We start from the raw sequence: 230686 nt of genomic DNA on the forward strand, positions 1-230686 counted from the left end.
CGCTATGTCCCCTTAGGGACATTTGCTACAAAAAATTAACATTCACGCGCTGCGCCGCTGCGGGGCGGTCAGCAACAGGCTGAACAGTTCGGCCTGCGAGCCGATGTTCAGCTTGCCGTAGATGTTCTTGCGGTGATTTTTTACCGTGCCGAGGCTGATGAACAGCCGGTCGGCAATCTGCTGCGAACCGCAGCCGGCGAGGATCAGATCGACGATCTCGCGCTCGCGCGGCGTCAGCAGATAACGCGCCTGCCCACCGTCGTCGTTCACCGTGTCGGCCTCGGCCGGTGCCGCCACCACTTCGCCGTGCAGCCGCGCCACGCTTTTCACCAGCGTCAGCGCGCTGCGCAGATCCGCCCGCTGCGGGTAGCGCACCGCCACCGTGCGGCGCACCGAGCCGAAGAATACCCCCAGCCCGCGCTCCGGCGTCAGCTGCAGCAGCACGCCGGCCTCGTCGTGCCAGCCGGTCTTGCGATAAAAATTACGGTAATAATCGCTGTGATAAAACCCGCAGGGTGCCAGCTGGCGCAGCGTGAGCACCTCGCCTTCGCCGCCGTCGCTCAGCGCGCGGTAAAACGGATCCTGCAGGTAGGCGCCCTGTTGGTAGATCTGATTGACCGCATCGCTGTTTTCCCGCTCGGTTTTGATCAGGCAGCGCGGCGGCCGGCCGCGTTCGAAGGCATAGACGATGGCGTTGTCGAAGGCGAAAAATCCCTCCAGCCAATTCAACAGGCTGGGATAAAAACGCGGGCTAGCCACCGCATCGATCACCGCAGACAAGCGTTCAACCTGAATTTCCATACCCGCCTCGCCATTATTAACACATTAACAATCTACCGATTTCGGATGGGGTTGGCCGCACGACGGCCGGTACTGTTAAAAAAAGCACCCAAAACGCCGAAATGCAAGAACGCGATCGTTTACATGTTAAACAACTCACAGGTTGCCGCGGCGGGGAAAGCGGTGGCCGCTCCGCGCCCGCTGGCTTATGCTGTGGCATCGCGCTCTGCAACGTCGTCAAGGAGATCTCATGTCCGTCAGCCACATCATCGCCAATCGCCAGACCTGGTTCGGCCACGGCAGCATCCAGCAGCTGCCGCCGCTGCTGCTTGCCGACCCGCAGCCGACGCTGCTGTTCAGCTGTCGATCTTTTCTCAACGGCCCGGTGTATGCCGGCCTGCGCGAATCGCTGACGCCGCTGCTTATCGGCACGGAGATCGTCAGCCACGAGGCGTCGCCGCAGGAAATAGACGCCTGGGTGGCGCGCTGGCGCGGCCAGGCGCGGCGCGTAGTGGCCATCGGCGGCGGCAGCGTGCTGGACGCCGCCAAGGCGTTCTCCGCGCTGGTGGAGCATCCGCTGCCGACGCTGCGCTATATGGAAAAAGTCGGCGACAGCAAAATCAGCGGCGCCACCCTGCCGCTGATCGCCATTCCCACCACCGCCGGCACCGGCAGCGAGGTGACGCAGAACGCGGTGATCACCGACACCCAGGTCAGCAAAGTGAAGGCCTCGCTGCGCCACAATAACTTCGTGCCGCACACCGCCATTCTCGATCCGCAGCTGCTGGCGGGCGCGCCGGACAAAGTGTTGGCCTACTGCGCTATCGACGCCTTCACCCACCTGTTCGAGGCCTATCTGTCGAAAACCGCCGGCGCCATGACGCGCGACATGTCGCTGAACGGCATACGCCACTTCCTCGCCGCCTGGCCGGCGCTCAACCGCAGCGATGCGGCGCGCGAGGCGATCATGCAGGCTTCCTACCTCGGCGGGCTGACGCTGAGCGCCGCCGGGCTGGGGGTCATTCACGGCATCGCCGGCGAGATCGGCGCGCTGCGCGACTACCACCACGGCCAAGTCTGTGGCCGCCTGCTGCTGCCGTTCCTCGCCCTGCTGGAAACCAGCGAACAGCCGCAGCAACGCGCGCTGATGGCCGAGCTGGCCGCGCGCCTGTACCCGCACTGGCAGGGCAGCCCGGAGAGCTACCTGACCGATTTCATCACCCGCCACGCCATTGCGCCGTTCTGGCAGGACGATTTGCCGATTTCCGGCCAGGAATTGGCGGTGGCGCTGGAGAAATCCAACAGCAAGAATTCCTGGATCGACTATGCGCCGGCGCAGCGGCAACGGATGATCGAAGAGGCGTTTCGCGTCGAATGATTATATAATCAGATCAACGCACTAGCAGGAGTTAAGAAAATGGGCATCATCGGCTGGATCTTCGCCGGCATCGCGGTCGGCATCCTGGTCGGCGCGCTGATCAGGATCTTCGGCAAGAAGAAAGAGCAGTAAGCGTCACGCTGTTCCGTGGGCCGCCAGCAGGCACTCATGGAACAGCTTCACCACCCGCTGCGGCACCGGCGAGCGGCGCAGCACGCTGGAGTATTCACAGTGATAGCGGAACAGCGCCGGTTTGATCGCCCGCATCATATTCTGCGCCACGAAAAACGCCGCGTAGTGATCAGGCAAAAAGCCGACGTATTTGCCGGACAGGATAAGCGTGGCGATCGACTCCTGCGCAAACCCCGTCGCCTTGCGATGCAAATGTTGCTGCAGGCTCAGTTCCATATTCGGCGAATGATAGCCTAATCCGGCGAAGGCATAATTGTGCAGCAGATCCCAATTTAATGTTTCATGGGGGCCGGAAAATAATTCATGCTGCGCGCCGCAATATAAGAACATCCTCTCACTGAATAACGAATGATAAGATAAACTTTCCGCGCTGCGGTGCATGGGAATAACGCCAACCTGAAATTGCCCGTCAATGACGCCGCGTTCAATGGTATTAATCGGCTCCACGTACATTTGCAAAGAAACCTCCGGCGCACGCTCGCTGAATAACGCGATGGCCCGGCCGATCTGCGCCTGCGGATTGCTGACCGTATGGTCGAATATCGCCACGTGCAGCTGCCCGCCCATGCGCTGGTGCACCTCGTCCACCCCGCGCCGGAACGCCTCGGTGGCCGCCAGCAGGTTGACCGTTTCCTGATAGATCAACAGCCCCTCGTCGGTAACCGCAAAACCCTCGCGCCCGCGCTGGCACAGCGTCAGGCCCAGCCGCTGCTCCAGATCCTTGATGTGCTTGCTAATGGTCGACAGGCTGATATTCAGCTCCAGTTCGGCGGCGCTCATGCCGCCGCAGTCGACCACGGCCTTGAATACCCGCAGCAAACGCAGATCCATATCCGACAATTGCCCTAACAGCGCGCGCTTTTTTACTTGCATAAAACCTTAAGTAAGTTTCGACATATGATTATTCACAGTAGAGAACAAGCGGTACATAGTCAATTTCGCACAACAATTCGTTAACAACTCATTTTATTTAATTAATCGCACTTATTTTCCTGCCCGGAGGAAAACATGGCCGCTGAAAATTATTCGCTTAATCGTCTCGATGCCGAAGGGTTAGAGGCCCATTGGATGCCTTTTACCGGCAACCGTAATTTTAAAGCGCAGCCGCGCATCATTACTCAGGCCGCAGGGGCGTATTACACCAGCCACGACGGCAGAAAGATTTTCGACGGCCTGTCCGGATTGTGGTGCTGCGGATTGGGGCACGGCCAGCAGGAAATCACCGACGCCGCCCAGCGCCAGCTGGCGACGCTGGATTACTCGCCGGCGTTTCAGTTCGGCCACCCGCTGTCGTTCGAGCTGGCCAACAAAATCAAGGCGCTGACGCCGGCGGGGCTGGATTACGTGTTCTTCACCGGCTCCGGCTCGGAAGCGGCGGACACCTCGCTGAAAATGGCGCGCGCTTACTGGCGCGCCAAAGGCCAGGCGGGCAAAACCTGCTTTATCGGCCGGGAGAAGGGCTATCACGGCGTTAACTTCGGCGGTATCTCGGTCGGCGGCATCGCCGGCAACCGCAAGACGTTCGGCGCCGGCGCCGAGGCGGACCACCTGCCGCACACCCTGCTGGCCGGCAACGCCTTTTCGCGCGGCATGCCGCAACAGGGGGCGGAGCTGGCGGAAGAGCTCAACCGCATCATCGCGCTGCGCGACGCCTCGACGATCGCCGCGGTGATCGTCGAACCGTTCTCCGGCTCCGCCGGGGTGATCGTGCCGCCGGTCGGCTACTTGCAGCGCCTGCGCGAAATCTGTACCCAGCATGACATCCTGCTGATCTTCGACGAAGTGATCACCGCCTTCGGCCGCTGCGGCGCGATGACCGGCGCCGAGGCGTTCGGCGTCACGCCGGACATCATGAACATCGCCAAACAGGTGACCAACGGCGCGCAGCCGATGGGCGCGGTGGTGGTACGGCCGGAGATTTACCACACCTTCATGAACGGCGGCGAGCCGAACTACCAGCTCGAATTCCCGCACGGCTACACCTACTCCGCCCATCCGGTCAGCTGCGCGGTCGCGCTGGCGACGCTGGACATCCTGCAGCGCGAACAGATGGTGGAGCGCGTACAGGCGCTGGCGCCCTACTTCGAGCGCGCGGTGCACAGCCTGCAGGGGGCCAAACACGTCGCCGACATTCGCAATATCGGCCTGGCGGCCGGCATCACGCTGGCGGCGCGGCCCGGCGAGCCGGCGCGGCGCCCCTTCGAGGCGGCGATGCGCTGCTGGGAAAGCGGATTTTACGTGCGCTACGGCGGCGACACCCTGCAGCTGGCACCGCCGTTCATCAGCAGCGAAGCGCAGATCGATGCGCTGATCAACGCCGTGGGCGACGCCCTCAACGCCACCGAATAAGGAGAGAACCATGACCATCACCCATTGGATCAACGGCGAGCCCGCCGCCGGCGGCGAACGCAGCCAGCCGGTTTACGACCCGGCCACCGGCCAATCGGCGCAGGAGGTGCAGTTGGCCGACCGCGCCACGGTGGAGCGCGCCATCGCCGCCGCCGAACAGGCTTATCCCGCCTGGCGCGATACCCCTCCGCTGAAGCGCGCGCGCATCATGATGAAGCTCAAGGATCTGCTGGAGCAACACGCCGACGCCATCTGCCAGTTAATCACCGCCGAGCACGGCAAGGTGCTCAGCGACGCCCTGGGCGAACTGCAGCGCGGCATTGAGAATATCGAATACGCCAGCTATGTGCCGGAACTGCTGAAGGGTGAACACAGCAAAGAGGCAGGCCCGGGCATCGACAGCTGGAGCGAGTTTCAGCCGCTGGGGGTGGTGGCGGGCATCACCCCGTTCAACTTCCCGGCGATGGTGCCGCTGTGGATGTGGCCAATGGCGGTCGCCTGCGGCAACACCTTCGTGCTGAAACCTTCCGAGCGCGTGCCTTCCGCCGCGCTGTATATCGCCCGGCTGGCGGCGGAAGCCGGGCTGCCACCGGGGGTGCTCAACGTGGTCAACGGCGATCGTGAAGCGGTGGAGACGCTGCTGCATGACGGGCGCGTCAAAGCGATCAGCTTCGTCGGTTCGACGCCGGTGGCGGAGCACATCTATCACACCGGCTGCGGCCAGAACAAACGGGTGCAGGCGCTGGGCGGCGCCAAAAACCACGCGGTGGTGCTGCCGGACGCCGATATCCCCGGCGCGGTCGGCGCGCTGATGGGTGCCGCCTTCGGCTCCTGCGGCCAGCGTTGTATGGCCATCCCGCTGGTGGTGGCGGTGGGCGACGGCACCGCCGACGCGCTGATCGCCGGGCTGCGGCAACAGATGGCCGCCATGCGCGTCGGCCCCGGCAGCGACAACCGCAACGACATGGGGCCGCTGGTGACCCAACAGCATTATCAGAAGGTAAAAGGCTATATCGATCAGGGTGTGGCCGAAGGCGCCGAGCTGCTGGTGGACGGCCGCGAACTGAGCGTGATCGGCGCCGACGGCCGACCCAGCCAGGGGTATTTCCTCGGCCCGACGCTGTTCGATCGCGTGACGCCCGGCATGCGCATCTATCAGGAAGAGATCTTCGGCCCGGTGCTCGGCGTGGTGCGCGCGGCCTCGCTGCCGGAGGCGATGGCCATGATCGACGCCCACGAATACGGCAACGGCACCTGCCTGTTCACCCGCGACGGCGAAGCGGCGCGCTACTTTTCCAGCCGCATTCAGGTCGGCATGGTGGGGATCAACGTGGCGCTGCCTGTGCCGGTGGCCTACCACTCGTTCGGCGGCTGGAAGCGCTCGCTGTTTGGCGATCTGCACGCCTACGGCCCGGACGCCGTCAGGTTCTACACCAAACGCAAGACCGTGACCCAGCGCTGGCCGGCCTCCGGCGATGCCCGCCGCGCCAGCTTCAGCTTCCCGTCGGGGCAGGGGTAACACATAAGAACAATAAACTTCCGGGGAGCAACGCTCCCCGGCATTTAGCGCGCTCCATTTGATTCCTGCGTACAGCCTGTGCAGCAAAACAATAACTCACTCACACGTTAATGGAGTCGTTATCCCATGAAAGAGTCCGCCCCTGAACACACCTTCAAAGGCAATCTCAGCGTCCTCGACGTGGTGATGATCACCTCGTCCGGCGTGACGCCGGCCAGTTCGATCTTCGTTATCGCGCCGCTGGCGATCGCCAACGCCGGCAGCGGCGCCTTTCTGTCGTTTCTGATCGCCGCCTGCGTCGCCGCCGCCATCGCGTTGTGCTATGCCGAGCTCGGCGCCGCACACCCCAGCGCCGGCGGCGAATACAGCATCATCAAGCGCCTGTTCGGCACCCTGTGCGGGTTGCAGACCTACCTGTTTATCCTCAGCGCCTCGCTGTTCGTGCCGGCGGTGCTGGCCACCGGCGCAGTGCCTTACCTGAACACCGCGCTGGGCACCCAATTCGACGCCTCGACCGCCGGCATGCTCACCGTGCTGGTCGGCGGTATCTGCGCCATTTTCAACATCAAGGCCAACGCCCTGCTGACCGGCGCCTTTCTGGTGGTGGAAGTGGCGGTGCTGGCGCTGATCGCCTGGCTCGGCTTCAGCCACCCGCATCAGAGTACGGAGATCCTCACCGCGCCGGTGATGCTGGACGCGCAGGGCAGCCTGGCGCCGGTATCGCTGCCGCTGATCGTCGCCATGGTCGGGGTCGCGCTGTTCTCCTACAACGGCTACGGCGCGGCGGTGTACATGGCGGAAGACATGCGCGAACAGGGCAGGCCGATGGCGATCGCGATCATGCTGACGCTGGTCATCGTGGTGCTGGTGGAACTGGTGCCGTTCACCGCCCTGCTGATCGGCTCGCCGTCGCTGACGGAGATGGCCAAACAGGCCGATCCGGTCGGCTACGTGGTCACCCAGCTCGGCGGCCCGACGCTGGCGCGGGTGGTGAGTGGCGCAATCTATCTGTCGGTGTTCAACGCCATTATCGCCATCGTGGCGCAGTTCAGCCGCATGATGTTCGCCAGCGGACGTGACGGCTTCTGGCTGCCGGCGTTCAACCGGGCGCTGAAAATCATCCACCCGCGTTTCGGCACCCCCTGGATCGCCACCCTGCTGTTCGGCGTGCCGTCGGCGCTGCTGGCGTTTTGCTCCGATCTCGAATCGCTGACCTCGTTCACCGTGATCCTGCTGCTGCTGGTGTACATCATTATGGCGGTGGCGGCGCTGATCAGTCGCCGTCGCCGCCACTTCCACCACCCGTACCTGATGCCGCTGTGGCCGCTGCCGGTGGTGGTGGCGCTGCTGTGCTGCCTGTACGTGCTGTGGACGATTTTGATCGCCAGCAGCCTGAAAGACTTTATTATCATTGCCGGCATCATCGGCTTCGGGTTGGCGCTGAACCATCTGCGCGGCCGCCAGACGGCGCCCCTCGCCGCCCCCTCAATAGAAGGAGAATAACCATGACGCAGCGCGCTCAGGATCTGGGCATCATCATCGGCCAGGGCACGCCCGGCCCGCTGAACGCCATCACCGACGTGCCCGGCGTGCGCGTCGGCCATGCCAGCATTCATGCCGACTTGGCGGACGGGCGCAGCGTGCGCACCGGCGTGACGGTGATCGAACCGCGCCCCGGCTCCGCCCGCCACGCGCCCTGCTTCGCCGGCGTGCACGTGCTGAACGGCAACGGCGACGCCACCGGCCTGGAATGGGTGCGCGAAGCGGGCCTGCTGACCAGCCCGATCGCCTTCACCAACACCCACAGCGTGGGCGTGGTGCGCGATGCGCTGATCGCGCTGGAGCGTGAAGCGCTGCCCGCAGGCGACAACGCGGTGTATTGGAATATGCCGGTGGTGATGGAAACCTTCGATGGCCTGCTCAACGACATCAACGGCTTTCACGTCAAGGCCGAGCACGTGCGCGAGGCGCAGCAGGCGGCCCAGGGCGGCTTGCCGAAGGAAGGCGCGGTCGGCGGCGGCAGCGGCATGATCTGCCATGAATTCAAAGGCGGCAGCGGCACCGCCTCGCGCCGCTTGCCTGCCGATCAAGGCGGCTGGACGGTGGGCGCCATCGTACAGGCCAACCACGGCAAGCGCGAGTCGCTGCTGGTCGGCGGTTACCCGGTGGGCCGGCATCTGGGGCATCTCCCCTCGCCGTTCACGCCGCAGTTGCCGCATCCCGGCATGGGCTCCATCGTGGTGGCGCTGGCGACCGACGCGCCGCTGCTGCCGCACCAGTGCGCGCGGCTGGCGCAGCGCGCCAGCATCGGCATCGCCCGCACCGGCGGGGGCACCGAGGATTCGAGCGGCGATATCTTTATCGCCTTCGCCACCGGCAACGACGGCCTGCCGCCCGCCGACTACGCCAATAAAGGCGATTTCACCACACCGCTGCGCATGGTGAACAACGACTACATTTCGGCGCTGTTCGCCGCGGCGGCGGAAGCGGTGGAAGAGGCGATCGTCAATGCGCTGCTGGCGGCCAATACCGTTAGCGGTAACGGCCACCGGGCGGAAGGGTTAAGCGCCGAACAGCTGGTGACGGCGCTGGAGAAAGCCGGCTGGCGGCGGTAAAAAAACACAGGGCGCGGAGGTTAACCGCGCCCTGATTATCAGGATCCACCGCCCGGTTTGGGCGTCGGGTAGTCGTAATCCAGCCGCAACGGTTCGGCGTAGACGCTGTTCCACAGCTGTTGGTACAGCTGGTCCAACCGCCCGCTCATCGCCGCGCTGTACATCACCAGCTCCAGATTGCGCGAGTTGTCCAGATAGCCGCCGGTCCAGTTGCTGGTGCCCACCCAGGCGATCTCATCATCGATGGTCATCAGCTTGCTGTGGATCACGCGGGCAAACGGAATGAAGCCGCTGCTGGCCGGCGGAATGGTCACCACCTTGATCTGCACGTTCGGCACCAGCGCCAGGCTCTTCAGCCAGGCGATATCCGGCTTTTTGGTGTTCCAGTTGGCCACCATCAGCTCGATCTGCACGCCGCGCGCCGCCGCGCTGCGCAGCGCGTTGTCGATGACCGCGTAGAAGGGGCGACTGCGCTCCGGGCCAAACGACAGCGGCGCGTAGTCCATCACCTGCACCCGCACCCGCCGTTTGGCGTCGGCCAGCAGACGCGGCAGCTCGGCCTGCGAATCGAGCACGCCCGCCGGGTTGTAGGCGCGCGGGCTGGCCACCAGATAGTTGCCCTGCGGCTGCGCCGTCGGCGGCGAATCGGGCAACGCCGGCACCGGCTTATCCTGCGCCAACAGCGCCTGCGCCCGCCAGTCCTGTTCGAAGATCGCCTGGATCTGCCCCACCACTTTAGCATCGCTGATGCGCAGCCCGGTTTCGTGAATATGCTCCAACGCGCGCCAGTCGAAATTCTGGCTGCCGACAAACGCCTGCCCGCCGTCCACCAGCAGATATTTGGCGTGCAGGATGCCGCCGCTCAGCTTCTGGTAAGGAATGATGCGCAGCTCCAGATTGGGGATCGTCTTCAGCTGTTCCAGCGTTTCGGCGGTAGAAATGCGAATGCCCTTCTCTTCCACCAAAAAGCGGATTTTCACCCCGCGCTCACCGGCCGCCTTCAGGTGCTGCAGCACGCCGTCCAGCAGCGAACCGTCCTGATTCGCCACGTAAAACTGCCCCAGGTCGATGCGGGTTTTCGCCGCGTCGAACATCTCGCGCCACACCTCGGCGGTGTTGCGCAGGTCGTCGGCCTGCAGCGCGGTTTCCACCGGCGCGGTGTACACCAGCTCATAGCCGGGAATCGCAAAACGCGCCGCAGCGCTCTGGCTCAACATCAACAAACAACCGCTCCACAATGCCGCATAAAGGCGGCCGAGCGGCCGCCGTACTGGATGGCCATTAGGCATAGCGCGGCGCTCCGCTGTCAACCCATTGTTCGCCGCTGCCGTTCTCCGGGCGGCTGGTCGGCTGACCGGCGCGGATCAGCAGCACCTTCAGCAGCTCGTTGATGCGCTCCATGCGGCTCTGCAGGAAGTTGTTGGCCACCAGGCACAGCAGCGCGATGGCGATGCCGAGGCCAGTGGCGTACAGCGCGGTGCCCATCCCGGCCGACACCAGGCTCGGCTCGGACACCCCCGAGGCGGCCAGCGCCTTGAAGGTTTCGATGATCCCCATCACCGTGCCGAGCAACCCCAGCAGCGGCGCGGCGGTGACCACGGTTTCCAGCAGCCACAGGCCGCGCGCCATCGGCGGCTTGCTCAGCAGGTACTGGGCGTCGATCTGATCGCCGATCGTTTCACGATCGCCGGCGCGGTGCTTCTGCGCCAATACCGGCGCGATCACCGCCATCGGCAAGCTGTTGCGCTGGGTCAGCTCGTCCGGTAGATCGGCGGCGCGGCGCACGTCCGGCGTCAGCGCCTGCTCCAGCCGGCGCGCCTGGCGTTGGGTATAGGCGAAGTACAGCGTGCGTTCGATGATGATCACCAGCGCGATCGCCAGCGCGGCGTACATCACGTAGAAAATAATGTCGTGCAACAGATTGGCGTCCATACAGGGCTCCTCTTCCCCGCCGCCGGGCAGGCGGCGGGGTATTCAGTTAAAAGGTGGCTTCCAGCGAGACGCTGAAGGTGCGTTCTTCGCCGACGTTGTAATACGGCGTGCTGGCCTTCACGCCGCCGTACGGCGCCGCGTTGAAGGTGGTGGTGCGCACCGAGGTCAGGTATTCCTTGTCAAACAGGTTGCTGATGCCAAAGCGCAGCGCGGCGCTTTTGACGATTTTCTTGTCCACGGGCAGATGCACCCCCGCCGCCAGATCGAACACCGTGCGGCCGCCGATCTTCTCGTCGTTGGTCAGATCGCCGTAGAAGGCACTGACGTACTTGCCGCTGACGCTGCCGTAATACAGCCCGTCGTCATAACCCAACGTCATGTTCAGCAGGTTTTTCGGCACGTTCGGCACTTCTTTGCCGGAGGTCGGCAGCGGCTGCCCGCCGTTGCTGACGATGTCGCTCTTCTGCTTCGATTGGGTATAGGTATATGAGGTGTAGTAGTTGAAGTTATGCGGCAGTTGGCCGCTCCACTCCAGCTCCAGCCCTTTGTTCTCCACATTGCCGATGTTCATCATCTCGTAATCGCCGGCCGAGTTGGTGGTGGAGATCTGGCGATCGCTGTAGCGCATGTAGAACAGCGTGGCGCTCAGCAGCATGTCCTCTTGCTGGAAACGCCAGCCCAGTTCGTGGTTCCAGCTGAGTTCCGGCTTGGTGCTGAGCGAGTCGCCGACGTTGTACAGCACGTAGTTTGGCGGCGTGCGCATGTTGCGCGTCAGGTTGTAGAACACCTGGTTTTCCTGGTTCACCTTATAGCTGGCGCTGAAGTTCGGCAGGAATTCGTGATAGGTGGCTTTGCGCTTCTCCGGCACGTTGTACAGGCTGCCGCGGTTGTCCCCTTTGCGCTCCACGTACTGATAGGCCAGGCCGCCGACGAAGGTCCAGTCCGGCGTGGCGAACCAGGTGTCCTGCAGCCACACCTTCTGCGCCGGGGTGATGGTGTACTGGTTGCGCCCCTGCACCGTATTGCCGTTGGCGTCCTTCACCTGATCGGATCCGCCCGGTTTGCCCGAGATTTGCGCCGGATTGCCATCATCTTTGATGCTGATGAACGGTTGGGTCTGCAGCTGGCGCGCGCGCTCGTACCAGTAACCGATGTCCAGGCTGTGCTGATCGTTGATGTCCCACTTCAGCTTGGTGGTGATGCCCGGCCGCCAGGTTTGGGTCCACGACGGGCGGTAATAGGTGTTGGACTGCAGGTTGCTGAGGTCATACTGCCCGGCCTTGTCCGACGTGCTGGACAGCACCGAGGCCGTCTGGCCGTTGAAGCTGCCGCCGTTGCCCCAGTAGTAATACGGTTGCAGAGTCAGCGACAGGTTATCGCGCAGCTGCAGCTTCTGGGTGAACGACAGCGTGAAGGTTTCGAACGGGTTGCGTTCAATCTTGTAGTACTTGTTCAACTGCCCTTTGCTGTTGTACTCCGGTGTGGTGACGTAGTCGGTGTCACGGCCGTCGTTTTGGAACTGCGCCTTGCTCAGAGTGTTGTAGTTGGTGTTGTTCTGGCGGTTGTACTTCATCACCAGGTTGCTGCTGTTGCCGTTGCCGTCTTCGTACAGCGAGTTCATCTCGAACTTGTCGGAATACAGTCGCCCCTCGCCGCGCCACTTCTTCGCCTCGGTGTGCGAATAAGAGAGCCAGTTACTGAAGCCGTTGTACTCGCCGGTCTCCAGGCGGGCAAAGGTTTTGCTCAGGCTGTTGCTGCCCAGCGTTTGCTTGACGAAACCGCCGAAGTCTTTCGCCGGGCGGCGCGTCACCAGGCCGATGTTGCCGCCGCTGGAGCCGATGTGCGGGCCGTCCGCTTCGGAAGACCCTTGGGTGACGAACACCTCCTCCAGGTTTTCCGCATCGCCCAGCAGGTTCGGGTATACCGCGTAGTTGCCGGAGTCGTTGATCGGAATGCCGTCCATCGACAGGCCGATCTGATCCGAGTTCATGCCGCGCATGGTGTAGTCCACGCCACTCAGGCCGCTGGCATCGTTGCTGTTGACGTTCAGGCCCGGCGTGTATTTCAGCTTGTCGATGGCGTTGGCCGCCGACGGCATTTTGTCCATCGCCTCTTTGGTGACGGTAGAACGCGCCTTGGCGCTGTCATCCTGCACCATCATGCCGCCGCCGAGCGACTGCCCCTTGACGCTGATGGTGCCGACATCGGTGGCGTCGGCCGCCAGCGCGGCGCCCGGCAGCATCGCCGACATCACCGCCAGATAGATCCCAGAACGATTAAACGATTTCATTGTGTGCATCCCATAAAAATCAAACGATTAACCCTTGCGCTAAGGCGCCTGATAATTGAACGTTGCGGTAAATCTTTTGGTTGTTTGCCCGGCGAACGCCTCGCTCGGGAACGGCTTCACTGAACTGATGCTTTGCAGGCTGCTCATCGCCGCGCGGTTCAGCAGCATGCTGGCGGCTTTGTTGGCGATGCCGGAAGAGAGCACCCGCCCACTGCGATCGACCTCCAGCCACACTTCGACGTTGCCCTGCGGGCGCTCGAGTGAGGCCTGACGCCCGCTTGGGTAGCGCTTGCGCTGTTCCAGCTCGCGGCGCAAGGCCAGCAGATAGCCGTTTTCAATCGCCTGCGCGTTCACCTTCGGCGCCGCGGGGGCGGCCGGTGCGGGCTGCGCCGCCGGTTTGCTGACCAGCGCGCGCGGCGCGGCGGGCGCCGGCGTCGGTTTAGGTTTCTCTACCGGTTTGGCTTTCTCTTTTACCGGCTTGGGCTTTGGCTTCGGCTGCGGTTTCGGCACCGGCTTGGCTTCCACGATCGGTTCCGGCGCCGGCACCACCGGTTCGGGGATCGGCTCCGGCTCGGGCGGCGGCGGTTCGGGCTGAGGTTCCGGCGGCGTTTCCGGTTGAGGTTCAGGCGCCGGTTCAGGCTCCACCAGCGCCAGTTCGATGGCAGTTTCGTCGTAGCGCGGCTGGATCTTCAGCGCCGCCTGCTGGCTGGCGAACAGCAGGCAACCGGCGACAATCAGCGCCGGCAGCCAGCTGAAAAGATGACGTGAGCGATAGAGCAGATACATGTCACAGCTTCCGTGTCGCGATGGAGACGGAGAAGAAACCGCCCTGGCGCAGGTTGTCCATGACCGCCACCAGCCGCTCGACCGCCACACCCTTGTCGCTGTTGACGATGATGGTGGTGGTCTGGTTGGCCTGCTGCTGTTGCTTGAGCGTAGTGACCAACGCGCCGAGCGCGATCGGCTGGCCATCCAGCTGCAGCTGTTCGTCGGCCCCCAGCGTGATAATCGCTTTCTTCTGCGGTTTCAGCTGCTGCGCACTGCCGGCGGACGGCAGCTGCGTTTTCAGCCCGAGCGCCGGAATGACGTTCAGGCTAATCAAGACGAAAAACACCAATAAAAACATCATCACGTCGATCATCGGGATCAGTTCGATGTGCGCTTTGTTCTTTTTCGGTTCGTTCCAGTTACGCATGACACTCCCTCCCAAAAGCGAAGCAGCCAATATAGGAGGGGTATGTTTACCTTTTGTTACGCTTGTGTGATCTTATTTTCACAGTGTGGTTTTTTTGCGAGAATTTTTTCAATGGCAGGCGATAACGGAGAAGATATAACTTATTAATTAGCGATAGTTTTTATTGGAATAATTGCGATTCGGGCATTTCAGAGAGCCAAAGCCAGAGAGGATAATGTGAGAATAGTGACAGCCCAAACGGTCACTACAACAGGACCTCAAGCCCGTGCTTGCGTACGATCGAAAGCAGCTTAAGCGACACGCCGCCCGGCCGCTTCACCCCCGTCTCCCATTTCTGTATGGTCGACACGCTGGTATTCAGATAACGGGCAAAAACCGGTTGGCTTAAACATAGCTGCTCGCGCAACGCTTTGATCTCCTGGGGCTGCAATCCAACGCCCCCTACGATTACGATACAATTCAGCAAATCGAATAAGTAGTTTCCGTATAGAGAAAGGCAGTTCTGTTGAGTAGACTGTCACCGGACGATAAGCAAAAGGGAATTGAGTCATGGCAAAAGGTGCGAAGGAAATCGCCCAAGAGATGGCGAACGCTGTAAATTCAAAAAGTAATTTCTTTGGCGGTTTTATCGAAGGGGCTATCTCCTTTCCCGTCGATATAGGATACCTGGCATATGATTTTATCAATACAGATAACCGCTCTATAAATCGATATGACACAGAAAGAATGCTTCGCCTCATTAAAGCTGGACTTGCTAACCAACACTCACTGACCAAAATCGTTAAACTTGTCGTTGACGAATATCTGAAAAAAGTCGATGTAGATAAAGTCAAAAGATGGGTTGAAAAAGGATCCGGGAAAATTGCAGGCAGGTTTGTAAGCAATCAGGTTCTGATGGTTAACTTAGGGGCGGTGCTTTCCGAACGGGTGGTTATTCGCCTCGCAACAGGTTATGCCCTAACGTCACTGCTGACCCTCGGAGCTATGAACTCAAGAGCAATCCATACCTCACGCCAGTTACGACAGCGAAACCCTGAAATTTACGATAACTTAAGGCGTGCGGGAAATTTGGATCTCTTATATTTTCTGGTAGAACCCAAAACAAAGCCATTTGAACAAGCGATAGAGATTTGGCGAAAAAACAGAGGCGAGTTTGACCGCATTACCGAGCTATTTTTTGAAAAGGTGTCGAAATGAAGGTTTTTTCAGTGCTCATATCAAGAGTCATCATAGGGATTAGCTATGCCGTCATCACCATGACCTTGCTATGCATCGCCTATTTCACGCTGCTCTCCGACTCTTCATATCATATTGTTTATGCGATTTTTTCTTGCATTGGGTTTGTTCTGGCCTACTTCATCTACTATATAGCCATGAAGTTCCATGATGGCGTTTAGAGCAAGCGTAGAGCGTTCTACAAACTGCGCCTACGCTCAATTGAGTCCCTATCAAAACTGCATAAAAAAAGACGCCCGCAGGCGTCTTCTTGGCATTTTCACTGAGGCCGGAAGGCTTTCAGTTCACTTTCACCGGCATACCGGAACGGGCCTTGATCGCCGCGTCCACTTCGCTCTGGTTAACACCGGCGTCCATCAGCACTTTGCCGACTGGCGCGGAAATGGTCAGCGGCACCGGATCTTTCGATTGCAGCTGCTCTTCGTTGGCCGACAGCGGGTTGTGCACTTCCACGTAGCGCGAGCCGTCCGGTTCGACGGTGGCCTTCATCGGTTCGTTGATGAACTGCACGCGGGTGCCGACCGGCACGTTTTCGAACAGGTACTTGATGTCGTCAGCACGCAGACGCACGCAGCCGTGGCTCACGCGCAGGCCGATGCCGAAGTTGGCGTTGGTGCCGTGGATGGCATACAGGCGGCCAACATACAGCGCATACAGCCCCATCGGGTTGTCCGGGCCGGCCGGGAACACCGCAGGCAGGATTTCGCCGTCAGCCGCGTATTCGGCGCGCATTTTGGCGGTCGGTGTCCAGGTCGGGCCGTCTTTCTTGCGCTGCACGGTGGTGGTCCAGTTCAGTGGGGTGTCTTTACCCAACTGGCCGATACCGATCGGCAGCACCACCACGGTGTTGGAACCTTTCGGGTAGTAGTACAGACGCATCTCTGCGCTGTTGATGATGATGCCTTCACGCGGCGCGTCCGGCAGGATCAGCTGTTGCGGGATGGTCAGGGTGCTGCCGGCCTTCGGCAGGAACGGATCCACGCCCGGGTTGGCCTCCAGCATGTTGCTCAGCCCCATCTGATACTGGGCGGCGAAGCTCTCCAGCGGCAGTTTGCTGTCTTCCGGTACGGTGATTTGGATATTCTCGCCCACCAAACGGCTGTCTTTTGGCGGCAACGGGTAAACGACGGCGAAGGCAGCCTGGCTGAAAGCAACCAGTGCCGTAAACAGGGTTAATAACGCGCGAATGCTCATTTTCATCTTCGTGTTGGTCAAGGCCACTGGCGATTAGGGATATCGGTTTCTACGGCCACTTTACCCCGTTGAATTTCAGCCGACAGCCAACGGCGCTGCGGCCTGAAAAGCCAGGGGGGTTTGACCGGATGCGCATTATATGTGCACATCAATCAAAGTGTGAACCATTACCGATGTAATATCGCAATTTTTTGTAACCTGACGCGCCACGAAGGCGATTTTTTGCGAGAACCGCCGCCTAACTGGCGGCGGCCAACGCTTCCCCCCGCCGAATGGGGATCAGATATTCACAGCGGATCGCCGCGCCGCCGAGCGGGCAACAGCCCTCCTGCGCCGGATAGAAACGCTCGATATCCTGCCCCGGCCGGCGGATGGCGTTCATCTGCGGCATGGCAGTGTCATACAATCGGACAATAAAGTTTTGTAACCCTTCCGCCTGCCCCTGATAGGTGAAACGGGCATACTCTCCCTGTTCGATAGTCACCCGCTCCCCCATCGCCCCTTCGTCCGGCAAAGCGGCGGTATACGCCATACGCGGGTAGCCCCGGCGTTGCCTGTCGACCTCCAGGCTGGTGAGGCCGTACACCACCTCCGGCAGCGCCTGCGGCCGCAGCAGTTGCCGCCAGGCATGGCGGCGCAGCTCGCACTTGGAGTCCGCCAACTGCCCCAGCGTGAAGCTGCGGCGCTGGGTGTTGCCCACCAGCTGCATGGCGGGCAGCGTCACGATGTCGGCCTGCGGCAACGGCGCTTCGGTCAGCCGCAGCGGCGGCTGCAGGCCATAGCTCGACCAATCCTGGCTGCGGCGATAGCTGGCCGGCGGCAAACCGAATTGCTTGCGGAAGCAGCGGGTGAAGGTCTGCTGTGAATCGAACTGGTAAGTATCGGCGATGCAGGCCACGCTGGTGCCGGTCAGGCGCAGTTCGCGCGCGGCGGCGGTCAGCCTTCTGCGGCGCGCGTAAGTGCCGAGAATATGGCCGGTATGCTGCTTGAATATCCGCTGTAAATGCCACTTGGAGTAGCCGGACTTGGCGGCAATGTCGTCCAGCGTCAGCGGCTGATCCAGGCTCTGTTCGATCCAGGCCAGCAGCTGTTCAATCACCTGTTGCTGGTGCATGGTATTCCCCTTATTTGCTCAGTAATGTCTGCGCCAGCATCCGGCCTGTGGCTTCATCGGTGGCCACCAGTATCGGATAACCCCAGAATTTGGCGCCGTATTCGGCGAATTCTTCCGCCGCCGCGCGTTTGGCGTCATCCGGCTCCAGCATGATCATGCCTTTCACCCACTGCTTCAGCGCCTCGCGGTTATCGCGTTTCCACAGCGCCACCTGGGTGCGGGCATCGCGATCGTGCTCTTCACCTTCATCGCCGACGCTGCGGTCGGTCATCAAGACAAAGGGTTCGGCGCGCGCCAACAGCGTGCTGAATTCAGCAAGCTCGGCCTGGGTATCGCGCCCGTTTCGGCGCATCCACACCAGCGGAAAAGTGGCGGTATCGAGTGACATAATCAGTTTCCTCGCGAAAGGGTTTTAGGACTGGCGTTTACTTTATCGGCACCGACGCTAGACCACATTGCGCAATCAGGACATAATACTTTTCAATTCCGCCAAATTGAGAATTGTTCTCATGAAAGTACAGATCCCTCGCCGCAATCTCGATATCGATCAGGTGCCGCGCCCGCTGTTCGCCGTACAGAGTTCCACTATCGAACAGGACTGGGAAGTCGAGCCGCACCGTCATCAAAAGGCGCAGCTGATCTATACCGTGCGCGGCATGATCCGCTGCGAAGTGGAAAACGGCCTGTGGCTGGTGCCACCGCAGTGCGCGCTGTGGATGCCGGGCAACGTGTTGCACAACGCCCAAGGCGCCGGCTCAACGGAAGCTTACTGCCTGTTCGTCGATCAACACGTCGTCGCAGGCTTGCCGCAAAGCTGCTGCACGCTGTCGGTCTCGCCGCTGCTGCGCGAACTGCTGCTGCAGGCCACCACCTTCGAGCCGCTCTACGACGAACAGGGCGCCGAAGGGCGCCTGACGGCGGTACTGCTGGATCAGCTGGTGGCCGCGCCGATCGAGAATCTGCACCTGCCAGTATCAGACGACGCGCGCATCCGGCAGTTGACCGAAGGCATGCTGAGCTGCCCGGCGGACAAATCCACCCTCGGGCAGTGGGCGCAGCGCATCGGCATGAGCGAGCGCTCCCTCAGCCGCACCTTGCAACAGCAGATGGGCATGAGCTTCGGCCACTGGCGGCGCCAGCTGCACGTGATGCTGGCGCTGCAGCGCTTGACGCAGGGCGAGAGCGTACAGACGGTAGCGTTGGATCTGGGCTATGAAAGCGCCAGCGGCTTCGTCACCATGTTCAGAAAGGCGGTGGGCAAACCGCCGGCGCGTTATCTGGCGGAGCGCAACGCCTCCGGGCAACCCCTGGGCGGCGCGATCAGCATGTGAACGGCCGGCGTATGCCGGCCTGGCAAGAGGCGGATCAGAAGTCGTAGAACACCGTAATCCAGGTGGAGTCCGGCTCGTTGTCGCTGCTGTTGGCCAGCGTGCGCTCCACATACACCGACAGACCGTAACCAATGGTGGTGCCCGCGCCAAGGTAAACGTGGTTGGCGTGATACGCCTCGTCACCCTTCAGCCGCAGCGAGTCCGCCGCCACGTAAGGCTGGATCGATTTGAGGAACGGCTTGTCGATATTGAAGGTGTAACCGACAAAACCTTCCAGCCCGTAGCCGTCACCGGCGAAGAAGTGCGACAGTGTGCGCTGGCGGGTGCTCGGCACATAGTCTTTGTAATAGCTGGCGGTGCCAACGATGTACCAGTTGTTCGGCTGCCAGGTCAACGCGGTGCCGGACAGCTGCTGGTGATAATCCTTTTCGCTGTACAGATTGTCTTTGATCTTCGCATCGGTATAACTGTAGGCCGCGCTGAAGGTGAAGTCTTTCGTCACCTTGTAATCGAAGCCCAACCCACCTCCGCCCTTGCGGCGGTAAATCAGGTTATCCGCAGTGTGCAGATCGTCTTCCGGCAATAAATAGTTGGCGTACAGCGTCACCGGCCCGAAATCATTGGTGTACTTGATGCTGTTTTTCGGTTTATTGCCGCCGTCGTAGTCGCCGGAAATACCGATGCCGGTGCCGCCCGCATGGCCATCGTTATCCCAGACGTCGCTTTTGATGCCGACCACCGAATAATAGATGCCGTATTGATGGCCGTAGGTCAGGGTACCGTAACGATCGCCCTTGAAACCGGCGTACAGCTGGCGCTGATAGTCGCGCTTGCCGTCTTCGTTATAGTGCCCGTCCCAGCTGAGCGCGTGCGCAAGATCCACGCCCCACTCGTAATAGCCGATGATCGAGGTGTCCTGCGTCAGCGCATAGTCGCCGCTGAAGCGAAAACGCGTGCCGCCGTCGTGGCCGTTTTTGTCATAGCCCGGCTCCGGGCCGTTATTGAAGATCCACTCGGGGCGAATGCTGCCGCCCACCTTTAAACTGAGCGGCGCCAGCAACACATTACTCTGCGGGTTTTTATCCAGAATGGTGATCTCGGCCTGTGCGCCGGCGGATAACGCCGACAGCAAGACGCCGCCAATGAATATTGGCGTTGTATTTTTTCTCATTATTACCCCTGCCCGAAAAAATTATTGTTATAAACACGGTGGTCTTAAGCCACGCGGAAATAATTACCCGATGTAAACAGCGCACGCAAGATATAAAAATTCACGTCATAACCTGCCATTATTCCAGGTTGGCTTTATTTTCAGCATAAACGTGTTCATCTGTAACGCAGAGAAAAACAATGTAATAACCGCAGCACGAAATAAACCAATCCGCATCTTTTATCCAAAATAACCCGGCGTGATTATCCGGGAATAAAGATAGCAAATAACAAATAAATATTATTGCCGCAGGTAAACCGTCACGCAGGGGAATTAACTAAAGGCGGGAAATAACGACGGAGCGCGTTGCGCGCTCCGGGAGAGAGAATTCACTACTGCGCCAGCCAGCCGCCGTCCATGTTCCAGGCAGCGCCGCGCACCTGCGCCGCCGCATCACTGCACAGGAACAGCGCCAGCTCGCCGAGCTGCTCAGGCGTGACGAACGCTTGCGAAGGCTGCTTCTCCGCCAACAGCTCATCGCGCGCCTGCTGCGGATCGGTCCCGGCGGCAATGCGTTTGTCGATCTGCTGCTGCACCAGCGGCGTCAGCACCCAGCCGGGGCAGATGGCGTTGCAGGTGACGGGCGTGCGCGCGGTCTCCAGCGCCAGCGTCTTGGTCAGCCCCACCACGCCGTGCTTGGCCGCCACATAGGCCGACTTGTCTTTCGACGCCACCAGCCCGTGCACCGACGCCACGTTGATGATGCGCCCCCAGTTGCGCTCGCGCATCCCCGGCAGCGCCAATCGGCAGGTATGGAACACCGCCGACAGGTTGATGGCGAGAATGGCGTTCCATTTCTCCACCGGGAACTGATCCAACGGCGCCACGTGCTGAATGCCGGCGTTGTTCACCAGAATGTCCACGCCGCCGAACTCGCGTTCGGCATACTGCATCATGTCCGCTATCTGGCCCGCATCGCCGAGATCGGCGCCGTGATATCCCGGCGCGGCGCCCAGCCGCGCGACCTGCATTTGCGCCTGCTCCACGTCGCCGAAGCCGTTGAGGATCACGCGCGCGCCGGCGGCGGCCAGCACGGATGCTATCCCGAGGCCGATGCCGCTGGTCGAGCCGGTCACCAGCGCGGTTTTGCCTTGTACACTCATGGTATCGCTCCTTTAAACAATGCCGGTCAGGTAGAACACGCCGATCACGAACAGCACCGCGGCGCTCTTGATCAGGGTGATGGCGAAGATACCGCCATAGGCCTGCCGGTGGCTAAGGCCGGTGATCGCCAGCAGGGTGATCACCGCGCCGTTGTGCGGCAAGGTGTCCATGCCGCCGCTGGCCATCGAGGCCACCCGATGCAGCACCTCCAGCGGAATGTGTGCCGCATGGGCGGCGGCGATAAAGCTGTCGGACATCGCCGCCAGCGCGATGCTCATGCCGCCGGAGGCCGAACCGGTGATGCCGGCCAGCAGGGTGACGCTGATCGCTTCGTTCAGCAGCGGGTTGGGGATTGCCGACAGCGCCTGCGACAGCACCAAAAAGCCCGGCAGCGCGGCGATCACCGCGCCGAAGCCGTATTCGGAGGCGGTGTTCATCGCCGCCAGAATTGCACCGCCGACCGCCGTCTTGCTGCCTTCCGCCAGCCGGCCGCGAATATTGCGAAAGCCGAACACCACCACCAGCAGAATACCCGACACCAGCGCCGCTTCCACCGCCCAGATGGCGGTGATCTTCGCCACATCGGTGGTGATCGGCTTGGCCAGCCCCGGCAGCGTCAGGTCGTGGCTGGCGCCGTACCACTGCGGGATCCAATGGGTGAAGCCAAGGTTGAATACCCCGACCAAAATCAACGGCAGGATGGCGATCAGCGGGTTCGGCAGGTTGATGTCGTCCGGGGTTTCCGGCTCGTTCAGCAGATCGGTACCGTAACCCTCCCCCTTCAGCTGCGCCTTGCGCCGCTGGCGTTCAAGATACAGCAGACCGACCGCGATGATGAACAGCGAGCCGATCAGCCCCAGCCAGGGCGCAGCCCAGGCATTGGTGCCGAAGAAACTGGTCGGGATGATGTTTTGGATCTGCGGCGTGCCGGGCAAGGCGTCCATGGTGAAGGAGAAGGCGCCGAGCGCTACGGTGGCCGGGATCAGCCGCTTGGGGATGCCGCTCTGGCGGAACAGCTCGGCGGCGAACGGATAGACCGCGAACGCCACCACGAACAGCGACACCCCGCCGTAGGTCAGCAGCGCGCACACCAGCACGATCACCGGAATGGCGTGGCGTCGGCCGAGAATGCGGATCGCCGCCGCGACGATCGAACGGGAAAAGCCGGACAGCTCGATCAGCTTGCCGAACACCGCCCCCAGCAGGAACACCGGGAAGTAGAGCTTCACGAAGCCGACCATCTTTTCCATAAACAGCCCGGTGAAGGTCGGCGCCACCGCGCCGGGATCGGTCAACAGCACCGCGCCCAGCGCGGCGATCGGGGCGAACAAAATCACGCTGTAGCCGCGGTAGGCGGCCAGCATCAGTAATCCCAGTGCTGCCAGGGCAATCAAAACGCTCATCAGGCACCTCGCTATCGTTGTTATTGTCAGGTACGGCGTGCGAAATTACGGTTTCAGCGCAAAGCGCAGCTGATGCGCCCGTCGCCGTTGAATGCGTTCCCTGCGCGCTTCATCCCAAAGATAAAATCCCCGGCCGCTGCGCTGGCCGGTATCGCCGCGCCGCAGCCGCTGTTCCACCAGCGCCATCATCTCGTCGCCGGTCGCCAGTTCCAGGAACAGGTGGCGGGCAATGTCCGCCACCGTCGCCAGCCCGGTCATGTCGGCGGCCTCCAGCGGGCCGACCATGGCGTAGCGCCGCCCCAGCGAGGCGCGCATCACCTGATCCACCACTTCAGCGCTGGCGATGCCGCTGTGGACGATGTGCAGCGCCTCGCGCAGCACCGCAAACTGCAGCCGGTTGCCGACAAACCCCGGCGCGGCGCGTTCCAGCAGCACCGCCTCCAGCGCCATCCCGCCGAGCAGCGCCTGCACCGCCGCCAGATGGCGCGGATCGGTGGCGCGGCCGGGCACGATCTCCACCAGCGGGATCAGGTGCGGCGGGTGCCAAAAGTGGGCGATCAGCAGCCGCTGCGGATGGGTCATGCGCGCCGCCAGCTCGTCCGGCGGCAGGCCGCTGGTGTTGCTGGCAATCACCGCGTCGTCGGCGATCAGCCTCTCCAGTTGCTCATACAGCGCGTGCTTCAGCTCGAGCCGTTCCGGGATCGCCTCGATAAGCAGCCGGGCGCGCGCCACGCCATTCAGATCGCCGGTCACGCGCAGGCGCGCCAGCGCCGCGTCGCGCTCACCGCGATCAAACTGCCCGACGTCGCTCAGCTCGGCCAGAATGCCGCTCGCTACCGCCGGCGCTTCCGCCAGGCGCTGCGGATCCGGGTCATACAGCAGCACCTCATGGCCGTGGCGGATAAAGTGGGTGGCGATACCCACCCCCATCAGCCCGGCGCCCAGTACCGCATAGTCAGATGACTGCATCGTGCCTTCCTCGGTTGTTTACGGGCGCTCTACCGCCAGCGCCACGCCCTGCCCGCCGCCGATGCACAGCATCGCCAGCCCCTTGTTCACCTCGCGGCGCTGCATTTCGTACAGCAGCGACACCAAAATGCGGCAGCCGGACGCGCCGATCGGATGCCCCAGCGCGATCGCTCCGCCGTTGACGTTCACCCGCTCCGCCTCCCAGCCCAGTTCTTTGCCCACCGCCAGCGCCTGCGCGGCGAAGGCTTCGTTGGCTTCGATCAGATCGACGTCCTCCAGCCGCCAGCCGGCTTTCTCCAGGCAGCGGCGCGCGGCCGGCGCCGGGCCGATGCCCATGATCGCCGGATCGACGCCCGACGACGCGTAACCGGCGATGCGCGCCAGCACCGGCAAGCGCAGCGCAGCGGCTTTTTCCGCGCTCATCAGCAACACCACGGCGGCGCCGTCGTTGAGCGACGAGGCGTTGCCGGCGGTCACCGTGCCCTCCTTGCGAAACGCCGGGCGCAGCCGCGCCAGCGCTTCCAGGCTGGTGTCGCGCGGCTGTTCGTCGCGCTCTACCCGCAGCGCTTCGCCCTTCGGCTGCGGCACCGTCACCGGCGTGATCTCCTGCGCGAAACGCCCGGCCTGCTGCGCCGCCTGCGCCTTCTGCTGCGAGCGCAGGGCGAACCTGTCTTGTTCTTCTCTGCTGATGGCGTATTTCTCCGCCAGGTTCTCGGCGGTGATGCCCATGTGGTAGTCGTTGAACGCGTCCCACAGGCCATCGTGGATCACGCTGTCCATCATCTGCGCGTGACCGAGGCGCAGGCCGGCGCGCGCGCCAGTCATCAGGTAAGGCGACCGGCTCATGCTCTCCTGGCCGCCGGCGATCACCGCATCGGCGTCACCGCTGCGGATCGCCTGCACCGCCAGATGCACCGCCTTCAAACCGGAGCCGCACACTTTGTTGATGGTCAGCGCCGGCGTCGTAAACGGCAGTCCGGCGTTCAGCGCGGTCTGGCGCGCCGGATTCTGCCCGCAGCCAGCGGTCAGCACCTGGCCGAGGATCACTTCATCGATCTGCTGCGGCGGCACGCCGCTTTGCGTCAGCAGCCCCTGCACCGCCGCCGTGCCCAGTTCCACCGCCGTCAGCGGCGCCAGCGCGCCGTGAAAACTGCCGACCGGCGTGCGCGTCGCCCCCACGATCACCACTTCACGTTGTTGCACATTCACCTCCCGTTTCAGAAACGCATTTCCGGCACTTGCTCTGGCACGATCAGCCGGCCGGCGGTTTTGGCGACAATCTCCGCCACGCTGACGCCGGGCGCGCGCTCGCGCAGCACGAAGGCGCCGTCTTCTATTTCCAGATAGGCCAGATCGGTCAATACTTTGCGGATGCAGCGGGCGCCGGTCAGCGGCAGCGTGCAGCGCGGCAGCAGCTTGGACTCGCCGCCCTTCGAGGCGTGGGTCATCACCACGATGATGTTCTCCGCCCCCGCCACCAGATCCATCGCGCCGCCCATGCCCTTGACCATCTTGCCGGGGATCATCCACGAGGCGATGTTGCCCTCGACGTCCACTTCAAACGCCCCCAGCACGGTCAGATCGACGTGGCCGCCGCGGATCATGGCGAACGACTGCGCCGAATCGAAGATCGACGCGCCGAGGCGCGCGGTGACCGTCTGCTTGCCGGCGTTGATCATGTCGGCGTCCAGCTGCTGCTCGGTCGGGAACTCGCCCATCCCCAGCAGGCCGTTTTCCGACTGCAGCATCACGTCCATGCCCGCCGGCACGTAGTTGGCCACCAGCGTCGGAATGCCGATGCCCAGGTTGACGTAGTAACCGTCCCTCAGCTCTTGCGCCACGCGCTGCGCCATTTGTTCACGGGTAAGCATGCGAATTCTCCTTATGCCCGCAGGGTGCGTTGTTCGATACGCTTCTCGAAGGTGCCCTGGATCAGCCGATCGACATAGATGCCTGGGGTGTGGATCGCCGCCGGATCCAGCTCGCCCGGCGCCACGATCTCTTCCACTTCCACCACCGTGATGCGCCCGGCGGTCGCCATCAGCGGATTGAAGTTCTGCGCGGTGTGGCGGTAGATGACGTTGCCGAAGTGATCGGCCTTCCAGCCTTTCACGATGGCGAAATCGCCGGTGATAGCGGTTTCCATGATGTAGGGGCGGCCGTTGAACTCGCGTACCTCTTTGCCTGCGGCGATCGGCGTGCCGTAACCGGTGGCGGTGAAGAACGCCGGGATACCGGCGCCGCCGGCGCGGATCTTCTCCGCCAGCGTGCCCTGCGGCGTGAGATCCACCTCCAGCTCGCCGCTGAGCGCCTGCTGCTCGAACAGCGCGTTTTCACCGACGTAAGATCCCACCACCTTGCGGATCTGATGGGTTTCCAGCAGCCGCCCGAGGCCGAACCCGTCGACGCCGCAGTTGTTGGAAACCACCGTCAACCCGCGCACGCCGCGCCGGCGGATCTCTTCGATCAGATTCTCCGGGATGCCGCACAGGCCAAAGCCGCCCGCCAGCACCGTCATGTTGTCCGTCAGGCCTGCCAGCGCTTCCTGGTAGCTGCCGACGCGTTTGTCGAGCCCTGCCATATCGTTGCCCCTGCATGTTGCGGCGCAGGGCGAAATGCCCTGCCTTGCGTGAGGGCATCTTCAGGTCACAAAAATGATTTGTTAATTTTGTTTTTATGCCGCATTCATTTAGAATTTTTATTAATCACTCGTTAACCGACAATTAACAAAGAGTTAACGCCAACCAAAATGAAAATGAGCATCAAACAGTTACGCGCGTTTTTAGCGGTAGCTCACACTCTGAATTTCGCCCAGGCCAGCGAGCGGCTGAATATTTCTCAGCCGGCGCTCAGCCTGGCGATCCGTGGGCTGGAAGACGCGCTGGGCGGGCCGCTGCTGCTGCGCACCACCCGCCGGGTGACGCTGACGCCGGAGGGGGAAACCTTCTTCCCGATGGCGCGCCAGCTGCTGGCGGATTGGGACAACGCGGAAGAGGCGATGCGTCAGCGCTTCACCCTGCAGATGGGCAAGGTGGCGATCGCCGCCATGCCGTCGTTCGCCGGCAACCCGCTGCCGCCGATCCTCAAGGCGTTTCGCGATCGCTATGCCGGCATCAACGTGGCGGTGCACGACGTCATCAACGAGCAGGTGTTTGAAATGATCCGCGAAGGGCGGGTAGAGATGGGCATCGCCTTCGAGCCGGAGCCGAGCGACACCCTGCACTTTACCCCGCTGTGCCGCGATCGCTTTCTGGCGGTGGTGCCGAAGGATTCGTCGCTGGCGCGCAAGGCGCAGGTGAGCTGGAAGGAGCTGCTGACGCTGGATTTCATCACCCTGCAGCGGCCATCGGCGGTGCGGCTGCTGCTGGAGCAGGAGCTGGCCCGCAGCGGGCGAACGCTGGAGGTGGCGTTTGAAAGCCACCAGTTGGTGACGGTCGGGCGCATGGTGGCCAACGGCCTCGGCGCCAGCGCGGTGCCGGCGCTGTGCGAGAAACAGATGGATGAGCTGGGGGCGGTCTGCGTGCCGCTGATCGGCCCGATCATCGAACGGCGCGTGGGCCTGATCCGCCTGGCACAGCACCAACTCTCTTCCGCTGCGCAGGCGCTGGCGACGGTGATCGAACGGGAAATGGCGGGGAGTGGCGGGCAGCCTGCGCTTAAACCGTAAACCCGACGTGCTTGCCGCCCGGCAGCTCAACGTCCAGGCGCAGCGTGCCGCCCATCGCTTCCACGTAGCCACCAACTACAGCGGCATTATTGGGCCAGACATCAAAAAACGTTATGAATGGGTATTGCGAGCTTTCCTGCACAATCCAAAGAACCGGAACACCTTGCTATGACAAGACCTTATCTCTCTTTACTGTGCGTACTGCTACTGAACGGCTGTCAATCCACTCAGCCCTGGTACCATCCGTTGGATGTCTCGCTCAAAGACAATCAACCTTGCTTTGCCGTGCCTATCAACAGCGTTCGCAGCGGCGACAAACTGCAAAACCGGGGAGTGATCGTCTCACGACAGGAACAACAGCAATGGCATATCGTCTGGACCTCACCAGAAATCACTCCGTTGCCTGACCTGAAACCAGGGCAATGCGTCACCTATCCGCAAGTAAACTGGGCAGCGGGAGAATACTCAGTCTTGCTCGGCATCTCGATGAATAACGACACGGAAAGGCGTAAATACATGAAAGAATTCAACTTAAGAATTAATCCCAAGGGAGAAATACAGCTACAGTAAGGAGACTGGGATTATTTATTCCCCCTCCACCGCCTGCACCGCCACCTTCTGCGTGGCGCGCTGATATAAGCACAGCTCCCTGCCCGGCTGGTTTTTCATAAACGGCTGCGGGTAGCGCCCACCGATAAACAGCGCCGAATAGCCGACGTCATCGCCGTAGTGAATAATCTCCCCTTCCACCCTGGCGTTTTTTAGCCCGCTGGCTTTCAGGCAGGCGGCGCGCATCGCCCGTTCGCTCTCGGCCCACGCCTGTGGGGAAGACGCGGTGGCGTGGAACGCGGCCAGCGCGGCGATAAGCAGCCCTATTCTCTTCATCGTTACCTCTCCTTCTACGGCCCATCTCGCCAGTATAGACCGTACCGACCCGGCCAACCCGCCGCGCTCTTTACGGCATTTTTATTCCGCGCCCCGTTAACGTTACGGCGTTTTTACAGACAGTTTTTGCCGCCGCAGATACCCTTTTCACATCGCCGCTATGGCCTCACAAGAGAGTTGTCTCATGCGTTTATCCCTGCCTCTGGCCGTGACCGGTCTTCGTTCTGGAGCGCGCCATGCATGCTAATATCATCGGCTTCAATCCTCTGCTGGCGGAGCTGCCCGCATCGCCGACGCGCACCTTCCGCAAAGAGCTGGAACACTACCTGCAGCGCTATCCGGATACCGAACAGTTGGATATTTATCTGCACGATCTGAACGGCCAGCTGCGCGGCAAGCGCCTGCCGATCGCCGAAGCCTTTGGCCTGGAAAAAGGCTGCTACTTCCCGCTGTCGATCTACGCCCTGGATCTGCACGGCCGGGTGATTGAAGAAAGCGGGCTGGGGCAACGGGCGGGCGAGCCGGATCGGCTGTGCCTGCCGGTGCCCGGCACGCTGCGCCCCTGCGCGCGCGATCCCGAACGCCACGCCCAGCTGCTGCTGACGATGCAAAACGCCGACGGCGGCGCCTGCGAGCTGGAGCCGCGCGTGGTGCTGCAACGGGTGCTGAAGCGCCTGCACGAGCGCAACTGCTTCCCGGTGGTGGCGGCCGAACTGGAGTTCTACCTGCAGGATCCGCAGCGCCCCGCCGAGGCGGAAGCCTGCCCGACGCAGAGCTTCGCGGTGGATGCGCCCGAGCGCCACCATGCGCTGCTGAGCGACATCGAACGGCACGCGCGGCTGCAAAGCCTGCCGCTGACCGGCGTGGTGGCCGAAGCCGCTTCCGGCCAGTACGAGCTGAACCTGCATCACAGCCGGCGCGTGCTGGAAGCCTGCGACCAGATCATGGCGCTGAAACGCCTGACGCGGCAGATTGCCGAGCAGCATCACCAGCACGCCTGCTTTATGGCCAAGCCCTGCGCCCACGCCGCCGGCAGCGGGCTACATTTCCATATCAGCTTGCAGGACGAGCACGGCGAGAACCTGCTGACCGGCGCGCCGGGCGAACTGAGCGATAACATGCAGCAGGCGATGGCGGGCATGCTGGCGCTGATGCCGGCATCGATGGCGATCCTGGCGCCCAACATCAACGCGTTTCGCCGCTTCCGCCCCGGCATGCACGTGCCGCTGCGCGCCTCCTGGGGCCACAACAACCGCACGGTGGCGCTGCGCCTGCCCTGCGCCGACAGCGCCAACCAGCGTATCGAATACCGCCTGGCCGGCGCCGACGCCAACCCTTATCTGGCGCTGGCGGTGATGCTCGGCGGCCTGTTGCACGGGCTGGAACACCCGCTGCCGCTGCCGCCCGCCGCCAACGGCTGCGAGAGCGATAACGCCGCGCCCTTGCCGCTCGGCCAGCAGGAGGCGCTGGCACTGTTCCGCCACAGCGATCCGCTGCGTGAGCTGCTCGGCCCGGCGTTCTGTACCCTGTGGCACACCTGTAAAAGCGCCGAGCTGCGCCGCTTCGAGGAACAGGTCACCGCCGCCGAACTCGGCTGGATGCTGTAACCGACCTCCGATTCGTTAACCTAAGGATAATCATGAACATGCAACCGCAACGGGCGTCCGTGCAGCCGCTGCTCTGCTGGCGCAAAGGCGTTTTTCATATCAGCACCGATCGGCAGTTGTTGGATATCGACGCGATCCAGCGTTTCCTCAGCCTGCAGGATCGGGCGGCGGCGGAGCGCCTGGTACACCACGGCCTGTGCTTCGGGCTATACCGCAAGCGCCACCTGCTCGGTTTCGCCCGCATGGTGACCGACTACGCCACCTTCGCCTCGGTGAGCGAACTGTTCGTCAGCGCCGAGTACCGCGGCGTCGGGCTGGGAAGCTGGCTGACGCGCTGCTGCCTGGCGCACCCGGCTTTGCGCGGCCTGCGCGTCACGCTGCCCGCTCTGCAAGCGCCCTGGCGCGCCGATGGTTCGGCGCACGCCCTGCGTGCCCTTCACTGATAAGGAGCCCCTCATGTCTCGTTTGGTGCTGATTTCCAACAAGCAGTGCGACGGCAAGGATCTGGCCTGCGCCGGCCAGACGCTGGCGGCCGACGCCGAACCGGGGCTGTGGCTCGGCTGGAACGGCGACGTGCAGAATTTCGCGCAGCGCCCGATCAGTTGCCGCCAACGTGCCGGTTATGATCAGGTGACCTTCCCGTTGTCGATCGAAGAGTTCCGCCGCCACTATCAGGGCTACTACCACGACGGCCTGTGGCCGGTGTTCCACAACCAGCCGGAGAAAGCGCACTTCACGCCGGAAAACTACCGCGCCTACCGGCAGCTGAACCGCCGGTTTGCCGATATCGCCTGCGAGCACCTGTGTCCGGGCGACATCGTCTGCATCGACGACTACCAGCTGCTGCCCTGCGCGCAGGCGCTGAAGGAACAGGGGCTGCTGAACGCCTGCGCGTTCTTCTTCCACCTGCCGTTTCCGTCGGCGGCGCTGCTGCGGCGCATCCCGGAACATCGCCAGTTGATCGCGTCGCTGCTGTTCTACGATTTGATCGGTTTTACCACCACCGACGATCGCAACGCCTTTCTCAGCTGCCTGGCGGGCGAATTCCCGCTGGAGATGCTGCCCGACGATCAGATCCAGGCCAACGGGCATCTGTTCGCCACCGGCATTTTCCCCGCCGGCATCAACGGCAGGCAGGTTTATTAATTTACGGCGGTGCGCCCCCTTCGGGCGCGCCGTTTTATTTCGCCGTGATTTATTTTCACCGTATTTACCGCCATCAAAATAGGTTATTTTATTTTCTGAATATAGCGATTAAAAAATGAATATTCATCCTGTTACATATCAACCGTAAAAACCCTACGCCGCCAATTGCTTTTTATTAGCAAAACACATTACCCTCTCCGGGCCATATTTAAACCGAGGAGGGCCCTATGGGCGATGAAAGTTTTAGTTTTATGCTAATGCTATTGGGCACCTTTCAGTAATGCCATCCACGTTGCATTCTGAAAGACACAGAATGCGGCATCCGCTCCCCTTCTGACGGTTTTCCCGCTCTGCCTGCCCGCCCATCGCCCCGCAGCGAAAACAACGTCTGTCTCAACCGCTACAGCGGTATTTATCTGGTGTCGCCGGGCATATTCCCCGAGCGGCGACGGATTTCTTATGGGAAAAATAAGGTATTGCGTTATGCAAAATAACCGGGGTACATCTTTTTTCAAGAAGTCTTATTTAAATGACTTTATCGTTATCGCCATCGGTGTTTTTTTCATTGCCTTTTTTATTCGCGCGTGGGGCGACATGCACGGCGACTTCAATGAACAAAACGTCTCTGCCATTAATCTCGATGCCTGGAACCTGCTTTATTATTCGCTCAGAACCAGCATGCGCTTTCTCCTCGGTATGGCCTGGTCGCTGCTGTTTTCTGTGGTATTCGCCGTGCTGGCCGCGCGCTATGCGCCGCTGCGCCGGGTGATCCTGCCCTTTGTCAACTTTATGGAGTCGGTGCCGCTGGTGGGGTTCCTGACCTTCACGACCGTGTATTTTCTCAACCTCTACCCGCACAGCGTGATGGGGCTGGAGTGCACCGCCATCTTCGCGGTGTTTACCGGCCAGGCCTGGAACATGATGCTAACGCTGTATCAGACGCTGCGCATCGTGCCCAAGGAGCTGGACGAAGCCGCCCGCAGCTTCAATTACAACCCGTGGCAACGCTTCTGGCGGCTGGAGTTCATCTATTCGGTGCCGGGCCTGCTGTGGAACGCCATGGTGTCGCAATCCGCCGCCTGGTTCGCCCTGGTGGCCTCCGAGGCCATTCCGGTCGGCGATCGCTCGGTCGAACTGCCCGGCGTCGGCTCCTATATCGCCGAAGCGCTGGCGCAGCAGAACGTGCCGGCGATCCTGTATGCGATCGTCGCGCTGGCCGCCAACATCGTACTGCTCGATCAGCTGGTTTTCCGCCCGCTGGTGCGCTACACCGCGCGCTTCAAATACGAAGACGTCACCGCCAATCGCCCGCTCGGCAATCCGTGGTTTTACAACAGCCTGGCCTTCTCGCACGTCGGCGCGGCACTCGGCCGCACGCTGCGCGCGCTGGCTGACCTGTGGCTGTTCAAGCTGCCGCGGCTGTGGTACGCCCTCGGCCTGCACCGCCTGTTCAGGCTCGCCGCCAAGGGGAACTGGCTGTGGCGCAGCCTGTGGTATCTCGGCGTGGTGCTGGCCTGCGTCTGGTTCGGTTACCGGCTGTGGGAATACTTCCCCAAACAGTACTTCGCCATGCTGCCGGAATGGATGCTGCTCACCACCGCGCGCGTGGCCGCGGCCATGCTGCTCAGCGTGGCGATCTTCACGCCGCTGGGGGTGTGGATCGGCATGAATCCGCGGCTGGTGAAGATCTTCCAGCCGATCATCCAGATCCTGGCGGCCATTCCGCCCAACATTTTCTACCCGCTGATCGCCGCCTTCATCGCCATTTATCATCAGGATCTCGGCTGGTGGGCCATCCCGATGATCATGCTGGGCACCCAGTGGTACGTGTTGTTCAACGTGATCGCCGGCGTTTCCGCCATTCCGACGCAAATCACCGAGGTCAGCGAAACCTTCGGCCTGCGCCGCTTCCGCTGGTGGCGCTACTACATGCTGCCGGCGATCTTCCCCTACATCGTGACGGGCATCATCTCCGCCGCCGGTGGCGCCTGGAACAGCGCCATCGCCGCCGAGGTGATCCAGTGGGGCAGCACCACCCTCAGCGCCACCGGGCTGGGCGCGTTCATTTCCGTGGTCACCGACGCCGGCAAGAACCCGGAGTCCGCGCTGGGCTGCGCCGCCATGTGCGCGCTGGTAGCGCTGTGCATCATCTTCGTCTGGCAACCGCTGTATCGCATCGCGGAAACCAAATTCAAATATGACTGATCAAGGGGGAACCACATGGTGACTCAAGAGGTAATTATCAGCGCCCGCCGGCTGAACAAGACGTTTATCGGCGAAAACAAGCGCCCCAAACCCGTGCTTCGCGACGTATCGCTGACCGTACACGCCGGCGAGTTCGTCACCATTCTGGGGCAATCCGGCTCGGGCAAGTCCACGCTGCTGCGCATGCTGGCCGGGCTGATCCCACCGGACAGCGGCACGCTCACCCTGGCGGGCAAACCGGTCGACGGCCCGAGCGCCAACGTCGGCATGGTGTTTCAGTCCTACGCGCTCTATCCCTGGCTGACGGTGTACGACAACATCGCCTTCGGGCTGCTGGCGCAAAAGCTGCCGCCGCAGACGATCGCCGAGCGGCTGGGGGCGCTGCTGCGCCTGGTGGGCCTGACCGGCTATGAGCACGCCTGGCCGCGCGAGCTTTCGGGCGGCATGCGTCAACGGGTGGGCTTCGCCCGGGCGTTGGCGGTAGAGCCCGACCTCTTGCTGCTGGACGAACCCTTCTCCGCCCTCGATATCTTTACCGCGCAAAAACTGCGGGGCGACCTGCTGGCGCTGTGGGGAGACAGCCGGCTGCGCACGCGCGCCATGGTGATGGTGACGCACGACGTCGAAGAGGCGGTGCTGATGTCCGATCGGGTGCTGATCCTGGACGCGGCCAGCAAACGGATCGACGACGAATTCAGCGTCAATATCCCGCGTGCGGCGCGCAACCGGGACAGCCTGCGGCACCTCACCGATCGGATCCGCAGCTGCCTGTACAAAAAAATCGCGCAAGCGCAATCGGCCGGTTAACGGCCCTGTTTTCATCCACTTGGGGAACTGAAATGAACCATAAAAGCGTGCTGATGACGCTGATCATCCTGCTGCCGGCCGCCGCCACCGGCGCGGAAATCGTCAATAAAGACGGCAATAAACTGGATCTGTACGGCCAGCTGAACGGCGTGCATTACTTCAGCAGCGACGCCGACAATAACGGCGACCGCTCCTATACCCGCTTCGGTTTCAAAGGCGAGACGCAGATCGGCGACGCGCTGACAGGGTATGGCCAATGGGAATATCAGGCAGGGCTCGATCAGCCGGAAAGCGCCGGGCCGGGCAATAGCTATACCCGGCTGGGCTTCGCCGGGCTGACGTTCGGCCGCTGGGGCAGCCTGGACTACGGCCGCAACTACGGCCTGCTGTATGACGTGGCCGGCTGGACGGACGTGCTGCCCGAATTCGGCAACGACAGCTACGAAGCGGCCGACAACTTCATGACCGGCCGCGCCAACGGCCTGCTGACCTACCACAACCGCAGCCTGGGCGGGCTGTTGGACGGTCTGGATCTCGGCCTGCAATATCAGGGGAAGAATCGGGGGGACGACGCTCTGCGGGCGAAGGATATTCAGACGCAAAACGGCGATGGCTACGCCTTTTCCGCCACCTACGACACCGGCGCGGGGCTCAACGTTGGCGCCGCCTACGCCAACTCTGCGCGCACCCTGGCGCAGCAGCGCTTCGGCCTGGCTGACGGCGATCGCGCCCGGGCCTGGACGCTGGGGCTGAAATACGATCTGGACAACCTCTACCTGGCGGCCAGCTATGCGCGCACCGAAAACATGACCTATGTCGACGGCGATCGCTACGCCGGCTTCGCCCCCCGCGCGGACGCCGTCGAGGCGGTCGCGCAGTATCACTTCGATTCCGGCGTCACGCCCTCGGTGGCCTACCTGCAAACGCGCGGCCGTAACCTGCCCGGCATCGGTGACGCCGATCTGGTCAAATACCTGGATCTGGCGCTGAATTACAGCTTCAACGCCAATATGTCGACCTACGTGGAGTACAAGCTCAACCTGCTGCAACGGCAGAACGCCGTCGGCGCCGGCGCCGACGACATTGTCGAAACCGGCATCATGTATCAGTTCTGACCCGATACCGGCCGCAGCGCGCGCTGCGGCCGGTTCATTATTTGTCTTGCGCCCGCCCTGTTATTCTCTCGTTTAATTCAGGTTTATATTTCCATAAAATAGCGCCTATATTCACTCTCATGTTTTTCGTTGATGCCCCGTTTAATAAATAAAGAAAAACTTTCCCGCATTCATATTAAATTACATTTTGCCGCGATAATTCCGCCTAACCACATTGAATCACAGGCAATATCACGCGTATTATGGCCACACGAAAAATAACGGGGAAATGATATGGACGGCGACAGTTGGTTGTTTATTTTATTGTTGGAATCGCTGAGGTCACAGGAGCAATAGTCATCCCATTGCATCCTGAAAGTGTCAGGATATGCGTCAGTTACCACATCCCTTCGCTTTACCCCTTCAGCGCATGGCCTCCGCGCACGCCGCTCCGGCGCGCCTGACAGGCTAATCCTTCCAGCATACGCTTATTAACAGTCCGATAACGCTCAGGATTATTTGCGCTCGCATTTATTTTACCCCTGCGCGGCGATAACTATCGGTCATTTTTCCATGCTCATATTTTTAATTGAGTGGAGAAACATCATGATGGTAAAAAAAACCACGTTGCTGACGGTTAATAACGTCAGCAAAAGCGTTCAGCCTACCGGTAAAGAAAAACGCCTGGTGCTGAATGAAATCAACCTGCGCCTCTACGATAACGAGGTCGTCAGCATTTTGGGGCAGTCCGGCTCGGGCAAATCCACCCTGCTGCGCATACTTTCCGGCCTGATCGCGCCGGATCTGGGCACCGTGATGCTGGGGGATAAAAAAGTCTCGGGGCCGAATCCGCAGATCAACATGGTGTTCCAGACCTTCGCCATTTTCCCGTGGCTGAACGTCTATCAAAATATCGCCTTCGGGCTGCAGGCGCAGGATCTGCCGCCGCAGGTGGTCGAAACCCAGACGCTGAAAATGCTCGATCTGGTCGGTCTCGCGCCCTACCGCGACGCCTACCCGCGCGAGCTTTCCGGCGGCATGCGCCAGCAGGTCGGCTTTGCGCGCGCGCTGGCGGTAGAACCGATGCTGCTGTTGCTGGATGAGCCGTTTTCCGCGCTGGACGTCTATACCGGCGAACACCTGCGCAGCGATCTGCTGCGCATCTGGAGCTCGCGCCAGATCAAAACCCGCTCCATCGTGCTGGTGACCCACAGCGTAGAGGAAGCGGTGATGATGTCTGATCGCATCCTCCTGCTGGGCGCCGGCACCCTCGACGGCTGCTATCACATCGCGCAGCGCCGCGAGACGCGCACCCGCGAGGGGATGCAGCCGCTGACGGACAAAATCAGCGAGACGCTCAGCCGGCAGATCGCCGCCGCGCACTGAGCGCCGCCCTGGCCTGGCGGGACGGATCCCGCCAACTTAACTACCTGTTTATCAAGAGTCACCCCGCCACGGGTGGCTCATGATAAGCGGATAATACATCGAGTTATTATCATGCATTTCATTCATACACTGCTGACGCTGCTGACCGCGTCCGTCCTGGGCGCCGCCATCGGCTACGAAAGACAATTCCGCCAGCGCACCGCCGGGCTGCGCACCAATACGCTGGTGGCCACCAGCGCGGCGATCTTCGTCCACCTGGCCATGGCCATCGACGGCAGCGGCGGCGCGGTGCGGGTCATCTCCTACGTGGTCTCCGGCGTCGGCTTTCTCGGCGCCGGGGCCATCATGAAAGAAGGGATGAACATCCGCGGCCTGAACACCGCCGCCACGCTCTGGGGCTCCGCGGCGGTTGGCGCCTGCGCCGGCTGCGGCCTGTACGGCGATGCGCTGGCCGCCACGCTGTTCGTGCTCGCCGCCAACACCCTGCTGCGCCCGCTGGTCAATATGGTCAACAAACAGCCCTTCAATGACGTTAACGGCGAATCCACCTACCAGATTTGCGTCATTGCCTTCGAGCATGAACAGCGTGAAGCGCTGGCCAAATTCAAACAGGTGCTGCAAGGAGAAAACTGCTTTATCTCGCATCTGGATATCGAACCCTTTGGCGACGACGACGTGGAGATCACCGCCACGCTGATGCCGGCCTCCGTCACCACGCCGGTGCTCGACCAGACCATCAATAAACTGCTGAACGACAGCATGATGAAACAGGCCTATTACAGCCGCATCGCCGGCTCCGGCTAATGCCGTTCACTTCCAGGGAGATCAACCATGAAAACCATGCCAAAACTGGCTCATCTGACGATGTTCAAAGACATCGTTCACTGCGGAAGTTTGCACGATGCCGCGAAAAAGCTGGCCGTCTCGCAACCGACGCTCAGCCGGGTGCTCAAAGAGCTGGAAATGACCATCGGCGCGCGGCTGCTGGAGCGCAGCAACCGCGGCGTGCGCCTGACGGCGGTCGGCGAGCTGTTTTACCGGCGGATAGACGCCGCCACCAATCAGTTGCTCAGCGCGTTTGACGAGCTGCGCGGCATGAGCGCCGGCGGCGAGAAGCGCCTGCGGGTGGGGATGAGCGTCGATCCGCTGCTGTGCTACCTGCCCCAGGTGCTCGAAGGCTTCAACCGCCGCTACCCGCATACCCGGGTGACGGTGGTGGAAGACGGCCCGGAAGGCCTGCTCGCCCGGCTGAGAAACTGCGAGCTGGATTTGGCGGTCAGCAGCCTGAACGGCGCGGCGGGCGGCGCCGATCTGGCCATGCAGGCGCTGAAGAGCGAGCGCTTCTCGCTCTATCAAGGGGGCGACCTGACCGGCGCCGGGCAGCCGCCGGCCGAAGCCAAATGGGTGGTGCCGCGCTCCTGCTCGGTGGGGCACTCCGCCATCCGCGAGATCGCCGAGCGTTACACGCCGCACGGCCAGATCGTCGAGACCGACTCCTTTCTGGCGACCTGGTGCCTGGTCAGGCAGCAGGGCTATATCGCGCTGCTGAGCGATCGGGTGGTCGCGCACTACGCCCCGCAGCTGCACCTGCAGAAAATCCCGACGCACGAGATCGACATCAGCGCGCGCTTTTACGTCTTTACCCGCCATGAGCCGGCCACGCCGCCGCTCAGCGCCGCCTTTATCCACCTGCTACAAACTCTGCAAACGGGTTGAACGCTCAGGCCGCTGCCCGCTGGCGTTCCAGTTCGCGCACCAGCGGGATCACTTCGCGTCCGAAGTACTCCACCTCTTCCTGGAAGTGCAGAAATGCCAGCAACAGCAGATCCACCCCGGCGTCTTTCAACGCGATGATGCGCTCGGCGATCTGCTGCGGCGTGCCGATCAGGTTGGTTTTAAACCCGTCGTTATACTGCACCAAATCTTCGAAGGTGGACTTGGCCCAGTTGCCCTCGCCCTCGGGCGAGGCCGCCCCGGCGTTTTTCACCTCGTGCCCGAAGCCCTGCACCGCCTCCGGGTTGGCGTGATCGATGATCTCCTGCAGCACCGCCTGCGCCGCCTGTTCGCTCTCGCGGGCGATGACGAAACCGTTCACCCCCACCTTCACCCGATGGTGATTGGCCTGCGCCTTGCTCTGGATGTCCTCCACCTGCCGGCGAATGCCCTCCACGCTGTTGCCATTGGTGAAATACCAGTCCGAGACCCGCGCCGCCATGTCGCGCGCCGCGCGTGAGCTGCCGCCCTGGAAAATTTCCGGCAACGGCGCCAGCGGCTTCGGCTTCAGCGAGTAGTCGCGGAAACGGTAGAAATCGCCGGCGAAGGTGAAGCTGGGCTCAGTCCAGATGCCGCGCAGGCAGCGGATAAACTCTTCCGAACGCAGGTAGCGCTCCTCATGATCCAGCCACGGCTCGCCGATGGCCTTGAACTCGCCGCGGAACCAGCCGCTGACAATGTTCACCGCAATGCGCGCGTTGGAAAGATGGCTGATGGTGGCGATCTGTTTGGCCGCCAGCGTGGGGTTCCACGGCCCCGGCAGCAGCGCGGCGATCACTTTCAGTTTCTCGGTGGCGTCCAACAGGGCCTGTGAGAACGACACCGATTCGTGCTGGTTTTCCGCGCCGTAACCGGCGGTGAAGCGGATCTGGGTAAGCGCGTAGTCGAAACCGGCGCGCTCGGCGATCTGCGCCAGCTTGCGGTTATAACCGATGTCCCAACCGGTGCGCTGCGGGATATTGCTGATCACCAGGCCGCCGGAAACGTTCGGCACCCAGTAGGCGAACTGAATCGGCTGCTGCGAGTGGTTTGCTGCTGACATGCTTCTCTCCCTCTGACCGTCGGCGCCGTTATGCGGCGCGCATATAACCATTATTGACTTACAAATATTGAAAACATTGTTTTGGTTATAAAACCGATAGCAGGATGTGTGCCAACCGCCGCATTAAGGCATCTGGCTGAAAAACCGGGAGTTTAAAGCCAGCGAGTTCGGGCGGGTGCTGCATTGGCAACAGCGGCTGACGGGCGGCTGTTGGTTATGCAACAAACCGCTTACCCCGCCAATCCAACCGTTCACCCGGCGGATCTGACCGCTGACCGAAATACGCCTGTCTTCCCCCCTTACCCCCGGCGATGATGAGCTGTTCCTAAACCCGCCTTACCTCGGGAAAGACGCTACGGCTCACCGCGCCACTCTGACATCTCTTACAAGCGGATGAGTTCATTCATATTTTGCAGACTGGAATTAAGGATACCTCATGAAACGAGAGGGGATTTTAAAGCACATTCCGTGGATGCTGCTGGGGATACTCGGCGCAGCCTGCCTCGGCGTGGTGGCGCTGCGCCGCGGCGAACACATCAGCGCGCTGTGGATCGTCGTCGCTTCGGTGGCGGTGTATCTGGTGGCCTACCGCTACTACAGCCTGTACATCGCCACCAAGGTGATGAAGCTGGACGCCGGCCGCGCCACCCCGGCGGTGGTCAACAACGACGGCCTGAACTACGTGCCGACCAACAAGAACGTGCTGTTCGGCCACCACTTCGCCGCCATCGCCGGCGCCGGTCCGCTGGTGGGGCCGGTGCTGGCCGCGCAGGTCGGCTACCTGCCCGGCACGCTGTGGCTGCTGGGCGGCGTGGTGCTGGCGGGGGCGGTGCAGGACTTTATGGTGCTGTTCATCTCCTCGCGCCGCAACGGCGCCTCGCTCGGTGAGATCATCAAAAAAGAGATGGGGCCGATACCGGGCACCATCGCGCTGTTCGGCTGCTTCCTGATCATGATCATCATCCTGGCGGTGCTGGCGCTGATCGTGGTGAAAGCGCTGGCGGAAAGCCCGTGGGGGGTGTTCACCGTCTGCTCCACCGTGCCGATCGCGCTGTTTATGGGCATCTACATGCGCTACCTGCGCCCCGGCCGCGTGGGTGAAGTGTCAATCATCGGCATCGTGCTGCTGGTGGCCGCCATCTGGTTCGGCGGCGTGGTGGCGCACGACCCGTACTGGGGCCCGGCGCTGACCTTTAAAGACACTACCATCACCTTCACGCTGATCGGCTACGCGTTCGTCTCCGCCCTGCTGCCGGTGTGGCTGATCCTGGCACCGCGCGACTACCTGGCGACCTTCCTGAAAATCGGCGTAATCGTCGGGCTGGCGATCGGCATCGTGATCCTCAACCCTGAACTGAAAATGCCGGCGGTCACCCAGTTCGTCGACGGCACCGGCCCGGTGTGGAAAGGTACCCTGTTCCCGTTCCTGTTCATCACCATCGCCTGCGGCGCGGTCTCCGGCTTCCATGCGCTGATCGCCTCCGGCACCACGCCGAAGCTGCTGGCCAATGAGACCGACGCGCGCTTTATCGGCTACGGCGCGATGCTGATGGAGTCCTTCGTCGCCATCATGGCGCTGGTGGCGGCTTCTATCATCGAGCCGGGCCTGTACTTCGCCATGAACACCCCGCCGGCGGCGCTGGGCATCACCATGCCGGATCTGCACCGCTTAGGCACCGAAGACGCGCCGATGATCATGGCTTCGCTGAAGGACGTGACCGTGCATGCGGCGGCGGCGGTCAGCTCCTGGGGCTTCGTCATCAGCCCGGAACAGATCCTGCAAACCGCCACCGACATCGGCGAACCTTCGGTGCTGAACCGCGCCGGCGGCGCGCCAACGCTGGCGGTGGGCATCGCCCACGTGTTCCACCAGATCATTCCGGGCGCCAACATGGGCTTCTGGTACCACTTCGGCATACTGTTCGAGGCGCTGTTCATCCTGACCGCGCTGGACGCCGGCACCCGCTCCGGCCGCTTTATGCTGCAGGATCTGCTGGGCAACTTCGTGCCGTTCCTGAAGAAAACCGACTCGCTGGTAGCCGGCATCGTCGGCACCGCCGGCTGCGTCGGGCTGTGGGGCTACCTGCTGTATCAGGGCGTGGTGGATCCGCTCGGCGGCGTGAAGAGCCTGTGGCCGCTGTTCGGCATCTCCAACCAGATGCTGGCCGCCGTGGCACTGGTGCTGGGCACCGTGGTGCTGATTAAGATGAAGCGCACCCAATACATCTGGGTGACCGTGCTGCCGGCGGTGTGGCTGCTGATCTGCACCACCTACGCGCTGGGCCTGAAGCTGTTCAGCGACAACCCGCAGCTGGAAGGCTTCTTCTTCTTGGCCGGCGAGTACAAACGCAAAATCGCCGAGGGCGGCGCCGAGCTGAGCGCCCAGCAGATCGCCAACATGAACCACATCGTGGTGAACAACTACACCAACGCCGGGCTGAGCATTCTGTTCCTGCTGGTGGTGTACAGCATCATCTTCTACGGGGTGAAAACCGCGATGGCGGCGCACAAGAACCCGAAACGCACCGACCAGGAAACGCCTTACGTGCCGGTGCCGCAGGCCGCGCCCGCCGACGGCGTAACTGAGGGGGAAGTCAAAGTTTCGACCCAGCATTGATGTGATTTAACGGATACCCTGCATAATAAACGTTAAGTAGTACCCAAAGCCGCACGGCCTACGTATCGCAAGATGCCAGGCGTGCGGCGCGATGCAATCGAGATACCCGGGGCGACCCGGAGGTGGGGCATCCCTGCGGGAACCCCATCCCCCGGCTTCCCCTAATATCAGGCTTAAGCAAGCGCTGTAGTGATGCAGGGTAAAGTTGGAGAAGGCTTATGTTCGGAAATCTCGGCCAGGCGGGGAAATATCTCGGGCAGGCGGCGCGCATGTTGGTGGGCGTGCCTGACTACGATACCTACGTCCAGCACATGAAAGACAACCACCCGGACAAGCCGGTGATGACCTATAAAGAATTTTTCCGCGAGCGCCAGCAAGCGCGCTACGGCGGCGGCGGCAAAGGCGGCATGCGCTGCTGTTAACCCGCAGTCACAAGGACCCGTATGAAACCCATTGCAGTCACCATCCTGACCGGCTTTTTGGGCGCCGGCAAAACCACCCTGCTGCGCCACATCCTGAACGCCGAACACGGCTATAAAATCGCGGTCATCGAGAACGAGTTCGGCGAAGTGCCGATCGACGACGCGCTGATCGGCGATCGCGCCAGCCGCATCACCACGTTGAGCAACGGCTGCATCTGCTGCAGCAAGTCCAACGAACTGGCGGACGCGCTGCTGGATCTGCTGGACGGCGTCGACAGCGGCCAGTTGGCGTTCGACCGGCTGATCATCGAATGCACCGGCATGGCCGATCCCGGCCCGATTACCCAGACCTTTTTCTCGCACGAGATCCTGTGCGAGCGCTTCCTGCTGGACGGCATCATCACCCTGGTGGACGCGGCGCACGCCGAGCAGCAGCTGAGCCAGTTCAGCATCGCCCAGGCGCAGGTGGGCTACGCCGACCGCCTCCTGCTGACCAAAACCGACGTGGCGCCGGACTGCGAAGCGCTGATCCAGCGGCTGCAGCGGATGAACGCCCGAGCGCCGGTCTACAAGGTGACGCACGGCGATATCGATCTGAGCGTGCTGTTCGACATCGAAGGCTTTACGCTGAACGACAAGCTCAACCTGACGCCGCCCGCCCCGCTGTTCCGCCGCATCCCGCAACCGCAGAGCGACATCCGCTCAATTGTTGTGACACTGGAGCGCCCGCTGCCGCTGATGCAAATCTCCGACGTGATGGAAGGCCTGCTGCTGGAATACGCCGACAACCTGCTGCGCTATAAAGGCATTCTGTCTATCGAAGACGAACCGCGCCGCCTGCTGTTCCAGGGCGTGCAGCGGCTGTACAACGCCGACTGGGATCGGGAATGGCTGCCGGAGGAAGAGCGCAAGAGCACGCTGGTGTTTATCGGCGTGGATCTGCCGGAGGAGGAGATTCGAGGAAGGATTGGGGGGTTGGGGTAAGCGAGGTTAGGATATGGGAGCCTGTGGGTGGGCTCCTTTATGGGCATATGGTGCTAATGGGATGGAGGGAGGGACACTAGACGCAGCTCTGTTGCTGCTTGCTGTAGGGCAAATTCAGCGACGAACTCACGTGCAGAGGGAAACTCACCTGCCTGTTGTTTCTTCTGGGAGACCAGCTTCACGGAGAAATGGTACTGCTGCCCCGGCGTAAATACGTAGCCTTCATCAGGGACGCACTGATTGGGGGCAACATCCCGCAGCGGATCGAAGAATTTGAATGTGCGGTTCTGCGCCTCATCCAATCGGTATATCGAAATACCCGCGAGCTTTTCGTCTCCCTGCGGCTGAACGGTGATGCATACTTTGCCCTCACGCAGGCTGGCGGTTGCGGGGTAGTCTACGGGGATACGATCACCTATCGACGGACAACCGGCGAGCAGGAAGGGGAATGAGAGGGGGAAGATCCGTTTCATTTTGTCTCTGCGTTATCTACTGCCCTGCGTGATATTTTCAATTTCGTAAATACCATTGAGCTTTGTCACTTTGAAGTGAGCAATAAAGGCCCTGCCGGAAATATCCTGCAGGTTTCTGCGCTTCTCAATCGGCACAAAATTTAGCCTCATGCTGTAGGTATGATTTTCCTGAAACGGGTAATCTTCTTGGCTAACACAAATGCCATTCTTCAGATCCTGATTCGCCACCTCAATCAATTTCTCATCCGTATCACCAGTGAGATAGAGCGTATCTTGCCTTTCGTTTTCCTTTGGTGACGGATAGATGCAGATGTCGCCATTCGCTTTAGCATGGGCGGTGATAGGGATATCCGGCGCATAGCGCTGATCGAGACGATCGCCTATACAAGCGCTTAGCAAGGACACGCCAACAACGGCACAGAACACTCTCGCCTTCATAACCAATCCTCTTACTTGTAAGGAAAACCGACTAATACTTTCTCATATTTTTCTTTTACTTTTCTCACATCGGCATAGTCATTGCCGCTGTAAGTCACTTCCTTGCCGAAGCGGTTTCTCCAAACAGCATAACCTGAAGAGGTCAACAAATGATAATCAGCAACAATCTGAGCCTGTTGCTCCATAGCGTAGTTCTTTAGAGGCTTGGACCCATCCAGTTCATAACTGTAATTTGCCAACCAACTGTAGAGGCCCCGAGTCTTAACCCACATACCACGCTGGTATTGCCAAACGTGAACCATCTCATGGATGAAAAGATGTCTATGACTATAACCTTCCTTTGAGAAATCGGGCACGTACCAGTCTCTAAAATACAGCTCACCATTGGGTGACATCGCAGTGTTTCGATTTTGCAAGCCAAAAGGGAAATAGCTATCGTGATGAACCCAGACTTTCCCATAAATAATTGAACCACCAAATACCGACTTAGCAAGGCCGATCTCCCCGGAGGTTAATAGCCTTAAAGCGCCCTCTTTCTTTTCCATCGTTGTGCATCCCTGTCATTATTTTAAGAAACTCACTGCCGCGAGCATTAACAAAGAGGTTAATAATAGCACTCAAGGCATGCAGGATAAATATTCAACCATTCTTTTGCATTCATTCACTCCAACGTGTTCCTTGATAACTAAATTCACACAATTAATAATTCACTTATAAAATGAATCATCCTAATTGATTGGTCCGAATTACAAATTAATAACTGCGATCTGCATTCCAGTCTCATGAGTAAACGATCTGTAATTCCATACAGGTTATTTTCTCCTTTTACTGATAACGTTATAGTTTTTCCGCTGCGGCAAAATCCGCAGCCGGAGTTAGCGTTCCGAATCTGACATACTACCGCTGTATTATGTAATAATGCAGCAGCTTTAGTTCACTCCAAATAATGGTGGCTCAGGCGGGGGCTTCGTAAGAAGCGCCGGTTCGTATGTCCCGGTGACGCTAACCCCGTCTGGGCTACCACCCGAGTTTAGCGTCTCTGGTGATAGTCATTAATCAATGACATACGGAGATGCACCCATGACAAAGGTTCCCACTACAGAATCCGTTGCAAGCACCCTCACCCTCTACCGCCAACTGTTTAACCACCTCGATCTCAGCGCTTACAATCCCTCAGAACTCTTAGACCTGGCCGCACTCTCTGCCGAGCAGGCTGAAGGGCTGTGCCACGGCCTGATGTTGTTCGGCCACTTGCTGCAAAAGCACCCACAGCTGGACACTGAAGGCTGGGAACAGCTGAATCACTATCTCAACGCCACGGCGCATCTGGTTCCTGCGTTGTGTAATCTTTATGGGCGGGCACTGCGGGAGATGGAAGCCTGCGGCTAACATAAATAGCAATCAGGGCGATGCCTGCACTCGTCGCCCTTCCCACCCACGATTTCCAATAGATCTGAATGACATGTCACAACAAAAACATTCATCAAGGTAGGCATTTCCTCCCCTACCTGGCATAGTTAACGCATTCGGTAAATCGATGAGTTAACTGCTGGGTATTGATGCATACTGCTCTCGTCAGCAAGCACATTGCTCAGAGTCTACTCGGCAATGTGAGGGAGTGGTTTTGGCAACTGCAATAGAGGCGTTATCTGCAAAAGAATCTGTTTTAAAAGCCATCGAAGAATATAAAAAACTTGGCCGAGATGAATTCTTAAAACAACATGAAATAAAACGATTTAAAAAATACACCCTTCATTATAATGGCGAGAAGTACGATATCCGCGGCATTGCCGCTAGAGCATACAGTGAGCAGCATGGCTATCCGTTTAAAGGAATCAACGCCGATAGCGGAACAGAAAAAGCCATCCAATTTCTCAAAGATCTCGGTTTTGAGATCGTCGAAACGCCGCATCCTTTTGATTACTTAACCGAAGGCAAACTGTACACACGCAAAGCACTGATCGAGCTTTACGGCGGGCAGCTGCAAGGCGGCATCTGGACCCCGCGGGAATTCCCGGTGATCTTTATCTTCACCGGTGAAAGTGGCGAAACCTACGGCTATAAAGATGGATGGACAGCCGAAGGCAGCTTCTCTTATACAGGAGAAGGCCAAAAAGGCCCTATGGAATTTATTCGAGGCAATAAATCCATCCGTGACCATAAGAAAGACGGCAAAGATATCTTCCTATTCGAAGACAACAAGAAAGAAAAAGGCGTCCGCTATCTTGGCATGTTTGAGTGCGACTCTTGGGATCACATTCAGTGTTTAGACTTCGAAAATAACATGCGCCAAGGCATTACCTTTAACCTGTTCAAAGTCTCGTCACTGCACGCGGTTGAAGAAGATGCAGACGCCGATGAAGCTGATACGCAGACAGAGACGCTCGAGCAGTTACGCAAGAAGGCACTGCAGTCCTCCCAGCAATCTGGCCAGCGCCAACAGAGCGACAGCAAAAAATCCTGGTTCAAACGCAGCGAAGACGTAAAAAAGTACGTGCTGCGGCGCGCCAATGGCATCTGCGAAGCCTGCGATCAGCCGGCACCGTTCAAGAAAAGGAACGGCGATCCCTACCTCGAACCTCATCACACTAAACGCCTAGCCGACGAAGGCCCCGATCACCCGCAGTGGGTGGGCGCCATCTGCCCAACTTGCCATCGACGGATTCATAGCGGAGTGGATGGGAAAGAGGTGAATAAGCAGCTGATGGTGAAGTTGGAATTGAAAGAGGCTACATATAAGTAGCGAGTATTATTACAGTGCCTCTAGGACCGAAACACTCTCTGTAGCCTTTTAAAAGATAATCCTAGATAAAGGGATTATCTTTTCCCCACATCATTTTCTGCCCACGCTTTGCAGAGATCTGATACGGAACAACCCATAACCTGAGTGTGTCTGAAAATGCGAAATGCTGGTGTATTGGGTGATTGAAGTCATCGTGCGCAGGATAAATTAAATACATATCTCCTGAGCCACCAAGATACTTTTGGCCATAGGCAAACATTTGGTAGAGATCGGATTGTGCAATGCCATAGAGAGGTTTCTCCTGCGAGTTGTTATTAATCAGCTTCCATTTGGTATCTAGCACCATTTTGGTACTGACCGGATGACGTGATTGAATCAACAAATCTGGGCGCAGCTTAAAACAGTCCCTCTCACCATGTTTAACCAACGAATAGCTTGCAGCCTGCGGCTTCACCTTGAAACCATCCGGCAATTCGTCAGCAAGCGTTGACGCGACAAAGGACTCAAATACCGCCTCCATCGGGAACAAGAGTGACAACGCTTTAGCATCGCCCTGTAGAGCGCTGGGGCTCATACCCTGCAATATCAACTGCGCCCACGCCAAAGGCTCATGGTAATGAGCCATACCGCGTTCCAAACGCAAACTCGATATGTCACCTTTTATATCTCTACTCGACGGGATACCACCAAAAGCAAAGCGTAATTCCTGTAACCAACGTTGATTATCTGAGGACAGGCTCAGGTTACCCAACTGATAAAGTGCAGAACGTAATAGCCTATTGGCCGCACAATCAGGTAAATAATCATCGTAATCAAGATAGAATTTATGACGGTTCACTACGTTATGGCGTAACTGCGCTGACAGCATCAACTTGCCCTTCATAAAGGGCAAGTTAGCCTGTTCTTTCACGTAATCTGACCACAGTCCCTGCTTAAGTAGCTGGCTAACGCTATGCAAAAACTGGTTGATAAAGATCTCCAGTAAAGGCATTCGTTGCGCATGAACTGAAGCCTGCTGGGTTTGAATATGCCTAAATCCAGACAGATGACTTAGCATAATCAGTAGCGTTTCGCGCGCTTGCCCCAACGTAAGGTTTTTGCCTATCTTGGGCAGGATCTCCAGTTGCAGGCCATAAGGGGTATAGAGTATCCCTGCGTAATTCTGTACCTGTAGCAATCGGCGCCCAGAACGTGAGGTGAGTTTAAGCAGCTGGCTTCCTTTCTCACTGGTTAGGCTAAGCGATTCTAAATAGTCAAAAACCTCAGGAGGAAGAGGAACAGCGCCAACCGGCGACTCTTTTTCAACGCCTAACAGGTCATACTCAAAAACAGAGATCACCTTACCCATTTTGTACAGCCTGAGTGGCTTCTTCAGGTTGATAGATCGCACGGTAAGCCTGTGGCAAATCCCAGACTTCATGCTCAAACGCTTTCAGTTCGTAGGCGGTTGATTGCTGATCGTGGCGCCGTAAACCATGATCGGCACCAAAAAGAATCTCCAGATCGTCGCTTTGCTCCATCACGAATTGGAGGCTGTCGTTTTGTTTCTGATTATCCGCCAATACCAAACGGATTTTGTTCCAGTCGTCAAAGAAGTATTCCTGCAATAAGGGGATGATCTTCTTCTGGAAGGCCGCTTTCAGCTGTTTAAATGCCAAGTCTTCATCCTTCGCATCACAGGCTTTTTTAACTGGCATAAAGAAGGCATGCCCTAAGGTATGCTCACGATCGTAGAGCGCCTCAATTCGGCTATTAATCTTCTCTAACAAAGACTCAAGCTCAATGCCCTTTACTCTCGCCCCGCTGAGCAATGAAAGATCCGGCATCATCTCAACAAAGTCGAACCGGCGACGCAATGCGGTATCCATCAGCGCTAACGAACGGTCCGCAGTGTTCATTGCACCAATAATGTCTACGTTGCCAGGAACGCTGAATACTTGTCCGCTATAAGACAGCTGCAAACTCATTGCATTGCTCATCCCAGCGCGCTTGTCGATTTCTATAAGAGAAATCAGCTCGCCGAAAATTTTGGAGATATTGCCACGATTGATCTCATCAATAAAAATGGCATAGCGATGCGCCGGATCGGCCTTGGCCCGCTGGCATAGCCGCATGAAAATACCCGGCTCTATGGGGTAAGAAATATTCCCATTGTCATCTGCACGGGCTCGCATCCCTTCAATAAACTCTTCATAACCATAGGATTGGTGGAAGGTGACTGCGGCAAATCGCTGAATCGCCTCTGCGGTTTGTGGGCCTCGCTTTAACTCATCATAAAGCGAGATAAGGTCTTCCACTTGTTCTAGCTGCGGCTTAACCAGGAACCACTCACTCTCTGCCGTTTTATTGAAAATCGCGGGCTCACGGCGGCCTTTATATTCGACCGTAGTAGACTCTGGCACGGTAAAGGATTGCAGCGTTGCCCACGCAGTTTGCGATAGATTACTGCTGCGGCCATTCAATAGAGCTTTACGCTGGAACCAAGGGTGCTCAATCAGCAAACGAACTTTGGCTTTTCTATTAAGATCTAACAAAACTAACGCAGTCACCTGCATCCAGTTCAGCGTTTCGAGACGAGAATCTAACCAAGCATCATAGTCAGCGGAGGCCGCTTGGGTGGTGTACTCCTTCATCTTTTGCTGCAAGACGAAAGTCTTCCCGGTGCCCGGTGGACCAAAGTAGATAGCGTTCACAGGTGAGTGCTGCGGTATCTGCGGGCTCACGACTTTATGGCTTTCTACGGCAAGATGGTTAGCCACTTCCTGTTGCTTTTGTTCGCCATCTCGCTCACGCAGCAATTCGTAAAGATGCCAGATTGCCATGTTGACATAGTAAGGGTCCGCATCTGGTAACCGTGCGTTAATCGCATTCTTCAGTTCATGGTTTTTTTGCAGCCAATTTCCGGTAAGCGTGAGCGCCAGGGAAAATCGATCATTCAGAAACGTCGCCGTTTTGGTGAATGCATTCTCGTCCACCGTACTGGTGCAGGTTGCCGGTGTAAACGCCGCAAAGACACGATTCCGCAAACTCCAATACATTCGCTTGAGCTGCCCGCTCTCCTTGGCTTGCTGCAAAGCGGCTTCTACATATTGGTAAGTTTGTTCATTAGGCTGGCGACGAATGCGCTCGGTCAGCTCTCTGAATAACGGCAGGCTTTGTTGGAATTCAGCCAACGATGGAACGCCCTGCCGGATACTGGCAATACCATTATCACGCTCGTACCAAAGCCGTTTAACCAGATCATCCGTTTCGGGCTCAGAAAATGTCGGCGTTTGCTGAAGTGACGCAGTGAATTCACGGTAACGACGATCCCACTCTGAATGCGAATAGTCTTTATATTCGGCCAGAGAACCGATCACTTCATCGAGAGTCAGCTTACCTGCTTCAATATCGGCAACGATATCCATCACGAAATTCCTGTACTGTGACATTTTAGGGGGAAGCCCCCTATAACAACAAAGCCAAAGCGGCTCCCGTTTTAAGCACCTTTGAGCATATCAAACACCACGCGGGCAAATCCCCTGGCGAGTTCAGGGTTGGACAGATACTGCACCATCATCTCATGCTGGGCTTCATTGCTGTCCATCACTGCATCATCGATCGCTTTCGGGAAATCACCCAGCATCGCCTGTTCACGCGTATTGTTAGCGATCTGCGTCATCACCGCCTGGTTTTCCGACAGTTTGTCACGCACGGTAAAGGCGTAGTTGATCATGTCTTTATCGCTAAGATTATCCGTAACAAACAGATCATTTAGGCGCGCCAGAATATTGGACAGAAACTCTTCTTTCTTGTCCTTTGGCTTCGCGGTACCCATATCGTTACCCGGTGTGATTTTGTATTCTTCTGCATCTTCCTGCAGTTTCAGATGTTGTTCATGAAGCTTCGATAAGCGGTAATGGCTCATATCCACATTACTTAAATCAATCTCATCGTCTTCAATACGCTGTTCATGCAGCAACGGGCGAAGATGCCTTGCGAACAGGCTCAGCTTCTCAAGGCCTTTGTCATCGTAATCTACGATCTGCGACATAAACTCATAAAAACGAACAAAGCTACCGAGATCTTTTTTGAAGATATCCAGCTTGTCTTTTTCCTGTTTGCACGTCTTAAAGCTGTTTTCTGCATTAGTTATCAGCACCACATCGCCGGTCTTCTTGGTGCGTTCAAACATTTCTTTAGCCAACACATAGGCATCAATCGCTGAGGTATAACGGTGCTTCCAGCGTTCAACCGCCGGCTTGCAGATATTGCTTATCGCAGCATTGGATTTGTTCTTGGTGAAGAACGCCTCGCAGAATTGCTCCACTTCGTTCCACAGGAAAATGCCGCTGGTGCGAAGTTTTTCGAACAGCTCAAAGACTAACTGCGGATCGCTGACATCAGTCAGTTCTGCCGTTTGGTAGTAAGGCTGAAATGCCGCCAGAATGTCATCCGGCTCATTATAGAAATCGAGTACAAAGGTTCCCGACTCTTTTTTCCCTGGGTAAGTGCGGTTGAGCCGTGAAAGTGTCTGGACGCATTCCACGCCGCCCAGCGCTTTATCCACATACATGGCGCATAGCTTGGGTTGGTCAAAACCGGTCTGGAACTTATTCGCGACCAACATCACCTGGTAATCATCAGTCTCAAACGCTTTGCGCATGTCCCTGCCTTTCAACCCAGGGTTCATGTTGATTTCAGTAAACTTTTGGTTCAGTAACGCAAGGCTATTGTGGTCACTTTCATAGAATTCCACTTCACCGGAAAATGCCACCATGGCATTGATCTTCTGATAGTTGTTTTCAGTGATGTATTTATCAAAGGCCAGCTTGTAACGCACCGCGGCTTTACGGGAGCTGGTGACCACCATCGCCTTAGCCTGCCCTCCCAACAGATGCATCACATGCTTACGGTAATGCTCAACAATCACCTTTACCTTCTGCGAAACATTATGTTCATGCAACGCAACCCACTGATTCAGTTTGACCTTTGCTTTATTGCTATCGACTTCCCGATCGGGATCGTCCAGCTTCTGCAGAAGCTTATAGGCCACCTTATAGTTGGTGTAATTCTTCAGGACATCGAGAATGAAGCCCTCTTCAATCGCCTGACGCATGGAGTAAACGTGAAATGCTTCCGGCTTATTGGTTTTTGATGCAGGTTCAAACGGGTTAGGACGACGGCCAAACAGCTCCAACGTTTTGGCTTTTGGCGTGGCGGTAAAAGCATAGTAGTTGAGATTGTTGCTGCCTTTACGTGCGGCGACGGTGGCATCGAGAATATCTTCCGAGGTCATCACCGCATCGTCATCCGTTTCCTCCGTCATCAGCACTTCTTTCAACTGACGCGCCGTAGAACCGCTCTGAGAAGAGTGCGCCTCATCAGCAATCACCGCATATTTACGCTGCTTAAGGCTGACGCTATTTTCAATCGCCTTCAGCACATGCGGGAAGGTTTGGATGGTAACGATAATAATTGGCTGCGAGTTTTCCAGCGCGCTAGCCAGTTTCTCTGATTTAGAACCGTCGCCTTCTTTGTTATTGATACGGCCGACCACCCCATCTTGATGCTCAAACTGGTAGATCGTGTCTTGGAGCTGGTCGTCCAGCACGGTACGGTCCGTCACCACGATCACCGAGTGGAATTGCTTCTCGCCTTGCTTATCATGCAGCCGAGAAAGTTGGTGGGCGGTCCAGGCAATAGAGTTAGATTTACCGGAGCCCGCGCTATGCTGAATCAGGTACTTATTGCCAGTGCCCTCTTCCGCCGCAGCGATAATCAGTTTGTTCACGACATCCCACTGATGATAACGCGGGAAGATCAGGCTCTCTTTCTTACCCTTAAGGCCATTCCACTCTTCTTTCTCTTCGATTTGTAGATGCACAAAGCTAGCAAGAATTTTCAGCAGATTGTCCGGGAGCAGCACCTCATTCCACAGGTAGCGAGTGGCGTAGTCGTTTGCATCTTCCGGGATGTCGTTCCCCGCACCGCCGTCATGAGTGCCTTTGTTAAATGGCAGGAAGAAGGTTTTATCACCGTCGAGTTTGGTCGCCATAAACACGTCGTACTGACTGACGGCAAAGTGCACCAGTGCCCCACGTTTGAACGTAAGCAGAGGTTCCGGCTTGTTGGTAACGGGATCCTTTGGTAAACGCGTTTTCTTATATTGCGTAATGGCGTTTTGCACTGCCTGCTTAAACTCAGACTTCAGCTCCAACGTTGCCACCGGCAAACCGTTGACGAACAACACCAGATCGATACGCCATTTTTTCGCTTTTGTACCCGCTTCTTCAAATGCCGCTTTCGAAGCGTGTGGGCTATACACCAGTTCCGGCACAATACGGCAGATATTCTGCTGATAACGGGCGAGCGTTTCCGGATTGAGGCTATGCTCAGGCTTAAACTGACACAGGGAAAACCGGGCGTTATGGCTTTTGATCCCGTGCCGCAATACGCCGAGGGTGCCGTAGGTCCGCGACAGCATATCGGTAGCGTTGATATCCGCTTTTCTCAGCTGAGCGACCAACGCATCGAGGAAGTGACGTTCGGTATCGGTAGGATAAATCTTTGAAAACTTTTCCCACTCCTGCGGCTGCGTGGTTTGCACAAAGGTCAGCGCATCCTGCGAATATAGCGCACGTTCGCGATCGTAGCCGTCGCCTTTGCCAACAATCCAACCCGTTTTGACCATCTGAGCAATCATTTCATTTTGGAAAATCAGCTCTTTGGTGGTGTCCATACTCATGCGGTGGTCTCCTGTGGCTCCTCAGCGTCTTGCATATCAGGTGCAACCCAATCACGGACGTCAATTTTACCGGTGACGGCGGCGGAGATAAGGGCGGTGCGGCGTTCTTGGAGAAGGGAAATTATATCTTCTACTTTATTAATGGAAAATTTAATTTTTTCTAATTTCTTAAATGCCCATTCTATCAATTTATGCTGTTCATCAATTGGTGGAAATGCTGATCTCAGCCCTCTAACATTATCCATACCTATTGTTTTTATCGTAGCGCCGAAAGTATAACGCTCAAATTCTTTTTCCATTGCATAAAACACAAGAAGCAGGAACTCAGGGACGACAAATCTCTCATTACAAAGCCAAGCAATCAGATGTTGCGATACCGCCATAGGTTTTGTTGTTATAGCACTGAGTCCTATTGATGCATCACGTGTAAAAACAACAGCACGAGCAGGTAACAAATGAGCAGATGAATTAGCCATCCCTAGCTCACTTATTTTATAGGTAGTATCATCAATATAATCAACATCTTTTAACTGCTTTGAGTCATTCAATGAGACCCATGGGATGATACAATTGACCCAATACTCTGATTTAGTTTTACTGGGAGTATGTCCACTTTCAATTTTTGCAAAATTCTTAACTCGACTGACTCGCCAATGCTCGGGAACTTCCCCCAACCATTCAACACCAGAATCTTTCATCGGCACATCAGGATTTAGCCCTTTGGTGACGGCATGGCTAATCACTGCCTGACGTTTTTCTTTCAGCCGTTCAATCAGTTGCTGTTGCTTCTCGATCAACTTATCGATTTTTGCGGTTTCGTGATCGAGAAAACCGTATATTTTTTCCTGCTCATTCTTGCTAGGAAGCAGAAGCTCAATATTTCTAAACTCATCAGGATCTAGATCCCATTGATTGACTCGTATACCTTTTGAACGGCTCAAATATTGAGTAACGTAGATAGGATTACGAAGTAGGTAATGCACATATCTTAGATGCGCAAGTTCAAAAATAATCTTATTGGGTTGATAAACAAAGTATGCCGGACTAACTATCCCCTCATACTCTGAAATCGCGATTGAACCCTGCCAGGCTTTCATTTTATTCATCACCAAATCATTTTCCTCAACCAATTGATAAGGTGACAAATCTTCTGAGGGTTTATTATTGTTATCATCTCTGCTGGATTTTGGCACAACTCCATAATCCCGATAAACAGAAAGCAATTCTTTATCTTTGTATCCGGTTCGCTTAACCCTGGAAAACAATCTGGATATAGATACAGTTTTCCAGTGACTCGGAACAATCCCCAGCCACTCAACCCCAGAATCCTTATACTCTGGATACGCCTTATACTTAGTCATCAGGAATGGACCTCCTGCAGCAGCTTCATAATCTCGGCGCTAACGGCATCCAGATCGGCATCAATTTCTTCCAGCGGGCGCGGTGGCTGATAGACGTAGAAATGGCGGTTAAATGGAATTTCATAACCGACAATGCCAATTTCGCCGTCTTTCGCGTCACGCTTATCAGCATTAATCCAGGCATCCGCCACGTGCGGCAACACTTCTGCTGTGAAGTAGCTCTCAATCAGTTCACTAGTGGAAACGGCGGGATTTAACGGTACGTTCTCGTTGTCACGCAGGTCACCATCCTGCTCGAACTCCACCACTTTGCCTTTGTACTCAAATGCGCCGTACAGTGGCTGGGCAGCCTCTTTCAGAACCTTTTTTACCACTGGCTCAGCATCCGGGTTCTTAGTGGTAATCGCATCGATAAACTGTTTGTTCTCTTTGGCATCCAGCTTCACACCAGCCGTTTTGATTACCCCTTTCAGGGTCAGCTGGAACTGATTGAAATCGTTGCTCACCAGCGTTTTTCCACCGGCCTGAGCGCCTAATGCTGCCTGAATTTGCTGAGCTTTAGCCATCAATGCACGCTGTGCCAGCCACAGCTTGCTGTCGAGCAGATCTTTAATCTGCTTCTCCTTCAGCTCGGCAAATTCTGCTTTGATAATCGTTCGGGCTTCTGCTTCGATATCGGAGAAATCACCGTAGTTACCGTCATGCCACTGGGCAGCGAACTCTTCATACAGGCGTTCCATTGGGGCGTTAAACGGCTTCGGTGCAAAGCGCAGCGTGGCAATCGCTTCATCGGTGACCTGTGCAGACAAGCGCAAAGGGCGCTCAATGGTCAGGCGACGATAGCCAAAATCGGTGCTGTTAAAGATTTTGCTGGCGAAGGTTTTCGGCGCTTCGGTTTTAGCGCTGATAGGTTGGCGACCGCGGTTGGATTTTTGTTCTGCCACTTTCTCCATCCCAAGTTCTTCAAGCGGGGTGGCATCCACCACCTCAAAATCACCAAAGGTGCGAGTGATAAGCTTGATATCGTCCTCGCCCATCAGATTACGTTTAGAACCCAACGATTTTCGCATCTTGCCGCACAGGTTAGTGCCATCAATCAGCTGCACTTTACCTTTACGCGCCCGCGCTTTCTTGTTCGACAAAATCCAGACGTAAGTCGCAATGCCGGTGTTGTAGAACATATCGGTAGGCAATGCGACGATACCTTCCAACAAATCGGCTTCCAGAATATAACGGCGAATCTCACTCTCACCGCTACCTGCGCCACCGGTAAACAGCGGTGAACCGTTGAGGATGATCCCGATACGCCCACCATTGTTTACGCTACCATCCACATTGTGGCTGTCGCGCATTTTGCTGATCAGGTGCATCAGAAACAGTAGCGAACCATCAGAGACACGCGGTAGGCCTGGGCCAAAGCGCCCGTTAAAGCCTTTCTGCTGATGTTCGTCGTTAATCTCACCTTCAATCTTTTTCCAATCCACGCCAAAGGGGGGGTTAGAAAGCATATAGTCGAACTGCTCCTGCGGAAGCTGATCGTTAGAAAGCGTATTGCCCAACTTGATACGGCTGACATCCTGGCCTTTGATCAGCATATCGGCTTTACAGATAGCGTAGGATTCGGGGTTCAGTTCCTGGCCAAAGGCACGCATCACGGCTTTGGGATTCAGTTCGTGCACGTATTCCATACCCGATGAGAGGAAGCCACCCGTGCCGGCGGTAGGGTCGTAAATGGTGCGGATAATACCCTCTTTAGAGAGTGCCTCATCATCTTCCATGAATACCAACGAAGTGGTTAAACGCACGATATCGCGTGGGGTAAAGTGCTCCCCCGCCGTCTCGTTAGAACTCTCTGCAAAACGACGGATTAACTCCTCAAACACCAAGCCCATATCATGGTTAGAAATCGCTTTAGGGCTCAGGTCGGTGGTGGCAAATTTCTTAACGACTTTGTATAGCAGGTTGGCATCTTCCAGCAGGCCAACAAACTCACTGAATTTAAAGTGTTCAAAGATTTCACGCGCATCTTTAGAGAACGACTGCACGTAGTTCTCTAGGTTGGCCTTGATGTCGTTCTGCCCCATCTTGCCGAGATCCATCGGCGACGTATTGAAGAAAGACAGCCCTTTGGTCGCACGCAACAAAAACTTCTCTCGCCCTTCTTCCGGCAGAGGGCTGGCCTTCAGCTTCTCCACTTCTGCCAGCACCGCTTCTTTGGTGCCCGCCAGCACACACTCAAGGCGACGCAACAGTGTAAACGGCAGGATCACCCGCCCGTACTGGGATTGTTTAAAATCACCGCGAAGCAGATCGGCAACTGCCCAGATGAAAGCAGCCGTTTGAGAGAAATTTGTGTTAGCCATATCAATAACCTGAAAGGAGACGTGTAAAGATGGGTAGATTATACATGAATCAATACTGCTTGCTGTGACATCGGTGCGTAGTGATTTTCACCTGTCAGCAGGCACAGGCTAAGAAAGAAGCATGAAAGCTCACCCAATTTACCATCAGTACATCGTTCTATATAATCGTACAGATTGATTTATATAAAATGATATTATATTTTTAGAGAATGATTATTAGGTTAACAACCCCACATTGATTGATATTCATTACAGAAAAAACCCAAAGAAATTATGTGGATAGTTGAATCTTGCATCACTTGGTTTGAGGTTGCTTTTTTAGCACTTTTAAACAAACCCGCATAATTACCACTATATTAAGCGTCGTTACCCAGAGAAAGACCTATCACCACATAATTAAATTTCCTAACTAAGTCGTCTTTCATGAGCAATTTTCGTATCTTGATTGGGCCTGGAGCGACACCAGTAATCTCACATTGTATTTTCTAGATGTTAATCCAGTCTTACCTGCCGATTCTGTGAGTAGGTATAGCGAAAATGATCGCCATAGATGGACTCCGTATCCAGCACAAAGTCCAGTTGCAGTGGTTGTTGTGAAGCCCATTTCAAGCTCAATAGATCACCCGCACAGCTTTTATCTGAATCTCTTGCCTCTACCAGAAATATTTCTTCTCCCACCTTGAAAGAATCATTGAGACGCGGACCTCCAATCGCAAAACATTCTGCGCGAAGTCCTAACGCCAGAACAGCGCCGAAGAAGATATTGTTGTCAACGGCATCGACGGGTTTACCATTTACTATCACCGTAATTCCTTTAACAAAGGCTGTTCCCATACCGTTGTTGGTAACATAAATCCCCCACTGTTTTTTACGGCTATCATTGGAAAAATAAGCATTTATCCTCGGCTCTACAGAAATATGATTGTGCTTGATTTGCTCTTTTCCCTGCCAGATAGCAAACCCAAGTGAGATACTAGCAATGACTATGCCTGTAAAAGCGAGGATCGAATCCCTGTATCTTGTCAAAAAATAGCGCATAAACGGTGTTTCCTTATGAAAAATTATCTGCTTCAATGCGATGTTACTGCGCGACACTACAACGTGCTGAATACGACCTATAGCAGTAAACGTTATTTACTTTTAAACCGTACGATGTGGGAACTGAAACTATTATCTATTAATAAAAACCCACGGGAAATGGTGATGTTTTGAGCAACCTAATCGTCATAGGTGACCAGTTCCTACCATCATCCCCCTACCAACCGCGCGCACTGCTGCCTGATACCCTCAAAAATGCATGCCGCTAATTCAGCCGGGAACGAATCAGGTAGCAGCCCAGTAACACGTTCAATCACTCCCGGGGTTGCCGCCAGCAGCTCTTCAATAATGGATTCAACCTCCTGTTGGCCTAACCCAGTTATTTCACCGTGTTTTATCCAGTGGCGGCGTCGGATCTGGCTAAGCAGGTAATGGTTACTGCTCCCGCGAACGACCATCGCCAGTTTGCACTTCTGCCAGGCTATCTGGTTATTACCCGGGCCAATCAGCGGCCAGGCCGATAGCACATCGTACAATGGCGTCAGGTGGTAACGATTTTGCGGTAAATGTGCAAGACTGAAATTCTTTGCGTGGCCATCTGTCGCGGCCAGCAGCCAAAAAATAATCTGCGCTTTAAAGAAGTGCCTGCGATCTGTTTCAGCCTGTTCCGAGCGACTCAGAATTTCCATAATATCGGTAATACCGGGGCCACCATCTGATTGATACTTCCTCAGCGGCGAAACGCCCAGAGCCTGGCACATATCCTCTTGCGGCAGGCGGATCCACCACTGTTTATCGCTTGATAATTTTCTGTCAAAACGCTCAACGATCAGTGCCTTTTGATCTTCAAACTGCGCAATATGGGTACTTGCTACCGGCACACCATAGTGTTCAACAATCATGGAGCAGAGCCATTCATTCTCGATGGACGTGCGCATATCGGCCCGCATGTTTCCCACCAGGCCTAGCGCTAATTTGAAAATATGCGTGGTCGGCGTATTTCCCTCAGGTAAACACCACTGGTTGTCATGCCACAGCAGCGCCGTTTTTTCCTGAGCGCCGGCGATGGATAAACGCAGATCGTCATCCTGTCCCTGCAGCCCCGGTAACGTCGTGGCAGTATTGCGGAGCATTTCGGCGATTTGCGCCTCTGCAAGCGGACGCTGCCTGATGGAAAAGATATCAGCAGGTTGCTCACCGATATCGAGAAGCTGTATGGCACCAACACAGTCGCGACCCAGTTCGGCCAATAAATCGAAAGGGTCCAGACTTTCGGCATGATAGCGCATAGCCAAACGTCGGCGGATCCCCTCACTATCCGGCAGCAGGTTATCGAAATAATCGCGTACCACGCTACCGCGATAAGGCTGATTCCCTGGCGTGAAAGGCAAAGAAAGCGACAAAGGCCTCCCCTGACTATCTGCAATCCACTCAGGCAGATACTCCAGCCGATCTTCGCCTTTACGCTTTTCCCAGTATCCCACCGGAATACCGTTCATCCAGATAGCTAACCGTTGTTGCGAACGACGCATTTCGTCACCACTGTTCCCGTCTTGCCGGCGAGTCTATATGAATTGTAGAGATTTCTTCCGTTTCACCCCCTGGAGAGGCAAGCTCTGAAGAAAACACAATTTCAATCCCCAGCACATTAAACACCCTAAAAAGGCGCTCCAGACTGGCTGATGCAGGGTTTGACTCCAGGCGCGCATAGGTCTGTTGAGTGACGCCCAGCCTCTCCGAAACGTCTTTTTGCGTCAGACCTTTTGCTTTACGAAACCCCACCAGCAAAGGGCGTAGCTGGCTCAGTGTTTTTAACGGATAGACGGTATTCATAAATAGCGGCTCGCTGGCTTATCGCTGTGTACAGATTATAGGCTGTTTTGCCCACGTTACACCTTACAGGCTGTAAATGCAAAATACAGCTCATAGGGTGTTTTACAATCAATACAGCTTATAAGCTGTTAATTTGAAGAGCAAGCTAGCTGCGGAACGGAGTGCGGACGTTTACACCATATGCGATAGCCCTGACAAAATTTATTCCGGGGCATTGGCGGCCTTCTCTAGTGCTCATCAGCGCAGGTCGCATTAATACCCGCGTGATCCCTACCTCCATCCTGGAATGCCTTGAGCCAACAGTTCCCAATAGAACGCAATTTTGATATTCAATATCAATTAGATAGGAATTAGCAAAACATCAGGAATATCCGGTTTTTACGGGGATGAGGAATGTGTCAATACAGTAAAGTGGGTAGGTAATTGCGGTAGGCAGATTCCAGGCACAAAAAAACCACCTTTCGGTGGCTTCTTGTTCGCGCGGTACTTAATGGTGCGAAGGCCGGACTCGAACATCGCAATTATCCTTATGATCTTAAGAGATTAAAAATTACCACGTCAGGCACGATCCCATCATTGATACCATCAGACCCGATAGGTGATAATCGAACAGACTGTATTAGTCATTTCGGATTGATAGTGTAAAATCTATACATCCTTTAATCAATGGCCCTAAGCAATAGTTTAGCAACGGAATTATAAATAATGTATAGAGCAAATCAAATTGTAAAAACAATAAGCAAAATGAATTCTTATGCTCCTTATAATCAAATAAATAAAAAAAGTAATTTACTTAGAAAGACTCAAGTATATTCATTTCTTATATCTTTCTTCTCTCTTGTACTAATGCTTATAATGATAGCTACTTATAAGATCTTTAGCCTTCCCAAAGAACCATTTATTTTACCCGCATTCTGTTTATATATTCTCAATTCTATTTCTGGTATAGTATATCTATTCACACCTATTATTCCAGCTTTAAAATTCATGTTGAATTTTAAAAAGGAAATTTTTAATGATCTAATTTGTGAAATTGACAATGATGAACAGAACATACAAAAACTGCTGCCATACTCGTTGGCTGAGTTGAACTATTCAATAGATTGGTTGAATCTAAAGATACAACGATTGAAGTCAAGAGTAAATGATTTCTTTGGAGAGAAGACTGCTGTTTTATCAATAATTGGATTAGCATACTCTACAGCTCAAGGTTTTGGTGGATTAAATAGATTGGGTGATGCCATATCAAAAGGGCTTTTCAATTCTGGCACTGCAAATACATTAATTGTATTTGGATTAGCTTTTCTTTTAGGGTTATCACTCGGAGCATTAGCACTTAAGAATATTGTGAATCATTTGCAATATCTGAAAGAAATTATTGAAATGGCGAGAAGAGTTAAAGAAAAGGATGAGGCATAGTTTTAACATGAAAAATAATGTCGTATGGAATCATGAAGCTGGTGGATTCAATTCCCGCGAACAGGAAATATTAGTTTCCATAGTTTAAAAACTAATGAAAAAACATTGATGGATTATCTAATTCCGATAGAATAATGAAGTTAAAAACTCTTTATTTGCTATCATCAAATGCAGAACTGTGAATTTTTTAGTTTAAGAACACTTTTTGAATATCGCTCATTAAATATCATGTTTTTTTAATCCATCATATTATATGACAAGTGTGTGTTTTATAAGCAACTAAAGTTACGCTTGACGTAACGCTGTTATTATACTATATTAGCGAAAATATTTATAGGATTCTGAAATGAAAATTGAGCATCCTGGAAAGTTACTATTATGTAAGCTTGAAGAATGTGGATTAAGTGCTTCGGAATTAGCAAGGAAGATAGGTGTTCCCAAAAACAGAATCACTACAATTATAAAGGGTACCAGATCGATTACAGGTGATACAGCATTGAGATTAGCTCATTTCTTTCAAACACCTCCTGAATATTGGATGGAATTACAATTACATTTTGATTTAAATGAAGCGAAAGTCAAATCAAAACAGTTAATTCAATTCTTACCACAATTCCACCAATCTAATTCTAACAGTATTTCAAAAGATAATTTAAATGACTAAAAATATAGAGTTGAACTTCGACAATACTGAAACTGAATCAACAGAAAACATCGTAAATTTAAGAAAGCATTGGGAAGGATTATCTTCAACTGGAGCGAAATGGGAAATATATAATGGAGATTCATCCCAGATCATAAAAGACCTTCCAAAAGATAGTGTTGATTGTGCAATAACATCACCTCCCTATTTTTGGCTTAGAGACTATGGTGTTGATGGTCAAATTGGTTTGGAAGATTCAGTGCAAGAGTACGTCAATGCTATTGCTGATGTTATGGACAATGTGAAAGAAGCCCTCAATCCTGAAGGGACTTTGTTTATGAATATTGGTGATACATATTATTCTGGAAAAGGTCAATCACAAGGTAAAGATAGAAAAAGTAATAAACGCCGTTTCGGTCTTAGAGCTGTAGATAAAAGTGGTGGAATGGGTATTGGTTTACAAAGAAAATCTATGATTGGAATTCCATGGCGAGTAGCTATTGAAATGGCTACTCGTGGATGGGTTATTCGTAGTTCAATCATTTGGCATAGAGAAAAATGTCTGCCTGAATCGGTTAAAGACAGACCAAGCCGAAGCTATGAGTATGTGTTCATGTTTGTTAAAAGCAGAAAATATTATTTTAACAAACAAGAATTGATAGAACAAAAAGTCGAAGAGGATATGTGGACTATACCAGCAAGACCGAAAAGCGGGGGGGGGCTTGATACAGCACCATACCCGGATGCTTTAGTCGAGAGATGTCTAAAAATTGGCTGTAAGCCTAATGGTACCGTATTGGACCCATTTTTGGGTAGCGGAACAACTTGCAGGGTAGCGGCACAGATGGGGTATTCATCGATTGGTATAGATCTTAATCCTGAGTTTTGCGAATATTCTGCATTAAATATGGAGAACATTTGAACATGTATTTTAGCCAAGATGCCGTGCTACAGGCAATACATAACCTTAAAAAAGTTCATCCCTTTTTTGGGATAACTTTTTTAGTTTGTAAGATGAACAAACTACCTGTGGGAAGCAGCATAAAATTCCCTTTAGATGCTGAAAACAAAAATTTCTTAGAAAAAACACACAAAATTTCGCCTGAATCTGATTTCTATTATCAGCCATTTAAATCAATCAGTAATTGGCTTAAGAATGATTATGCTTCATCTGGCTTACAGTCAATAAATACTCGTTCCTTTATTGATGCATTTATTCATGAAAAAAACACTCAATATTGGGGGTGGGGAAATAATTATCTTACTTACCTTTCATCTCATCAATCCATAAAAAAGAATAAGATTCCATTACTCTCGTTATGCATATGGATATATAAATACAATAATTTTAATGAGAAAACCTCATATCAAGATATTAAAGCCCTTTTTGTTTCTGACTTTAACATTACAGATGAAGAATTAAGTTTATTATTTGAAGACCAAGATACTTCAATTGAAAATTTACTTTTAAACGAATGTATCACTTGGAATAAAATTAAAGGAAAACTGCCTTTGCCGCCAGATTCAGAACCAGAAAATGGTGGCACGCTATCACTTTTATCTATTGAAAACATAGGTCCCGCTAAAAACCTTTCTATAGAACCTAAGGTACGTTTGAATATTATAACAGGGGATAATGGTCTCGGTAAGTCATTTATTTTAGAGTCAGCCTGGTGGGCATTAACCAATACATGGACAGATCGAGAAGCTTATCCAGATCCTCGACTGCGTGGAGACAGGATAAGTTTAACTTATTCTATTAAAGGTAATGAGAACTTTAAAACAGAAAACACAGTAAATTATGACTGGGAAAACTTTTGCTGGCCAACGCAAAATGATCGTCCAACTATACCTGGTCTAATTGTATATGGTAAGGTTGACGGTTCTTTTGCCGTCTGGGACCCTGCAAGAAAATATTCATCACAACCCTCTAAAAACGATAAAGAAAAAGCTATATTTACAAGTTTCGAAATATGGAATGGTCAGAGTGGTATATTAGAAGGACTCATTAGGGATTGGATTACGTGGCAAAACGACAAAAATAGCCAACATTTCATACATTTCCAAAATGTATTGAAAAAACTATCCCCACCTGATTTGGGTATTTTAGTCCCTGGAAAACCTGTAAGAATACCTGATGACCCTAGAATCATACCTACACTCGTACACCCTTACGGTGAAATACCTATAACAAATGCGTCTGCTGGGGTAAGAAGGATTGTTGCATTAGCATACATGATCGTTTGGGCATGGAATGAGCATCAAGTTATTTCAAAAATGATGAATATCCCTCCCCAGAATAACATGGTTGTACTTGTAGATGAATTAGAAGCCCATTTGCATCCAAAATGGCAAAGAGCATTTTTACCTTCTTTAATCGAACTAAATAAAGTATTTTCGAACGAATTAAAAATACAATTTATTATAGCAACCCACTCACCTTTAGTAATGGCATCTTCAGAGGAAGTATTTAACGATGAAACAGATAGTCTTTTCCATTTACAACTTGACGAGTATGGTCTTATAACCTTAGAGGAGTTAGATTTTATAAAGTACGGAGACATCTCTTCATGGTTAATGTCGCCGATATTTGAACTTCGTCAAGCTCGTTCTCAAGAAGGAGAATCGGCTATAGAAGATGCAAAAAAATTACAAGAATCTTCAGATCCAAGTATTCGTTCAATTGAACAGATCACTTTAAGATTACGTAAGTATCTATCTGCTTCTGATCGGTTTTGGCCACGGTGGATGATGTTTGCTGAAAAGAATGGATTCGACATATGATACCTCTAAAATTAATGCCTGAACCAGAAGATTTTGATAAGAATGTCCGTCAAAAAGGTGCTGCTTTTCTTATAAGCAAACCTAATCCCTCTTCTAAAGACTTCTCAGGTAGGGATTTTTGGAAAAAAGCGGCCCATAGCTTACATTCTTCATATAAAGCCATTTGTGCTTATAGTTGTATATCATTACCAACAGCACCAGGTGCAGTTGATCATTTTTTACCAAAGAGTAAATATCCTAAACTTGCTTATGAATGGAGTAATTATAGATTATGTTTGGATAAAATTAATCAATACAAAGGTAGTGCAGACAATATTTGCGATCCTTTTACTATTAAACCAGGATGGTTTGTTTTAGATTTTCCAAGTTGTCTCGTTAAAGCTGGTGAAAACCTTGAGCCTGACATTAAAGCAAAAGTAGAAAATACAATAAAAGTTTTAAAACTTAATGCAGATGAAGGCTTGGTAGATAATAGATTAGGTATTATTATGGATTTGATAGACGGACATGTAGATATGCATTTTATTGAAAAAAGATATCCGTTTATTGCGTATGAAATAAAAAGACACGGGATTGAAGATAGTATAAAGAATATTTTCAAAAAAATCCAACTCTAAATTAAAGCGAGAAGATAATGAATGTATTCAGTCTAAAAAAAAGTAAAGGATATGCTTATCCATTAACAAAACCTAAGTATGATAAAGAAACAAATAAAGAGCATCCATATTTGCAAGAGATAAATGGCAAGACACAGGCATTTGCATTATGTCCAGCTTGTCATAATCCCGTTATTTTAGTGAATAGGATAGTCCCACAAACGAAAAGCAACACCCTCTATGCAAAACATTGTAAATATAATGTTACTGATTTAGCCAACTATGATCAAAATTCCTATGAGAATTGTTCTTTGGCGAATCCTACGAACTTTGATGAAAAAATCAAACGACCATTAAATCATGCAACAAATGATATAATAAAGGATGCAATAAGAAATCATTTTGCTTTGTTAATCTATCATCTCGAATTAGCAACTGGCATACTATTTAGTGAAAAAGTATTGAGACAAATGCTTAAGGATTTTGAATCATGCCAGGGTTATTATTATCATTCAATTAATCTATTCAACTTACCTGTTGCATTTTTATATGTTGTGAAATCTCAAGATTTATCTTCTTGCAAAATAAATCCCGACATTTATAACAAAATAAATATCAAATCAAAATTATTTACATTTCAAAGTAATTCTAACTTTGGAAAAACCAACTTTAGTATAATCCCCCAAAATAATTCACTTAATTCAAATATATCGTTCTATCTATATGACCATACATTATCAACAGAATACACTGAGGAATCAGTTACTTTGTGTATCATTGAAAAAACAAGTAATGGATCTTATGAAAAAACCTTATTTGAGAAAGTTATTAATTTTGATGGAGCATATTATGTTAACACTTTAAATAAACGAAACAAGTTCAATTCACTGGCAAGATCCATCATTACCTAAAACTAACCCATGATGTATAAAATTACTGATAGGCTGGCTAACTACCAGCCTTATTCGTTCTAGTGTAATAGGAGGAACATCATCTGAACTCATAGAATTAAGATAAAAACTTGAATTTGGCAAACTTGAAACAACATGCGGACTTATAGATAGAAAAGTGATAATTTCGCAAAATTCCTCTTCATTAACTTTTGCTTCAATAATTCCTAACTCTATTAGCCTATCATATTCAAACAAGGCTTTTAATATGGCATTATCCCAAAAATCGAAAGCTTCATGATAAACACCATTTTCATTTACACACATATTAAATTTCATACATCCTCCTCTATTTATAATTATTCATTTATATAAAACTTGGGGAATTTGTCAATAGTATAAATTAAGCAAGGGCTAACTCATCGAAGCGCCACGCTGCTTCTTCGAGTTCCCCTTGTTTTTTCCGCCCTTCGGTTGAAAAAAAATTAAAAGCAAAATCAAGACACTACATTGACATTATTCGCATCTATCATATAAATAAATTAAGCATAAGGAATATGCTTTTATTTAATTATATGAAAAGGGGTTCCTATGGTCGAAAGTAATACTTTTAATAAGATCGTTGTAAGTAAGCATTCCCGTAATGGAAGCGTTAGCGAAGCGAAGCTCTCACACAACCAGCTTCGTTCTCATTGCATCAGTGTCAGATTAAATGATGAAGAGCTAACGCTTCTCAATGAGAGACGTGGCCGTCATCGTAAAGGCGAGTGGCTTCGCTTATCTTTACTTAATAAACTTCCTGCTGTCGTTCCAGTCATCAATTTTGAAGCCTGGAAAACCCTTGGTGAGATTTCGCAGAAGCTAAACAAGCTCGTGGCTCATCTTGATAGCAAGAGCTATGAAAGCTCTCTGACGCAAACTGAACTCTTCGCCGTAAAGCGTCAGGTCTCAGAGCTTCGCTTGCATTTAATTACCGCTGACCTGTGGAGAGCTTCCCATGAAGGGAATGCAAAAAATCCGCAGGGGTAAGAGCTTCGCAGGGGTCGTGCTTTACGCATTAACACCAGCTTCTCATCATAAAAAAGATCCGATAGTAATTGGCGGGAACATGGATGGAAGCGATGTCGGAGAGTTGATTGCAGAATTCAATGCGACTAAAACGCTTCGCACGGATGTTGCTAAACCAGTCTGGCACAATTCGCTTCGCTTGCCCAAAAACGAATCGCTGACAGATGCTCAGTGGTCAGGGATTGCTGATGATTACATGTCCCGAATGGGCTTCTCTGAAACGCACCTCAGATGCTATGTCCTTCATGATGATGCGGCCGGCCAGCACATCCACATTATTGCCAGTCGTATAGATCTATCCAATAGAAGTCTTTACTTGGGCAAAAATGAAAACCTCATCAGCACCCGTATCATCCAACAGTTAGAAATAGATCACCATCTGACCAAAACCAAAGGGCCAGAATCGGTAGCATCACCATCCCCAGCTTCGCTATCCAGAAAATCCCCGCCCCAAAAACCGATAATCGCAATACCGAAGCCTAAAAAGCTATCGCGTAACGAAGCGATGATGGAGAAGTATAAAGGAGAGCTATCACCCAAATCGGTTGTTCAGGAAGCCCTGGAAGCATTACTTGTCGATAAACCATCCACCACTGATTTTGTAATGCAGCTTGCCGCCAACAATATCAAAGCGCTTCCGAATATTGCCTCAACAGGGAAAATGAATGGGTTTTCATTCGAATATCAGGGCATTGCTTTCAAAGCTTCGCAGTTAGGTAAAGGTTATTCCTGGTCTGCCTTACAAAACAGGCTAGATTACCAGCCGGAACGCGACAATGCTTTCCTGTTTGCATTGAAAATGCCCTCAGTCAGTAAGGCATCGGTTAGCGAAGCGCCTGATAGTGCCATAGCAACACATCCACATGAAATCACAACAACGGAAGCTAACAGCCCCATAGCAGCGCTTATCCATGATAACAGTGCTGGTCAGGACGAATACACTAACGCTTCAGTCAAACCGATTCACTTAGAAGCAGGTGCTGGTGCTCAAGAAGCGTTTGCAACCGAAGCGTTAAAAGTAGCGCCCAAGCGAAGCGATGCCGTGTCAGCGTTCAGGTGGTTGGAATACATCCCCTACCTAGATGTAATTTATCGTATGTTGAAAAACCTCAAAATCCCAACCCTCAAACGTCCTCGAAAACACAAAACCATCACTAGCGTGAGAATGATAGAGATAACATCATCATCCCCCAAAACTGCCATTGAAGCACCACATAAATCGTACAGAGCTTCGCTTTCAATGTAGGGCTGGCAAGCCTTTTTTGATAGGTATAGACCAATGAGTTGATCGTTTATACCGATCGATAATCTAGTGTTGATAGTTAATATCTATCATTAATCTTTAATCGATCGGTACAAGTGATTTGCCTTTCCTGTAAACCCAGTCAAAATGTGATTTCACACCAAAGAATATAACAAACTGATTTAACTAGCCTATTTACGTATTCAACTAACATGCAGGTTTTGAAATGGCAGATACCATCTCATCTGTAGTCCCTGATTTCTTCATACATCGAATATGAATTTAACATCTAACACAAAGGAACTTGTATGAGCATCTCCACCACGAAACGCCGCAATGAAGAAGTCAACGTTGGTCTTTCTGATCGTCGGAAAGCCGAGATTACAGCCCCAAAATTTGATCTGTTTGGTGAAACTTACACGTTTGTTAAGACTTTCTCTGGCACTGTCATTAATTCCAACCCAAGCAATAATCAGATCTGGGTAAAAACCGACGCTGGGGATGAGAAGCAGATTTCCGACTATGGTATCCCCTTCAGAAGTTCACACACTATTTATAAATACGAGCTTCGCCAATATAGTGAGGATGGTTCGTATAACGTGTATAAAGATGCACTTATCGTTAATAAGAACACGGGAGAACATGAAGTAAACTTAAACAGGCAAAAAGTTGTCATCCCCGCTTTTCTGACAATGCTATTCCATAATGCTTCTACAGCATCGTATTACAGAGCAATGCCTGTTTCGAAACTATTCTCTATTGTTTTCATTTTACTTTGTGCTGCTGCACTTATTTCATTTCTCACATTGCCTTGGGGCTTTAAAGATGGATATGTTTGGGATGAGCACAAGTATATGTGGCTCACATATTTCCTATCAAGGATCGGAAGCTTTGTTTGTATCAAATGGATTAAAAGAAGAAGCGCTAGATTTGATCATGAAATCACAAATCTTATCGATTTAGTAAAAAAATAAAAAATAATAAGCAACAAAGAGTTAGCCCGTAGATCCCTACTACGGGCTTTTAAAATAATCACAATCCATATTTTCTTTTCTTCTCTTTGATGGATAACGATCTTTTTAGGGTCGAAGCTTCATATTTCCTTTTCTCATTAGCATAGACTTTCTCTGTTCGGCTACCATTACTGACTATAAAGTTAATCAATGAAGAACATACATTTTTCATACGCTCTTTGTTGATCAAATCATCATCCAGTTTATTTATATGACTATAATATGAAAGTAGCAGAAAGGTTAAAACAACCTCCCTGTTGGAGAAGGTCATTTTTTCGATACCACTTTGGTATTTGATATAAAATCCTGCACAAAAAAGATATGATTGTTCTATAATTCGTTGCTCTGAGAAACCAGATTCAGCGAGTTTATCAACGAATCGATCAAGCAGAAGTAGATACCTTTCCATTAAGTTAATATTTGTTTTATCCATAATATGCATCCTTGCAATAGTGAAATTTTGTCGTCCTGACAAGAAAATAAATAACATAATATTTTACCATGTCAATAGCTAAAACCTATCAATTCTATTAAAGGTATTTTGCAGGTAACGGATGATTAAGTTCTTCAATCGTTATTTGTTTAAGATGAGCATTATAAAGCCATACTTTGAACTGCTCTAAATAGCGTTCATTTAATGCCTTCAAAGCTTCATTTTCTGCTTCAAGTCTTCTAATTCGTTGAGAAGCCACTTTTAAATTAGCAGGTTTTACAGTGTGTATTGCACCAGATTTGATAGTGGCTTTTTTCACACTGAAGCTTTCTGCAATCCTTACATGACTACTTAAGGATTGTCTTGATGGTCTTTTCCCAATAATCCTTACTAACCTGTCGCACAAGGCATCCCAAGTTAGTTTTTCATCTATAGACCATGTGTTAATAACATCTACAATCTTCTTCTCATGATAACCATTTATATGTTTAGCCATTTATTCTCCTTTTTTTATTCTCTTATGGAATTCATACCATCTATCAGCATTTATGTTCCCATCATTTTTATCATACAGTGTTCTTTTTAAGATTTTATCGTGAATGTTTGAAATCGTTTCGTTATCTAAATCAGAATTCTCAATCGGATAATGTTCACACGGCTTAAACGCATATGAGTGCTTGCAGTATCCATGTTTTGATACAAGTACCGCACCACTACTAAGTGAATCAAACTCGTTAAGATCCACCACTGGAATATCCTTTTTTCTGTGCTCATTAACACACACTGATAACTTTTGTTCTCTTATTGCTTTAGACATTTGAAGATGCGATCTGTGGTCATAAGAAACATTTTGAGAAATTAGCTTACGTCCAGACCAGCGAGCAATACTAAATTCATCCATACCATTTATTTGAGCAAATGTGTTGAGAAGATGCCTCAGTTGATGTGTTCTCAGCAAATATGGGCTACCATCTTCATTTATATAACCATGTCTTTTAAAGATATTAAAATGTCCTTTTATATAATCAGAATCAACAATGTCAGTTTTAAAAAAACTCATTGTAGGTCTGAATAACTTATCTGACATTTTCTTATTGTTTTGATTTAACTGTCTTTCAGTTAACAAGCAAAGCGCATTAGAATATTCAATTTTCTTCTCTCTATCATACCAAGGGAAATCTTGAGGTATATTCTCTTTAAGGGTTCCCATCGTTGAATTAGAGTGATTTTTTTGAATTTCAGCAGCCAATAACCTCGCTTGACTTGATAATTCTTTTAATCTGCTAATTGCCTGTTTAGCTACAGGTATCATTAGAGTTGGAATCCATTTTATATTACCTTCATACCCTTTTGCTGAAAAAAATCTCAAACCGTATCTTTGAATGCCCTTTCCATCACATTCTGTAATTTCACAATCCGCTGGCAAAGCTAAAATTTCTGATATCCTACTCGGTGCGCACATAAGTAAAGCAAGCACAGATGTAGTAAATATATCTCTTGAAGATAATTGTTCATCCCGCTTTGAAAAAATCTCAGCAATCGCAATAACTGATTTGATATCAGGCAATCTAGGATGGCCTTCAAGTGAAGAATCATAACCAGTCCAAGACTGAGTAATCCTATACCTAATTGGATTTACCCAAAATAAATAAGATGAGTTAGTCATCCTATTATCACTTAAAAAAGAACTCAATTTCTCAAGTTCTCTTCCAATAGCAAATGCGTGTGCTTTAGAATACTTTTCAGAGACAATTCTTATGCATTCATCAAAAACTGAATTGTTGCAATAACTTACATTAGCTTCCATATTGATTTTCAGTAAAACGAATTCTACAATCTTCAACATTGATAATGTTGAGTGTTTCGTCTTAGATCTATTGAATGAATGCACATGCAACATATATGCTTTAGCAAAATTAATAAAACTATCATCTAAGCATTCCTTGCTGCTGAGGTTGTTTTTTAAGTTAAACTTAGTAAATCTATATAAACCTTTCCATTTATTGCTTTCCCAAGAAATTGTTAAATTATTATTAGAAATGGTATCCTTACAAAACTCGATGAACTTAATAACATTATAGTGTGGGTTGTTTTTATTACTTGGTTCAAAAATAAATATATTGTTCATTATGTTCTCCAGGGGTTGAATTTTTTACAAGATAAACATTTAAATTCCTCTTTCGTATCTTCTAATAATAAAAATGAATCTAAAACATACTTGATAAAAAAGTTCTTGTTTTCTTCAATCTCTACGCCCATAAGTATATGGGATAAGGGTTTAAAAAATGCACTTAGTTTCTTATCAATATCATAAACACTGTCAGGATTATTTTTTATATAAATCATAGAAGAGTTTGCTGATTTATGATCTAACGCTTTAGCAATCACCTCAATTGAGGCTCCTTCATTAGCCAGTCGACTCCCTAATGTATATCTGAATCTTCTGGCATTAAGCTCTATATAGCTGTTAGTCCTTTCTGATCTAACATCGAATTTTGAAGGAAAGCGTTTTAATAGCTTTGACATGACTGAATTTTTCATATGGAAAAAATCTGTTGTTAAATCAGATAGAAAATCCTCAATTCTTTTTATTTCCGTAATCTTGTCTAAATCCATGAAGATTGGCAATTCGCCTCTATAGTTATTAATCCCAACACTAAATTTATCTTCTACAAACACCTGATTTTCATTAATTAGCATTGATAAGCTGTCATATAAGAACTTTTCTATCATTACCATGTTAAATTCATTTCTGAATGATTTCCTTTGTTTTACTTTTGGTACATTTAAAAAATACCCTTTCTCATTTTTAATGAGATCCTTAGCTTTTAGAGAGATTAACTGTAATGGCCTTCTTCCTGTTATTGCCAACAGAAGAATATAACAATATAAGAAGCGTTGAATTTTCTTCTGAAGATAAAATTTGCTAACAGAGTTAAGGATATAATTTAGTTCCGTTTCAGTTAAAGGTCCTTTATTTGGATCTCGTCTTTTAACTGCCTCTCCTGTTTGGTTTGGAATGATTTTTATTTTCTCCAACATTCTAAGGGCAGTCGCTTCTACTCCAGGGTAATTGAGTTTTTTCCATTTAGTGATGAAGGCCTTAACTATGTTTAGCTTATAGTTTCTCGCTGAACCTAAATAAACATTCAATTGGTATATGGCTTTGTCATCAATAGTATCGATAGTCATCGCACCAAACCACTTATAAAATAGATTGTTAATGCTTTGAATATAGAAAGAACTATATTCAGACGCATAGTAAGCCAATGTTTTTAAGTAGCTAAGTTTCATTTTTGTAGGCATTCTATCTACAACTTTATGAGGGTATACGCAGTTTTCTTTATCCAGTTGCCATTTCTTATCTGACAGTTTGAAACTATACCTATTCATCTTAGCAAAAAAGATTTGCTCACTTTCAATACATTTGTTTTCCATACTAAACTCCACTAATTATTTTACTTACCGATTTATAGATCTTTAGGACGACATTCTTCTCTTGTTGCGATATATATTTATAGTTGTATCTATCACACATTATTGACTCCTTTGACCAACCCATTAGATAATTCCTTAAATCTTTCCTTCTACTATATTCTAATTCAGCACCTTCTATTCCTTTAGAATACATATAATTCCAAGAGTGCCTTAACCTATGGCCTGAAAGATTATATAGCTCTGGACTTGCTCGTTTCAGTGTTGATATCACCTTCTCATAAGCTGAAATGCTTAAGGGTTCTCCTGCGTTTTTTCCGGTGCAATGAGCCACCAATAAGAAATTATGCTTTTTCCTTTTTGTCATTTTTTCTCTGCTATTGCTTATGTAATCAAAAATTTCACAGGCTAACTCATCAGATAACGGAATAACCCTTTCTCCAGTCTTTACTAATGGTTGATAAGATCTTCCATCTTCTTTTGAATCATGTCTTCTGACTACACTCAAAGTGTTGTCTCTGAGATCAAAATCATCTATTTTAAGATTGAGCAACTCTCCAGCCCTTAAACCTAAATTTAAGAGCAAGGTAAATATTAGTCTGTTCCTGACCTGTACTTCCTTATGGAAAGGGTTTTCAATCCCGCCAATTTCCAATAGACGGAAAAGCACTTTGATCTCTTCTTCATTTAACGATTTTTCAGATATTTCATTCATATTCAATGAACTGTTTCTTGGAATATGTGCTCTGATACTTTCAATAAATACGTCTACTTCATACTTTGCATGAATCCCCTTTGACGAATGAACTAATCCACATAACCACTTAAGGTAGCGTGAAAAAACGTGTATTCTATAACTAAAGGTTCTCTTCGCAATAAACCTATTACTTGCTGATTTTATATTTATAATTTTTTGTCTGTCGAATCTTTGTTTCGCATATCTTACCAGATCATCTATTTCTGCAACGCTGAGATACTTTTTAAGCTCAATTCTATCAACTATATTAATTTTCCTACTATCTAAGAAATTACTAAAAATCAGTAAGTTAGTTGCAACTATTTCCATAGTTGAGGCGGTTGCGCCTCTATTTCTTATGTCTGTAGTAAGAAATAGATTTTGATAGTAAGCTGGTAGATTACTATTTTTATCAAGGATCAGGCATCCTCGCTCCCCATTACTCATGATGAATTTCTTTACTTTATATCCCATTTTGACCTCATTCTTTACAAATTAATATCACTCTCACTTATTAAATATATTCCAATTCAAAATAATTCAAATTTTTTACAATGACTTTAGTTTATTTGATATATATATTAACGGCTTGGAAAAATTTATTTGACGTCAAATAAACAGGTACGGCTAGTAAGTAGTATCCATACCCGATATTAAGAAAACTATCTCTAAGTCTTATAGCAAAAGCTCAGCCAGAAAAAAGGTAAAGAATTACGTCAAATATATTCATTTTTTCAGATGCAAATTTTACAAAGCCTCTTTTTTTTACCCACTACGTAAACTCATAAGATCTGTAAATTTCTTTTTTTTAATACATTATCAATAGTTAAAAAGCGATGAAGAAGCATTTCTGTTAAGCGACATGCTTTCTTGAATTTTCGATAATTAATTGAATCCATTCATCGATTTCGCTTTCGACAAAAGCGGTAGCACGAACACCGATCTTTACTGGCTGTGGGAACCGATTTTGGCTGATAAGACGATAGATCCACGCTTTACCAAATCCAGTTTTCCTCATGACTTCTGGTAAACGGATGAGACGAGCTTGATTTTCCATATGTATGTCCTCTGTTGTTTCTACAGGGATACAGTACAAATGAATTTCGAATGGATGAAGCGAGATTGCGAACACCAGAGCCATCCCTAGTTCGAAACTATGAGACTCTGGAGATTCATATCACTCAGAATCTGAGAGTTTCATAACATCCGAAACCCTCACATCAAAAGGCTACAGGTAGAAAACAGTTCTTTCATTCACCTAAATTTTTACAAGATCGAAAGCCTTTACTCACTAGATTTGAGCTTAGAGAAGATAACTATCTGCTCAATTGCGTATTAAGGTAGCCTCTAATTATGTATTTTTCATCAATAAGCAGTTAACTTGAAAAATTTATTTTTATAATAAAAACCTTCTAAATTCTATTGCATAATAGCTTTTACATGTTATTTTATTATAACAATAATTCTTAAGGACCCCAAAATGATTAATATTAAAGAGAACATTGACCACATTAGAGTGTATTATTATAGTAATGAGCATCTTTTCAAAAGCGAATTAATCAAAATTGGTAGTTATGAATTCTATGATAAATACCTATGTAATCTAACACCAAGAGAATATCTTGATTTCTTACAATTCCTAATTGATGATATAAGTGAGCGAAAAACGATAATACCAGATGAAACAACCTCTTTAATTAGTTATATGCTCGGCAAAGAAATTTTAACAAAACAGGAAGATAATTCATTTGCTATATCTGAAAATATATTCACAGAAAACTATCAAGATCTGACAAAAAAATTCATTACATTAAATAACATACACACTGCTAAAAGAGAAAAAAATATAATCGAATCCAAAATTCATAACAGAAAAGTTCTAAACAAAATTAAAAAGAGGCTATAGATTAGCCTCTTTATTGTCAGATTTTTCCTGACATTATATCAATTATGTGCTATATATATTGTCTAATCTGGCATTCTTCATTTCTTCCCAAAATGGGAAACGTTCTGCTTCTATATTATAGCACAATCATATTTTGGGAAAATTGTCATATTTCGCATAATCGTTACCGCATTTTAAATAATAATAAATCTCTATTTTCAGAAAACTCTTCCTTAAAATATATTTATCAACCATTGCAATATAATCAATCAGTATCTGACAGTTTCATAACATCCGAAACCCTCATTTCTTTAACATGCTGATTTTTATTAATAAAAAAGTTAAATTGTCTTAAAAAATCAATTTCTACAGTTTTCATTGCGAAAGGCCGATCAGCATCTCTTATATGATATCCTTGGCGAATCGCCTTATCATCATCTTCATCCGTGTATAGTAATCGAGATAGTCTGTCGTCAGACAGAAGTACTTTTTTTCGTTCTGACCATGCGAGCAAATCAAGCATAGGGATAATTCGATAGCTAATTAATTTTTTTATTGCCCCATAACCAAATCTGACTGCATCAAGTGGTGCAGGTTTAACGCCTTTTACTTTTCGCCATTGTGGTAATGATACTCGCAGGGCCTCAGCTATCTCATCATCGCTTCCACCCGCAAGATCGATTTCTAACATAATCGTAGTAGGAAACTGTTCAGGGATTTGTTCGGAAATATATTCATTTTCAATAGTGGAATCTATTTTATATTGCTCTGTATTTGCTCTTATGAATAAAGCCTTTCTCATACAAGCAAAACTGATATTTGCTATTCGATCAACTGTAGTAATAAAAAAGTATGGGGGTTGATATAATTTATTTTCGGCATCCATATATTTTAAGTGCTTCTCTTTGATAAGAAAAGGATCACCATCCAATATCTGCATATAATTTTTCAATACTGTTTTCTGCATTCCTTCTTCTATTACTGGTTTGAAAAAATAGGTTCTCGACCATATTTCATGGTAAAGCATATTAATAGAAATGTTTTTAAACTCTCGATATTTGTCCAAATCAAACCACGTTTTAACTGCTTTGGTGTCTTCTGATGTCCAACTATTCATTTTTACCCAAGATTTCATTAATGCCACTCCGTTGTAAAAAGTTTTACTTCGTAATAGCACATAAATCGCAAATAAAAAAATGGCGTCTCAATTGGTTATTGAATACGCCATTTTACTTATAAAAATCAGTTAGTTATTAAAATCGAAAGGTGCAATTCTTCTCTTAGTTGTTTCATCAAGATAATCAGCCCACCACTGCAACATCAACCTACGCTCGTCCAAATGCTCAGCTTTATGAATGTATGCGGCACGAACGGAGTTCCGCTCCTGATGGCTCATCTGCCTCTCAACAGCATCTCTCGACCACTTTCCTGACTCGATCAAAGCACTACAAGCCATCGCTCTAAAACCATGCCCACATACCTCAACGGTTGTGTCATAACCCATCGACCTGAGCGCCTTGTTCACTGTGTTTTCGCTCATAGGTTTTCTGAAATCATGATCGCCAATGAATACAAGGTCGCATTCACCGCTGATTTCTCTGATTGCTTTTAGAAGTTCTAAGGCCTGACGACTTAACGGCACGAGGTGTGGGGTCTTCATTTTTGAGCCTCGATGGGAATGTTTGACTCCTGGCAATGGCTCGCGTTCTCCAGGGATAGTCCACATCGCATTTTCAAAGTCGATCTCCGACCATCTTGCGAATCGGAGTTCACTGGAACGGATAAAAATGAGCAATGTCAGCTTTACGGCTAACTTCGTGAGTTTCCTACCTTTGAAGTTGTCAATTCGTTCTAAGAGTTCTGAAAATCGTTCGAATGGCAAAGCTGGCCTGTGGATTCTTTTGGCTACAGCAATAGCTCCTGCCATCTCCTGAGCAGGGTTGTAATCTATCAGCCCGTTCTGGACAGCATATCGCATTACTGCCGTCGTTCTTTGCTGTAGTCGGGAAGCAACTTCCAGTCGCCCGGAAGCTTCAACAGCCTTGATAGGGGCAAGAAGATCTCTGGTATTAAGCTCGGATATTTTTCTTTTACCAATAGTAGTAAAGAGACCATCTTCCATGCTTTTTAGAACTCTCTCGCTGTGGGAATCAGACCATTTCCTTTTACAGGCAGTATGCCAGTCCCTTGCGACAGCCTCGAATGTCAAGGCTTCACTTTGCTCAATCTTATCTGCTTTTTTCTTCTCAGAAGGATCGATACCATCAGATACCAACTTTTTGGCTTCATCTCGCTTCCTGCGGGCTTCACCAAGAGAGACCACTGGATAAACACCCAATGCTAAAACTTTCTGTTTGCCCCCGAAACGGTATTGGAGTCGCCAGTATTTTGAACCATTGGGGTTGATCAGCAGGTGCATACCCTGCCCATCTGTGAGTTTGAAAGGTTTGTCGGAGGGCTTGGTAGTCCTAACTTTGATATCAGTAAGTGCCATCAGTTGATACCTCCGCTGTTGGTATCAAAATCAATCGAACCGAAGATACCACCAGTTATACCATCATTCGTTGGTATATGTGGATAGAAGTAAGTAGACGTGGACAGACTAAGAAAAGCCAAAACTCTGCTTAACTTATTGTTTTTATGGACTAAAGTAGACGTTAGTAGACTTGAAAAAAACTTTGTATGGTGCCGAAGGCCGGACTCGAACCGGCACGTATCTCTACGGTTGATTTTGAATCAACTGCGTCTACCGATTTCGCCACTTCGGCACTGAAGTAGTATGCGGAAAACGGGTGCATTATACCTTCCCGCGATCGGTGCGCAAGAGTTATCAGGCATTCAATGAGTTAAATGTTGAAAAAAGCGTCACAATCCCCGTTTACCCTCTTATTGCGGCGTTTACCGCATCTTCCTCCCGCTCTTTCACGCCCCTCACTCCAAAACCGCAGATCCGATCACAATTTCACCAAATGCTGATTTTAAAGCCATATGAAAGAGAATAAGGTGAATAAATAAAATCAAATGAAAATAAAAGAAGGATAAACGCAATGAATGAAACAACCAGAAGCATGGCCAGATTGATCGATCTGAGCGCAGTGCAGGCCACCAATACCGAGGAAGACGTGCGTCACTGCGCCGCGCTGGCCTGCCGCTATCGCATCATCTCGGTGCACGTACTGCCCTGCTGGACGCGTTTCCTCAGCACCCTGCTGCCGGAGCGCGGTCAGGCGGGCGTGATGATTGGCGGGCCAGTCGGCTTTCCCGGCGGCGGGCAGACTACCGACCTCAAGGTGCAGGAGGTACGCCAGCTGATCGCCGAGGGCGCGCGCGAGGTCGATATGGTGGTGAACATCGGCAAGGTGCTATCGGGGGATTACGACTATGTGCGCGAAGATCTGCGCCGGGTAGTCGAGGCCGCCGCGCCGGTGCCGGCCAAAGTCATTCTGGAGACGCACTATCTGAACGAGCAGCAGATCCGTCGGGTGTGCGACATCGCCGTCGAGGTCGGCATGGCTTGGGTGAAAACCTCCACCGGCTGGGCACCGACCGGCGCTACGGTAGAGAAAGTAGCGATCATCGCCGATCAGTTGCGTGGCCGCATCCAGATCAAAGGGGCCGGCGGCATTCGCGATCTGGACACGGTGCGCGCGTTGTATCGGCTGGGCGTACGCCGCTTTGGCATGAGCGCGGCGGCTACCCAGCGCGTGCTGGAGCAGCTCGAACAGGATCCAGGCCTGTTCCCAGAGCTGAACGATAACTAATCTTGCGCGATCCCAGCGCACGCTTCTGCGGGTGGCCCGCACCATCCGCCACGGGAGTGATAACAATGAAAGATTTACTTCTTACCCTTGATATCGGCACCGGCAGCACCCGCGCCGGGCTGGTCACCAACACCGGGGAAATCCTTGGCTTCGCCCAGCGTGAGTACGAACAGATCACGCAGCAGGCCGGTTGGTCGGAACAACCGCCTTCACTGTGGTGGCAGAGTGTCTGCCAGTGTACGCAGGAGCTGTACGCGCGCTACGCCGAATACTGGCCGCGTATCGCCGCCGTCGGCGCCTGCGGGCAAATGCACGGCACGGTCTTGCTCGATGCCGACGGCGAGCTGGTCGTCGATCGCGCCATGCTGTGGAACGACAAACGCGCGCAGCCGCAGGTGGCGCGCTTTAGCCACCAACAGCCGCCGCAGCCCTGGCTCGAACTGTTGAACAATCCCCCCACCGCCGCCTGGCCGGCGTTCAAGCTGGCCTGGCTGCGTGAGCATCACCCATCGCAGTGGGAGCGCATCGCCACGGTGTTGATGCCTAAGGATTACGTCAATTTCCGGCTCTGCGGCGTACGCGCCACCGACTACAGTGAAGCCTCCTGCTATTACCTGATGGACAGCGCCACGCTGCAGTGGTCGCCAGAGGCGCTACGGCAGTTCGGGCTGCGCGCCGATCAGCTGCCCGCCATCCACCTCTCCAGCGAGGTGATTGGCCACATTACGCCCGCAGCGGCAAGCGTTACCGGTCTGCCGCCGGGCGTGCCGGTAGTAGCGGGCACGGCGGATATGGCCGCTACCCTGCTCGGTTCCGGCGTCTATCAGGCTGGCATCGCCTCCGACAGCACCGGCACCTCCACGCTGCTCACCGTGGTCTCGGAACACCCGCTGCTCTCTGCCAGCGTCAACAACCTGCACCTGGCCAACTCGGCCTGGGGCGGCTTTACCCTGCTCGATGCCGGTGGCGACGCCATGCGCTGGGCGCGTTCGGCGCTAAGCGCCGGCCAACTCAGCCACCAACAGATGCTCGATATGGCGGCCGAGGTGCCGCCGGGTGCCGAGGGGCTGCTGTTCCTGCCCTACCTGACCGGCGAGCGGCTGGCGGAACACACCAACTCGCGCGCGCAGTTCTTCGGCCTGCAGCGCAAGCATGGGCAGCCGCATCTCTACCGCGCGGTGCTGGAAGGCGTAGCGCTGGCCTCCCTGCGTAATCTGCAGCAGCTCAGGCGCCACGCACAGGAGCCGGAGGCAATGATCGCCTCCGGCGGTGGCGCACGTAGCCCACTGTGGCTGCAGATCAAGGCCTCGGTCTACAACCTGCCGCTGCTGCAAACGCGCAATCAGGAGAACGGCACTACCGGCTGCGCGATAGTCGCCGGGGTCGGCGTCGGGCTGTTCAGCAGTTTCGCCCAAGGGGTGAGCCGCACCGTCAGCATCGAGCGCGAATTTACCCCCGATCTGCGCCAACACGAGCACTACCTGCGCTGCTTCGAGCTGTTCGAACAGCTCTACCGCCAGGCGCAACCCCTCTACGAGCAGCTTGACGTTATTAGCTCGTTCTCTTTTTCTCCGGATGAAGGAACACCGCAATGAGCGACTCTCTGATTAACAAAGGCGACGTGGCACAACACGCCGCGGCCGAAAGCATCGACCGCAGCGCCTATCTGCCCGCCACGCCCTGGCTGCAGCTGATGCTGGTCTGCTGCCTGTTCGCCCTGTGGGGCATGGCCGGCAACCTGAACGATATTCTGATCGCCCAGTTCAAAAAAGGCTTCGATCTGTCGGATACCCAAACCGCACTGGTGCAGTCGATCTTCTTCCTCGGCTACTTCGTGATGGCGCTGCCCGCCGCAGCGGTGATCAAACGCTACTCGTACAAGGTGGCGATCGTGATCGGCCTGTGCCTGTACGCGCTCGGCTGTTTCCTGTTTATCCCGGCAGCGCAGATCATGACCTACGGCGCCTTCCTGGCCTGCCTGGGGGTGATCGCCACCGGGCTGTCGTTCCTGGAAACCTCCGCCAATACTTACTCCAGCCTGCTGGGGCCGCTGGAAACCTCCACCCAGCGCATCAACTTCTCGCAGATCTTCAACTCGCTGGGGATCATTTTTGGCGTATTGATCGGCCAGCAGCTGGTGTTCGGCAAAAACGATCCCAGCCACGCCGAGCTGCTGCAGATGCCACCGGCGGCGGCCGAAGCGGCACGCACCCAGATGGTGTCACAGGTGGTCACACCTTATCTGATCATCGGCAGCGCGCTGATCGTGCTGGCGCTGATCTTCGTGGCGGTGAAATTCCCCGCCTGCAAAACCCAGCGCTCGCACCAGGGAGCGGGCAAGCCGCTGATGCAATCGCTGAAGATCCTGCTGGCGCTGCCGCGCTTCCGGTTGGGGGTGCTGTCGCAGTTCCTGTATGTCGGCGCGCAGGTAGGGCTGTGGAGTTTCACCATTCGTTTTGTGCAGATGATTGAACAGGGGGCAACCGAGCATTCAGCCACCTACTGGCTGCTGGCCACGCTGGTCTGTTACTCGGCCGGCAAGGTGGTCACCACCGCGCTGATGAAAAAGTTCAGCCCGGCGCGGCTGCTCGGCGTGTTTTGTTCGGTATGCGTGCTGCTGTTGCTGCTGGCCGTCAACATCCAAAGCCTGCTGGCGGTGGTGGCGATCATGGGCGTCAACTTTTGCATGGCGCTGTGCTGGCCAACCAACTTTGGCCTGACGATCAAAGGGCTGGGCGAAGAAACTCAGGTAGCCGGTTCGATCGTAGTGATGTCGATCATCGGCGGTGCGGTGGTGCCGTTAATCATGGGCATCATCTCCGATCTCAACGGCGGCGATATGCAGATCGCCTTCGCGGTGCCGCTGATCTGCTTCGCCTACGTCGCCTTCTATGGCTTCTACTGCGCGCGCAAGGGGATTTGATATGGCACACCGAATTAACGGGCTGATGCACGTCGGTTTGCGCTGCGCCGATATCGAACGAGCCGCCGGCTTCTATCGTTCACTCGGTTTCGAACCCCGGCAAACGCTGGCGCTCAGCGGCCCCGTCACCGTACAGTTTTTGCAGTTGGGTGAGTTAACGCTGGAGTTATACCAGCTACCCGCCGAAGGGCTGACTCGCCCCGCCAGCGCCTATGGTATCGACCACATCGCTTTGCGGGTCACCGATCTGGCGGCCACGCAACGCTGGCTGGCGGATCTGGGCTATCCGGTGATTGAAGGGCCGACGCTGCAGCCCAGCGGCGCCAACGGCGTGCGCTATCTGATGATCGCCGGGCCGGACGGTGAGCGGGTGGAGTTCAGCCAACCGTTGTAATGTTTCTTCCCACATAGCACAAGGCCCGATGGCTGTTATAAGCCATCGGGCCTCATTCGCTTTTTTGTCAGCTCACGCGTCTTTATAACCTTGGCTCGCCGCTTGTCGGGTTATGCTTGTTACTCCCCCGATCTATGTAAACGATGCCAAATAATCCCGAACCGGGATAACAATGCTGAAAATAATTGCATCACAATAATTCAGCCAATAAAAAATATGTTTGCACAACATTTCGACAACACTATTTTTTCATCTACGGCAGTCATAACTGGAATAAGTCAATGGGAACGGGGTTGTCAGGGGAGAGATGTTATTTCTTGATATGGGATTTTATCTAGAACCAACAGAAAATAGCGTGCATACGTAACAAAACAGCAACCCAAAGCTAAAAACCAGCAGAGAACACTTGCCTCTGCTGAGTTGATAGCTTTAAGATGGTGTAAGAAAATTTTCCCTGGTGTTGGCCGATCTTGGCAGCCTGACCCTACGAGGTCAGGTTTTTTTTATGTTTTTTTCATCAAAAATTGACTAGAAAAGTGTATCGCCTTAGGGAGTTAGAAGCTAGTTAGACTAAAGTATAGTACCCTACTAGACCTTCATAAGTTCAGTTGGGTTATTATTTCACATAGCGGAAATCGGGTGCTAGCACTATTTTTCGCTCTGTATCTCAGCCGCCACGGCGTTCTATCAAGACCACCACACATTGCTCATTTCACCCAGCAGCCCAACATACCCGCAGAACCATCACGAAATAGCACCGTTCCTGTCATTACAATAATGTGATCTCTATCAGATATTTTTTAAGAGCGGACTTGGTCACGCAGGAGTACAGGTCCGAGGACAACTGTAAAAATCACACTGGCCGCCATTTTCACGCTTATTCCTCTGCGGGACGACGAAGTCATGCCTTATAGGCAAATCTTCAGTAGGAAAATATCACCAATTCACTATTAAAATAATTAAGACACCATTCATTATAAAATCACCAGTTAATATTTCGCCATGGCAGACAAGGCCGGGCAGCCCATGATAGCAATTCTGGAATCCTCTCCTGTCTTTAATCGGCCAGGCCGTTCAATTTCGCCGGCCTGCTGTGTTCACTGTGCCATTGCCCTGAAACTGCCTCGCGGCACGGCATAATAAGGTTAGCGCCGATCGCTTAAAAAGCCTTATCATTCTCACGCACCGGCATGCTCGTAGTGAAACTTCGCTGATGTTACTGGATAAAGTTATTTCTCTTAATTTATTCAAAGGTAACATTATGTTTAATATTTACAGCACCAACTACGCATCAATGAGCACCGAAAAATCAGCAGAACTTTATGTTTTAAGGAAAAATGTCTTTAAAGACAGGCTGCAATGGGCCGTGAACTGTTCAGACGGCAAGGAGCTGGATGAGTTTGATAATGATAAGACAAACTATATATTTGGCGTAAAGGACAACATGATAGTTTGTGGTACCAGGATGATTGATATGAAACACAAGAATATGCTGAACAGCGCATTTTCCTCTTTCTTTCATGACATCGTCATTCCAGAAGGGAATTTCATCGAATCCACACGCTTTTTCGTCGATAAAGAAAGAACCCAGTCACTGCTGGGTCGCCGGTTCCCTGTGACTCTGGCGCTGTTCTTATCGCTGATCAACTATGCGCGGCAACACGGCTATGACGGCATACTGGCCGTCTCCAGCCATCCGATGTTGCATATCATCAAAAGCTCCGGCTGGAACGTCACGCTGCTGAAGACAGGCATATCGGAAAAGAACGAGCCCGTTCATTTGCTGTTGGGCCACGTTGATCGTCAGAGCCAGGAGGCATTAAAAAACAAAATATTCAAAAAGTTGAATACGCAAGACGAGCACATGCTAAACGCCTGGCCGTTGAGCGACGAACCTGCATTCTAATCACCCCACCGGTTTAATCAGCTGAAGTTCCATCCCTAAACGGATAGCATGCCGGGCATTCGCCACCCCCAGCTTTTTGACAATGTTCCCCATATGAAACTTGATGGTGCAGGTTTTGATCCCCAGGATCATACCCATTTCCTGGTAGGTTTTCCCTACGCTGGCCCAATAGAGGATCTCGTTTTCTCTCTCGGTAAAACGGGCGTTTTTTTCTTGGCGCGCGGTGTTTTTTTCGGACAGTGAAGTCAGCGTCAAATACATCTCATGGGTCGATGCCAACAGCAATGAAATATCGCCTTTATGCTGATTCAGCATCTGCATGGTTTCCGCCTTGCGCTCGGCAGCGAGGGTAAAGGAAAGGGTCACCAGATTATTATTAAAATCATGCAACACGAAGGTATAGCCGTCGGCTACGCCGAATTCGCGTGCTTGCTCGAACAACTCAGAAAAGCGGAAGCCGGCACCGGCCATCAGATTTTCATCCCAGGCAAAAGGCGTCAGGCGATTGAGCGCCGTAATGACTACCGGATCGGTATATTGTAGCCCTTGCTCTTTATATTGCTTTACCCATTCACCGGGATAATTGGTAACGCCAAAGATACATGACATATCTTTCTTGGATAACACCACGTAGGCCCAGATAAGCTCGCCGAAATCGCCTAATGCCGCTTCCAGATGCTTGCTGATAATGTGACTGATATTCTCTTCATATTCCATTAACTGCCTGCCCCGCTACCCAATACGCTGCTGGGTAGACTATACCAAAAAGGATCGACGCGCCGTAACCTTCACATCTCGCACGGATAATGCCCGGTGGAATATTGCCCTCGGTGGCCGGCAAGCGCTTTGCCTGCCGCCGATACGCGGGGTATATTAGCCGCACGTCCATTGTGCCTGTCAGGAGTGAATGAGTGAGCATGTTCGCAGAAGAGCGCCAGGAAAAACTCCTCGCCATTCTCAAAGAGAAGCGCAAGCTCTCCGTGGGGGAAATGAGCTCGCGCTTTAACGTCTCCGGCGCCACCATCCGCACCGATCTGCGCATTCTGGAAGACGCCGGTATGCTGACACGCACCCACGGCGGCGCCATTCTGCGCACCCGCGCCAGCTTCGAGGTCGGCTCTGATCAGCGTGAAGAGGTGAACCTCAGCGCCAAGGAGCAAATCGGTCAATTGGCCGCCGGCCTGGTGGAAGACGGCGACATCATCGTATTGGATACCGGCACCACCACCCTGCAGATCGCCCGCCATCTGCGCCAGCGCCGCAATCTGACCGTGGTCACCAACGATTTCATGATCGCCAAGAGTCTGGAAGACGTCGAATCGATCCAGATCATCCTGCTGGGTGGCATCGTCAAAAAGGGTTATCACTGCGCGGTCGCCATCAACGGCCGTTCGCTGCTGGATACGCTGAACATCGACAAGGCGTTTATGGGTGCCAACGCATTGTCGCTGAAACAAGGCGCCTGTGTGGCCGACATCATGCTGGCCGAAACCAAGCGCGCGATGGTTGAGCATGCCAATCAAGTGATCGTAGTGTGCGATCACTCCAAGCTGAGCAACACCTCGCTGGCGCAGTTCGCCTCCCCTGCCCAGATCGACACCCTGGTGCTGGATCGCCTGCCGGAAGACGCGCAGGCCTATCAGGATGCTGGCATCGCGCTGCTGAGCGTCAGCTAATCCCCCCAACAAAAAAGGCGTGGCCCCGCGGCCACGCCTTTCTTCACCACCACTCGCCCCGCTACTTGCGTTTGAGCAGCATATACACGCTGATCAGCAGGAACAGCATGCTCGGCAGCAGCGCGCCCAGCACCGGCGGCATGCTGTAGACCATGCTCAGCGGGCCGAAGATCTGATCCAACACGTAGAACAGGAAGCCGAAGCTGATGCCGGTCACCACGCGGATACCCATCGGCACGCTGCGCAGCGGGCCGAAGATGAACGACAGCGCCATCAGCATCATCACCGCCACCGACAGCGGCGAGAAGATTTTGCTCCACATATTGAGCTGGTAACGGTTGGATTCCTGGCCGCTCTGCTTCAGGTACTTCACGTAGTTGTGCAGCCCACTGATGGAGAGCGAATCCGGATCCAGCGCCACCACGCCCAGCTTGTCCGGGGTCAGATTGGTTTTCCATTCGCCGGTCAGCGTCTGGGTGCCGGTCACCTGTTTCGGGTTGGTCAGATCCGAGGTGTCCACCTGCGAAAGCTGCCACAGGCCGTTCTCGAAGCTGGCGGTGGCGGCATAACGCACCGTCTCCAGGCGACGCTGATCGTTGAAGTGGTAGATGTTCACGCCGGAGAGTTCTTTGTCGCCGGAGACGCGCTCGATGTAGATGAAGTCGTTGCCGTCCTTCGCCCACAGCCCGCTCTTGGTGGAGAGCAGCGAGCCGCCGTACATCTGCTGGGCGCGGTAGTTGCGCGCCATCTGCTCGCCCTGCGGCGCTACCCACTCGCCGATCGCCATGGTCAGCAGCACCAGCGGAATGGCGGTTTTCATCACCGAGCCGGCGATCTGCAGGCGGGTAAAGCCGGAAGCCTGCATCACCACCAGTTCGCTGCGCGTCGCCAGTTGGCCCAGGCCGAGCAGCGCGCCAAGCAGCGCCGCCATCGGGAAAAAGATCTCGATGTCTTTCGGCACGCTCAGCAGGGTGTACATGCCGGCGCTCAGCGCGGTGTACTCGCCCTGGCCGACCTTGCGCAGCTGATCGACGAACTTGATGATGCCGGACAGCGACACCAGCATGAACAGCGTCATGATGATGGTGTTGAAAATCGTTTTACCGATATACCGGTCTAATACGCCAAACATCAGGCCGCTCCTCTCAGGCGTGCGCGCAGCTTACGCATCGGCACGGTATCCCACAGGTTCAGCGCCAGCGCGATCGCGAAGTAAACGCCGTTAACCAGCCACAGCCACAGCATCGGATCCAGCTTGCCCTTGCCGGCGTTGGAGCGCAGCGAGGTCTGCAGCAGGAAGAAGATCAGATACAGCAGGATGGCCGGCAGCATGCTCAGCACGCGGCCCTGGCGCGGGTTCACCACGCTGAGCGGCACCACCAGCAGCGCCATCAGCGCCACCGAGACCACCAGCGTCAGGCGCCAGTGCAGCTCGGCGCGCGCGTCCGGATCGTCGGACTCCCACAGCGTCTGCATCGACATCTGTTCGGATTCGGTGTTATCGGCCGCCACGGTGCGGTGGCCAATCACCGCCTTGTAGTCGGTGAAGTCGGTAATGCGGAAGTCGCGCAGCAGCGCGGTGCCTTCAAAGCGGGTACCCTTGTCGAGCGTCACCACCTGCGAGCCGTCTTTCTGCTGCACGATGTTGCCGTGCTCGGCCACCACCACCGACGGGCGTTGGTTGCCGTTCGGTCGCAGCTGCGCCAGGAACACGTCGTTGAAGGTGCTGCCCTTCACGTTGCCGATAAACAGCACTGCGTTGCCGTCCTGCGAGGGTTTGAACTGCCCTTCCGCCAGCCCGGCGATGCTCGGGTTGGCCTTGGCTTCGTTCACCACCACGTCCTGATAGCGCGAAGCCCAGGGGCCGGCCCAAAACACGTTCACCGCCGCGATCGCAGAGGTGAGCAGCGCCAGGATCATGGCGGCGATAATCAGGGTGCGCTTGCCCAGCCCGCAGGCGTGCATAACGGTGATTTCGCTCTCGGTATACAACCGCCCAAGCGTCATCAGCAAGCCGAGAAACAGGCTCAAAGGCAGGATGAGCTGCGCCATTTTCGGCACGCCCAACGCGAGCAGAGAGAGTACTAAGTTTGTCGGGATATTGCCGTCCACCGCGTCGCCCAACACCCTGACCAAATTCTGACAAAAGAAGATCAGAAGCAGGATGAACAGGATGGCGATTTGGCTCTTGAGCGTTTCCCGTACCAGATATCTTATGATGATCACGCTTATTACGCCTGTGAAAACTTGTCTTTTTGCAGGAAAATCGATAATTTCATCGTTAATCCGCCATTTATTCTCATCATATGGCAACCTTCACAGCTAAAATAGTATTACAACATCAAGCCGTTTGGGTGTCCTATAGGAACTTGCTTATAGTCGCCAAAACAGAGCAATTTATGCCGTTCAGGTTAACATAATCCGTTAACTCAAATGGCAGGAGATCGTTACGGAGTCGGTTATTCTAGCCGTAGCGTCCGCCTTTGTCTTTAAGATTCAGGAGAGTGCATGGAGTTCAGTGTAAAAAGCGGTAGCCCGGAAAAACAGCGCAGTGCCTGTATTGTAGTCGGCGTTTTCGAACCGCGCCGCCTGTCCCCTATCGCAGAACAACTCGACAAAATCAGTGATGGTTATATCAGCGCATTGCTGCGCCGTGGCGAACTGGAAGGCAAGGTCGGGCAGACGCTGCTACTGCACCATGTGCCCAACATTCTCTCCGAGCGCATCCTGCTGATCGGCTGCGGCAAAGAGCGCGAGCTCGATGAGCGCCAATACAAGCAGGTGATCCAGAAAACCATCAATACCCTCAACGACACCGGCTCGATGGAAGCGGTCTGCTTCCTGACCGAGCTACACGTGAAAGGCCGCAACACCTACTGGAAAGTGCGTCAGGCGGTAGAAACCGCCAAAGAGACGCTCTACACCTTCGATCAGCTGAAAAGCAACAAGGTGGAACCGCGTCGTCCGCTGCGCAAAATGGTGTTCAACGTGCCGACCCGCCGTGAGCTCACCAGCGGCGAGCGCGCTATCCAGCACGGCCTGGCGGTGGCTTCCGGCATCAAGGCGGCCAAAGATCTCGGCAACATGCCGCCGAACATCTGTAACGCCGGCTACCTGGCCTCGCAGGCCCGTCAGTTGGCGGACGCCTTCAGCACCAACATCACCACCCGCGTCATCGGCGAACAGCAGATGAAAGAGCTGGGCATGAACGCCTATCTGGCGGTCGGCGCCGGTTCGCAGAACGAATCATTGATGTCGGTGATGGAATATAAGGGCAACCCAAATCCGGACGCTAAGCCGATCGTGCTGGTAGGCAAAGGGCTGACCTTCGACTCCGGCGGCATCTCGATCAAACCGGCCGACGGCATGGACGAGATGAAATACGACATGTGCGGCGCGGCGACCGTGTACGGCGTGATGCGCGTGGTGGCGGAGCTGAACCTGCCGCTGAACGTGATCGGCGTGCTGGCCGGCTGTGAAAACATGCCGGGCGGCCGGGCGTATCGTCCGGGCGACGTGCTGACCACCATGTCCGGCCAGACCGTCGAGGTGCTCAACACCGACGCCGAAGGCCGCCTGGTGCTGTGCGACACCCTGACCTACGTCGAGCGCTTCGAACCGGAGCTGGTGATCGACATCGCCACCCTGACCGGCGCCTGCGTGATCGCCTTGGGCCACCACATCACCGGCCTGATGTCGAACCACAACCCGCTGGCGCACGAGCTGCTGGGCGCTTCCGAGCAGGCCGGCGACCGCGCCTGGCGCCTGCCGATGGCCGACGAGTACTACGAGCAGTTGGACTCCAACTTCGCCGACATGGCGAACATCGGTGGCCGCCCTGGTGGCGCCATCACCGCCGCCTGCTTCCTGTCGCGCTTCACCCGCAAGTACACCTGGGCACACCTGGATATCGCCGGCACCGCCTGGCGCTCCGGTAAAGCCAAGGGCGCGACCGGCCGCCCGGTGGCGCTGCTGTCGCAGTTCCTGCTCAACCGTGCAGGTCTGAACGGCGACGATTAAATCTGAGCGGTAATTCAGGTATAATCCCAAGGGGCACAGCATGCTGTGCCCCTACATTTTTTTATCGGCAGCGGTGGATCCTTAATGAAACAGGCGACGTTTTATTTGCTCGACAACGCGGAACCGTCAGGCGCGCTCAGCGCCCATGAGGCCGTGGCCTGCGCCGTTGCCGCCAGCGGCTTCCGTTCCGGCAAGCGGGTGCTGATCGCCTGCGAGAGCCAGGAGCAGGCCCAGCGGCTGGACGAAGCGCTGTGGCAGCGCGAGCCGCATGAATTCGTGCCGCACAATCTGGCCGGCGAAGGGCCGCACTACGGCGCGCCGGTGGAACTGTGCTGGCCCGGCAAGCGCGGCAATGCCCCGCGCGATCTGCTGATCGCCCTGCTGCCGCAGTTTGCCGATTTTGCTACCGCTTTCCATGAAGTGGTAGACTTCGTTCCTTACGAAGACACTCTGAAACAGTTGGCGCGCGACCGTTACAAGGCCTATCGCAGCGTCGGCTTCCATTTGACCACGGCTACGCCGCCAACTCACTGAATACGATAAAGAATGGAAAAGACAAACAGTCAGCTCGACACCGCATACGACCCAAAACAGATCGAACAGAAGCTGTACGATCACTGGGAGAATCAGGGTTACTTCAAGCCGAACGGCGACACCAGCCAGGAAAGCTTCTGCATCATGATCCCGCCGCCGAACGTCACCGGCAGCCTGCACATGGGCCACGCGTTCCAGCAGACCATCATGGACACCATGATTCGCTATCAGCGCATGCAGGGTAAAAACACCCTGTGGCAGGCGGGCACCGACCACGCCGGCATCGCCACCCAGATGGTGGTGGAGCGCAAGATCGCCGCGGAAGAAGGCAAAACCCGCCACGACTACGGCCGCGATGCGTTCATCGACAAAATCTGGCAGTGGAAGGCGGAATCCGGCGGCACCATCACCCGTCAGATGCGCCGTCTGGGCAACTCCGTGGACTGGGAGCGCGAGCGCTTCACCATGGACGAAGGCCTGTCGAACGCAGTGCGCGAAGTGTTTGTCCGTCTGCACAAAGAAGACCTGATCTACCGCGGCAAGCGCCTGGTGAACTGGGATCCGAAGCTGCGCACCGCCATCTCCGATCTGGAAGTGGAAAACCGCGAGTCCAAAGGTTCCATGTGGCACCTGCGTTACCCGCTGGCCGACGGCGCGAAAACCGCCGAGGGCAAAGACTACCTGGTGGTCGCCACCACCCGTCCGGAAACCGTGCTGGGCGATACCGGCGTGGCCGTCAACCCGGAAGATCCACGCTATAAAGACCTGATCGGCAAAGAGATCATTCTGCCGCTGGTCGGCCGCCGCATCCGCATCGTCGGCGACGAACACGCCGATATGGAAAAAGGCACCGGCTGCGTGAAGATCACCCCGGCGCACGATTTCAACGACTACGAAGTCGGCAAACGCCACGGCCTGCCGATGATCAACATTCTGACCTTCGACGGCGACATCCGTCAGGAAGCGGAAGTGTTCAACACCCTGGGCGAAGTCTGCACCGACTACTGCAACGAAATCCCGGCCGAGTTCCGCGGCCTGGAGCGCTTCGCGGCGCGTAAAGCGGTGGTTGCCGCCTTCGATCAGTTGGGCCTGCTGGACGAGGTCAAACCGCACGACCTGACGGTGCCTTACGGCGACCGCGGCGGCGTGGTGATCGAGCCGATGCTGACCGATCAATGGTACGTGCGCACCGCGCCGCTGGCCAAAGTGGCGGTGGAAGCGGTCGAACAGGGCGACATCCAGTTCGTACCGAAGCAGTACGAAAACATGTACTTCAGCTGGATGCGCGACATTCAGGACTGGTGCATCTCGCGTCAGCTGTGGTGGGGCCACCGCATCCCGGCCTGGTACGACGTGAACGGCAAAGTCTACGTGGGCCGCAGCGAAGAAGAAGTGCGCAGCGAGAACAACCTGGGCGCTGACGTGGTGCTGACCCAGGACGAAGACGTGCTGGACACCTGGTTCTCGTCCGGCCTGTGGACCTTCTCCACCCTGGGCTGGCCGGAGCAGACCGAGGCGCTGAAAACCTTCCACCCGACCAGCGTGATGGTCAGCGGCTTCGACATCATCTTCTTCTGGATCGCGCGCATGATCATGCTGACCATGCACTTCATCAAGGATGAAAACGGCAAGCCGCAGGTGCCGTTCAAGACCGTCTACATGACTGGCCTTATCCGCGACGACGAAGGCCAGAAGATGTCCAAGTCGAAAGGCAACGTGATCGATCCGCTGGACATGGTCGACGGCATCTCGCTGGAAGATCTGCTGGAAAAACGCACCGGCAACATGATGCAGCCGCAGCTGGCGGAGAAAATCCGCAAGCGCACCGAGAAGCAGTTCCCGAACGGCATCGAGCCGCACGGCACCGACGCCCTGCGCTTCACCCTGGCGGCGCTGGCTTCGACCGGCCGCGACATCAACTGGGACATGAAGCGCCTGGAAGGCTACCGCAACTTCTGTAACAAGCTGTGGAACGCCAGCCGCTTCGTGCTGATGAACACCGAAGCGCACGACTGCGGCTTCAACGGCGGCGAGAAAGTGCTGTCGCTGGCGGATCGCTGGATCCTGGCCGAATTCAACCGCACGGTGAAAGCCTACCGCGAAGCGCTGGACACCTACCGCTTCGATCTGGCGGCCAACATCCTGTACGAATTCACCTGGAACCAGTTCTGCGACTGGTATCTGGAGCTGACCAAGCCGGTGGTGAGCAACGGCAGTGAAGCGGAACAGCGCGGCACCCGCCACACGCTGATCACCGTGCTGGAAGCGCTGCTGCGCCTGGCGCACCCGATCATTCCGTTCATCACCGAAACCATCTGGCAGCGCGTGAAGCCGCTGACCGGCACGACCGCAGACACCATCATGCTGCAGCCGTTCCCGGCCTACGACGCCGCGCTGGAAGACGAGCAGGCGCTGAACGATCTGGAGTGGATCAAGCAAACCATCATCGCCGTGCGCAACATCCGCGCCGAGATGAACATCGCGCCAAGCAAAGCGCTCGACGTGCTGCTACGCAACTGCAGCGCCGACGCCCAGCGCCGCGTGCAGGAGAACCAAAGCTTTATCGCCCGTCTGGCGCGCCTGGAATCCATCGCGCTGCTGCCAGCCGGTGAGAAAGGCCCGGTCTCCGTCACCAAGCTGGTGGACGGCGCCGAGCTGCTGATCCCGATGGCCGGCTTCATCGACAAGGACGCCGAGATCGCGCGTCTGGCGAAAGAGATGGGTAAACTGGATGCGGAAATCGCTTCGATCGAAGGCAAGCTGGCGAACGAAGGCTTCGTGGCACGCGCGCCGGAGGCGGTGGTCGCCAAAGAACGCGATCGTCTGGCGGCCTGCAAAGAAGGCAAAGTGAAGCTGCAGGAACAGCAGGCGACCATCGCCGCACTGTAATCCACCGGCTCACGCCAACGCCTGAAAAACAGCGGGGTCTTCCCCGCTGTTTTTTTATCGCCGTTGCATCCGGGCCGGGTTAGATGTTATTACAAGATATTACTGCTGCAGGGACGCCGCCGGGAAATAATCCCCGGCGCGTTTCGTGCTGCGATAAAAACGAAAACGAACGTGGTCTCTTTCAATGGCGAGTGTAAACATGACAACAGCAACCCCGGCGCGCCTGCTGGTGCGCCCCATCACGGCGGAAGACAATCCCGCCATTGCTCACGTCATTCGCGAAGTCTCCGCCGAGCACGGCCTGACGGCGGATAAAGGCTATACCGTCTCCGATCCCAATCTGGACGCCCTGTATCAGCTCTACAGCCTGCCGCGCAGCGCTTACTGGGTGATCGAGGTGGACGGCCAGGTCGCCGGCGGCGGCGGCATCGCGCCGCTGCAGGGCGGCGCAGACGATATTTGCGAATTGCAGAAGATGTATTTCCTGCCGGTGTTGCGCGGCAAGGGATTGGCGAAACGCCTGGCGCTGCAGGCGCTGGATTTCGCCCGCCAGCACGGCTTCCGCTGTTGTTACCTCGAGACCACCGCCAGCCTGACGCAGGCCGTTGCGCTGTACGAACACCTGGGCTTCGAACACATCGACCACGCGATGGGCGCCACCGGCCACGTCGATTGCGAAGTCACCATGCTGAAAACGCTGTAATCGTCCCCCGCCTCTCTATCATGGCGCAGCGTGCTGCGCCATTTTATTAATATCGCAATCAATCAGTAAAACTCGCTATAACGCCGTTTTTCAAGCAGATAAACTGACGTTAAAAACCATGATGTAAATTTAATGTGAAGTTCGTTAATAAATTAACGATCGCAAATTGACCGTTTTTCCCCCCGCGCTACTCTGCCAGTATCCCAATCGCGCACGGAGAGCTGTCATGTCGGAAAATACCTTTGATTACATCATCGTCGGCGCCGGTTCCGCCGGCTGCGTGCTGGCGGCGCAGCTGATCCGCCGCACCCAGGCGCGGGTGCTGCTGCTGGAAGCCGGCGGCGACGACAATAACCTGTTTATCAAGATGCCGGCCGGGGTGGCCAAGATCATCGCCAAAAAAAGCTGGCCCTACGAGACGGAACCGGAACCTCATGCAAATAACCGCCGCATGCAGATCGCGCAGGGCAAGGTGCTGGGCGGCAGCAGTTCGGTCAACGGTATGATCTACCTGCGCGGCCAGCCGCAGGACTACGACGACTGGGCCGAACGCTACGGCTGCACCGGCTGGAGCTACCGGGAGGTGCTGCCCTACTTCAAACGCGCCGAGGCCAACGAAAGCCTGTCCGACGACTACCACGGCGCCGACGGGCTGCTGCCGGTCAGCGAGAACCGCTACCGCCACCCGCTGAGCATGGCGTTTATCCGCGCCGGCCAGGAGTTGAACCTGCCCTATCGCAACGACTTCAACGGCGACAGCCAGCACGGCGTCGGTTTCTACCAAACCACCACCCGCAACGGCGAGCGCGCCAGCACCGCCCGCACCTACCTGAAGGCAGTGCGCGACGAACGGCGGCTGGTGGTGAAACTGAACGCCCTGGCGCACCGGCTGACCTTCGAGGGCAACGTCGCCACCGGCGTGGTTTACAGCCAGAACGGCGGCGCGGAAGTGACCGCACTCGCCACCAAAGAGGTGATCGTCAGCGCCGGCGCGGTCGGTTCGCCGAAGCTGCTGATGCTGTCCGGCATCGGCCCGCGCGACCACCTGCAGCAGCTGGGCATCGAGGTGCGGGCGGATCTGCCGGTGGGCAAAAACTTCCACGACCATCTGCACATGTCGATCAACGTCAGCACCCGCGAGCCGATCAGCCTGTTCGGCGCCGATCGCGGCCTGCAGGCGCTGAGCCACGGCGCGCAGTGGCTGGCGTTTCGCAGCGGGGTGCTCTCATCCAACGTGCTGGAAGGCGCCGCCTTCACCGACAGCCAGGGCGACGGCCGGCCGGACGTGCAGATCCACTTCCTGCCGCTGCTGGACAGCTGGGACGACGTGCCCGGCGAGCCGCTGCCGAACATTCACGGCTTCACGCTCAAGGTCGGCTACCTGCAGCCGAAGGCGCGCGGCGAAGTGCAGCTGCGCAGCAGCAACCCGCGCGATCCGGTCAGGCTGCACGCCAACTACCTCGGTCACCCGGACGATCTGGCCGGCAGCGTGCGCGCGGTGAAGTTCGGCCTGGGCTTCCTGCAAACCGCGGCGCTGAAGCCGCTGATCAAAGATCTGCTGATGCCGCAGCCGGAGTGGACGCGCGACGAGGCGCAGCTGGAAGAGTTCGTGCGCAACTTCTGCAAGACGGTGTATCACCCGGTGGGCAGCTGCCGCATGGGGCCGTCGCCGCAGGACGCGGTGACCGATCCGCAGCTGCGGGTGCACGGTTTTGAACAGCTGCGGGTGATCGACTGCTCGGTGATGCCGCAGCTCACCAGCGGCAACACCAATGCGCCGACCATCATGCTGGCGGAAAAGGCGGTGGATCTGTTGCTGGGCGCGCCGCAGTAAGGGCGCGCTTCAACCTCAGGCGGCGGCGGGCACGCCGCTGTGGAAGCGCAGCTCGCTGTCCGGCGACAGGATCAGTTCAGCTTCGAGGCGGCCGAAATGCGCCACCCGTTCGCTGATGTCGCCGCCGGCGATCTGCTCGGCCAGCGTCAGGTAGTCCTGATAGTGGCGCGCTTCGGATCGCAGCAGCGAGACGTAAAAGCGGTTCAGCTCGTCGTCCAGGTGCGGCGCCAGTTTGGCGAAGCGTTCGCAGGATCGCGCTTCGATGTAGGCGCCACAGATCAGTTTGTCGATCAGCGTCGCCGGATCGTGAGTGCGGATCTCGCGGATCATCCCCTTGGCGTAGCGGCTGGCGGTGATCTTGCGATATGGGATCCCGCGTGCCTGCATGATCTCCAGCACCTGTGAGAAGTGGTGCAACTCTTCCTTGATCAACAGCACCATGCGATCCGCCAGATCCTGGCCGTAGGCCGAGCCGTTTTTCGGCAGGATCTTGCGGGTGAACTGGCCCTGGCGGAATAGCGTGTCGGGCGCGCCCTGCGCTTCGTGCAGAAACGCCTCGTAGGGCCGCAGCAGCGCCAACAGCGCGTCGCCGCTCTCTTTGTCCGCCACATAGCGGCGGATCAGCCACATGCCGGTCTGTGCGGCTTTCAGCTCGCACACCAGGTGGTCGGTCAGCAACAGCTGCAGGTTTTCCGGACGGCGCGCGGCGTCGATCCAGGAGTCGGGAGTTTCACAGTGCAGGAAGCTTAAAATCGGGGCTAACAGGGATTGGTATGTCATCGGCTTCATTGCCCTATGTATTTCAAGTCGCAGCTAGGCGGCCAGCTCACTCATCCCCAGGAGCTTACTCAGGTAAGTGACTGGGGTGAGAGAGTGCAGCCAACAACGCTGCAGCTTGAAAGACGACGGGGATATCAGGGGCCGGCGAGAGCCGGCCCATGTGAATAAGCGGGATTAATCAGTGGCGTTTGCCGTCGTCGTCTTCGTCGATGTAGTCGCCGTCTTCGTCATCCTCACCGTCTTCACCGTTCGGATCTTCGAAGTAGGTGCCCCAGCCGTCGTAGTTGACGCCGCAGCGTTCCGCCAGCGCCACCAGCTGTTCTACCTGGGCGTCGATCAGCTCGGCGTTCAGGCCGACTTCGCTGATCACGTCGCAGCACATCACCATCGAACCGTCTTCCACTTCCAGCTCTTCGGCGTCGGTCACTTCGTAGCCCAGCTTGAAGGCTTCAACGGCGGCCTGCTCCAGAACCTCAAATTTCTCGGCGGACAGATGGTGCTCGATGGTGTAGAGCGCGTCCGGATCGCTGCCGTCTTCCAGCAGTTCTTCGATGATCAGGCGGGTCTCTTCACGTTGTTCTTCCAGCAATTCGCGGTTTGCCATGCCTATATCCTCAAGTCAAATGGCCTTCATTCCTTCTATTTTCACACACCGCCGACATTGCTTCCACGATAAACGTGAAAGATTTGCTCGTCGGGGTTGAAATTGAATATTCATACATATAAAGTGAATTTTAATTCAATTGAGCGATCAGGGAATCGGACTATGAGCACCGGCAATGCGTTCTACCAACGTCACTTTCTGAGGTTAATGGATTTCACCCCCGCCGAGCTGCAGGCGCTGCTGCGGCTTTCGGCCGATCTGAAGCAGGCCAAGAAGCAGGGGCAGGAATTGCGCCGGCTGCAGGGCAAAAACATTGCGCTCATCTTCGAAAAAGACTCGACCCGTACGCGATGCTCTTTCGAAGTTGCCGCATTCGATCAGGGCGCGCAGGTGACCTATCTCGGCCCAAGCGGCAGCCAGATCGGCCATAAAGAGTCGATGAAAGACACCGCCCGGGTGCTGGGCCGCCTGTACGACGGTATTCAATACCGCGGCTACGGCCAGGCGCTGGTGGAAACCCTGGCGGAACACGCCGGCGTGCCGGTGTGGAACGGCCTGACCGACGAGTTCCACCCCACTCAGCTGCTGGCGGATCTGCTCACCGTGCAGGAACACCTGCCGGGCAAGGCGCTGAGCGAGGTGAAGCTGGCGTACGTCGGCGACGCGCGCAACAACATGGGCAACACGCTGCTGGAAGCCGCCGCGCTGGCGGGCATGGATCTGCGGCTGTTGGCGCCGAAGGCCTGCTGGCCGCAGCCGGAGCTGGTGGCCGAATGCCAGGCGCTGGCGCAGCAAACCGGCGCGAAACTCACCCTGACCGAAGACATCGCCGAAGGGGTACAAGACGCCGACTTCCTCTACACCGACGTCTGGGTGTCGATGGGCGAACCAAAAGAGACCTGGCAGGAGCGTATCGCGCTGCTGCGGCCGTATCAGGTCAACATGGCGATGCTGAAGCTGACCGGCAACCCGAACGTGAAGTTTCTGCACTGCCTGCCGGCGTTCCACGACGATCAAACCACGCTCGGCAAGCAGATGGCGCAGCAGTACGATCTGCACGGCGGCATGGAAGTGACCGACGAGGTGTTCGAATCGGCGCACAGCGTGGTGTTCGATCAGGCGGAAAACCGGCTGCACACCATCAAGGCGGTGCTGGTCGCCACGCTGAGCGAAACCCTCTGATTGTTCCCCCTCCGCCCTGGCACCCCCGGCCAGGGCGGCTAATATATTCCTGGAATATCAAATAGCGGATTGGCCTTTGCCCGCCGCCGGCAAAGGTTCTACCGTGGCAGGCCGACGGCGCCCGCGCCGTAAAAACCAACGATAACAAACCGTTCTTAGCGTCGCCTTGCGGCGCCTTCAGGGGATACACATCGATGAAAACCAAACTCTTACCGCTGTTCCTGCTCGCCGCCCTGCCCGCCGCCGCGTTAGCCGCCACGCCGCCGAATACGCTGGTGGTGGTGCAATCGCTGGATGACATCGTCAGCCTCGATCCGGCGGAAGCCAACGAACTATCCAGCATCCAGACGGTGCCCAGCCTGTATCAGCGCTTGGTGCAGGCGGATCGCGACGATCCGGCCAAGGTGGCGCCGGTGCTGGCGGAAAGCTGGCAGAGCGATGCGGCGGCCAAAACGCTGACGGTGAAACTGCGGCCGCAGGCGGCGTTTGCCTCCGGCAACCCGCTGACCGCCGACGACGTGATCTTTTCCTACAGCCGCGCGGTCAAAATGAACAAATCGCCGGCGTTCATCCTCAACGTGCTCGGCTGGCAGCCGGACAACATCGACGCGCAGCTGAAGAAGATCGACGAACATACCGTGCAGCTGCGCTGGACGGCGGACGTCAGCCCGGCGGTGGCGCTGAATATCCTCTCGACGCCGATCGCCTCGATCGTCGACAGCAAAGCGGCGCTGGCCAACGTTAAAGACGGCGACTTCGGCAACGCCTGGCTGAAGATGCACTCCGCCGGCAGCGGCCCGTTCAAGATGCGCGTCTATCAGCCGCATCAGGCGATCGTGCTGGACGCCAACCCCACCTCGCCGGGCGACAAGCCGCAGCTGAAAAACATCATCATTAAAAACGTGCCAGATCCGGCCACCCGCCGCCTGCTGCTCCAGCAGGGCGACGCCGATATCGCCCGCGAACTGGGCGCCGACCAGACCGACACGCTGAAGAACCAGCCGGGCGTCAAGGTGCTGGAGATCCCGTCCGCCGAGCAAAACTACCTGGTATTCAACACCGGCAACGGCGCCAATCCGCTGCTGAACAACCCGGCCTTCTGGGAGGCGGCGCGCTACCTGGTGGATTATCAAGGCATCACGAAGGATCTGCTGAAGGGACAATACTTCGTGCACCAGAGCTTCCTGCCGGTCGGGCTGCCGGGCGCGCTGGAGACCAACCCGTTCAGCTACGATCCGGCCAAGGCGAAAGCCATCCTGGCCAAGGCGGGGATTACCCACGCCGCCTTTACGCTGGACGTGGAGAACAAACCGCCGTTCATCACCATCGCGCAGGCGCTGCAGGGCAGCTTCGCCGCCGCCGGCGTGAAGATCGAGCTGCTGCCGGCCGCGGGCAGCCAGGTTTACTCCCGCGTGCGCGCCAGGCAGCATCAGGCGGCGATCCGCCTGTGGATCCCGGATTACTTCGACGCCCACTCCAACGCCAGCGCCTTCGCCTACAACGACGGCAAGAGCAGCACGGTGGCCGGGCTGAACGGCTGGCAGATCCCGCAGTTGAACCAGCAGACGCTGGCGGCGCTGGCCGAAGCCGATCCGGCCAAGCGCCGCGCGCTGTACACCGCCATGCAGCAGGAGCTGCAGCGCAGTTCGCCGTACGTGTTTATCGATCAGGCCAAAACCGAAGTGGTGCTGCGCGACAACGTCAAAGGCTATCAACAAGGGCTGAACGCCGACATGGTCTACTACGATCGCGTCAGCAAATAGCCGGCGAGCGGCCATCGCCGGCCAATCGATTGCGGGGCGGCAAAAAACGGCGTTTTAACGCTTGCAGTGGCGAAAAGCGCGAGTATAATGCGCCACAATTTGCCAGGAGAAAGCATGAAAAACGACGTTTGTTTTGTTAGCCGCAATCGACAAAACCGACTGCCTATCGGCGGCCAGCTGCCGTTGTTTCTCCTGTTGCTAAACCGATCTTTTCAAGCCCCTCATTGAGGGGCTTTTTTTTGCCTTAAAAAGTCCCGCGCCACGGGCACGCGTCGAGGAGGAGTGAAAAATGGCCAACCCGCTGTATCACAAACACATCATCTCTATTAACGATCTCAGCCGCGAGGATCTGGAGCTGGTGCTGCGCACCGCCGCCGGTCTGAAAGCCAACCCGCAGCCGGAACTGTTGAAACACAAGGTGATCGCCAGCTGCTTCTTTGAAGCCTCGACCCGTACCCGCCTGTCGTTCGAAACCTCGATGCACCGCCTCGGCGCCTCGGTGGTCGGTTTCGCCGACGGCAGCAACACCTCGCTCGGCAAAAAAGGCGAAACCCTGGCCGACACCATTTCGGTGATCAGCACCTATGTGGACGCCATCGTGATGCGCCATCCGCAGGAAGGCGCAGCGCGCATGGCCTCGGAATTCTCCGGCAACGTGCCGGTGCTCAACGCCGGCGACGGCGCCAACCAACACCCGACCCAGACCCTGCTGGATCTGTTCACCATCCAGGAAACCCAGGGCCGCCTGAACAACCTCAGCATCGCCATGGTCGGCGACCTGAAATACGGCCGCACCGTGCATTCGCTCACCCAGGCGCTGGCCAAGTTCGAAGGCAACCGCTTCTACTTCATCGCCCCCGACGCGCTGGCGATGCCGGCCTACATCCTGAAAATGCTGGAAGAGAAAGGCATCGAGTACAGCCTGCACAGCAGCATTGAAGAAGTGGTGCCGGAGCTGGATATTCTCTACATGACCCGGGTGCAGAAAGAGCGCCTCGATCCGTCCGAGTACGCCAACGTGAAGGCGCAGTTCGTCCTGCGCGCTGCGGATCTGGCCGGCGCACGCGCCAACCTCAAGGTACTGCACCCGCTGCCGCGCATCGACGAGATCGCCACCGACGTGGATAAAACGCCGTACGCTTACTACTTCCAGCAGGCGGGCAACGGCATCTTCGCCCGCCAGGCGCTGCTGGCGCTGGTGCTCAACGCAGATTTGGCTCTTTAAGGGGGAACCGCCATGACTCACGACAACAAACTGCAGGTCGAAGCGATCAAATGCGGCACGGTGATCGACCACATTCCGGCGCAGATCGGTTTCAAGCTGCTGACGCTGTTCAAGCTGACCGCCACCGACCAGCGCATCACCATCGGCCTGAACCTGCCCTCCAACGAGCTGGGCCGCAAGGATCTGATCAAGATCGAGAACACCTTCCTGACCGAGCAGCAGGCTAACCAGCTGGCGATGTACGCGCCGAAGGCCACGGTAAACCGCATCGACAACTATGAAGTGGTGCGCAAGCTGACCCTCAGCCTGCCGGACCACATCGACGGCGTGCTGACCTGCCCGAACGGCAACTGCATCAGCCGCAGCGAGCCGGTGGCGTCGAGCTTCAGCGTCAAATCGCGCGGCGGCGAAGTGCACCTGAAATGCCGCTACTGCGAAAAAGAGTTCGAGCATCAGGTGGTACTGCAGGCGGACTAAGCCCGGCATGGGCGCCGGGAGATGGCGCTGTCATTCTCCCGGTGACGCCCTATAATGGGTCCTCTGAAAATTACTCTACCCACGTTGCTACCCACCGAATTTTACGCTGCGGCCGACCGCGCGGCGGCGTGAAAGACAACGGGTCTATCAGGAGAAAACATGTCACGTAATATCAGCACTGAACTCGCCCCGGCAGCCATTGGTCCTTACGTGCAGGGCGTTGATCTGGGCAGCATGATCATCACTTCCGGCCAGATCCCGGTCGATCCGAAAACCGGCGCCGTCGCCGACGACGTCGCCGCACAGGCGCGCCAGTCGCTGGAAAACGTTAAAGCGATCGTCGAAGCCGCCGGCCTGATCGTTGCCGACATCGTGAAAACCACCGTATTCGTGAAAGACCTGAACGACTTCGCCACCGTCAACGCCGCGTACGAAGCCTTCTTCACCGAGCACAGCGCGCCGTTCCCGGCCCGCTCTTGCGTAGAAGTGGCGCGTCTGCCGAAAGACGTGAAGATCGAAATCGAAGCCATCGCCGTGCGTCGTTAATCGACACGCATGCGAATCACGGCCAGTGCAGACTGGCCGTTTTTATTGATAATCATTTTATTAACCCAATTAATTTATAGCGATAGCGTAATATCGTTCACATTTACAATTCCTCAATAAAAATACGCCTATAATTGTTTTTCACCCGGCCGGGTCATTGCTGTTTCATTTCGTTCACTTCGTGAATAATGACAGGAGATAACCATGGCACCTAGCGTATTGGATTATTTTATCCAACAAGTTTCCCGTTATCCGGAAAAAACCGCCGTCGTCAGCGATAATAAACACCTGACCTACCGTCAATTGGATGAAGCCAGCAGCGCATTGTGCGCGCTGTTGCGACGGCGGGGCGTGGCACCCGGCAGCTATGTGCCGCTCGTCACGCTGCGCACGCCGGAAATGCTGATCGGTATGTTGGCGATCGTCAAAGCCGGCGCAGGCTATATTCCCATCGACGCGCGTTACCCGGAAAAAAGAATACAGGATATCGTTACGCAAAGCGGTTCCCCTTTAATACTCACCAGCAACGCGGCGATTACGTTATCGGAAAATAACTTCAGCGAGGATATTATTTATATTGATAATATATCAATTTCGCCGCAGGAAAATATAACGTCAATCTCTCCGCCTCCCGATGCCATCGTTTATCTCATTTTCACTTCAGGCACCACCGGAAAACCGAAAGGTGTGCTGATCGAACATCAGTCGCTGCTGAATTTAATTCTCTGGCATAACAAGCAATTCGCTATGGATGCCGAAAGTCGTTCTACGCTGATCGCCGGCTTGAGTTTCGACGTCGCGCAATGGGAGATCTGGTCGCCTCTGACCAGCGGCGGCACATTGTATCTGCCCCCGGAAGACGCTCGCCTGCAGCCGGAAGTACTGCTGGCCTATTTTGCCGAACAGGGTATCACCCACGCCAGCCTGCCCGCCGTGCTGGTCGCCGACGTGGTCGGCGCGCCGCAGCCGGCCAACCTGGCGCTGCGGTATCTGTTCAGCTCGGGGGAAAAACTCCATCCGGTCGATCTGCGCGGCATCGATTATTCATTGATCGACTACTACGGCCCGACAGAAGCCACCATATTCGTCACCTGCAACCGGGTGGCTTGCGCCACGCAAAACCCGCCCGCCAGCATTGGGCGGCCCATCGGCGATACCGAAATCTTCATCCTCGATGACCGACTGCAGCCCGTGATCGGCGATCGCCCCGGCGAGCTGTATATCAGCGGCCGCTGTCTGGCCCGCGGCTACCTGAACAATCCGGCGTTGACCGCCGAGCGCTTCATCACCCCGCCTCACTTCGCCGGATTGCGCCTGTACCGCAGCGGCGATCGGGCTCGTTGGCTGGCGGATGGCCGCATTCAATATCTGGGCCGTATCGACGATCAGGTCAAAATCCGCGGCAATCGCATTGAACTGGGCGAAATCGAAAACGCCATGCTGCAGGTTGCGGGCGTCCGTAAAGCGGTGGCCGCCGTGGCAATGGCTGACGATCCGCTGGGCAAGAAAATCGTGGCGTTTCTGATCGCGGAGAGTGACAGCGAAAACGTGACCGCACGCGTCCGACAGAAACTGAAAGAAACGCTGCCCACCGCATTTCTGCCCGCCGATTATCGTTTACTGGAACACATGCCGCTGAACAACAACGGCAAGATCGACAAAGCGGCTCTGTTGGCGCATTACCAACCGGTCAGCGTCAGTGTCGGCGTTGCGCAGCCGCTGACCGCCGACCAGCGCGTCGTCGCCGATCTCTGGCGCTCGCTGCTGAAAGTGGAACAGCCCGCAGCCGACGATGATTTTTTCTCGCTGGGCGGCCATTCGCTGTTGGCGGCCAAACTGATGGCGGCGCTGGCCGAGGCATTTGCCGTCGAGACTTCGGTGCACGACATCTATGAATATCCCACTCTGGGCGCCCTGGCGCAGGCACTGGCACAACGCAGAGACCGGCAACCGACACAGCGGCAAGGCGAAGCGCGTGCCTTGCAGGATGATGTTTATTTGCCGTCGGATCTCGTCATCGATCCGACGTTCGATCCGCGGCAAATCAGCGCGCCGCGCGCCATTTTGCTGACCGGCGCCACCGGCTTCGTCGGCGCGCATCTGTTGGCCGATCTGCTGCGCACCACCGACGCCGAGCTGTACTGTCTGGTGCGCGACAGCGCCAAACTGCCGCCGAGACAGCGGCTGGAGGCGGTGCTGCAGCGCTACCGGATCGCGCTGAACGCCAGCCAGCACGCACGCATTCATATCGTGCCTGGCAACGTAGCGGAACACGACTTTTCGCTGACGCCGGCGGCCTACAGGGCGTTAAGCCGAGATATCGATCTGATTTACCATTCGGCCAGCGCGGTGAATTTTATCCAGCCTTACGCCTACATGAAGCGTGACAACGTGCAGGGCCTGCGGGAAATCATTCGCTTCGCGGCGCATAGCCGCACCAAGCCGCTGATGCTGCTGTCGACCATCTCCGTATACAGCTGGGGGCATCTGCACACCGGCAAGCGGGTGATGCGGGAAAGCGACGATATCGACCAAAACCTGCCGGCGGTCAGCCGCGATATCGGCTACGTGCGCAGCAAATGGGTGATGGAGAAAATTGCCGATTTGGCGGCGGCGCAAGGCCTGCCGCTGATGACCTTCCGCCTGGGCTACGCCACCTGCCACAGCCGTACCGGCGTCAACGCCGATTATCAATGGTGGGGACGGCTGGTGAAAACCTGCATCAGCAGCGGCACGGTGCCGGATTTACGGGATATGCGCGAAGGGTTGACCACGGTGGATTACATGACCCGGGCCATCGCCCACGTCTCTCGCAATCCGCAGGCGCTGGGGCAGAAATTCAACCTGATCCATCAAGGTGACAATAATCTGACGCTGCGTGAGTTTTTCAGCCTGCTGGAGCGCGAGTTCGGTTATCGTTTTCGTCCCTTGCCCTTCGCACAGTGGCGGGCCCAATGGGAAAACGACAGCGACGCGCCGCTGTACCCGCTGCTCAGCCTGTTCAAGGATCCTATGGTGGACGAGCTATCGACGGTGGAGCTCTATCAAGACACCTATCGGTGGGACTGCAGCAACCTGCAACGCTTCCTGCAGGGCAGCGGTATCGATGAGCCGCGCTTCACCCGCCAGCTGCTGCTGAATTACCTGCAGCACGCCATCGGGTATGCGCCGCTGTCGCTACAGGCGTAATGAAACCGGGGCTCAACTGGCCGAGCCCCGTCACCCTCACTCCGTTTTAAGCCCCCGCAGCAGCGCCTCCAGCGGGTACACCGCGGCAATCACCACTTCGTCGCGCGTCTGCGCCGCCGCATCCAGCCGGCGCTGCGCTTGTTCGGCCTCGGCCCGGCTCAGCGGTTTGTCCTGCTGATGGCGATCCAGCAGCGTTAACCCCAATACGGCCAGGGCATCGACGTCCTGCGCCACCGGCGCCAGCTCCCGCAGCGTGCGGTTGCCCGCGATCGCCGTTTGCAGCGCCGCGCCGTTCGCCTGCCAGCGCTGCAGCCGTTCGCGCAGCGCCTGCGCCGCCGCCTTATCGCGCTTATCCTTCAGCAAAGCCGCAACCTGGGCATGCATGTCACGCACCGCGCCGCTCTCCGGCGGCAGCGCATCGGCAAAGCGGTTCAGCGGTTCGAACTGATGATAGTTGCCGGCCTGGAACTTCAGGTGCTGCCGGGTGTAATACTGCGCCGGTTCCACCGCCTCGGCCAGGATCTGTAGCGGCGCGATCTGCACGCTGTTGCTCAGCCGGGTGAATTCGCGCGCCGTTTCCGCATGCTGCTGCAGGCCGACCGACACCACCGACCAGGCGTCGATCGCCGCCAGCCGCCGGTACATGTTGCTTTCGTCGGTAACGTCCTGCGCCGACCACAGCCGCTCCGCCACCGCGAAGGCGCGCGGCCACAGCTTGAGATCGATCAGCGGCGCGCGCACGTTTTCCGCCCACAGCGCCGCTTCACCGCCGAGAATATTGGCCTGCCCTTTCTCGTCCGGCACCACCGGCATCTTGCCCGCCGGCGCCGCCGCCAGCTTGTCGCCGCTGGTGGGGTAACGCACGTTGCCGACCAGCGTATAGCCGCTGAGCTTGTCCTGTTGCAGCGTGACCACCGGCCGCGTGTCGCCCATCCAGGTATCGACGCGGAACGTCACCTGCTGCGGCGTGCGCCAGACGATGTCGTGCACCGCGCGGCGCGACTTGCCGTTGAAATCGATAAAGCCGCGCCAGCCCTGCTTGCCCTCGATCAGCGTGAAGCTGCCCTCCACCGCGCTACCCTTCAGACGCGGCATGCTGAAACGCCAGCTTTGCGCCTGCTCGCCGGGTTGCACCGCCGTCTCAACCCCCAGCGGCTGCGGCAGAATTTCATTGCGGTAGTGATAGGCGGTGCTTTGCGGCTGATCGAGGTAGAAACCGGTGGAGAGGATGCCCTGATAGCCGTCCTGCGCGCTGGCGCCCAGCGAGTCTTGCCCCTGCCAGGATTGAATGACGATCGAGCGCGGCAGCGACGGATGGTAGATCTCATCCCAGCCGACCATCTGCCGCTGGTGCTTCTCGAGGATCTTTTCCAGCTTCTGGTTGAAGTAGGCCTGCAGCGCATGGGTATCCGCCAGCCCGTTCTGCTGCATAAACGCCTGAATCGACGGCGATGCCCGCCACTGGCTGGCGTCCACTTCGTCGCCGCCGATGTGCAGATAAGGATCGGGGAAGATCGCCGCCAGCTCGCCGACGATCGTATCGACAAACTGATACACCTCGTCGCGGGTCGGATCGAGCGTCGGCTTATGCACGCCCCACTCGCGCTCCATGCGATACGGCCCCGGCGCGCTCATCAGATCGGGATAGGCCACCGCGATGCTGGAGGCGTGCCCCGGCATGTCGATCTCCGGCACCACGCGAATGCCGCGCGCCGTGGCGTAAGCCACCACCTGCCGCATTTGCTCACGGGTGTAAAACTGGCCGTCGCTGGCCTGCTGCTGCAATTTGGGGTAATGCTCGGAGGCGAAGCGCCAGCCCTGATCGTCGGTCAGGTGCCAGTGGAATACGTTGAGCTTGGCCGCCGCCATGCCGTCAAGCTGGCGCAGAATGTCCGGCAGCGGCAGGAAATGGCGCGCCGAATCCAGCAGCACGCCGCGCCACGGAAAACGCGGCACGTCGCGAATATCCACCAATGGCAGGAAAGTGTTTTGCCCGTCGGTCTGCAGCAGCTGCAGCAGGGTCTCCATGCCGCGCAGCGCGCCAAAGCGAGTGTTGGCGGTCAGCGTGGCGCCCTGCGGCGTGACCGCCAGCCGGTAGCTCTCATCGCTGCCCGGCAGCGGCTGCGCCGCCACCCGGTCCTTGATCACCACTTTGATCGCCGCGCCGTTTGCTTCTTCCCTCAGCGCCAGCGTCCAGCCGGTCTGCAACTCGATGCGCTGGCGCCAGCGCGGCAGCGCGTCGCCCAAATCATCACCCTGCAGCGTCAGAGACAATCGGCGATCCAGCACCAGCTTGCCCGCCGGTTGCGTCACTTCCACCTGCTGCGGCCAGGGCATCAGCGGCAAATCACCCGCCGGCTGCGCCAGCGCGCCGCAAGAAAACCATAACGATGAAGCCAGTAGCGTATAACGGAAAGGTCTGTGCATCGGAAATTCCTCAGAGGAAAAAAACAAAATATCCCCAATGAATTTCAAACCACCGCTAGGCGGCAAGCGCCCGCATCCCCAGGCGCTTAGGTCTGCTAAGTCACTGGGGGGCGGGCGTACAGCCAACAACGCGGTGGCTTGAAAGGCGCAGGGGAAAACAGCCAACGCTGTAGATAAAGACTCAGCACAGAACAGATGTCCAACCGTTGCGGTGAAAAAGCGGACGGGATCACAGTTGCCCCCTCCCGGCCGGAGGGGGCGAACGGGTTATTGCCAGCCGTAGCGGCGCACGAACCAGCCTTTCACGCACTGGGTCAGCACCATGTAACCGGCGAGGATCAGCACCAGCCACGGGAAGTAACCGAGCGGCAGCGCCTGCAGCTGCAGGAAGCCGGCCAGCGGCGAGAACACCAGGCCGATGCCGGTGGCGATCACCGCCAGCGTCATGATGCACAGCGGCCAGGACGGGCGGCTCTGGATAAACGGAATTTTGCGCGTGCGGATCATGTGCACGATCAGCGTTTGCGACAGCAGCCCTTCCACGAACCAGCCGGACTGGAACAGCGTCTGCATTTCCGGCGTGTTGGCCTTGAATACCCACCACATCAGGCTGAAGGTCAGCACGTCGAAGATCGAACTGATCGGCCCAAAGAACACCATAAACCGCCCCAGATCGGCGGAGTTCCAGCGCTGCGGCTGGGTGATCTGATCGTCATCGACGTTATCGAACGGGATGGCGATCTGCGAGATGTCGTACATCAGGTTCTGAATCAACAGGTGCAGCGGCAACATCGGCAGGAACGGCAGGAAGGCGCTGGCGATCAGCACGCTGAACACGTTGCCGAAGTTGGAGCTGGCGGTCATCTTGATGTATTTCAGCATGTTGGCGAAGGTGCGGCGCCCTTCGATCACCCCCTGCTCCAGCACCATCAGGCTTTTTTCCAGCAGGATGATGTCCGCCGCTTCCTTGGCGATATCCACCGCCGAATCGACGGAGATGCCGATATCGGCCGCGCGCAGCGCCGGCGCGTCGTTAATGCCGTCGCCCATAAAGCCCACCACGTGCCCCTGGCGGCGCAGCAGTTTGACGATGCGCTCCTTGTGCAGCGGCGTCAGCTTGGCGAACACCGTGGTGCGCGCCGCCGCCTGCGCCAGCTGCTCGTCGTCCATCTGCTCGATCTCGCTGCCGCGCAGCAGATGATCGGCCTCGAGCCCGACTTCACGGCACACTTTGGCGGCCACCAGCTCGTTGTCGCCGGTGAGGATCTTCACCGTGACGCCGTTCTGTTTCAGCGCCGCCAGCGCCGGTGCGGTGCTTTCCTTCGGCGGATCGAGGAAGGCGACGTAGCCTTCGAGGATCAGATCCGACTCGTCCGCCACGCCGTATTCATGGGTTTGCGCCGGCAGGATCTTGTTGGCCACCGCCACCACCCGCAGCCCCTGCTGGTTGAGATCGTCGGTGATGCGGCGGATCCTCGCCAGCAGCGCCTCGCTCAGCGGGATCACCTCGTCTTCGTGGCGCACGTGGCTGCAAATCGCCAGCATCTCTTCCAGCGCGCCCTTGCACACCAGCTCGTGATACTCGTTGTCTTTGGCCACCACCACCGACATGCGGCGGCGCACGAAATCGAACGGGATCTCATCCACCTTGCGGTAGTTTTGCAGCGCCTCCGGCTGCTGATTTTGCTCCGCGCAGCTCAGCACCGCCACGTCGAGCAGGTTTTTCAGCCCGGTCTGGTAGAAGCTATTCAGCCAGGCGTAGCGCAGCACCCGCTCGCTGCTGGCACCGAACACATCGGTGTGGCGCTCCAGTACGATCTTGTCCTGGGTCAGGGTGCCGGTCTTGTCGGTGCACAGAATGTCCATCGCGCCGAAGTTCTGGATGGCGTCCAGGCGTTTGACGATCACCTTCTGGCGCGACAGCTTCACCGCCCCTTTGGCCAGCGTCGACGTGACGATCATCGGCAGCATTTCCGGCGTCAACCCGACCGCCACCGACAGCGCGAACAGCGCCGCCTCCCACCAGTCGCCCTTGGTGTAGCCGTTGATCAGCAGCACGATCGGCGTCATCACCAGCATAAAGCGGATCAGCAGCCAGCTGACCTTGCTGATACCGCTCTGGAAGGCGTTCGGCTGCTCATCCTGGCTGGTGACGCGCTGCGCCAACTGGCCGAAATAGGTGCCGCCGCCGGTGCCAATCACCATCGCCAGCGCGGTGCCGCTGACTACGTTGGTGCCCATGAAGCACAGGTTCTGGCAGTCGAGCGGATCGGCCGCCAACGCCTGCGGCGCCGCGGATTTTTCCACCGGCAGCGATTCACCGGTCAGCGCCGCCTGGCTGATGAACAGATCCTTGGCCGACAGCACGCGCAGATCCGCCGGGATCATGTCGCCGGCCGCCAGCTTGATGATGTCGCCCGGCACCAGCTGCGCGATCGGCAGCTCCACGTGCTCGCTCTTGCCGGTGAGCGCATCGCTGCGGATCACCGTGGCGGTGTTGCTCACCATGGCCTTCAGCGCGTCGGCCGCCCGGTTGGATCGCGCCTCCTGGATGAAGTTCAGCAGCGTGGAGATCAGCACCATCAGCGCGATCACCAAGGCGCCGGTGAGATCCTCGGTGGCGTAAGAAATCATGCCGAGCGCGGTCAGCAGCAGGTTGAACGGGTTGCGGTAGCAGTGCCAGAGGTGTTGCCACCAAGCCTCTTTCTGCTGATCGTCGATGACGTTCTCGCCGCAGCGCTGGCGCACCTGTTCCGCCTCATGGGCGGTGATGCCTTCCGGGTGGCTGTGAAAACGCTCAAAGAGCTGCATCGTTTCTGCGGCGGCGCATGCCAGCCGCTGCTGAGCCAGGCCGGCCGGCATATCGCGCGCAGCGCCGCCGACGCCGTCCAGCAGACTGTCGCGACGCACCAAACGGCGCGGGAGGCCGCGGGCGAACAGGCCCAGCAGCTGGCGGGGGAGTTTTTTCAGTTTCATGGTTCGCACCTCGTCGCCCGGTGCCTCACGGCAGCGGGTAAACGGGGATCGTCATCGGCCGGGCGGATGGCGGGTGCGCCAAAAAGCCTCTGCCAACGCAGATCCTTATTCTTTTTTTCAGCAGCAGGAGCGAACGACGAAGCGCGCGCCACCGGTTACCGTGATGTACTTCACCGGTAAAACAGCAGCGCCAGGCGGAGAGGTTTTACCGGTGAACCGAGTGAGTGTCTAAAGCAGTCGGGTCGGGGTCCATATGGGGATCACCTCCGGTAAAGGGAAAACAGAGCGGCAGGAGCGGCCGTTCAGCGCAGTGTAACAATCCCGTTTTGCCTCAAGATCCGCGTGGGAAAATGAGCTATGCTGACGGGCATTGTTTTACAGGCCGTTATGTTACGCCTGTCCACTTCAACGAAAAGTAAACCATGCAAAACCGGCTGACCATCAAGGACATCGCACGCCTGAGCGGCGTAGGTAAATCCACCGTCTCACGCGTACTGAACAATGAAGGCAGCGTGAGCCCGCAAACCCGTGAACGGGTGGAAGCGGTGATCCGTCAGCAAGGGTTTACGCCCTCCAAGTCGGCGCGCGCCATGCGCGGCCAAAGCGACAAAGTGGTGGGCATCATCGTTTCCCGTCTCGACTCGCCGTCGGAAAACCAGGCGGTGCGCACCATGCTGCCGCTGCTGTATCAGCAAGGCTTCGATCCGATCGTGATGGAGAGCCAGTTCGAAACCCGCCTGGTGCAGGAGCATCTGCACGTACTGCATCAGCGCAACGTCGACGGCGTGATCCTGTTCGGCTTCACCGGCCTGACCGCGGCGATGCTCAAGCCGTGGCAGGAAAAAATGGTGGTGATGGTGCGCGAATACGACGGCTTCTCGTCCGTCTGCTACGACGATGCCGGCGCGGTGAACCTGTTGATGGATCGCCTGTATCAGCAAGGGCATCGGCATATCGGCTATCTGGGGGTGCAGCTCAGCGACGCCACCACCGGCCAGCGCCGCTATCAGGCCTATCTCGACGCCTGTGAACGCCTCACGCTCACGCCGCGCGCCACGCTGGGCGAGCTGAGTTACCAGAGCGGTTTCCAGCACGCCGCCGAAGTGATTGACGCGCACACCAGCGCGCTGATTTGCGCCTCCGACAGCATCGCCCTGGGGGCAATCAAATACCTGCAACAACAGCCGACGCGCGCCATCCAGGTATGCGCCATCGGCAACACCCCGCTGCTCAGCTTCCTGTTCCCCGACACCCTGTCGGTGGAGTTCGGCTACGGCAGCGCCGGCCTGCTGGCGGCGCAGCAGCTGTTGGCACAGCTCAGTGGCGAACAGGGGATCCGCCGCCTGGTGGTGCCCAGCAAACTTTCCTGACGACCTGATGAGAAGTTGACCATTTTTTGTCATTTTGTGATCCTCGCCCCAATCCGGGAACGTTCCCATTTCATTCAAAAAGCCGAGTGGCTAAGCTTTGATCATTACTCAGTCAACACCTCTGCAGGTATCCCATAATGAGCAAAGTAAAACAGCAGGATATTGATCGCCTGATTGTTTTGGTCGGCGGCCGCGAGAACATCGCCACCGTCAGCCATTGCATTACCCGGCTGCGTTTCGTCCTCAACGATCCCAACAAGGCGAAACCGAAAGAGATCGAAGCGCTGCCGATGGTCAAGGGTTGCTTCACCAACGCCGGGCAGTTCCAGGTGGTGATCGGTACCGACGTCGGCGACTACTATCAGGCGCTGATCGCCAGCACCGGCGTCAACGAGGCCGACAAGGAGCAGGCCAAGGTGGCCGCGCGCCAGAACATGACCTGGACTGAGCGCACCATCTCCCACTTCGCCGAGATCTTCTTCCCACTGCTGCCGGCGCTGATCAGCGGCGGTCTGATCCTCGGCTTCCGCAACGTGATCGGCGACATCCCGATGTCCGACGGCCAAACGCTGGCGCAGATGCACCCGGCGTGGAAAACCGTTTACGACTTCCTGTGGCTGCTCGGTGAAGCGATCTTCATGTTCCTGCCGGTGGCCATCTGCTGGTCGACGGTGAAAAAGATGGGCGGCACCCCGGTGCTCGGCATCGTGCTGGGCGTCACCCTGGTGTCGCCGCAGCTGATGAACTCCTACCTGCTCGGCCAGCAAACGCCGGAAGTGTGGAACTTCGGCTGGTTCGTGATCCAGAAAGTGGGCTATCAGGCGCAGGTGATCCCGTCGATCCTGGCGGGCATGGCGCTGGGCTGGATCGAAACCCGGCTGAAAAAGATCGTTCCCGACTATCTCTATCTGGTGGTGGTGCCGGTGGTCTCGCTGCTGCTGGCGGTGTTCCTGGCACACGCGCTGATCGGGCCGTTCGGCCGCATGATCGGCGACGGCGTCGCCTGGGCGGTGAAATCGGTGATGACCGGCAGCTTCGCGCCGGTGGGCGCCGCGCTGTTCGGCTTCCTGTATGCGCCGCTGGTGATCACCGGCGTGCACCAGACCACGCTGGCTATCGACATGCAGATGATCCAGAGCATGGGCGGCACCCCGGTGTGGCCGCTGATTGCGCTGTCCAACATCGCGCAGGCCTCGGCGGTGCTCGGCATCATCATCATCAGCCGCAAGGCCAACGAGCGTGAAATCTCGGTGCCGGCGGCGATCTCCGCCTACCTCGGCGTGACCGAACCGGCGATGTACGGCATCAACCTCAAATACCGCTTCCCGATGCTGTGCGCGATGATCGGCTCCGCCTTCGCCGGCCTTATCTGCGGCCTGGACGGCGTGATGGCCAACGGCATCGGCGTCGGCGGCCTGCCGGGCATTCTGTCTATCAAGCCGCAGTTCTGGCTGATTTACTCGCTGGCGATTCTGGTGGCGATCGTCATCCCGCTGGTGCTGACCATCATGGTCTACAAACGCAAGGCCGCCCGCGGCGAGCTGCCGGTTTGATTGACGCAAGATGAATGTAGGGGCCCGCTCACGCGGGCTCGTTGTCACGATTCAAAGGTATTGAACTATGAGCAACCCAACCCCCTGGTGGCAGAACGGCGTCATCTACCAAATTTATCCGAAGAGTTTTCAGGACAGCACCGGCAACGGCTACGGCGATTTGGCCGGGGTGACCCGGCGGCTGGACTATCTGCAGGAACTGGGCGTCGACGCCATCTGGCTGACGCCGGTCTACGTATCGCCGCAGGTGGACAACGGCTATGACGTGGCGGACTACTGCGCCATCGATCCGGCTTACGGCACGATGGCCGACTTCGAGCAGTTGATCGCCGCCGCCCACCAGCGCGGTATCCGCATCGTGATGGACATGGTGTTCAACCACACCTCGACCGAGCACCCGTGGTTCAAGGCCGCGCAGGATCGCCACAGCCCGTATCGTCAGTTCTACGTCTGGCGCGACGGCGACGGTGAAACGCCGCCGAACAACTGGCGCTCCAAGTTCGGCGGCAACGCCTGGCAGTGGCACGCCGACAGCGGCCAGTACTACCTGCACCTGTTCGCCGCCGAGCAGGCGGATCTCAACTGGGAACACCCGCCGGTGCGCGAAGAGCTGAAGAAAGTGTGTCAGTTCTGGGCGGACAAAGGCGTCGACGGCCTGCGCCTCGACGTGATCAACCTGGTGTCCAAACAGCAGGACTTCCCGTCCGACAGCCAGGGCGACGGCCGCCGCTTCTACACCGACGGCCCGCGCATCCACGAGTTCCTGCAGGAGATGAGCCGCGACGTGTTTCAGCCGCGCGGCCTGATGACGGTGGGCGAGATGTCCTCCACCACGCTTGAGCATTGCCAGCAGTACGCGGCGCAGAGCGGCGAAGAGCTGTCGATGACCTTCAACTTCCACCACCTGAAGGTGGACTACGCCGGCGGTGAAAAATGGACGCGGGCGGCGCCGGATTACGTGGAACTGAAGCAGATCTTCCGCCACTGGCAGCAAGGGATGCATAACCGCGCCTGGAACGCGCTGTTCTGGTGTAACCACGATCAGCCACGCATCGTGTCGCGCTTCGGCGATGAAGGCGCACTGCGGGTGCCGGCCGCCAAAATGCTGGCGATGGTGCTGCACGGCATGCAGGGCACGCCTTATATCTATCAAGGCGAAGAACTCGGTATGACCAACCCCGGCTTCCGCGCCATCGAACAGTATCGCGACGTGGAAAGCCTGAACATGTACGCCGAACTGCGCGCCCAGGGCCGCAGTGACGCGGAGCTGCTGGCGATCCTGGCCGACAAATCGCGCGACAACGGCCGCACGCCGATGCAGTGGAGCGCCGCGCCCCACGCCGGTTTCACCACCGGCACGCCGTGGATCGGCTGCGCCGAGAACTACCCGCAGATCAACGCCGACGCGGCGCTGGCCGATCTCGACTCGGTGTTTTACGCCTACCGCCAGCTGATCACCCTGCGCAAGCAGTATCCGCTGCTGACCCACGGCGACTATCAGGATCTGGCGCCGGAACACCCGGCGCTGTGGTGCTATCAGCGCAGCTGGAACGGCCAGCGCCTGCTGGTGGTGGCCAACCTGAGCCGCGAACCGCTGGCCTGGGCGGCGGAAGGCGTGGAAGCCTCCGCGCAATGGCGCCCGCTGATGAGCAACTACGCCGATTCGGCGGACCAGCCGCAGGCGCTGACGCTGCGGCCGTTCGAAGCGGTGTGGTGGCTGCTCGAAGACTAACCCCGCAGGGCGCGGCGAGCGCTGCGCCCTACCATTTCCCCAGCAGCGCCACCACGCCGGCGGCCTCTTGCGCCAGGCGTTCATCGCTCATGTCGAACACGCCCTGCACCAAATGCGGCGGCAGGTAATCCATGCCGGTCAGGTTGGCCATGGCGTGGAACGGCAGCAGCAGATCCTGCACCGGATAACGGTTGTACCCTTGCGCCGTATAAGCCTGCGCGTTACCGCCGGTGCTCACCACCAGCTGCAACGGCTTGCCGTGCAGTTTAGTGCCCTCGCTGCCGTAGGCGAAACCGTAGGTTAATACCGCATCCTGCCATTCGCTGAGGATCGCCGGCGAGCTGTACCAGTAAAACGGGAACAGCATCACTACCGCATCATGGCTCTGCAGCAGTTCCTGCTCGCGCGCCACGTCGATGCGATAATCCGGGTACGCGCGGATCAGCTCATGTACGGTAACGTTAGGCAGCGGGCGTACGGCCTCGATCAGCGCCTTATTAATGCGCGACTCGTCGGGGGTGCGGTGGGCAGTTAACACTAAAATGCGTGGCATAACGATTCCTCGGTCATAAGAAGATGAGGCATTTTTCCATTTCCGCCGCTTCGGGTGTAGGCTGTTAGAGGTCACTTCAATTTCAACCGAAAGTATCAACCACTATGTCGCTGCCCTTTGACGTGCATCGCCTGTTGCCGGCCTTCCTCGCCGCCGCGCAGGCGCAAAATTTCTCCGCCGCCGCCCGCCAGCTGGGCGTGACGCCGGCGGCGGTCAGCAAAAACATCCGCGCGCTGGAAGAAAAGCTGGCGCTGCGGCTGTTTCAGCGCAACACCCACAACGTGTTGCTGACCGACGAGGGCAAAGCGCTGCTGGCACAGGTGGCGCCGCTGTGGCAGGCGTTGGCGGCGACGCTGGAAAGCGCCGGCGGCGAACGGCAGGCGCCTGCCGGCGTGGTGCGCGTCACGATGATCCCCGGTTTCGGCCGCCAGATGCTGATGCCGTTGATCCCGCAATTTCTGGCACGCTACCCGCAGATCGATCTCGATCTGTCGCTGGATGCCCGGGTGGTGAATCTGGTGGGCGAAGGTTTCGACGTCGGCATCGGCAGCCGGGTCGATCCCGACAGCCGGCTGGTGGCCCGCCCGCTCTACCCGATGCACATGGTGCTGGCGGCGTCGCCGGACTATCTGGCGCGGCGCGGTGAACCGCAAACGCCGCACGATCTGCTGCGGCACGACTGCCTGCTGCACCGCAACCCGGCCAACGGCCGCCACGTCAAATGGCAGCTGCGCCATCAGGGCGAAACGCTGGCGCTGGATCTGAACGGGCGGCTGGTGGCCAGCCGCCCGGAGATGTTGCTGGATGCGGCGCTGGCCGGGCTCGGCATCGTCAACCTGGCGCGCTGGTACGTCGAGAAACACTTCGAGCAGGGCACGCTGCGGCCGGTGCTGGCGGAATGCTGGCCGCGCCCGGTGCAGCTGTGGCTCTATTACGCCTCGGCGGATCTGCCGCCGCGGGTGCGCGTCTGGGTCGATTTTCTGCTGGAACATTTTCGCGATCGGCCAACCGGCGATTGACGTCTGTTCAGCTTGCACACGCTCTTCCGTTTTCCTTGTTCTACATCAAAAGAATCGCGCCAATATCTATATATAGTGCATTAAGAATTGCGAACACCTATATATAGTAGTTATCCACAAAATCATCCACACGCCGCCACAGCCCTTACGCGCTGCGGCTTTGCCCTGTGGATAAGCGAAATTTGACGGTTGCTCGCCACGCCAGGCGGGTATGAACGCTCCCTCGGGGAACAAGGAGTACAACGTGAAACCAGTAGTGATTAAGCGGGACGGTTGCCAGGTACCTTTTGACGAAGCGCGCATCGCGCAGGCCATCGAGCGCGCCGCGCTGGCGGTGGGCGTGGTCGACGCCGACTACTGCGCCACCGTCGCCCGCGTGGTCGCTCAGCGCATGGAGCTGCAGCCGCGCGTCGATATCCACGAGATCCAGCAGGCGGTGGAAAACCAGCTGATGGTCGGCGAGTACAAACAGCTGGCGCGCGCCTATATCGAATACCGCCACGATCGCGACGTGGCGCGCGAGCTGCGCGGCCGCCTGAACCAGGAAATTCGCGGCCTGGTCGAGCAGAGCAACCGCGCGCTGCTGAACGAGAACGCCAACAAGGACAGCAAGGTGATCCCCACCCAGCGCGACCTGTTGGCGGGCATCGTCGCCAAACACTACGCCAAGCAGCACATCCTGCCGCGCGACGTGGTGCTGGCCCATGAACGCGGCGAAATTCACTACCACGATCTCGACTACTCGCCGTTCTTCCCGATGTTCAACTGCATGCTGATCGATCTGAAAGGCATGCTGACCAACGGCTTCAAGATGGGCAACGCCGAGATTGAGCCGCCGAAGTCGATCTCCACCGCCACCGCCGTGACCGCGCAGATCATCGCCCAGGTCGCCAGCCATATCTATGGCGGCACCACCATCAACCGCATCGATGAAATCCTGGCGCCGTTCGTCGACGAGAGCTTCCGCAAACACCTGCAGGTGGCGGAGGAATGGCAGATCCCGGACGCCAAAGGCTATGCCATGGCGCGCACCGAGAAAGAGTGTTACGACGCCTTCCAGTCGCTGGAGTACGAGGTCAACACCCTGCACACCGCCAACGGCCAGACGCCGTTCGTCACCTTCGGCTTCGGCCTCGGCACCAGCTGGGAATCGCGCCTGATCCAGCGCTCGATCCTGAAAAACCGCATCGCCGGGCTGGGCAAAAACCGCAAGACCGCCGTATTCCCCAAACTGGTGTTCGCCATCCGCGACGGCCTCAACCACCAGTACGGCGATCCGAACTACGACATCAAGCAGCTGGCGCTGGAGTGCGCCAGCAAGCGCATGTACCCGGACATTCTTAACTACGATCAGGTGGTGAAGGTCACCGGCTCGTTCAAAACGCCGATGGGCTGCCGCAGCTTCCTCGGCACCTACGAGCAGGACGGCGAACTGGTACATGACGGCCGCAACAACATCGGCGTCATCAGCCTCAACCTGCCGCGCATCGCGCTGGAAGCGATGGGCGACGAGTCGCGCTTCTGGGCGCTGCTGGATCAGCGCCTGCAGCTGGCGAAAAAGGCCCTGATGACGCGCATCGCCCGGCTAGAAGGCATCAAGGCGCGGGTGGCGCCAATCTTGTACATGGAAGGCGCCTGCGGCGTGCGGCTCAAGGCCGACGACAACATCGCGGATATCTTCAAGAATGGCCGCGCCTCTATTTCGCTGGGCTACATCGGCCTGCACGAGACCATCAATGCGCTGTTCGGCGGCAAAAACCACGTGTATGACGACGAGGCGCTGCGCGCCAAAGCGGTGGCGATCGTCGCGCGGCTGCGCGCCGCCGTCGACGCCTGGAAAAACGAGACCGGCTACGGCTTCAGCCTCTACAGCACGCCGAGCGAGAACCTGTGCGATCGCTTCTGCCGGCTGGACACCGCCGATTTCGGCGTGGTGCCGGGCGTCACCGACAAGGGCTATTACACCAACAGCTTCCACCTTGACGTGGAGAAGAAGGTCAATCCGTACGACAAGCTGGACTTCGAAGCGCCCTACCCGCCGTTGGCCAGCGGCGGCTTCATCTGCTACGGCGAATACCCGAACCTGCAGCACAACCTGAAGGCGCTGGAAGACGTGTGGGACTACAGCTACACCCGGGTGCCTTACTACGGCACCAACACGCCGATCGACGAGTGCTACGAATGCGGCTTCACCGGTGAATTCTCCTGCACCAGCAAAGGCTTCACCTGCCCGAAATGCGGCAACCACGACTCGGCCAAGGTCTCGGTCACCCGCCGGGTGTGCGGCTATCTCGGCAGCCCCGATGCCCGGCCGTTCAACGCCGGCAAGCAGGAAGAGGTGAAACGCCGGGTGAAACACCTCGGCAACGGGCAGCTCGGCTGAGAAACGCCGTGCAGCCTAGGCAGAAGCCTGTTCATCAGGCGTAATTGTCGCAGCCAGTTTGCCTTCGGCCAGCGCGCACCAACCGCAGCGTACACGCAGTACGTGAGGATTGGCAGCACTGCCCGGAGGCAAGATGGCCAGTAAAATAGCCTGATGGGCAGGCCTCACATGAATTATCACCAGTACTACCCGATCGACGTCGTCAACGGCCCCGGCACCCGCTGCACGCTGTTTGTCGCCGGCTGCGTGCACCAGTGCCCCGGCTGCTACAACAAAAGCACCTGGCGGCTCAACTCCGGTCAGCCGTTTACCCCGGCGTTGGAAGACCGCATCATCGCCGATCTGAACGATACGCGCGTGCCGCGCCAGGGGCTGTCGCTCTCCGGCGGCGATCCGCTGCATCCGGCCAACGTGCCAAGCATCTTAACGCTGGTGAAACGGGTGCGCGCCGAGTGCCCCGGCAAGGATATCTGGCTGTGGACCGGCTACCGGCTGGCGGAGCTGGACGCGCAGCAAATGCAGGTGGTGGACAGGATCAACGTGCTGGTCGACGGCAAGTTCGTGCAGGATTTAAAAGACCCGGCGCTGATCTGGCGCGGCAGCAGCAACCAGGTGGTGCATAGGTTGCGATGAGCCAACAACACACGTTTCAATAGGTATTCATCCAAACTCGACCTGACGCATCGGCAGCATAGAGTTAATCTGACAGGCGGCTCTGTGCCAAAAGCGGATGTTAGGGGTGCAAACCTTGCTCTAATGATGCCGTAGATACTACAGAGGGTATGATTGACTGAGAGAGCGACTGATTTTTCAAACTTGTAAAATCAGTGATTTCAGCCTCATTGTGGTAATGGCATAATCAGGCTGGCGAAAGTGAGGGTGAGAATGGATAAAACATCTAAAAATCAGATAGTAGACAGCGACATTGCGCGTTTATTGCTTAAACATAGGAAGGCACGCAACTGGACGGTAGCAGAGCTTGCCCAACGGTCGGGCGTCAGTCAGGCCATGATCAGCAAGGTTGAACGAGGGGCCTCCAGTCCCAGCGCCACGATCCTCGGCCGTTTAGCCAACGCGATGAATATCACGCTATCAAAACTTTTCGCAGAGCTTGAGCAACACCAGAACTCACTGGTGCTCTTTGCTCATCAGCAGCAACATTGGACAGATGAAAAGTCGGGCATTACCCGCTGGTCTCTGTCCCCAGCGGGCGCATGTCCCGAACTTATCAAAGTTGAAATTCCTGCTCTTGGTCAACTTACGATACCCGCTTCCGCCAGTGAGCATCTTTCCGGCCAAACGCTGTGGGTGTTGAGTGGCAGCCTTGATTTTCGGGTCAATAATCAAACCCATCATTTACGCGCCGGTGACTGTTTTGCCCTGACCTTTGCCAGCGAGTACCAAATGAGCAATCCCGACAGTGAGCAGGGTTGTGCATACGTCGTTGCTTTTAGCCAAAAAAATCAATAAGGCGCCACTGCCACGACGGCTACACTCCCGCCGATCGGCTTAGGTGCAATAGGGGATAGGCCCTTCCTTGATTATCCAACTCGGAACGCCCTGAAACTTCAAAGCCCATATGTTGATAAAACCCGACGGCCTGTTGGTTTTGTTCATTCACATCGACGCTTAAATCAGGATGAAGCGCCAGCGCATGTGATATCAACTGCTTGCCGACGCCACGTCCGCGAGCTGCTGCATCGACAAAAAGCGCCTCCAGATGACCATCGTGTAAAAACATAAATCCCAGCGGATGGTCTTCCCGATCGGCGGCAACCCACACGGGGGTTTCAGAAAAAAAACCGACAACCTCTTTTTCGATCTCTTGTCGATCGTGCGCAGTGAGAAAGTCGTGCGTAGCATCTACAGAATTTTTCCAGATTTGTATAATTTCTGACGCTTCAGATGGACGTGACATTCTGATTTTTAACATTCTTCTACCTTACCGTGGTCATTACTGGGTGTATTTACACACAAAATTAGTCCACGCGAATTTACTATAGTGAATTTAAATTCACAATAGCGAACTCGATGTCATGTCATGATATCCGACAGGAGAAGCGTTAACTCACTGACTCCATTGATCTGCTTTACCGGTTGTTAAACGTGGCCATTGCCATCTCCTCCTTGAGACAGCATCGAACCACTCATCAGCAACGGTAAGTTACACCAACCCCATCCCCACCACGCCGGTCACCGCGCCGCACAGCGCCACCAGCGCCGCCGTCAGGCACAGCGCCCGGGCGGAGAAGGCCTTGTTGAGCATCAACAGCGAAGGCAGGCTGACCGCCGGTAGGGTCATCAGCAGTGCCAGCGCCGGGCCTGCGCCCATGCCCGCCAGCATCATGGTCTGCACGATCGGGATTTCCGCCGCGGTGGGGATAACAAACAGGCAGCCGACGATCGCCAGGCCGATGATCCACAGCAGGCTATTGTCGACGGCACCGTCGGCGTGCGGGAACAGCCAGGCCCGCGCCGCGCCCAGCGCCAGCACCGCCAGCACGTAGATCGGGATGGTCGACCAAAACAGCGCCCACAGCGCTTTGCCCCAGCGGGCGAGGAACGGCTGCTCGTCGTTCTGCGCCATCATCATCACCGGCGGCTGCGGCGCGGCGGGCTGCGGATCGTTGGCGGTCACGCGCTGCACCAGCCAGGCGATGCCCAGCACCATCACCACGCCCGCCACCAGGCGGATGGCGGCGAACGGCCAACCGAGCACAAACCCCATGAACACCAACGTCGCCGGGTTCAATACCGGGTTGGCGAGCCAAAAGGCCAGCGCGGCGCCGCTGGATACCGACTGGCGGCGCATGCCGGCGGCAACCGGCGCGGCGCAGCAGGTGCACATCATGCCCGGCAGCGCGATCAGCGCCCCCAGCACGGTGCCGGAAAAACGCCGGTGGCCGAGCGTACGCGCCAGCCAGTCGCGCGGGATCAGCACCTGCACCAGCGAGCCTAACAGCACGCCGAGCAGCGCCGCCTTCCACACCGCGGTGAAGTAGACCAGCGCGTACTGCCAGGCCGCCAGCCAGGGGCTCGCGGCGCCGTCAGCCAGGATCGATTTGCCGATCGAGTGGCTGTCCGCCGCCACGAACGCCTTGCCGTAGTAAGGCTGCCATTTGACGTAGTAGAGGCCGACGGCCACCACCAGCAGAAACAGGATCGGTTTCCACAGCGGCCAGGCGCGTGGGGCGGGTTCAGGGGCGTTCAGAGGTTGCGGCATGGTAGCGGCCAGAGTCAGTCAACAGAGGCGCCAGCATAGCGCGCCGTCGCCGCCCGTGCACGCCCGGGCTGTCCTAAATAGTTCATCTGTTCGCCACCGACGCGTAACGCGATTGTCATCTGCGCCCGGCACCATGATGCCAACGTGAAAACCACAGGGTAGACGCACGATGAAACGCACCGCTTCCGCCTTCATCGCACAGCCATCGGTATGACGAGGTTTTTATTATGATGGAGTTATCTAGACATCCGACCACTTACCCCACGCGCTATCAGCAGATCGCCGCACAGCTGGAACAGGAGCTGCGCACGCAATACCGCTGCGGCGACTACCTGCCTTCGGAACAGCAGCTGGCCGAGCGTTATCAGGTCAATCGCCACACCCTGCGCCGCGCGGTGGATCAGCTGGTGGAGCGCGGCTGGCTGCAGCGCCGCCACGGCGTCGGCATTCTGGTGCTGATGCGGCCTTACGACTACCCGCTGCACGCCAATACCCGCTTCAGCCAGAACCTATTCGAGCAGGGCAGCCACCCCACCAGTGAGCGCTTACTCTCTGTCTTGCGCCCGTGTAATGGGCATGTCGCCAGCGCACTCTCGCGTGAAGAAGGCGAAATGGTGATCCACCTGCGCACCCTGCGCCGGGTCAACGGCGTGCCGATGAGCGTGATCGACCATTATCTGCCCGATCTGGACTGGTGGCCGGCGCTGCAGCAGTTCCACAGCGGTTCGCTGCACCAGTTTATCGAACAGCACCTGCAGCAGCCGCTGACCCGCCGCCAGACGCGCATCAGCGCGCGCCGCGCGCAGGCCAAAGAGAGCCGGCTGCTGGAGATCGCCACCCACGCACCGCTGCTGTGCGTGCGCACCCTTAACGTCCGCAGCGGCGGCGAAGACGTGGCGGAATACTCCGTCAGCCTGGCCCGCGCCGACATGATTGAACTGACGATGGAGCACTGAATGCAAGCCTTAGAGTCGAGACAACGCTGGATGTCGGTGCTGGCGCACAGCCGGCCCGAGCAACTGCGCAGCCACTGGCAGGCGCTGAACCTCAGCCCGGGTTACCGCAGCATCCGCGCGCCGGAGATCGGCCTGGCCCAGCTGCAGGGGCGCATGGGCGCCACCGGCCGCCGCTTCGTGTTGGGGGACATGACGGTCACCCGCGCGGTGGTGCAGCTAGACAACGGCGGCTACGGCTACAGCTATATCGCCGGGCGCGACAAGGCGCACGCCGAGCTGTGCGCGCTGGCCGATGCGCTGCTGCAACAGCCGGAACACGGCGAACGCCTGCAACAACAGCTGATCGCGCCGCTGGCCGCGCTGCAGCACGAACAGCGCCAGCTGCGCGCCCGGGCGATCGCCGCCAGCCGGGTGGACTTCTTTACGCTGGTGCGAGGGGATTAAGCCATGAGTTTATTGACCGGTTTTGAGCAACCGATAGACCAATCGCAGCACGCTTTCCGTTTGATTCTTAAAGCCTTGAGCGAACCGGGCCACCGGGTGACGCTGCCAAACGGCCCAGCCTGGGCGCCGCTGAACGCCGCCAGCACCGCCGCGCTGCTGACGCTGGCCGATCAGGAAACGCCGCTGCTGCTGTGCGCTGCGCTTAAAAGTGAGCAAGTGCTAACAAACATTCGTTTTCACAGCGGCGCGCCGCTGGCCGCCACGGCGCAGGAGGTCTGTTTTGCCCTGTTCGATGAACAACTGCAGGCCGCCGATCTGCAGGCCTTACCGCACGGCACGGAAATCTCGCCGGAATGCGGCGCCACGGTGGTGGTGCAGCTTGCTGAGCTGGAGAACGGCGCCGCGCTGCGCCTGACCGGCCCCGGCATCGAGAGCCAACGCCTGATTGCGCCGCGCCTGCCGCCGGCGCTGCTGGATTATCTGGTCAACCGCCCGCAGCGCTTCCCGCTGGGGCTGGATGTCTTGCTGACCTGTGGCGATCGCCTGCTGGCGATCCCGCGGACCACCCGCGTGGAGGTGTGCTGATGTACGTAGCGGTAAAAGGGGGCGAAAAAGCCATTGAGGCCGCCCATCAGCTGCAGGAACAGCTGCGGCGCGGCGACGAGGCGCTGCCGGCGATCGGCGCGGAACAAATCGAACAACAGCTGGGGCTGGCGGTGGATCGGGTGATGACCGAAGGCGGCATCTACGATCGCGAGCTGGCGGCGCTGGCCATCAAACAGGCCAGCGGCGATCTGGTGGAGGCAATCTTCCTGCTGCGCGCCTATCGCACCACCCTGCCGCGCCTGGCGGTCAGCGAGCCGCTGGCCAGCGAAAATATGCGGCTGGAGCGGCGCATCTCGGCGGTTTACAAGGACTTGCCCGGCGGCCAGGTGCTGGGGCCGACCTACGACTACACCCACCGGCTGCTGGATTTCGCGCTGCTGGCGGAAGGCGAGGCGCCGCGCGCGCCGCAGGCCGACGAACCGCTGCCGGACAACTGCAGCCACGTGTTCGATCTATTGTGTCGCCAGCAGCTGGCGCGGGAGGAACAGGACGACGGCAGCGCGCCGGAAGACATCACCCGCAACCCGCCGGTTTACCCCTGCTCGCGCTCGGCGCGCCTGCAGCAGCTGGTGCGCGGCGACGAAGGTTTTCTGCTGGCGCTCGGCTACGCCACCCAGCGCGGCTACGGCCGCAACCACCCGTTCGCCGGCGAGATCCGCACCGGCCACGTTTCGGTGGAGATCGTGCCTGAAGAGCTCGGTTTCGCCATCGATATCGGCGAAATCCTGCTGACCGAGTGCGAAATGGTCAACGGCTTCGTCGATCCCAAGGACCATCCGCCGCACTTCACCCGCGGTTACGGGCTGGTATTCGGCCGCGCCGAACGTAAGGCGATGGCGATGGCGTTGGTGGACCGCGCATTGCAAAGCCCCGACTACGGCGAAGGCGTCGCCGGCCCGGCGCAGGACGAAGAGTTCGTGCTGGCCCACGCCGACAACGTCGAGGCCGCCGGCTTCGTCTCCCATCTCAAGCTGCCGCACTACGTCGACTTCCAGGCCGAATTGGAACTGCTCAAGCGGCTGCGGCAGGAATACAGCGAGCGCCAGGAGGCCCGCGATGAGTGAAGTATTGACCGGCTATAACCTCGGTTATCTGGACGAGCAGACCAAGCGCATGATCCGCCGCGCTATCCTCAAGGCGGTGGCGATCCCCGGCTATCAGGTGCCGTTCGGCGGCCGCGAGATGCCGATGCCCTACGGCTGGGGCACCGGCGGCATTCAGCTCACCGCCAGCGTTATCGGCCGCGCCGACGTGCTGAAGGTGATCGACCAGGGCGCCGACGACACCACCAACGCGGTGTCGATCCGCCGCTTCTTCCAGCGCGTCGCCGGGGTGGAAACCACCGAACGCACGCCGGAGGCCACGCTGATCCAAACCCGTCACCGCATTCCGGAAACCGCGCTGCGCGAAGACCAGATCCTGATTTATCAGGTGCCGATCCCGGAGCCGCTGCGCTTTATCGAACCGCGCGAAACCGAGACCCGCAAGATGCACGCGCTGGAGGAGTACGGCGTGATGCAGGTGAAGCTGTATGAAGACATCGCGCACTACGGCCATATCGCCACCACCTACGCCTACCCGGTGAAGGTCAACGATCGCTACGTGATGGATCCGTCACCGATCCCGAAATTCGACAACCCGAAAATGCACATGATGCCGGCGCTGCAGCTGTTCGGCGCCGGGCGCGAGAAACGCATCTACGCCCTGCCGCCGTTCACCAAGGTGGAGAGCCTGGACTTCGACGACCATCCGTTCAGCGTGCAGCAGTGGGACGAACCCTGCGCGCTGTGCGGCTCGCGCCACAGCTATCTGGACGAGGTGGTGCTCGACGATCAGGGCAACCGCATGTTCGTCTGTTCGGACACCGACTACTGCCGGCAGCAGCTGGCGCAATCTTCGCAAGAGGCGCAGCACTGATGACTTCCACCCCTTTGAGCACCACCCCGCTGCTGTCGGTGAACCGGCTCACCCACCTGTACGCCCCCGGCAAGGGCTTCAGCGGCGTGTCGTTCGACATCTACCCCGGTGAAGTGCTGGGCATCGTCGGCGAATCCGGCTCCGGCAAAACCACGCTGCTGAAGTCGATCTCGGCGCGGCTGGCGCCGCAGCGCGGGCAGATCCTTTACCGCCCGCAGGCGGGCCAGGAACACGATCTGTACGCCATGGCGGAGAGCGATCGCCGCCGCTTGCTGCGCACCGACTGGGGCGTGGTGCACCAGCACCCGCTCGACGGGCTGCGGCCGCAGGTCTCCGCCGGCGGCAACATCGGCGAGCGGCTGATGGCCATCGGCCAGCGCCACTATGGCGACATTCGCCGCCAGGCCGGCCAGTGGCTGGAAGACGTCGAAATCCCGCTGTCGCGCCTCGACGATCTGCCGACCACCTTCTCCGGCGGCATGCAGCAGCGGCTGCAGATCGCCCGCAATCTGGTCACCCACCCCAAGCTGGTGTTTATGGACGAGCCGACCGGCGGGCTGGACGTGTCGGTGCAGGCGCGCCTGCTCGATCTGCTGCGCAACCTGGTGGTGGAGATGCAGCTGGCGGCGGTGATCGTCACCCACGATCTCGGCGTGGCGCGGCTGCTGGCCCACCGTCTGCTGGTGATGAAACAGGGCGAAGTGGTGGAGAGCGGCCTGACCGACCGAGTACTGGACGATCCGCACCATCCTTACACCCAGCTGCTGGTTTCTTCGGTGCTGTCGTAACCCAAGGCGATAACAGATGACTATGCAAATCCGAGTTGAACATCTCAGTAAAACCTTTGTGCTGCACCAGCAGTACGGCACCCGCCTGCCGGTGCTGCACGACGCCAACCTGACGGTCCACGGCGGCGAATGCGTGGTGCTGCACGGCCACTCCGGCAGCGGCAAATCCACCCTGCTGCGCTCGCTGTACGCCAACTACCTGCCGGACAGCGGCCATATCTGGATCCACCACCAAGGCGACTGGCTGGACATGGTCAGCGCCGATGCGCGCCAAATTCTGGCGGTGCGCCGCCATACGCTGGGCTGGGTCAGCCAGTTCCTGCGAGTGATCCCGCGCATCAGCGCGCTGGAGGTGGTGATGCAGCCGCTGCTGGAACAGGGCGTCGAGCGCGCCGAGTGCCGCGAACGCGCCGAAGCGCTGCTCGCTGCGCTCAACGTGCCACAACGCCTGTGGCCGCTGGCGCCGTCCACCTTCTCCGGCGGCGAACAGCAGCGGGTGAACATCGCGCGCGGCTTTATCGTCGATTACCCCATTCTGTTGCTGGATGAACCAACCGCCTCGCTCGACAGCCGCAACAGCGCGGCGGTGGTGCAGCTTATCGAACGCGCCAAGGCGCGCGGCGCGGCGATCGTCGGCATTTTCCACGATGAAGGCGTCCGCCGACAGGTCGCCGACCGGCTTTATGACATGCAGGCGCCGCAGGCGCTGGAGGCCCTCTGATGATCGTCAATAACGTTAAGCTGGTGCTGGATGACCAGGTGGTGCAAGGCTCGCTGGAGATGCAGGACGGCGTGATCCGCAGCTTCGCCGACGGCCCGAGCCGGCTGCCGCAGGCGCTGGACGGCGACGGCGGCTGGCTGCTACCGGGGCTGATCGAGCTGCACACCGACAACCTGGACAAGTTCTTCACCCCGCGCCCGAACGTCGACTGGCCGGCCCATTCGGCGATGAGCAGCCACGATGCGCTGATGGTGGCCAACGGCATCACCACGGTGCTGGACGCGGTGGCGATCGGCGACGTGCGCGACGGCGGCCACCGGCTGGAAAACCTGCAAAAGATGATCGACGCGGTGATCCACAGCCAGCGCGCCGGGGTGAACCGCGCCGAGCACCGGCTGCATCTGCGCTGCGAGCTGCCGCACGAGAGCACCCTGCCGCTGTTCGAACAGCTGATGGACAAGCCGGGCGTGTCGCTGGTGTCGCTGGTGTCGCTGATGGACCATTCGCCGGGCCAGCGCCAGTTCGCCTCGCGCGAAAAGTACCGCGAATATTATCAGGGCAAATACCACCTCAACGACCAGCAGATGAGCGAGTACGAGGAGCAGCAGGTCGCCCTGTCCGCCCGCTGGGCCTCGCCGAACCGCGAGGCGATCGCCGCCCACTGCCGCGCGCGCCGCATCTCGCTGGCCAGCCATGACGACGCCACCGCCGCGCACGTGGCCGAATCCTACGCGCTGGGCAGCGCCATTGCCGAGTTCCCCACCACCGAGGCGGCCGCCCGCGCTTCGCACCAGCAGGGCCTGCAGGTGCTGATGGGCGCGCCGAACATCGTGCGCGGCGGTTCGCACTCCGGCAACGTGGCGGCGCACCACCTGGCGGCGCTGGGGGTGCTGGATATTCTCTCTTCCGATTATTACCCGGCCAGCCTGCTGGATGCGGCGTTTCGCCTCGCGGCGGACGAACGCAACGCTTACGATCTGCCCCAGGCGGTGCGCATGATCACCCGCAACCCGGCGCGGGCGCTGGATCTGCAGGATCGCGGCTCCCTCGCCGAAGGGCTGCGGGCGGATCTGGTGCTGGCGCGGCCGCACGGCGAGCACGTTTATGTGCAGAATGTATGGCGCCAGGGCAGGCAGGTGTTCTGATGGCGCGGCTCATCTACCTGATGGGGCCTTCCGGCGCAGGCAAGGACAGCCTGCTGGCTGCACTGCGGGCCGACGCCGACCGCGCGCCGCTGGTGGCGCACCGTTACATCACCCGGCCGGCGGACGCCGGCTGCGAGAATCACATCGCGCTGAGCGAACCCGAATTTCTGCGCCGCCGCGCCAAGGGGCTGTTCGCGCTCGACTGGCAGGCCCACCAGCAGCGCTACGCGTTCGGGATCGAAGTGGATCTTTGGCTGCTGCAGGGGATCGACGTGGCGGTCAACGGTTCGCGCGCCCACCTGCCGCAGGCGCAGCAGCGCTACGGTGCGCAGCTGCTGCCGGTATGCCTGCAGGTCAACGCCGCGATCCTGCGCCGACGCCTGCAGGATCGGGGGCGGGAAAGCGCCGAACAGATCGAGCAGCGGCTGGCGCGGGCGGCGGAATATCAGCAGAGTCTGCCCGCCGGCTGCCGGGTGCTGCACAACGACGGCCCACTCGACGATACCCTGGCGGCGCTGTTGGCGCTGCTGCCCACCCCTACCCGACAAGCTCAGGATGCGACGCCATGAACGACTTTGCCCAGCCGAAAATCGGCGACAACGTGACCCTTAACCGCACCCGGCTTGGCCAATATGTGCACCTGGCCGACGATGCGATCCTGGAAGAGGTGGAGATGGGGGACTACTCCTACACCGCCGGGCACAACCAGATCTTTTACGCCACTATCGGCAAGTTCGTCTCCATCGCCTCCTATGCGCGCATCAATCCCGGCAACCACCCGACCTACCAGCGCATCGCGCAGCATCACTTCACCTACCGCGCTTCCGAATACGGGCTGGGGGAAGACGACGCGGCGTTCTTCGACTGGCGGCGCGAGCACCACGTCACCGTCGGCCACGACGTGTGGATCGGCCATAACGCCATCCTGATGCCGGGCGTCAGCGTCGGCAACGGCGCGGTGATCGGCAGCGCGGCGGTGGTTACCAAGGACGTGGAACCTTACAGCATCGTCGCCGGCGTGGCGGCCAAAAAGATCGGCATGCGCTTCGACGATGCGCTGATCGAGCGTATCGAACGCAGCCAGTGGTGGCACTGGGATCACGCTACGCTGCAGGCGCGGCTGGCGGATTTTCGCGACATCCACCGCTTTGCGCAGAAGTACCTTTAATGGAGAGGGAAGCGATGCAACTGACCTTTCTCGGCACCGGCGGCGCGCAGCAGGTGCCGGTGTTCGGCTGCGACTGCCTGAGCTGCCAACGGGCGCGGCGCGAGCCGGCATTTCGGCGGCGCGCGTGCAGCGCCATGCTTAACTATCAGGGAGAAACGACCTTATTGGATGCGGGATTGCCGGCTTTGGAGCGGCGATTTTCGGCGGGGCAAATTCAACGTTTTTTACTGACACATTACCACATGGATCACGTTCAGGGGTTATTTCCTTTGCGTTGGGGGTGCGGAAATTCCATTCCGGTGTATGGCCCGCCGGATGAACAGGGCTGCGACGACCTGTTCAAACACCCCGGCATTCTGGCGTTTCAGCCGCCGCTGGCGCCCTTCGCCACCGTCGAACTGGGCGGCATGCGCATCACCCCGCTGCCGCTGCAACACTCCAAACTGACCCACGGCTACCTGATCCAGGCGGCGGGCGCTGCGCTGGCCTACCTGACCGACACCGTCGGCCTGCCGCCAGCCACCGCCGACTATCTGCAGAACGTGGCGCTGGATCTGCTGGTGCTCGATTGCAGCCTGCCGCCTCAGCCGCAGGCGCCGCGCAACCACAACGACCTGACCCGCGCGCAGGAGACGCAGCAGTTGCTGCAGCCCAAGCGCACGCTGCTGACGCACATCAGCCATCATCTCGATCTGTGGCTGCTGGACAACGAGCTGCCCGCCGGGCTGGAGCTGGCGTTCGACCACCTCAGCGTCAGTCTCGGTAGCAGTGCAGCCGATCCGACTCCAGCACCCTGACCCCTTCGCCCGGCGTGAACGCCTGCTGCAGCAGCGTCTGCGCCACGTCTTTGGCGGAGACGGCGCGCCATTTGCCGGGCAACAGCCTGAACAGCGGCAGCGTGAGGCGCTCCATCAGGCGCGGCGCAGGGCGCTCCCCTACCAGCATGGAAGGCCGCACCAGCGTCAGGCGCGGCCAGCGCTGTTCGCGCAGCGCTTGCTCCATTTCGCCTTTGGTGCGGTTATACAGGAAGGTGGAATCCGCGTTGGCGCCCAACGCACTCACCACCAGACAGTGCTGTGCCCCCAACCGGCGGCCGGTCAGCGCGCTCTCCACCACCAGTTGGTAATCGACGTAGCGGAAGGCATCGGCGCTGCCCGCCGCCTGGCGGGTGGTGCCCAGGCAGCAGAACACCAGATCGACCGGCTGCTGCAGGCCGCTCAGCAGCTCGAACAGCGCATCGCCGACCGGGTTGGTCAGCTTGCCGTGCGGCGGCAGCGGCGCACGCGTCGGCGCCACGATGGCCGTTATCTGCGGATCGCTTTGCAACAGCTGCAGCAACTCGCGCCCCACCAGCCCGGTTGCGCCGACTAACAGTGCTCGCGCCATGCAATCTCCCGTTGTAATCAATAGGTCGACTTAAAGTATAGACCGCGCCCAATGCAGCTTCTTGCCGAAGCCGAGGGTGTTGTCGGTCATCTTCACCTCGTGCAGATCCAGCCGCCATACCGAGGCCTTCATCGCCCTGGCGATCGGGAAGCGCTTGCGGTAACGCGCGCGCGCCGCCTCGGCTTCTTCACCGCTCAGCAGCACCGCCTCGGCGCGGTATTGCACGCCGCGGATCAGCGCGATGCTTTTCGGTTTCGGCGCGATGGTGCCGACCACCCGGCCGTTGTTCAGCATCAGCCCGCCGTGGCGGGTGTGCGGTTCGGTCATCAGCCACAGCGCCATCGTCGCGGCGTCGAACACGTAAAAACAGTTGGCGCACCACATGTCGAGGCCGTCGCCGGCGCACAGCGTTAAGACATGTTGCTTGCCGATGAAATCCGCAATCTGTTGCCGTTGTTCTGAGGTATTCAAGGTTACTCGCCTCCCGGTTCACTCACTTCATCTTACCCTGCGTTGTTGAGGCGAGTCACAAATAACGATAATCATCAAAAATCACACATGAATATAAACACAACAATAATGAATTTTTATTTATTTTTGCATAAAGCAGATTGATAACATAAAAAACACAAGGCGGATTTATTTGATCGTCATGTAGCCGGTTATTTGACCGCTTTTTTTATTCCTTTCCGAGCGCCATTGAAATTAAGCGCTTAAGGGCCGCGAGCATTAGCAATTCATTTACATGCCAACCTCTGGACCCGGATGATACTTATGCAATTCATTGCATAACAGGTGAATAGTTATTTATAAACACCGGCATTTATGTGACTTTAATCACGATTTTTAGCCCACCTTGCGTTAAAATAGCGCCATCTTTTCACTCAGCAAGGTGGATTAGAAAATGGAAAACAATAACCGAAAAATGGCGCACATCAGGCGCACAACCCATATTATGATGATGGCTCATCGCAGCTGCTTTAGTTTCGCATTCTTCAACTACAGATAACCCTCCCCCTCGCTCTTACGCCGTTGATAAGAGTGTCATTGCGTTTTATTTATTCTCCGCACGCCGGTGATAATATCTCTTTCTCGTTAACCGGGAAGGACACGCAATTCATTTTTAATTTCGGCCAAGCGCATCCAAGCTAAATAAAACAGCGAACACAGTTAATGCCTTTCGGCATCACTGGGTTCTCGCACACCTTTATTTTCGTGAAGGCGTTAACGGCAAATGGAATTATTTGCCGGCGGAATGCCTTTGCCTGAAGAATGAGAAAAATGAAAAAATTAAAAATTGCCGCCAACACCCAAACCCTCGGCTGCTTTGAAACCGAACGCGACATCGTCGATGTGCACCACAGCGATTTCAATGACGTCGCCGCCATCGTGCTATCGGTAGAAGACGTCGCGCAAGGCATGGTGGCGCGCATCGAAGAGCACGGCCTGAACATTCCGCTGTTCGTCGCCGTCTGCTGCGAAGAAGAGCTGGATAACGCCGTCTTGCCGGCGCTGCACGGTGTGTTTGAGCTGTGCGGCAAGAATACCCAGTTCTACGGCAAACAGCTGGAAGCCGCCGCCGCCAAGTATGAAAGCGAGCTGCTGCCGCCGTTCTTCAACACGCTGACGCAATACGTAGAAATGGGCAACGCCACCTTCGCCTGCCCCGGCCACCAGGGCGGCGAGTTCTTCCGCAAACATCCGGCGGGCCGCCAGTTCTTCGACTTCTACGGCGAAACGCTTTTCCGCTCCGACATGTGCAACGCCGACGTCAAACTGGGCGATCTGTTGATCCACGAAGGCGCGCCTTGCGCCGCGCAGCAGCACGCCGCCAAGGTGTTCAACGCCGACAAGACCTACTTCGTGCTCAACGGCACCTCGGCCTCGAACAAGGTGGCGACCAATGCCCTGCTGACGCGCGGCGATCTGGTGCTGTTTGACCGCAACAACCATAAATCCAACCACCACGGCGCGTTGATCCAGGCCGGCGCCACGCCGGTGTATCTGGAAACTGCCCGCAACCCGTTCGGCTTTATCGGCGGCATCGACGCGCACTGCTTCGACGAACGCTACCTGCGCCAACAGATCCGCGAAGTGGCGCCGGAACGCGCCAACGAAGCCCGCCCGTTCCGCCTGGCGATCATCCAGCTCGGCACCTACGACGGCACCATCTACAACGCCCGCCAGGTGGTCGACAAGATTGGCCACCTGTGCGACTACATCCTGTTCGACTCCGCCTGGGTGGGCTATGAGCAGTTCATTCCGATGATGAAAGACTGCTCGCCGCTGCTGCTGGAGCTGAACGAGAACGATCCCGGCATCATCGTCACCCAGTCGGTACACAAACAGCAGGCCGGCTTCTCGCAAACCTCGCAGATCCACAAAAAAGACAAGCATATCAAGGGGCAGAGCCGCTACTGCAACCACAAGCGCTTCAACAACGCCTTTATGCTGCACGCCTCCACCAGCCCGTTCTATCCGCTGTTCGCCGCGCTGGACGTCAACGCCAAGATGCACGAGGGCAAGAGCGGCCAGCGCCTGTGGCAAGAATGTGTGCGCGTGGGCATCGAAGCGCGCAAAATGCTGCTGGACACCTGCACGATGATCAAACCGTTCGTGCCGGATCAGATCGACGGCAAGCCGTGGCAGGCCTATGACACCGCGGCGATGGCCAACGATCTGCGCTTCTTCAACTTCGTGCCCGGCGAGAAGTGGCACGCCTTTGAGGGCTATGCCGAGTCGCAGTACTTCGTCGATCCGTGCAAGCTGCTGCTCACCACGCCGGGTATCGATACCGCCACCGGCAGCTACAGCGAGTTCGGCATCCCGGCGACCATTCTGGCCAACTACCTGCGCGAAAACGGCATCGTGCCGGAAAAATGCGATCTCAACTCGATCCTGTTCCTGCTGACGCCGGCGGAAGACATCGCCAAGATGCAGCACCTGGTGGCCCTGATCGCCCGCTTCGAGAAGCACATCGAGCAAAACTCCCTGCTCAGCGAGGTGCTGCCTGCGGTCTATAAAAACCACCAGCAGCGCTACAAAAACTACACCATCCGCCAGCTGTGCCAGGAAATGCACGACCTTTACGTCAGCTATGACGTTAAAGAGCTGCAAAAAGAGATGTTCCGCAAAAGTTATTTCCCGCGCGTGGTAATGAATCCGCAGGATGCCAATACCGAGTTCGTGCGCGGCAATGTGGAATTGGTGTCGCTGGCCAAGGCCGAGGGCCGCATCGCCGCCGAAGGCGCCCTGCCTTACCCACCAGGCGTGCTGTGCGTGGTGCCCGGTGAAATTTGGGGCGGCGCCGCGCAGCGTTATTTCCTGGCACTGGAAGAAGGCATCAATTTATTGCCAGGATTCGCGCCGGAATTACAGGGCGTTTATATCCAACAGGATGAGGACGGCTGGAACCGTGCTTACGGCTACGTCATGAAAAATTAATCACCTTACGGGGCGGCGATGATTCCCGCCGCCCGGATCGCATCCTAAAAGAGAAAATGATCATGAGTAAGTCCAATAATAAAATGGGGGTCGTGCAATTAACGATCCTGACCGCCGTGAATATGATGGGTTCCGGCATAATTATGCTGCCGACCAAGCTGGCCGAAGTGGGCACGATTTCGATCGTTTCCTGGCTGGTGACCGCTGTCGGCTCGATGGCGCTGGCCTACGCCTTCGCCAAATGCGGCATGTTCAGCCGTAAATCCGGCGGCATGGGCGGCTACGCCGAATACGCCTTCGGTAAATCCGGCAACTTCATGGCGAACTACACCTACGGCGTTTCGCTGCTGATCGCCAACATCGCCATCGCCATTTCCGCCGTCGGCTACGGCACCGAGCTGTTCGACACCACGCTCAGCCCGCTCGGGATCTGTATCGCCACCATCGGCGTGCTGTGGCTGGCGACCGTCGCCAACTTCGGTGGCGCGCGCATCACCGGCAAAATCAGCGGCATCACCGTCTGGGGCGTGATCATTCCGGTGGTGGGCATCTCGGTCATCGGCTGGTACTGGTTCAGCGGCAGCGCCTACGTCGCCGCCTGGAACCCGCATCAGGTGCCGACCTTCGAAGCCATCGGCGCCTCGATCTCAATGACCCTGTGGGCGTTCCTGGGGCTGGAATCCGCCTGCGCCAACACCGACGTGGTGGAAAACCCGGAGCGCAACGTGCCGATCGCCGTACTGGGCGGCACCCTCAGCGCGGCGGTGATCTATATCATTTCGACCAACGTGATCGCTGGCATCGTGCCGAACATGGATCTGGCCAACTCCACCGCCCCGTTCGGGCTGGCGTTCTCCCACATGTTCAACCCGACGGTCGGCAAGATCATCATGGCGTTGATGGTCATGTCCTGCGTCGGCTCGCTGCTCGGCTGGCAGTTCACCATCGCTCAGGTGTTCAAATCCTCCGCCGACACCGGCTTCTTCCCGAAAATTTTCTCCAAGCTGAGCAAGGCCGACGCGCCGGTTAAAGGCATGCTGACCATCGTCGTCATCCAGAGCGGTTTGTCGCTGATGACCATCAGCCCGTCGCTGAACAAGCAGTTCAACGTGCTGGTGAACCTGGCGGTGGTGACCAACATCATCCCTTACATCCTGTCGATGGCGGCGCTGGTCATTATTCAGAAAGTGGCGAAGGTGCCGGACAACAAGGCGCGCATCGCCAATATCATCGCCGGCATCGGCGCGCTGTACAGCTTCTATGCGCTCTACAGCTCCGGTGAAGAAGCGATGATGTGGGGCGCCATCGCCACCTTCCTCGGCTGGACGCTGTACGGCATCGTCTCGCCGCGCTTCGAGCTGGCGGGAAAAAAGGGGTAAAGCGGTAAGGCTCCGGCGGCCGGGGATGGGATTGTGACGGCGAACATGCCATCATACGCCGACCCTGGCCACCGAAACGGCGTACGATGACCGACACTACCCCCACTCCCTGGCACCTCTATATGCTGCGTTTACCGAGCGGCATGCTGTATACCGGCATCACTACCGACGTGGCGCGCCGCCTGGCACAGCACCAAGCCGGCAAAGGCGCCAAGGCGCTGCGCGGTAAAGGGGAACTGACATTGGCGTTTCACTGCCAGGTGGGGGATCGCTCAACGGCGCTGAAGCTGGAATACCGCGTCAAACAGCTGAGCAAAATACAAAAAGAGCGGCTGGTGAATCACCCGCCGCTGTCGTTGGCGTATCTATTGCCGGTCGTTAAAAGCGATTAAACGGCGCCGAAAAAGCCACTTCGCCGCTGACGCCATTCAGGGCGTCTTCCGCCAGCGGATACACCTGGAACGCGCTTTCCGTGTCCGGCCAGCGGCAGTTCAGGCCATAGGTGGCGGCCGGTTTAAAGCCGAAGCGGCCGTAGTAGGCCGGATCGCCCAGCACCACCACCGCGGCGTAGCTGAATTCGTTCAGCGAATCCAGGCCTTCGTACACCAGCTTTTCAGCCAGCCCCTGGCGGCGCAGGCTTTCGTCTACCGCCAGCGGCGCCAGCGCCACCCATTGGCGGTCTTCGCCGGCCACGTCTACCGGGCTGAACGCGGCGTAACCCACTACCCCGCCTTCGTCGTCAGTGGCGACCACGCCCAGCGTTAGCAGGCCGTCTTCGCGCAGCTGCTGCACCAGATCGGCTTCGTCGTCGCGGCCAAAGGCGCGGCGCAGCAAGGTGTCGATGCCCGCCGCGTCTACCGGGATCTCTACGCGGATCAGCATGATACCACCACACGGGAAGCCGACGCCGTGCCCTCCTGCAACCCTGCTTCGACAAAATCAGCCAACTGCAACAGCCCCATGCGCAGCGGCGCAGGCATGCTTTCCAGCTCGATGGCGTCCATCAAATTTTTCACATACAGGCCCAATTCGGTATCCCCTTCAATCTGCAGCCGACGCTGAAAGAACAGCGTATCCGGATCTTGCTTGCGCGCCGCGATCAGGATCAGATCGTTGGCGTCGCCGCTGAAGCTGACGTCCGCTTCGGCGTGCTGGCTGACCACCAGTTTGTCGTTTGCTACCGTCATAAACCATTGTAGCGCCAGATCGCGAACTTCGATCTTCAGCCAACGCGATTCGAGAAACTCCAGATCCCCATCTGCCAATGCCTGGCGGAACTGCCAGCTCAGCACCTGTTGCAGCAGCTGACGCTGCAGAGCGAACGGCGTGAATTTCAGCGGGATGCGCAGCAGCGACGGCCCCTGGCGCACAAGGCGTGCTCGTAGTTGTTCCAACACGGTCATCCACTCCTTTCAATACGGACTACCGCTATTTTGCCACACTGACGCGCGGCTTCAGCGGTCTATATCAACAAATAGTGCATTTCACCGCCATGTTTATCAATACGCCATAAGCTGCCTCAAATCAAAACCTGTGTGTGCCCCATTGCCTAAAATGACCTCCCCGATTCGCATTTGCCGGCGGAACACCGCCGCCGGCAACCTTTAAAGACAGCGTGCGCCCGGCCGGGCGCACGGCTAAGCCAGGATAAATCTATGGAGCTGCTTTGTCCCGCCGGCAACCTGCCGGCCCTGAAGGCCGCGGTGGATAACGGCGCCGATGCCGTTTACATCGGTCTGAAAGACGATACCAACGCGCGCCACTTCGCCGGCCTTAACTTCACCGAGAAAAAGCTGCAGGAAGCGGTCGATTACGTGCATCGCCACGGCCGCAAACTGCATATCGCCATCAACACCTTCGCCCATCCCGACGGCTATGCCCGCTGGCAGCGCGCGGTGGATATGGCGGCCCAATTGGGCGCCGACGCCCTGATTCTGGCGGATCTGGCGATGCTGGAATACGCCGCCCAACGCTATCCGCAGTTGGAACGCCACGTTTCGGTGCAGGCTTCCGCCACCAACGAGGAAGCGATCCGTTTTTACCAGCGCAACTTCGAGGTCGGCCGGGTGGTGCTGCCGCGCGTGCTGTCGATGCATCAGGTGAAACAGCTGGCGCGCACCAGCCCGGTGCCGCTGGAAGTGTTCGCCTTCGGCAGCCTGTGCATCATGGCCGAGGGGCGCTGCTACCTCTCCTCCTACCTGACCGGCGAGTCGCCGAACACCGTCGGCGCCTGTTCGCCGGCGCGGTTCGTGCGCTGGCAGCAAACCCCGCAGGGCATGGAGTCGCGCCTGAACGACGTGCTGATCGACCGCTATCAGGACCACGAAAACGCCGGTTACCCGACGCTGTGCAAAGGCCGCTATCTGGTGGACGACGTGCGCTACCACGCGCTGGAAGAGCCCACCAGCCTCAATACGCTGGAGCTGCTGCCGGAGCTGCTGGCCGCCAATATCGCCTCGGTGAAGATCGAAGGCCGCCAGCGCAGCCCGGCTTACGTCAGCCAGGTGGCGCGCGTCTGGCGCCAGGCGATCGACCGTTGCCAGGCCGATCCGGCCGCCTACCGCGCCGACGCCGCCTGGATGGAGACGCTGGGCGCGATGTCCGAGGGCACCCAGACCACGCTGGGCGCCTATCACCGCAAATGGCAGTAGCCGGAGGAAACATGAAATACGCACTGGGGCCGGTACTCTACTACTGGCCGAAAAACGACATCGCGGCGTTCTATCAGCAGGCGGCGGAGAGTAACGCCGACATCATTTATCTCGGCGAGAGCGTCTGCACCAAGCGGCGCGAGATGAAGGTCGGCGATTGGCTGGCGCTGGCGCGCGACATCGCCCGCAGCGGCAAGCAGGTGGTGATCTCCACGCTGGCGCTGCTGCAGGCGCCGTCCGAACTGAATGAGCTGAAACGCTATGTGGAGAACGGCGAGTTCCTGTTTGAAGCTAACGATCTGGGCGCAGTGAACATGGCGGCGGAACGCGGTCTGCCGTTCGTCGCCGGCCATGCGCTGAACTGCTACAACGCCTATACTCTGCGCCTGCTGCGCCGCCAGGGCATGATGCGCTGGTGCATGCCGGTCGAGCTGTCACGCGATTGGCTGGCCAATCTGCTGACGCAGTGCGACGAGCTGGGCTTCCGCCACGACTTCGAGGTGGAGGTGCTGAGCTACGGCCATCTGCCGCTGGCCTATTCGGCGCGCTGCTTCACCGCCCGCTCGGAAAACCGCGGCAAGGACGAGTGCGAAACCTGCTGCATCAAGTATCCGCAGGGCCGCATGATGCGCTCCCAGGAACAGCAGCAGGTGTTCGTACTCAACGGCATCCAGACCATGAGCGGTTACTGCTACAACCTCGGCAACGAGCTGCCAAGCATGCAGGGGCTGGTGGACATCGTGCGACTGTCGCCGCAGGGCGCCGAGACGCTGGCACAGATCGACGCCTTCCGCGCCAACGAGCGCGGCGAGCAGCCGCTGGCCTTGACCAACCACGTCGACTGCAACGGCTACTGGCGCCGCGTGGCGGGGTTGGAGTTGGTGGGGTGATCCTCGCTCCCCTCCTCACCGAGGGGAGTTTTCAATCAACTCGCCCGCCGTTTCCTGAACATCCCGCGCAGCGCCACGCTGTTGCGCAAGAAGCCGACGCCGAAGCCCAGTAGGGTGTAGACCACGCCGAGTATCAGCATCATCACCACGTCGCCCCACACTTCATTCAGCGACAGCCCCATCTGGTTGACGCCGGCGATCGCCTTGGTGCCCCAGGTGGAGGGAATGCTGTACGAGATGGCGCGCACCCAGGCCGGCATCGACTGCAGCGGCCAGATGGTGCCGGACAGGTAGAAGACCGGCGTCGTGATGAACGCCAGCGTCAGGTAGATCATCTCGACGCTGCGCAGGCACTCGGTCACCAGCTTGCCCAGCCCCAGTACCGCCAGCAGGAACGGGAAGGTCAGCAGCAGCAGTTCGGCGATGTTCGCCGTCTGCCGATAGCCCAATACCCACGGCCACAGCACGAACAGCACGATCGACAGAAACAGCCAGATCGGCAGCAGCGCCGTCAGCCCGCCGAGGTGCGCCGCCAGCGGCGCTTTGCCGCCGGGCATGCTCTTCATGGCGATATTGACGCGGATACAGGCGATCAGCAGCGAGTGCTGCAACAGCATCACCAACAAGCCGGGGAAGATGATCGCCGCGAAGCTGATGCCGGGGTTAAACACGTCCAGCGTTTGCCCCAGTATCGGCGTCAGCAGTATCTGCGCCTGCCGTTCGCTGAAACCGCTGCGCAGCAGCAGCCCGTTGTTGTACTCCGTCAGCAGCTGCTGATAGGCCGCCACCACGTCCTGTTGGATCTGGCCGTTGGCCAGACGGTTGGTGGCGTCGCCGTACACCGGCACCACGATGTTCTGCCCGCTGAGGATCTTCTTCTCCAGATCCACCGGCATGATGATCACCGCAAACAGCTTGCGCCAGCTGAGATCGCGCTGTGCCTGTTCCAGGCTGTCGTAGGTTTCAATCGCTATCTTGGAGGTGGCGTCCAGTTGGCGGATCAGCTGGCGGCTGGCGGTACTGTGGTCCTGATCGACCACCCCCACCGGCAGATCCCACACCGTGCGGTTGGCGTACACCAGGCTCATGATGCACAGCGACAGGATCAGCATCAGCCACACCGGCCGCTCCAGCATGCCGAGCAGTACCTTAACGAAGGTTTGCCAATAGAGCTTCATCCGGCGTTCCCCTCTTTTGCCAGCCGCGCCGGCAGGCGATTACGCACCAGCAGCGCGGCCACCAGCGGATAGACCGCCAGCAGCGCACACACGCTGAAAATGGCGCTGGCGTGCACCTGCCGCAGGAACACGTCGAACATCGCGTACAGCGCGTGGGTCAGCGGTTCGATGTTGGAAATGATGCGCGCCGGCAGCGGCATCGACAGCTCAGGCACCGCCATGCCGGAGAACGTCATCGCGATACTGACCAAAATACCAATCAGGCTGTAGGCGGTGATGGTGCTGCCGGTAAAGGTGTACAGCAGCAGGCCGATGCTCTGCGCCGCCATCACGTAGAACAGGCCGATCATCAGCATAAACAGCGGATTGCCGCTGACGCGGGCGTCAAAGATACCCACCAGCGCCGCGATCTCCACCATCAGCAGGGTGGTGAAACACAGCGTGTACGGTGCCAGCTTGCCGAGCAGCGCCAGGCTGAACGGCTTGGCCTGCAGCAGCGACTTGCTGCGCGCCAGCACGTAGATCATGCAGGTCACCGCGAACAGCTGCAGCAGGTGGATGGTGGCGGCGAACTGCTGGTAATAGATATAGCTGCCGCTGGCGTTGAACAGGCTGCCGTAGGAGAGCGTCACGTCCGCCAACGGCGGCAGCGTTTTACCCATCTCGGTGGCGATGATGCTGCGGGTGCTGGCGTTGATTTCGTTCATCAGGCCGCCAAAGTCCTGGGTGGAATACAGCCCGGCGCCGTAGAACAACGCATTGTAGTACATCACTACGCTAGGCTGTTTGCCCGACAGCGCGTTGGCCTCAAAGTCCGGCGGGATATACAGCAACGCGTAATCCTGCGCGCTGCGCAGGCGGCTCAGCGACTCCGGCAGCCCGCCGCCATATGCCTCAACGTGGGCGTGCGAGCCGGCGTCCAGCCGACGCGTCAGCGATTTGGACAGCGGGCTGTGATCGCTGTCCACCACCGAGACCGGCAGATCGAGCAGCGTGCCTTCGGAGAAGTTGCTGCTGATCAGCGCAAACAGGATCAGTGGAAAGATCCAGCTCAGCCAGTGCACCACCGGGCTGCGAAAGGCGACGCGACACTCTTTGTCGAACGCGTGACTGAAGCAGCGCCAGCCGGCCCTTACTCTTTCCATTGCCATAAGGTGCTCATCCCCGGACGCAGGCCGTCCACCGGCTGTGACGGATACAGGCGCACTTCGAAGGTTTTCAGGTCGAAGTCGCCGGTGGCGCGGGTGGCGCGTTTGGTGGCGTAATCCCCCAGCGGCGCGATGTAGCGCACCTCGGTGTCGATCATTTTGTCCTTCAGCGCCGGCACCCGCAGCGTGACCTTGTCGCCTTTGCGCACGTGGGCCAGGATGTCTTCACGCAGGTTAAACACGAAGTAGGCGTCCGGCACCCGGATCAACGTCACCAGCGGGCTGCCGGCGTTCAGCAATTCGCCCACTTCGGCCGGGATCGGCCCCACTTCGCCGTCCACCGGCGCTTTCACCTGCAGATCGTCGCTCTGCGCCTGGATCTGCAGCAGATTCTCTTCCGCCGCCCGCAGCGCCGCCGCATATTGCTGCCGCTGCTCGACGCGGTCGCCGTTAATGCCTTCATCCAGATTGGCCTTGGCGGCCTGTACCTGCTGGAAGGCGGTGTCGCGCGACCGGCGCGAAGCGTCCAGCTCGGACTTCGAGATATAGCCCTTGCCGGCCACGCTCAGGTTGCGGTTGTAGTCATTTTGCGCATTGCGGTACTGCGCCTCGGCCTGCGCCAGGTTGGCGCGCAGGTTGCGGATGCTCTCTTCACGGGTGCCGTGCAGCGACAGCTCGAGCTGCGCCTTGGCCTCGTCGCGCGTCGCCTGCGCGGAACGCAGCTGCGCCATCAGTTCGGGGCTATCGAGCTGAATGATCAGCTGACCGCTTTTCACGTCGTCGCCGCGTTCGATCAGGCGTTCAACGACCCGGCCTTTCGCCTTGGATGCGACGATCACTTCGGGGGCATCCACTTCACCCTGCAGCAACAGATCCTGATTGTGCGCGCGGAACAGGATCGCCAATGCGATCGCCGCCAACATCAGCAACAGGGTAAACAGCGTCTTTTTTTTCATTATGTCAGCTCCCGGAACGGTAAGCGGCGGGCGGGGATCATCATTTCCATGTCTCAAATTGCTCCAAAAAACACCATTGCTCTCATGAGGATATCACAAGCACATATCTCCTCTTTTATAACTATAAATTGGATTATGCTTTTAACACTAAAAAGCATCTTTTTTCGGCTTTTTGGTATGCAGACTCCTGCAATCGCCCTTTAAGCGATCCACTCTCTGATGGACGATGTCATGACTGAACACACTGCGGTACCGCTGTCGGTACTGGATTTATCGCCAATCCCGCAAGGGGCCAAGGCACGCGACGCTTTCCACTGCTCGCTGGACTTAGCGCAGCACGCCGAACGCTGGGGCTACCGGCGCTACTGGCTGGCCGAGCACCACAACATGACCGGCATCGGTAGCGCCGCCACCTCAGTGCTGCTGGGCTATCTGGCCGCCGGCACCCAAAGCATTCGCCTCGGCTCCGGCGGTGTGATGCTGCCGAACCATGCGCCGCTGGTGATCGCCGAGCAGTTCGGCACGCTGGAGTCGCTCTACCCAGGGCGCATCGATTTGGGGTTGGGCCGCGCGCCCGGCACCGATCAGCGCACCATGATGGCGCTGCGTCGCCACCTGTCCGGCGATGTGGATACCTTCCCGCGCGACGTGCAGGAACTGCAAAACTATTTCTGCGATGCGCAGCCCGGCCAGCCGGTGCAGGCGGTGCCGGGCCAGGGGCTGCACGTGCCGCTCTGGCTGCTCGGTTCCAGCCTCTACAGCGCGCAGCTGGCGGCGCAGCTCGGCCTGCCGTTCGCCTTCGCCTCGCACTTCGCCCCGGATATGCTGTTCCAGGCGCTGCAGCTGTACCGCGAGAACTTCAAACCGTCCAAACAGCTGGCGCAGCCGCACGCCATGGTATGCGTCAACGTGATCGCCGCCGAGAGCGACAGCGATGCACGCTTCCTGTTCAGCTCGATGCAGCAGCAGTTCATCAATCTGCGCCGTGGTTCGCCCGGCCCGCTGCCGCCGCCAGTGGATAACATCCACGCGCTGTGGACCGCCGGTGAACAATACGGCGTCGAACAGGCGCTGCGGATGTCGATCGTCGGCGATGAAAAAACGGTGCGCCACGGGCTGCAAACGCTGCTGCGTGAAACCGATGCCGACGAGATCATGGTCAACGGCCAGATTTTCGATCACCAGGCACGGCTGCGTTCGTTCGAGATTGTTGCCGGCGTGAAGGGCGACATCGTGAAGGGATAAAAAGCGAAAAGGCGGTGGGGAACCCCACCGCCTCGGCGTTAACGCTGGATCAGGTAGCGGATGGTCGGCCCGTCCTGCTGGATATCCAGCACCTTATAGCCATGGTTGCGCGCATCGAGCGGGATGTTGTTGATCGACTGCGGGCAATCGCTGATCACTTCCAGGATCTCCCCCGGTTTCAGCTGCGGCATCGCCTCCAGCGTCGCCACTGCCGGGTACGGGCAAGGCTCGCCCAGCATGTCCAGCCGGTAGTCCGGCACTATCGTCGTCTCTTTCATGACATGCTCCTCAAATTCACCACGTGCGCCTCAGGCCGGGCGCGGAAAAAGCGTTTCTCCCACCACAGCATGGCGGCGAAGGCCAGCGCCAGCAGCAGATAGGTCACCAGCAGGCCACCGACCGGGCCGAAGGTGTCGAGCAGGTTGATCTTGTCGTAGTCGGTCGCCAGCGCCGGTGCCAGATCGTCCCAGTAATAGGCCAGCAGCGTAGCGCCGATGATGTTGCCCAGCCCCACCCACCAGTAGTGTACCTGCCCTTCCACCGCGCGGTACATCCAGCCGGTCTCGCAACCGCCGGCCAGCACGATGCCGAAGCCGAACAGCAAGCCGCCCAGCACCGCATTCGGGCCGGCCCACATGATCTTCGGCGCCACGCCAAGCTGCACGTAGCTGAAGATGCCGATGGCGCTCACCGCCATGCCGATGATAATGGCTTTCGCCATGTGGGTGCGGCCGGTGATCCACAGATCGCGGAACGCCGAGGTAAAGCAGATCTGCGCGCGTTCGATCAGCAGACCGAAGCCGATACCGAACAGCATGGCGATGCCGAGCTTCGGCGCATCGAACAGCGTCCACAGCGACCAGGCCACCGCCAGGCCGAAGACCGCCATGCCCAGCCGGAAGCGGCGGCGCGCCTGCTCAGGTTTCTGCGTCAGCGGCGCGGCAGCCTTAACCTTTTGCAATTTGACCGGGATGCGGAACATCGGCAGCAGCGTGAATTTGGCGCCGAAGTAGGAGCCGGCGGCGGTCGCCAGCGCGAAGAACCAGGCGTGCAGCGAGAACTGCGGAATACCGGTGAAGAAGGCCGCCAGGTTACAGCCCATTGCCAGGCGCGCGCCGAAACCAGCGATGATGCCGCCCAGCAGCGCCTGCACGATGCGAATGCGGTGCTGCGGCTGGCGCAGCTTGATGTTGTTGGCCCACAGCGCAGCAGCGATGCAGCCGGCGAACATGCCGATGATCATGCGCCCGTCGATGCGCTCCAGCGGCGTGCCCTGCAGGCCGATAACCTTGAAATAGCCCCACTGCTCAGGGTGCAGGCCGAACCACTGCAGCACATGGCCGCCCCAGCGCGTGAATTCGCCGGTCACCGCCCAGAAAGTGCCGGTCATGCCGAAGTAGTAGGTAGAAAGGATCCCGGCGGCGATCACCGCCGGCAGCGGCGCCCAAAAGCGCACCAGGTATTGAGATTTGAACTGCTGCCAACTCATGGCATCTCCCGTGCATATCATCCGTAAGAAAAAACCTTATGAATGATACGCCATTCGGGGGCGTTTGACGGCAATTTTCAGGCATAAAAAAACCAGCCCGCAGGCTGGTTTTTCAGAGTGCTTCACCGCGAACGGTGAATCAGCGATTACGCGTCGCCGAAACGACGACGTGGTGCTGCCGGTGCGCTGTCATCACGGCGTGGCGCCGGCTTGCCGTCACGGTTGTAGTTACCGCCACGACGCTCGCCGCCGTTACCGCCTTCGCGACGTTCTCCGAAGGAACGACGTGGGCCGCCTTCGCGACGTTCACCGTTGAACGGACGGCCGTTACCGTTGCCACGACGCTCGCCACCGTTGCCACCGTCACGACGCTCGCGACGTTCGAACGGCTGTGCATCGCCCAACAGCTGCATGTTCATCGGCTTGTTCAGGATGCGAGTGCGAGTGAAGTGATTCAGGATCTCGCCCGGCATGCCTTTTGGCAGCTCGATGGTGGAGTGGGAAGCGAACAGCTTGATGTTACCGATGTAACGGCTGCTGATGTCGCCTTCGTTAGCGATAGCGCCAACGATATGACGGACTTCAACGCCATCGTCACGGCCCACTTCGATACGGTACAGCTGCATTTCGCCAACGTCACGACGTTCGCGACGCGGACGGTCGCCGTCACGGCTATCGCGGCTGTCGCGACGGTCGCCACGATCACCGCGACGATCGTCACGGTCGTTGAACTCGCGGCGCTGGCGCGGTTTGAAGACCGGATCCGGCGGCAGGATCAGCGGACGTTCGCCCTGAGCCATTTTCAGCAGCGCTGCGGCCAGGGTTTCCATATCCAGCTCTTCTTCCGGCTGCAGTTTGGTCAGCAGTGCGCGGTACAGATCCAGATCGCTGCTTTCCAGCTGCTGCTGAACTTTCGCGGCGAACTTGGCCAGACGACGCTCGCCCAGCAGTTCTGCGTTTGGCAGCTCCACTTCAGGGATGGTCAGCTTCATGGTGCGTTCGATGTTGCGCAGCAGGCGGCGTTCGCGGTTTTCCACGAACAGCAGCGCACGGCCGGCGCGACCCGCACGGCCGGTACGGCCGATACGGTGAACGTAAGACTCGGAGTCCATCGGGATGTCATAGTTGACAACCAGGCTGATGCGCTCAACGTCCAGGCCGCGGGCCGCAACGTCGGTCGCGATCAGGATATCCAGACGACCGTCTTTCAGGCGCTCCAGGGTCTGCTCACGCAGCGCCTGGTTCATGTCGCCGTTCAGCGCGGCGCTGCTGTAACCGCTGCGCTCCAGCGCTTCGGCCACTTCCAGGGTCGCGTTCTTGGTACGAACGAAGATGATCGCCGCGTCAAAGTCTTCGGCTTCCAGGAAACGTACCAGCGCTTCGTTTTTACGCATGCCGTAGACCGACCAGTAGCTCTGGCTGATGTCCGGACGGGTAGTCACGCTGGACTGGATGCGCACTTCCTGCGGCTCTTTCATGAAGCGGCGGGTAATGCGACGGATCGCTTCCGGCATGGTGGCGGAGAACAGCGCGGTCTGATGTTCTGCCGGGATCTCAGCCATGATGGTTTCTACGTCTTCGATAAAGCCCATGCGCAGCATTTCGTCGGCTTCATCCAGCACCAGACCGCTCAGGTTAGAGAGGTTCAGGGTGCCGCGCTTCAGGTGGTCCAGTAGACGACCTGGGGTACCCACAACGATTTGCGGGCCCTGGCGCAGAGCGCGCAGCTGTACGTCGTAACGCTGGCCGCCGTACAGGGCTACCACGTTGACGCCGTTCATGTGTTTGGAGAAATCGGTCATCGCTTCGGCAACCTGAACCGCCAGTTCGCGGGTCGGTGCCAGCACCAGGATCTGAGGTGCTTTCAGGTCTGCCTGCAGGTTGTGCAGCAGCGGCAGCGAGAACGCTGCGGTTTTACCACTACCGGTCTGTGCCATGCCCAGCACGTCGCGGCCGTTCAACAGGTGAGGAATACACTCAGCCTGGATCGGAGATGGTTTTTCATAGCCCAGATCGTTCAGGGCGGAAATGATTGGAGCAGACAGCCCCAGATCAGCAAAAGAGGTTTCAAACTCAGTCGTCATGTACACGTGCCTCATTAATAATGGCAGCCAGTCTACATAACTCGTCGAGAAAATTTTCAGTCATTTTCATTGAAAAGTGTGAACCGGCTCAAATTAGATTATAAAACGAACAAAAAAGCCCTCGCCCGTTAAGGCGATAACTTTGGTTAAAAACCAATGTTCATCAGGCTGATAGGTGTTCGTCAGCTATTGCTGGTCCGATTCCGATAGGTCGTCTTGCTCTTGGCCCAAAAGCGCCAATTCCAACAATGCATAGCGGTGCTCAACGAAGTTGTGAACGTTGTTAGACACCGTCAGTTTGAACAGCGCCGAAGCGGTGTCCTTGTCCCCCAGACTCAGGTAGTGTTTACCCAAATAGAAGTCAGTTTCACTGAGATGCTCAGCGAGCGAAGTGTTATCCGTTGCATCTGCCTTGAGGCGTTCCATCAGCGTTTTTTCGCTGATCTTGCCCAGGTAGAATTCGACAATATTCCATCCCCATTGCCCTCTGTCCGATTTGTCATAGCGCTGCTGAAGCGCTACTTCGGCCTTCTTGGGATCGATTTCTCGCTCCACCAGATACAGCCATAACGAACGGAAGGGATCGTTTGGGTCGTCTTGATAAAACGCCTGCAGATCATCCTGCGCCAACGGGAAGCGGCCGCCATAATACAGTGCGATGCCCCGGTTTAAACGCGCGTAATTGTAAGTTGGATCAAGCTCTAGTACAGAATCAAACGCTTCATAGGCAGCATCAAAATTGCCTGCCTGCGTTAAGTAAATGCCCAGGTAGTTGAAAACTTCCGGCATGTCGGGACGTATCGCCAGCGCCTGCGAGAAATCATTGCGCGCTAATGCACGTAACCCGAGGCTATCATACAGCACACCGCGCTCATATAAAAGCTGTGCGCGTTCGTCATCCGTCAGTGCCCGGCTGGCAAGAATTTGTTCCATGCGCGCCAGGATCACTTCCTGCTGCAACGTAGGCTGCAACGGGATTGCCAAAACTTCGTCTTTACGCCAATCATGGTTGCTGCATCCTGCCAGCATGAGTGCTGTCGCAACGTAACACCAGCGCAAGAAAGGCTTCATTTCCCACTCCCGAAGACAAACATTGGATGAACGTCCTGTCCTCCGTTTGCTAAAACGCGGGTATCCTACCCGCGCGATACGAACAGCTCCCAACCCCATGGCGGGGAGCTGTAAAACTATCTATACAGTTATTCTGCTTCAGGCGCAGGTGAACCTGCTTCCGGCGCCATCGCTTCTTTGATGCTCAGACGCACGCGGCCCTGACGGTCAACTTCCAGTACCTTAACCGGCACTTCCTGACCCATTTGCAGATAGTCGGTCACTTTCTCAACGCGCTTGTCGGCGATCTGAGAAATGTGCACCAGACCTTCTTTACCACCGCCGATAGCGACGAATGCGCCGAAATCAACGATACGGGTCACTTTACCCTGGTAGATACGGCCCACTTCGATCTCTGCCGTGATCTCTTCGATACGACGGATAGCGAATTTCGCCTTCTCACCGTCGGTCGCAGCGATTTTAACTGTACCATCATCTTCAATTTCGATGGTAGTGCCAGTCTCTTCGGTCAGTGCGCGGATAACGGAACCGCCCTTACCGATCACGTCTTTGATTTTATCCGGGTTGATGCGGATAGTATGAATACGCGGTGCGAATTCGGAGATATCGCCGCGTGGGGAGCTGATAGCCTGTTCCATCACGCCCAGGATGTGCAGACGCGCGCCCTTGGCCTGGTTCAGAGCCACCTGCATGATCTCGCGGGTGATGCCTTCGATTTTGATGTCCATCTGCAGCGCGGTGATACCGTCGCGGCTACCGGCCACTTTGAAGTCCATGTCGCCCAGGTGATCTTCGTCACCCAGAATGTCGGACAGAACCACAAAGTTATCGGCTTCTTTCACCAGGCCCATCGCGATACCCGCAACGGCAGCCTTGATTGGCACACCGGCGTCCATCAGCGCCAGAGATGCGCCGCACACGGAAGCCATGGAAGAAGAACCGTTGGATTCGGTGATTTCAGACACCACGCGAACCGTGTACGGGAAATCTTCCGGTTTAGGCATCATAGCCAATACGCCGCGTTTCGCCAGGCGACCGTGACCGATTTCACGACGCTTAGGAGAACCGACCATGCCGGTTTCGCCTACGGAGTACGGAGGGAAGTTGTAGTGGAACAGGAAGCTGTCGGTCTTCTCGCCCATCAGCTCGTCCAGGTTCTGTGCGTCGCGCGCGGTACCCAGGGTCGCGGTAACCAGCGCCTGAGTTTCGCCACGGGTGAACAGCGCGGAACCGTGGGTGCGCGGCAGTACGCCGGTGCGCACGTCCAGGCCACGGATCATGTCTTTTTCACGGCCGTCGATACGCGGCTCGCCACGCAGTACGCGGCTACGCACCACGTTCTTCTCGACGTTGCCCAGGATGTCCTGGATTTCGCCGGCGTCCAGCGTTTCGTCCTGCGCCAGCAGGGTTTCAACCACGCTGTCTTTGATCGCGTCAACCTGAGCGTAACGCTCTTGTTTTTCGGTGATGTGGTAAGCGTCGCCCAGGCGAGCTTCGGCCAGTTCAGCCACGCGCGCGTGCAGCGCTTCGTTGACCGCAGGGGCCTGCCAATCCCACTTCGGCTTGCCGGCTTCGGCAACCAGGGAGTTGATGTTTTCGATAACCACTTGCTGCTGGTCGTGGCCGAACACCACGGCGCCCAGCATCTGATCTTCGCTCAGCACTTCCGCTTCGGATTCAACCATCAGCACCGCGCCTGCAGTACCGGCAACCACCAAATCCAGACGGCTTTCTTTCAGCTCGTCAGTTGTCGGGTTCAGCACATACTGATCGTTGATGTAACCTACGCGCGCTGCGCCGATTGGGCCGTTGAACGGAATACCGGACAGGCTCAGGGCGGCAGAGGCGCCGATCATCGCAACGATGTCCGGGTTCACCTGCGGGTTAACGGAAACCACGGTCGCGATCACCTGAACTTCGTTCAGGAAGCTGTCCGGGAACAGTGGGCGGATCGGACGGTCGATCAGACGGGAAGTCAGGGTCTCGCCTTCGCTCGGACGGCCTTCGCGACGGAAGAAGCTGCCCGGGATGCGGCCGGCGGCGTAAGTACGCTCTTGGTAGTTAACGGTCAGCGGGAAGAAGCTCTGGCCCGGCTTGGCTTTTTTCTGGCCAACGACGGTAACGAATACGGCGGTGTCATCCATGCTCACCATAACGGCGGCGGTGGCCTGACGAGCCATCATACCGGTTTCGATGGTGACGGTATGCTGGCCATACTGGAATTTGCGAATGATCGGTGTCAGCAAAATTATATCCTTGATTAGCGGCGCGCAATCGCATTGACGACTCGACACGCCTGTGACTCGATTTGCCTTCTCACTACATCCTCGCGACTAATGACAATCCTTATCTCAGGCAGGAGATAAAGCCTCTCATTAGCCGCGCGAACCTCTGTAACGGAAGAACCTGTTTGGAAACATCAGTAATACATTAACCTGATTTGCTTATGCTTCCTAGAAGAAAGGGGCCAAAATAGGCCCCTTTCCACTGAAACTTGCTAGATTAGCGACGCAGACCCAGACGCTCGATCAGGCTGGTGTAACGTGCTACATCTTTACGCTTCAGGTAGTCCAGCAGCTTACGACGCTGAGAAACCATACGCAGCAGACCACGACGGCTGTGGTGATCTTTTTTGTGCTCGGAGAAGTGGCCTTGCAGATGGTTGATCTGCGCAGTCAGCAGGGCAACCTGAACTTCGGTAGAACCGCTGTCGTTAGTACCACGACCGAAATCAGCTACGATTTGAGCTTTAGCTTCAACACTTAGAGACATTGTAATACTCCAGATTATAGATAATAAAAACAGGCGCCGATCTCTAATTCAGCAACCCAATGCATAAGCTGCGCCATTCTACTCTTAGCGCAGTGCGATCGCAAGGCGACGCAGTGCCCCGCCGTCAGTCGAAATGCTCGACCACCAGGCGGCGCGGCGCCACGCGACCATCTTCGGCGATGTCGCCAACGCCGATGAATTTTCGCTCTTCACCCTCGGTGATGCGCACCAGGCCGGAAGCCGGCGCGCCGGCCACTTGCACCGGTTGCCCCTGCTTGACGTAACCCGCGACCACCGGCAGCAAATTCACTTCCGGATAGTTCTCAACCGGGCTGTCCATCGGCATCAGCAGCGGATCGAGCAGCTCGCCGGGCGCGATTTCTTGTTCCTGCGCCTGCGCCAGCAAAGCGTTCAGCTGTTCCAGCGTCACCATGCGCGCGATCGGATAAGTCGCCACCTGCAGGCGGCGCAGATAGATCACGTGCGCGCCGCAGCCCAGCAGCTCGCCGAGATCGTCGGTGATGGTGCGGATGTAGGTGCCTTTCGAGCAGTGGATCTCCAGCTCCAGCTCATCCCCTTCCCAGCGGATAAACTGCAGCTCGTACACCGTGATGCTGCGCGCTTCGCGCGGCACTTCAATCCCCTGGCGCGCATACTCGTAGAGTTTCTTGCCCTGGTATTTCAACGCCGAATACATCGACGGCACCTGCTGGATGTCGCCACGGAAGGTATCCAGCGCCGCGTCGAGCTGCGCCTGGGTGAAATTCACCGGGCGCTCCTGCACGATCTGGCCGTCGGCGTCGGAGGTATCGGTACGCTGCCCCAGCTTGGCGATCACCCGATAGCGCTTGTCGGAATCGAGCAGGTATTGCGAAAACTTGGTCGCTTCGCCCAGGCAAATAGGCAGCATGCCGGTCGCCAACGGATCGAGCGCGCCGGTATGGCCCGCTCGGTTGGCGTTGTACAGACGTTTTACTTTTTGCAGCGCATCGTTGGACGACAACCCCTGCGGCTTGTCCAGCAACAGCACGCCGTGGATGTCACGGCCGCGGCGACGAGGGCGACTCATTAATCCTCCTTGTCATCGCCTGAGGCGGAACGGCGCTCGGCGTCGTTCTTCACCACGTTGGTCACCAGGTTGGACATGCGCATGCCTTCCACCAGGGAGTTGTCGTAAGCGAAGGTCAGCTCCGGCACCACGCGCAGGCGCATCGCTTTGCCCAGCAGGGTACGGATATAGCCGGAAGCGTCCTGCAACGCTTTGATGCCGTTGGTGACCAGATCCGGATCGTGGTTCTCGGTCAGCACGTTCAGGAAGGTGACGTAAACCTTGGCATACGCCAGATCGCGGGACACTTCCACGCCGGAAACGGTCGCCATGCCGACGCGCGGATCTTTAACTTCACGCTGCAGAATGACCGCAATCTCTTTCTGCATCTCTTGCGCCACGCGTTGACCGCGGCTGAATTCTTTTGCCATTTTGGATTCTCCAGACAAATCGGGGGGCACAAAGGCCCCCCGTAAACAGATATAAGCAGATGTGCAATCGTTAAGCGATGGTGCGTTGGATCTCAATGATTTCGAACACTTCGATCATGTCGCCGACGCGCACGTCGTTATAGTTCTTAACGCCGATACCACATTCCATGCCGTTACGGACTTCGTTAACGTCATCTTTGAAGCGGCGCAGGGATTCCAGCTCGCCTTCATAGATAACCACGTTGTCGCGCAGTACGCGGATTGGGTTGTGACGCTTGATGGTCCCTTCGGTAACCATACAGCCGGCGATAGCGCCGAACTTAGGCGATTTGAACACGTCGCGCACTTCGGCCAGGCCGATGATCTGCTGCTTGTATTCCGGCGCCAGCATACCGCTCATCGCCTGCTTCACTTCGTCGATCAGGTTATAGATCACGGAGTAGTAACGCAGATCCAGGCTTTCCGCTTCGATCACGCGGCGCGCAGAAGCGTCGGCACGCACGTTGAAGCCCAGGATGATGGCGTTGGAAGCCGCAGCCAGCGTCGCGTCGGTTTCGGTGATCCCACCTACGCCGGAGCCGACAATCTTCACCTTCACTTCGTCGGTAGAGAGTTTCAGCAGCGAGTCGCTGATCGCTTCGCAAGAACCCTGCACATCGGACTTCAGTACGATGTTCAGCTCGGACACTTCGCCGTCGGTCATGTTGGCGAACATGTTTTCCAGCTTGGACTTCTGCTGACGCGCCAGTTTGACTTCGCGGAACTTGCCCTGACGATACAGCGCCACTTCACGCGCTTTCTTCTCGTCGCGCACCACGGTCGCTTCGTCACCCGCTGCAGGCACGCTGGACAGACCCAGGATTTCCACAGGGATAGACGGACCGGCAGAGGTCACTTCACGGCCCAGCTCGTCGCGCATCGCACGCACACGGCCGTATTCGAAGCCGCACAGGACGATGTCGCCCTTGTTCAGCGTACCTTCCTGAACCAGTACGGTAGCCACCGGGCCACGGCCTTTATCCAGGAAGGACTCGATCACTACGCCGCTCGCCATGCCGCTGCGTACCGCTTTCAGTTCCAGAACTTCGGCCTGCAGCAGGATAGCCTGCAGCAGCTCGTCGATACCGGTACCGGCTTTCGCGGACACGTGAACGAACTGCGCTTCGCCGCCCCACTCTTCCGGCATAACGCCGTACTGAGACAGTTCCTGCTTAACGCGGTCCGGATCGGCTTCCGGCTTGTCGATTTTGTTCACCGCAACCACCAACGGCACCTGCGCCGCTTTCGCGTGCTGGATAGCTTCGATGGTCTGTGGCATCACGCCGTCGTCGGCCGCCACCACCAGAACCACGATGTCAGTCGCCTGAGCACCACGAGCACGCATCGAGGTAAACGCGGCGTGGCCCGGGGTATCCAGGAAGGTGATCATGCCGTTCTCGGTTTCTACGTGGTAGGCACCGATGTGCTGGGTAATGCCGCCGGCTTCGCCCGCCGCCACTTTGGTGGAGCGGATGTAGTCCAGCAGAGAGGTTTTACCGTGGTCAACGTGGCCCATGATGGTCACGACCGGCGCGCGCGGCTCAGCCGCAGCGCCCGTATCACGGTCGCTCATCAGCGCTTCTTCCAGCTCGTTTTCACGACGCAGAATAACTTTGTGGCCCATCTCTTCGGCAACCAGCTGTGCGGTTTCCTGGTCGATAACCTGGTTGATGGTGGCCATAGCGCCCAGCTTCATCATCACTTTGATGACCTGAGAACCTTTTACCGCCATCTTGTTGGCCAGCTCGGCCACGGTGATGGTTTCACCGATCACCACGTCACGGTTAACCACCTGCGCCGGCTTGTTGAAGCCCTGCTGCAGAGCGCTAGGCTTGCGTTTGCCTTTACCGCCACGGGTAACGGCACGCGCTTCTTCGCGATCCGCTTTGGATTCGGACAGCTTGTTGCCTTTCTTCTGCTTGGTCGCTTTGCCGCCGCGGGTGCGGCTACGACGATCGCCTTCAACTTTGGCGTCGTTTTCGTCTTCTGCGGCACGCGCATGCTGAGAGGTGGTCACGTGATAGTCGGCACTTTCAACCGCAGCGCTTGCCGCGTCGGCCTGGGCCCACTTCTCGCCGTTCTCTTCGGCCATGCGACGGGCTTCTTCCGCCACGCGCTTGGCTTCCTCTTCAACCTTGCGGCGCACTTCCTCTTCCGCTTTACGTTTCAGTTCAGCGGCTTCGGCTTCACGGCGTGCTTTTTCCGCCTGAGCTGGCTTGGTCATTTCGTCGGTATGTTGATTGGTCACTTTTTCTTTTTCCGCTGAATTACGCTTAGCAATCTCCGCGGCCTCACGTTTGGCTTGCTCTTCGGCTGCGCGCTTCGCTTCCGCTTCGCGTTTTGCGAGCTCTTCCGCTTCGCGCCGTGCCTGCTCTTCCGCTTCACGCTGTGCCTGCTCTGCCGCTTCAGCCAACTGGGCTTCCTGCGTATCGCGATTTACATAAGTGCGTTTCTTGCGGACCTCAATTTGCACCGATTTACTTTTACCGCCGGTGCTCGGGATATTCAAGGTGCTGCGCGTTTTGCGCTGCAAAGTGAGTTTACCTGGCGCGCTGCCGTGTTCACGGTTCAGGTGCGCCAGCAATGTTTCTTTTTCTTGCTGGGTAACAGAGTCCGACTCGGACTTGTTGATCCCTGCATCAGCAAACTGCTGTACCAGGCGATCAACCGGAGTCTGAATCTCTGCTGCCAGCGATTTTACGGTTACATCTGTCGTCATGCTGTTCCTTCCTGCTACAGTTATTACGCGTTGTCGCCAAACCAACAGATATTGCGTGCAGCCATGATCAGCTCACCGGCTTGCTCATCGCTAAGCCCTTCAATATCAGCCAGATCGTCAACACCCTGCTCGGCAAGATCTTCCAGCGTACAAACCCCACGCGCGGCCAGTTTAAAGGCCATGCTGCGCTCAAGACCCGGCAGGTTGAGCAAATCGTCGGCCGGTTTGTTGTCGCCCAGGCTTTCTTCTTGTGCCAGGGCCAGCGTGGTCAATGCAGCTTTGGCGCGTTCGCGCAATGCTTCAACCGTATCTTCATCCAGACCGTCGATTTCCAACAGCTCTTTGATCGGCACGTAGGCCAGCTCTTCCAGCGTGGAGAAGCCTTCTTCAACCAGTACGGTGGCGAAATCTTCGTCGATATCAAGATACTTGGTGAAGGTATCAATAGCGGCATGAGCCTCGGCCTGGTGCTTGGCCTGCAGGTCGTCCGCCGTCATCACGTTCAGTTCCCAACGATCGTCGCCGCGGTGTTGTTTCAGCAGTTGGGAAGCCAAACGCACGTTTTGGCCGTTACGGCCGATCGCCTGTGCCAGGTTGCTGGCTTCAACGGCGATATCCATGGTGCAGTTATCTTCGTCTACCACGATCGACGCGACGTCGGCCGGCGCCATGGCGTTGATGACGAATTGCGCGGGGTTATCATCCCACAGGATGATGTCGATGCGCTCGCCGCCGAGCTCGCTCGACACGGCCTGAACGCGCGCACCGCGCATACCTACGCAGGCGCCGACCGGGTCGATGCGCTTGTCGTTGGTTTTCACTGCAATTTTCGCGCGAGAGCCTGGATCGCGGGCTGCCGCTTTAATTTCGATCACTTCTTCACCGATTTCCGGCACTTCGATGCGGAACAGTTCTTTCAGCATTTCCGAGCTGGAACGGCTGACGAACAGCTGCGCGCCGCGAGCTTCAGGACGCACGGCGTACAGTACGCCGCGAATGCGATCGCCCGGACGGAAGTTTTCGCGCGGCAGCATGTCTTCACGGCCAATCACCGCTTCGGCGTTGTTGCCCAGATCCAGCGCGATGCTGTCACGGTTCACTTTCTTCACCACGCCGGTGACGATCTCACCTTCGTGTTCACGGAAAGCGTCGACCACCATCGCACGCTCGGCTTCACGTACTTTCTGCACGATAACCTGCTTGGCGGTTTGGGTGGTGATACGGTCAAAGGTCACGGATTCGATCTGATCTTCGATGTAGCCGCCGAGCTCGATGCTCGGATCTTCAAACTGAGCGGCTTCCAGCGTGATTTCACGCGTCGGCTGAGTCACTTCGTCTACGGCGACCCAACGGCGGAAGGTGTCGAAATCGCCGGTTCTACGGTCAATGCTGACGCGCACGTCGATTTCCTGCTCGTATTTTTTCTTGGTTGCGGTGGCTAATGCAGTTTCCAGCGCTTCGAAAATCTTCTCGCGCGGAAGGGATTTTTCATTGGAAACTGCTTCAACAACAGCCAGAATCTCTTTGTTCATCCTAGTTGCCTCTTCCAAACTTTAAAAGTGGGGTACCAGGTTCGCTTTCTGGATGTTGCTCAGCGCGAACACTTCATCTTTCCCTTCCACAGTAACCGTGATCATCTCGCCTTCGACAGACTTGATAATACCCTGCCACTTGCGACGGTTCTGTACCGCCATGCGCAGGACCAGGCTGACTTCTTCACCGAGGTAACGCGTATAGTGTTCTGCGGTGAACATCGGGCGATCAAGGCCAGGAGAGGAGACTTCCAAGTTGTAAGCGACCGTGATTGGATCTTCGACGTCCAATACAGCGCTGACCTGGTGGCTGACATCAGCGCAATCATCAACATTGATGCCGTTATCACTATCAATATAGATGCGGAGCGTCGATTGGCGCGCACGAATGAATTCGATGCCTACAAGCTCAAAGCCCAACGCTTCTACGGGTGCCGAAAGCATCTCTGTTAACTGTTGCTCTAATGTGGACAAGCCCACCCCCAAGACATAAAAAAAGGGCTAAATAGCCCAGTGATTCTGTTGCCAAATAACAAAAAACCCCGAAAAATCGGGGCTTTATGCAACTGGACCCTGTTTGCCGCTAGGCGGCCTCGGTACAACTTTCGAGCAAGTGTCATTTTCAAATGTTGATCGAGAAAAGCGGATTTCAATCGAAAAGTGTATTTGAAAATAAACACTTAAAGGAAAGTGGTTGCGGGGGCCGGATTTGAACCGACGACCTTCGGGTTATGAGCCCGACGAGCTACCAGGCTGCTCCACCCCGCGTCCGAAAACGTGGCAAATACTACGCCGATAATCGCAAAATTGCAAGTTATCTCTGGGATTTGGTACCGAGGATGGGACTCGAACCCACAAGCCCGTTAGGGCACTACCACCTCAAGGTAGCGTGTCTACCAATTCCACCACCTCGGTACTGATTCTTACTGCTAACGGCCGTTGTTCCTTCGAGTTCACAACCACCGTTTACAAACTTTTTGCGGCTTACTGCGGGATGTCGCTGCTCGGTTTAGCTGGTGCTGCCGGCGCGGTCGTCTGCTCAGTTTTCACTGGCTGACCCAGGTTTTCCCACTCACTGCCTTTCTTGCTTTGGTTGCTGCTGAGGTTGCCCAGAATCAGGCTGATGACGAAGAACAGCGTCGCCAGCACAGCAGTCATGCGGGTCATAAAGTTACCGGAACCACTCGAACCGAACAATGTGCCTGATGCACCTGCTCCGAAAGAGGCTCCCATATCAGCGCCTTTACCTTGCTGTAGCATAATCAGAGCAACCAGCCCGATTGAGATCAGCAGGAAAATTACTAGAAGAGCTTCGTACATAGTAGTACCCGTATCCTTGCGGCCTCACCGCATGCCAAATGCTTCACACTCATCAAGCAGGCGTTTTTACAAACTGCCTACTGAAGCGGGTGTGAATACTAACCAAAGCCGCCAACCCACGCAAGGGCAATTTGCTGCCGCCGGCGCGTTTGCGGAAAAAAACGCCAACAATCATCTATTCGGGCTCAGCGATGCCAAGCCCGATGGCTAACTGTCTGTTTTAACCTGCTGATTTCACCGCATCGGCGATGCGATGCGCCAGCGCGGTCACCTGCTGCTCGTCCTCGCCTTCCACCATCACGCGGATCAGCGGCTCGGTGCCCGATTTACGCAGCAGCACCCGGCCACGGCCGGCCAACTCGGTTTCCACCTGCTCGGTGACCTTACGCACCGCTTCAGATTCCAGCGGATTATGCTCGCCGGCGAAGCGGACGTTGACCAGGATCTGCGGCAGCAGCTTCATGCCGCTGCACAGGTCATGCAGGCTCATGTGGTTGCGCACCATGGCAGTCAGCACCTGCAGCCCGGCCACGATGCCGTCGCCGGTGGTGGTTTTGTCCAGCAGGATCACATGGCCGGAGTTTTCCGCACCGATGCGCCAGCCCAGTTCCTGCAGTTTCTCCAGCACGTAACGGTCGCCCACTTTGGCGCGAGCGAACGGAATACCCAGCTGTTTCAGCGCCAGCTCCAGCCCCATATTACTCATCAGGGTACCGACCGCGCCGCCGCGCAGCTGCCCCTGACGCAGGCCTTCGCGGGCGATGATGTACAGGATCTGATCGCCATCCACCTTGTTGCCGAGGTGATCCACCATCATCACGCGGTCGCCGTCGCCGTCAAACGCCAGGCCAACGTGCGCTTTTTCCTGCAGCACGCGCTCCTGCAGCTGACGCACGTCGGTAGCACCGCATTTTTCGTTGATATTCATACCGTCCGGCTCAACACCGATGGCGATCACCGTGGCGCCCAGTTCGCGCAGCACGCTCGGCGCAATGTGGTAAGTCGCCCCGTTGGCGCAGTCGACCACGATTTTCAGCCCCTTCAGGCTCAGCTCGCTCGGGAAGGTACCTTTGCAGAATTCGATGTAACGGCCGGCGGCGTCGATGATACGGCTGGCTTTACCCAGCTCGGCAGACTCCACGCAGGTCAGCGGTTTTTCCATCTCGGCTTCAATTGCCTCTTCGACGTTGTCCGGCAGTTTGGCGCCGTCGATTGAGAAGAACTTGATACCGTTGTCATAGAACGGGTTATGCGAAGCGGAAATGACAATGCCCGCTTCGGCACGGAAGGTACGCGTCAGGTAGGCCACCGCCGGCGTGGGCATCGGCCCGGTGAAGGAGGCGGACAATCCAGCGGCCGCCAGACCGGCTTCCAGAGCGGACTCCAGCATATAGCCGGAGATGCGCGTATCCTTACCGATGATGATCTTGCGGGAACCGTGACGCGCCAGCACTTTACCGGCCGCCCAGCCCAGCTTCAGCACGAAGTCCGGCGTGATGGGGCTGTCCCCGACCTTGCCACGGATGCCGTCGGTGCCAAAATATTTGCGCTCGCTCATGTCTCTACTGTCCCTTAGCTGAAAGTGTTGCCTCGACGACACGCATCGCCTCGACGGTTTCTTTAACGTCATGCACTCTGACAATCTGCGCACCCTGCATCGCCGCGATCACCGCGCAGGCCACGCTGCCGATAACCCGTTGATCCGGCGGCACGTTCAGCAGTTGCCCAATCATCGATTTACGCGACATGCCGACCAATAGCGGCAAACCGAAACGATGAAACTCCGACAACCGTGCCAGAAGCTGATAGTTGTGCGCCAAATTTTTACCGAAACCGAAGCCTGGGTCGAGCAGCAATTTCTGATTTGTTATCCCCGCCTCGTTACAGCGCTGAATATGATGCTCGAAAAACGCCTGAACATCGGTAATCAGGTCATCGTAATGCGGCGCCTGCTGCATGGTGCGCGGCTGCCCTTGCATATGCATCAGACAGACCGGCAGACCGCTTTCCGCCGCCGCCGCCAGGGCACCCGGCTCCTGCAGCGAACGAATGTCGTTAATCAGATGTGCGCCTGCATGCGCCGATTCGCGGATCACGCCCGCTTTCGAGGTATCGACCGAGATGAAGACTTCGAAGCGCTGCGCCAGCGCTTCCACCACCGGCACGACCCGTTCCAATTCTTCCTCTTCACTCACCTCAGCTGCCCCCGGCCTTGTCGATTCGCCGCCGATATCGATCATCGTGGCACCGGCCGAAATCAGCGCATGCGCGTGGAGCAGCGCCTGGTTCAGGGTGTTGTGACGGCCGCCGTCGGAAAACGAATCCGGCGTCACATTGAGGATACCCATCACCTGCGGATAGGAGAGGTTGAGCGTCATGTCGCGCACGGTTAACTGCATGGTTGGTCCACCTTACTGTTGCCTGGTTCACTGCCCGCCGGGCAAAAAAAAACCCCGGCGTACCGGGGTTTGATGTTATTACACAGCCGCTGTTACTTGTCGAGCTGTTCGGACATGGTGTTGCCCGGCGTTGGGGTGCGCGGCTCATCTACCGGCGTCGGGGCTTTCGGAGTGCCACCGTTGTCGGAGCTGTTGCCTTTGTTCGCATCGTCCCAGCCCGCCGGCGGACGCACGTCTTTGCGGTTCATCAGATCGTCGATCTGCGGCGCATCGATAGTTTCATACTTCATCAGCGCATCCTTCATCGAATGCAGGATGTCCATATTTTCCATCAACAGCGAACGAGCACGCGTGTAGTTACGTTCGATCAGCGACTTCACTTCCTGGTCGATGATACGCGCGGTTTCATCCGACATGTGCTTCGCCTTGGCCACGGAACGGCCCAGGAACACTTCACCCTCTTCTTCCGCATACAGCAGCGGCCCCAGCTTCTCGGAGAAGCCCCATTGGGTCACCATGTTGCGGGCAATGGAGGTCGCCACTTTAATGTCGTTCGACGCACCGGTAGAGACTTTTTCCGGCCCGTAGATGATCTCTTCCGCCAGACGACCGCCGTACAGGGTGGAGATTTGGCTCTCCAGCTTCTGACGGCTGGCGCTGATCGCATCCCCTTCCGGCAGGAAGAAGGTCACACCGAGCGCCCGACCACGAGGAATGATGGTGACCTTGTGTACCGGATCGTGTTCAGGAACCAGGCGGCCAATGATGGCGTGGCCCGCTTCGTGATACGCGGTCGACTCTTTCTGCGCTTCGGTCATCACCATGGAGCGACGTTCCGCACCCATCATGATCTTGTCTTTGGCTTTTTCGAACTCCACCATCGACACCACGCGCTTGTTGCCGCGGGCGGCGAACAGCGCCGCTTCGTTGACCAGGTTGGCCAGGTCGGCACCGGAGAAGCCCGGCGTACCGCGCGCAATGACGGAGGCGTCGATGTCGGCAGCCAACGGCACGCGGCGCATGTGCACCTTCAGGATCTGCTCACGGCCACGCACATCCGGCAGCCCGACCACGACCTGACGGTCGAAACGGCCCGGGCGCAGCAGCGCAGGGTCAAGCACGTCTGGACGGTTGGTCGCCGCGATGACGATGATGCCCTCGTTGCCTTCGAAACCGTCCATCTCAACCAGCATCTGGTTCAGGGTCTGCTCACGCTCATCGTGACCGCCACCCAGGCCGGCGCCACGCTGACGACCGACGGCGTCGATTTCATCGATGAAGATGATGCACGGCGCGGCTTTCTTCGCTTGTTCGAACATGTCGCGCACGCGGGATGCACCCACGCCGACGAACATTTCGACGAAGTCGGAACCGGAAATGGTGAAGAACGGTACCTTCGCTTCGCCGGCGATCGCTTTCGCCAACAGCGTTTTACCGGTCCCCGGCGGGCCAACCATCAGCACGCCTTTCGGGATCTTGCCGCCCAGCTTCTGGAAACGGCTCGGTTCGCGCAGGTATTCCACCAGTTCGCTCACCTCTTCTTTCGCTTCGTCACAACCGGCGACATCGGCGAAAGTGGTCTTGATCTGGTCTTCCGTCAGCATGCGGGCCTTGCTCTTGCCGAAGGACATCGCGCCCTTGCCGCCGCCGCCCTGCATTTGCCGCATAAAGAAGATCCAGACCCCGATCAGCAACAGCATCGGGAACCAAGAGATAAAGATAGAAGCCAGCAGGCTCGGCTCTTCAGGCGGCTCGCCGACAACTTTCACATTCTTCGTTAACAACGTATCCAGCAACTTAGGATCGTTGACAGGGATGTAGGTCGTGTATTTGTTACTGTCTTTCTTGGTAACGTTAATTTCACGTCCGTTGATTCGCGCTTCGCGAACCTGGTCCTGGGTCAGTTCGGACATGAAGGTAGAGTAATCCACCCTACGGCCATTCGACTCGCTGGGCCCAAAGCTCTGGAATACAGACATCAACACTACCGCGATGACTAACCAGAGAATTAGGTTTTTCGCCATGTCACTCAAGGGATTAACCTCATCTTACAACTGTGTTAACAAACAGCGTTAGGGTACTACAGTTTGCGCCCTGTCGCTACAATGTACACTTCGCGCGAACGGGCGCGGGAAGCGTCTGGCTTACGAATCTTAACCTTCGTAAACAGGGAGCGAATTTCCCGTAGGTACTCGTCAAAGCCATCTCCCTGGAACACCTTCACCAGGAAACTTCCGCCTGGTGCGAGGACATCACGACACATATCCAGCGCCAACTCCACCAGATACATCGACCTTGGAATATCGACCGCCGGGGTGCCACTCATATTCGGGGCCATATCGGACATGACCACCTGAACCTTACTCTCGCCTACTCGTTCCAACAGCGCCTTCAGCACCAGTTCATCACGAAAATCGCCCTGAAGGAAATCGACGCCAACGATAGGATCCATTGGCAAAATATCACAGGCGATGATGCGCCCGGTACCGCCGATTTGGGTGACCACATACTGCGACCAGCCGCCCGGTGCGGCGCCCAGATCAACCACGGTCATTCCCGGTTTGAACAGTTTGTCGCTCTGCTGTATTTCATCAAGTTTAAACCAGGCACGGGAACGCAGTCCCTTTTTCTGCGCCTGCTGCACATATTTATCGCTAAAGTGTTCTTGTAACCAGCGACTGGAGCTAGCCGAACGCTTTTTATTAGCCATCTCGTTTTCCAACTATCATAAAAAGAGTCTTATGTCAGGGTCGCTGCTCACGTAGACTCACACCGGTGAAGACCGATTTGGTGATATACATGAGATGGCGGTAGAATGTACCGTTTTCAATCCCAACTTAAGCAAAAAAGACAATGAATCTGAATAATAAACAAAAACAGCACCTGAAAGGCCTGGCGCATCCGTTAAAACCGGTGGTAATGCTGGGCAATAACGGTCTTACCGAAGGGGTGCTGGCTGAAATTGAACAGGCTCTGGAGCATCATGAGCTGATCAAGGTAAAAATCGCCGCTGAAGATCGCGAAACCAAAACCCTGATCGCCGACGCTATCGTGCGTGAAACGGGCGCCTGCAATGTGCAAGTTATCGGCAGTACGCTTATTCTTTACCGCCCGTCGAAAGAGCGCAAGATCAGTCTACCGCGTTAATAACCATCAGGTTAACGAAAAGGTGCCATGCGCCTGACGAAGATAAAAGGCCGCTTGCGGCCTTTTTCCTATCTTTACAAAACGTTGGCGCATTAATGACCAACGGCCTCGATCAGAGATACTCGACCTTCAGGATCTCGTATTCCACGTCGCCGCCGGGGGTTTTGATCACCACCACGTCGTCTTGCTCTTTGCCGATCAGGCCGCGCGCCATCGGCGAGTTTACCGAAATCAGATTTTTCTTGAAATCGGCCTCATCGTCGCCAACGATGCGGTAAGTCACTTCTTCTTCACTGTCCAGATTCATCACCGATACGGTGGCACCGAAGATCACCCGGCCGGTGTTCGGCATCTTGGTGATATCGATCACCTGAGCATTGGACAGCTTGGCTTCGATTTCCTGAATGCGGCCTTCGCAGAAACCCTGCTGTTCACGGGCGGCATGGTACTCGGCATTCTCTTTCAAATCGCCGTGCTCACGGGCGTCAGCGATATCCGCAATGATTTTCGGGCGGCGCACGCTTTTCAGATATTCGAGCTCTTCGCGCAGTTTTTCAGCGCCAAACAAGGTCATCGGAATTTGGTTCATCGTATAAATACCTCTAAATCTTTCCTGTTCAAATAACCGTCATCCTGACGTATTCGTATGAAAACACGGTTGGCATACCGCCACCCGCCTCCAGGCGACAAACAAAAGAAACCTGACTCGGAACGAGGCCCAAGCCAAGATTGGTTTTGCATTTTGATACGCATTTTAGCCTAGAGTTCCTTGAGGGTCATCGTTTACTTTTTCCCTGATTGCACCGTAGTATGACGGCACGTTATCCAGCTGTTATCCCGAGATTATGCGTTTTTCACGAATTGTCAGTGCATTGGCTTGCGCATTTGTTCTGAATGCGAATGCGGCCCCGGTTGAAGAGTACACACAATATCTGCCTGATGGGGCCAACCTTGCCCTGGTCGTTCAGAAAATCGGTGCCGGCGCGCCGACGATCGATTATCACTCTCAGCAGATGGCGCTGCCGGCCAGTACCCAAAAAGTGCTGACCGCGCTGGCGGCCTTGCTGCAACTCGGGCCCGATTACCGTTTCACCACCACGCTGGAGAGCCAGGGCGATATCCGCGATGGCGTGCTGCGCGGCAACCTGATCGCCCGCTTCAGCGGCGATCCGACCTTCAAGCGCCAGAGCCTGCGCAATATGGTGGCCGTCCTGAAGAAACAGGGCGTGCGCCAAATCAGCGGCGACGTGCTGGTCGATACCTCGGTCTTCGCCAGCCATGACAAGGCGCCCGGCTGGCCGTGGAACGATCTGACGCAGTGCTTCAGTGCGCCGCCGGCCGCCGCCATCGTCGATCGCAATTGTTTCTCGGTCTCGCTGTACAGCGCGCCGAATCCGGGCGACATGGCGTTTATCCGCGTCGCCTCCTATTATCCAGTCAATATGTTTAGCCAGGTGCGCACCCTGGCGCGCGGCTCAGCAGACGCGCAGTACTGCGAGCTGGACGTGGTGCCGGGCGAACTGAACCGCTTTACCCTGACCGGCTGCCTGACGCAACGCAGCGAACCGCTGCCGCTGGCCTTCGCCATCCAGGACGGCGCCAGCTATGCGGGCGCAATCCTGAAAGACGAACTGACCCAGGCCGGTATCCAGATCGACGGGCACTTGAAACGCCAGACGCGTCCCGGCATCACCGGCACGGTGATCGCGCAAACTCAGTCGGCGCCGCTGCACGATCTGTTGAAGATCATGCTGAAGAAATCGGACAACATGATCGCCGATACCGTCTTCCGCACCATCGGCCACGAGCGCTTCGGCGTACCGGGTACCTGGCGAGCGGGCTCCGATGCCGTGCGGCAGGTGCTGCGCCAGAAGGCCGGCATCGATCTGGGCAATACCATTATCGCCGACGGTTCCGGCCTGTCGCGCCACAACCTGCTGGCGCCGGCGACTATGATGCAGGCGCTGCAGTACATCGCTCAGCACGACAACGAGCTGAACTTCATCTCGATGCTGCCGCTGTCCGGCTATGATGGCACCCTGCGCTACCGCGGCGGCCTGCACGAAGCCGGCGTCGACGGCAAGGTGTCGGCCAAGACCGGTGCACTGCAGGGCGTCTACAACCTGGCGGGCTTCATCACGACCGCCAGCGGCCAGCGCATGGCCTTCGTGCAGTATCTCTCCGGCTACGCCGTGCCGCCAGAAGATCAGAAACAGCGCCGCGCGCCGCTGGTGCGCTTCGAAAGCCGCCTGTATCGGGACATTTACCAAAACAACTGAGGATCGTCATGAAGCTGCTGGTCGTTGAGGATGATGAACTGTTGCAACAGGGGCTGGCACTGGCGCTGACCGGCGAAGGTTACGTCTGCGACTGCGCCGCCACGGCGGCGGAGGCCAACAGCCTACTCATCACCAGCCAATACAGCATGGTGATCCTGGATCTCGGTCTGCCGGACATGGACGGCGCCGCACTGCTGCGGCAGTGGCGCCGCCAGCAGATCGATCTGCCGGTGCTGATCCTGACCGCCCGTGATGCCCTGGAAGATCGCGTCGACGGGCTGGATGCCGGCGCCGATGACTACCTGGTCAAACCCTTCGCGCTGGTTGAGCTGCAGGCGCGCGTGCGGGCCCTTCTGCGGCGCTACCAGGGCCACAGCGACAATCTGATGCAGGTGGATGACCTGCAGTTGAACCTCTCCAGCCAGCAGGTCTACCTGCAGCAACAGCCGGTGGAGGTTACGCCGAAAGAGTTTGCCATTCTGGCGCGCCTGATTATGCGTGCCGGGCAGACGGTCAATCGTGAACTCCTGCAGCAGGATCTCTACACCTGGCAGGACGACCTGGGTTCCAACACGCTGGAAGTGCACATCCACAACCTGCGCCGCAAACTGGGCAAGGATCGCATCCGCACCGTGCGCGGCATCGGCTATCGCCTGGAACCCTCGTCATGATCAGCATGCGCCGCCGCCTGCTGCTGATGCTGGCGCTGATCCTGCTGGTCACACAACTCATCAGCGCCTTCTGGCTGTGGCACGAAAGCCAGGAGCAGATCAGTTTCCTGGTGGATGAAACCCTGTCCGCCAAAGTGCGTACCGAGCGCGTCGATACCGAGATCGCCGAGGCCATCGCGTCGCTGCTGGCGCCTTCGCTGATCATGATGGTCGTCACGCTGCTGGCGTCGTTTTGGGCCATCAGCTGGATCATCCGCCCGCTAAACCAATTGCAGCAGCGGCTGGAAAAGCGCTCTGCCGATAACCTGACGCCGCTGCCAATCACCAGCGACAGCCAGGAAATGGTAGCGGTCACCAATGCACTCAATCAGCTGTTCTCACGGCTGGATAACACCATTCAACAGGAACGCCTGTTCACTGCCGACGCCGCCCACGAGCTGCGCACGCCGCTGGCCGGCATCCGCCTGCACCTGGAACTGATGGAAAAACAGGGCGTCAAGGGCAGCCAGGCGCTGATCGCCCGCATCGATCAACTGATGCACACCGTCGAGCAGTTGCTGATGCTGTCGCGCGCCGGGCAAGACTTCGCCAGCGGCCATTATCAGCATTTCGATTGGGTGGCCGATGTGATCCAACCGCTGCGCGAAGAACTCGACGAAATGACCGCCCAACGCGGGCAGACGCTGGATTGGCAATTGCCGGCCGTCGCCGCGGTGAACGGCGATCCGGTGCTGCTGCGGTTGCTGCTGCGCAACCTGGTCGAAAATGCCCACCGTTACGGCCCGGAAGGCGGCGCGATACAGGTGCGATTAACGCCGCAAGACAGCGGCTATCTGCTGCAGGTCATCGACGATGGCCCGGGTATCAAGGAAGAGATGGTTGGGGAGCTGACGCAGGCGTTTCGCCGCATGGATCAACGCTACGGCGGCAGCGGACTGGGCCTGAATATCGTGATCCGCATCGCGCAACTGCACCAGGGGCGATTGACGCTGGAAAACCGCCGCGATGCGCGCGGCCTGAACGCCCAGTGCTGGTTGCCGGAAAAGGCGCTCAAATAACAAGGGCCCAGTGTTGCTGAGCCCTTTATCACCGAATTACTTCTGGTAAATGATTTCGACGCCTTCGTCGTCGTCTTCGTCCCAGTCGTCATCCCAGTCATCTTCCGCTTCGGCTTCCACCTCCGCGATTTGCTCGCGGTGGTAGTCATCCCACATGAATTCGACTTTTTCCGGCGCGCTTTCTTCAATCGCCATCGCTTTCGGCTGAGTGTTGATGAAGTTCATCACGTCCCAGCACAGCGCGTTGACGCCTTCGCGGTTGGCGGCGGAGATCATGTAGTACTTCCCTTCCCAACCCATGCCTTCCACAATCGCTTTGGCGCGTTCGGCGGCTTCTTCCTCACCAATCACATCAATTTTGTTGAACACCAGCCACCGCGGCTTCTGCGCCAGATTTTCGCTGTATTGGTTCAACTCGTTGATGATCACTTTGGCGTTTTCCACCGGATCGGTTTCGTCGATCGGCGCGATGTCCACCAGGTGCAGCAGCACGCGGCAACGCTCCAGGTGTTTCAGGAAGCGAATACCCAGGCCCGCCCCTTCGGAGGCCCCCTCGATCAACCCCGGAATGTCGGCAACCACAAAGCTCTGCTCGTGGTCCATACGCACCACGCCCAGGCTCGGTACCAGCGTGGTGAACGGATAATCGGCCACCTTAGGTTTGGCAGCAGACACCGCGCGGATGAAGGTCGATTTACCGGCGTTCGGCAGCCCCAGCATGCCCACATCGGCCAGCAGCAACAGCTCCAGCAACAGGTCACGCGCTTCGCCCGCGGTACCCAGCGTCTTCTGACGCGGCGCGCGGTTGACCGAAGATTTGAAACGGGTGTTGCCCAGACCGTGCCAGCCGCCTTTGGCGACCATCAGCTTCTGCTCGTGACGCGTCATGTCGCCGAGGATCTCGCCGGTGCCCTGATCCTTCACGCGCGTGCCGACCGGCACCTTGATGATGACGTCTTTACCGCGTTTGCCAGTACAGTCGCGGCTCTGGCCATTCTGGCCGCGCTCGGCGCGGAAAGACTTCTCAAAGCGGTAGTCGATCAGGGTGTTGAGGTTCTCATCCGCCAGCAGGTAAACGTCGCCGCCGTCACCGCCGTCACCGCCGTCAGGCCCACCGTTCGGGATATATTTTTCGCGGCGGAAGCTGACGCACCCGTTGCCGCCGTCGCCTGCAACGACCAGAATCGCTGCTTCATCTACAAACTTCATTTACCGTCTCCGTAAATCATTCACCGGGCTGCTTCAAAGGAGCAACCAGGGGGGGTTCTGCCCGTCGCGGCCACCACCGGTGACCAATTGCGGAAAACATGGCGCCCGCCACAACCACAAACGCACCCACATAGCCGACGATGTTCAGCGTCGGCGCAGCGAATGCCTGGGGCCAGGCCAGCGCCAATAAATCTGAAAACAGCAGGGTAAACAGCGGGGTCAGCGTCACCAACGCGCTCACCTGCGCCGCCTGCCAGCGCGCCATCGCTTCCGCCAACGCGCCGTAACCGATCAGCGTGTTGGCGCCGCAAAATAGCAGACACGCCAATTGCCAGCCGCTCAGCTGGAAAATCACCTCGGGTTTGGCCAGAGGGAACAACGCTATCGCACATAAAGTGTACAACATAACCAGGATCTGCGGCGAAGCCAGTCGGCGCAGCAACACCTTCTGCGCCACGCCGTAGCTCACCCAAACCATCGCCGCGCACACGCCCAGCATAACGCCCAGCGTGTAGTCCGTCAGCCGGGTGAAGATCTCTATCAAACTGACGTTGAAAAACAGCATCAGTCCGCAAATCAGCATCAGGGCGCCAATAACCTGGGTGATGCGCATACGTTCTTTTAAAATCAGCACGCTGGCGAACATCATGCCCACCGGCGACAGCTGGCCAATCACCTGCGACGCCGTCGGGCTCAGGTATTGCAGCGAGGAGCTGAAGAACACAAAGTTGCCTAGCAGCCCCGCCGTCGCGATCGCCAACAGCAGCAGCCAACGCGGCTGGCGGAACATCGTCAGCCGCGGCAGCTTGCCGCGTACCGCGAGGATCACGCCCAAACCGATGGCGGCCATGGTAAAGCGATACCAGACAACGGTAAACGGCTCCATCACGACCAACACTTCTTTCATCGCGATCGGCAACGCGCCCCAGCAAACCGCCGTGGTTAACGCCAGAGAAATGCCAACGCCGACCTGCTGCTTCGTATCCATATCACCTTCGCCAACGCTGACGGGCCTGCCCTCAGGCAACCCATAAATGTAAAAAGCCCCGCAACGAATTGCGGGGCTTACATCTATTTCGTAAGGCTCGAAAAATTATTCAGCTTCGATGCTGATGAATTTACGATTGCTCGGGCCTTTAACTTCGAATTTGACTTTACCGTCTTTCAAAGCAAACAGAGTGTGGTCTTTGCCGCAACCCACGTTGGTACCAGCGTGGAATTTGGTGCCGCGCTGACGAACGATGATGCTGCCTGCCAGTACTGCTTCGCCGCCAAAGCGTTTTACGCCCAGACGTTTAGCTTCTGAATCGCGACCGTTACGAGTCGAGCCGCCAGCCTTTTTGTGTGCCATTAATCCGCTCTCCTAACTTAAGCGCTGATGCCGGTGATTTTAACGTCAGTGAACCACTGACGGTGGCCCTGCTGCTTACGGTGGTGTTTACGACGACGAAACTTAACAATTTTAATTTTCTCGCCACGACCGTGAGCAACAACTTCAGCTTTGATCTTGCCGCCATCGACGAAAGGAACGCCGATTTTGATATCTTCGCCATTAGCGATCATCAGAATCTGGTCAAACTCAACCGCTTCACCAGTTGCGATGTCCAGCTTTTCCAAGCGAACGGTCTGACCTTCGCTTACTCGGTGTTGTTTACCACCACTTTGGAAAACCGCGTACATATAAAACTCCGCTTTCCGCGTGCCCGACTGTGTTAGTTCAGAGCGCGCTATAAATATTCACAATAGGGCGCGAATTCTACGCAAAAAAGCAGCGTATGACAAGAGCAGAATAAGACCAGAACAAGAAAAAAGAAGAAAAAAAGCGCAGTTTCTTTCGTGGCGTTTATCTGAACCGTTTTTCAAGTACAATCATAGGGACAGTTACCGCCATGTACCGATGTGAGCAGCGATCTCAACGCGGTGAAGAGAAACACAGCTGAAAAAAACACAATGAACCTAGAGCAAATTACCGAGTTAACCGCGCAAGATATGGCGGCCGTGAACGCAACAATTCTCGAACAGCTGAATTCCGATGTCACGCTCATCAATCAGCTTGGCTATTACATTATCAGCGGTGGCGGTAAGCGCATCCGGCCGATGATCGCCGTCCTGGCGGCGCGGGCGTTGGGCTATGAAGGCAACAAGCACGTCACCGTCGCCGCCCTGATCGAATTCATTCATACCGCCACGCTGCTGCATGACGACGTCGTCGACGAATCGGACATGCGCCGCGGCAAAGCCACCGCCAACGCGGCGTTCGGCAACGCCGCCAGCGTGCTGGTCGGCGACTTTATCTATACCCGCGCCTTCCAGATGATGACCAGCCTGGAATCCCTGCGCGTGCTGGCGCTGATGTCGGAGGCGGTCAACGTCATCGCCGAAGGCGAAGTGCTGCAGTTGATGAATGTGCACGATCCCGACATCAGCGAAGAAAGCTATATGCGGGTGATCTACAGCAAAACCGCCCGTCTGTTTGAGGCGGCGGCGCAATCGTCGGCGATCCTGTCCGGCGCCAGCGCCGAACAAGAGAAGGCGCTGCAAGATTATGGCCGCTACCTCGGCACCGCTTTCCAGCTGATCGACGATCTGCTCGACTACAGCGCCGACGGCAGCACCCTGGGCAAAAACACCGGCGACGATCTGAACGAAGGGAAGCCGACCCTGCCGCTGCTGCACGCGATGCACAACGGCGACGACGCCCAGCGTGACATGATCCGTGGCGCAATTGAGCAAGGCAACGGCCGTCATTTGTTGGAGCCGGTACTGCAGGCGATGCAGCAATGCGGTTCGCTGGAATACACCCGCCAACGCGCCGAGCAAGAGGCCGACAAGGCGATCGCCGCGCTGCAGGTGTTGCCGGCATCGGAGCACCGCACGGCGCTGGAAGGCCTGGCCCATTTAGCGGTGCAACGCGATTTTTAAGAAATCGTGGTTTCGCAATACACTCATCAGGCCCGCGTACGCGGGCCTGCTTAGGTATTGCTCTCTTCGTCGATACGCGCCAGCAGGCCGCCAATCCCTTCCCGCATCAGGAAAGCCACCATTTTCTCGCGCTCGCTCTCCGTCAAATGGTAGTAATACTCGATCCAGACCGCCAACGGATCCTGGCGTTCTACATCATAGGCCGCCCCGTCTTCCTTCAGCACCAGCAGGTTACGCACACCTGAAGGCAGGCTATCGATATGGTATTCCAACGCTTTTCCCTGCACGCCTTTACGCCTGCGGCTGATCCAGCCTTCGCGCCGGGCCATCAAATTGATTCCCTGTGGTGAGGAGGGTAATCCTGCGATGCCTGTCAGTTCCTTGGCGGCAAACCACTCGTTTTTCATGGCCATCATCTCTGGGCAATAGTGGGCAACGTCATTTTTGGAAATTACCTGGGTATTTTTTAGGAAATTTAATGGTATTCTGGTTTCCGAATAAACGTTTCACGTTGTTCAAACGCTTAACTTTGACTCGTTAGTTATACCACTAACGCAACTTTGGCTAATCAGAAAAGGAATGTAAACATGAATTCAAGGAACCCAGATTGGCACCCGGCAGATATCATCGCGGCGCTACGCAAGCAGGGCACCACGCTGGCGGCGGTATCGCGCAAGGCCGGATTGAGCTCATCGACGCTGGCCAATGCGCTGTCGCGCCCGTGGCCGAAGGGGGAATGGCTGATCGCCGAAGCGATAGGCATCCACCCATCGGAGATCTGGCCAAGCCGTTATTACGATCCGCACAGCGATTGCCTGCTGGATCGCAAAGCACGCATCAAGTCGTGAACGCGGAACAAAAAAAACCGCCGGAACAGCGTCCGGCGGCGTTTATCGGCTGACTCTCGGTATCGATCAGTTATTGATGAACTTCTCGCCCAGTTCGATATCTTTGTGCAGCACGTCCAGCATCTCGTTCAGCGCTTTCTGCTCGAAGGCGCTCAGGGTGCCGATATCTTTACGCTCTTCAACGCCGTTCTTGCCCAGCACCAGCGGCTGCGCGAAGAAGCGAGCGTATTTGCCGTCGCCTTCAACGTAAGCGCATTCCACAACGCCTTTCTCGCCCTGCAGCGCACGCACCAGAGACAGACCGAAACGTGCGGCCGCCTGGCCCATGGACAGCGTTGCAGACCCGCCGCCGGCTTTGGCTTCTACCACTTCGGTACCGGCGTTCTGAATGCGTTTGGTCAGATCCGCCACTTCCTGATCGGTGAAGCTCACACCAGGGATCTGCGACAGCAGAGGCAGAATGGTCACGCCAGAGTGGCCGCCGATAACCGGCACGTTCAGCTCTTCCGGCTGCTTGCCTTTCAGCTCGGCCACGAAGGTGTTGGAACGGATGATATCCAGCGAAGTCACGCCGAACAGTTTGTTCTTGTCGTAAACGCCGGCTTTTTTCAGCACTTCCGCCGCGATGGCGACCGTGGTGTTAACCGGGTTGGTGATGATGCCGATGCAGGCTTTCGGGCAGGTTTTCGCCACTTGCTCAATCAGGTTACGCACGATACCGGCGTTAACGTTGAACAGATCAGAGCGATCCATGCCTGGCTTACGGGCCACGCCGGCGGAAATCAGCACCACGTCCGCACCGTGCAGAGCCGGGGTCGCGTCTTCGCCGCTGAAGCCTTTAATTTTAACTGCGGTTGGGATGTGGCTTAAGTCGACGGCAACGCCTGGGGTAACGGGGGCAATGTCGTAGAGAGAGAGTTCAGAACCTGAAGGAAGCTGGGTTTTGAGTAGAAGGGCGAGGGCCTGGCCGATACCGCCAGCAGCACCGAGAACTGCAACTTTCATCCTATACTCCTTTATTATCTTAAATATATAAAGCGCCGTGAATGTGTTGGTTACGGACCTTGAGTCATTACACCTTTTAAAACAATAAATTAGCCAATTCTTGCCTGCAGGTGTAATAAAACGGCCGCTGTCGCGCCCATTTTAGATTAAATCGCTTGCGCATGAAGGGCATAGCGCACACTAATCAAAAATAGTGCGAGGTTATTCACGAGCAAGTTAACCGGCCGTTACATTACACCCTTACGCAACATCAGAACAACATCATTTTAATAACATTTTATTTACCACCGTAGGCCGATTTTCCGTCGTCAAAAGGGCATATTCATCGCGGCCGGATTTTGTTAAAATGCCGCCCTTTCCTCGCCGCCCGGTCTTTTTTATTTTCTTTGGGGCGGCCTTTGTTGCATAAAAATTCATCTATATGCATAATCATGACTTCCACTATCAACATTCCACGGTGCAAAATGCGTAATCCCGCAAAACAGGAAGATCTGATCAAGACGTTCAAAGCGTTATTGAAAGAAGAAAAATTCAGTTCTCAAGGCGAGATCGTTTTGGCGCTGCAAGAAGAAGGCTTCGAAAACATTAACCAATCCAAAGTATCGCGCATGCTGACCAAGTTCGGCGCGGTACGTACGCGCAATGCCAAAATGGAAATGGTGTATTGCCTTCCTGCCGAACTCGGCGTGCCGACCACCACCAGCCCGTTGAAGAATCTGGTGCTGGACGTCGACCATAACGACGCCGTCGTGGTGATCCATACCAGCCCGGGCGCCGCGCAGCTGATCGCCCGCCTGCTCGACTCACTGGGTAAATCCCAGGGCATCCTCGGCACGATTGCCGGCGACGATACCATTTTCGTCACCCCGTCCAGCGGCTTTACCGCTCAGAAGCTGCATGAAGCGATCCTGGGCGTGTTTGAGCAAGAGCTGTGAAACCTGGCGCTAACAAAGTGCGGCTACCTTCCGCATTTTGTTAGCGCTTCTTTAACCCTCGCGTTACCTCCCCGGCCTTTAACCGCGTTTAACACTGCTTTTTTATCCCGCAACAACACATTTCCATGACATCGCCATGTAACCAGCAGTACCCACTGTGATCTTCCGCACTTTTGGTTAAAAGCACTTACCTTATTGAAATTACATAAATTTAACATCAAAAGATCGTTTTATGAGCGTTTTTTATTCCTTACAGTTATAAAAAATAAGGATCATAAGGTTAAAGTTTCACTAGCAACTGTTAGCGAACTATTAATTTTTCGCGTTACTAGCTGTATACTCATTTTCGTGAACTGAATCACAGTTCGTTGGAACTGATAAAAGAATACGATGAGGTGAGATAATGAAAATTAAAGCTACCGTTGCAACCCTGAGCGTTCTGTCCATGCTTTCATTTGGTGCATTCGCAGCACAATCTGTTGATGCAACCCAGGCCGCACAACTGCAACCCGCCGGTGTGATCACCGTGAGTGGCGTCGCCGCTGCGCCTTCCGACATTCGCCAGGCACTGTCTGACAAAGCTGACGCCAAAGGGGCGACCGCTTACCGCGTGATCGAAGCGCGCAACGACGGCAACTTCCACGCGACCGCTGAAATCTACAAATAAGTAACGACATTACCCGGCAACGGGCAATACATCTCTGGAATCAAACGCTGTCATAACGGCCTTCAAGAATAAAAATCGCTGCCAAGCCCTTCCAGGCTGTTATGACCAAGGATCGCTATCATGAACATGAAAACTACTCTTGCTGCACTCGGTCTGCTGTCCGTCATCTCCTTCGGCGCATCTGCCGCCCAGTTGGTGACTAACGATCAGACCGCCAATCTGCAATCTATCGGCACCATTACCGTCAGCGGTATCGACGGCGCACCGACCGACATTCGCCAGGCGCTGTCGGAGAAAGCTGACGCTAAAGGCGCGACCGCCTACCGCGTGATCGAAGCGCGTAACGAAGGCAACTACCACGCCACCGCCGAGATTTACAAATAACAACTCTGGGAACGGCTTTGCAGAGCTGATTACCCTCGTCACTGCCACTGCCGAGTTCTGACGCAAACGCCGATTTCCCAGAGACCCTCTCGTCGTCCTATCCGACGAACCCCGTTGCCCTCGCTCGCGAGGGCTTTTTTATGGGCGTAAAAAAGGCCGCAAATGCGGCCCTTAGAGTGGCTTATGCTACTGAACAATCAGTAGGTCACCTTCGGTTCCTGCTTTTTCGCCAGCGCGTCCAGCAGGCGATCGTGAATGCCGCCAAAACCGCCGTTGCTCATCACCAGAATGTGGTCGCCCGGCTGTGCGGTTTTCACCACCATGTCCACCAGCGTGTCGAGATCCGCGCTCCAGTGCGCCGGCTGCACACAGGCATCAGCCACTTCCGCTACCTGCCATGGAATGTGATGCGGCTGGAACAGGAACACTTCGTCGGCGCGGCCGAGCGAAGGCGCCAGATCGTTTTTGCTGATGCCCATTTTCATGGTGTTGGATCGCGGTTCCAGCACCGCCAGAATGCGCGCCGTGCCGCCGACCTTGCCGCGCAACGCGGCCAGGGTGGCCAGGATCGCGGTCGGGTGGTGCGCGAAGTCGTCGTAAACCGTGACGCCGTGGGCTTCGCCACGCAGCTCCAGGCGGCGGCGGGCGTTGATGAAATCGCCCAACGCGCGGCAGGCGTCCGCCGGCTGCACGCCAACGTGGCGAGTCGCGGCGATGGCCATCAGGCCGTTATGCATGTTGTGCTCGCCCACCAGCGCCCAGTTCACTTCGCCAACCTGCTCGCCGTCGAGGAACACCGCGTAATGACTGGCGTCCGGCGTCAGCTTCTGCGCACGCCAGGTACCCTCTTCGCCCACCAGCTCCTGTTCGCTCCAGCAGCCCATCGCCATCACCTGCTTCAGGTGGCTGTCGTTGTCCGGCAGGATGATCTTGCCTTTGCCCGGCACCAGGCGCACCAAGTGGTGGAACTGTTTCTGGATGGCTTTCAGATCGTCGAAGATATCGGCGTGGTCGAACTCCAGGTTGTTCATGATCAGCGTGCGCGGGCTGTAGTGCACGAACTTGGAGCGCTTGTCGAAGAACGCGCAGTCATACTCGTCGGCCTCGATCACGAAGAACGGGCTGCCGCCGAGGCGCGCCGAGACGTCGAAGTTGCCCGGCACGCCGCCGATGACGAAGCCCGGCTGGTAGCCGCAGGCTTCGAGGATCCAGGTCGCCATGCCGGCGGTGGTGGTTTTACCGTGGGTGCCGGCGACCGCCAGTACCCAGCGATCGCGCAACACGGCGTCGTGCAGCCACTGCGGGCCGGAAACGTAAGGGATGCCACGCTCCAGCACCGCCTCCACGCACGGGTTGCCGCGCGTCATGGCGTTGCCGATGATCACCAGATCCGGCGCCGGATCCAACTGGGCTGGATCATAACCCTGAATAAGATCGATCCCCTGGTTCTCCAGCAGCGTGCTCATCGGCGGATAGACGTTGGCGTCCGAACCGGTGACGTCATGCCCCAGTGAACGCGCCAGCATCGCCAGCCCGCCCATAAAGGTGCCACAGATCCCAAGAATGTGAATGCGCATAGGTTTCTCATGTGAGTGCATCGAATGTCGGCATATTCTAACGCTCAGAATCGTCCAGAAGAAATGGATTTGCCTATGAATGGCGCGCATCTTTGGGCTACACTGCTCGCGAAAACGTTGGCGGTTTGTTAACAGGCCGCTATCCATCCGTAGATTCAGGGATTGTGTCATGAAAACGTTAGGCGAATTTATCGTCGAGAAACAGCACGACTTCTCGCACGCCACCGGCGAGCTGACCGCGTTACTTTCTGCCATTAAACTGGGCGCCAAAATCATCCACCGCGACATCAACAAGGCTGGCCTGGTTGATATTCTGGGGACCAGCGGGGTGTCCAACGTACAGGGCGAAGTTCAGATGAAACTGGACCTGTACGCGAACGAAAAACTGAAAGCGGCGTTGAAAGCGCGTGGTGAAGTTGCGGGTATCGCTTCCGAAGAAGAAGATGAAATCGTGATATTCGACGGCGAGCGAGCTGAAAATGCCAAGTATGTCGTATTGATGGATCCGTTGGACGGTTCGTCCAACATCGATGTCAACGTCTCGGTCGGTACGATTTTCTCTATCTACCGTCGCATCACGCCGGTCGGCACACCGGTGACCGAAGAAGACTTCCTGCAGCCGGGCAGCGCCCAGGTCGCAGCGGGTTATGTGGTTTACGGTTCGTCCACCATGCTGGTGTACACCACTGGTTACGGTGTCCACGCCTTTACTTACGACCCGTCTCTGGGCGTGTTCTGCCTCTCCCACGAGAAAGTACGCTTCCCGGCGAGCGGCAACATGTATTCCATCAACGAAGGCAACTACATCAAGTTCCCTCTCGGCGTGAAGAAATACATCAAGTACTGCCAAGAGCAGGATGAAGCGACGCAGCGCCCTTACACCTCGCGCTACATCGGTTCTCTGGTGGCGGACTTCCACCGCAACCTGCTGAAAGGCGGCATCTACATCTACCCAAGCACCGCCAGCCATCCGCAAGGCAAGCTGCGCCTGCTGTACGAATGCAACCCGATGGCGTTCCTGGCCGAACAGGCCGGCGGTAAAGCCAGCGACGGCAAAAACCGCATTCTGGACATCACGCCGGTGAAACTGCACCAGCGCGCGCCATTCTTCGTCGGCACCAAGTCGATGGTAGAAGACGCAGAACGCTTCATCGCCGAAAACCCGGACGAGTAACGCGTTTCTGGCAAGGGTTCGGCACCGCGCCGAACCCTTATCGCCTTACAGCTTGAACGCCGCCATGCTCTGCGCCAGCAGCTGAGCCTGATCTTCCAGCGAGCGCGTTGCCGCCGCAGACTCTTCCACCAGCGCCGCATTCTGCTGCGCCACCTGATCCATCTGCGCCACCGCCAGGTTTACCTGTTCGATACCGCTGCTTTGTTCGCGCGTCGCCGCCGAGATCTCACGCATCAACGCCGTCACCCGGCCCACTTCACCGGTGATGCCGCTCATGGTCTGCGCGGCCGACTCCACCATCTGTTCGCCTTCCTGCACCCGGTTCTGCGACGCTTCAATCAGCCCTTTAATCTCTTTCGCCGACTGGGCGCTACGCTGCGCCAGACTGCGCACTTCACCGGCCACCACCGCGAAACCGCGGCCTTGCTCGCCGGCACGCGCCGCTTCCACCGCCGCGTTCAGCGCCAGGATATTGGTCTGGAAGGCGATGCCGTCCATCACGCTGATGATGTCGGCGATGCGGCGCGAACTGTCGGTGATCGCCTGCATCTTGCTCATCACCTGGCTGACCACGTCACTGCCCTGGTTGGCGATATCGGACACGCTCAGCGCCAGTTGGTTGGCCTGCTCGCAGTTCTCGGCGTTCATTTTCACCGTCGAAGTCAGCTGTTCCATGCTGGCGGCGGTCTCTTCCAGCGAAGCGGCCGACTCTTCGGTACGCTGCGCCAGATGCAGGTTACCGGCCGCCAGTTCGCGTGAACCGGTGTCGATCTGGCTGCTGGCATCGCGCACTTTGCTGACCGAACTGGCCAACGCCTGCTGCATACGCTGCATCGCCCGCACCAGGCGGCCCATCTCGGTATCACCCTCACCGCGGATCTCATGGGTCAGATCGCCGCCGGCGATGTGTTCCAACTGCGCGATGGACTCGTCCAACGGGCGCAAAATGATCACGCGCAGCGCGAACCAGGCCAGCACCGCCAGCAGCACGCTGAGCAGGCCCGCCACCACGATCAGCGAAATCTTGGTGCTGGCGTTGTTTTCCGCGTCATACACCTGCTTTTCGCCGAGCTTCATGGCAAAGCTGCGGAAATCGCTGAGATCCTTTTCAAACGCGATGCTCAGCGCAGAGATGCGGGTCTCCTGAATATGGTAATACTCATCGATTTTGCCGGCCTTGATGGCGGCAGCCATCGGCTTCACGCCCTGCTCGAGGTAGGCGCGATAGCTGTTTTGCAGACGATTGGAGAGTTCGCGGCCGCGATCGGTCACGGTGCCGACGCCGACAAAGCGCGCCATTTCCTTGTTTGACTGATCGAGGTAACCGTAGATGCGGCCCACGGTGGCGTCGGACACATCGATCTGGCCGATCTCCCGTTGGCGCACCGCCAACGAAGCGGCGGTTCGGGCGCGCAGCGTCAGGTTGGAGCTGTTGGCCAGCGAGCCCAGCTCTTCACCGAGGATCTGGTTCAAGGTATGGATCGAGCGCGATCCTTCGTTAATCGCGTTGACGCCAATAACGCTGACCATGATCAGCAACATGGTCATCAGGCTCAGCAGGGCGATCAGCCCAGCCTTCACCGTAATCTTTTTTAGCATGAGTTCTTCCCGGCTTCAGAAATTGTGAGATCAGACGTAGTAGGGGTGGCAAAACGCGGAGCCAGCTTTGCTAGCTCATTATTGTTTGTTGAAGTTATCGGCAGGCGAAGGCAAAACTTCATGCCGCGGCGGGATTAATCTGGAAATTATCCCTGCGCCGGCACACTGGGTTTTCGACGATGAAAAGGGCAGGAAATCGCAAAAGAGTCCGCTATAATAGCCGCCACTCCATTTCTGGTTTGATGATTAAAGGAAACCGACATGAGCTTGAATCTGGTCCCTGCTGGCAAAGACCTGCCGGAAGACATCTACGTAGTAATCGAAATCCCGGCCAACGCCGATCCAATCAAATACGAAATCGACAAAGAAACCGGCGCGCTGTTCGTTGACCGTTTCATGTCCACCGCGATGTTCTACCCGTGCAACTACGGCTACATCAACCACACCCTGTCTCTGGACGGTGACCCGGTTGACGTGCTGGTCCCAACCCCATACCCGCTGCAGCCGGGCTCCGTGATCCGCTGCCGTCCGGTTGGCGTACTGAAGATGACCGACGAAGCTGGTGAAGACGCCAAGCTGGTTGCGGTACCACACAGCAAGCTGACCAAAGAGTACGATCACGTGAAAGACGTGAACGACCTGCCGGAACTGCTGAAAGCCCAGATCGCTCACTTCTTCGAGCACTACAAAGATCTGGAAAAAGGCAAATGGGTGAAAGTGGAAGGCTGGGCAGATGCTGCCGCGGCTAAAGCGGAAATCATCGCCTCCTTCGAACGCGCTGCCAAGAAGTAATTCCAGCCGCCGTCCGATGAAAAAAACACCGCTCATTGAGCGGTGTTTTTTTTCTTACTGTTCTTCGAGACGCTTCAGCCAGTCACCGCTGGTAATCCGCGGGTAACCGTCCACGCTGTGTTTGTACAGGTAGATCCACGCACTCCCATAAGGCGTCTGAATCAGCTCGCGCTTATAGTCCTTGGTGTTGCTTTTCAGTTCGTCCAGCTCTGCCAGAATCGATGAGTTAATACGATACACCTCGCAATGTATCGTGCCCTCTCCAGGGATCGCCGCCGGGTAATGGCCCAGATTATAAATCTGATAGCCTTCGAGCTCGTGCTCGCCGAGCCATTGGGCGTTGGTCATCCAATGGCTGTTTCCCTGTTTGCGCCGTAAACTGCCGTAGACAATTATTCGCATCGCTAAAACTCAAACTGATAGAGCAAATCTAATGCCTGGTCGAGACCAGACACCGCTTCAAGATACAACTTAGGCATCAGGCGATAACGCAACGTCAGCGTGGCCAGCGAGTCGAAAATGCCCACCCCATATTTTACTTGTAAGCCTGGGAGGACATAGCCGCTCACGACAACCTGGGAATTGTCGCCAACCCCTTGAGTGTCCAGAGCCAAATTACTCACGCCGAATGCCTCGCCGATTTTACCCACAAGTTGACCACTTTGTGCAACCCCCATGCCGATTAACATCGACGTCATGGCATTGCCGTCGGCGCCGGAGCTGCTCAAGCCCTGGCCGCGCAGCAGATAAGACAAGGCTTCCTGTTGCGATTTGGCCGGATCGGAGAACACTTCCAGCTTCGGTGCATCCGCCAGGCCGGTCACGCGCACGCCAGCAGTCACGTCGTCCTCGGTGGATTCCGGGTTGCGGATCGCTTCGATATTGAGCAGCGGCTGATCCGGCGGGCCGGAGAACATCAGCTGCCCTTTACGCACGATCAAATCCTGACCATAAGCATGGAAGCGACCGGAAGGGATGTCAATCTGGCCGTTGAGGCCCAGCCCTTTCTTGTCCTGTACCACTTTCAAATCACCCTTCAAGCGGGCTTTCAGGCCGAAGGCGTCCAGCCGCACGTCATTGCCGACGTGGATCATCAGGTTGCTGTTGATCGGGATCGAGGCGGTCTTCGGCTGAATCGGCTTCAGCTGATCGTCCAGCATCACCTCGTCGGAAGAGACGCCCACCGCGCTTTCCGGCAGCTCCTGCACCGTAATGCGCGCCCAGGGAATGTCGACCTTGCCGTTGAGCGAGAACAGCTGCGGCGTGGCTTCGAACACCAGATCCGGCGACACGTCGATGCGGATCATCGGCGGCACCGTCACCCGCAGCTTGTCGCCCTTGGCGGCAATGCGCGCACGCCAGGCGTTGATGTCACGCCAGTCGGCATCGCCCGCCAGATTCAGCTGGCCGCGGGTGGTGCTGAGCAGCCCCTCCAGCGTCGAGGTCATGCCGTTGAAATTCACCGCCAGCCGCGCATCGGTCATATCGAACGGCATCCAGTGCCCCTGCACCTTCGCCCGATCCAACGCCAGACGCCCGAACACCAGCGGCTTCTGCGCGCTGCCGCCCAGACGCAGGTTGGCGTTCAGCATGCCCGCTGCACTTTCGCCCTTCATCAGCGCCGGGTTGATCAGCGCCAGCGAGATGTTGGTGATATTGACGTTGCCGCTGATGGTGCGCCGCACCTGCGGATCCACCACCTGGATATTGCCGTCAAACTGGCCGTTGTTGGTCAGTTTGATCCGCCAGTCGGCCTGCGCGCGGCCGTTGTTCAGGCCGGCGTTGAGGGTCAGCGTATCGAAAGCGATAGGCAGCGCGTTGCCCTGCACCTGCTGTACCACCTTGACGCCGTTGCCGGCCAGCGTGACTTTCGCCTCCGGCAGCGCGCCGCCCGGTTTCCAGCTGACGTCGGCCCGGCCGGTGAACACGCCGCTCAGGGCGGTTTCCGGGCCGAGAAACGGCTTGATCATCGCCAGGTCGAACCGATTGAGCACCACGCTAGCCTGGCCGCTCTGGCCGGCTTCAATGGTCTTCGGCACGCACAGCTCGGCGTTCGGGTTCTGCCAACAGTGCGGCCCGATGCTGATTTTCTGCGCGGTGTTCAGGTAATCCAGCGCGATGGCTCGCGTCAGGCGCCACTCCCCTACCGGCGTATCGAAGCGGGTATTGTTCAGATTGCCGCGCCAGCGCTGCTGCTGACGATCGAAGCTGCCCTGCAGCGCCAGCTGGCCGGAGACCGGTTTGCCGTCGATCTTCAACTGCAGCTGATGCTGCTTCTCGCTGCCTTTGGCGTCGAGGGTCAGCAGGCTGACTTCCAGCGCGTCCTGCTTCAGCTGCTCGACGCGTACCGCCAACTGCCCCTGGATCTGATCCGTGGAGCGCACGTCGCCGTCTATTTTCACGCGGTTGATGCGCAGCGCCTGCCACTGCAAGCCGGAGGCGGTCAAATCCGCCAGCAGCTGCGGCGCCTGCAGATTGCCGCGCAGTTTCAACAGCCCTTTGGCGGTGCCGCCCAGGCCCGGCAGCGCGCCGTCCAGACGCGGCGCGTCGATGTTGGCGTCCAGGTTCCAGCTTTTCTCATCCAGCTGCCCTTTGACGTTCAGCTGGTTGCGCCCCAGCGTCAGATCGATGCCGGGGATTTTCCACTGCCCGGCGGCGTTGCCGCTCAGCGTACCGCGCGCCGTGACCTTGTTCTGCTTCACGTTGCCGTCCAGCTGCAGCACCGGCACCTGCAGCTGCCAGCTGCCGCCGTGCAGGCTGCCGCGCGTAGTGATCTTGCCATCCAGCTTCGCCGGCCATTCCGGCCACTGCTTGGCGGTATTGATGCCGCTCAGCGTCAATTGCGAGTTCCAGCTGATGGCCTTGCTCCAGTCCACCAGCGCAGTGAGATCGGTATTGCCCTGCAGCGCCGCCAGCCGCAGGCGCTCCAGCTTGAACTGCTCAACGTTGCCTTTGCCGTCCAGCGTCAGCACCGCCGGCGGCAGATCCTGGCCTTTCAGATTGGCGCGTGTCGACAGCGCATAGTCGGTCGCCTTGCCGTTAAAGCGCAGGCGAAAATCGTTGACCTGGTACTGCGCCTCGCCGCTCAGCGGCCATTTCAGCTGTTTGCTCTGCAACGTCAGCGCCAGCGGCAGGCCGGCTTCGGCCAGCCGGGTTTGCACATCGAGCTGGGCGCCGACCGGGCCGGACAGGTTCAGCGCGACCTTCAGCTCATCACGCAGTCCGCCACCGATGTTCAGCTTCACCTTCTCGCCCTTCAGCGGTTCGATGTTCAGCGCGCTGTTGGCGGTCAGGGCCACCGGCCAGTCGCCGGTCAGGGTCGCCTGCCCCTGCACCGACAGCGTGCCCTGCGGCGACTTCACGTCGAAGTTGTCCAGTTGGATATGCTGATCCTGCGTGCTGGCCTGCAGCAACAGACTCGTGATCAGCACGTCGGTATCGCCGGTCAAGCGCAGCTGTTCGCCGCTGATCTCTTTGACGGTGATATCCAGCGGCAGGCGGATGTCCGGCAGATCCGGCAACAGCGGTTTGGCGAACAGTTCCTTCAGCGTTTCGCCAAGCGGCTTCTCTTCCGGCTGCGGCGCCGGTTTCGCCGCGTCGGTAACCTGCTCACCGACCTTTTTCGCTACCTCAACCGCCGGTTGCACCGCTTCCGGCAACGGATTTTGCGGCGTTTTCGGCAAGGCGATCAGCAGCGAGCCGATCTTGGTTGGCATCAGCGTCAGCGCGCGCTCTTGCCACTGTGCGCCGGTGCGGAACTCGGCCAGAGAAATGGCGGTGTCGTCGACGGTGACCTTGACGTTGTTCAGCGCCAACAGGCGCAGGGTGATCGGATAAGGGGTGCTGAGATTGGTGGTCGGCTCACTGCTCTCCTCCACCGGCGTGGAGGGCGCCATCTCTTTGGTGTTCACCGCCACGTCCACGTCCTGAGCGGTCAAGGCGTTGACGCACAGCGAGCTGCGTTTAAAGCAGGAGAGATCGAGGGACAGATGGAATTGCCCAGCGTTGACCGTCACGCCCGGCATCTGATACTTCACGCCCTTCAGCGTCAGATCGCGCCAGCCGCCGCTGACGCCGGCGATCTCCAGCCCCGGCACCCAACGCGCCGCGCCGTTGATGACCATATGCAAACCGGTGGTAGTGCCCACCAGAAAGGCCAGCCCGCCGATCAGCAACAGCAGGACGACCAGAAATCCGAGACAAATCTTTTTAACCAGGCTCATAGTTCAGGCCCCAAACCGATGTAGAACTGCATCCCGTGAGTGTCCTTGTCCCCCACGGGCGCGGCGATATCCAACTTCACCGGCCCCACCGGCGACTGCCAGCGCACGCCGACACCGGCGCCGGTCTTGAAGTTGCTTTTCTTGATATCGTTCACCGCTTCACCGGAATCGACGAACATCGCCCCCCACCATTTGCCGGTCACGTTGTATTGATACTCCAGCGAGCCGGTCAGCATCTTGGAGGCGCCGGTCAGCTTGCCATCGTCGCCGCGCGGCGAAATGTCTTTGTACTTGTAGCCGCGAATGCTGCGGTCACCGCCGGCGAAGAAGCGCAAATCCGGCGGCACCTTGTCGAAGTCGTTGGTTTCTATCCATCCCACCTGCCCGCGCGCCACGAAACGATGCTTGTCGGCGAGCGTGCGGATCCAGACGTTTTGCGCCTGCATCAGCGCGAAGTCCACGCCGGAGCCCCAGGTGGTGTCGGACACGTCGATGGAGTAGCGTTGGCTGTCGCCCCAGGTCGGCATCAGGCCACCACGTGAGCGGGTGCGGTTGAAGCTGACGCCGGGGTACAACAGCATGGTAGTGTTGCTGACGTTGCCCTGGGTAAAGTTATCCCAGCGCCAGGTCAGGTTGATCGCCCGCTGCCAGCCGCTGGAGAGATCCCAGTTGCGTGAGGCCACCACTTTGGAGGTCACGGATTTGGTGTCGTTAAGATCGACGTTCTTGAGCCCGCCCTGCAGCAGGTAATACTGCTCCAGCGGATTCTTCAGCAGCGGGATCTTATAGGTCAGATCCAGCTGCTGCTCCGGCGCCGACACGCTGGCGCTGGTTTCCAGGCTGTGGCCGCGATCGTTGAGCCAGGGCTTTTTCCAGGTGCCTTTCACCCGCGGGCCGACGTCGGTGGAGTAACCGATACCGGTTTCGATGGTATTGCGCGTACGCGGCGTTACCAGCGCGTCCAACGGCAAAATCTTGTTCTCTTTGGCATCGTTGAAATCAGGGGACACCACCACCGAGTTGAACCAGTTGGTAGCGGACAAACGGCGGTTCAGCTCGGCCAAATCCTCCGAACTGTAGTAATCCCCCTGATGAAAGGGCACCAGATTTTGCAGATAGTCTTCGCGGATTTGCGAACCGGTGAATTTCACCTTGCCGAAGCGGTAACGTTCGCCGCTGTTGAAATCGATGTCCCAAAACGCCTTGTGCAGATCTTCGGCCACGCCGAGCTGGCTTTTGGTCATGTCGGCGTCGAAATAGCCTTTGCGCAGCGCCAGGCCGGTGAGCGAGCCTTTGAAACTGTCATACTTGCCGTGGTTGAGGATCTCGCCGATGGTCGGCCGCCCCTTCTTTACCAGCGTCAGGTAGTCTTCATCGGTCTTCGCGCCGCCCTCCAGCACGATATTGGCGCCGGCGATACGCACCGGCTCGCCCGGATTGACCTTGGCATGCAGCACCGGGCGCGACATTCCCGGTCGGTCGTCCAGCGTAAACTCGATGGTCGGCTGGTAATAGCCGAGCGCGCGCAGCCCCTGGCGCACCGCCTCATCCACCCGCGCGCGGAAGCGGCCGTCGGTGCCGACCTCTTCAGGCGTGATCGACGACAGGCGCACCCGGACGTTTTTTTCCAACTCTCCGCTTAACCCCTCCACCTGCAGCCGCACGTTCGCCGCATAGGCCGCAGGTGCCGCAAGCAACACAGATATCAAGCACATGACCGGGTACTTTGGCACGTGTTCTCCTTATTGATTTTACTTTCCTGTTATGGTGTTTGCTCCGGGGCCAGGGCAGACTCCGCGCTATCATGACGGCAGCCCTCTTCAACCTTATTCCGGACGCCGCCCGCCGCGCTTTGCCACCGCCGCGCAACAGGCGAATTCTTCACTTTTGGCGCTCAAAATACTGCGTTAAGCTTATACAAAATCCAACTTGCCACTTATTGTGGGCAAAGACGCGGTGAGATACAACCGAACCGCCGCCATGTAGGGTCAATTCTTACTGTGACAACAGGAGTCAACCGTGGTGCCATTTTTTGATAAATCACAAACCGTCGATAAGGCAAGCGCGCTGCCTGGCCGCACCACGCCAATGCCTGTCGCAACGCTCAACGTGGTCACCGAACACTCGATGACCCAGGTGCCGGCAGGCATGGAAGTGGCGATCTTCGCCATGGGCTGTTTCTGGGGCGTTGAGCGTCTGTTCTGGCAGCAGCCGGGCGTCTACAGCACCGCCGCCGGCTACAGCGGCGGCTATACGCCGAACCCGACCTACCGCGAAGTGTGCAGCGGCCAGACCGGCCACGCCGAAGTGGTGCGCGTGGTGTTCGATCCGCAGGTCGTCAGCTACAAACAGCTGCTGCAGGTATTCTGGGAAAATCACGATCCGGCGCAGGGCATGCGCCAGGGCGGGGACGTCGGCACTCAGTACCGCTCGGCGATTTATACGCTGAGCCCAGAGCAGCAGGCCGAGGCGGAAAGCAGCCTGCAACGCTTCCAGCAGGCGATGGACGCGGCGGGCGACAAGCGCGTCATCACCACCGAGATCGCGCCGGCGCTGCCGTTCTATTATGCGGAAGACGATCATCAGCAGTACCTGTTCAAAAACCCGGAAGGTTACTGCGGGCTGGGCGGCATCGGCGTTTGCCTGCCGCCGCAGGGCTGATTTGATGCCGGCCGGCGGCACTTTTTTAACCGCTGGCGGCCCCTGTGGGGCAACTGCTATACTATGCGGGCCGCTTCTGCGGCCCGATAGCTTCCCTTCTGGTTGTTATCGCTGCTTTTTTTACTATGTACTACCCTTCCTCAAGAGCGCCGTCATCCCGTCGGCACGTATGGATAGATTATGTTAAACAGTATTTTACTGATTCTTTTTCTGATCGCGGTGAGTGCGTTCTTCTCACTGTCGGAAATCTCTCTGGCCGCCTCGCGCAAGATCAAACTGAAGCTGATGGCCGACGAAGGTAACGTCAACGCCGCCAGAGTGCTCAAGCTGCAAGAAACCCCAGGCATCTTCTTCACCGTGGTGCAGATCGGCCTGAACGCCGTGGCCATCCTCGGCGGTATCGTCGGCGACGCGGCTTTCTCTCCCACCTTCAAGGTGTTGTTCGATCGCTTCCTGTCGCCTGAACTGGCAGAACAGGTCAGCTTCATCTGCTCCTTCGTGCTGGTGACCAGCCTGTTTATCCTGTTCGCCGATTTGACCCCGAAGCGCATCGGTATGATTGCACCAGAGACGGTCGCCGTCCGGATCATCAACCCGATGCGTTTCTCCATCATGATCTTCCGCCCGCTGGTGTGGTTCTTCAACGGCATGGCCAACCTGATCTTCCGCATGTTCAAGCTGCCGATGGTGCGTAAGGACGATATCACCTCCGATGACATCTACGCGGTGGTGGAAGCCGGCGCCCTGGCGGGCGTGCTGCGCAAGCAGGAGCACGAGCTGATTGAAAACGTGTTCGAGCTGGAATCGCGCACCGTGCCGTCTTCGATGACCTCACGCGAAAGCGTGGTGTACTTCGATCTGCGCGAAAGCGAAGAAAGCATCAAGGAGAAGGTCTCGACCCATCCGCACTCCAAGTTCCTGGTGTGCGACGGCCATATCGATCAGGTGGTGGGTTACGTCGATTCCAAAGACCTGCTGAACCGCGTGCTGGGCAACCAGAGCCTGGTGCTGAGCAGCGGCGTGCAGATCCGCTCGGCGCTGATCGTGCCGGATACGCTGACGCTGTCCGAAGCGCTGGAAAGCTTCAAAACCGCCGGCGAAGACTTCGCGGTGATCCTCAATGAATATGCGTTGGTGGTGGGCATCATCACCCTTAACGACGTGATGACCACGCTGATGGGCGATCTGGTCGGCCAGGGCCAGGAAGAACAGATCGTGGCGCGCGACGAAAGCTCATGGTTGATTGAAGGCGGCACGCCGATCGACGACGTGATGCGCGTGCTGGACATCGACGAATTCCCGCAGGCGGGCAACTACGAGACCATCGGCGGCTTTATGATGTATATGCTGCGCAAGATCCCGAAACGCACCGACTTCGTCAAATACGCCGGCTACAAGTTCGAGGTGGTGGATATCGACAGCTACAAGATAGACCAGCTGCTGGTCACCCGGCTGAGCGACAAACCGGCGGCGGTGCTGCCGAAAGCGCCAGACGACACCCCGGCGGCCTGACGGCGCGAAGGACAGAAACATCAGCGGCCCCATCGGGGCCGCATTTTTTTACCGCTGTCAGCGAGGTGTTCACCCCATCTCGGTCTGCAACAGCAGCACCTGACGGTTCACTTCAGACATCACGCTGAAATGGCGCTTGTCGCGAATCTTCGGCGGCAGGATTTTCCCTTCGTCGAATTCAAATGCGCCTACGTCCTTGATATACAGCCTTCCACGAAACAGGGTCTTAACGTACTTTGCCACTTTCAAAGGGTTATAACGCTGGAAGATTCTCATTCTTTTACGCTCCTCCCGTTGATCCATGCGCTCAGCGAGCCGCCAAAGGTGGCAGCCTCGAAATTCAGAACGCAACTTGATTGCATGTAGTAGACCCAGTAAAGACCAGAACGTTCACTTCTGCCTGGTTATCTACGCTGGATTTACACTTTTTGACAGAATTGTATATGATAATTTATAACGTTTTCAGGATATCCCTTCAAAATCTGATGATTAGCGAACCAAGGGAAAATCTGCGATCCGGTTAACAGGACAGACCTCTTATCACATCCTATGCTTTAGGCTGTCGAAGTGCTGTCGCACAAATTCCCCCCATTACAAGGAGAAAGCATGAAAACAAGTCGCATGCTGATGGTATCCCTGCTGCTCGCCCCGCTTTTCGCTTCCGCGCACAACTTCCAGCTCCAGCAGCGCGTAGCGCCGGTTGGCGTCAGCGACAAAGGAGAGCTCAACTACGCTGACGGTAATTTTAGCTACCAAAACTGGAACAGCGCGCAGCTCAGTGGAAAAGTGCGAGTGATACAACATATTGCCGGCCGCAGCTCCGCCAAAGACATGAACGCCCCACTGATTGAAGCGATCAAGAAAGCGAAGCTACCACACGATCGTTACCAAACGACGACAATCGTCAACACCGACGATGCCCTGATGGGCACCGCGATGTTCGTGCGCAGCAGCATTGAAGACAGCAAGAAGGAGTTCCCGTGGTCGCAGTTTATCGTCGACAGCGACGGTAACGTGCGCAAGGCCTGGGATTTGCAGCCGAAAGGCTCAGCCATCGTGGTGCTGGATAAGCAAGGGCGCATTCAGTTTGCTAAAGACGGCGCGCTGACGCCGGAAGAGGTGCAGCAGGTGATATCCAAACTGCACCAGCTGTTGGCGAACTAACTCAGAACAGCGACACCCGGAAGCCGGGGTTGAGGAAAGATTCACGCGGGGTATAGAGCAACGGCTTGCCCTGCCAATCGTGAATTTGCGCCCCGGCAGCCACCGCCACCGCATGCCCTGCGGCGGTATCCCAAATGTTGGTCGGCCCAAAGCGCGGATAAAGCTGCGCCTTGCCTTCCGCCACCAGGCAAAACTTCAGCGAGGAACCGACGGACACGGTCTGGTGCTCGCCCAGTTGCTGAAGGTAATCTTTCAGCTCGTCGTCGATATGCGAGCGGCTCACCACCACCAGCGGCGGATGCGCGTTGCTGACGCCGATCGCCTGCCGCACGCCCTTCTCTTCTTTCCAGGCCTTGCCGCGCTCCGCCAGATACAACACGTCGATCGCTGGGGCATACACCACGCCCATCACCGCCTGCCCGTCTTCAATCAGGGCGATATTGACCGTGAACTCGCCGTTGCGGTGCAAAAACTCTTTGGTGCCGTCCAACGGATCGACCAACCAGTAGCGCGTCCAGTTGCGGCGCTCTTCCCACGCCGGCGGATCCTCTTCCGACAGCAGCGGCACCTCCGGCGTCAGGGCCGCCAGGCCGCGCTTGATGATGTGATGCGCCGCCAGATCGGCCGCCGTCACCGGTGAGTCATCTTTTTTCTGTGCGACATCAAGCGGTTGTTCACCGTCGTACACCGCCATGATCGCCGCCCCCGCCTCGCGGGACAGTTGGCAAATTCGCTCTAACATCATGCACCTCAACTCTGCATCTCCGTGGGAAATTTCCCTCTGTCTCTGCTAGCAGACTAGTTTTTTTTACGCCGAATATCCATCTCAACCGGCTAAGCCACGGGAAATCCTCAGATCTTGTTGGGCACAACTGTGAACTTCCCCGCGTTACCTGCTCCCGTTTTCTGCCACACTTCACAGTTTACTGTGGCAAGCAGTGTTAATTACATTTCCCTCTGCGATAACACTCGAATAATGGAATGGAGAGAACCCCAAATGATGAAGCATCCACTGACGCTGTCCGCGCTTGCGCTGCTGGTGTGCGCCTCGGCGCAGGCGGCGACCGTCGATCTGCGCGTGCTGGAAACCACCGATCTGCACAGCAACATGATGGACTTCGATTACTACAAGGACACGCCGACCGACAAATTCGGCCTGGTGCGCACCGCCAGCCTGATCCAACAGGCGCGCCAGCAGGCCGCCAACGCGGTGTTGGTGGACAACGGCGACATCATTCAGGGCAGCCCGCTCGGCGACTACATGGCAGCCAAGGGGCTGAAACCGGGTGACGTGCACCCGGTCTATAAGGCGATGAACACGCTGGACTACGTCGTCGGCAACATCGGCAACCATGAGTTCAACTACGGGCTGGACTATCTGAAGAACGCCATCGCCGGCGCCAAATTCCCGTATATCAACGCCAACGTCATCGACGCCAAAACGCAAAAACCGCTGTTCACGCCGTACATCATCGTCGATACGCCGGTGAAAGACCGTGACGGCAAGGCGCATACGCTGCGCATCGGCTATATCGGCTTCGTGCCGCCGCAGATCCTGGTGTGGGACAAAGCCAACCTGCAGGGCAAGGTGACGGTGGACGACATCACCGCCACCGCCAAGCGCTACGTGCCGCAAATGCGTAAACAGGGCGCCGATCTGGTGGTGGCGATCCCGCATTCCGGGCTGTCCAGCGAGCCTTACAAGGCAATGGCGGAGAACTCAGTCTACTACCTCAGCCAGGTGCCGGGCATCGACGCCATCATGTTCGGTCACGCCCATGCGGTGTTCCCGAGCAAAGACTTCGCCAACATCAAAGGCGCGGATATCGACAAAGGCCTGCTGAACGGCGTACCGGCGGTGATGCCGGGCCAATGGGGCGATCATCTCGGCGTGGTCGATCTGCAGCTCAACAACGATAACGGCAGTTGGAAAGTGACCGCCGCCAAAGCGGAAGCACGGCCGATCTACGATAAAGAGAACAAGACATCGCTGGCGGCGGAAGATGCCGCGCTGGTGAAGGTGTTGGCGGACGCTCACAAAGGCACGCGCGAGTTCGTCAGCCAGCCGATCGGTAAATCCGACGGCAACATGTACAGCTACCTGGCGCTGGTGCAGGACGATCCGACGGTGCAGATCGTCAACAATGCGCAGAAGGCCTACGTCGAACATTACATCCAGGGCGATCCGGACCTGGCCGATCTGCCGGTGCTGTCGGCGGCGGCGCCGTTCAAGGTCGGCGGCCGCAAGAACGATCCCGCCAGCTTCGTCGAAGTGGAAAAAGGCCAGCTCACCTTCCGCAACGCCGCCGATCTCTATCTCTACCCCAATACGCTGGTGGTGGTGAAGGCCAGCGGCAAAGAGGTGAAAGAGTGGCTGGAGTGCTCCGCCGGCCAGTTCAACCAGATCGACGTCAACAGCGCCAAGCCGCAGGGCTTGATCAACTGGGACGGCTTCCGCACCTATAACTTCGACGTGATCGACGGCGTCAACTACCAGATCGACGTCAGCCAGCCGGCGCGTTACGACGGCGAATGCCAGCTGATCAACGAGAAGGCGGAGCGTATCAAACAGCTGACCTTTAACGGCAAGCCTATCGATCCGAACGCCACCTTCCTGGTTGCCACCAACAACTATCGCGCCTACGGCGGCAAGTTTGCCGGCACCGGCGACAAACATATCGCCTTCGCTTCGCCGGATGAAAACCGCTCGGTGCTGGCGACCTACATCAGCGCCGAAACCCAGCGGCATGGCGCGGTGCGCCCGCAGGCGGACAACAATTGGCGTTTGGCTAACTTCAGCAGCAAGCAGCCGCTGGATATTCGCTTCGAGACCTCGCCTTCGGACAAAGCGACGGCGTTTATCAAAGAGCACGCCCAATACCCGATGACCACCGAAGGCAATGACCGTATCGGTTTCGCGGTCTATCGCATCGATTTAAGCGCGAAATAATCACCAGGCCGGGGCACTCCCCCGGCCATCACCTCTATTTTCCCGCTGGCGCGCCCTTTAAATTGCATTTAAAATGCACGTTATAAAATCCCTTCGTTTAAAGAGGCACTACCATGGATTACCGCAATCAATCCCTTGGCGCGCTCGCTATCGCCATTCCCCGGGCATCCCGCCTGTTTCGCCAGCATCAGCTGGATTTCTGCTGCGGAGGCCGGCAATCGCTGGCACGCGCCGCCGAGCGCAAAGGGCTGGATATCGACACACTGGAAAACGAACTGGCCGCCTTAGCCGCCACACCGGAGCAGAGTCGGGACTGGCGCACGGCGCCGCTCGGTGAAGTAATTGATTACATTCTGCCGCGCTTTCATCAGCGGCACCGCGAGCAGCTGGCCGAACTGGTGCTGATGGCGGAAAAAGTCGAACGTGTGCACGGTGACAAACCCACCTGCCCGCGCGGACTGGCGAAGCAGCTGAACCTGATCCGCCTGGATCTGGAGAATCACATGATGAAAGAGGAACAGATCCTGTTCCCGCTGATCAAACAAGGCATGGGGCCGCAGGCCGCCGGACCGATCTCAGTGATGGAACATGAGCATGACGAGGCGGGTGAACAACTGGAGGTGGTGAAGTTCCTCACCGATAACGTGACGCCACCGGAGGGCGCCTGCACCACCTGGCGGGCGCTGTACAACGGCCTCGACGAGTTCATCGGCGATCTGATGGAGCACATCAGCCTGGAAAACAATCTGCTGTTCCCGCGCGCGCTGAGCGGCGCATAAAACAAGGGCGCCATAAAGGCGCCCAGAGCAATCTTCGGTAGGATTACAGGATTTCCAGCAGCTCGACGTCGAACACCAGCGCGCTGAACGGCGGGATGGACGCGCCTGCGCCACGTTCGCCGTAGGCCAGGTTGTGCGGGATATACAGCTGCCATTTGGAACCGACCGGCATCAGGGTCAGCGCTTCAATCCAGCCTGGGATCACGCCGCTGACCGGGAATTCTGCCGGCTGGCCACGCTCGACCGAGCTGTCGAACACGTCGCCGTTGATCAGACGACCGGTGTAGTGCACACGCACGCGATCCTGACGGGACGGGATTGGGCCGTTGCCCTGCTCCAGTACGGAGAACTGCAGGCCAGACTCGGTCAGCGTCACGTCGTCGCGCTTGGCGTTGTCGTCCAGGAATTTCTGGCCTTCAACGGCCATCGCCTGCTGGCGCTCACGGCGCACCGCATCCGCACGCTCGTGGATTTCACGCAGCGCACGGTGCACCACGTCTACCGGAACCGCCGGGGCATTCCCTTCCAGCGCGTCGCGCAGACCCGCCAGCAAAGCTTCCGGTTGCAAACCTTCCAGCCCGGACTCTTGCAGCTGCTGGCCGACCTGTAAACCAATCCCGTAACTTGCTTGCGCTTCAACGCTGTCAAAAGAAGGGGTTGTCATGGGGTTTTCCTTAAGTCTGTAAAAAGTCGAAAGCGCAGCATAACAGCGCGTCAATGCCGGGTAAAATCTTGTGTGGAGAATGATGACTTTTGTCGTAGAAAAAGAAACAATAACCTTCTGTTAACGCCCGCAGCCGCAAACGCCGGCCCTGCCGCTCAGCCGCCTTTCACTTCAATCAGTTAGCGGACTATACTGAAAGCAGGATATCGGGCAGGCAACGCGCTTGCCGCGCCGCGCTCATTATTACGCCGTCGAAGAGAGGTCACCATGGGCAGAATCGCGCCCAGGAGAAGGAAAACCACCCGCATCTACCAGCCGCTGCTGCGCACCTGGCTGAACGTCAGCCAGCGCCTGAAACCGGGCGCCGCACCCACGTCTGAAGGCGCGGAACCGCCATCGGAGCCACCGTCGGCCAACGATAAAATGCAGCAGCTCAAAGCGCTGCTGGCCAAAGTCTGGCATCTGCCGGACCGTTTCCATTGGATGGAGCCGCTGCCCTACTTTCACCGCCGCTGGGTGCTGATCTTTGGCATCATTCTGCTGTTGGCGTTGCTGTGGCCCTATTCGCCCGAAAGACAGCCGTTCCCGGTCTCCCACCAAGAAACCAGCGTGCCACTGCAGGCCGATCTGCAAAACGACGGCGGTACCACTTCAGCCAACGAACCGACGCCGGCAGGCAACTGGCAGCGTTACCAAATCCAGCCAGGCCAGACCCTGGCCCAGCTGTTTCGCGATAACAATCTGCCGGTAAATGAAGTGTTTGCCATGGCGCAGGTGGAAGGCGGCGACAAGCCGCTGAGCAACATGAAAGCCGGCCAGGAAGTGCGTATCGAACGCGACGCTAACGGCGTGATTAACGCGCTGTCAGTCACCACCGTGGACAACAGCCAGGCGCTGTTCCGCCGCCAGGCCGACGGCAGCTACCGCCGGGAACGCTAATCCCTACAGCTGCGCCAGCAAAAACTCGCGCAGCACCACGCCCTGGTTGTGCTCGGTGTCCTTGCTGCCATACAGCAGCGTCAGCGTTTTCCCCTGCCGTAAGAGCGCCACCAGCGGCTGCCAGGCGTCGTTGGTAGCCAGCTGTTGGCGGTAACGCTCTTCGAAGACTGTCCACTGGTCGGTATGCTGATGGAACCACTTGCGCAGTTCGTCATCCGGCGCCACCTGTTTCAGCCACTGCACGCCCGTCAGCCGCTCCTTGCTGATACCGCGCGGCCATAGCCGGTCTATCAGATAACAGTGTTCCGGCGCCGGCGCGCTGAAGTCATAAACCCGCTGCAGCATAATCTTTGCCATCGCTCGCTCTCCTTTTTATCCCGTCTTCAAGCGTAGCGCGTTTTGCCGGGCGCAGAAAAGCAAAACGCCAGCGCGAGGCTGGCGTTTTAACCGGGTTAACAGCAGCGTAAATTACGCTTCTGCAACCACAACTACATTCAGCTGTGCGAACACGTCACTGTGTACCTGGAAGTGCACTTCGTGCTCACCAGTGGTACGCAGAACGCCGTTCGGCAGACGAACTTCGCTCTTGGCAACTTCAACGCCTGCCGCAGTCACTGCGTCAGCGATGTCGCGGGTGCCGATAGAGCCGAACAGTTTACCTTCGTCGCCAGATTTGGAAGCGATGGTCACTGAACCCAGTTCGTTGATCTTGGTTGCGCGAGCTTCAGCAGCAGCCAGAACGTCAGCCAGTTTGGCTTCCAGTTCAGCACGGCGTGCTTCGAAGAACTCAACGTTTTTCTTGGTAGCAGGAACAGCTTTGCCCTGTGGTACCAGGAAGTTACGAGCGTAGCCCGCTTTAACGTTAACTTGATCACCCAGGCTGCCCAGGTTTGCTACTTTATCAAGCAGAATAACTTGCATTACCTTATCCTCTCAAAGTCGTTAATGGACAGTGGCCGATTACTGATGACGATCAGTGTACGGCAACAAAGACAGGTAGCGCGCGCGCTTGATAGCACGGGCCAGCTGGCGCTGATATTTTGCACGAGTACCGGTGATACGGCTCGGTACAATTTTACCACTTTCGGTGATGTAGTTTTTCAGCGTAGCGATGTCTTTATAGTCAATCTCTTGAACGCCTTCCGCGGTGAAACGGCAGAACTTGCGACGACGGAAATAACGTGCCATTTGGCTAGTCTCCAGAATCTATCAATTCAATCTGCTCGGCATGCAGAACCAATTTGCTCAGCCCGTTGCGCCCTTGATGGCAGCTTACAAAGCCTTGCACGGTAATCTGACTGCCGACCGTTAATCTTTGAGTTAGTGCTTGTGACTGTTGTCCGCTGACAACCACGGGCATTCGGCACCATGCTTGTCTGCTGAATCCGGCTTCCATCTGCTGCGAACGGTGCTCTAGCACAAATTGGCAGTGCGGTATCCCGGAAGGACTCACTTTTCGAACCGGCGCCTTGCACACAGTGCCCGACAAGACCAGACGATTAGCCGTCACGACGGCAATTACTCTTCAGAATCCCCAGCATCTGCATCATCTGCGGTTTCGTTAGCGAAGTCTTCGCGGCGATCGCCACGACGTTCGTCTTTCGCTTTAACCATCGGAGATGCTTCAGTTACCGCGTGCTTAACGCGCATAACCATGCTGCGGATAACGGCGTCGTTGAAGCGGAAGTTAGTTTCCAGCTCATCGATCGCTTCCTGCGGCGCTTCAACGTTCAGCAGAACGTAGTGAGCTTTGTGCAGTTTGTTGATCGGATAAGCCAGCTGACGGCGGCCCCAGTCTTCCAGACGGTGAATCTGACCTTGCGCGTTAGTGATGGTAGCACTGTAACGCTCGATCATGCCCGGAACCTGTTCGCTTTGGTCAGGATGGACCATAAAAACGATTTCGTAATGACGCATCGAATTGCTCCTTACGGATTATTCAGCCTCCTGTCAGGGTCAACCGCGGCCCATGGAAGCAAGGAACGTGTTTAGTGTGCGGCTGAAAAATGACGCGTAATCATACTGACGCAGGGCGGGAAACTCAAGGACTGCGTGGGTTTTATTCGCGTTAATGCGAGGCGCTATGGGAAATAGCACGATTTGCTCGTGGGTGAACCTATGTACGCCGATCCATGGGTTTCAAAAATCTTTCAATGAAATCAGCGCTGAGTCACAAATCTATTTCATTTTTTTTGAAAGAGGTCATCAAAACACCCCACTTTTTAATCCGCAGTAACGGACTAAAATTAACCATATCCGCCGCAGACAGCGCGACGAAAAAGATTTCAGGTTATTCAATGCAGATAAATGACTTTTTGCCGCAGCGACACTCGCTGTCAGGCCGTAACGGCAAAGGGTTAAGAGAGGCACTATGAAACGCATTATTCTCGCGACGGCGCTGGCCGCCCTGTTCTCCGCCAACGTGATGGCCGCGACGGAGATTAGCTCGCACCAGGCCGATCAACGCCAGAGCGTTGGCTTCGTCACCCTGAACCAGAACGTGGTTTCGCCGGATGACGCCAGCAGCCAGGTCAGTAAAATCGCCGATCAACGCGGCGCGACCTCTTATCGCATCATCGCCCTGCACGAACCGGGCGACAACAGCACGATGCACGTCAGCGCCGAGCTGTACCGCTAAAAAGACGCGCCACGCCAGGGAAATCCCCAGGGCTTCATCAGAAAGCCCGCTCAATCCTCGCCGGAGCGCCGCTTGTCGGGCGCTCCACTTTCTCACCTGTCACAGCTTGAGCAACGCCGGCGCGCTGAACGCTTTGCCCGGATTGTGCAATTGCAGCGCCATCCGCAGATAGTTTGTCCGCGTTTGCAGCAGCTCGGCGCTTTGCGTCAGCGTCACCCGCTGCTCGAAGGAGAGCGTACCGGCCGCCGCGGTGTGAGTGGCCGCCGCTTTCGGCGCGAAGGCAAACAGCGCCGTCAGGTTTTGCACCGTCTGCACGGTGATGCGCGACAGCGGATCCACCTTGTTTTGCCGCACCTTGCCGTCGGCTGCCCCCAACATCTCGCTGAAGGCCGCTGAGTTAAGATCGGCGCGCACTTTCATCGTTCCCACCAGCCCGCGCGCTGTCTCGGCCGTATTGCTGATACCCTTTATCATGCTCTCCGCTCCTTGCTGCCCTGAAAGAATTCACGCTGACATTCTCCTCCGCCATGCGTCAAACAATGACCGAAACAGCCCGCAGAGAGCGGCGCAATTCCACGCATCGCGCCCGGATGCGTATTACAGCTCGCGGAGGAAGAAATCGGTGGTAGCGGACAGCGCCAGCGGCGTGATGCGGTGCTTCACGCCCGGCTCGACGAGCGACGTCAAGCGGCCATCTGCGCCTTGCTGCCGCAGTTCAGCCGCCAAACGCAGGCTGTCCGCCGCCGGCACCACGTCGTCCGTCTCGCCGTGCCACAGCAGCAGCGGCCGCCCGGCGATCGTCTCCAAACGCCCTTCCAGCTCATACTCCGCCAACACGGCGGTGCGCGCCGCAAACGCCGCCGGCGAGAGTGCCTCGCCCTCTTCGCCCAACGGCGGATACAGCGTTTGCGCCAGCGCACGGTAATAGCCTGAGCCCATCAGGCTGGCGGCCGCCCGGATCCACGGAAAGCGCGCGAAGGCGCCCAGCGCGGTCATGCCGCCCATTGAGGCGCCGGCGACGCCAATGCGGCCGTCGACGATCAGGCCAAGCCGCTCGAAATGCGCCTTGATCTGCGGCAGTTCGTCGATATTGCTGCGCAGGATCTCCCAGAATGACGCCAGGCGCTGCGCCTCATCGCCGTCGAATCGCTCGCCGTGCCGATCGGCATCCGGCAACACCGCCCGAAAACCGGCACGCGCCAGCGCATAGGCGAAGTAGGCGTACACCTCTTTCGACGAGGTATAACCATGGCAGAAGAACACCGTCGGCAGCGGCCGATGATACTGCCCCGCCGGCACCGCATGGATCACCGCGATATCGCCCACTCGCTCGTCATGAATTTCGATCATCCGTTCATCCTCACTCCACCTGTTGGCCTTAATCATGACAAACTTGCGCGAAGCAGCGTTAGCTCAATCTGTTACAGCTTATATTGCGTTACACTGAAGCCATCGCACCGGCTCTTTCGAGGTCACCATGACGCTAGTCCGCACACTCATCGCCCTGACGCTGGCCGCACAGCTTTCCGCCTGCGGCATCATGACCACCACGCCGAAACCGCCACCGCCCCCCACCGCACAGGCGCAGGAGATCGTCCGCGCGCAGACCGCCGCACTGGCGAAAATGGGCACCATCACCGCCGTGGTGCGCGGCAGTCCGATGGACGTGGAAGCGGAGATCCAACGCAAGGCCACCGCCGCCGGCGCCCGTTATTACGTGATCATCATGAACAGCGAAACCGTCGTGCCGGGCCAATGGTATTCCCAGGCGATCCTGTATCGTTAAGGCGGGGTTTTTTTAAGCAGATTTACACTGGCTTTGCACTGGCTGAAGAAGGGTGTTGCACACTGAGGGACAGCATGCCGCATGTTGCGGGTGTCGATTCAGGATCTGACGAAGGGGAACGCCATGAAACGCTCCACCGCACTCACCTCCCTCTTGCTTTCCATGGGATTGCTCAGCACCGGCGCACAGTCCGCCGAGCTGGCGCCCGCCGATCGTGTGACGCCGCTCAGTGAAATCGCCGAGATCACTTTCAACGATCTGCCCGGTTCGCCGCAGGAAGCGGAACTGGCTATTGCCCGCACCGCCGACCAACACGGCGCCAGCTATTACCGCATCCTGCGGATGGAAGAACAGGCGCACCCGCTTGGCTGGCGCGCCTCCGCCATCTTATACCTTAATAGCTCATGCAAGCCGCATTCAACACGCCGCCGCTAACGGAGACGCCCCCCAGGAAAATCCCGGCGGCCAGGTGATTCGCTTCGATCTTTTCGCTGATACGCGGCATGTAGATCTTCACGGCCGCGAACAGCAAGAGTTGCACCACCAGCGCCACCACGCCCCACAGCAGGTAATCCAGCAGGCTGATCGAGTTGATCGCCGCGCTGGCCAACGGGATCACATACCCCAGGCAGGCGCCGATGAAAGCAAAGGCGGCGGATTGATTATCGGCCTTGATCAGCGCCCATTCATCGTGCGGGGTGATACGGGTATAGACGAACAGAAACACCAAAATCATGGCGAAGCCGCTGAAGAAGTAAGAGGCAAACGCCGCCAACGCGCTGAGAATATCCATGTGCATTTTCCTGTCAGAGTGAGGCTGAATTAAAAAGGTTTTCGCCGCCGGGCGCCACCCTTTTCCCTAACCGCCGATGGCGCGACTCAGCAGCAGTTCGCACACCTCGGCCGACAGCAGGCTCTCGCCACGGTGATCCAGCGTCAGATGACACCAGGCGTCGGCGATCTGCGGGCTGGCGTGCTGCAGCAGCTGCGCGGCGCAGCACAGGTCGAACAGCTGCTGGGTCAGCAGCCGCCCCATCTCTTCACGCGGTTGCCGGGCACGCTGCTGCCACTGCCGCCAGGCGCGATCGAACAACCGATTCTGGCCGCGCACCGGCTGCAGCTCGAACTGCAACATCTCGAGCGCGCCCGGCAGTTTGTGCAGGCTGCGCAACACGTCCAGACACATGATGTTGCCAGAGCCCTCCCAGATGCTGTTCACCGGCATTTCACGGTACAGGCGCGGTAGCTCGCTCTCTTCGCAGTAGCCGATACCGCCCAGCACCTCCATCGCCTCGGCGATGAACGGCATGCCCTGGCGACAGATGCTGTATTTGGCCGCCGGGGTCAGCAGACGGCTGTAGATCAGCTCACCTTCATTGCTGCGGCTTTCCCAGGCGCGGGCCAGCCGGAACAGCAACGCGGTATGCCCTTCCAGCCGCAGCGCCATGCGCGCCAGAACCTGGCGCATCAGCGGCTGTTCGATCAAGAGCTTGCCGAACGCCTGCCGCTGCAGCGCATGATACAGCGCCACCGACAGCCCGCGGCGCATCAGGCCGTGGCTGCCGAGCGAGCAGTCGAAACGGGTCAGGCCGCCCATCTTCAGGATATGCCGCACGCCGTCACCCTCATCCCCCAACAGCCAGGCGGTGGCGTCCTGAAACTCCACTTCGCTGCTGGCGTTGGAGCGGTTGCCCAGCTTGTCTTTCAACCGCTCCAGGCGAATGGCGTTGCGGCTAGCGTCCGGCAAAATGCGCGGCAGGAAGAAACAGGACAACCCGCCTTCGGCCTGCGCCAGCACCAGGTGCGCATCGCTCTGCGGCACCGAGAAGAACCACTTGTGCCCCACCAGCCGGTAGGCTTCCCCTGGCCCGCGCGCGCCGAGCGGCGCGGCGGTGGTGGTATTGCTCAAAACGTCGGAGCCGCCCTGCTTCTCCGTCATGCCCATGCCGATCAGCAGGCCACGCTTTTGCCCGCCCGGCAACAGGTGAGCGTCATAACGATCCGACAGCAGCGGCGTCAGCCAGGAGCGAAACTCGGCCGGCAACGCCTGCAGCAACAGCGGCGTGGCGCCGAAGGTCATGGTCACCGGGCACAGCGTGCCTGCCTCGACCTGCGCATGCAGCATAAAGCGCGCGGCGCGTGCCACGAAGGAACCGATGCGCGCATCCTCCTGCCAGGGCAGGTTGTGCACCCGGTTGGCGATCAGCCCCTGCATCAGGATATGCCAGGCGGGGTGAAAGCGAACGTCGTCCAGCCGCTGACCGGTGGCGTCGTAGCGCAACAATTCCGGCGGGTTGGCGTTAGCCAGCCGACCCAATTCCAGCGACTCCTGAGTGCCGAGCTGCTGGCCCAGCGAGGCCAACACCTCGGCGTCCCAGCCGCCCTGCTCGCGCTGCAACGCTTCGCGCAGCGGCGTATCGGAGAGAAACAGGTTGCTGTTGCCCAGCGGCTTGGGTTGGTTAAAAACGGTGTGCGTAGTCCAGACCATGAGAGTGCTCCCTGAAAAAAGCGTCAGGGGTAAGTATGGTCGGCGCAGAGATTTCTGCCGAAGGCGGGATCACAAGAGGGGGAATTAACGGGGGCACAGGGCCCCCGTCAGGAGAATCAGCCGCGCTGACGCACCGCTTCGAACAGGCAGATGCCGGTGGCAACCGACACGTTCAGCGAAGAGACGGTGCCGGCCATCGGGATGCTGATCAGCTCGTCGCAGTGTTCACGGGTCAGGCGACGCATGCCTTCGCCTTCCGCGCCCATCACCAGCGCCATCGGGCCGGTCATTTTGCTCTGATACAGCGTATGGTCGGCTTCGCCGGCGGTGCCCACCACCCAGACATTCATCTCTTGCAGCAGACGCAGCGTGCGCGCCAGGTTGGTCACGCGGATCAACGGCACGTTTTCGGCGGCGCCGCAGGCCACTTTCTTGGCGGTGGCGTTCAGTTGGGCTGAACGGTCGCGTGGCACGATCACCGCGTGCACGCCGGCAGCGTCGGCGCTGCGCAGGCAGGCACCGAGGTTATGCGGGTCGGTCACGCCGTCCAGCACCAGCAGGAACGGGGTCGCCACGCTTTCCAGCAGGCTCGGCAGATCGTTCTCCTGATACTGACGCCCTTCGCGCACCCGGGCGATGATCCCCTGGTGCACCGCGCCTTCAACCTTGTCATCCAGCCATTGGCGGTTCGCCACCTGAATAACGATGCCGGTCGCTTCCAGCTCGGCGATCAGCGGTTGCAGGCGGCGATCTTCGCGGCCTTTCAGGATAAACACTTCCAGGAAGCGTTGCGGGTCGCGCTCTAACAGGGCTTTGACGGCGTGGATGCCGTAAATAATTTCGCTCATGATGCTCTTTTAAATTCGTGCGGCCGGCGATAACCGGCCGATGGTAACGATGTGCGGCAGGTTAAGCCTGCTCGGCACCTTTCTTCTTGGCTGCGCGTTTGGCTTTGGTCGCCGCCGCGATTTTCCGCGTTTTGTCGGACGCTTTCTTGGCTTTCTTCTTCGCCTTCTTCACGTTGTCCGCGGGCTTGGCGTCATCCTGCTTGCGGAAGGCGCTGTCCGGTTCGAAGTTAGCCGGCGGTTTGCCGCCGCGGCGCTTGCCGCGCCCCGCGTTGCCGCTGTCGCGCAGCGTGCGCTGGCCGCCCTTCTTGGCGCGATCGCGCTCGGTTTTGCCTTCACCGCGCGCTTTGCGGGTGCTGGATACCAGCGCGAAGTCGATCTTGCGCTCGTCCATATGCACCGCATCCACGCGGATCTCCACCGTATCCCCCAGGCGATAGACCGTGCCGGAAGATTCGCCGATCAGGCGCTGGCCGATATTATCGTAGCGATAGTAATCATTATCCAGCGTTGATACGTGCACCAGCCCGTCGATAAACAGATCGTTCAGGCGCACGAAGAAGCCGAAGCCGGTCACGCTGGAGATGATGCCGCTGAACACTTCACCGACGTGATCCTGCATGAAGTCGCACTTCAGCCAGTCGGCGACGTTGCGCGTCGCTTCATCCGCACGGCGCTCGGTCATCGAACAGTGCTCGCCCAGCTGCAGCATCTCTTCGAATTCGCTGTGCCAGCCGCCGGTCGGCGTCCAGCGCTCTTTCGGCTCGCCGTGTTCTTTGGCCAGCTGGTATTTGATCGCACGGTGCAGCGCCAGATCCGGATAACGGCGGATCGGCGAGGTGAAGTGGCCATAAGACGCCAGCGCCAGGCCAAAGTGGCCGCGGTTTTCCGGATCGTAAATCGCCTGCTTCATCGAACGCAGCAGCATGGTTTGCAGCATTTCGTGGTCAGGGCGCTCGGACACTTCATCCATCAGCACCGCATAGTCCTTCGGCTGCGGCTTGTTGCCGCCGCCCAGCGTCAGCCCCAGCTCGCTCAGCACGCTGCGCAGCGCGGAGATGTGGTCGTCGCTCGGACGATCGTGCACGCGGTACAGCGCTGGCTCGTTGCGTTTCTCGACGAAGCGCGCGGCCGCCACGTTGGCCATGATCATGCACTCTTCAATCAGCTTGTGGGCGTCGTTGCGCACCGTCGGCTCCACGCGCTCGATGCGGCGTTCGGCGTTGAAGATGAACTTGGCTTCTTCGGTTTCAAACGCGATGCCGCCGCGCTCGGCGCGCGCCTTATCCAGCACCTTGTACATGGCGTGCAGCTCTTCCAGGTGCTTGACCAGCGGATGGTAGTGCTCGCGCAGCTCCTGATCGCCCTGCAGAATGTGCCACACCTTGTTGTAGGTCAGGCGGGCGTGCGAGCTCATCACCGCCTCGTAGAACTTGGCCGTGGACAGGCGCCCCTGGGCGGAGATGGTCATCTCGCACACCATGCACAGGCGATCGACCTGTGGGTTCAGAGAGCACAGTCCGTTGGACAGCACTTCCGGCAGCATCGGGATCACCTGCGACGGGAAGTAGACCGAGTTGCCGCGGCTGCGCGCTTCGTCATCCAGCGCGGTGCGTGGACGCACATAGTAGCTGACGTCGGCGATCGCGACCCACAGGCGCCAGCCACCGCCGCGTTTTTTCTCGCAGTACACGGCGTCGTCGAAGTCGCGCGCATCTTCACCGTCGATGGTGACCAACGGCAGTTTGCGCAGATCGACGCGGCCCTTCTTGGCCGCTTCCGGCACCTGCTCGCTGAGATCGGCCACCTGCTTTTCCACCTGCGGCGGCCAGGTATGCGGGATCTCATGGGTGCGCAGCGCGATGTCCACCGCCATGCTGGTGCCCATTTTATCGCCGAGGATCTCGACGATCTTGCCGACCGCCTTAGTACGGCGGGTCGGGCGCTGAGTCAGCTCCACCACCACCATAAAGCCCATGCGCGCGCCGCTGACGCTGTCGGCTGGGATCAGAATATCGAAGCTCAGACGGCTGTCGTCCGGCACCACGAAGCCGGTACCGGCGTCCATGAAGAAGCGGCCGACAATCTGGCTGGTTTTCGGCACCAGCACGCGCACGATGCGCGCTTCGCGGCGCCCTTTACGGTCCGCACCCAGCGCCTGCGCCAGCACCACATCACCGTGGATCGCCATTTTCATCTGTTCGGCAGACAGGTACAGATCGTCTTTGCTGCCTTCAACGCGCAGGAAGCCGTAGCCGTCGCGGTGGCCGATCACCGTGCCGCGCAGCAGATCCAAACGCTCCGGCAGCGCATAGCACTGGCGGCGGGTAAACACTAACTGGCCATCGCGCTCCATGGCGCGCAGGCGGCGACGCAGCGCTTCCAGCTGCTCTTCACCGCTGAGACCCAATTCATTGCCCAGTTCTTCGCGACTGGCCGGCGTTTCTCGTTTCGCCAAATGGGCCAGGATATATTCACGGCTGGGGATAGGGGATTCGTATTTTTCTGCTTCTCGTTCCAGGAATGGATCTTGTGACATTGCGGTTCCTCCGTTGTCATCAGCAGGATGACGTTGAGCCTTGTCTTCTCAACGTCGTTTTATTCGACAAGCAATAGCTTGTAGAGCGGCGGATTGTCTTCGACCATGTCGGCCAACGTATGCTTATCCAGCTCTTCAAGGAAATTCTGTACGCCCTGTTGGAGCACCTGCTTCAATCGGCAGGCAGGGGTGATGTGGCAAAAATCACTGCTGCAGTTAACCAGCGCAAGCGGCTCCAGCGCCCGCACGACGTCACCGAGGCGAATGCTCTCGGCCGGTTTGCCCAAACGAATGCCGCCATGCTTGCCGCGCACCGCCGTGACAAAACCTACCCGGCTCAACTGATTGATGATCTTCACCATATGGTTGCGGGACACGCCATAAACCTCGGTCACTTCCGAGATGTTGGTCATCTTGTCCTGCGGCAACGAGGCCATGTAGATCAACGCCCGCAGGCCATAATCAGTAAAACTTGTTAACTGCACATCTTACCTCTGGGTATCACTTTACCCGTCTGATACGCCGCTTTTCGGCGCTATTCAAAAGATTACTCATTGGATAATAAACCAGCCGGAGAGTTCGTCGCTAATTATTTAGCGGATCCCGCGCCCTAAGGCGAGTTTATGAAAGGATTTTTTGACGTGAAACCGCAATCGGAGGGAGTCAGGATAAAAACAAACCGGGACGCGCCCGGTTTGTTTAATGCCGCAAAGCCTGATTATGCGTCGAACGGGTCGCGCAGGATCATGGTTTCGCTGCGGTCCGGGCCAGTAGAGATGATGTCTACCGGTACGCCGGTCACTTCTTCGATGCGCTTGATGTAGTTCAGCGCAGCCTGAGGCAGCTTGCTGTGCTCTTTCACGCCAAAGGTCGTTTCGCTCCAGCCCGGCATGATTTCGTAGATAGGCTCGATGCCTTCCCAACCTTCAGCCGCCAGCGGAGTGGTGTCCACTTCGCGGCCGTCCGGCATGCGGTAGCCCACGCAGATCTTCACTTCTTTCAGGCCGTCCAGGACGTCCAGTTTGGTCAGGCAGAAGCCGGACAGGGAGTTGATCTGCACCGCGCGACGCACCGCTACCGCGTCCAACCAGCCGGTACGACGACGACGGCCGGTGGTGGCGCCGAACTCGTTACCCTGCTTGCACAGGTACTCACCGGTTTCATCGAACAGTTCGGTTGGGAACGGGCCTGCACCCACGCGAGTGGAGTAGGCTTTCACGATGCCCAGCACGTAGTCCACATAACGCGGGCCAATGCCGGAACCGGTAGCCACGCCGCCGGCGGTGGTGTTGGAAGAGGTCACGTACGGATAAGTACCGTGGTCGATATCCAGCAGGGTGCCCTGAGCGCCTTCGAACATGATCAGGTCGCCACGCTTGCGTGCGCCGTCCAGCAGTTCGGAAACGTCAACCACCATGGCGGTCAGGATGTCGGCGATAGACAGTACGTAGTCCAGCGTCGCCTGATAATCGACGGCTTCAACTTTGTAGTAGTTGACCAGCTGGAAGTTGTGGTAATCGACGATCTCTTTCAGCTTAACGGCGAAGGTTTCTTTATTGAACAGGTCGCTGACGCGCAGGCCGCGACGAGCCACTTTATCTTCGTAAGCCGGGCCAATGCCGCGACCGGTGGTGCCGATCGCTTTCGCGCCGCGCGCTTTCTCACGCGCGTTGTCCAACGCAACGTGGTAAGGCAGGATCAGCGGGCAAGCTTCAGAGAGTAACAGACGTTCGCGTACCGGGATGCCACGCGCTTCGAGTTCACCCATTTCTTTCATCAACGCGTCCGGCGCCAGAACAACACCGTTGCCGATGATGCTGGTGACGTTTTCACGCAGAATACCTGAAGGAATTAAATGAAGGACGGTTTTTTCACCGTTGATTACCAGAGTGTGGCCAGCGTTATGGCCACCTTGGTAGCGCACAACATATTGAGCCCGTTCAGTCAGCAGGTCTACAACCTTGCCTTTACCTTCGTCACCCCATTGGGTGCCCAGTACGACGACGTTCTTACCCATTTTTCAAAATCACCGATTGCTTAAAAATGGATTCTACCACCGTAATTTTCGATTTTCAGCACTTTTAGCATACGATTGCATAAATTTTGGGCTAGACTTTAAAGACCCGTGCGGCCGCTCAACATGTAGTAGATCACGCAGCCCGCAACCACTATTCCACCACCAAATCGCCGCAGCGTCGCGTCCGGCAGCTGCGACATCGCCACAATCATTTTGCGCCAGGCCTGCGGAAACAGCATCGGCCCTAACCCTTCCAGCACCAGGACCAGCCCGAGCGCCAGCCAAATCGTTGAGTTCATGCATCCCCCAAAAACGAGAAAGGGCCCGCGTAAACGGGCCCTCGGTCAGATTGCCTGCCGCGCTTATTTGCGCAGGGTATCAGGCGACTTCATGTAGCGGAAGAAATCGCTGTCCGGGCTCAGTACCAGTACGTCCTGGTTGTCCTTGAAGCTGGCTTCATAGGCACGCAGGCTGCGGATAAAGGCATAGAAGTCCGGATCCTGGCTGAACGCGTTGGCGAACAGTTTAGCCGCTTCGGCATCGCCTTCACCGCGGGTGATACGCGCCTGACGCTCGGCTTCCGCCAAGGTACGGGTCACTTCGTAGTCCGCGCTTGCGCGCAGTTTCTCAGCTTCTTCCTGGCCCTGCGAGCGCAGACGACGGGCTACCGCTTCACGCTCGGCGCGCATACGCTGGTAGATGGCGTCGGACACTTCGGCCGGCAGGTTGATCTGCTTGATACGTACGTCGATCACCTCGATGCCCAACGCCGCCATGCTGTTCGGGTTAACCTGCGGCTGTTTGCCGGTGGTTTCCCGTTCAACGCGCGCCGCCGCAGAGGCGATAGCGTCATCGGCTTCGGTGGTCGCCACTTCTTCGCCGTCACCCACGGTGCCGGTGTTCAGCGCGTCACGCACGTCAGACATCAGCTTGCCGCGCGAGTCGGTCACGATGTCTTTCACGTCCAGGCGGCCGATTTCGGAACGCAGACGGTCGCTGAACTTGCGTTTCAGCAGCACTTCGGCCTGGGAGACGTCGCCGCCGCCGGTCGCCAGATAGTAGCGGCTGAAGTCGCTGATGCGCCACTTCAGATAGGAATCGACGATCAGGTCTTTCTTCTCGCTGGTCACGAAGCGATCGGCCTGGTTGTCCATGGTCTGAATACGCGCATCCAGGTTCTTCACGGTCTCAATGAACGGGATCTTGAGGTGCAGACCCGGCGCATACACCAGCGGCTTGTTTTCGCCGTCGCGCAGAACCTTGCCGAAGCGCAGCACGATGCCGCGCTGGCCTTCCTGCACCACGAACAGCGAAGCGTACAGCACCACCAGCACCGCGAGGACAATAACTACAAAAGACTTACGCATTGATTACTCTCTCCCTACGCGAGTGGTGTCGTCACGCTGCGCATTCGCCCGGCGCTGATCCATAATCGAACCGCCGCTGGTACGCGGAGCGCTGCTGTTGGCAGCCGGCGCAGGATTCGGATTGAGGCGAATCAGGCTGGTATCCTTGTTGCCGCTCTCCGTTGCCGCGCCTTGACCGCGCAGCATCTGATCCAGCGGCAGCACCATCAGGTTGTTGCCTTTGTCGCTCACCAACACCTTACGGGTATGGCCCAGCACTTTTTCCATGGTTTCGATATACAGACGCTCGCGAGTAATCTGCGGTGCGGACTTGTATTCCGGCAACAGCTTGGCAAAGCGCGCCACCTCACCCTGAGCTTCCAGGACGGTACGGTCTTTATAAGCCTTGGAGTCTTCCAGCAGACGCTGCGCCTGGCCGTTCGCACGCGGCTGAACTTCGTTGGCGTAAGCTTCCGCTTCACGGATGTATTGCTGCTCGTTCTCACGCGCAGCGATCGCATCGTCGAACGACGCCTTCACCTCTTCCGGTGGACGCGCCGCCTGGAAGTTGACGTCCAGCAACGTGATACCCATGTTGTAAGGACGAATAGTCTCTTCCAACATGCGCTGCGTATCGTTACGCACCACGGTACGGCCTTCGGTCAGGATGCGGTCCATCGAGTATTTGCCGATCACGCCGCGCAGGGCGCTGTCGGTCGCCTGGCTCAGGCTGTCGTCGGCATTGACGACGCTGAACAGGTACGCTTCCGGGTTGGTCACGCGGTACTGCACGTTCATTTCCACGCGCACCACGTTTTCATCGGAGGTCAGCATCACGCCGGACGCCGCCAGCTCGCGCACGGACTCCACGTTCACCGGACGCACGTCATCGATGAAGGTCGGCTTCCAGTTCAGGCCCGGCTGCACCAGGTGGCTGAACTTACCGAAACGCGTCACAACGCCGCGTTCGGCTTCCTTGATGGTGTAGAAGCCGCTGGCGGCCCAGATCACCACCACGGCAACCGCCGCGATACCGATAATGCGGCCGCTGAAGCCCGGACCAGAGGTGCCGGTGCCGCCGCTATTGCTGTTGGAGCCTTTGCCCCCGCCGAAACCGCTCAATTTCTTGCTTAGTTTGCGGAAGATATCGTCCAAATCAGGTGGCCCTTGATCACGACCGCCTTTGTTGTTACCGCCAGAGTTGCCGCCATTATTATTGCTGCTCCCCCACGGGTCGCGGTCCTGTCCGTTATTACCGGGCTGATTCCACGCCATGTTTTAGCTCCATATTCTGTGATTGGGTACTTCAGGCTTTCGCGAAGCATAAATGTAACAGGATATGATCATACGATAAAGCCAATCAGGTCCTGTTCTTGCTTGCAGAGACGACGCCATTCGACGATCGGCATTCGCACCACCACGCCAATGCTGCCGTCCTCTTCGTTCCACTCTTTTTCAATCGCCTGAAGCTGGTAAAAACGGCTGCGAAGACGGCCTGCCCGTGGCGGTAAGCGCAATTCGTAATGCGCGATCTCCCCCGATAAGCGCTCCGTCAACGCCTGATACAGCAACGGAATACCCTCTCCGCTGGCGGCGGACAGCCACACCCGGATCGGCAGGTTTTCGTCGTTGCGGTCGATACGCGGCACAAAATCGTCCAGCATATCTATTTTGTTCATCACTAACAGTGTAGGAATTTCATCCGAGTCTATCTCCGCCAGCACGGTGTTCACCGCTTCGATGTTCTCATCGACGCGCGGATCTGCGGCATCGATGACGTGCAGTAGCAAAGACGCCTGGCGCGTTTCCTGCAGCGTCGCCTTGAAGGCGGCCACCAGATCGTGCGGCAGGTGCCGGATAAAGCCTACGGTATCCGCCAACACGGTATCCCCCACGTCCGGCACGTCAATGCGCCGCAACGTAGGATCCAGGGTGGCAAATAGCTGGTCCGCCGCATACACCTCGGCAGACGTTATTCGGTTAAACAGGGTGGATTTGCCGGCGTTGGTGTAGCCCACCAGCGATACGGTCGGCACATCGGCACGGGTCCGCGCGCGTCGGCCTTGTTCACGCTGCTTTTCTACCCGCTCGAGGCGGCGCAGAATCAAGCTGATGCGATCGCGCAACAGGCGACGGTCGGTCTCAAGCTGGGTTTCCCCCGGCCCGCGCAGGCCAATCCCCCCTTTTTGCCGCTCCAGGTGCGTCCAACCGCGTACCAGACGCGTGGCGATGTGACGCAACTGCGCCAGCTCCACCTGCAGCTTACCTTCATGGGTGCGGGCACGCTGGGCGAAGATGTCTAAAATCAGCCCGGTGCGATCGATCACCCGGCATTCGCACAGGCGCTCGAGGTTTCTTTCCTGCGCCGGGGAAAGGGAATGATCAAACAGGACAACAGACGCGCCGCTGGCTTTCACCGCATCTGCAATTTCTTCGGCCTTTCCTTCGCCGACAAAGTACTTCGGATGCGGGGCTTTGCGGCTACCAGTCACCACTTGCAAAGCTTCGACACCGGCTGAGGAAACCAACGATTCGAACTCGTTGAGGTCTTCCGTATCTTTGTCTTGCGAGAAATAGATATGAACCAGTACGGCCTGCTCACCGGCTTCATAACGGTCAAACAAGCGTGCAACCTCTCAAACGGACACTCACCGTGAGTTTGGGGGACATAAACAGCCCGCGGCTGCTTATGCTCCCCGTCATGGTTGACTTGCAACGCGCTTTATTCAGCGTCATCGCTTTCCTGCTGCGGCTGTTGCTGCGCAGACGGATTGTTACCATGGTGATAGTTGCTTGAACCGCCGCTCGGATTGTTGCTGTGATGCGAGACCGGGCGTGACGGGACAACGGTAGAGATAGCGTGCTTGTACACCATCTGGCTAACCGTGTTCTTCAACAGGATGACAAACTGGTCAAAAGACTCAATCTGGCCTTGCAGCTTAATACCATTCACCAAATAAATAGAAACCGGAACACGTTCACGACGCAATGCGTTCAGGAACGGATCTTGCAAAGATTGCCCCTTAGCCATTCTATCTTTTCCTTATTTGCTTGTTGTTTGTAACTAAGAACCTGTCGGCTCTAAAATAAACGACGTAAAAAATTTGCGCGCTGAATACTCAGCAATTGTACACAATCACCCAACCTATGCACTAACAACCTGTGTCACCGAGTCCAAAGCCTCTCCCGGCTTTTCACTGTCCAACCAATGGACCGACTCCCAACCCCGTAACCAGGTCATCTGACGTTTAGCCAACTGACGTGTTGCGCAAATACCACGATAAACCATCTCATCGTAACTAATTTCACCAGACAAGTATGACCACATCTGGCGGTAACCGACACAGCGAATGGAGGGCAAGTCCGTATGCAAATCACCCCGTGCGAAAAGTGCACGCGCTTCCGTCTCAAAACCCGCCGCCAACATTTGATGGTACCGCAGCTCGATGCGTTGATGGATCAACTCACGGCTGGTCGGCGCTATCGCAAATTGGTGAACTTGATACGGTAACGATTCACCCGAAATTTGAGTCAGTTCCGTTAAAGTTTTACCCGAAATAAAAAAAACTTCCAGTGCTCTGGACAGTCTCTGCGGATCATTCGGATGAATTCTCACTGCCGCGACGGGATCGATCGCCTGTAACTGACGGTGCAGCGCCTCCCAGCCCTGCTCCGCCGCTTGGCGTTCGATGCGCTCGCGCACCGCGGGATCGGCGGAGGGCAGCGGCGACAATCCTTCCAGCAACGCCTTGAAATACAACATGGTGCCGCCGACCAGCAGCGGAATGCGCCCGGCTGCGGTGATATCGGCCATCTCCTTCAGCGCGTCGGCGCGGAACTCCGCGGCCGAGTAAGCTTCGGCGGGATCGCGAATATCGATCAGCCGATGCGGCGCCTGCGCCAATTCTTCGGCGCTCGGCTTGGCGGTGCCGATATCCATGCCGCGGTAAATCAGCGCGGAATCGACGCTGATCAGTTCCACCGGCAGGCGTTCGCGCAGCGCGATCGCCAGCGCGGTCTTGCCTGAGGCGGTCGGCCCCATGATGAAAATAGCCGGGGGACGTGGTGTCATTTCAGTGTTAGTCATGCTTGAGGGCCGCCAGTGCGGCCTGTAAATCAACGGGTTGTAAAAGTCCGCTCGGTGGCGATTTGACCAGCTGCGGGCAAAGTCGTTCAACGTCGGTCAGCAATTGTATCGCTTGCGAGGTGTTCCACTGTTCATGTTCGCTGCCAAGACGGCGAGCGAGCCAGGTGGCCAGCACCGCGGGCGACATCTCCTGATGTTCGGCCAGATAGCCTAACAGTTCGGGTATCAGTTTTTGTAAATTTTGTTGGCGTAATGGTAAAGGCACTGCGCGCAGCGTCACACGGCCGTGATCCGTCTGCAGATCCAGCCCCATCATCGTCAGCAGCGCCTGATGCCGTGCAATGGCCGCCGCTTCGTTCTTATCCAACGTCAGCTTGATCGGTATCAGCAGCGGTTGCGGCCGCAGCCCTTCCGTCGGCGGATTGAGCTGCGCCTGGCGCAACCAGCGTTCGGCCACCGTCAGATTGAGCAACGCCGGCTGCTGGCGCTGTTCAATCAGCGCGTAGCACGGCGGATGGATCATCAGCACCCGGCCAAAGCTGTGTTGTCCGCTCGCCAACGGCGTTTCCACGGCGGCTTTCGCCGGCGGGAACAGCGGCGGCTTGCTCGAAACTTCCGGCGTCGCATCGGCCGGTGGCTCGGTGGCGGGCTGCATCAGTTTGCCGTACAGCTCGCCTTCGCGTTTCTGGTAACCGCCCGCCGTTTGCCAACCGGGCTGCGGCGCGCGCTCGCGGACGGCGCCGGCCGATGACGGCGTTTCGCGACGCGGCGCCGGCTGAGAAAAATGGTTGCCGCCGGCGGCGACGCGGTTTTCCTGCTGCCAGACCGGCGCGGGCGCTTCGTCGGGCGTTTCCGCCAGCGGCAGCGACGGTGTCTGACCGGCCTGTTGCAGCACGGTGGTCACCGCCTGGTAGATAAAATCGTGTACCAGCCGCGCCTGATGGAAACGCACCTCGTGCTTGGCGGGATGAACGTTGACGTCCACCTGGTGCGGGTCGACTTCCAGATACAGCACGTAAGCGGGCTGCTGATCGTCTTTTAACTGATCCTGATAGGCCTGACGAATAGCGTGATTGATCAAGCGATCGCGCATCATGCGGCAATTGACGTAGCAGTATTGCATCTCACCCAGCTGGCGCGCCCCCGCCGGATCCGCCACCCAGCCGCGGATACTCAGATCGCCGTGTTGCCAGTCGATGTTCAGCGCATGCTGTAAAAACGCCGGGCCGCAGATGCTGCCCAAACGGCGTTCGTGCTGGCTCTCTTCTTTCGCCGCCCGGTATTGGCGGATCAGTTTGCCGTTGTGGCTGAGGTTGATCGCCACATCGAAACGCGCCAGCGCGATGCGCCGCACCACTTCGTCGATATGGCCGAATTCGGTTTTCTCGGTACGCATGAACTTGCGGCGCGCCGGCGTGTTGTAAAACAGATCCAGCACCTCCAGCGTGCTGCCGACCGGGTGCGCGGCGGGTTTGACCGTCACCGCCTGCTCGCGCCCTTCGGCATAGGCTTGCCACGCCTCGCTTTGTTCGGCGGTGCGCGACGTCAGGGTCAAACGGGAAACCGAGCTGATACTGGCCAGCGCTTCGCCGCGAAAACCGAGGCTGACGATCGCTTCCAGGTCATCGAGCGTGCTGATTTTACTGGTAGCGTGCCGCGCCAGCGCCAGCGCCAAATCGTCCTTGCCGATGCCGCAGCCGTTATCGCGAATGCGGATCAGCTTGGCACCGCCGCGTTCGATATCGATATCGATGCGCGTCGCACCGGCGTCCAGACTGTTTTCCACCAGCTCTTTGACGACCGACGCGGGGCGTTCAACCACCTCTCCGGCGGCGATCTGGTTGGCGAGCTGTGGCGGTAACACCTGGATAGGCATGCTGACTCCTGTAGCGGTGGCGCTAGGCCTGCGGAATGGTCAGCGTCCGGTCCAGCGGCGCGACGTCCGACTTCAGATTATTGACCCGTTTCAGATCGCCGACGCTGACCCCATAACGAGAAGCGATAGAGGACAGCGTGTCCCCGCGGGCCACTTTATGTTTAGACGGCTTCTTCGCCGGCGTTTTCGCCTTGGCGACGGCGGTGACGGCGGCGGTTTTCCCCGCCGGCACCTTCAGACGTTGCCCGACCCACACGCCGTCTTTTTTCAGTTTGTTCAGATCCCGCAGCGCCGCCATGGTCGTGCCGTAGCTGTCGGCGATGCCGGACAGCGTCTCCGCCCGTTTCACCACGTGGATCTGAGTCTTGCCGCTTACGCTGCGGCTCGCGCCGGCCGAGCTCACGATAGGCTCCGGCTGGCGCACGTCTGGTGTTGAGGTGTTAACCGCCGCTGCGACGTCCAGCGGTCGGTTTTCCACCTTTGGGTCGGCTTGCAGCGGATGCGCCAGGAAGTAGCTGCGCAGGCCGTTATGAATGGCCTTGGCAATCTTCTCCTGATACGCGCTACTGCCCAGCAGCCGCTCCTCCGTGCTATTACTGATAAATCCGGTTTCCACCAGCAGCGAGGGGATATCCGGCGAACGCAATACACCCAGGCTGGCGTGTTCCGGCCGGCGTTTATGCAACGATCCGACGCTCTGCAGCTGCTGCAGCACCTTCACCGCCACATCGTACCCGACGCGTTGCGAGTGGCCGAACTGCAGGTCCAGCACCGCCTGGCTCAGATAAGGATCGGCCTGGCTGTTGGCCAGCAAATCGCCGGCGCCGCCGAGCAGCTCAGACTGCTTCTCATGCTGTTCGAGCCAGCCGGCCATTTCGCTGTTGGCGCGGCGATTGGACAGCACCCAGACGGAAGCCCCGCTGGCACTGCGGTTCGGCGCGGCGTCGGCGTGGATGGAGACCAGCACGTTGGCACCCTGTTTACGCGCAACGTCGGAACGCCCCATGACCGAGATGAAATAGTCGCCGTTACGCGTCAGCACCGGTTTGAACTGCGGATCGGCGTCCAGCATCGCCTGCAGGCGGCGCGCGATGGCGATGGTGACATTCTTTTCTTTCAGCCCGCTCGGGCCAATGGCGCCCGGATCCTGGCCGCCGTGGCCGGCGTCGATCGCTACCACCACCCGATCGCCGGAACCGGCGGAAACGCGGCTACTGCGCGGCGTCACCTCGGTGGCGGTGCCTGCAACCACGGTCTGTTTATTGGTAAACGGATTCGATCCCGTCGGCGCTTTGCGCAGCGGCGGCTCCGGCGCTTCACGCACCGCCACCGGCGCCTGGCGCGGTGGCTGGCTGACCGTGACGGGCGCCTGACGCGGCGGTGGATTGACCGCAACCGGCGCTTTACGCACTACGGTATTGGCACTGCCTTCGGCCGTGATAGTGAACACTACGGTGTGCACGCCGCCGTTCTGGCGGGTGGCGACGCGGGTTTTGGCGCGCTGCGTCAGATCAAACACCAAACGCACGCTCTGAGCGTCTTTCGGCGCGCTGGAGCGAATGCTCTTCACCAGGTTTTGGCCGCTGAAATTGAGCGGCAGGCCGCCGACCTTGCCTTTCTGGTTGACGTCAAGCACCACGCGCTCCGGGCCGTGCAGCGGGAAAAACGCGTAGTCCGGCGGACCATTGAAGCTCACCGACACCGTCGCTTCGCGTTGGGCGTTGGACACTTTGATATCGGACAGCGAGGACGCCGCCAGCGCGTTCAACGCGCCGAGCGGCCCCAGCACGGCGATCAGCATGATGACCGCAAATTTTTTCAACACATGCGTCATTGCAGCATCATCCCTGTGATCCATGAATGCGGTCTAACAGCTGGCTGCCGTATGCGGAAATCGCCTCGATCTTCGCCTCTCGCCCCTCGCCCTGATAGCTGAGGTGCAGCGCCAGATCCGGCTCCGGCAGCACGCCAGTGCCCTGCTGCGGCCATTCGACCAGGCAGATGGCGTCTTGCGCGAAGTAATCGCGAATGCCCATAAATTCAAGCTCTTCCGGATCGGCCAGGCGATACAGATCGAAGTGATACACCGCCAGCGGCTGCAAGGCATAGGGTTCCACCAGCGTGTAGGTTGGGCTTTTGACGTTGCCCTGATGCCCCAACGCCTGCAGGAAACCACGGCTGAAGGTGGTTTTACCGGCGCCCAGGTCGCCGTAGAGATAGATGACGCTGGCGCGATCGCAGGCCTTGGCCAAAGTGGTGCCCAAAGCGACAGTCGCTGCCTCGTCCGGCAGAGGTAAAACGAGTTCTTTCATTCGATAAAGTCTATTTTGCCCACTCAGGGTTAACGAAATGAAGGATGTCCGGCAGTAAATCGGTCGCCAACATGCCTCTTGTTCCTTGTCTTTCCGCTACGCGATCGCCGGCCGCGCCGTGTACGACGCAGCCCGCACAGGCGGCATCATACAGCGAGAGCTTTTGCGCCAGCAAACCGCCGATGATGCCCGACAGCACATCGCCCATGCCGCCGGAGGCCATGCCGGCGTTGCCGACGTCGGCGATCGCCATCTGCCCCTGCTCATCGGCGATCAGCGTACCGGCGCCTTTTAGCACCGCCACGCCGCCGTAGCGTGCCGTCAGCTTACGCACGGCAAGTAAGCGATCACTCTCGATGTCGACAGTGCTGCAGCTCAACAGCCGCGCAGCCTCTCCAGGATGCGGAGTCATCACGCGATTCTGCCGTTTCTCGGGATTTAATGCCAGCAAGTTCAGCGCATCGGCGTCCCACAAGGCCGGTTTATCGCTGGTTTGCAGCACGTTCAAGGCATTTTTGCCCCACTCAGCCTGGCCAAGCCCCGGACCGATCACCAGCACATCCGCCCATTGCATCGCCTGCCGAAGCGTCGCCTCGTCCAGCGCCTGCGCCATCAGCTCCGGCCGGGCCGCCAGCAGCGGCGCGACGTGCTCAATGTGAGTAAGCACTCGCACCAACCCAGCCCCGCTGCGCAGCGCCGCTTCCGCCGCCATGCGAATGGCGCCACCGAACCCGCGATCGCCGCCCACCAACAGCAGACGGCCATGCTCGCCTTTATGGGCACAGGGACGACGCGGATGCAGCCAGCGCGGTAACACCTCGGCGGTAAGCCGCTGAATCTGCTCCGGTTGCTTCGCCAGCCAATCCGATAAGCCTAGCGTATTCTGATGAAGTTGCCCGACCCAGTCGCGCGCCTGCCCGGTCAGCAAACCCGGCTTGAGGCCAATGAACGTGATGGTGTGCGCGGCACGCACGACCGGACCCGGCGTCGCGCCACTTTCCGCCAGCAGGCCGGACGGAATATCGAGCGCCACCACCGGCGCCGAATGGCGGTTGGCGGCCTCGATCAGCGCGTCGTAGGGCGCACGCGGCGCGCTGCCCAGGCCTGTGCCTAGCAGGCCATCAATGATGAGCGAAACAGACGCCGGCCAGCGGCTGTTCGCCGGCAGAATGTCGCCGCCGGCGGCCAGCCAGGCCTCGCGGGCCGCTGCGGCCTCCGGCGGCAAAGGCCGCGCGCCTTCGCAGGCGATCACCGTCACCTGCACGCCCGCCGCCTTCGCTAGGCGCGCCACCACATAGCCGTCGCCGCCGTTGTTGCCGTGGCCACAGAGCACCAGCCAGTGGTTGCAGGAGGGATAAGTGTCGCGCGCCAGAACGTAGGCCGCCTGACCGGCGCGCAGCATTAAATCGTAAAGAGAAAGACCGAGCGAGGCCGCCGCCGCAGGTTCCGAACGACGGATCCAATCCGCAGGCCAGACAGAGTGTGGTAAACTGTCAGCGTATGCTTTTTCACTGTGGCCCGTCATGACGCACCCCCTCGATCTCCATCAACTCGCCCAACATATCAAGCAATGGGGGCAATCGCTAGGATTCCAGCAGGTTGGCATCTGCGATACCGATCTCAGCCTGGAAGAGCCGAAGCTGCAGGCCTGGCTCGACAAACAGTACCACGGCGAGATGGAATGGATGGCGCGCCACGGCATGCTGCGCGCACGCCCTCACGAGCTGTTGCCGGGCACGCTGCGGGTGATCAGCGTGCGCATGAACTACCTGCCGGCCAAGGCGGCGTTCGCCAGCACCCTGCAGAACCCGCAATTGGGCTACGTCAGCCGCTATGCGCTGGGGCGCGATTATCACAAGCTGTTGCGCCAGCGTCTGAAAAAGCTGGGCGATCAGATCCAGGAATACTGCGGCGAGTTGAATTTTCGCCCCTTTGTCGATTCTGCGCCGGTGATGGAGCGCGCGCTGGCCGCCAAAGCGGGCATTGGCTGGGTTGGTAAACACTCACTAATTCTCAACCGTGAAGCCGGGTCGTGGTTTTTCCTCGGCGAACTGCTGATCGACCTGCCGCTGCCGGTGGATCAGCCGCAGGAAGAGCAGTGCGGCCGCTGCGTCGCCTGCATCACCACTTGCCCGACCGGGGCCATCGTCGCGCCCTACACCGTCGATGCCCGGCGCTGCATTTCCTATCTGACCATCGAACTGGAAGGCACGATCCCGGAGGAATTCCGGCCGCTGCTCGGCAACCGTATCTACGGCTGCGACGACTGCCAGCTGATCTGCCCGTGGAACCGATTTTCGCAACTCACCGACGAAGACGATTTCAGCCCGCGTGCCGCGCTGCATGCGCCGCAGCTGCTCGATCTGTTCAACTGGACGGAAGAAAAATTCCTGCGCATCACCGAAGGCTCGGCGATACGCCGCATCGGCCACCTGCGCTGGCTGCGCAATATCGCCGTGGCGCTGGGCAATGCGCCCTACGAGGACAGCATCGTGCTCGCACTGCGCACGCGTTTGGGCCAAGACGCCATGCTGGACGAACATATCCACTGGGCGCTGGCGCAACAGCTCGCTCGCCGCGAAGCGCAGGGTATCGAGGTGCAGACGGCGCAGAAAAAGCGGCTGATACGGGCTGTGGAAAAAGGTTTGCCAAGGGATGCCTGACGGCGTACGCCATTCAGGCGAATCGCCGGAAGACTCACTCTGTGGATTTGTGCATAAAAATAAAAACACGTTGTCTTTCAACTGCAACAAAAAGAGCAAGTGATCGGCATAACGTTTTGGGATAAATAAATAAGTATATAAATCAAATAGATAAATATTTAATTTGTATGACGTTGATTTTTCAGGCAGGCGAGTTTATGTACAGAGGCTGTGGATAACTCTGTTTACAACATTTTTACCAGGCGTGTAAAACGGGACAAAAACCCGCGCCGGATAAGGCGTTGGATTTGAGTTTGAAACGAAGAGAAAATTGGAGCGGGAAACGAGACTCGAACTCGCGACCCCGACCTTGGCAAGGTCGTGCTCTACCAACTGAGCTATTCCCGCATTGAGATGCTTTTGGCATCCGGCCACCAAATGCTGGCGTGACCTTTGAATTTTTGGAGCGGGAAACGAGGCTCGAACTCGCGACCTCAACCTTGGCAAGGTTGCGCTCTACCAACTGAGCTATTCCCGCGTCGCATAGGTACTGCTTGATACTGCTTTATTTATTCATCATGCCGCATCGCGACATTGTTGAATTTGGAGCGGGAAACGAGACTCGAACTCGCGACCCCGACCTTGGCAAGGTCGTGCTCTACCAACTGAGCTATTCCCGCCCGGCGTATCGATGGTGGAACGTTACGAAATTCTTCATCGGTACGGGGTGCGCATTATACGAGAAATCCTTTTTGTCGCAAGCCCCTGAAAGCAAAAAAACGCGATTTTTGTTTGATTGCCGATTAAAGCGCCAGATTGGCGAATTAAGCGGCTAAAAACGGCGTTTTTTCCCCGCAGGGGCCGTCATCGCCTTAAAGCTGAATGAAATGTTCGCGGTAATAAGCCAGTTCGGCCACCGATTCGCGGATGTCATCCAGCGCCTGATGGGTGCCCTGCTTCTTAAAGCCGCCGAGAATTTCAGGCTTCCAACGGCGCGCCAGCTCCTTCAGCGTGCTGACGTCCAGATAGCGGTAATGGAAGTAGGCCTCCAGCTCCGGCATATAACGGAACAAGAAACGGCGATCCTGGCCCACGCTGTTGCCGCAGATCGGCGATTTGCCGGCCGGTACCCACTGCTGCAGGAAGGCTATCGTTTCCAGCTCAGCGGCGCGATCGTCCTGGCGGCTGGCTTTCACCCGCTCCACCAGCCCGCTGCCGGTATGGGTGCGCACGTTCCACTCGTCCATCAAGGCCAGCTGCTCGTCGGATTGGTGCACGGCGATCACCGGCCCTTCCGCCAGGATGTTCAGGTTGGCGTCGGTGACCAGCGTGGCGATCTCGATAATGCGGTCACGCTCGGGATCCAGCCCGGTCATCTCCAAATCGATCCAAATCAGGTTATTTTCGTTTCCTGTCATGATGTTTCCTGCCTAAAAGCCGAGAGAAAAACGCTGTGCGGACGAGACGACGGGCGCCGCCGGTGGCAACGCGCCGCAGCCGGCGGCTAACAACGGTTATTTAATATAAAATAGCGTGTATCATAGTCTTTTTGGTCGCCATCGGCGACATATACCCTGACGGGTTCAAGGCTGCGCCCGGGGCTAGTCCCTCGCCGCAGCTGTGCGTATACGTAAAGGTATAAAACCGATTCAAGTGAGGCGCAGTGAGTAAGAACAAACTGTCCAAAGGTCAGCAACGCCGCGTGCAGGCGAACCATCAGCGCCGTCTGAAACGCGCTGATAACAAACCGGAACCGGATGATTCCCAACTGGGCGAGCCGCAGGAAGGCGTCGTCATCAGCCGTTTCGGCATGCACGCCGACGTTGAGGCGCCGGATGGCACTCAGCACCGCTGCAATATCCGCCGCACGCTGCGTTCGCTGGTCACCGGCGATCGCGTGGTGTGGCGCCCCGGCCTGGGCACCCATGAAGGGGTAAAAGGCATTGTGGAAGCGGTGCACGAGCGCACCTCGGTGCTGACGCGCCCGGACTTCTACGACGGCGTGAAACCGATCGCCGCCAATATCAATCAGATCGTCATCGTGTCAGCGATCCTGCCCGAGCTGTCGCTGAACATCATCGACCGCTATCTGGTGGCCTGCGAAACGCTCGAAGTCGAGCCGCTGATCGTGCTCAACAAAATTGACCTGCTGGACGCCGAAGCGCGCAAGCTGGTCGACGGCATGATGGATATCTATCGCAAGATTGGCTACCGGGTGCTGGAAGTCTCCAGCCAGACGCGGGAAGGCATGGCGGAATTCGAACAGGCGCTCGCCGGGCGCATCAGCATCTTCGCCGGCCAGTCGGGAGTCGGCAAGTCCAGCCTGCTGAACGCGCTGCTGCCGCCGTCTGAAGAGCAAATTCTGGTAAATCAGGTTTCCGACGTCTCGGGCCTCGGGCAACATACCACCACCGCCGCGCGGCTGTACCATTTCCAGCACGGTGGCGACGTGATCGACTCCCCGGGGGTGCGCGAGTTTGGCCTGTGGCACCTGGAGCCGGAACAAATCACCCGCGGCTTTGTCGAATTCCGTGATTATTTAGGCGGTTGCAAATTCCGCGACTGCCGCCACGATACCGATCCCGGCTGCGCCATCCGCGCGGCGATGGAGAAAGGCGATATCGCGGAAGAGCGTTTCGACAACTATCACCGCATTCTGGAAAGCATGGCTCAGGTGAAGGTTCGCAAGAACTTCACGGACGCCGCAGACTGACACTGACGGGCGAGCATTGACGACGGCGAGGCCCTCGTTACAATGCGCGCCCTTTACCCTGATTCACGAGGTTAACGTGCTGGATAGCATCAAGATTAAACTGCAATATTGGCTACCGAAGCTGGCGCTGACCCGCCTGGCGGGCTGGGGCGCCGACAAACAGGCAGGCTGGCTGACCCAACTGGTGGTCAAAACCTTCGCCCGCTACTACCGCGTGGACATGCAGGAAGCGCAAAACCCGGACCTGACGTCTTACGCCACCTTCAACGACTTCTTCGTGCGCCCGCTGCGCGATGGTGCGCGCCCGATCATCGCCGACGCCAACTGGCTGGCGCTGCCTGCCGATGGCGCCATCAGCCAGCTCGGCCCGATCCGCGAGGATCAAATCTTCCAGGCCAAAGGCCACCACTACAGCCTGGAAGCACTGCTGGCCGGCAACTACCTGTTGGCCGAGCCGTTCCGCAACGGCCTGTTCGCCACTACCTACCTGGCACCGCGCGACTATCACCGCGTACACATGCCGTGCGCCGGCGTACTGCGCGAAATGATCTATGTGCCGGGCGATCTGTTCTCGGTCAACCCGCTCACCGCCGCCAACGTGCCTAACCTGTTCGCTCGCAACGAGCGCGTGATCTGCGTATTCGACACTGACATCGGGCCGATGGTGCAAATCCTGGTCGGCGCCACCATCGTCGGCAGCATCGAAACCATCTGGGCCGGCACCGTCACGCCGCCGCGCGAAGGCATCATCAAACGCTGGACCTACCCGGCCGCCGGCGAAGAAGGCGCCATCGCGCTGGAAAAAGGCGCCGAGATGGGCCGTTTCAAACTCGGCTCCACGGTGATCAACCTGTTTACCGCAGGCAGCGTGCAGTTTGCGCCGCAGCTGCATAACGGCACCGTCACCCGCATGGGTGAGGCCTTCGCCGAAATCCCGGCCGCCGCTGAAACACCACAGACCCCGCTCTAAAGGAATCGACGCCGTGCGCCTGATCATCACGCTTTTGCTCGGTTGCCTGCTGTGGCAACCGGCGCTGGCCGCCCCCGTGCCGACCGAGAACCAGCTCAAACAGGAGCTGAAGCAGGCGGAAAGCAGCAAAAACGCGCCGAATCAGGCGGAAACCACCGAGGCGCTGCAAAGCGCCCTCAACTGGCTGACGGAGCGTAAAGAGTCGCAGACTCGCTCCGAGCAGTATCAGAGAGTGATCGACGATTTCCCGAAGATGACGCAGGAGCTGCGCCGTCAGCTGGTGCTGGAAAGCAACAAGATCCTGCCGAACGGCGACGATCTGCCGGCCGCCGAGCTGGAACAGCAGATCCTGCAAACCAGCAGCCTGCTGCTGGAACAGGCGCGCCTGCTGCAGCAAGAGCAGGATCGCACGCGGGAAATCAGCGATTCGCTCGGCCAGCTGCCGCAGCAGCAGACCGACGCCCGCCGCGCGCTGACCGAAGTGCAGCGCCGTCTGCAGGCGCAGCCCGCCAACCCGACCACCCCGTACGCGCAGGCCGCCCTGGCCCTGCTGCAGACCGAAGCCGCGGCGCGCAAAGCCAAAGTGGACGAGCTGGAGCTGGCGCAGCTGTCGGCCAACAACCGTCAAGAGCTGGCGCGCATGCGCGCCGAGGTCTATAAAAAGCGCCACGAGAAAATAGACGTTCAACTGCAGGCGCTGCGCAACAACCTCAACGCCCAGCGCCAACGCGAAGCGGAACTGGCGCTGGAAAAAACCGAGCAGCTGGCCGAGCAGAACGGCGATTTGCCAAAAAGCCTCAGCCAACAGCTGCAGATCAACCGCGAACTGTCCGCCGCGCTGAACAGCCAGGCGCAGCGCATGGATCTGATTTCATCGCAGCAGCGGCAGGCGGCGGCGCAGACGCTGCAGGTGCGCCAGGCGCTGAGCACCATCATCGAGCAGGCCCAGTGGCTCGGCTCGTCGTCGGCGTTAGGGGAGACCCTGCGCGCCCAGGTGGCGACGCTGCCGGAAATGCCCAAGCCGCAACAGCTGGACGGCGACATGGCCCAGCTGCGCGTGCAGCGCCTGCAGTTTGAAAATCAACTGGAAAAACTGTCGCAGCGCGAATTCAAACGCGACGACGGCAGCGCGCTGACCAACCAGGAGCAGCGCATCGTCGATGCTCAGCTGCGCACCCAGCGCGAACTGCTCAACTCGTTGCTGTCCGGTTGCGACACCCAAATCCTCGAGCTGACCAAGCTGAAGGTGGCCAACACCCAGCTGATCGAAGCGTTGAACGAGATCCGCGACGCCACCCACCGCTATCTGTTCTGGGTGCCGGACGTCAATCCGATCAACTTCTCTTATCCGCTCAACGTGGCGCACGATCTGACGCGCGTCCTGTCGCTGGACACGCTGTCGCAGCTCGGCGGTGCCTTCATGATGATGGTGACCAGCCGCGAAACGCTGATCCCGATCTTCGGCGCCCTGCTGCTGGTGATTTTCAGCATCAGTTCGCGCAAGCACTATCACGCCTTCCTCGAGCGCGCCAGCAGCCGCGTCGGCAAGGTGACGCAGGACGAATTCTTCCTGACGGTGCGCACCGTGTTCTGGTCGATTCTGGTGGCGATGCCGCTGCCGGTGCTGTGGGCCGCGCTCGGCTACGGCCTGCAGAGCGCCTGGAACTACCCGGTGGCGGAAGCGATCGGCAAAGGGGTGACCGCCACGCTGCCGATCCTGTGGATCTGCATGATCTGCGCCGCCTTCGCCCATCCGCAGGGGCTGTTCATCGTGCACTTCCGCTGGCCGGCGAAGCAGGTTTCGCGCGCCATGCGCTACTACAAGATGTCGATCTGGCTGATCGTGCCGCTGATCATGGCGCTGATCACTTTCGATAGCCTGAAAGAACGCGAGTTCGCCAACACGCTGGGACGGCTGTGCTTCATCCTGCTGTGTCTGGCGCTGGCGCTGGTCACCCACAGCCTGAAGCGCGCCGGTATCCCGCTGTATCTGGATAAAAACGGCTCCGGCGACAACATGCTCAACAGCGCCTTCTGGGGGCTGCTGCTGTCGGCGCCGCTATTGGCGGCACTGGCCTCGACCGTCGGTTACCTCACCACCGCGCAGGCGCTGTTGGCGCGCCTGGAAACCTCGGTGGCGATCTGGTTCCTGCTGCTGGTCATCTACCACATCATCCGCCGCTGGATGCTGATCCAACGGCGGCGCATCGCCTTCGATCGCGCCAAACAGCGCCGCGCCGACATCCTGGCCCAGCGCGCCCGCGGCGAAGACGAAACCTCGCACACCCCGAACAGCACTGAAGGCGCCATCGATCCGGACGATTCGGACTTCGATCTGGACACCATCAGCGCCCAGTCGCTGCGGCTGGTGCGCTCGATCCTGACGCTGATCGCACTGGTGTCGGTGATCGTGCTGTGGTCGGAGATCCACTCCGCGTTCGCCTTCCTGGAAAACATCTCGCTGTGGGACGTGACCTCGACGGTGAACGGCGTGGAAACCGCCCATCCAATCACTCTCGGCGCGGTTCTGATCGCCATTCTGGTGTTGATCATCACCATGCAGCTGGTGCGCAACCTGCCGGCGCTGCTGGAGTTGGCAGTGCTGCAGCACCTGGATCTGACGCCGGGCACCGGCTACGCCATTACCACCATCACCAAGTACCTGTTGCTGGTGTTCGGCGCGGTGCTCAGCTTCGCCTGGATCGGCATCGAATGGTCGAAACTGCAGTGGGTGGTTACCGCGCTCAGTCTGGGGTTGGGCTTCGGCATGCAGGAGATCTTCTCCAACTTCATCTCCGGCCTGATCATCCTGTTCGAGAAACCGATCCGCATCGGCGACACCGTGACGATCCGCAACCTGACCGGTACCGTCACCAAGATCAACACCCGCGCCACCACCATCTCGGACTGGGACCGCAAAGAGATCATCGTGCCGAACAAAGCCTTCATCACCGAACAGTTCGTCAACTGGTCGCTGTCCGACACCCTGACCCGTGTGGTGCTGACCGTACCGGCGCCGGGCGAAGCCAACAGCGAAGAAGTGACCAAAATCCTGATGAACGCCGCCGAGCGCTGCTCGCTGGTGCTGGATAACCCGGCGCCGGAGGTTTACCTGGTCGATCTGCAACAGGGCATCCAGATCTTCGAGATGCGTATTTACGCCGCCGAGATGGGCCACCGTATGCCGCTGCGTCACGAGATCCACCAGTTGATCTTGGCGGGCTACCGCGAGCACGGCATCACGCTGCCGTACCCGCCGTTCCAGGTGCGCACCGAGACGCTGTCGCGGTTGACCAACAACGGCCGTACGCCGCCGTCCACGCCGGCGCCGAACACCAAGCGCGACGCCGGGGGGCTGTAAGCGTTTCTCGCGATAAAAAAAGGGCCGGCAAATGCCGGCCTTTTTTGCTTTTCTTACCGCCTGAAACTCAGGCGATCCCGACTGGGAAGGCTAAAACTTCGCTCAGGCTCTCGGCGCCCAGCGCCAGCATCACCAGGCGATCCACGCCCAGCGCCACGCCGGAGCATTCCGGCATGCCGTGCTGCAACGCCGCCAACAGGTTGTAGTCGATCGGCTGCTGCGGCAGGCCGCGCTCCGCACGTTTGCGGTTGTCCTGCTCGAAGCGCTGCTGTTGTTCACGGCCGTCGGTCAGCTCGCGGAAACCGTTCGCCAGCTCAATGCCCTTGAAATACACCTCGAAACGCTCCGCCACGCGGTGGTCTTCGGTGCTGATCTCCGCCAGCGCCGCCTGGCTGGCCGGGAAGTGGTACACGAACGCCGGTTTTTCACGGCCGATATGCGGCTCCACGCCCACGGTGAACAGCAGCTGCAACAACGTATCACGGTCTTCTTCGGTATCGGCGATGTTGCTCAGATCGAGTTTGGCTGCCGCTTCACGCAGCTGCGCCTTCTCCGCCGACAGCGGATCGATGTCCAGATGGCGCAGGAACGCCTGCTGATAGGACAGGGTCTCCGCGCTCTCGCAGTCCAGCACCTGTTGCAGCAGATCGTCCACCTCGTTCATCAGGCGGTACATGTCGTAGTGCGGACGGTACCACTCCAGCATGGTGAATTCCGGGTTGTGATGCCGCCCGGCTTCTTCATTGCGGAAGCTGCGCCCCATTTGGTAGAT

At 57.4% G+C, this 230686-nt stretch carries 211 protein-coding genes, 6 tRNA genes and 2 pseudogenes (1 of these 219 cut by a window edge); 99 read left to right on the top strand and 120 right to left on the bottom strand.

The genetic code is table 11. From position 1 onward, the window contains the following. Positions 1–42: 42 nt before the first annotated feature. Entirely contained in the window at positions 43–801 is a 759-nt protein-coding gene (locus BVU99_RS10195) for a LuxR family transcriptional regulator (RefSeq protein WP_043136182.1), read from the bottom strand. 229 nt (positions 802–1030) lie between these two features. Here BVU99_RS10195 and BVU99_RS10200 point away from each other — a divergent pair, with 229 nt between their 5' ends. Continuing rightward, a complete protein-coding gene (locus BVU99_RS10200; RefSeq protein WP_043136185.1) occupies positions 1031–2158 on the top strand; it encodes an iron-containing alcohol dehydrogenase in 1128 nt (375 codons plus the stop codon). Between the two features lie 135 nt (positions 2159–2293). Here BVU99_RS10200 and BVU99_RS10205 read toward each other — a convergent pair whose 3' ends face one another. Then, complete coding sequence (locus BVU99_RS10205; RefSeq protein ID WP_025305173.1) at positions 2294–3223, bottom strand: LysR family transcriptional regulator; 930 nt, start codon at positions 3221–3223, stop codon at positions 2294–2296. A 135-nt stretch (positions 3224–3358) separates the two neighbouring features. Here BVU99_RS10205 and BVU99_RS10210 point away from each other — a divergent pair, with 135 nt between their 5' ends. The 4 genes from BVU99_RS10210 (at position 3359) to BVU99_RS10225 (ending at position 8833) form a co-directional block, all read left to right on the top strand. Then, positions 3359–4699 (top strand): aspartate aminotransferase family protein, encoded by a 1341-nt coding sequence (locus BVU99_RS10210; RefSeq protein WP_099816604.1) that lies wholly within the window; start codon positions 3359–3361, stop codon positions 4697–4699. A gap of 10 nt (positions 4700–4709) precedes the next feature. Beyond that, on the top strand, positions 4710–6218 hold the full coding sequence (locus BVU99_RS10215) for a CoA-acylating methylmalonate-semialdehyde dehydrogenase (RefSeq protein WP_099816605.1): 1509 nt from the start codon (positions 4710–4712) through the stop codon (positions 6216–6218). 126 nt (positions 6219–6344) lie between these two features. Continuing rightward, positions 6345–7721 carry an APC family permease gene (locus BVU99_RS10220; RefSeq protein WP_099816606.1) on the top strand — a complete coding sequence of 459 codons (1377 nt, stop codon included), beginning with the start codon at positions 6345–6347 and terminating at the stop codon, positions 7719–7721. A gap of 2 nt (positions 7722–7723) precedes the next feature. Beyond that, a complete protein-coding gene (locus BVU99_RS10225; protein WP_099816607.1) occupies positions 7724–8833 on the top strand; it encodes a P1 family peptidase in 1110 nt (369 codons plus the stop codon). Between the two features lie 38 nt (positions 8834–8871). Here the strand turns inward: BVU99_RS10225 and BVU99_RS10230 are convergent, their stop codons facing one another. The 6 genes and pseudogenes from BVU99_RS10230 to BVU99_RS10255 form a co-directional block, all read right to left on the bottom strand. Beyond that, positions 8872–10122, bottom strand: a complete 1251-nt coding sequence (locus tag BVU99_RS10230) for a phospholipase D-like domain-containing protein (protein ID WP_099816608.1) — start codon at positions 10120–10122, stop codon at positions 8872–8874. Next, positions 10115–10765 (bottom strand): MotA/TolQ/ExbB proton channel family protein, encoded by a 651-nt coding sequence (locus tag BVU99_RS10235; RefSeq protein WP_099816609.1) that lies wholly within the window; start codon positions 10763–10765, stop codon positions 10115–10117. Before BVU99_RS10235 ends, BVU99_RS10230 begins: the two co-directional genes overlap by 8 nt. A gap of 46 nt (positions 10766–10811) precedes the next feature. Then, on the bottom strand, positions 10812–13055 hold the full coding sequence (locus BVU99_RS10240) for a TonB-dependent receptor (protein WP_049204587.1): 2244 nt from the start codon (positions 13053–13055) through the stop codon (positions 10812–10814). A 39-nt stretch (positions 13056–13094) separates the two neighbouring features. Next, positions 13095–13841, bottom strand: a complete 747-nt coding sequence (locus BVU99_RS10245; RefSeq protein ID WP_033636946.1) for an energy transducer TonB — start codon at positions 13839–13841, stop codon at positions 13095–13097. A 1-nt stretch (position 13842) separates the two neighbouring features. Then, positions 13843–14250 carry a biopolymer transporter ExbD gene (locus BVU99_RS10250; protein ID WP_049207797.1) on the bottom strand — a complete coding sequence of 136 codons (408 nt, stop codon included), beginning with the start codon at positions 14248–14250 and terminating at the stop codon, positions 13843–13845. Positions 14251–14494: 244 nt separating this feature from the next. Next, positions 14495–14680, bottom strand: a pseudogene (locus tag BVU99_RS10255) (helix-turn-helix domain-containing protein); the annotation flags it as partial. Between the two features lie 119 nt (positions 14681–14799). Between BVU99_RS10255 and BVU99_RS10260 the strand changes: the two are divergent. Continuing rightward, the gene (locus tag BVU99_RS10260; RefSeq protein WP_038630178.1) at positions 14800–15447 is read left to right on the top strand and encodes a hypothetical protein; all 648 of its coding nucleotides are present in this window, start codon (positions 14800–14802) and stop codon (positions 15445–15447) included. Positions 15448–15765: 318 nt separating this feature from the next. Here the strand turns inward: BVU99_RS10260 and BVU99_RS10270 are convergent, their stop codons facing one another. The 3 genes from BVU99_RS10270 to BVU99_RS10280 form a co-directional block, all read right to left on the bottom strand. Next, a complete protein-coding gene (locus BVU99_RS10270; protein ID WP_025305160.1) occupies positions 15766–16686 on the bottom strand; it encodes a L,D-transpeptidase family protein in 921 nt (306 codons plus the stop codon). A 232-nt stretch (positions 16687–16918) separates the two neighbouring features. Further along, the gene (locus BVU99_RS10275; protein WP_099816610.1) at positions 16919–17794 is read right to left on the bottom strand and encodes a helix-turn-helix domain-containing protein; all 876 of its coding nucleotides are present in this window, start codon (positions 17792–17794) and stop codon (positions 16919–16921) included. A gap of 10 nt (positions 17795–17804) precedes the next feature. Further along, entirely contained in the window at positions 17805–18182 is a 378-nt protein-coding gene (locus tag BVU99_RS10280) for a hypothetical protein (RefSeq protein ID WP_025305158.1), read from the bottom strand. Between the two features lie 121 nt (positions 18183–18303). On the opposite strand from BVU99_RS10280, the gene BVU99_RS10285 reads away from it, so the two are divergent. Further along, entirely contained in the window at positions 18304–19125 is an 822-nt protein-coding gene (locus BVU99_RS10285) for a helix-turn-helix transcriptional regulator (RefSeq protein WP_049204574.1), read from the top strand. Between the two features lie 34 nt (positions 19126–19159). Here BVU99_RS10285 and BVU99_RS10290 read toward each other — a convergent pair whose 3' ends face one another. From BVU99_RS10290 to BVU99_RS10320, 7 genes are all read right to left on the bottom strand, one after another. Next, positions 19160–20296, bottom strand: coding sequence for a porin (locus tag BVU99_RS10290; protein ID WP_099816611.1), 1137 nt, complete (start codon positions 20294–20296; stop codon positions 19160–19162). Positions 20297–20667: 371 nt separating this feature from the next. Then, positions 20668–21438, bottom strand: a complete 771-nt coding sequence (locus BVU99_RS10295) for a 3-hydroxybutyrate dehydrogenase (RefSeq protein WP_099816612.1) — start codon at positions 21436–21438, stop codon at positions 20668–20670. A 12-nt stretch (positions 21439–21450) separates the two neighbouring features. Beyond that, positions 21451–22845 carry a GntP family permease gene (locus BVU99_RS10300; protein WP_197791184.1) on the bottom strand — a complete coding sequence of 465 codons (1395 nt, stop codon included), beginning with the start codon at positions 22843–22845 and terminating at the stop codon, positions 21451–21453. Positions 22846–22887: 42 nt separating this feature from the next. Continuing rightward, positions 22888–23811, bottom strand: a complete 924-nt coding sequence (locus BVU99_RS10305; RefSeq protein WP_099816613.1) for a 3-hydroxyacyl-CoA dehydrogenase family protein — start codon at positions 23809–23811, stop codon at positions 22888–22890. 18 nt (positions 23812–23829) lie between these two features. Then, positions 23830–25014 (bottom strand): acetyl-CoA C-acetyltransferase, encoded by a 1185-nt coding sequence (locus BVU99_RS10310; protein ID WP_099816614.1) that lies wholly within the window; start codon positions 25012–25014, stop codon positions 23830–23832. Positions 25015–25028: 14 nt separating this feature from the next. Beyond that, the gene (locus tag BVU99_RS10315; RefSeq protein WP_016929227.1) at positions 25029–25682 is read right to left on the bottom strand and encodes a CoA transferase subunit B; all 654 of its coding nucleotides are present in this window, start codon (positions 25680–25682) and stop codon (positions 25029–25031) included. A gap of 11 nt (positions 25683–25693) precedes the next feature. After that, positions 25694–26392 (bottom strand): CoA transferase subunit A, encoded by a 699-nt coding sequence (locus BVU99_RS10320; RefSeq protein WP_099816615.1) that lies wholly within the window; start codon positions 26390–26392, stop codon positions 25694–25696. A 168-nt stretch (positions 26393–26560) separates the two neighbouring features. Between BVU99_RS10320 and BVU99_RS10325 the strand changes: the two genes are divergently transcribed. Further along, positions 26561–27478 carry a LysR family transcriptional regulator gene (locus BVU99_RS10325; RefSeq protein ID WP_099816616.1) on the top strand — a complete coding sequence of 306 codons (918 nt, stop codon included), beginning with the start codon at positions 26561–26563 and terminating at the stop codon, positions 27476–27478. On the opposite strand, the pseudogene BVU99_RS10330 reads toward BVU99_RS10325, so the two are convergent. Beyond that, positions 27468–27545: pseudogene (locus BVU99_RS10330) on the bottom strand (transcriptional regulator); the annotation flags it as partial. The gene BVU99_RS10325 and the pseudogene BVU99_RS10330 sit on opposite strands and share 11 nt — an antisense overlap. A gap of 101 nt (positions 27546–27646) precedes the next feature. Between BVU99_RS10330 and BVU99_RS10335 the strand changes: the two are divergent. Beyond that, positions 27647–28048, top strand: coding sequence for a putative T6SS immunity periplasmic lipoprotein (locus BVU99_RS10335; RefSeq protein WP_099816617.1), 402 nt, complete (start codon positions 27647–27649; stop codon positions 28046–28048). Between the two features lie 15 nt (positions 28049–28063). Here BVU99_RS10335 and BVU99_RS10340 read toward each other — a convergent pair whose 3' ends face one another. Continuing rightward, entirely contained in the window at positions 28064–28363 is a 300-nt protein-coding gene (locus tag BVU99_RS10340; RefSeq protein WP_099816618.1) for a hypothetical protein, read from the bottom strand. A 236-nt stretch (positions 28364–28599) separates the two neighbouring features. On the opposite strand from BVU99_RS10340, the gene BVU99_RS10345 reads away from it, so the two are divergent. The 9 genes from BVU99_RS10345 (at position 28600) to BVU99_RS10385 (ending at position 38324) form a co-directional block, all read left to right on the top strand. Further along, a complete protein-coding gene (locus BVU99_RS10345; protein ID WP_099816619.1) occupies positions 28600–29970 on the top strand; it encodes a glutamine synthetase family protein in 1371 nt (456 codons plus the stop codon). 32 nt (positions 29971–30002) lie between these two features. After that, positions 30003–30413 carry a GNAT family N-acetyltransferase gene (locus BVU99_RS10350; protein WP_043136244.1) on the top strand — a complete coding sequence of 137 codons (411 nt, stop codon included), beginning with the start codon at positions 30003–30005 and terminating at the stop codon, positions 30411–30413. Between the two features lie 13 nt (positions 30414–30426). Beyond that, the gene (locus tag BVU99_RS10355; protein WP_049207774.1) at positions 30427–31116 is read left to right on the top strand and encodes a trehalose-6-phosphate synthase; all 690 of its coding nucleotides are present in this window, start codon (positions 30427–30429) and stop codon (positions 31114–31116) included. A gap of 594 nt (positions 31117–31710) precedes the next feature. After that, complete coding sequence (locus BVU99_RS10360) at positions 31711–33321, top strand: ABC transporter permease subunit (RefSeq protein WP_244590499.1); 1611 nt, start codon at positions 31711–31713, stop codon at positions 33319–33321. Between the two features lie 15 nt (positions 33322–33336). After that, complete coding sequence (locus tag BVU99_RS10365; RefSeq protein ID WP_099817647.1) at positions 33337–34128, top strand: ABC transporter ATP-binding protein; 792 nt, start codon at positions 33337–33339, stop codon at positions 34126–34128. Positions 34129–34160: 32 nt separating this feature from the next. Continuing rightward, the gene (locus tag BVU99_RS10370; protein WP_099817648.1) at positions 34161–35243 is read left to right on the top strand and encodes a porin; all 1083 of its coding nucleotides are present in this window, start codon (positions 34161–34163) and stop codon (positions 35241–35243) included. A gap of 585 nt (positions 35244–35828) precedes the next feature. Further along, a complete protein-coding gene (locus BVU99_RS10375; RefSeq protein WP_099817649.1) occupies positions 35829–36608 on the top strand; it encodes an ABC transporter ATP-binding protein in 780 nt (259 codons plus the stop codon). A gap of 111 nt (positions 36609–36719) precedes the next feature. Next, positions 36720–37412: an MgtC/SapB family protein gene (locus BVU99_RS10380; protein ID WP_099817650.1), complete on the top strand. Its 693-nt coding sequence runs from the start codon at positions 36720–36722 to the stop codon at positions 37410–37412. Positions 37413–37439: 27 nt separating this feature from the next. Beyond that, the gene (locus BVU99_RS10385) at positions 37440–38324 is read left to right on the top strand and encodes a LysR family transcriptional regulator (RefSeq protein WP_099817651.1); all 885 of its coding nucleotides are present in this window, start codon (positions 37440–37442) and stop codon (positions 38322–38324) included. A gap of 4 nt (positions 38325–38328) precedes the next feature. Here the strand turns inward: BVU99_RS10385 and sfnG are convergent, their stop codons facing one another. Continuing rightward, the gene (gene sfnG / locus BVU99_RS10390; protein ID WP_025305137.1) at positions 38329–39423 is read right to left on the bottom strand and encodes a dimethylsulfone monooxygenase SfnG; all 1095 of its coding nucleotides are present in this window, start codon (positions 39421–39423) and stop codon (positions 38329–38331) included. A gap of 436 nt (positions 39424–39859) precedes the next feature. Between sfnG and BVU99_RS10395 the strand changes: the two genes are divergently transcribed. From BVU99_RS10395 to yjiA, 3 genes are all read left to right on the top strand, one after another. Next, on the top strand, positions 39860–42040 hold the full coding sequence (locus BVU99_RS10395) for a carbon starvation CstA family protein (protein WP_033648584.1): 2181 nt from the start codon (positions 39860–39862) through the stop codon (positions 42038–42040). Between the two features lie 218 nt (positions 42041–42258). Then, positions 42259–42462 (top strand): YbdD/YjiX family protein, encoded by a 204-nt coding sequence (locus BVU99_RS10400; protein ID WP_099817652.1) that lies wholly within the window; start codon positions 42259–42261, stop codon positions 42460–42462. A 21-nt stretch (positions 42463–42483) separates the two neighbouring features. Beyond that, positions 42484–43446 carry a GTPase gene (gene yjiA, locus BVU99_RS10405; protein ID WP_099817653.1) on the top strand — a complete coding sequence of 321 codons (963 nt, stop codon included), beginning with the start codon at positions 42484–42486 and terminating at the stop codon, positions 43444–43446. 53 nt (positions 43447–43499) lie between these two features. Here yjiA and BVU99_RS10410 read toward each other — a convergent pair whose 3' ends face one another. The 3 genes from BVU99_RS10410 to BVU99_RS10420 are packed head-to-tail and all read right to left on the bottom strand — an operon-like array spanning position 43500 to position 44902. After that, positions 43500–43919 carry a putative T6SS immunity periplasmic lipoprotein gene (locus tag BVU99_RS10410; RefSeq protein ID WP_060448214.1) on the bottom strand — a complete coding sequence of 140 codons (420 nt, stop codon included), beginning with the start codon at positions 43917–43919 and terminating at the stop codon, positions 43500–43502. Between the two features lie 12 nt (positions 43920–43931). After that, on the bottom strand, positions 43932–44357 hold the full coding sequence (locus tag BVU99_RS10415; protein WP_060448215.1) for a putative T6SS immunity periplasmic lipoprotein: 426 nt from the start codon (positions 44355–44357) through the stop codon (positions 43932–43934). 11 nt (positions 44358–44368) lie between these two features. Beyond that, on the bottom strand, positions 44369–44902 hold the full coding sequence (locus tag BVU99_RS10420) for a hypothetical protein (protein WP_060448216.1): 534 nt from the start codon (positions 44900–44902) through the stop codon (positions 44369–44371). Between the two features lie 535 nt (positions 44903–45437). On the opposite strand from BVU99_RS10420, the gene BVU99_RS10425 reads away from it, so the two are divergent. Next, positions 45438–45746, top strand: a complete 309-nt coding sequence (locus BVU99_RS10425; RefSeq protein ID WP_099817654.1) for a hypothetical protein — start codon at positions 45438–45440, stop codon at positions 45744–45746. 235 nt (positions 45747–45981) lie between these two features. Then, on the top strand, positions 45982–47100 hold the full coding sequence (locus BVU99_RS10430; RefSeq protein ID WP_049204541.1) for an HNH endonuclease signature motif containing protein: 1119 nt from the start codon (positions 45982–45984) through the stop codon (positions 47098–47100). A 61-nt stretch (positions 47101–47161) separates the two neighbouring features. Here BVU99_RS10430 and BVU99_RS10435 read toward each other — a convergent pair whose 3' ends face one another. From BVU99_RS10435 to BVU99_RS10470, 8 genes are all read right to left on the bottom strand, one after another. Continuing rightward, a complete protein-coding gene (locus tag BVU99_RS10435; protein WP_099817655.1) occupies positions 47162–48448 on the bottom strand; it encodes an McrC family protein in 1287 nt (428 codons plus the stop codon). Next, positions 48441–50507: an AAA family ATPase gene (locus BVU99_RS10440; RefSeq protein WP_049204537.1), complete on the bottom strand. Its 2067-nt coding sequence runs from the start codon at positions 50505–50507 to the stop codon at positions 48441–48443. Before BVU99_RS10440 ends, BVU99_RS10435 begins: the two co-directional genes overlap by 8 nt. 71 nt (positions 50508–50578) lie before the next feature. Then, positions 50579–53827 carry a DEAD/DEAH box helicase family protein gene (locus BVU99_RS10445; RefSeq protein WP_049204535.1) on the bottom strand — a complete coding sequence of 1083 codons (3249 nt, stop codon included), beginning with the start codon at positions 53825–53827 and terminating at the stop codon, positions 50579–50581. Continuing rightward, positions 53824–55188 carry a restriction endonuclease subunit S gene (locus BVU99_RS10450; protein ID WP_053088490.1) on the bottom strand — a complete coding sequence of 455 codons (1365 nt, stop codon included), beginning with the start codon at positions 55186–55188 and terminating at the stop codon, positions 53824–53826. The genes BVU99_RS10445 and BVU99_RS10450 overlap by 4 nt, the downstream gene beginning before the upstream one ends. Then, the gene (locus BVU99_RS10455) at positions 55188–57551 is read right to left on the bottom strand and encodes a class I SAM-dependent DNA methyltransferase (RefSeq protein ID WP_049204532.1); all 2364 of its coding nucleotides are present in this window, start codon (positions 57549–57551) and stop codon (positions 55188–55190) included. The genes BVU99_RS10450 and BVU99_RS10455 overlap by 1 nt, the downstream gene beginning before the upstream one ends. Before the next feature lie 492 nt (positions 57552–58043). Then, complete coding sequence (locus BVU99_RS10460) at positions 58044–58589, bottom strand: hypothetical protein (RefSeq protein WP_049204530.1); 546 nt, start codon at positions 58587–58589, stop codon at positions 58044–58046. Positions 58590–58798: 209 nt separating this feature from the next. Then, complete coding sequence (locus tag BVU99_RS10465; protein ID WP_049204528.1) at positions 58799–60121, bottom strand: type II toxin-antitoxin system HipA family toxin; 1323 nt, start codon at positions 60119–60121, stop codon at positions 58799–58801. Between the two features lie 4 nt (positions 60122–60125). Next, complete coding sequence (locus BVU99_RS10470) at positions 60126–60422, bottom strand: helix-turn-helix transcriptional regulator (RefSeq protein WP_075200617.1); 297 nt, start codon at positions 60420–60422, stop codon at positions 60126–60128. Between the two features lie 705 nt (positions 60423–61127). On the opposite strand from BVU99_RS10470, the gene BVU99_RS10475 reads away from it, so the two are divergent. From BVU99_RS10475 to BVU99_RS24970, 6 genes are all read left to right on the top strand, one after another. After that, on the top strand, positions 61128–61841 hold the full coding sequence (locus BVU99_RS10475; RefSeq protein WP_099817747.1) for a hypothetical protein: 714 nt from the start codon (positions 61128–61130) through the stop codon (positions 61839–61841). A gap of 346 nt (positions 61842–62187) precedes the next feature. Beyond that, positions 62188–62505: a HigA family addiction module antitoxin gene (locus BVU99_RS10480; protein WP_099817686.1), complete on the top strand. Its 318-nt coding sequence runs from the start codon at positions 62188–62190 to the stop codon at positions 62503–62505. Continuing rightward, on the top strand, positions 62498–63406 hold the full coding sequence (locus tag BVU99_RS10485) for a site-specific DNA-methyltransferase (RefSeq protein ID WP_099817687.1): 909 nt from the start codon (positions 62498–62500) through the stop codon (positions 63404–63406). The genes BVU99_RS10480 and BVU99_RS10485 overlap by 8 nt, the downstream gene beginning before the upstream one ends. Before the next feature lie 2 nt (positions 63407–63408). Beyond that, positions 63409–65268: an AAA family ATPase gene (locus tag BVU99_RS10490; RefSeq protein ID WP_099817748.1), complete on the top strand. Its 1860-nt coding sequence runs from the start codon at positions 63409–63411 to the stop codon at positions 65266–65268. Beyond that, a complete protein-coding gene (locus BVU99_RS24965) occupies positions 65265–65885 on the top strand; it encodes a hypothetical protein (RefSeq protein ID WP_144334760.1) in 621 nt (206 codons plus the stop codon). The genes BVU99_RS10490 and BVU99_RS24965 overlap by 4 nt, the downstream gene beginning before the upstream one ends. 17 nt (positions 65886–65902) lie before the next feature. Next, positions 65903–66775, top strand: coding sequence for a hypothetical protein (locus BVU99_RS24970; protein ID WP_144334761.1), 873 nt, complete (start codon positions 65903–65905; stop codon positions 66773–66775). Here the strand turns inward: BVU99_RS24970 and BVU99_RS24975 are convergent. Continuing rightward, positions 66749–67093, bottom strand: coding sequence for a hypothetical protein (locus BVU99_RS24975; RefSeq protein ID WP_144334762.1), 345 nt, complete (start codon positions 67091–67093; stop codon positions 66749–66751). The two genes, BVU99_RS24970 and BVU99_RS24975, sit on opposite strands and share 27 nt — an antisense overlap. Before the next feature lie 252 nt (positions 67094–67345). On the opposite strand from BVU99_RS24975, the gene BVU99_RS10495 reads away from it, so the two are divergent. The 3 genes from BVU99_RS10495 (at position 67346) to BVU99_RS10505 (ending at position 70039) form a co-directional block, all read left to right on the top strand. After that, on the top strand, positions 67346–67783 hold the full coding sequence (locus tag BVU99_RS10495) for a hypothetical protein (RefSeq protein WP_099817681.1): 438 nt from the start codon (positions 67346–67348) through the stop codon (positions 67781–67783). Beyond that, the gene (locus BVU99_RS10500; protein WP_099817680.1) at positions 67752–69068 is read left to right on the top strand and encodes a relaxase/mobilization nuclease domain-containing protein; all 1317 of its coding nucleotides are present in this window, start codon (positions 67752–67754) and stop codon (positions 69066–69068) included. The genes BVU99_RS10495 and BVU99_RS10500 overlap by 32 nt, the downstream gene beginning before the upstream one ends. A gap of 305 nt (positions 69069–69373) precedes the next feature. Continuing rightward, positions 69374–70039, top strand: coding sequence for a hypothetical protein (locus tag BVU99_RS10505; protein ID WP_064405155.1), 666 nt, complete (start codon positions 69374–69376; stop codon positions 70037–70039). 58 nt (positions 70040–70097) lie between these two features. Here the strand turns inward: BVU99_RS10505 and BVU99_RS10510 are convergent, their stop codons facing one another. From BVU99_RS10510 to BVU99_RS10535, 6 genes are all read right to left on the bottom strand, one after another. After that, on the bottom strand, positions 70098–70511 hold the full coding sequence (locus BVU99_RS10510) for a hypothetical protein (RefSeq protein WP_000361848.1): 414 nt from the start codon (positions 70509–70511) through the stop codon (positions 70098–70100). 97 nt (positions 70512–70608) lie between these two features. Next, positions 70609–71007 carry a hypothetical protein gene (locus BVU99_RS10515; protein ID WP_007705378.1) on the bottom strand — a complete coding sequence of 133 codons (399 nt, stop codon included), beginning with the start codon at positions 71005–71007 and terminating at the stop codon, positions 70609–70611. After that, positions 71008–72639: a DNA-binding protein gene (locus BVU99_RS10520; protein WP_099817683.1), complete on the bottom strand. Its 1632-nt coding sequence runs from the start codon at positions 72637–72639 to the stop codon at positions 71008–71010. Further along, positions 72639–73949, bottom strand: a complete 1311-nt coding sequence (locus tag BVU99_RS10525; protein ID WP_099817749.1) for a tyrosine-type recombinase/integrase — start codon at positions 73947–73949, stop codon at positions 72639–72641. Before BVU99_RS10525 ends, BVU99_RS10520 begins: the two co-directional genes overlap by 1 nt. Position 73950: 1 nt before the next feature. After that, on the bottom strand, positions 73951–75156 hold the full coding sequence (locus BVU99_RS10530; protein ID WP_007705370.1) for a site-specific integrase: 1206 nt from the start codon (positions 75154–75156) through the stop codon (positions 73951–73953). Between the two features lie 379 nt (positions 75157–75535). Continuing rightward, positions 75536–75739, bottom strand: coding sequence for an AlpA family transcriptional regulator (locus tag BVU99_RS10535; RefSeq protein ID WP_099817076.1), 204 nt, complete (start codon positions 75737–75739; stop codon positions 75536–75538). Positions 75740–76162: 423 nt separating this feature from the next. Here BVU99_RS10535 and BVU99_RS10540 point away from each other — a divergent pair, with 423 nt between their 5' ends. Continuing rightward, positions 76163–76588 carry a hypothetical protein gene (locus BVU99_RS10540; RefSeq protein WP_000608199.1) on the top strand — a complete coding sequence of 142 codons (426 nt, stop codon included), beginning with the start codon at positions 76163–76165 and terminating at the stop codon, positions 76586–76588. Positions 76589–76832: 244 nt separating this feature from the next. Here the strand turns inward: BVU99_RS10540 and BVU99_RS10545 are convergent, their stop codons facing one another. The 3 genes from BVU99_RS10545 to BVU99_RS10555 all read right to left on the bottom strand — a co-directional run bounded on the left by BVU99_RS10545 (position 76833) and on the right by BVU99_RS10555 (position 79335). Then, the gene (locus BVU99_RS10545; protein ID WP_099817750.1) at positions 76833–77702 is read right to left on the bottom strand and encodes a DUF6387 family protein; all 870 of its coding nucleotides are present in this window, start codon (positions 77700–77702) and stop codon (positions 76833–76835) included. 111 nt (positions 77703–77813) lie between these two features. After that, positions 77814–79061: an integrase arm-type DNA-binding domain-containing protein gene (locus BVU99_RS10550; protein WP_023302402.1), complete on the bottom strand. Its 1248-nt coding sequence runs from the start codon at positions 79059–79061 to the stop codon at positions 77814–77816. 189 nt (positions 79062–79250) lie between these two features. After that, positions 79251–79335, bottom strand: a tRNA-Leu gene (locus BVU99_RS10555). A 243-nt stretch (positions 79336–79578) separates the two neighbouring features. Here BVU99_RS10555 and deoC point away from each other — a divergent pair. The 5 genes from deoC to BVU99_RS10580 all read left to right on the top strand — a co-directional run bounded on the left by deoC (position 79579) and on the right by BVU99_RS10580 (position 85551). Continuing rightward, the gene (deoC, locus tag BVU99_RS10560) at positions 79579–80328 is read left to right on the top strand and encodes a deoxyribose-phosphate aldolase (RefSeq protein WP_049204492.1); all 750 of its coding nucleotides are present in this window, start codon (positions 79579–79581) and stop codon (positions 80326–80328) included. Between the two features lie 65 nt (positions 80329–80393). Then, positions 80394–81923, top strand: a complete 1530-nt coding sequence (locus BVU99_RS10565) for an FGGY family carbohydrate kinase (protein ID WP_060448227.1) — start codon at positions 80394–80396, stop codon at positions 81921–81923. Continuing rightward, positions 81920–83251, top strand: a complete 1332-nt coding sequence (gene fucP / locus BVU99_RS10570) for an L-fucose:H+ symporter permease (protein WP_049208827.1) — start codon at positions 81920–81922, stop codon at positions 83249–83251. The genes BVU99_RS10565 and fucP overlap by 4 nt, the downstream gene beginning before the upstream one ends. 1 nt (position 83252) lies before the next feature. Then, positions 83253–83645, top strand: a complete 393-nt coding sequence (locus BVU99_RS10575; protein WP_049208826.1) for a VOC family protein — start codon at positions 83253–83255, stop codon at positions 83643–83645. A 1213-nt stretch (positions 83646–84858) separates the two neighbouring features. Further along, complete coding sequence (locus BVU99_RS10580; RefSeq protein ID WP_080352488.1) at positions 84859–85551, top strand: acyl-homoserine-lactone synthase; 693 nt, start codon at positions 84859–84861, stop codon at positions 85549–85551. Here the strand turns inward: BVU99_RS10580 and BVU99_RS10585 are convergent, their stop codons facing one another. Then, a complete protein-coding gene (locus BVU99_RS10585) occupies positions 85552–86268 on the bottom strand; it encodes a LuxR family transcriptional regulator (RefSeq protein ID WP_033636878.1) in 717 nt (238 codons plus the stop codon). A gap of 200 nt (positions 86269–86468) precedes the next feature. Here BVU99_RS10585 and BVU99_RS10590 point away from each other — a divergent pair, with 200 nt between their 5' ends. Then, a complete protein-coding gene (locus BVU99_RS10590; protein ID WP_033636877.1) occupies positions 86469–87227 on the top strand; it encodes a DeoR/GlpR family DNA-binding transcription regulator in 759 nt (252 codons plus the stop codon). A gap of 61 nt (positions 87228–87288) precedes the next feature. Here BVU99_RS10590 and lptG read toward each other — a convergent pair whose 3' ends face one another. Together lptG and lptF are read right to left on the bottom strand one after the other, a co-directional pair. Next, positions 87289–88359, bottom strand: coding sequence for an LPS export ABC transporter permease LptG (gene lptG / locus BVU99_RS10595; protein ID WP_019453290.1), 1071 nt, complete (start codon positions 88357–88359; stop codon positions 87289–87291). Beyond that, a complete protein-coding gene (gene lptF / locus BVU99_RS10600) occupies positions 88359–89453 on the bottom strand; it encodes an LPS export ABC transporter permease LptF (protein WP_043139168.1) in 1095 nt (364 codons plus the stop codon). The genes lptG and lptF overlap by 1 nt, the downstream gene beginning before the upstream one ends. A gap of 282 nt (positions 89454–89735) precedes the next feature. Between lptF and pepA the strand changes: the two genes are divergently transcribed. From pepA to BVU99_RS10625, 5 genes are all read left to right on the top strand, one after another. Further along, a complete protein-coding gene (gene pepA, locus BVU99_RS10605; RefSeq protein ID WP_004933352.1) occupies positions 89736–91247 on the top strand; it encodes a leucyl aminopeptidase in 1512 nt (503 codons plus the stop codon). Between the two features lie 84 nt (positions 91248–91331). Beyond that, on the top strand, positions 91332–91781 hold the full coding sequence (locus tag BVU99_RS10610; RefSeq protein WP_025305119.1) for a DNA polymerase III subunit chi: 450 nt from the start codon (positions 91332–91334) through the stop codon (positions 91779–91781). 12 nt (positions 91782–91793) lie between these two features. After that, complete coding sequence (locus BVU99_RS10615) at positions 91794–94670, top strand: valine--tRNA ligase (RefSeq protein WP_049294759.1); 2877 nt, start codon at positions 91794–91796, stop codon at positions 94668–94670. 199 nt (positions 94671–94869) lie between these two features. Beyond that, positions 94870–95373: a GNAT family N-acetyltransferase gene (locus tag BVU99_RS10620; protein WP_004933360.1), complete on the top strand. Its 504-nt coding sequence runs from the start codon at positions 94870–94872 to the stop codon at positions 95371–95373. Positions 95374–95599: 226 nt separating this feature from the next. Further along, positions 95600–97207, top strand: coding sequence for a GMC family oxidoreductase N-terminal domain-containing protein (locus tag BVU99_RS10625; protein ID WP_099817037.1), 1608 nt, complete (start codon positions 95600–95602; stop codon positions 97205–97207). Between the two features lie 15 nt (positions 97208–97222). Here the strand turns inward: BVU99_RS10625 and miaE are convergent, their stop codons facing one another. Then, positions 97223–97987 carry a tRNA isopentenyl-2-thiomethyl-A-37 hydroxylase MiaE gene (gene miaE / locus BVU99_RS10630; protein ID WP_099817038.1) on the bottom strand — a complete coding sequence of 255 codons (765 nt, stop codon included), beginning with the start codon at positions 97985–97987 and terminating at the stop codon, positions 97223–97225. A 178-nt stretch (positions 97988–98165) separates the two neighbouring features. Continuing rightward, on the bottom strand, positions 98166–98591 hold the full coding sequence (gene rraB, locus BVU99_RS10640) for a ribonuclease E inhibitor RraB (RefSeq protein ID WP_025305115.1): 426 nt from the start codon (positions 98589–98591) through the stop codon (positions 98166–98168). A gap of 162 nt (positions 98592–98753) precedes the next feature. Between rraB and argF the strand changes: the two genes are divergently transcribed. From argF to BVU99_RS10670, 6 genes are all read left to right on the top strand, one after another. Beyond that, positions 98754–99773 carry an ornithine carbamoyltransferase gene (argF, locus tag BVU99_RS10645; protein ID WP_099817039.1) on the top strand — a complete coding sequence of 340 codons (1020 nt, stop codon included), beginning with the start codon at positions 98754–98756 and terminating at the stop codon, positions 99771–99773. Between the two features lie 194 nt (positions 99774–99967). Then, positions 99968–101536: an ABC transporter substrate-binding protein gene (locus BVU99_RS10650; protein WP_099817751.1), complete on the top strand. Its 1569-nt coding sequence runs from the start codon at positions 99968–99970 to the stop codon at positions 101534–101536. 289 nt (positions 101537–101825) lie between these two features. Further along, complete coding sequence (gene pyrB, locus BVU99_RS10655) at positions 101826–102761, top strand: aspartate carbamoyltransferase (RefSeq protein ID WP_043139182.1); 936 nt, start codon at positions 101826–101828, stop codon at positions 102759–102761. Between the two features lie 12 nt (positions 102762–102773). Beyond that, complete coding sequence (gene pyrI / locus BVU99_RS10660; RefSeq protein ID WP_004933377.1) at positions 102774–103238, top strand: aspartate carbamoyltransferase regulatory subunit; 465 nt, start codon at positions 102774–102776, stop codon at positions 103236–103238. A gap of 159 nt (positions 103239–103397) precedes the next feature. Further along, positions 103398–103784, top strand: coding sequence for a 2-iminobutanoate/2-iminopropanoate deaminase (gene ridA, locus BVU99_RS10665; RefSeq protein WP_004933379.1), 387 nt, complete (start codon positions 103398–103400; stop codon positions 103782–103784). A gap of 204 nt (positions 103785–103988) precedes the next feature. After that, a complete protein-coding gene (locus BVU99_RS10670) occupies positions 103989–106973 on the top strand; it encodes a non-ribosomal peptide synthetase (protein WP_168186792.1) in 2985 nt (994 codons plus the stop codon). Positions 106974–107009: 36 nt separating this feature from the next. Here BVU99_RS10670 and BVU99_RS10675 read toward each other — a convergent pair whose 3' ends face one another. Both BVU99_RS10675 and mgtA read right to left on the bottom strand, forming a co-directional pair. Further along, a complete protein-coding gene (locus BVU99_RS10675; RefSeq protein WP_099817041.1) occupies positions 107010–109400 on the bottom strand; it encodes a family 20 glycosylhydrolase in 2391 nt (796 codons plus the stop codon). Between the two features lie 267 nt (positions 109401–109667). Then, complete coding sequence (mgtA, locus tag BVU99_RS10680; RefSeq protein WP_099817042.1) at positions 109668–112376, bottom strand: magnesium-translocating P-type ATPase; 2709 nt, start codon at positions 112374–112376, stop codon at positions 109668–109670. A gap of 422 nt (positions 112377–112798) precedes the next feature. Between mgtA and treR the strand changes: the two genes are divergently transcribed. The 3 genes from treR to treC all read left to right on the top strand — a co-directional run bounded on the left by treR (position 112799) and on the right by treC (position 117031). Continuing rightward, positions 112799–113746 (top strand): trehalose operon repressor TreR, encoded by a 948-nt coding sequence (gene treR / locus BVU99_RS10685; RefSeq protein WP_042783558.1) that lies wholly within the window; start codon positions 112799–112801, stop codon positions 113744–113746. A gap of 137 nt (positions 113747–113883) precedes the next feature. Further along, entirely contained in the window at positions 113884–115299 is a 1416-nt protein-coding gene (treB, locus tag BVU99_RS10690; RefSeq protein WP_049208815.1) for a PTS trehalose transporter subunit IIBC, read from the top strand. Positions 115300–115366: 67 nt separating this feature from the next. Further along, positions 115367–117031: an alpha,alpha-phosphotrehalase gene (gene treC / locus BVU99_RS10695; RefSeq protein ID WP_099817043.1), complete on the top strand. Its 1665-nt coding sequence runs from the start codon at positions 115367–115369 to the stop codon at positions 117029–117031. A 28-nt stretch (positions 117032–117059) separates the two neighbouring features. On the opposite strand, the gene BVU99_RS10700 is transcribed toward treC, so the two are convergent. After that, positions 117060–117584 carry an NAD(P)H-dependent oxidoreductase gene (locus BVU99_RS10700; RefSeq protein WP_099817044.1) on the bottom strand — a complete coding sequence of 175 codons (525 nt, stop codon included), beginning with the start codon at positions 117582–117584 and terminating at the stop codon, positions 117060–117062. Between the two features lie 104 nt (positions 117585–117688). On the opposite strand from BVU99_RS10700, the gene BVU99_RS10705 reads away from it, so the two are divergent. From BVU99_RS10705 to BVU99_RS10725, 4 genes are all read left to right on the top strand, one after another. Beyond that, positions 117689–118603, top strand: a complete 915-nt coding sequence (locus BVU99_RS10705; RefSeq protein ID WP_025305104.1) for a LysR family transcriptional regulator — start codon at positions 117689–117691, stop codon at positions 118601–118603. A 244-nt stretch (positions 118604–118847) separates the two neighbouring features. Further along, entirely contained in the window at positions 118848–120986 is a 2139-nt protein-coding gene (nrdD, locus tag BVU99_RS10710) for an anaerobic ribonucleoside-triphosphate reductase (protein ID WP_099817045.1), read from the top strand. Positions 120987–121154: 168 nt separating this feature from the next. Next, complete coding sequence (gene nrdG, locus BVU99_RS10720) at positions 121155–121619, top strand: anaerobic ribonucleoside-triphosphate reductase-activating protein (RefSeq protein ID WP_060448235.1); 465 nt, start codon at positions 121155–121157, stop codon at positions 121617–121619. Between the two features lie 252 nt (positions 121620–121871). Next, positions 121872–122456, top strand: a complete 585-nt coding sequence (locus BVU99_RS10725) for an XRE family transcriptional regulator (protein ID WP_025305101.1) — start codon at positions 121872–121874, stop codon at positions 122454–122456. A gap of 19 nt (positions 122457–122475) precedes the next feature. Here BVU99_RS10725 and BVU99_RS10730 read toward each other — a convergent pair whose 3' ends face one another. Next, positions 122476–122919: an acetyltransferase gene (locus BVU99_RS10730; protein WP_060448237.1), complete on the bottom strand. Its 444-nt coding sequence runs from the start codon at positions 122917–122919 to the stop codon at positions 122476–122478. Between the two features lie 231 nt (positions 122920–123150). Next, positions 123151–124209 carry a permease gene (locus tag BVU99_RS10735; RefSeq protein ID WP_099817046.1) on the bottom strand — a complete coding sequence of 353 codons (1059 nt, stop codon included), beginning with the start codon at positions 124207–124209 and terminating at the stop codon, positions 123151–123153. A 227-nt stretch (positions 124210–124436) separates the two neighbouring features. Between BVU99_RS10735 and phnF the strand changes: the two genes are divergently transcribed. The 11 genes from phnF to phnP are packed head-to-tail and all read left to right on the top strand — an operon-like array spanning position 124437 to position 132751. Next, a complete protein-coding gene (phnF, locus tag BVU99_RS10740) occupies positions 124437–125165 on the top strand; it encodes a phosphonate metabolism transcriptional regulator PhnF (RefSeq protein WP_168186793.1) in 729 nt (242 codons plus the stop codon). Continuing rightward, complete coding sequence (gene phnG / locus BVU99_RS10745) at positions 125166–125609, top strand: phosphonate C-P lyase system protein PhnG (RefSeq protein ID WP_019453314.1); 444 nt, start codon at positions 125166–125168, stop codon at positions 125607–125609. A gap of 3 nt (positions 125610–125612) precedes the next feature. After that, entirely contained in the window at positions 125613–126194 is a 582-nt protein-coding gene (gene phnH, locus BVU99_RS10750; RefSeq protein ID WP_049208806.1) for a phosphonate C-P lyase system protein PhnH, read from the top strand. Further along, positions 126194–127279, top strand: coding sequence for a carbon-phosphorus lyase complex subunit PhnI (locus BVU99_RS10755; RefSeq protein ID WP_099817048.1), 1086 nt, complete (start codon positions 126194–126196; stop codon positions 127277–127279). Before phnH ends, BVU99_RS10755 begins: the two co-directional genes overlap by 1 nt. Next, positions 127272–128132: an alpha-D-ribose 1-methylphosphonate 5-phosphate C-P-lyase PhnJ gene (locus BVU99_RS10760; protein WP_099817049.1), complete on the top strand. Its 861-nt coding sequence runs from the start codon at positions 127272–127274 to the stop codon at positions 128130–128132. The genes BVU99_RS10755 and BVU99_RS10760 overlap by 8 nt, the downstream gene beginning before the upstream one ends. After that, on the top strand, positions 128132–128920 hold the full coding sequence (gene phnK, locus BVU99_RS10765) for a phosphonate C-P lyase system protein PhnK (protein ID WP_089181580.1): 789 nt from the start codon (positions 128132–128134) through the stop codon (positions 128918–128920). The genes BVU99_RS10760 and phnK overlap by 1 nt, the downstream gene beginning before the upstream one ends. A gap of 16 nt (positions 128921–128936) precedes the next feature. Beyond that, entirely contained in the window at positions 128937–129641 is a 705-nt protein-coding gene (gene phnL / locus BVU99_RS10770; protein WP_099817050.1) for a phosphonate C-P lyase system protein PhnL, read from the top strand. Further along, positions 129641–130786 (top strand): alpha-D-ribose 1-methylphosphonate 5-triphosphate diphosphatase, encoded by a 1146-nt coding sequence (phnM, locus tag BVU99_RS10775; protein WP_099817051.1) that lies wholly within the window; start codon positions 129641–129643, stop codon positions 130784–130786. Before phnL ends, phnM begins: the two co-directional genes overlap by 1 nt. Beyond that, positions 130786–131355, top strand: coding sequence for a ribose 1,5-bisphosphokinase (phnN, locus tag BVU99_RS10780; protein WP_089181579.1), 570 nt, complete (start codon positions 130786–130788; stop codon positions 131353–131355). Before phnM ends, phnN begins: the two co-directional genes overlap by 1 nt. Beyond that, positions 131352–131954 carry a DapH/DapD/GlmU-related protein gene (locus BVU99_RS10785; protein ID WP_049294737.1) on the top strand — a complete coding sequence of 201 codons (603 nt, stop codon included), beginning with the start codon at positions 131352–131354 and terminating at the stop codon, positions 131952–131954. The genes phnN and BVU99_RS10785 overlap by 4 nt, the downstream gene beginning before the upstream one ends. 14 nt (positions 131955–131968) lie before the next feature. Beyond that, positions 131969–132751 (top strand): phosphonate metabolism protein PhnP, encoded by a 783-nt coding sequence (gene phnP / locus BVU99_RS10790; protein WP_089181578.1) that lies wholly within the window; start codon positions 131969–131971, stop codon positions 132749–132751. Here the strand turns inward: phnP and BVU99_RS10795 are convergent. Both BVU99_RS10795 and BVU99_RS10800 read right to left on the bottom strand, forming a co-directional pair. Next, positions 132708–133340 carry an NAD(P)H-binding protein gene (locus BVU99_RS10795; RefSeq protein ID WP_099817052.1) on the bottom strand — a complete coding sequence of 211 codons (633 nt, stop codon included), beginning with the start codon at positions 133338–133340 and terminating at the stop codon, positions 132708–132710. The two genes, phnP and BVU99_RS10795, sit on opposite strands and share 44 nt — an antisense overlap. A gap of 30 nt (positions 133341–133370) precedes the next feature. Next, on the bottom strand, positions 133371–133811 hold the full coding sequence (locus BVU99_RS10800) for a YhbP family protein (protein WP_049294734.1): 441 nt from the start codon (positions 133809–133811) through the stop codon (positions 133371–133373). A gap of 433 nt (positions 133812–134244) precedes the next feature. On the opposite strand from BVU99_RS10800, the gene speFL reads away from it, so the two are divergent. The 4 genes from speFL (at position 134245) to BVU99_RS10820 (ending at position 138555) form a co-directional block, all read left to right on the top strand. Then, the gene (speFL, locus tag BVU99_RS10805; protein WP_004933443.1) at positions 134245–134349 is read left to right on the top strand and encodes a leader peptide SpeFL; all 105 of its coding nucleotides are present in this window, start codon (positions 134245–134247) and stop codon (positions 134347–134349) included. A gap of 272 nt (positions 134350–134621) precedes the next feature. Then, positions 134622–136784 (top strand): ornithine decarboxylase SpeF, encoded by a 2163-nt coding sequence (gene speF, locus BVU99_RS10810; protein ID WP_016929309.1) that lies wholly within the window; start codon positions 134622–134624, stop codon positions 136782–136784. Positions 136785–136846: 62 nt separating this feature from the next. Then, on the top strand, positions 136847–138163 hold the full coding sequence (gene potE / locus BVU99_RS10815) for a putrescine-ornithine antiporter (RefSeq protein ID WP_043139426.1): 1317 nt from the start codon (positions 136847–136849) through the stop codon (positions 138161–138163). Between the two features lie 86 nt (positions 138164–138249). After that, on the top strand, positions 138250–138555 hold the full coding sequence (locus BVU99_RS10820; RefSeq protein WP_025305084.1) for a GIY-YIG nuclease family protein: 306 nt from the start codon (positions 138250–138252) through the stop codon (positions 138553–138555). Here BVU99_RS10820 and BVU99_RS10825 read toward each other — a convergent pair. Continuing rightward, the gene (locus BVU99_RS10825) at positions 138542–139045 is read right to left on the bottom strand and encodes an N-acetyltransferase (protein WP_043139248.1); all 504 of its coding nucleotides are present in this window, start codon (positions 139043–139045) and stop codon (positions 138542–138544) included. The genes BVU99_RS10820 and BVU99_RS10825 overlap by 14 nt on opposite strands. Continuing rightward, positions 139039–139566, bottom strand: coding sequence for an SCP2 domain-containing protein (locus BVU99_RS10830; RefSeq protein WP_197771015.1), 528 nt, complete (start codon positions 139564–139566; stop codon positions 139039–139041). Before BVU99_RS10830 ends, BVU99_RS10825 begins: the two co-directional genes overlap by 7 nt. A gap of 252 nt (positions 139567–139818) precedes the next feature. Between BVU99_RS10830 and BVU99_RS10835 the strand changes: the two genes are divergently transcribed. Beyond that, positions 139819–140814 (top strand): peptidase U32 family protein, encoded by a 996-nt coding sequence (locus tag BVU99_RS10835; RefSeq protein WP_015376422.1) that lies wholly within the window; start codon positions 139819–139821, stop codon positions 140812–140814. An 11-nt stretch (positions 140815–140825) separates the two neighbouring features. After that, positions 140826–141704, top strand: a complete 879-nt coding sequence (locus tag BVU99_RS10840; protein ID WP_099817053.1) for a U32 family peptidase — start codon at positions 140826–140828, stop codon at positions 141702–141704. A gap of 35 nt (positions 141705–141739) precedes the next feature. Here BVU99_RS10840 and BVU99_RS10845 read toward each other — a convergent pair whose 3' ends face one another. The 3 genes from BVU99_RS10845 to BVU99_RS10855 are packed head-to-tail and all read right to left on the bottom strand — an operon-like array spanning position 141740 to position 144986. Next, positions 141740–142882 carry an ABC transporter permease gene (locus BVU99_RS10845; protein ID WP_043139253.1) on the bottom strand — a complete coding sequence of 381 codons (1143 nt, stop codon included), beginning with the start codon at positions 142880–142882 and terminating at the stop codon, positions 141740–141742. Further along, complete coding sequence (locus BVU99_RS10850; RefSeq protein ID WP_044029869.1) at positions 142879–144033, bottom strand: ABC transporter permease; 1155 nt, start codon at positions 144031–144033, stop codon at positions 142879–142881. Before BVU99_RS10850 ends, BVU99_RS10845 begins: the two co-directional genes overlap by 4 nt. Next, positions 144015–144986 carry an efflux RND transporter periplasmic adaptor subunit gene (locus tag BVU99_RS10855; RefSeq protein WP_025305060.1) on the bottom strand — a complete coding sequence of 324 codons (972 nt, stop codon included), beginning with the start codon at positions 144984–144986 and terminating at the stop codon, positions 144015–144017. Before BVU99_RS10855 ends, BVU99_RS10850 begins: the two co-directional genes overlap by 19 nt. 231 nt (positions 144987–145217) lie before the next feature. Here BVU99_RS10855 and BVU99_RS10860 point away from each other — a divergent pair, with 231 nt between their 5' ends. Further along, positions 145218–146231, top strand: coding sequence for a luciferase-like monooxygenase (locus BVU99_RS10860; RefSeq protein WP_049203345.1), 1014 nt, complete (start codon positions 145218–145220; stop codon positions 146229–146231). A gap of 38 nt (positions 146232–146269) precedes the next feature. Here the strand turns inward: BVU99_RS10860 and yedF are convergent, their stop codons facing one another. The 18 genes from yedF to rlmE form a co-directional block, all read right to left on the bottom strand. Beyond that, positions 146270–146509: a sulfurtransferase-like selenium metabolism protein YedF gene (gene yedF / locus BVU99_RS10865; protein ID WP_004933486.1), complete on the bottom strand. Its 240-nt coding sequence runs from the start codon at positions 146507–146509 to the stop codon at positions 146270–146272. After that, positions 146506–147720, bottom strand: a complete 1215-nt coding sequence (gene yedE / locus BVU99_RS10870) for a selenium metabolism membrane protein YedE/FdhT (RefSeq protein ID WP_099817054.1) — start codon at positions 147718–147720, stop codon at positions 146506–146508. Before yedE ends, yedF begins: the two co-directional genes overlap by 4 nt. A 146-nt stretch (positions 147721–147866) precedes the next feature. After that, a complete protein-coding gene (locus BVU99_RS10875) occupies positions 147867–149804 on the bottom strand; it encodes a DEAD/DEAH family ATP-dependent RNA helicase (RefSeq protein ID WP_025305057.1) in 1938 nt (645 codons plus the stop codon). 186 nt (positions 149805–149990) lie between these two features. Continuing rightward, positions 149991–150875, bottom strand: coding sequence for a lipoprotein NlpI (gene nlpI / locus BVU99_RS10885; protein ID WP_025305056.1), 885 nt, complete (start codon positions 150873–150875; stop codon positions 149991–149993). Between the two features lie 128 nt (positions 150876–151003). Then, complete coding sequence (gene pnp, locus BVU99_RS10890; protein ID WP_025305055.1) at positions 151004–153121, bottom strand: polyribonucleotide nucleotidyltransferase; 2118 nt, start codon at positions 153119–153121, stop codon at positions 151004–151006. Positions 153122–153377: 256 nt separating this feature from the next. Then, the gene (gene rpsO, locus BVU99_RS10900) at positions 153378–153647 is read right to left on the bottom strand and encodes a 30S ribosomal protein S15 (RefSeq protein WP_004933502.1); all 270 of its coding nucleotides are present in this window, start codon (positions 153645–153647) and stop codon (positions 153378–153380) included. Between the two features lie 124 nt (positions 153648–153771). Further along, positions 153772–154716: a tRNA pseudouridine(55) synthase TruB gene (truB, locus tag BVU99_RS10905; RefSeq protein ID WP_025305054.1), complete on the bottom strand. Its 945-nt coding sequence runs from the start codon at positions 154714–154716 to the stop codon at positions 153772–153774. Then, on the bottom strand, positions 154716–155126 hold the full coding sequence (gene rbfA, locus BVU99_RS10910; RefSeq protein WP_099817055.1) for a 30S ribosome-binding factor RbfA: 411 nt from the start codon (positions 155124–155126) through the stop codon (positions 154716–154718). Before rbfA ends, truB begins: the two co-directional genes overlap by 1 nt. Before the next feature lie 70 nt (positions 155127–155196). Next, a complete protein-coding gene (infB, locus tag BVU99_RS10915) occupies positions 155197–157884 on the bottom strand; it encodes a translation initiation factor IF-2 (RefSeq protein WP_004933511.1) in 2688 nt (895 codons plus the stop codon). A 23-nt stretch (positions 157885–157907) separates the two neighbouring features. Further along, entirely contained in the window at positions 157908–159416 is a 1509-nt protein-coding gene (gene nusA, locus BVU99_RS10920) for a transcription termination factor NusA (protein WP_043139262.1), read from the bottom strand. A 21-nt stretch (positions 159417–159437) separates the two neighbouring features. Continuing rightward, a complete protein-coding gene (rimP, locus tag BVU99_RS10925) occupies positions 159438–159890 on the bottom strand; it encodes a ribosome maturation factor RimP (protein WP_004933515.1) in 453 nt (150 codons plus the stop codon). A gap of 217 nt (positions 159891–160107) precedes the next feature. Then, positions 160108–160184 (bottom strand) — tRNA-Met (locus tag BVU99_RS10930). Between the two features lie 60 nt (positions 160185–160244). Continuing rightward, positions 160245–160331, bottom strand: a tRNA-Leu gene (locus BVU99_RS10935). Positions 160332–160400: 69 nt separating this feature from the next. After that, positions 160401–160736, bottom strand: a complete 336-nt coding sequence (secG, locus tag BVU99_RS10940; protein WP_004933519.1) for a preprotein translocase subunit SecG — start codon at positions 160734–160736, stop codon at positions 160401–160403. Positions 160737–160956: 220 nt separating this feature from the next. Beyond that, entirely contained in the window at positions 160957–162294 is a 1338-nt protein-coding gene (gene glmM, locus BVU99_RS10945) for a phosphoglucosamine mutase (protein WP_025305053.1), read from the bottom strand. Between the two features lie 4 nt (positions 162295–162298). Then, positions 162299–163135: a dihydropteroate synthase gene (gene folP / locus BVU99_RS10950; protein ID WP_025305052.1), complete on the bottom strand. Its 837-nt coding sequence runs from the start codon at positions 163133–163135 to the stop codon at positions 162299–162301. A gap of 92 nt (positions 163136–163227) precedes the next feature. Beyond that, entirely contained in the window at positions 163228–165159 is a 1932-nt protein-coding gene (gene ftsH / locus BVU99_RS10955) for an ATP-dependent zinc metalloprotease FtsH (protein WP_004933529.1), read from the bottom strand. 56 nt (positions 165160–165215) lie between these two features. Continuing rightward, positions 165216–165845, bottom strand: coding sequence for a 23S rRNA (uridine(2552)-2'-O)-methyltransferase RlmE (gene rlmE, locus BVU99_RS10960; RefSeq protein ID WP_004933533.1), 630 nt, complete (start codon positions 165843–165845; stop codon positions 165216–165218). A gap of 143 nt (positions 165846–165988) precedes the next feature. Here rlmE and yhbY point away from each other — a divergent pair, with 143 nt between their 5' ends. Further along, on the top strand, positions 165989–166282 hold the full coding sequence (gene yhbY / locus BVU99_RS10965) for a ribosome assembly RNA-binding protein YhbY (RefSeq protein ID WP_004933536.1): 294 nt from the start codon (positions 165989–165991) through the stop codon (positions 166280–166282). A gap of 112 nt (positions 166283–166394) precedes the next feature. Here yhbY and greA read toward each other — a convergent pair whose 3' ends face one another. Beyond that, entirely contained in the window at positions 166395–166871 is a 477-nt protein-coding gene (greA, locus tag BVU99_RS10970) for a transcription elongation factor GreA (protein ID WP_025305051.1), read from the bottom strand. 256 nt (positions 166872–167127) lie between these two features. Between greA and dacB the strand changes: the two genes are divergently transcribed. From dacB to pmrB, 3 genes are read left to right on the top strand one after another with little or no spacing between them, the layout of a single operon-like run. Continuing rightward, positions 167128–168561 carry a serine-type D-Ala-D-Ala carboxypeptidase gene (gene dacB, locus BVU99_RS10975; RefSeq protein ID WP_025305050.1) on the top strand — a complete coding sequence of 478 codons (1434 nt, stop codon included), beginning with the start codon at positions 167128–167130 and terminating at the stop codon, positions 168559–168561. A gap of 8 nt (positions 168562–168569) precedes the next feature. Then, on the top strand, positions 168570–169232 hold the full coding sequence (gene pmrA, locus BVU99_RS10980) for a two-component system response regulator PmrA (protein WP_019453348.1): 663 nt from the start codon (positions 168570–168572) through the stop codon (positions 169230–169232). Next, on the top strand, positions 169229–170290 hold the full coding sequence (pmrB, locus tag BVU99_RS10985) for a two-component system sensor histidine kinase PmrB (protein WP_025305048.1): 1062 nt from the start codon (positions 169229–169231) through the stop codon (positions 170288–170290). The genes pmrA and pmrB overlap by 4 nt, the downstream gene beginning before the upstream one ends. Positions 170291–170326: 36 nt before the next feature. On the opposite strand, the gene cgtA is transcribed toward pmrB, so the two are convergent. The 4 genes from cgtA to rplU form a co-directional block, all read right to left on the bottom strand. Beyond that, on the bottom strand, positions 170327–171499 hold the full coding sequence (gene cgtA, locus BVU99_RS10990) for an Obg family GTPase CgtA (RefSeq protein ID WP_025305047.1): 1173 nt from the start codon (positions 171497–171499) through the stop codon (positions 170327–170329). Between the two features lie 16 nt (positions 171500–171515). Beyond that, positions 171516–172487: a DMT family transporter gene (locus BVU99_RS10995; protein WP_043139276.1), complete on the bottom strand. Its 972-nt coding sequence runs from the start codon at positions 172485–172487 to the stop codon at positions 171516–171518. 105 nt (positions 172488–172592) lie between these two features. Next, positions 172593–172850, bottom strand: a complete 258-nt coding sequence (gene rpmA / locus BVU99_RS11000) for a 50S ribosomal protein L27 (RefSeq protein ID WP_004933559.1) — start codon at positions 172848–172850, stop codon at positions 172593–172595. A 17-nt stretch (positions 172851–172867) separates the two neighbouring features. After that, positions 172868–173179, bottom strand: a complete 312-nt coding sequence (gene rplU / locus BVU99_RS11005) for a 50S ribosomal protein L21 (protein ID WP_004933561.1) — start codon at positions 173177–173179, stop codon at positions 172868–172870. A 270-nt stretch (positions 173180–173449) separates the two neighbouring features. On the opposite strand from rplU, the gene ispB reads away from it, so the two are divergent. Then, entirely contained in the window at positions 173450–174421 is a 972-nt protein-coding gene (ispB, locus tag BVU99_RS11010; RefSeq protein WP_099817056.1) for an octaprenyl diphosphate synthase, read from the top strand. Between the two features lie 50 nt (positions 174422–174471). Here ispB and BVU99_RS11015 read toward each other — a convergent pair whose 3' ends face one another. Continuing rightward, positions 174472–174828, bottom strand: a complete 357-nt coding sequence (locus BVU99_RS11015; RefSeq protein ID WP_025305044.1) for a DNA-binding protein — start codon at positions 174826–174828, stop codon at positions 174472–174474. Between the two features lie 180 nt (positions 174829–175008). Between BVU99_RS11015 and BVU99_RS11020 the strand changes: the two genes are divergently transcribed. Continuing rightward, positions 175009–175269, top strand: a complete 261-nt coding sequence (locus tag BVU99_RS11020) for a helix-turn-helix transcriptional regulator (RefSeq protein WP_004933567.1) — start codon at positions 175009–175011, stop codon at positions 175267–175269. 66 nt (positions 175270–175335) lie between these two features. Here BVU99_RS11020 and mdh read toward each other — a convergent pair whose 3' ends face one another. Next, entirely contained in the window at positions 175336–176274 is a 939-nt protein-coding gene (gene mdh / locus BVU99_RS11025) for a malate dehydrogenase (RefSeq protein WP_004933569.1), read from the bottom strand. A gap of 464 nt (positions 176275–176738) precedes the next feature. Between mdh and argR the strand changes: the two genes are divergently transcribed. The 3 genes from argR (at position 176739) to yhcN (BVU99_RS11040) (ending at position 178260) form a co-directional block, all read left to right on the top strand. After that, complete coding sequence (gene argR / locus BVU99_RS11030; RefSeq protein ID WP_016929335.1) at positions 176739–177209, top strand: transcriptional regulator ArgR; 471 nt, start codon at positions 176739–176741, stop codon at positions 177207–177209. Positions 177210–177612: 403 nt separating this feature from the next. Next, positions 177613–177876 carry a peroxide/acid stress response protein YhcN gene (yhcN, locus tag BVU99_RS11035; RefSeq protein WP_025305043.1) on the top strand — a complete coding sequence of 88 codons (264 nt, stop codon included), beginning with the start codon at positions 177613–177615 and terminating at the stop codon, positions 177874–177876. Between the two features lie 120 nt (positions 177877–177996). Then, a complete protein-coding gene (gene yhcN, locus BVU99_RS11040) occupies positions 177997–178260 on the top strand; it encodes a peroxide/acid stress response protein YhcN (protein WP_025305042.1) in 264 nt (87 codons plus the stop codon). Positions 178261–178457: 197 nt separating this feature from the next. Here yhcN (BVU99_RS11040) and mpl read toward each other — a convergent pair whose 3' ends face one another. Further along, complete coding sequence (gene mpl / locus BVU99_RS11045; RefSeq protein ID WP_099817057.1) at positions 178458–179837, bottom strand: UDP-N-acetylmuramate:L-alanyl-gamma-D-glutamyl-meso-diaminopimelate ligase; 1380 nt, start codon at positions 179835–179837, stop codon at positions 178458–178460. Positions 179838–180006: 169 nt separating this feature from the next. Here mpl and fbp point away from each other — a divergent pair, with 169 nt between their 5' ends. Then, positions 180007–181011 (top strand): class 1 fructose-bisphosphatase, encoded by a 1005-nt coding sequence (gene fbp / locus BVU99_RS11050; protein ID WP_004933587.1) that lies wholly within the window; start codon positions 180007–180009, stop codon positions 181009–181011. 45 nt (positions 181012–181056) lie between these two features. On the opposite strand, the gene BVU99_RS11055 is transcribed toward fbp, so the two are convergent. Then, positions 181057–182610, bottom strand: a complete 1554-nt coding sequence (locus BVU99_RS11055) for a methyl-accepting chemotaxis protein (protein ID WP_025305040.1) — start codon at positions 182608–182610, stop codon at positions 181057–181059. 261 nt (positions 182611–182871) lie between these two features. Here BVU99_RS11055 and ppa point away from each other — a divergent pair, with 261 nt between their 5' ends. Next, positions 182872–183402, top strand: a complete 531-nt coding sequence (gene ppa / locus BVU99_RS11060; protein WP_004933594.1) for an inorganic diphosphatase — start codon at positions 182872–182874, stop codon at positions 183400–183402. 54 nt (positions 183403–183456) lie between these two features. Here the strand turns inward: ppa and BVU99_RS11065 are convergent, their stop codons facing one another. The 3 genes from BVU99_RS11065 to BVU99_RS11075 are packed head-to-tail and all read right to left on the bottom strand — an operon-like array spanning position 183457 to position 189358. Next, positions 183457–183804: a gamma-glutamylcyclotransferase gene (locus BVU99_RS11065; protein WP_025159589.1), complete on the bottom strand. Its 348-nt coding sequence runs from the start codon at positions 183802–183804 to the stop codon at positions 183457–183459. Positions 183805–183806: 2 nt separating this feature from the next. Then, complete coding sequence (locus BVU99_RS11070; RefSeq protein ID WP_099817058.1) at positions 183807–187625, bottom strand: translocation/assembly module TamB domain-containing protein; 3819 nt, start codon at positions 187623–187625, stop codon at positions 183807–183809. Beyond that, positions 187622–189358 (bottom strand): autotransporter assembly complex family protein, encoded by a 1737-nt coding sequence (locus tag BVU99_RS11075; protein WP_025305038.1) that lies wholly within the window; start codon positions 189356–189358, stop codon positions 187622–187624. The genes BVU99_RS11070 and BVU99_RS11075 overlap by 4 nt, the downstream gene beginning before the upstream one ends. A 289-nt stretch (positions 189359–189647) precedes the next feature. Here BVU99_RS11075 and msrA point away from each other — a divergent pair, with 289 nt between their 5' ends. Beyond that, a complete protein-coding gene (msrA, locus tag BVU99_RS11080; protein WP_087763049.1) occupies positions 189648–190286 on the top strand; it encodes a peptide-methionine (S)-S-oxide reductase MsrA in 639 nt (212 codons plus the stop codon). A gap of 180 nt (positions 190287–190466) precedes the next feature. Next, positions 190467–191798 carry a hemolysin family protein gene (locus tag BVU99_RS11085; RefSeq protein WP_004933603.1) on the top strand — a complete coding sequence of 444 codons (1332 nt, stop codon included), beginning with the start codon at positions 190467–190469 and terminating at the stop codon, positions 191796–191798. Positions 191799–191867: 69 nt separating this feature from the next. Here the strand turns inward: BVU99_RS11085 and BVU99_RS11090 are convergent, their stop codons facing one another. After that, positions 191868–192074 carry a DUF1107 domain-containing protein gene (locus tag BVU99_RS11090; protein ID WP_004933604.1) on the bottom strand — a complete coding sequence of 69 codons (207 nt, stop codon included), beginning with the start codon at positions 192072–192074 and terminating at the stop codon, positions 191868–191870. Positions 192075–192404: 330 nt separating this feature from the next. Here BVU99_RS11090 and BVU99_RS11095 point away from each other — a divergent pair, with 330 nt between their 5' ends. Continuing rightward, positions 192405–192962, top strand: a complete 558-nt coding sequence (locus BVU99_RS11095; RefSeq protein ID WP_099817059.1) for a YtfJ family protein — start codon at positions 192405–192407, stop codon at positions 192960–192962. 1 nt (position 192963) lies between these two features. Here BVU99_RS11095 and cysQ read toward each other — a convergent pair whose 3' ends face one another. Beyond that, the gene (cysQ, locus tag BVU99_RS11100; RefSeq protein WP_033644177.1) at positions 192964–193704 is read right to left on the bottom strand and encodes a 3'(2'),5'-bisphosphate nucleotidase CysQ; all 741 of its coding nucleotides are present in this window, start codon (positions 193702–193704) and stop codon (positions 192964–192966) included. A gap of 255 nt (positions 193705–193959) precedes the next feature. Between cysQ and BVU99_RS11105 the strand changes: the two genes are divergently transcribed. Then, positions 193960–195912, top strand: a complete 1953-nt coding sequence (locus tag BVU99_RS11105) for a bifunctional 2',3'-cyclic-nucleotide 2'-phosphodiesterase/3'-nucleotidase (protein ID WP_099817060.1) — start codon at positions 193960–193962, stop codon at positions 195910–195912. A 113-nt stretch (positions 195913–196025) separates the two neighbouring features. Further along, positions 196026–196691, top strand: a complete 666-nt coding sequence (gene ytfE, locus BVU99_RS11110) for an iron-sulfur cluster repair protein YtfE (RefSeq protein WP_025305034.1) — start codon at positions 196026–196028, stop codon at positions 196689–196691. A 43-nt stretch (positions 196692–196734) separates the two neighbouring features. Here the strand turns inward: ytfE and fklB are convergent, their stop codons facing one another. Then, the gene (gene fklB, locus BVU99_RS11115) at positions 196735–197355 is read right to left on the bottom strand and encodes an FKBP-type peptidyl-prolyl cis-trans isomerase (RefSeq protein WP_004933618.1); all 621 of its coding nucleotides are present in this window, start codon (positions 197353–197355) and stop codon (positions 196735–196737) included. Between the two features lie 267 nt (positions 197356–197622). On the opposite strand from fklB, the gene BVU99_RS11120 reads away from it, so the two are divergent. Further along, a complete protein-coding gene (locus BVU99_RS11120; RefSeq protein ID WP_049208601.1) occupies positions 197623–198294 on the top strand; it encodes a LysM-like peptidoglycan-binding domain-containing protein in 672 nt (223 codons plus the stop codon). A gap of 3 nt (positions 198295–198297) precedes the next feature. On the opposite strand, the gene BVU99_RS11125 is transcribed toward BVU99_RS11120, so the two are convergent. The 5 genes from BVU99_RS11125 to rpsF form a co-directional block, all read right to left on the bottom strand. Further along, positions 198298–198651, bottom strand: a complete 354-nt coding sequence (locus BVU99_RS11125) for a DUF488 family protein (protein WP_025305032.1) — start codon at positions 198649–198651, stop codon at positions 198298–198300. A gap of 111 nt (positions 198652–198762) precedes the next feature. After that, positions 198763–199215, bottom strand: coding sequence for a 50S ribosomal protein L9 (gene rplI / locus BVU99_RS11130; protein WP_004933629.1), 453 nt, complete (start codon positions 199213–199215; stop codon positions 198763–198765). A 39-nt stretch (positions 199216–199254) separates the two neighbouring features. Next, positions 199255–199482, bottom strand: a complete 228-nt coding sequence (gene rpsR / locus BVU99_RS11135) for a 30S ribosomal protein S18 (RefSeq protein ID WP_000135199.1) — start codon at positions 199480–199482, stop codon at positions 199255–199257. Between the two features lie 4 nt (positions 199483–199486). After that, on the bottom strand, positions 199487–199804 hold the full coding sequence (gene priB / locus BVU99_RS11140) for a primosomal replication protein N (protein ID WP_049233092.1): 318 nt from the start codon (positions 199802–199804) through the stop codon (positions 199487–199489). Between the two features lie 8 nt (positions 199805–199812). Next, entirely contained in the window at positions 199813–200211 is a 399-nt protein-coding gene (gene rpsF / locus BVU99_RS11145; RefSeq protein ID WP_004933634.1) for a 30S ribosomal protein S6, read from the bottom strand. Positions 200212–200665: 454 nt separating this feature from the next. Between rpsF and BVU99_RS11150 the strand changes: the two genes are divergently transcribed. Beyond that, the gene (locus BVU99_RS11150; protein WP_043139300.1) at positions 200666–200932 is read left to right on the top strand and encodes a DUF1471 domain-containing protein; all 267 of its coding nucleotides are present in this window, start codon (positions 200666–200668) and stop codon (positions 200930–200932) included. A 99-nt stretch (positions 200933–201031) separates the two neighbouring features. On the opposite strand, the gene BVU99_RS11155 is transcribed toward BVU99_RS11150, so the two are convergent. Next, entirely contained in the window at positions 201032–201406 is a 375-nt protein-coding gene (locus BVU99_RS11155; RefSeq protein ID WP_099817061.1) for a hypothetical protein, read from the bottom strand. A 123-nt stretch (positions 201407–201529) separates the two neighbouring features. Beyond that, positions 201530–202282: an esterase gene (yjfP, locus tag BVU99_RS11160; protein WP_025305029.1), complete on the bottom strand. Its 753-nt coding sequence runs from the start codon at positions 202280–202282 to the stop codon at positions 201530–201532. Positions 202283–202409: 127 nt separating this feature from the next. Between yjfP and bsmA the strand changes: the two genes are divergently transcribed. Next, positions 202410–202718, top strand: a complete 309-nt coding sequence (gene bsmA / locus BVU99_RS11165; protein ID WP_025305028.1) for a biofilm peroxide resistance protein BsmA — start codon at positions 202410–202412, stop codon at positions 202716–202718. A gap of 123 nt (positions 202719–202841) precedes the next feature. Continuing rightward, the gene (locus tag BVU99_RS11170; RefSeq protein WP_099817078.1) at positions 202842–203153 is read left to right on the top strand and encodes a DUF1471 domain-containing protein; all 312 of its coding nucleotides are present in this window, start codon (positions 202842–202844) and stop codon (positions 203151–203153) included. On the opposite strand, the gene BVU99_RS11175 is transcribed toward BVU99_RS11170, so the two are convergent. The 16 genes from BVU99_RS11175 to nnr form a co-directional block, all read right to left on the bottom strand. Then, positions 203113–203511 (bottom strand): DUF350 domain-containing protein, encoded by a 399-nt coding sequence (locus BVU99_RS11175; RefSeq protein WP_016929354.1) that lies wholly within the window; start codon positions 203509–203511, stop codon positions 203113–203115. The two genes, BVU99_RS11170 and BVU99_RS11175, sit on opposite strands and share 41 nt — an antisense overlap. Before the next feature lie 66 nt (positions 203512–203577). Continuing rightward, entirely contained in the window at positions 203578–205206 is a 1629-nt protein-coding gene (locus BVU99_RS11180) for an isovaleryl-CoA dehydrogenase (RefSeq protein ID WP_099817062.1), read from the bottom strand. A 116-nt stretch (positions 205207–205322) separates the two neighbouring features. After that, positions 205323–206054 (bottom strand): 23S rRNA (guanosine(2251)-2'-O)-methyltransferase RlmB, encoded by a 732-nt coding sequence (gene rlmB, locus BVU99_RS11185; RefSeq protein WP_099817063.1) that lies wholly within the window; start codon positions 206052–206054, stop codon positions 205323–205325. Positions 206055–206115: 61 nt separating this feature from the next. Next, positions 206116–208590, bottom strand: coding sequence for a ribonuclease R (gene rnr / locus BVU99_RS11190; protein ID WP_049205727.1), 2475 nt, complete (start codon positions 208588–208590; stop codon positions 206116–206118). Positions 208591–208649: 59 nt separating this feature from the next. Continuing rightward, the gene (gene nsrR, locus BVU99_RS11195) at positions 208650–209075 is read right to left on the bottom strand and encodes a nitric oxide-sensing transcriptional repressor NsrR (protein ID WP_025305023.1); all 426 of its coding nucleotides are present in this window, start codon (positions 209073–209075) and stop codon (positions 208650–208652) included. 233 nt (positions 209076–209308) lie between these two features. Further along, the gene (locus tag BVU99_RS11200; protein ID WP_025305022.1) at positions 209309–210607 is read right to left on the bottom strand and encodes an adenylosuccinate synthase; all 1299 of its coding nucleotides are present in this window, start codon (positions 210605–210607) and stop codon (positions 209309–209311) included. Between the two features lie 98 nt (positions 210608–210705). Further along, a complete protein-coding gene (locus BVU99_RS11205) occupies positions 210706–210906 on the bottom strand; it encodes a DUF2065 domain-containing protein (RefSeq protein ID WP_004933666.1) in 201 nt (66 codons plus the stop codon). Between the two features lie 63 nt (positions 210907–210969). Next, the gene (gene hflC, locus BVU99_RS11210; protein WP_004933669.1) at positions 210970–211974 is read right to left on the bottom strand and encodes a protease modulator HflC; all 1005 of its coding nucleotides are present in this window, start codon (positions 211972–211974) and stop codon (positions 210970–210972) included. A 3-nt stretch (positions 211975–211977) separates the two neighbouring features. After that, entirely contained in the window at positions 211978–213228 is a 1251-nt protein-coding gene (gene hflK / locus BVU99_RS11215) for an FtsH protease activity modulator HflK (RefSeq protein ID WP_025305021.1), read from the bottom strand. Positions 213229–213296: 68 nt separating this feature from the next. Next, positions 213297–214577 carry a ribosome rescue GTPase HflX gene (gene hflX, locus BVU99_RS11220; RefSeq protein WP_099817064.1) on the bottom strand — a complete coding sequence of 427 codons (1281 nt, stop codon included), beginning with the start codon at positions 214575–214577 and terminating at the stop codon, positions 213297–213299. A 98-nt stretch (positions 214578–214675) separates the two neighbouring features. After that, entirely contained in the window at positions 214676–214984 is a 309-nt protein-coding gene (gene hfq / locus BVU99_RS11225) for an RNA chaperone Hfq (RefSeq protein ID WP_004933678.1), read from the bottom strand. Positions 214985–215098: 114 nt separating this feature from the next. Next, a complete protein-coding gene (gene miaA, locus BVU99_RS11230; protein WP_025305020.1) occupies positions 215099–216040 on the bottom strand; it encodes a tRNA (adenosine(37)-N6)-dimethylallyltransferase MiaA in 942 nt (313 codons plus the stop codon). Then, the gene (mutL, locus tag BVU99_RS11235; RefSeq protein WP_099817065.1) at positions 216033–217916 is read right to left on the bottom strand and encodes a DNA mismatch repair endonuclease MutL; all 1884 of its coding nucleotides are present in this window, start codon (positions 217914–217916) and stop codon (positions 216033–216035) included. Before mutL ends, miaA begins: the two co-directional genes overlap by 8 nt. Positions 217917–217938: 22 nt before the next feature. Continuing rightward, the gene (gene amiB / locus BVU99_RS11240; RefSeq protein WP_025305018.1) at positions 217939–219750 is read right to left on the bottom strand and encodes an N-acetylmuramoyl-L-alanine amidase AmiB; all 1812 of its coding nucleotides are present in this window, start codon (positions 219748–219750) and stop codon (positions 217939–217941) included. 7 nt (positions 219751–219757) lie between these two features. Then, a complete protein-coding gene (tsaE, locus tag BVU99_RS11245) occupies positions 219758–220228 on the bottom strand; it encodes a tRNA (adenosine(37)-N6)-threonylcarbamoyltransferase complex ATPase subunit type 1 TsaE (RefSeq protein WP_025305017.1) in 471 nt (156 codons plus the stop codon). 10 nt (positions 220229–220238) lie between these two features. Next, positions 220239–221753 (bottom strand): bifunctional ADP-dependent NAD(P)H-hydrate dehydratase/NAD(P)H-hydrate epimerase, encoded by a 1515-nt coding sequence (nnr, locus tag BVU99_RS11250; RefSeq protein ID WP_099817066.1) that lies wholly within the window; start codon positions 221751–221753, stop codon positions 220239–220241. Here nnr and queG point away from each other — a divergent pair. Next, entirely contained in the window at positions 221752–222891 is a 1140-nt protein-coding gene (gene queG, locus BVU99_RS11255) for a tRNA epoxyqueuosine(34) reductase QueG (protein WP_099817067.1), read from the top strand. The genes nnr and queG overlap by 2 nt on opposite strands. Positions 222892–223202: 311 nt before the next feature. Here the strand turns inward: queG and BVU99_RS11260 are convergent. The 4 genes from BVU99_RS11260 to orn form a co-directional block, all read right to left on the bottom strand. Further along, a tRNA-Gly gene (locus BVU99_RS11260) sits at positions 223203–223278 on the bottom strand. A 54-nt stretch (positions 223279–223332) separates the two neighbouring features. Next, positions 223333–223408: transfer RNA gene (locus tag BVU99_RS11265), tRNA-Gly, on the bottom strand. 66 nt (positions 223409–223474) lie between these two features. Then, positions 223475–223550, bottom strand: a tRNA-Gly gene (locus tag BVU99_RS11270). A 192-nt stretch (positions 223551–223742) separates the two neighbouring features. Continuing rightward, positions 223743–224288: an oligoribonuclease gene (orn, locus tag BVU99_RS11275; protein ID WP_004929689.1), complete on the bottom strand. Its 546-nt coding sequence runs from the start codon at positions 224286–224288 to the stop codon at positions 223743–223745. A gap of 245 nt (positions 224289–224533) precedes the next feature. Between orn and rsgA the strand changes: the two genes are divergently transcribed. The 3 genes from rsgA to mscM all read left to right on the top strand — a co-directional run bounded on the left by rsgA (position 224534) and on the right by mscM (position 229914). Further along, positions 224534–225583, top strand: a complete 1050-nt coding sequence (rsgA, locus tag BVU99_RS11280) for a small ribosomal subunit biogenesis GTPase RsgA (RefSeq protein ID WP_004929686.1) — start codon at positions 224534–224536, stop codon at positions 225581–225583. 76 nt (positions 225584–225659) lie between these two features. Beyond that, positions 225660–226553 carry an archaetidylserine decarboxylase gene (asd, locus tag BVU99_RS11285; RefSeq protein ID WP_025305014.1) on the top strand — a complete coding sequence of 298 codons (894 nt, stop codon included), beginning with the start codon at positions 225660–225662 and terminating at the stop codon, positions 226551–226553. Positions 226554–226566: 13 nt separating this feature from the next. Beyond that, positions 226567–229914, top strand: a complete 3348-nt coding sequence (mscM, locus tag BVU99_RS11290) for a miniconductance mechanosensitive channel MscM (protein ID WP_049205242.1) — start codon at positions 226567–226569, stop codon at positions 229912–229914. Between the two features lie 67 nt (positions 229915–229981). Here mscM and epmA read toward each other — a convergent pair whose 3' ends face one another. Continuing rightward, positions 229982–230686 carry the 3' portion of an elongation factor P--(R)-beta-lysine ligase gene (gene epmA / locus BVU99_RS11295; protein ID WP_025305012.1) on the bottom strand. 273 nt of this gene lie beyond the right edge of the window, so only the last 705 of its 978 coding nucleotides appear in the window; the start codon falls outside the window, past its right edge; it ends in the stop codon at positions 229982–229984.

Origin of the sequence: Serratia sp. OLAL2 (assembly GCF_002752475.1) — a bacterium.
GTDB classification, from domain to species: domain Bacteria; phylum Pseudomonadota; class Gammaproteobacteria; order Enterobacterales; family Enterobacteriaceae; genus Serratia; species Serratia bockelmannii.

What these genes read in the sequence shown, in the direction of transcription:
- dacB (WP_025305050.1), top strand. Translation starts at nt 167,128, where the DNA reads ATGCGTTTTTCACGAATTGTCAGTGCATTGGCTTGCGCATTTGTTCTG.
- mdh (WP_004933569.1), bottom strand. Translation starts at nt 176,274, where the DNA reads ATGAAAGTTGCAGTTCTCGGTGCTGCTGGCGGTATCGGCCAGGCCCTC.
- lptG (WP_019453290.1), bottom strand. Translation starts at nt 88,359, where the DNA reads ATGTTTGGCGTATTAGACCGGTATATCGGTAAAACGATTTTCAACACC.
- BVU99_RS10875 (WP_025305057.1), bottom strand. Translation starts at nt 149,804, where the DNA reads ATGACGACTGAGTTTGAAACCTCTTTTGCTGATCTGGGGCTGTCTGCT.
- BVU99_RS10220 (WP_099816606.1), top strand. Translation starts at nt 6,345, where the DNA reads ATGAAAGAGTCCGCCCCTGAACACACCTTCAAAGGCAATCTCAGCGTC.
- yhcN (WP_025305042.1), top strand. Translation starts at nt 177,997, where the DNA reads ATGAACATGAAAACTACTCTTGCTGCACTCGGTCTGCTGTCCGTCATC.
- BVU99_RS10510 (WP_000361848.1), bottom strand. Translation starts at nt 70,511, where the DNA reads ATGGATAAAACAAATATTAACTTAATGGAAAGGTATCTACTTCTGCTT.
- nusA (WP_043139262.1), bottom strand. Translation starts at nt 159,416, where the DNA reads ATGAACAAAGAGATTCTGGCTGTTGTTGAAGCAGTTTCCAATGAAAAA.
- rraB (WP_025305115.1), bottom strand. Translation starts at nt 98,591, where the DNA reads ATGGCAAACCGCGAATTGCTGGAAGAACAACGTGAAGAGACCCGCCTG.
- BVU99_RS10475 (WP_099817747.1), top strand. Translation starts at nt 61,128, where the DNA reads ATGTATAGAGCAAATCAAATTGTAAAAACAATAAGCAAAATGAATTCT.
- BVU99_RS10215 (WP_099816605.1), top strand. Translation starts at nt 4,710, where the DNA reads ATGACCATCACCCATTGGATCAACGGCGAGCCCGCCGCCGGCGGCGAA.
- rpsO (WP_004933502.1), bottom strand. Translation starts at nt 153,647, where the DNA reads ATGTCTCTAAGTGTTGAAGCTAAAGCTCAAATCGTAGCTGATTTCGGT.
- tsaE (WP_025305017.1), bottom strand. Translation starts at nt 220,228, where the DNA reads ATGAAAGAACTCGTTTTACCTCTGCCGGACGAGGCAGCGACTGTCGCT.
- rlmB (WP_099817063.1), bottom strand. Translation starts at nt 206,054, where the DNA reads ATGAGCGAAATTATTTACGGCATCCACGCCGTCAAAGCCCTGTTAGAG.
- BVU99_RS10235 (WP_099816609.1), bottom strand. Translation starts at nt 10,765, where the DNA reads ATGGACGCCAATCTGTTGCACGACATTATTTTCTACGTGATGTACGCC.
- BVU99_RS10565 (WP_060448227.1), top strand. Translation starts at nt 80,394, where the DNA reads ATGAAAGATTTACTTCTTACCCTTGATATCGGCACCGGCAGCACCCGC.
- BVU99_RS10395 (WP_033648584.1), top strand. Translation starts at nt 39,860, where the DNA reads ATGAAACGAGAGGGGATTTTAAAGCACATTCCGTGGATGCTGCTGGGG.
- phnP (WP_089181578.1), top strand. Translation starts at nt 131,969, where the DNA reads ATGCAACTGACCTTTCTCGGCACCGGCGGCGCGCAGCAGGTGCCGGTG.
- treC (WP_099817043.1), top strand. Translation starts at nt 115,367, where the DNA reads ATGAGCAACCCAACCCCCTGGTGGCAGAACGGCGTCATCTACCAAATT.
- BVU99_RS10575 (WP_049208826.1), top strand. Translation starts at nt 83,253, where the DNA reads ATGGCACACCGAATTAACGGGCTGATGCACGTCGGTTTGCGCTGCGCC.
- BVU99_RS10675 (WP_099817041.1), bottom strand. Translation starts at nt 109,400, where the DNA reads ATGCACAGACCTTTCCGTTATACGCTACTGGCTTCATCGTTATGGTTT.
- fucP (WP_049208827.1), top strand. Translation starts at nt 81,920, where the DNA reads ATGAGCGACTCTCTGATTAACAAAGGCGACGTGGCACAACACGCCGCG.
- yhbY (WP_004933536.1), top strand. Translation starts at nt 165,989, where the DNA reads ATGAATCTGAATAATAAACAAAAACAGCACCTGAAAGGCCTGGCGCAT.
- BVU99_RS10225 (WP_099816607.1), top strand. Translation starts at nt 7,724, where the DNA reads ATGACGCAGCGCGCTCAGGATCTGGGCATCATCATCGGCCAGGGCACG.
- BVU99_RS10230 (WP_099816608.1), bottom strand. Translation starts at nt 10,122, where the DNA reads ATGCCTAATGGCCATCCAGTACGGCGGCCGCTCGGCCGCCTTTATGCG.
- BVU99_RS11155 (WP_099817061.1), bottom strand. Translation starts at nt 201,406, where the DNA reads ATGATAAAGGGTATCAGCAATACGGCCGAGACAGCGCGCGGGCTGGTG.
- BVU99_RS10425 (WP_099817654.1), top strand. Translation starts at nt 45,438, where the DNA reads ATGACAAAGGTTCCCACTACAGAATCCGTTGCAAGCACCCTCACCCTC.
- BVU99_RS10535 (WP_099817076.1), bottom strand. Translation starts at nt 75,739, where the DNA reads ATGGAAAATCAAGCTCGTCTCATCCGTTTACCAGAAGTCATGAGGAAA.
- BVU99_RS10500 (WP_099817680.1), top strand. Translation starts at nt 67,752, where the DNA reads ATGAAGGGAATGCAAAAAATCCGCAGGGGTAAGAGCTTCGCAGGGGTC.
- BVU99_RS10295 (WP_099816612.1), bottom strand. Translation starts at nt 21,438, where the DNA reads ATGAGTGTACAAGGCAAAACCGCGCTGGTGACCGGCTCGACCAGCGGC.
- BVU99_RS10590 (WP_033636877.1), top strand. Translation starts at nt 86,469, where the DNA reads ATGTTCGCAGAAGAGCGCCAGGAAAAACTCCTCGCCATTCTCAAAGAG.
- rnr (WP_049205727.1), bottom strand. Translation starts at nt 208,590, where the DNA reads ATGTCACAAGATCCATTCCTGGAACGAGAAGCAGAAAAATACGAATCC.
- BVU99_RS11085 (WP_004933603.1), top strand. Translation starts at nt 190,467, where the DNA reads ATGTTAAACAGTATTTTACTGATTCTTTTTCTGATCGCGGTGAGTGCG.
- BVU99_RS10275 (WP_099816610.1), bottom strand. Translation starts at nt 17,794, where the DNA reads ATGCACCAGCAACAGGTGATTGAACAGCTGCTGGCCTGGATCGAACAG.
- BVU99_RS10700 (WP_099817044.1), bottom strand. Translation starts at nt 117,584, where the DNA reads ATGCCACGCATTTTAGTGTTAACTGCCCACCGCACCCCCGACGAGTCG.
- orn (WP_004929689.1), bottom strand. Translation starts at nt 224,288, where the DNA reads ATGACAGGAAACGAAAATAACCTGATTTGGATCGATTTGGAGATGACC.
- cysQ (WP_033644177.1), bottom strand. Translation starts at nt 193,704, where the DNA reads ATGTTAGAGCGAATTTGCCAACTGTCCCGCGAGGCGGGGGCGGCGATC.
- BVU99_RS10450 (WP_053088490.1), bottom strand. Translation starts at nt 55,188, where the DNA reads ATGACTAAGTATAAGGCGTATCCAGAGTATAAGGATTCTGGGGTTGAG.
- BVU99_RS10650 (WP_099817751.1), top strand. Translation starts at nt 99,968, where the DNA reads ATGAAAACCAAACTCTTACCGCTGTTCCTGCTCGCCGCCCTGCCCGCC.
- BVU99_RS11120 (WP_049208601.1), top strand. Translation starts at nt 197,623, where the DNA reads ATGGGCAGAATCGCGCCCAGGAGAAGGAAAACCACCCGCATCTACCAG.
- BVU99_RS10610 (WP_025305119.1), top strand. Translation starts at nt 91,332, where the DNA reads ATGAAACAGGCGACGTTTTATTTGCTCGACAACGCGGAACCGTCAGGC.
- BVU99_RS10820 (WP_025305084.1), top strand. Translation starts at nt 138,250, where the DNA reads ATGACCGACACTACCCCCACTCCCTGGCACCTCTATATGCTGCGTTTA.
- BVU99_RS10455 (WP_049204532.1), bottom strand. Translation starts at nt 57,551, where the DNA reads ATGGCTAACACAAATTTCTCTCAAACGGCTGCTTTCATCTGGGCAGTT.
- rplI (WP_004933629.1), bottom strand. Translation starts at nt 199,215, where the DNA reads ATGCAAGTTATTCTGCTTGATAAAGTAGCAAACCTGGGCAGCCTGGGT.
- pepA (WP_004933352.1), top strand. Translation starts at nt 89,736, where the DNA reads ATGGAGTTCAGTGTAAAAAGCGGTAGCCCGGAAAAACAGCGCAGTGCC.
- mutL (WP_099817065.1), bottom strand. Translation starts at nt 217,916, where the DNA reads ATGCCTATCCAGGTGTTACCGCCACAGCTCGCCAACCAGATCGCCGCC.
- phnL (WP_099817050.1), top strand. Translation starts at nt 128,937, where the DNA reads ATGACTATGCAAATCCGAGTTGAACATCTCAGTAAAACCTTTGTGCTG.
- hflK (WP_025305021.1), bottom strand. Translation starts at nt 213,228, where the DNA reads ATGGCGTGGAATCAGCCCGGTAATAACGGACAGGACCGCGACCCGTGG.
- BVU99_RS10385 (WP_099817651.1), top strand. Translation starts at nt 37,440, where the DNA reads ATGAAAACCATGCCAAAACTGGCTCATCTGACGATGTTCAAAGACATC.
- BVU99_RS10345 (WP_099816619.1), top strand. Translation starts at nt 28,600, where the DNA reads ATGCATGCTAATATCATCGGCTTCAATCCTCTGCTGGCGGAGCTGCCC.
- BVU99_RS10480 (WP_099817686.1), top strand. Translation starts at nt 62,188, where the DNA reads ATGAAAATTGAGCATCCTGGAAAGTTACTATTATGTAAGCTTGAAGAA.
- amiB (WP_025305018.1), bottom strand. Translation starts at nt 219,750, where the DNA reads ATGACGCATGTGTTGAAAAAATTTGCGGTCATCATGCTGATCGCCGTG.
- BVU99_RS11090 (WP_004933604.1), bottom strand. Translation starts at nt 192,074, where the DNA reads ATGAGAATCTTCCAGCGTTATAACCCTTTGAAAGTGGCAAAGTACGTT.
- BVU99_RS10730 (WP_060448237.1), bottom strand. Translation starts at nt 122,919, where the DNA reads ATGTTAAAAATCAGAATGTCACGTCCATCTGAAGCGTCAGAAATTATA.
- BVU99_RS10440 (WP_049204537.1), bottom strand. Translation starts at nt 50,507, where the DNA reads ATGGATATCGTTGCCGATATTGAAGCAGGTAAGCTGACTCTCGATGAA.
- treB (WP_049208815.1), top strand. Translation starts at nt 113,884, where the DNA reads ATGAGCAAAGTAAAACAGCAGGATATTGATCGCCTGATTGTTTTGGTC.
- BVU99_RS24970 (WP_144334761.1), top strand. Translation starts at nt 65,903, where the DNA reads ATGAATGTATTCAGTCTAAAAAAAAGTAAAGGATATGCTTATCCATTA.
- greA (WP_025305051.1), bottom strand. Translation starts at nt 166,871, where the DNA reads ATGAACCAAATTCCGATGACCTTGTTTGGCGCTGAAAAACTGCGCGAA.
- BVU99_RS10325 (WP_099816616.1), top strand. Translation starts at nt 26,561, where the DNA reads ATGAAAATGAGCATCAAACAGTTACGCGCGTTTTTAGCGGTAGCTCAC.
- yedE (WP_099817054.1), bottom strand. Translation starts at nt 147,720, where the DNA reads ATGAGTTGGCAGCAGTTCAAATCTCAATACCTGGTGCGCTTTTGGGCG.
- BVU99_RS10785 (WP_049294737.1), top strand. Translation starts at nt 131,352, where the DNA reads ATGAACGACTTTGCCCAGCCGAAAATCGGCGACAACGTGACCCTTAAC.
- BVU99_RS10580 (WP_080352488.1), top strand. Translation starts at nt 84,859, where the DNA reads ATGTTACTGGATAAAGTTATTTCTCTTAATTTATTCAAAGGTAACATT.
- yhcN (WP_025305043.1), top strand. Translation starts at nt 177,613, where the DNA reads ATGAAAATTAAAGCTACCGTTGCAACCCTGAGCGTTCTGTCCATGCTT.
- BVU99_RS11170 (WP_099817078.1), top strand. Translation starts at nt 202,842, where the DNA reads ATGAAACGCTCCACCGCACTCACCTCCCTCTTGCTTTCCATGGGATTG.
- BVU99_RS11065 (WP_025159589.1), bottom strand. Translation starts at nt 183,804, where the DNA reads ATGCGAATAATTGTCTACGGCAGTTTACGGCGCAAACAGGGAAACAGC.
- yjiA (WP_099817653.1), top strand. Translation starts at nt 42,484, where the DNA reads ATGAAACCCATTGCAGTCACCATCCTGACCGGCTTTTTGGGCGCCGGC.
- BVU99_RS11095 (WP_099817059.1), top strand. Translation starts at nt 192,405, where the DNA reads ATGAAAACAAGTCGCATGCTGATGGTATCCCTGCTGCTCGCCCCGCTT.
- BVU99_RS10320 (WP_099816615.1), bottom strand. Translation starts at nt 26,392, where the DNA reads ATGGCAGGGCTCGACAAACGCGTCGGCAGCTACCAGGAAGCGCTGGCA.
- BVU99_RS10315 (WP_016929227.1), bottom strand. Translation starts at nt 25,682, where the DNA reads ATGCTTACCCGTGAACAAATGGCGCAGCGCGTGGCGCAAGAGCTGAGG.
- BVU99_RS11175 (WP_016929354.1), bottom strand. Translation starts at nt 203,511, where the DNA reads ATGGATATTCTCAGCGCGTTGGCGGCGTTTGCCTCTTACTTCTTCAGC.
- BVU99_RS10260 (WP_038630178.1), top strand. Translation starts at nt 14,800, where the DNA reads ATGGCAAAAGGTGCGAAGGAAATCGCCCAAGAGATGGCGAACGCTGTA.
- pmrB (WP_025305048.1), top strand. Translation starts at nt 169,229, where the DNA reads ATGATCAGCATGCGCCGCCGCCTGCTGCTGATGCTGGCGCTGATCCTG.
- glmM (WP_025305053.1), bottom strand. Translation starts at nt 162,294, where the DNA reads ATGAGCGAGCGCAAATATTTTGGCACCGACGGCATCCGTGGCAAGGTC.
- phnH (WP_049208806.1), top strand. Translation starts at nt 125,613, where the DNA reads ATGAGTTTATTGACCGGTTTTGAGCAACCGATAGACCAATCGCAGCAC.
- BVU99_RS10540 (WP_000608199.1), top strand. Translation starts at nt 76,163, where the DNA reads ATGATTAATATTAAAGAGAACATTGACCACATTAGAGTGTATTATTAT.
- potE (WP_043139426.1), top strand. Translation starts at nt 136,847, where the DNA reads ATGAGTAAGTCCAATAATAAAATGGGGGTCGTGCAATTAACGATCCTG.
- argR (WP_016929335.1), top strand. Translation starts at nt 176,739, where the DNA reads ATGCGTAATCCCGCAAAACAGGAAGATCTGATCAAGACGTTCAAAGCG.
- BVU99_RS11150 (WP_043139300.1), top strand. Translation starts at nt 200,666, where the DNA reads ATGAAACGCATTATTCTCGCGACGGCGCTGGCCGCCCTGTTCTCCGCC.
- rbfA (WP_099817055.1), bottom strand. Translation starts at nt 155,126, where the DNA reads ATGGCAAAAGAATTCAGCCGCGGTCAACGCGTGGCGCAAGAGATGCAG.
- BVU99_RS10270 (WP_025305160.1), bottom strand. Translation starts at nt 16,686, where the DNA reads ATGAAAATGAGCATTCGCGCGTTATTAACCCTGTTTACGGCACTGGTT.
- BVU99_RS10490 (WP_099817748.1), top strand. Translation starts at nt 63,409, where the DNA reads ATGTATTTTAGCCAAGATGCCGTGCTACAGGCAATACATAACCTTAAA.
- miaE (WP_099817038.1), bottom strand. Translation starts at nt 97,987, where the DNA reads ATGACATACCAATCCCTGTTAGCCCCGATTTTAAGCTTCCTGCACTGT.
- BVU99_RS10375 (WP_099817649.1), top strand. Translation starts at nt 35,829, where the DNA reads ATGATGGTAAAAAAAACCACGTTGCTGACGGTTAATAACGTCAGCAAA.
- hfq (WP_004933678.1), bottom strand. Translation starts at nt 214,984, where the DNA reads ATGGCTAAGGGGCAATCTTTGCAAGATCCGTTCCTGAACGCATTGCGT.
- argF (WP_099817039.1), top strand. Translation starts at nt 98,754, where the DNA reads ATGAGCACCGGCAATGCGTTCTACCAACGTCACTTTCTGAGGTTAATG.
- BVU99_RS10550 (WP_023302402.1), bottom strand. Translation starts at nt 79,061, where the DNA reads ATGGCACTTACTGATATCAAAGTTAGGACTACCAAGCCCTCCGACAAA.
- ridA (WP_004933379.1), top strand. Translation starts at nt 103,398, where the DNA reads ATGTCACGTAATATCAGCACTGAACTCGCCCCGGCAGCCATTGGTCCT.
- fbp (WP_004933587.1), top strand. Translation starts at nt 180,007, where the DNA reads ATGAAAACGTTAGGCGAATTTATCGTCGAGAAACAGCACGACTTCTCG.
- BVU99_RS10705 (WP_025305104.1), top strand. Translation starts at nt 117,689, where the DNA reads ATGTCGCTGCCCTTTGACGTGCATCGCCTGTTGCCGGCCTTCCTCGCC.
- yedF (WP_004933486.1), bottom strand. Translation starts at nt 146,509, where the DNA reads ATGAAAGAGACGACGATAGTGCCGGACTACCGGCTGGACATGCTGGGC.
- BVU99_RS10240 (WP_049204587.1), bottom strand. Translation starts at nt 13,055, where the DNA reads ATGAAATCGTTTAATCGTTCTGGGATCTATCTGGCGGTGATGTCGGCG.
- BVU99_RS11020 (WP_004933567.1), top strand. Translation starts at nt 175,009, where the DNA reads ATGAATTCAAGGAACCCAGATTGGCACCCGGCAGATATCATCGCGGCG.
- BVU99_RS10625 (WP_099817037.1), top strand. Translation starts at nt 95,600, where the DNA reads ATGTCGGAAAATACCTTTGATTACATCATCGTCGGCGCCGGTTCCGCC.
- nrdG (WP_060448235.1), top strand. Translation starts at nt 121,155, where the DNA reads ATGAATTATCACCAGTACTACCCGATCGACGTCGTCAACGGCCCCGGC.
- BVU99_RS10415 (WP_060448215.1), bottom strand. Translation starts at nt 44,357, where the DNA reads ATGAAGGCGAGAGTGTTCTGTGCCGTTGTTGGCGTGTCCTTGCTAAGC.
- speFL (WP_004933443.1), top strand. Translation starts at nt 134,245, where the DNA reads ATGGAAAACAATAACCGAAAAATGGCGCACATCAGGCGCACAACCCAT.
- BVU99_RS10670 (WP_168186792.1), top strand. Translation starts at nt 103,989, where the DNA reads ATGGCACCTAGCGTATTGGATTATTTTATCCAACAAGTTTCCCGTTAT.
- BVU99_RS10200 (WP_043136185.1), top strand. Translation starts at nt 1,031, where the DNA reads ATGTCCGTCAGCCACATCATCGCCAATCGCCAGACCTGGTTCGGCCAC.
- BVU99_RS10495 (WP_099817681.1), top strand. Translation starts at nt 67,346, where the DNA reads ATGGTCGAAAGTAATACTTTTAATAAGATCGTTGTAAGTAAGCATTCC.
- BVU99_RS10365 (WP_099817647.1), top strand. Translation starts at nt 33,337, where the DNA reads ATGGTGACTCAAGAGGTAATTATCAGCGCCCGCCGGCTGAACAAGACG.
- phnM (WP_099817051.1), top strand. Translation starts at nt 129,641, where the DNA reads ATGATCGTCAATAACGTTAAGCTGGTGCTGGATGACCAGGTGGTGCAA.
- cgtA (WP_025305047.1), bottom strand. Translation starts at nt 171,499, where the DNA reads ATGAAGTTTGTAGATGAAGCAGCGATTCTGGTCGTTGCAGGCGACGGC.
- BVU99_RS10460 (WP_049204530.1), bottom strand. Translation starts at nt 58,589, where the DNA reads ATGCGCTATTTTTTGACAAGATACAGGGATTCGATCCTCGCTTTTACA.
- BVU99_RS10285 (WP_049204574.1), top strand. Translation starts at nt 18,304, where the DNA reads ATGAAAGTACAGATCCCTCGCCGCAATCTCGATATCGATCAGGTGCCG.
- BVU99_RS10420 (WP_060448216.1), bottom strand. Translation starts at nt 44,902, where the DNA reads ATGGAAAAGAAAGAGGGCGCTTTAAGGCTATTAACCTCCGGGGAGATC.
- pyrI (WP_004933377.1), top strand. Translation starts at nt 102,774, where the DNA reads ATGACTCACGACAACAAACTGCAGGTCGAAGCGATCAAATGCGGCACG.
- BVU99_RS10620 (WP_004933360.1), top strand. Translation starts at nt 94,870, where the DNA reads ATGACAACAGCAACCCCGGCGCGCCTGCTGGTGCGCCCCATCACGGCG.
- fklB (WP_004933618.1), bottom strand. Translation starts at nt 197,355, where the DNA reads ATGACAACCCCTTCTTTTGACAGCGTTGAAGCGCAAGCAAGTTACGGG.
- BVU99_RS24975 (WP_144334762.1), bottom strand. Translation starts at nt 67,093, where the DNA reads ATGAAATTTAATATGTGTGTAAATGAAAATGGTGTTTATCATGAAGCT.
- BVU99_RS10520 (WP_099817683.1), bottom strand. Translation starts at nt 72,639, where the DNA reads ATGAACAATATATTTATTTTTGAACCAAGTAATAAAAACAACCCACAC.
- BVU99_RS10245 (WP_033636946.1), bottom strand. Translation starts at nt 13,841, where the DNA reads ATGTATCTGCTCTATCGCTCACGTCATCTTTTCAGCTGGCTGCCGGCG.
- rpsF (WP_004933634.1), bottom strand. Translation starts at nt 200,211, where the DNA reads ATGCGTCATTACGAAATCGTTTTTATGGTCCATCCTGACCAAAGCGAA.
- BVU99_RS24965 (WP_144334760.1), top strand. Translation starts at nt 65,265, where the DNA reads ATGATACCTCTAAAATTAATGCCTGAACCAGAAGATTTTGATAAGAAT.
- BVU99_RS10335 (WP_099816617.1), top strand. Translation starts at nt 27,647, where the DNA reads ATGACAAGACCTTATCTCTCTTTACTGTGCGTACTGCTACTGAACGGC.
- yjfP (WP_025305029.1), bottom strand. Translation starts at nt 202,282, where the DNA reads ATGATCGAAATTCATGACGAGCGAGTGGGCGATATCGCGGTGATCCAT.
- BVU99_RS10370 (WP_099817648.1), top strand. Translation starts at nt 34,161, where the DNA reads ATGAACCATAAAAGCGTGCTGATGACGCTGATCATCCTGCTGCCGGCC.
- BVU99_RS11125 (WP_025305032.1), bottom strand. Translation starts at nt 198,651, where the DNA reads ATGGCAAAGATTATGCTGCAGCGGGTTTATGACTTCAGCGCGCCGGCG.
- miaA (WP_025305020.1), bottom strand. Translation starts at nt 216,040, where the DNA reads ATGACTAACACTGAAATGACACCACGTCCCCCGGCTATTTTCATCATG.
- mgtA (WP_099817042.1), bottom strand. Translation starts at nt 112,376, where the DNA reads ATGAAACTGAAAAAACTCCCCCGCCAGCTGCTGGGCCTGTTCGCCCGC.
- BVU99_RS10400 (WP_099817652.1), top strand. Translation starts at nt 42,259, where the DNA reads ATGTTCGGAAATCTCGGCCAGGCGGGGAAATATCTCGGGCAGGCGGCG.
- hflC (WP_004933669.1), bottom strand. Translation starts at nt 211,974, where the DNA reads ATGCGTAAGTCTTTTGTAGTTATTGTCCTCGCGGTGCTGGTGGTGCTG.
- infB (WP_004933511.1), bottom strand. Translation starts at nt 157,884, where the DNA reads ATGACGACAGATGTAACCGTAAAATCGCTGGCAGCAGAGATTCAGACT.
- ppa (WP_004933594.1), top strand. Translation starts at nt 182,872, where the DNA reads ATGAGCTTGAATCTGGTCCCTGCTGGCAAAGACCTGCCGGAAGACATC.
- ispB (WP_099817056.1), top strand. Translation starts at nt 173,450, where the DNA reads ATGAACCTAGAGCAAATTACCGAGTTAACCGCGCAAGATATGGCGGCC.
- nlpI (WP_025305056.1), bottom strand. Translation starts at nt 150,875, where the DNA reads ATGAAGCCTTTCTTGCGCTGGTGTTACGTTGCGACAGCACTCATGCTG.
- BVU99_RS10860 (WP_049203345.1), top strand. Translation starts at nt 145,218, where the DNA reads ATGACTGAACACACTGCGGTACCGCTGTCGGTACTGGATTTATCGCCA.
- BVU99_RS10545 (WP_099817750.1), bottom strand. Translation starts at nt 77,702, where the DNA reads ATGAAATCTTGGGTAAAAATGAATAGTTGGACATCAGAAGACACCAAA.
- BVU99_RS10795 (WP_099817052.1), bottom strand. Translation starts at nt 133,340, where the DNA reads ATGGCGCGAGCACTGTTAGTCGGCGCAACCGGGCTGGTGGGGCGCGAG.
- BVU99_RS10360 (WP_244590499.1), top strand. Translation starts at nt 31,711, where the DNA reads ATGCACGGCGACTTCAATGAACAAAACGTCTCTGCCATTAATCTCGAT.
- rpmA (WP_004933559.1), bottom strand. Translation starts at nt 172,850, where the DNA reads ATGGCACACAAAAAGGCTGGCGGCTCGACTCGTAACGGTCGCGATTCA.
- BVU99_RS10615 (WP_049294759.1), top strand. Translation starts at nt 91,794, where the DNA reads ATGGAAAAGACAAACAGTCAGCTCGACACCGCATACGACCCAAAACAG.
- BVU99_RS10725 (WP_025305101.1), top strand. Translation starts at nt 121,872, where the DNA reads ATGGATAAAACATCTAAAAATCAGATAGTAGACAGCGACATTGCGCGT.
- rplU (WP_004933561.1), bottom strand. Translation starts at nt 173,179, where the DNA reads ATGTACGCGGTTTTCCAAAGTGGTGGTAAACAACACCGAGTAAGCGAA.
- sfnG (WP_025305137.1), bottom strand. Translation starts at nt 39,423, where the DNA reads ATGTCAGCAGCAAACCACTCGCAGCAGCCGATTCAGTTCGCCTACTGG.
- pmrA (WP_019453348.1), top strand. Translation starts at nt 168,570, where the DNA reads ATGAAGCTGCTGGTCGTTGAGGATGATGAACTGTTGCAACAGGGGCTG.
- BVU99_RS10250 (WP_049207797.1), bottom strand. Translation starts at nt 14,250, where the DNA reads ATGCGTAACTGGAACGAACCGAAAAAGAACAAAGCGCACATCGAACTG.
- BVU99_RS10835 (WP_015376422.1), top strand. Translation starts at nt 139,819, where the DNA reads ATGGAGCTGCTTTGTCCCGCCGGCAACCTGCCGGCCCTGAAGGCCGCG.
- phnN (WP_089181579.1), top strand. Translation starts at nt 130,786, where the DNA reads ATGGCGCGGCTCATCTACCTGATGGGGCCTTCCGGCGCAGGCAAGGAC.
- BVU99_RS10435 (WP_099817655.1), bottom strand. Translation starts at nt 48,448, where the DNA reads ATGGGTAAGGTGATCTCTGTTTTTGAGTATGACCTGTTAGGCGTTGAA.
- BVU99_RS10350 (WP_043136244.1), top strand. Translation starts at nt 30,003, where the DNA reads ATGAACATGCAACCGCAACGGGCGTCCGTGCAGCCGCTGCTCTGCTGG.
- BVU99_RS10305 (WP_099816613.1), bottom strand. Translation starts at nt 23,811, where the DNA reads ATGCAGTCATCTGACTATGCGGTACTGGGCGCCGGGCTGATGGGGGTG.
- BVU99_RS10410 (WP_060448214.1), bottom strand. Translation starts at nt 43,919, where the DNA reads ATGAAACGGATCTTCCCCCTCTCATTCCCCTTCCTGCTCGCCGGTTGT.
- BVU99_RS10290 (WP_099816611.1), bottom strand. Translation starts at nt 20,296, where the DNA reads ATGAGAAAAAATACAACGCCAATATTCATTGGCGGCGTCTTGCTGTCG.
- BVU99_RS10380 (WP_099817650.1), top strand. Translation starts at nt 36,720, where the DNA reads ATGCATTTCATTCATACACTGCTGACGCTGCTGACCGCGTCCGTCCTG.
- treR (WP_042783558.1), top strand. Translation starts at nt 112,799, where the DNA reads ATGCAAAACCGGCTGACCATCAAGGACATCGCACGCCTGAGCGGCGTA.
- queG (WP_099817067.1), top strand. Translation starts at nt 221,752, where the DNA reads ATGACGCACCCCCTCGATCTCCATCAACTCGCCCAACATATCAAGCAA.
- BVU99_RS10465 (WP_049204528.1), bottom strand. Translation starts at nt 60,121, where the DNA reads ATGCGTCGTTCGCAACAACGGTTAGCTATCTGGATGAACGGTATTCCG.
- BVU99_RS10845 (WP_043139253.1), bottom strand. Translation starts at nt 142,882, where the DNA reads ATGAAGCTCTATTGGCAAACCTTCGTTAAGGTACTGCTCGGCATGCTG.
- BVU99_RS10995 (WP_043139276.1), bottom strand. Translation starts at nt 172,487, where the DNA reads ATGGATACGAAGCAGCAGGTCGGCGTTGGCATTTCTCTGGCGTTAACC.
- rpsR (WP_000135199.1), bottom strand. Translation starts at nt 199,482, where the DNA reads ATGGCACGTTATTTCCGTCGTCGCAAGTTCTGCCGTTTCACCGCGGAA.
- BVU99_RS10855 (WP_025305060.1), bottom strand. Translation starts at nt 144,986, where the DNA reads ATGAAAAAAAAGACGCTGTTTACCCTGTTGCTGATGTTGGCGGCGATC.
- BVU99_RS10340 (WP_099816618.1), bottom strand. Translation starts at nt 28,363, where the DNA reads ATGAAGAGAATAGGGCTGCTTATCGCCGCGCTGGCCGCGTTCCACGCC.
- BVU99_RS10850 (WP_044029869.1), bottom strand. Translation starts at nt 144,033, where the DNA reads ATGGCAATGGAAAGAGTAAGGGCCGGCTGGCGCTGCTTCAGTCACGCG.
- BVU99_RS10470 (WP_075200617.1), bottom strand. Translation starts at nt 60,422, where the DNA reads ATGAATACCGTCTATCCGTTAAAAACACTGAGCCAGCTACGCCCTTTG.
- BVU99_RS10840 (WP_099817053.1), top strand. Translation starts at nt 140,826, where the DNA reads ATGAAATACGCACTGGGGCCGGTACTCTACTACTGGCCGAAAAACGAC.
- BVU99_RS10530 (WP_007705370.1), bottom strand. Translation starts at nt 75,156, where the DNA reads ATGGGATATAAAGTAAAGAAATTCATCATGAGTAATGGGGAGCGAGGA.
- BVU99_RS10755 (WP_099817048.1), top strand. Translation starts at nt 126,194, where the DNA reads ATGTACGTAGCGGTAAAAGGGGGCGAAAAAGCCATTGAGGCCGCCCAT.
- ytfE (WP_025305034.1), top strand. Translation starts at nt 196,026, where the DNA reads ATGGATTACCGCAATCAATCCCTTGGCGCGCTCGCTATCGCCATTCCC.
- phnF (WP_168186793.1), top strand. Translation starts at nt 124,437, where the DNA reads ATGATGGAGTTATCTAGACATCCGACCACTTACCCCACGCGCTATCAG.
- folP (WP_025305052.1), bottom strand. Translation starts at nt 163,135, where the DNA reads ATGCAGTTAACCGTGCGCGACATGACGCTCAACCTCTCCTATCCGCAG.
- phnK (WP_089181580.1), top strand. Translation starts at nt 128,132, where the DNA reads ATGACTTCCACCCCTTTGAGCACCACCCCGCTGCTGTCGGTGAACCGG.
- BVU99_RS10195 (WP_043136182.1), bottom strand. Translation starts at nt 801, where the DNA reads ATGGAAATTCAGGTTGAACGCTTGTCTGCGGTGATCGATGCGGTGGCT.
- BVU99_RS11205 (WP_004933666.1), bottom strand. Translation starts at nt 210,906, where the DNA reads ATGAACTCAACGATTTGGCTGGCGCTCGGGCTGGTCCTGGTGCTGGAA.
- BVU99_RS10525 (WP_099817749.1), bottom strand. Translation starts at nt 73,949, where the DNA reads ATGGAAAACAAATGTATTGAAAGTGAGCAAATCTTTTTTGCTAAGATG.
- BVU99_RS10830 (WP_197771015.1), bottom strand. Translation starts at nt 139,566, where the DNA reads ATGACCGTGTTGGAACAACTACGAGCACGCCTTGTGCGCCAGGGGCCG.
- pyrB (WP_043139182.1), top strand. Translation starts at nt 101,826, where the DNA reads ATGGCCAACCCGCTGTATCACAAACACATCATCTCTATTAACGATCTC.
- BVU99_RS10825 (WP_043139248.1), bottom strand. Translation starts at nt 139,045, where the DNA reads ATGCTGATCCGCGTAGAGATCCCGGTAGACGCGGCGGGCATCGACACC.
- BVU99_RS11015 (WP_025305044.1), bottom strand. Translation starts at nt 174,828, where the DNA reads ATGAAAAACGAGTGGTTTGCCGCCAAGGAACTGACAGGCATCGCAGGA.
- secG (WP_004933519.1), bottom strand. Translation starts at nt 160,736, where the DNA reads ATGTACGAAGCTCTTCTAGTAATTTTCCTGCTGATCTCAATCGGGCTG.
- BVU99_RS10210 (WP_099816604.1), top strand. Translation starts at nt 3,359, where the DNA reads ATGGCCGCTGAAAATTATTCGCTTAATCGTCTCGATGCCGAAGGGTTA.
- phnG (WP_019453314.1), top strand. Translation starts at nt 125,166, where the DNA reads ATGCAAGCCTTAGAGTCGAGACAACGCTGGATGTCGGTGCTGGCGCAC.
- rlmE (WP_004933533.1), bottom strand. Translation starts at nt 165,845, where the DNA reads ATGGCTAATAAAAAGCGTTCGGCTAGCTCCAGTCGCTGGTTACAAGAA.
- BVU99_RS10445 (WP_049204535.1), bottom strand. Translation starts at nt 53,827, where the DNA reads ATGAGTATGGACACCACCAAAGAGCTGATTTTCCAAAATGAAATGATT.
- nnr (WP_099817066.1), bottom strand. Translation starts at nt 221,753, where the DNA reads ATGACGGGCCACAGTGAAAAAGCATACGCTGACAGTTTACCACACTCT.
- BVU99_RS10515 (WP_007705378.1), bottom strand. Translation starts at nt 71,007, where the DNA reads ATGGCTAAACATATAAATGGTTATCATGAGAAGAAGATTGTAGATGTT.
- BVU99_RS11055 (WP_025305040.1), bottom strand. Translation starts at nt 182,610, where the DNA reads ATGCTAAAAAAGATTACGGTGAAGGCTGGGCTGATCGCCCTGCTGAGC.
- BVU99_RS11105 (WP_099817060.1), top strand. Translation starts at nt 193,960, where the DNA reads ATGATGAAGCATCCACTGACGCTGTCCGCGCTTGCGCTGCTGGTGTGC.
- BVU99_RS10585 (WP_033636878.1), bottom strand. Translation starts at nt 86,268, where the DNA reads ATGGAATATGAAGAGAATATCAGTCACATTATCAGCAAGCATCTGGAA.
- BVU99_RS10355 (WP_049207774.1), top strand. Translation starts at nt 30,427, where the DNA reads ATGTCTCGTTTGGTGCTGATTTCCAACAAGCAGTGCGACGGCAAGGAT.
- mpl (WP_099817057.1), bottom strand. Translation starts at nt 179,837, where the DNA reads ATGCGCATTCACATTCTTGGGATCTGTGGCACCTTTATGGGCGGGCTG.
- BVU99_RS11200 (WP_025305022.1), bottom strand. Translation starts at nt 210,607, where the DNA reads ATGGGTAAGAACGTCGTCGTACTGGGCACCCAATGGGGTGACGAAGGT.
- BVU99_RS10205 (WP_025305173.1), bottom strand. Translation starts at nt 3,223, where the DNA reads ATGCAAGTAAAAAAGCGCGCGCTGTTAGGGCAATTGTCGGATATGGAT.
- BVU99_RS10485 (WP_099817687.1), top strand. Translation starts at nt 62,498, where the DNA reads ATGACTAAAAATATAGAGTTGAACTTCGACAATACTGAAACTGAATCA.
- bsmA (WP_025305028.1), top strand. Translation starts at nt 202,410, where the DNA reads ATGACGCTAGTCCGCACACTCATCGCCCTGACGCTGGCCGCACAGCTT.
- BVU99_RS11180 (WP_099817062.1), bottom strand. Translation starts at nt 205,206, where the DNA reads ATGGTCTGGACTACGCACACCGTTTTTAACCAACCCAAGCCGCTGGGC.
- truB (WP_025305054.1), bottom strand. Translation starts at nt 154,716, where the DNA reads ATGAGTCGCCCTCGTCGCCGCGGCCGTGACATCCACGGCGTGCTGTTG.
- ftsH (WP_004933529.1), bottom strand. Translation starts at nt 165,159, where the DNA reads ATGGCGAAAAACCTAATTCTCTGGTTAGTCATCGCGGTAGTGTTGATG.
- BVU99_RS10505 (WP_064405155.1), top strand. Translation starts at nt 69,374, where the DNA reads ATGAGCATCTCCACCACGAAACGCCGCAATGAAGAAGTCAACGTTGGT.
- BVU99_RS10280 (WP_025305158.1), bottom strand. Translation starts at nt 18,182, where the DNA reads ATGTCACTCGATACCGCCACTTTTCCGCTGGTGTGGATGCGCCGAAAC.
- speF (WP_016929309.1), top strand. Translation starts at nt 134,622, where the DNA reads ATGAAAAAATTAAAAATTGCCGCCAACACCCAAACCCTCGGCTGCTTT.
- BVU99_RS10735 (WP_099817046.1), bottom strand. Translation starts at nt 124,209, where the DNA reads ATGCCGCAACCTCTGAACGCCCCTGAACCCGCCCCACGCGCCTGGCCG.
- BVU99_RS11070 (WP_099817058.1), bottom strand. Translation starts at nt 187,625, where the DNA reads ATGAGCCTGGTTAAAAAGATTTGTCTCGGATTTCTGGTCGTCCTGCTG.
- BVU99_RS10760 (WP_099817049.1), top strand. Translation starts at nt 127,272, where the DNA reads ATGAGTGAAGTATTGACCGGCTATAACCTCGGTTATCTGGACGAGCAG.